The following is a 227,085-nucleotide window of genomic DNA, read 5'->3' on the forward strand; positions in this document are numbered from 1 at the left end:
AGCGCACGGGCAGCGCGATCGCGATCTCGGCCGCGAGCGGCGCGCAGGGTGCCGACCGCTACCTGAACGACGGCGACCGCTGCACCTTCGGCGCGCGCTACGTGACCGTGCGCACGACGCCCGGCCACACGAGCGGCTGCATCAGCCTCGTGCTCGACGACGAATCAATGGCGTTCACCGGCGATTGCCTGCTGATCCGCGGCACGGGCCGCACCGACTTCCAGCAAGGCGACCCGCGCGCGCTGTATCGCGCGGTGCACGGCCGGCTCTTCACGCTGCCGGCCGCGTGTCTGCTGTACCCGGCGCACGACTATCGCGGCCTCACGGTGACGAGCGTCGGCGAGGAGCGGCGTTTCAATCCGCGGCTCGGCGGCGATCTCAGCGAAGACGATTTCGCCGGCTACATGCACAACCTCGGGCTCGCGCACCCGCGCCAGATCGACGTCGCGGTGCCGGCGAACCTGCAATGCGGCGTCGCCGCGAACGCACCCGAAGCGCAGGCGGCGCCCGACTGGGCGCCGCTCGTCTACACGTTCGCCGGCTTCTGGGAAATCGATCCGCAATGGCTCGAGGATCATCTGCAGGCTGTGCAGGTCGTCGACGTGCGCGAACCGGACGAATTCACGGGCCCGCTCGGCCACCTGCCCGGCGCGACGCCGATCCCGCTCGGCGAGCTGGCCGCGCGCGCCGGCGAGATCGCGCGCGACCGGCCGGTCGTGACCGTGTGCCGGGCCGGCGGACGGTCCGCGCAGGCGAACGTGATCCTGCTGAAGGCCGGCTTCGACGCGGTCGCGAATCTCGGCGGCGGGATGCTGCGCTGGCGCGCCGAAGGGCGCGTCGTGATGGACGGCCGGTCGTAGCGGCCGGAGGTTGCGCGACAAAAAAATTCCGGACCGATGTCGAAACGGCCCGGCGCCGTTCGTCGTCAAGGTATCCGTTCATAGGGTGCCGCATGACGCGGCGCCGAAATCCCTGAGAGGTCACGCGATGATGCCGATGCTTTACGCCCATCCTTTTTCGTCCTACTGCCAGAAGGTGCTGACCGCGTTGTACGAGAACGGCACGCCGTTCGAGTATCGCCTGCTCGCGCACGACGATCCGAAGCCGATGCAGGAACTGACCGCGCTGTGGCCGCTGAAGCGCTTTCCGGTGCTCGTCGATGCGGGTCGCACCGTGGTCGAGGCGTCGATCATCATCGAGTATCTCGGCCTGAACCATCCGGGCCCCGTGCGTCTGCTGCCCGAGGATCCGCTTGCGGCGCTCGAGGTGCGGGCGATGGATCGTTTCTTCGACAACTACGTGTCGACGCCGCAGCAAAAGGTCGTGTACAACGCGCTGCGGCGGGAAGACGAGCGCGATCCGCGGGGTGTCGCCGATGCGCGCGCGATGCTCGACACGTCGTATGCGTGGCTGGACAAGAAGATGGCCGATCGCGAATGGGCGGCCGGCGACCGCTTCAGCCTCGCCGATTGCGGCGCGGCGCCGTTCCTGTTCTACGCGGACTGGACCCACCGGATCGATCCGTCGTTTGCGAACGTGATTGCGTATCGCAAGCGTCTGCTGGCGCGGCCGTCGTTCGCGCGCGCGGTCGACGAGGCGCGGCCGTTTCGGTCGTTCTTTCCGCTCGGCGCGCCCGATCGAGACTGACATGCGCGGCCGTCGCGCGGCGTGCCGCCGCCGCGCATGGCCGGCAGCGCGAGCCCGGGCGACGGAAGGACAGTAACGGCAGCATCGCGGCGCCCGCCCGTCACATCGTGTGCGTGGCCGACTGCGCGAGCGTCAGCAGTTCGTCGAACTGCGTGATCAACTCGAAGCACAGCAGGAACGCGAGCGTATAGGCCGGCGCGGGGAAGCGCCGGATCATCTCCAGCACCTGTGGCGCGAAGCGCGACCGGACCGCGTCGCGCGTCAGCAGCCAGGCGATCGCGATGCCGATAGCGGCGCCCGCGATCAGGTCGGTCGGGTAGTGAAAGCCGAGGTACGCGCGCGGCAGGCAAATGAATACGGCCGAATAGAGCAGCGCGAACACGCCGGCGCGGCGCGCGATGATGAAGATGCCGGTCGCGATCGCCATCCACAGCATCGCGTGATCGCTCGGAAACGAACTCCATGCCTGCAACGTCGCCGCGCGCAGCCCAGCCGACGGAAACTGCAGGTGCAGGTCGGGGTTGTAGATCGGCCGCACGCGGAACGGCAGCACCTGCGCGAGCAGCCGGCCGATCGCGAGCGCGACGAGTCCGCTCGCGATCGTCGCGACGACCAGCTCGCGCTGCCGCTCGCGGTTCGGGCCCGGCTGGAACCACAGCCAGCACAGCACGGGAACGAGCACGAAGCCCTTGAACGTGTACAGGCCCGCGATCACGCGGATCGCATGATTCATCAGCGGGCCGAACGTCACGTGGGTGAGGAAGATCTGGATCGTGGTGTCGAAATGGTTCATGTTCTGCGACCCCGACGGATGCGCAGCGCAAGACATGCGGCCGGCAGGATCTGAAAGCGCGCTCGCACCGGAGCGCAACGGGGGGCAAGTATGTCACCCGTTATTTCGAAGAAAATCCGAAAAAATACCGGGAATCCCCTGATAAAACGGGGCTGCGTGGCGGGGCCGGATGGGAGCGCGCCGTACGGCGCGGCAGCGTCGAATCGTCCGACGTTTGCGCGCGCATTTGCACGGCTGCCGGAAAAATATTTGGTTCAACTGGACAATTCGGCGGGCCGTCGCGGACCTTGCGCCGGATGAACGAATGCGGGCTGCCGACCACGCGAATCTGTCGGGCCGCGCAGCGCGATGCATGCGCCGATCGAAAATAAAAGAAAAGGCGGGCAAGCCCTGTGGGCCTGCCCGCGTTGGCTGCGCGACGCCGAGTCAGTTGCGCCAGACCCGCACGGTGAGCGCGGCCAGCGACGTCGCGACGGCCAGCGCGGTTACCGCATTCCAGCCCAGTTGCGCGAGCAACAAACTGCCGATCGCGGCGCCGGCCGCCATCCCGATGAACATGCCGACGAACAGCACCGCGTTGAGGCGGCTGCGCGACGCGGGATCGATTCGATAGACGATTGCCTGATGCGCAATCAGCGTCGCCTGCACGCCGAGATCGAAGCCGATCGTCGCGACTGCGAGCAGCACGAGCTGCGCATGCGGCGACATCAGCGGCGCGGCGGCCATCGATGCGAACGACAGCGTTGCGATGCCGATGCCGATGCGCGTGACGCGCTCGGGGCCGTGACGATCGGCCAGTCGCCCGGCAATGGGCGCGGCCAGCGCGCCGGCGGCACCGGCGAGGCCAAAAGCGCCCGCGGCCGCACTGCCGAGGTGGAACGGCGCGCCGTGCAGCATCACCGCGAGCGTCGACCAGAACGCGCTGAACCCGATGGCCAGCAGCCCCTGCGCAAGCGCGGCGCGACGCAGCTCCGGATGATGGCGCCACAACGCGCCGAGCGACCCGATCAGCGCGCGATACGGCAGGCGCGTGGTCGGCTCGAAGTGCGGCAGCCCGCGCGCGGCCACGACACCGATCGCGGCGACGCTGGCAGCCGCGAGTGCGAACATCACGCGCCAGCCGGCGGTCTCGGCGACGAACCCGGCCACGACGCGCGACAGCAGGATGCCGAGCAGCAGCCCTGTCATCACCGTGCCGACGATGCGGCCGCGATGCGCGTCATGCGCGAGCGTCGCGGCGGCCGGCACGACGTCCTGCGCCATCGTCGCGGCGAGGCCGATCGCGAAGCTCGCCGCGAGCAGCAGCCCGAGCGACGGCGCGACGGCGGCAAGCAGCAGTGCGACGACCAGTGAGGCGGCCTTGGTCGCGATTACGCGGCGCCGGTCGAAGCGGTCGCCGAGCGGCGCGAGCAGCAGGATGCCGAGCGCATAGCCGAGCTGCGTGAGCGTCGGCACGAAGCCGATCGCGCGCGCCGACGCGCCGAGATCGGGCCCGAGCGCGCCGAGCATTGGCTGCGCGTAGTAGAGCGGTGCGACGCCGAGGCCGGCGGCGGCCGCGAGCAGCAGCACGAGCCGGCGATCGGGCGTCGAAGGGGCGGCCGGGCGGGCCGGGGCTTGCGCCACGAGGGGCGCGGCGTCGAGACGGGTCGGGGTGGACATGGCGTGCATCCTTGGTGGGATAACGGGATGGACGCGAGTGTGGCGGCGCGCGGCCGACCACGGTAGTGCCGCCTTGCGCAGATTTGTTATACGCTGCACGAATGACTGAAAAATCTTCCGCTTCTCCCGCTGCTGGCGGGTCTTCGCGCGTTCAGGCAGTGCCGGTGGACGGCGCCGGCTATCGTTTCGAGCTGATGGAAACCTTCGTACGCATAGTCGAGGCCGGTAGCCTGTCGGCTGCCGCCGCGCAACTGCATACGACGCAGCCGACGATCAGCCGGCGGCTGCAGGCGCTCGAACGCTCGCTCGGCATGCGGTTGCTGCAACGGACGACGCACACGATGCGGCTGACCGTCGACGGCGAGCGCTGCTTCAAGCGTGCGAAGGAACTGCTGGCCAACTGGGCGGCGTTCGAGGCCGACCTGCGCGGCGCGCAGGAGGAGCCCGACGGGCTACTGCGCGTCGCGGTGCCGCACGCGTTCGGTCAGGAGCGTTTCGTCGGGCCGCTCGCGCAGTTCCTGCGCGACTATCCGCGCGTGTCGGTCGAATGGCTGCTGCAGGACGAGGTGCGGGATTTCATCGGCAGCGGCATCGATTGCGCGATCCAGGTCGGCGAGCCGACCGATCCGTCCGTGGTCGCGATCCGGTTGACGAAGGTGCCGCGCTTCGTGGTCGCCGCGCCGTCCGTGCTGAACGGCACCGACGTGCCGGCCGACCCCGCCGCGCTGGCCGCGTTGCCGTGGCTTGCACTGCGCACGTATTACCGGACCGAGCTGGCGCTGACGCACGCCGTCACGGGCGAGACGCGACGCATCGCGATCCGTCCGCGCATCACGACCGCGAACCTGTACGCGCTGCGCAGCGCGGCGCTGCTGGGTGTCGGCGCGTGCGTCGGTTCGTCATGGATGCTGGCCGACCACCTTGCGCGCGGCGAGCTCGTGCACCTTGCACCCGAGTGGCAGGCCGCGCCGCTGCCCGTCTACCTGACCTACCCGCATGCGCAGTTCTATCCGTCGCGGCTCGTGCGGTTCGTCGCGATGATGCGCGAGGCCGTGCCGGGGCTTGTCGAAGGGCGCGACGTCTGATGCAGGGCGTCGCTGGACGCCGGCTGGCGCAGCGCGGTCAGCCGCGCCGGATCCCTTCGGGCAGCGCGCTGATGCGGCGCACCTCGGGCGAGTCGAGCCACGCGCGCGACGTGGCGCAGTCGGCGAACATGTCGGTCGCATCCTCGCCCCAGAACAGGTCGCCGTCGAGTTCGAAGGTCGGCACGCCGAATACGCCGTGCGCGATCGCTTGATCCGTGTTCGCGCGCAGCGCGTCCTTCACCGGCTGTGCTTCGACGGCCGTTACGCCTTCCGGAAAACCGACGGCTTCGCACAGGGCGGCGAAGCCTTCCGGCGTCGACACGTCCTGGCCGTCGCGCCAGATATGCCGGAAGATCCGCCGGATCGCGTCGGGCGTACTGCCCATCGCGATCGCGAGGCGCAGCGGCTTGATCGGGTTGAACGGGTGCGCGGGCGGCATCCGGAACGCAATGCCGAGCTTGTCCGCGCGGTATTGCGCGTGACGATAGGTGAAGACGCGTTTCGCCGCGATCTCGGCCGGCGCTTTCTGGCCCCAGTGCGTGAGCAGTGCGCCGAGCACGATCGGCCGCGCGTCGAACGCGGCCGCGGGCGGCAACCGGTCGAACTGTTCCTGCTGCAGGTACGCGAACGGCGAAACGAAATCGAAATACCAGGTGGCGGTGCGCGCGGCGTTCATGGCGGATGCCCCTCATGCATGTCGGGTTGGCGGTTGCGCGCAGGGTGCGCCCACGGGCGGCGCGCGATGCGTGCATCGGCGGCCAGTGTCGCATGCGGCCGCCTTTCGCGCTGCCGCGTCGCCGCTCGTGCGCGGCCGGCTACGACCCGGCGTCGTCCGCTGCCGACGCAAGCCGCTCGAGACTGTCGCGCACGGCGGCCGCGTCGTAGCGGGCGCCCGCGCCGCCGAGTGCAACGGTCGCCTTTTGCGCGAGCGGCAGCAGCATCGCGAGCACCGCTGCCATCGCCGGCGCGGCGGAGAGCCGCGATTTCGGGCCCGACACCGTCAGCGCGCCGACGCATTCGCCGGCCGCGCCGAACACGGGTACGGAGGCCGATGCCGTCTCGGGGTCGCGCTCGCCGTACGACGCGGCCCACATCTGTTCGCGCACGTCGTCCCAGCGTGCGTCCTGCGCGTCGGTGAACGCAAGCAGCACCTTCCCGGACGCGCCCTGGCGAACCGGAAATTCCTCGCCGACGCGAATCGACACGCGCACCGCGCGTGCGGGCTCGACGCGGTAGAGCACCGAGCGCGTGTCGCCCTGGCGCACGTAGAACGACGCCGTTTCCCCGAGTTCGCGGCTCAGCGTCTCGAGCAGCGGCTCGACCACCGGGCCGACCCGGAACGAACGCTGGTACAGCGCGGCGAGCCGCAGCGGCTCGTGTCCGACCGCGTACTGGCCGTCGTCGAGCTTGCGCATGAAGCCGCCATGCTCGAGCGCGGCGAGCAGGCGCAGGATCGTGCTCTTGTACAGCCCGGTGCGGCGCGACAGCTCGGCGAGCGACAGCCGGTCGTCGGTCGGTCCGAATGCACGGAGGATCGCGAACGCGCGATCGAGAACGGCGACGCCGCTGGAGGCTTCGGTCGCCGCATCGGGCCCGTCGTCGGCGTGATCTGCTGGAGTCGTAGGCACTGCCTGCTTCCTTCGAATGATGTGCGGTCGACTATATCGTTCTGTCTGGCAGAACTCAAGTTCCAGAAAATCGCGTTTTCACGGGTATACCCCGCTTACTGCTCGTTCGACGTGCGCCTAAAGTTCTATCAAATAGAACAATGTTCTTTCAGATAGAACGATGAGGTGTCGAATGAGCGTTTCCGAATATCCGAAGGTGCTGGTCAGCGAGGTCGGGCCGCGCGATGGCCTGCAGAGCATCCGGACCGTGATGCCGACGGCCGGCAAGCTGCGCTGGATCACCGCACTGGCCGCGGCCGGCCTGCGCGAGATCGAGGTGGGGTCGTTCGTGCCGGCCAGGCTGTTGCCGCAGATGGCCGATGTATCCGACGTCGTCGCGCACGCGCTGGCGATTCCCGGGCTGCACGTCGCCGCACTGGCGCCGAACCTGCGCGGCGCCGAACACGCGTTCGTGGCGGGCGTGCACAAGCTGACGTTGCCGGTCTCGGTGACGGACGCCCATTCGCTCGCGAACATCCGCAAGACGCCCGCGCAGATGATCGACGAGGTGCGCGCGATCGTCGCGCAGCGCGATGCGCGGTTTCCGTCGATACAGATCGAGGCGGGCGTGTCGGTCGCGTTCGGCTGCACGATCGCGGGCGCCGTCAGCGACGACGAGACGATCGCGATAGCCGTCGCGATGGCCGAGTGCGGTGTCGACGAGATCGGCCTGTCCGATACGAGCGGTTATGCGAACCCGGCACAGGTGCGCCGGCTGTTCGCGCGTCTGCGCAGTGAGGTCGGCGACAAGGCCGGCGGCGCGCATTTCCACAACACGCGCGGGCAGGGGCTCGCGAACGTCGTCGCGGCGCTCGACGCGGGCGTGACGACGATCGACGCGAGCCAGGGCGGCCTCGGCGGGTGTCCGTATGCGCCGGGCGCGACCGGCAACATCGTCACCGAGGATCTCGTGTTCCTGCTCGAATCGATGGGGATCGACACGGGCGTCGACGTCGACGCGCTGCTCGCCGCACGCGCGATCCTGCACGACGCGCTGCCGTCCGAGGCGCTGTATGGCCATGTACCGGACGCCGGGTTGCCGAAGGGCTTTCGTTATGCGGACGGACGCGTTCCGACGGCGCCTCAACCGGAAGGCTGCCTGACGGGAGTCGCGCAATGAACGACCGGTTACCTGCTTCGACGCTGCCGTACGAAGGCGTGCGCGTGATCGAGATGACGCACATGGTGATGGGCCCGACCTGCGGGATGCTGCTCGCGGATCTCGGTGCGGAAGTCATCAAGATCGAGCCGATCGCGGGCGACAGCACGCGTGCGCTGCGCGGTTCCGGCGCGGGCTTCTTCGGGATGTTCAACCGCAACAAGAAGAGCCTCGCGGTCGACGTGAAGGACCCGCGCGGGCTGGAGATCGTGCTGCGGCTCGTCGCGACGGCGGACGTCTTCAGCGAGAACTTCAAGAGCGGCACGATGGACCGGCTCGGCCTCGGTTATCCCGCGCTGCAATCGCTGAATCCGCGCCTCGTGTACGTGTCGCACAAGGGCTTCCTGCCGGGGCCGTACGAGCATCGCACCGCGCTCGACGAAGTCGTGCAGATGATGGGCGGGCTGGCTTACATGACGGGCCCCGAGGGCCGGCCGCTGCGCGCGGGCTCGAGCGTGAACGACATCATGGGCGGCATGTTCGGTGCGATCGGCGCGATGGCCGCGCTCGCGCAGCGCGAGCGCACCGGCCACGGCCAGCAGGTGCAGAGTTCGCTGTTCGAGAACAACGTGTTCCTCGTCGCGCAGCACATGATGCAGTTCGCGGTGACGGGGCAGGCCGCGTCGCCGATGCCGAGCCGGATTTCCGCGTGGGCCGTCTACGACGTGTTCGCCGTGAAGGACGGCGAGCAGATCTTTCTCGCGGTGGTGTCGGACACGCAGTGGGCGCTGTTCTGCGATGCCTTCGGCTTTGCGGCGCTGAAGGACGATCCGCGCCTCGCGACCAACAACCTGCGCGTGCAGGCGAGGGAGTGGCTGCTGCCCGCGTTGCGTTCGCGGCTCGCGCCGCATTCGGCCGCGGAGATCGGCGCGATCTTCGAATCGATCGGCTTGCCCTATGCGCCGATCACGAAGCCGCAGGACCTGTTCGACGATCCGCATCTGCTCGCGACCGGTGGCCTCGAAGCCGTGACGCTGCCGGCCGACGCGAGCAGCGCCGGACGTCCGGTCGACACGCGCACCGCGCTGCTGCCGCTGACGCTCGCGGGCGAGCGCCTGCGGCTGCGCTCGGCGCCGCCCGCGCTCGGCCAGGACACGCGCGCGCTGCTCGGCGAGCTCGGCTACACGCCGGACGAGGCGCGTGCGCTGATCGACGCCGGTGTCGTCGCGGGGCGGCACGGCGCGGACGACGCGGCGCACGGCGACGGGCCGGGTGGCGCGCCGTCGCCGAACGAAGTGGCGAGCGCGTAGCGCGGTCGCGATCCATCGAACGAACAAAGGCGACCGGGGCGCGCACCGCGCGGACACGGATCGCCGTATCCACGGAGACAACCATGACATCCGCTTCCCCGGCGATGGCCGCCGATCGCGAGACCGACTCTTCGATCGAGCAACGGGCCGTGCGCAAGGCCGCGTGGCGCTTCATCCCGCTGCTCGCGCTCGCGTATTTCTTCAACTATCTGGATCGCACGAGCGTCGGGTTCGCGGCCCTCACGATGAACCGCGATCTCGGGCTGACCGCGACGCAGTTCGGCTGGGGTGCGGGGATCATGTTCGCGGGCTACTGCGTGTTCGAGGTGCCGAGCAATCTCGCGCTGTACCGCTTCGGCGCGCGCCGCTGGCTCGCCCGCATCATGATCACGTGGGGGCTGATGGCGGCCGCGACCGCGCTCGCGACCGGGCCGACGAGTTTCTACGCGATCCGGCTGCTGCTCGGCATCGGCGAGGCCGGCTTCTTTCCGGGCGTGATCTTCTTCCTCGCCGTCTGGTTTCCGGCGAGCTACCGCACGCGCGTGCTGGCGTGGTTCACCGTGTCGACGCCGCTGTCGTCGCTGATCGGTGGCCCGCTGTCGACATGGCTGCTGCAGCTCGACGGCGTGCTCGGCCTTGCCGGCTGGAAATGGATGTTCATCGTCGAAGGGCTGCCCGCGTGCGCGCTCGGCTTCTTCGTGCTGAAGCTGTTGTCCGATTCGCCGGCGGATGCTGCCTGGCTGTCGGACGACGAGCGCGCCGCGTTGCGCCGTGCGTTCGAGCGCGAAGGCGCGGCCGCCAGCCGGAAGAAGCGCTTTGGCGTCGCGCTGCGCGACGTGCGCGTGTACCTGCTCGCGCTGATCTCGTTCGGCTTCACGATGGGTTCGTACGGGATCGGCATCTGGCTGCCGCAGATGCTGAAGGCGCACGGCATGACGACGATGCAGACGGGCTGGCTGTCCGCGGTGCCGTACTTCTTCGCGACCGTCGCGCTGCTGTGGTGGGCGAAGCGGGTGGACCGTCGCGGCGGCCCGGTCGCGAACCTCGCCATCGGGCTGTTCATCGGCGCGGTGGCACTCGGCGTGTCGACGCATTTCCTGACGCTCGGGCCGGCGCTCGTCGGCATCACGCTCGCGCTGATCGGCACGATTGCCGGCCGCACGATCTTCTACACGCTGCCGTCGCGCTTCCTGTCCGGCCAGGCCGCGGCCGGCGGGCTGGCGCTGATCAACTCGATCGGTGCGCTCGGCGGCTTCGCGGGCCCCTATCTGGTCGGCTACCTGAAGGACAGCTTCGGCACTTTTACTGCCGGCATGCTGGGCCTGGCGATCGTGCTGGCGATCACGACGCTGCTCACGCTGTCGCTGTATGCGTTCGACCGGAGCGAGTGACATGGACACGACGATTTCGATCAAGCGGCGCCGGCTGCTCGGCGCGGCCGCCGCGTCGCTCGCGCTGCCCGCGTGCGTCGATACGCACGCACCGGCTCACGATGGAGCTTCCCGCATGACCACGCAAGGCAACTATCTCGCGGTCCGCCCCGACTGGCTCGCGTCGGCGCTCGAACCCGCGCTCGAGCCCGACCTGCCGATCGTCGACGCGCATCATCATTTCTATGAGCGGCCGGGCTGGATCTACATGCTCGACGACTATCTGCAGGACGCGCGGTCGGGCCACAACATCCAGGCGTCCGTCTACATGCAGGCGCAGACGCGCTATCGCGATGCCGGCCCGGCCGAACTGAAGCCGGTGGGCGAAACGGCCTATGTCGCCGGCGTGACCGAGCCGCTTCAGCATGGCCATCCGGCCGTCGCGAAAGGCATCGTCGGCCACGCGGACCTGCGCCGCGGCGAACGTGTGCGCGAGGTGCTGGAAGCGCATCTCGAAGCGGGGCGCGGGCGGTTTCGCGGGGTTCGGCACCTGACCACGTGGGACGCCGATCCGACGCTCGCCAATCCGCTGTCGGCGGTGCCGCGCGGGCTGCTGCTCGATCCCGCGTACCGGGCCGGCGTCGCGCAGCTCGCGCCGCTCGGGCTGTCGTATGACGCGTGGCTGTTCTTTCCGCAATTGCCCGAACTGTTCGATCTCGCGAAGGCCAACCCCGATACGCGGATCATCGTCAATCACTGCGGCGGCGTCGTGCGGATCGCGAGCTATGCGGACCGGCGGCCGGAGGTGTTCGAGCGCTGGTCGGCATCGATGCGCGCGCTCGCGCGGCTGCCGAACGTGTATGTGAAGGTCGGCGGGCTCGGGATGCGCATCAACGGCTTCGATTTCGACAAGGGCGCGCGGCCGCCGTCGTCCGTGCAGCTCGCCGACACGTGGAAGCCGTGGATGCTGACCTGCATCGAGGCGTTCGGTGCCGAGCGCTGCATGTTCGAGAGCAATTTCCCGGTCGACAAGGGCTCGTATTCGTATGTGAACGGCTGGAATGCGTTCAAGCGGCTGACCGCGCACGCGAGCCCGGACGAGCGCGACGCGCTGTTCCGGGGCACGGTCACGCGCGCATACCGGCTCGGCTGACGCGTATCGCGACGACAGGCTGGTGCATGCTCACCCGGCTTCCACCAGCGCCGCGAGCTTCGCCAGCGCCATGCGCCAGCCGGTCTCGTTGTCGGCGGCCGGCACGCCGGGCGGCACCCCGTCGTGCACGGCGTCCACGCGCGTGCCGCCGGCTTCGTCGGACAGCGTGATCGTGATCGTCATGGCGCCGCGCAGCATCGGATCGTCGGTCTCGAACACGTCGATCTCGACGATCCGCTCGTCCGGCACGAGCGTGACGAAGCGGCCGTGATAGGTATCGGTGTGCGTGGTGGTCTTGCCGGTGCCGGCTGACGGCACGTCGTAGCTCAGCGACACACGCAGCGCCCCGCCCTCGCGCGCATCGAACGCGTCCACGCGGCACGTCATGCCGTCGGGCACCTTCCATTGCTCGACCGCGTGCGGATCGAGCAGCGCGCGGTAGACGCGCCCGCGCGGGGCGTTCAGGTGCCGGCTGACCCGGGTCGAATGCGTGTGCGTGTGCAACATGTCGCCTCCCGCGGAGCGCGCGCGACGGTGCACGCCGGATGCCGGCGTGTCGTCGCGCTTCCTTCAGGAATCGTAGGCGCGGGCGGGGCGGCACGCAATGGCCGCGCGAGCGCACTCACCCGCGTTCAGCGCAGCGCGGCCGCGAACGCGTCGAGTTGCGTGATGCAGGTGTTCCAGCCCTCGAAGAAGCCGAGCGCTTCGTGGCGCTCGCGCGTCGCGGCATCCGGATGCATCACGCGCGCCTCGTAGCGGCTGCCCGCTTCGTCGTCGGCCATCGTGATGATCGCCGTGAAGCCCATCCACGGCACCTGCGGCCGCCAGCCGCCGGCGAGCATCGACGTGAACGCGATGCGCGACTCCGGCACGATTTCGACGAAGCAGCCGGGATTGTCGCTCGTGCCGCCATCGGGGCCGCGCATGAACGTGTGGAAAGCGCCGCCCGGCCGCAGGTCGAACGCGCGCACCTCGGTGGTCCACGGTTTCGGGCACCACCATTCCTTCAATAGCTCGGGGTCGGTCCAGGCACGCCACAGAGCGTGGCGCGGCGCGCGCAGCGTGCGCGTGATGACGAGATCGTGGGCTTCAGCGGGTTCGACGTGGCTTGCTGACATCTTGGACCTCCTGGTGACGGCGTTCGACGAATTCGACGAGACGATCGGATCGCGCTTCCCACAGCGCGCGCTGCGCGGCGAGCCATTGCTCGGCCTCCGTCAGCCGGCTGCCGACCAGCGCGCAGGTGCGCGAGCGGCCGGTTTTGCGGGTCTGGACGAGGCCGCTGCGCTCGAGTACCGCGACGTGCTTCATGAACGACGGCAGCGCCATGTCGAACGGCGCGGCCAGCGCGGAGACGGTCCGCTCGCCCTGGCCGAGCGCGCTGACGATCGCGCAGCGCGTCGGATCGGCGAGTGCGTGAAAGACGTCGCTGATGCCGGGTTGAAAGTTAGCCATGTGGCTAGGTATAGGCGATGCAGCGGGAATTTTCGTCGCGTACGATGATGGGGCGGCAACACGCGCCGACCGGGCGCCGCGTTGCTGAAAGCCTGCCGCCGTTGCGTGAGCCGCGACGATCGGCCGGTGTTCCTTTTGATCCGGGCGTACGCCGCGCTCACGCGGTGCGGCGCGCCTGACTACCGGAGATGGCATGACCGAACTCGTTACCGTCCGCCGCGTGGGCGCGAGCGATGCGAGAGCCTGCATCGACGCGCTGGCCGATGTGCTGATCGACTGCGTCGAGGGCGGCGCATCCGTCAGTTTCATGTTGCCGATCGAGCGCACGACCGCCGTTGCGTTCTGGACGCGCGTGGCCGAGGGCGTCCAGAACGGCGAGCGCATCCTGCTCGTCGCCGAGGACGCGGCCGGCCGGATCGTCGGCACCGTGCAGGTCGTGACCTCGCAGCCCGAGAACCAGCCGCATCGCGCCGATATCGCGAAGATGCTCGTGTCGCGGCACGCGCGCCGGCAGGGCGTCGCCGCGCAGCTGATGGCGGCGGCCGACGCGGCCGCGCGCGACGCCGGCAAGACCGTGCTCGTGCTCGACACCGTGACGGGCGGCGACGCCGAGCGGCTTTACGAGCGGGCCGGCTGGCAGCGCGTCGGCGTCGTGCCGAACTTTGCGCTGATGCCCGACGGCACGTTCTGCGCGACGACGTTCTTCCACAAGCAGCTCGCGTAGCGGCGGGCGTCATGCATCCCGTCACCCCGGCGCTCCTGTTCCTCACGCTCGCGGCCGGTGTCGTCGCGCTGCTCGCTCCGGCGTTGCTCGCGGCCGCGTGGCGACGCCGCACGCAGGTGCCGTTGCGGGTGTTTTGCTACGGCATGCTGACGTTCTTCGTGTTCCAGCCGGTGTTGCGCCTGTCGTGGCAGGCGCCGCTGTTCCACTGGCTCGGGACCGACCCGCGCTGGCATCTGCCGATGCTCGTGTTCGCGGCGTTGACGGCAGGGCTCTTCGAGGAATGCGGGCGTTGGGTCGCATTCCGGTATCTGCTGCCGAAGCGGCGCGACGCGCAGACGGCCGTGATGCTCGGGCTCGGGCACGGCGGGCTGGAGGCGATGCTGCTCGTCGGCGTCGGGTTTCTCGCGATCGGCACGGGCTACCTGCTCGCGCACGCGGGCGTCGTCGTGCCTGCCGGCGTGCAGTCGTTGATCGGGTCGCAGTTCACGGGCATGACGCTCGCGTCGCCGTTTCTCGCGCTGCTCGAACGCGCGAGCGCGCTGGCCGCGCATGTCGGCTTGTCGCTGATCGTGCTGCAGGCGTTCGTGCGCGGCACGAAGCGCTGGCTCGTGTATGCGATCGCGTTCCATTTCTTGTTCGACCTCGTCGCGGTGCTGCTGTCGCGGTACTGGCATGTCGATACCGTGCTGATCGAGGCGATCCTGTGCGCGTGCAGCGCCGCGCTCCTGTGGTTCGGCATTCGCCGGAGCCGCTGGGGGACGGGTGCCGGCGGCACGCGCCCGGAGCACGCCGCGTGACGCGTGTTGCCAGTTTCAGCCAGGCGCGGCGGAGTTCGGCCGCCGGATGGCCGGCCGTTCTCCCGCGCGCCACCGGTTGGCGAGGCTGACGCCCATGCCGGCCGTGACGATCGCGATGCCGGCGAGCGCCGGCGCTTGCGGCCGTTCGCCGAGCAGCAGCATGGCTTCGAGCGTCGCGAGGAGCGGCATCAGCGCGGCGAAGGTCGCACCGATCGCCGGGCCGAGCGCGACGACGGCCTGGCTGAAGCAGTACAGCGCCAGCACGGACATCAGCACGCCCTGGAAGATTGCCTGCGTGGCGATGGCCGCGACGGGCGCCTGAAGCACGGCGCCGCCGCGCACGGCCAGATAGAGCGGGCAGTAGAGCACCGCGGAGCCGACCGATACGACGGCCGTCGCGTGCAGCGCGCCGGTGGCGGCGCGCTTCGTCGTGACGTTATAGACGGCCCACAGCAGGCCGCCGAGCACGAACAGCGCGAGGGCCGGCAGCCCGATCGCGCCGTGCAGCGCGTCGGACGCGGTCAGCGCGATGCCGGCCAGGATCGTGCCGATGCCGGCGACCTGCGCGGCGGACAGCCGCTCGTGCGCGACCTGCCGGCCGAGGATGGCCGTGAACGCGATCATGCTGCCGGGCGTCAGCGCGAAATAGCCGACCGGCGCGCGGCTCAATGCCGCCGCGACGGTCAGGATGTAGGGCGCGCCCGCGCCGATCACCATCAGCCCGACCGATGCCGGGCGCAGCGTGCCGAGGCCGCGACGCAGCACGACGGGCAGCAACAGCGTGCCCGATACGATGAAGCGAATGAACGCGATGTCGTACGCGTCGAGGGCCGCGTGCGTGACGCCGATGCGCGTGACCACCGGAAAACCGCCCCAGATGAGCGCTGCCAGCAATCCGTAGCCGATGCCCGCGAGCCGTTCGTTCCTGTTCATGACCTTTGTCCTTGCCGTGCGGCCGTTGCGAGCCGATAGGTGGCAAGAATGCGGTGTGCTCAGTCATGCGTCCAATATATTATTCGAGCGCGATTAGGTCGTAAAAAGTCTTTATTGAGGCAGGATGATGAGCCGTGACGGCGAGCGCCGGGACGTCTCCCCGGTCGCGATGCGCGCCGGCAGGCGGCCGGAAAGAAAAGCAGGGTCGGGGAGGTCGCCGGTCCGATATATTCACGCAGGAAGACTCAACGGAACGCCACGGAACCGCCGCCTCGATGAAACGCTCCCACGTCGCTTTCGCCCTCACGGGGCTGCTCGTCGCGCTGCCGATTGCCGCGTATGCGCTCGTCAAGCCGCTGCGTGTCGTCGCGCCCGCACTGATCCCCGGCGTGTCCTGCCCGAGCGCCGACATCTGCACGGACGATGCCGCGAAGCTCGGCGACGCGCAGCAGCTCTATCGCGACGGCTATGCGCGCGCGGCGGCGGCCGTCGGCGCGTTCCGCGACGGGCCGCGCGTCGTGTTCTGCTCGACGCGCGCGTGCGCCGACGCATTCGGCCTCGGCACGCGCGCGGCGCTGACGCTCGGGAATTTCGGCGTGGTCATCGCGCCGCGCGGCTGGCAGACCTACTTTCTCGCGCATGAACTGATCCATCACCGCCAGGCGGAAGTGCTCGGCAACCTGGCCGTCGTGACCAAGCCGCGATGGCTGATCGAAGGGATGGCGTATTCGCTCAGCGAAGATCCGCGCCATCCGCTGACCGAGCCGTTCGAAGCGTGGCGCACGCGCTTTGACACGTGGCATGCGGCGCTGGGCGGGCAGCCGCTGTGGGACGCCGCGCGGGCGGTCGAATAGCACGGCAACGGCGACGCGCCACCGCGCGCACCGTTACGCCGGCGCGACCGGGTCGGCGCGTGCGCCGGTCAGCGTATCCCGCCCCGCGTCGAGGATCTCGTCGGCCAGCGCGGGATCGGTGCCGGCGATCGCGCGCGACAACACCAGCGCGCCGACCATCTGGCTGAAGACCGCGAGCGCATCGCGACGCGTCTGCGCCGCCGTCGTGCCGTCCGTGGCCACCATCCGTTCCAGCCGGTCGAGATACGTGGCGACGCCGTGCGCGTAGCACGCGCGCGCCGCATCGGTCAGTCGCGGCGCGTCGCCCGCGAAGCCGGACAGCGGGCACCCGGCCTCGACGTTGTCGCGATGCGGGACCGACAGATAGGACGCGACCTGCGCGGCGAGACTGCCTGCGTTCGGCGAATCCGCGCGGTCCTGCATCGCTTTTTCCATCACCGCGGCGACCAGCGCGTCTTTCGACTTGAAGTGGTTGTAGAAGCCGCCTTGCGTGAAGCCGGCTTCCTTCATCAGCTCGGTCAACCCCACGGCGTCGACGCCGCGCACGCGGAACAGCCGCTCGGCGGCCGCGACGATCGCGCTCCGGTTCTCGGCAGCCTGCTGTCTTGACACGCCCATCGATCCCTCCCTGATTTTGCAGATCGCGTCGATTGAAAAACACAATGTCGATCACCATTGACATGGCCGAATTGCCCGAACACAATGCACCGCAAAGACAATGGTGATCGACATTGATATCCAGTGTAGCCGACTTGGCGGGCGGTGCGAAGCGACTGCCGGAGCACGGATGGCAGTCGGTCGGCGTCTTTGGCGCCGCGGGGAGGCGGGCAGCGGACGGCTCACCCGGGGCGCGACGGTTCGATACGCCATGCAATGGCAGCCTGTTTTTTCACCGGATTTCACGCGCGCGGCGAGCCGGCGCGCATGCGATTCATCAAGCGAAAGGAAGGATCATGAAGATCGAAGGTGCAGTCGTTTTCGTGACGGGCGCGAACCGCGGGCTCGGGCTCGAGTTCGCGAAGCAGGCGCTTGAACGGGGCGCGCGGAAGGTTTATGCGGCGGCGCGTGACCCGGCCACCGTGACGCTGCCGGGCGTCGTGCCCGTGAAGCTCGACGTGACCGATCCGGCGGCCGTCGCCGCGGCTGCCGACGCGGCGCGCGACGTCACGCTGCTGATCAACAACGCCGGCATTGCGCGGCTCGGCAGCCTGACGGACGACGGTGCGCTCGACGCGTTGCGCGATCACTTCGAAACCAATGTGTTCGGGATGCTGGCGATGTCGCGGGCGTTCGCGGGAACCCTCGCCGGCCATGGCGGCGGCGCGATCCTGAACATCCTGTCCGTCGCGAGCTGGGTGAACCGGCCGATCCTGTCGGGTTACGGCGTGTCGAAATCGGCCGCGTGGGCGCTGACCAACGGCCTGCGCCATTCGCTGCGCGAACAGCACACGCAGGTCGTCGGGCTGCATGCCGGTTTCATCGATACCGATCTGACGCGCGGCCTCGACGTGCCGAAGGCAACGCCGGACGACGTCGTGCGCCAGGCCTACGAAGCGATCGAAGCGGGTGCGGAAGAAGTGTCCACCGACGAGTTCACGCGGCAAGTGAAGGCCACGCTGTCGGCGGGTGTCTATCTGGAAGCGCCGGCGCCGCGCTGACGCCGCCGGGCGGCACGGCCCGCCGCCCGCGTTCGCGCGCGGCGGGTCCGGTCCTCAGGCCATCAGGCCGTCGTGTCGATGATGCCCGGGATCTTCACATCCGGGTTCACGTCCGCGTCGTAGTCGACGCCGGCGATCTCGAAGCCGAACAGCCGCAGGAAGTCGGTCTTGTAGCCGGCGAAGTCGGTCAGTTCGTACAGGTTCTCGTTCGTCACGTGGTCCCACTGCGCGACGACCTTCGCCTGCACCTGCGGATCGAGTTCCTTGTAATCCGCGCGCAGGCGGCCTTCGTCGTCGACGTGCGGCGTCGCGCCGTACAGGCTGTCCTTGAGGAGCCCGTACACCTGCTCGATGCAGCCTTCGTGCGTGCCGGTTTCCTTCATCACCTTGAACAGCAGCGACAGGTACAGCGGCATCATCGGGATCGCCGAGCTGGCCTGCGTGACGACGGCCTTCAGCACCGACACGCGTGCATCGCCGCCGTGCGCGGCCAGCTTGTCGCGGATCGACAGCACCTTCTTGTCGAGATCCTTCTTCGCTTCGCCGATGGAGCCGTTCCAGTAGATGTCGTGCGTGATCTGCTCGCCGAGATACGTGAACGCCGTCGTCTTCGCGCCGTCGGCCAGCACGCCGGCTTCAGCCAGCGCGTCGATCCACATTTGCCAGTCCTCGCCGCCCATCACGGTGACGGTGCCGTCGATCTCTTCCTGCGTCGCCGGTTCGAGCGCGACTTCGCGGATCACTTCCTTGTCGGTGTCGAGGCCGCGGAACGTAACCGCCTTGCCGATCGGCTTGAGCGTCGAGCTGATCGTTTCGCCCGTCTTCGGGTGCGTGCGGCGCGGTGCCGCGAGGCTGTAGACGACGAGATCGACCTTGCCGAGATCCTGCTTGATGGTGTCGATCGTGACCTGCTTGACCTTGTCGGAGAATGCGTCGCCGTTGATGCTGCGCGCATAGAGCCCCTTTTCGGCGGCGAATTTCTCGAACGCGGCGCTGTTGTACCAGCCGGCCGTGCCGGGCTTCGATTCGCTGCCGGCGCGCTCGAAGAACACGCCGAGCGTGTCCGCGCCCGAGCCGAAGGCGGCCGAGATCCGGGCGGCGAGGCCGTAGCCGGTCGACGCGCCGATCACGAGCACCTTTTTCGGGCCGTTGGCGATCGGGCCGTGCGAAGTCACGTAGTCGATCTGTTCCTTGACGTTGGCTTCGCAGCCGACGGGGTGAGTCGTCACGCAGATGAAGCCACGCACGCGCGGTTTGATGATCATGGAGACCCTCTTGTCAGAAAGGCAGAAACAGCCTGAAATCGGAAAATTCCCGCGCATTGTAAAGGAAGCGGCCGATCGCGGGCGGGCACGGCCGGAACGTGCCGGATCGTCCGGTTATTTCTCTCTTGACAGAAATAACTGAAATAACTAAATTTCTGGACATGGAACTCACACCGATTGCCGAACGATTCATTCTCCACTGGGGCGAAATGGGCTCGCGGTGGGGCGTCAACCGAACCGTCTCGCAGATTCACGCGCTGCTCTATCTGGCCGGCCGGCCGATCGCGGCCGACGAGATTGCCGAGACGCTCAACGTCGCGCGCTCCAACGTCAGCACGAGCCTGAAGGAACTGCAGGCGTGGCGGCTCGCGAAAGTCGTGCATGTGCTGGGCGACCGCCGCGACCATTTCGAGACGTCGACCGACATCTGGGAACTGTTCAAGCTGATCGTCGAAGGGCGGCGACAGCGCGAGATCGAGCCGACGCTCACGGTGCTGCGCGATTGCCTGACGAGCCCCGAGATCGCCAACGAGAGCCGCGAGACCGAACAGCGCATCCGCGACACGCTGCAGTTCGTCGAGACGCTCACGACCTGGTCGGACGAGATGCTGCGGCTCAAGCCCGATACGCTGATGAAGGCGCTCGGCATCGGCGCGAAGATCAGCCAGACGGTCAGGCGCAAGTCGTCGAAGTAAGCGGGACAGGGAATGCGGGCAGGCAGCCCGCTTTTTTCGGGGTTGTTATTTCTGTCAGTACAGAAATAACTGTAAAGAGAGGATGAAAATGAACGCAGTCTTGCCGTCGACCGGCCAGGGCGGCCGCACCGGGGAACGCAGCATGACCGTCCTCGTGTGCGGCGCGAACGGCTTCATCGGGCGGGCGGTGTGCACGCAGCTCGAAGCCGGCGGCCATCGCGTGCTGCGCGGCGTGCGTCATGCGGCCGGCCCGCGCGACGTCGCGATCGACTTCGCGAAGGACGTCGATCCCGAATCGTGGCTCGCGCGGCTGGATGGCGTCGACGTGGTGATCAACGCGGTCGGCATCCTCGCCGATCGACACGGCGCGACGCTCGACGCCGTGCATCGCGCCGCGCCGTGCGCGCTCTTCACCGCGTGCTGCCGTGCGCGCGTGCGGCGCGTGATCCAGATTTCGGCACTCGGTGTCGAGCGCGGCGATACGCGCTACTTCGCAAGCAAGTACGCGGCCGATCGTTTCCTGCAGACACTGCCGATCGATTCGAGGATCGTGCGTCCCGCGCTCGTCTACGGCGCGTCCGGCACGTCGGCGCGGTTTTTCCGGATGCTCGCGAGCCTGCCCGTGCATGTCCTGCCGGCGGGCGGCCATCAGCGGTTGCGCCCCGTGCACATCGACGATCTCGCCGAACTCGTCGCGCGGCTCGTCGATTCGCCGGCGGCCGGCAGCCCGGTGATCGACGTGGTCGGCAGCGACGAAGTCGAATACCGCGGGATGCTGGCGCGCTATCGCGCCGCGCTGGGGTTTGCGCCGGCTGCCGGCGTGACGCTGCCGGGCCCGCTGGCCGGCGCGGCGGCGGTGCTGCTCGGCGCGCTGCCGGGCGCGATATTCACGCGCGACACGTGGACGATGCTGCGCGGCGGGAACACCGGCGATCCGGCGGCCGCCACGGCCGTGCTCGGCCGGCCGCCGCGCGGCATCGACGGTTTCATCGGCGCGGACGCCGCCCGGCTGCGCAGCGATGCGCTCGCGATGTGGCGGCGCCCGTTGCTGCTGGGCGCACTCGCGATCGTCTGGATCTGGACGGCCATCGCCAGCGCGTTCATCCATCCGCTGGACGCGAGCCTCGCGCTGCTCGCTCCCGCGTACCTGACGGGGCTGCCTGCGCTGATCGCGCTCTACGCGGCGAGCGCGCTGGACTTCGCGTTCGGCATCGCGACCGTCGTCGCGCCGTCGCGTCGCCTGTGGGTCGCGCAAGCCGCGCTGATCGTCGCGTACTCGGCCGTCATCGCGGTCACGATGCCCGGCCTGCTGGCCGAACCGTTCGGCCCCGTGCTCAAGAACGTGCCGATTCTCGCGATCCTGTTGATCCTGTTTTCAGAAGAAGAACACGCATGAATACCTATCTCGTCATCAAGGCGCTGCATATCCTGTCCTCGGTGCTGCTGGTCGGCACGGGGTTCGGCACCGCGTTCTACCTGTTCTTCGCGAACCGCACGCAGTCGGTGCCCGCGATCGCAGCCGTGTCGCGGCTCGTGGTGCGCGCGGACTGGTGGTTCACGACGCCGGCCGTGATCTTCCAGCCGGCGTCCGGGCTGTGGCTCGCGCACACGGCCGGCTGGCCGTGGCATACGCCGTGGCTCTTCGCATCGATCGTGCTGTATGCGATCGCCGGCGCGTGCTGGCTGCCGGTCGTGTGGCTGCAGATCGAACTCGCCGCGATGGCGAGGCTTGCTCATGCGAACGGCGCCGCCGCGTTGCCGGAGCGGTACTGGCGCTATGCGAAGCGCTGGGAACTGCTCGGTTATCCGGCGTTCTTCGCGATGCTGTCCGTCTACTTCCTGATGGTGCTCAAGCCGATGTAGGGGCCGCGCCCGCCGCGCGGGAGCGGCGGGCGGTACATCCGAAAGCAGTCGACCGATCGATTCATGATGCTTGAGATAAAAAGAAGGAGTGCAAATCATGAACACAAGTGAACTGGTGCTGTACTTCGACGGAAGGTGTCCGTTATGCGTCGCGGAAATGCAGCGTCTCGCGACTTGGAATACGCGACACCAACTGGCGTTCGTCGATATCGCCGAGCCGGGTTTCGATCCCGCCCCGCTGGGGGCCGACCTGCGCGCGCTGAACCGTGAACTGCATGCGCGGCTGCCTGACGGACGCATGCTGACCGGTGTAGACAGCATCTTCGCCGCCTATACGCTGGTCGGGCGCAGCTGGCTCGTGTGGCCGCTGCGCGTGCCGGCCATGCGCGATGCGCTGGCGCCGCTGTATCGATGCGTCGCACGCAACCGGCATGCCGTTTCGCGCTGGCTTGGCTATCACGCCGAAGCGCACTGCGACGGGCAGGCGTGCGGCATCGGCACGGCCGCCGAAAGCACGGCGGCGGATCGCCCCGCGCACGACAACGCGCGTCGCATCGTCGTGAGCTGGATGTACGGCGCGGCGATCGTGCATCTGCTCGTCGGCGTGGCCGTTCCGTGGATCGCCGGCGCGTCGTTCGCCGACGCGTATCACCGCGCGATCGAGCTGCATTTCTGGGCCGGCGCGGCGCCCGAACCGGCGCGCGCCCAGCAGATCTGGTGGATGTCGCTGATCGGCGCGACGGTGCAGTGCGCGTCGGTCTGGATGCTGGCGCTCGTTCATCTCGGCAACCGGCTGCGCACGCGCGAAGTATGGGGATGGCTGCTGGCCGGCCTGTTGATCTGGGCGCCGCAGGACCTGCTGTTTTCATTTCAGGCCCGTGTATGGGGCCACGTGGCGATCGACGCGGCCGCACTTGTCGCGATGGTTCCGCCGCTTGTCTGGCTGTGGAGGAGGGATACCGTATGAACACCTTGCCTGCCTTCAATTGGGCGCTCAACCTGCTGATCGTGCAGGGCGCGATGGGCGCATTCGATACGCTCTATCACCACGAACTCACGCAGGACCTGCCGCACAGTCCGCGCGCGCGGCTCGAACTGGCGATTCATGCGGTGCGTTCCGTGCTTTACGGTCTCGTGTTCGCGTCGATCGCGAACGTCGCCTTTCACGGCGCATGGGTCGCGGCCATCGCGGCGGTGGTCCTCATCGAAGTGGTGCTGACGTTGTGGGATTTCGTCGTCGAGGACCAAAGCCGCAAGCTGCCGGCGACCGAGCGCGTGCTGCACACGCTGCTGGCCGTCAATGGTGGCGCGCTGTTCGGGATGCTCGCGATGCAGTTGGTCGTCTGGGCGCACGAGCCGACCGGGCTGCATGCGATCGACCTCGGCTGGCGCGGCTGGCTGCTCAGCCTGTTTGCCGTCGGCGTAACGGTGTCGGGCCTCCGCGACGGGATGGCCGCCTGCCGTATCGCGCGACGCGTTCCGGCTGCCAATCCGTTCGCGGGGCAGCCGCCCGGCAGCGTGCTCGTCACCGGCGGCACGGGCTTCATCGGCGAAACCCTCGTGAACCAGTTGCTCGATGCGGGACATGCAGTCACGCTGCTGGCGCGCGATCCGCTGCGCGCGGCCTACCAGTTTCACGGCCGCGTGCGCAGCGTGACGTCCGTCGAACAGTTGCAGCCGCACGAGCGCTTCGACACGGTGATCAATCTTGCGGGTGCGCCGGTGCTGGGCGCGCGCTGGAGCAAGCGCCGTCGCGCACTGCTGCTCGCCAGCCGCGTCGGCGTCACGCAGTCGCTGATGCGCTGGGTCGAGACCGCCGACGTCAAGCCGCGCACGTGGATCCAGGCCTCCGCGATCGGCTACTACGGCGTGCGTCCGGCCGACGAACGGCTCGACGAGGGCAGCCGCGCCGGCACCGGCTTCATGTCCGAGCTGTGCCGGCAGTGGGAACGGTCCGCGCAGCCGCTCGAGCGCCATGGGGTGCGCTCGGTGGTGCTGCGGCTGGGCGTCGTGTTCGGCCCCGGCGGCGCATTGCGCCCGATGCTGCTGCCGCATTACTTCGGGATGGGCGGACGATTCGGCGACGGCGCGCAGGTGATGAGCTGGATTCACCGGGACGACGTGCTGCGGATCATCGCGCGCGCGATGTCCAACGCGGGCATGCGCGGCGTGTACAACGCGGTGGCGCCCGGTGCGTTGACCCAGCGCGAGTTCGTGCAGGTCGTGACGAAGGTGCTGCGCCGTCCCGCATGGCTGCACGTGCCGGCCGCGCCGCTGCGCGTCGCGATGGGCGAGATGGCCGAACTGCTGCTGGACGGGCAGCGGGTGATGCCCGCGCGGCTGCATCAGGACGGATTCATGTTCCGGTTCCCGACGGCCGAGCATGCGCTGCGCGACCTGACGCATCGGCCGCATGGCGATTTTGCGCACTCGGCCTGTCGTTTGCCCCGGCGTCGTGTATAAATTCGACGTGAACGCGTCCGGGACGTTTCGTACGCCCCGGGCGCTCCGCATCCGACCTCACAAGGAGACTGCATGCTGCACATCCTCGGCAAGATCCCGTCCATCAACGTCCGCAAGGTGCTGTGGCTGTGCACCGAGCTGAACCTGCCGTTCGAACAGGAAGACTGGGGCGCGGGCTTTCGTACGACCAACGATCCGGCCTATCTCGCGCTGAATCCGAACGCGCTCGTGCCCGTCATCAAGGACGACGATTTCGTGCTCTGGGAATCGAACACGATCATCCGCTACCTCGCGAACCGCTATGGCGACGACGCGCTCTATCCGGCCGAGCCGCGGGCGCGCGCACGGGTCGATCAATGGATCGACTGGCAGGGTGCGGACCTGAACCGTTCGTGGATCGGCGCGTTCCTCGGCCTCGTGCGGAAATCGCCCGATCATCAGGATCCGGCGACGATCGCGCAGTCGATCGCGGGCTGGACGAAGCACATGCGCGTGCTGAATGCGCATCTCGAATCGACCGGTGCGTTCGTGGCCGGCGACAGCTTCACGCTCGCGGATATTCCGATCGGCCTGTCGGTGAACCGCTGGTTCGGCACGCCGTTCGAGCATCCGGATTTCCCGGCGGTGTCGCGCTATATCGAACGCCTTGCGACGCGCGAAGGCTTCAAGACCTACGCGGGCAGCGCGAATCCGTGATGCCACGCAGGTAATGCGCGACGCGGCGCCGCGATGGCTGCCGCCGCGTCGCGGCCGTCACGCGCCGGGCGCCGGCACGGCGTCGAGCACGCGCGCGAGAAACGCCTCGTGATTCCACGCGGATTCCGGCCGCGACAGCCCGAGCCGCACGACCACCAGCTGGCGGCTCGGCACCACGCTGACGAACTGGCCTTCATGGCCGACCGCATGAAACGCGTCGGCCGGCATCGCGGCCGCATGCGGATCGCGATCGTTGAACGGCTCCGGCACCTTGACCCACAGCTGCGCGCCGAATTCCTGGCGCGTCGATAGCGGCGTCGCGCGCGTCAGATAGTGCACCCAGCCTTCCGGCAGCAGCCGCTGCCCGTTCCACACACCATCCTGCAGCAGAAACTGCCCGAAACGCGCCCAGTCGCGCGCGCTTGCGTACATGTACGACGGGCTGACGAGCGTGCCGGACGCGTCGGGCTCGAACACCGCGCTGCGCATGTCGAGCGGCGCGAACAGCGCGCGGCGCGGAAACGCGAGATAGTCGTCCTCGCTGCCGCCCAGCGCTTCGCGCATCACGCGCGCGACGATCGCGCTCGTGCCGCTCGAGTAGTACCACCGCGTGCCGGGTGTCGCGGCGAGCGGCTTCGCCGACGCGAACCGCGCGGTATCGGGTTGCGTGAACAGCATCACGGCGACGTCGGACAGCGGGTCGTCGTAGTCCTCGTTGAATTGCAGGCCGCTCGTCATCCGCAGCAGCTCGTCGAGCGTGATGGCCGCGCGAGGGTCGCCGCTGCCGCGCCATTCCGGCAGCAGCGCCGATGCATCGGGCGACAGCTTGTGCTGCGCGACGAGCGTGCCGACCAGCGCGGCCGTCACGGTCTTCGTCATCGACCAGCCGGGCAGCGGCGTGTCGGCCGTGAAGCCGGGCGCATAGCGTTCGGCGATCACCTGGCCGCGCCATATCACGACGACCGCGCGCGTGCGTCGCGGCCGCGCCGGATCGGGCTCGTCGAACGCGCGGTCGAGCGCGGTCTGCAGCTTGTGCGCGTCGATGCCGGCGGGCGGCACGGCGGGTGCAGGCTGCGCAGGCGGCGGATCGGGGAGCGTCGGCAACGCGGCCGGTAATGTGGCTGGCAACGCGCCGGGCGACGGCCCGAGCGCGAGCGTGCAGCCGAGCCCGGGCCGGAAGTCGGCTTCACGCTCGGCGAAGCCGGCGAAGGTCGCCGTGGCGCGGTGATGGTCGGGATCGAGCGACGGACGCACCAGTTTCAGCAGCGGATGCACGCCGGCCATGATGTCGATGTCGATCACGGAGGTGGCCGGGCGGCCCGATACGAACACGCCCGAACACAGTGCCTTCGCGGCGTAGCCGGTGGCGATCGGCGCGAGCCGCGACAGCATGTAGCCGGCATAGCCGACCGCGGCGAGCAGCACGACGGCCACGCCGCGCAGGATCAACGTCTTGATGGGTGTCGTCATGCGCGAGCGTCCTCGGTTGTCTGCAGGCGGGCCATGAACCGGCAGTGTCGCAGGTTCCGGCGAGCGCTGGCAATCGCGGGTGCATGCGGCGCCGGGTGGTGCCGCTCGGACGGATGGTGCCCGGCATGTGCGAATCGTCCGTGTCGATCGCCATGTTCGAACGGGCCGCAAGCGGCCCGTTCCCGTGGCGCGTCATTGCGCGTTGTTGTCGTTGTCCGGACGCAGTGTCCAGACTGTCGCGGTATTCGTGTTGTCGTCGACGGCCGCGAATTGCGGCTGGCCTTTGCTGCCTCGCCCGAATGCCAGGCCGAAGGCCGACCCCGGCGCGGTATCGACCTGCATCTGCGCGACGAAGCGCCCGTCCACCGTGAATTCGACGATCTCGCTCGGATGCAGCGGGTCGGCGTTGACCGCGTCGCCGTTCGCGGTCACGAGATGGCCGTTCGACGCGAGCGCCAGCGCGAGCGGGCCGTGCAGGTGCTTCGTGTCGAAGTAGATCATCCGTCCGACGCCGCCGTTGCGGTTCGTCGACGCGGCGTTCTGGATCGCGAACACCGCGTTGTCGCCGGTGGAGGCGACATACAGCACGTCGATGTTCGGGTCGTACGCGAGGCCGGTCGGGCCGACGACGAGTGCATTGGGATCGGTCCGATTCACGTAGCCCGACGCGATGATGCGCGAACTCGGCAGCATCGTGACGCCGTTGGTGTCGATCGTCAGGTCGATCCGCGCGACCGTCCCGTTCAGCACGTTCGACACGAACGCAGTTACGCGCGGGCCGCGATCGATCACGGTCATGTCCCACGGCCCGTCGAGCAGCGTGGCGCTGACCAGTTGCGTGACGAGATTGCCTTGCGGACCGATGACGAGCAGCGAGCCCGGCGCGACCACGGTCTTGCCGTCCGGCGCCGGCACGTTGCCGACCAGCACGAAGCCGCTGCGCAGTACCGCGAGCGCGGTCGTCAGGCCGAGATTGTGGCCCTGGAAGAACGTCGCCGGCGTATTGCCGGGCGACAGCTTCACGATCGTCGTGCCGGTGCCTTGCGCGTTCGACGCCGCGTTGAAGTTCGACACGACGACGTCGCCGGGTTTCAGCGTGCTCCAGGACGGCACGCCGGGCGGTACGAACGCGATGCCGTACGGGTTGAGATCGCCGTTGGCGGGCACGGTCGATGCAGTGACCGACGCTGGCGGCAGGATGATGTCGCTGCTGCCGGCCCATGCGAAGGTCGACGACAACGCGGCCAGCCCGGCGCCGCAAAGCGCGCGGCATAGCGTGCGCGCGATCGCGCGGGAAGTGCGTGCGAAGACGGGCGTGGCGGGGGAACGACAGGTGGGGAGAGGGTCCATGGCATGACTCCGGTTGATGAGCGCGAGCAGTCATCCCGGCTGCCGGCCAGCGCAGCCGACGGGTGTCCGGCGCAGGTTCGCGATCGTGTCGCGCGAACCCACGCTCGAAATAAACGGATGGCGACGGCCGCTTATTCCATCCGGTTGCGTCGTCACATGCGTGCCGGCAGCGATGGTTCGTCGCGATGACGACACGGCCCGACAAGTTGAAATGACGGCCGCCGTCGGCCGATAATCGTCCGGCATCGAACGCTCACCCAATCCAACCGTTATCGGAAAACGCCATGTCCTACGACAACAACAACCCGTTCGCGAAAATCCTGCGCGGCGAACTGCCGTGCGTGAAGGTCGCGGAAGACGACGCGACCCTCGCGATCATGGATCTCATGCCGCAGGCCGACGGTCACGTGCTCGTGATCCCGAAGGAGCCGGCCGCGCAGATCTTCGATCTGTCCGGCGACGCGGCCGCGGCCGGCATCCGCATGACGCAGCGCGTCGCGGCGGCCGTGCGTGCGGCGCTCGAGCCGGACGGCCTGTTCATCGGCCAGTTCAACGGCGCGGCGGCCGGCCAGACGGTCCCGCACGTGCACTTCCACGTGATCCCGCGCTGGGAAGGCGCCGAGCTGCGGATGCATGCGCGCGACATCGCCGACGCGGCGACGCTCGAAGCGATCGCGCAGCGCATTCGCGCGCGCTTCGTGTAACGGATCGACGGCACGTGGCACGACGGATGAGAACCGGCTTGCCGCGGCGTCGTCATCGCTTGTTTCGGCGGTCATGCGAGGTAACACGTGTAACCGCCCGCGAAACTCGGCCCGGCAAGCCCGGCGCTAGACTCGGCGCATTGCTACATCGAGCGACAGGAAGGGCGGATCGCCTCTTCGTGCCGGCCATCGCACATCGCGGCGGCACGGTCTTCGCGAGGTGCCATTCGTCTTACGCGCCGGGAATCGAGCCATGTCCAGACTTCTCATCACGCTTGCCCTGATCGGCGGCCTGTCCGGCTGCTACGTCGCGCCGCCGTACGGCTACTACGCACCCGCGCCGGCCTATTACGGCTACGCGCCGGCGTATTACGCGCCGCCCGTCAGCGTCGGGATCGGCGGCAACTTTCGCATCCGCTGATCCTGCACCGGGCGTGACCCGGGCCGCACCGGCCCGGGCCGCCGCCTTGCGCCGGACGAGCCGCGCGGGTTCGCGCGCCGCATGACGACGGCGCGCTGCGCGGCGTGCGCGCGGTTCCTATACTTCACAGGAAAGCGCATCCCGGCGAGGCAGCCATGTCAGTCACCCGCAAGGTCGCAGTCGTGTCGGGCGTATCCACGCTCGTCTATCTCGGGCTCGCCGTGCTCGGCAGCGGCGGGTTCGCCGCGTTCTTCTCGCATCCGCCGCTGACCGTGGTCGTCGTCGCGACGTTCGTGATGGCCGCCGTCGCGATGTTCACCGAAGGCAACCTGAGCGCCGGCGAGCGCGAGAACCGCGACAACCGCTGGGTGCTCACGGCGTTCGCGGTGAGCGGGTTCCTGCTCGCGTACCTGCCCGCGCTGACCGACCGCCTCGGTTTCTGGACCTTCGGCGGCGATGCGGTGCGATGGGTCGGCGTCGTGCTGTACATCGCGGGCGGTGCGTTGCGCATCTGGCCCGTGTTCGTGCTCGGCAAGCGCTTCAGCGGGCTGGTCGCGATCCAGCCGGGCCATACGCTCGTGACCGGCGGCATCTACCGCCGCATCCGCAATCCGAGCTATCTCGGCCTGCTCGTCAATTCGGTCGGCTGGGCGCTGGCGTTCCGCTCCAGTGTCGGTGTGCTGCTGGTCGTGCTGATGATGGTGCCGCTCGTCGCGCGCATCCGTTCCGAAGAGGCGCTGCTGCGTTCCCAATTCGGGGCCGAATACGACGCGTATTGCGCGCGGACCTGGCGGTTGCTGCCTGGCGTGTACTGACCCTCTCAACTCTTCCCGACCGGCGTTTCGGCGCGCGCTCACGGCGCGTGCCCGATGTGTTGCCACGTGTGTCTCAAACGTGCGACGCCACGTGTCGCCGGCCTGCCGTTCCGTACCGCCGGATTCCAGCCAAAGCCAATGCCGGCGCGGGTTTCCGGGAATTCCGGGGCCGCCGTTCGACGTCTGTTATTCGTAAACAACTTGTTACCAGAATGTCCACGGCAACGGTGTGGGACCGGTGCTATTCTTCGCCGCAAGCTCAATGAAATGAATTGGTCCGGGGTTCGGCACAATGCCTGAACCGACGTCGATCGATTCAGATCGTCGTACCGAGCGGACCTTCGATAACCAGATTGCGAACAAGGAAGAATACGGGAATGTGGAAGAAAATCGCCCCCGCTCTCGTCGTCGCCGCGCTGACCGGCGCGACTGCGCTGCCGGCCCTGGCCGGTGACATGAACAATGCACTTGGCGGCGCGCTCGGCGGGGTAGCCGGCGCAGCAGTCGGCGGTGCGCTCGGCGGCAGCACGGGCTCGGTCATCGGCGGCGCCATCGGCGGCGGCGCGGGTGGCGCGGTGACGTCGAATCGTCGCGAGCGCACCGGCGCGATCATCGGCGGCGCACTCGGCGGCGGCGCAGGCACCGCGGCAGGCAACGCGATGGGCGGCCGCACGGGCGGCCTGCTGGGCGCGGCGGTCGGCGGCGGCGCCGGCGCGGCACTCGGCGGCAACATGTCGCGCAGCTCGTACGAGCGCGATCACGGCGGCGGCTACTACCGTCACCGCAACAAGCATCATCACCACCGCGACTGGGACTGATCGCCGCTGGCGCGGCACGGTGCGCGAACAGCGCACCGGCGCGCCGACGGCGTCGGCACCCGACGCGAGATTCGGCCCGGCGGCCTGCCGGGCCGCCATCGCCGGCCAGCCCGGCGACCCTTTCCGGCTTCATCAGCCGCTGCCATGCGCCCGATCGACGGGCCGGCCAATTCCCTCCTCGACTTAATTCCCCGCTTCCCGACTACATCGCCTGTTGCGCCTGAACGCGTCAGCGCTGGATCGGCGAACGTCATAACTCAGATTCTGTTCGACACGTACGCCGGTTACGGCCTGACGATGGTTCGCGGCCATGCGCGCATCGACCGTCTGCAATCCGCGTAACCAGATGTATCGCGAACCGCACGCGCAACCCGTGTTGCCGCGACCGGAAGCGTTGCATCCGGCGTCGGGACGATCGTTCGCGTTGCCACGGCCGTCAGGATTTCCCTGATAGGCAGACCGCCGCGCAACACCGCGTCACCGCGCATCGCGGGTGCCCGCAGGTAGTGGGAAATCGAATGGATATCATCGCAACATTTAATTGGTCGCTGGCGATCGACTTCGCTATCGTCAACGATGCCCGCGTACGGAGTCGAACCGTGCCGTCAGCCGCACACCTCGCCGCCTGTCGCGAGTTCCGCGGCGCGGCCGCCGGACCCACAAGCATGGGCCGCCGCGTCCGATGAACCGGACGGACCCGTCGCGAAGCCTGGCCGACCGACCGAAGGCGCATGCGCTTTCAAGCCACCCCGGCAACGATGTCCCGCCGCCGCATGCGTGCCCCACGCGCCTGCAAGCCGCCCGATGCCGTTTGCGCCAGGGGCCGGACCAACCCATTGCCTGGATGCACTATGTCTAAGACAACGTATTACGCGCCGCATGGCGGCCACCCGCCGCAGACCGATCTGCTGACCGATCGCGCGATGTTCACCGAGGCGTACGCGGTGATCCCGAAGGGGGTGATGCGCGACATCGTCACGAGCTGGCTGCCGTTCTGGACGAACACGCGCCTGTGGGTGATCGCTCGCCCGCTGTCGGGTTTCGCCGAAACCTTCTCGCAGTACATCGTCGAAGTGAACCCGGGCGGCGGCAGCGACAAGCCCGAGCAGGACAAGAACGCCGAAGCCGTGCTGTTCGTCGTCGAAGGCGAAGCCGAGCTGACGCTGCAGGGCAAGAAGCACGTGCTGAAGCCGGGCGGCTACGCCTTCATTCCGCCGGGCGCGGACTGGACGCTGCACAACGTCAGCGATGCCGCGGTGCGTTTCCACTGGGTCCGCAAGCATTACCAGGTCGTCGACGGCATTCCGCTTCCGGAAGCGTTCGTGACCAACGAGCAGGACGTCGAGCCGATCCCGATGCCGGGCACCAACGGCGCGTGGGTGACGACGCGTTTCGTCGACATGAGCGACATGCGCCACGACATGCACGTGAACATCGTGACGTTCGAGCCGGGCGGCGTGATTCCGTTCGCCGAAACGCACGTGATGGAGCATGGCCTGTACGTGCTCGAAGGCAAGGCCGTCTATCGCCTGAACCAGGACTGGGTCGAGGTCGAAGCGGGTGACTTCATGTGGCTGCGCGCGTTCTGCCCGCAGGCATGCTATTCGGGTGGCCCTGGCCGCTTCCGCTACCTGCTGTACAAGGATGTGAACCGTCACATGAACCTGACGCTGAACCCCGCGCGCTAAGCGCCGCGCCAGCAGTCGAGTGCGAAAGCCCGCCGGCGGATGCCGGCGGGCTTTTTTCATCGCGCGCCCGCGGTCCGGACCGACGGGTTATCCCGCCTGCCCGTTGCGCAGCGGCGTGCCGGTCAGGCGCAACTCATGCGCGAGGTCGATCAGCGCACGCAACCGCGCGGGCACGAAGCGATGGCCCGAATAGTAGAGCCGCAGTCCGCCGAACGACGGGCACCACGGCGCGAGCACCGGCACCAGCGCACCGGTTTTCAGTTCTTCCTCGATGAACCACTCCGAGATGAAGCCGATGCCCAGCCCGAACAGGATCGCCTGCTTGATGGCGGCCAGTTCATTGAGCGCGAGCCGCACGGGCAGGTCCATCTGCAGCTTCTGCCCGTTGCGTTCGAGCTCCCAGTGATAGATGCCGCCGTGGGACATGCGCATGCCGATGCTCTGGTGCTTGAGCAGGTCGCGCGGATGACGCGGCGTGCCGTGTCGCTTCAGATACTCGGGCGTCGCCACCACCAGCATGCGGGTATCGCGCGAGAGCGCCACGGCGATCATGTCCTGCGGTACCGATTCGGCCAGACGGATACCGGCGTCGAACCCTTCGGCGACGATGTCGATCAGGCGCGACTCGCTCACGATGTCGATGCGGACATTGGGGTAGCGCTGCGCATACGGATGAAACAGCGGCCCCAGCAACAGGTGCGCGGCACCCTGCGGTGCGTTGATGCGCAGCGTGCCGCTGGGCGTGTCGGGCCCGGTGCCGGCTTCTTCGCCGGCGCTCCTGATCTCGGCCAGCGCGGGCGCGATGCGCTCCACATAGCGCTGGCCCGCATCGGTCAGCGACACGCTCCGCGTCGAGCGATTGAACAGGCGCACCTTCAGGCGCGCTTCCAGTCCGGCCACAGCGCTGCTCACCGCCGTCGTGGACATGCCCAGCTCCAGCGCCGCACCGCGAAAGCTGCTGCGGCGCGCGACGGCCAGGACCACTTCCAGCTCGGTCATTCCGGTGCGGTGCATCGATTGTCCTGATTTTCGGGATGAGTCATCAGCCATAAGACGGCTTATCAGAACAGTAATGTATTCCTAGACTGCCTGTCATGACAGCTTGTCGGACACGCGCACAGGAGTACGCACCATGCAACGCATCGAACACATCTACATCAACGGCGAATTCGTGACGCCGCACGGCAACGAGTGGTTTGATCTGCACGACCCGAGCACCGAGCAGGTCGTCGGCCAGGTCCGCCTCGGCGACGCGCAGGATGCCGAGCGGGCGATCGCCGCGGCCAAGGCCGCGTTCCCCGGCTGGTCGCGCACCACGCGGGAAGAACGCCGCGCCGCGCTCACGCGCATGCTCGACGCCGTCGTCGCGCGGGAAGATGACCTGATGGAGGCGATCGTGACCGAATACGGCGCGCCGCTCGTGCGCGGCCGCTGGATGGCGACCTATCCGGCGGACGCGATCCGGCAGGCCATCGCCGCGCTGGAGTCGTTCGCGTTCGAGGAGCAAGCCGGCTCGGCCCGCGTGATCATGACGCCGGTCGGCGTGGCAGGGCTGATCACGCCGTGGAACAGCGATGCGGGGTTCATCTGCAACAAGCTGGCCACCGCGCTGGCAGCCGGCTGCACCGCGGTCATCAAGCCCAGCGAGATGAGCGCGATGCAGACGCAGATCGTCACCGAAGCGCTGCATGCGGCGGGCTTGCCGAAGGGCGTCTTCAATATCGTCAACGGGCGGGGCGACGTGGTGGGCGATGCGATCTCGCGCAGCCCCGACGTCGCGAAGATTTCCTTCACCGGCTCGTCAGCCGTGGGCCAGCATCTGGTGAGCGCGGGCGCGGCCACGATGAAGCGCGTGACGCTGGAACTCGGCGGCAAGTCGCCCACGGTGGTGCTCGACGACGCGGATTTCGCGAGCATCATGCCGCTCGTGTTGCAGGCGGGATTTATGAATAGCGGCCAGGCGTGCATCGCGGGGACGCGCGTGCTGGTGCCGCGTCACCGGCTCGCGGAATTCGAAGCGGTGATCACGCAGGCGGTGGCGCACGTGCGCTCCGGCGATCCGCGCGATGCCGCTACCGACATCGGGCCGATGGTCAGCGCGAGGCAATGGGAGCGGGTGCAGAACTACATCCGCATCGGGCAGGAAGAGGGCGCGGTGCTGCTGGCGGGCGGTGAAGGGCGGCCGGAAGGTTTACAGGCCGGGTGGTTCGTGAAACCCACGGTGTTTTCCCGGGCGAACAACCGGATGCGGATCGCGCAGGAAGAAATCTTCGGCCCGGTGCTGACCATCATCCCGTACGAAGACGACGCCGATGCGATCGCCATTGCCAACGATACGCGCTACGGCCTAAGTGCGGTGGTGCTGGGCAAGGATGACGCGCGTTGCGAGCGCGTCGCGTTGCAGATCGATTCCGGCCGCGTGCTCATCAATACGCTGGCGCATGAGCCGCTTGCGCCGTTCGGCGGCTTCAAGCATTCGGGGCTGGGGCGGGAAATGGGCCGCTGGGGCATCAGTGCGTACCTGGAACCCAAGACGCTGATCGCGAGCGCAAGCCGGGTTGCCTGAGCACGCGTTTCCATTGGATGCCCCCGCATGCCGTGCGGGGGCATTTGCGCATCTTGAGCCGCTGTACGGTACTGCATCGCCGGTACATAAGTGTTGCCGGTAATCGCGTGCTCGGGGCGGAACGGGCGATGCCGGGCCGCCGACGAACACCGCAGCGCCACACATCTACATGCCGAGTGCGTGCGCGGCGAGTTGCGCGACCTGCAGGCTCGTATCGGGCGGCAGGTCGTCTTCGATCAGCCAGACGGCCGACAGGCCGGCCCACGCGTGGATCCACTGCAGCAGCCGGCGGCGATCGAGTTTCGCCGCGTCGGCCACGCACGTGACGCGTTGCTCGAAGCGCACCGGATCGACCGCGATCTCGTGCGCGGGATTGCAGAACAGGTTGGCGTAGTCGAAGCCGCGTTCTCCGCGCAGGGCTTTCGGATCGATCGCGAGCCAGCCGCGTGCGCCGAAATGAAGCAGGTTGCCGTGATGGATGTCGCCGTGCAGGACGACTTCGTCGACGGGGGGCGCCGACAGCAGCGCGCGGGCCGTTGCGGCCGACCGGCGCAGCACGTCGTTGGTGCCGTCGTGCGCCAGCAGCGTGCCGAACCAGTCGCGCAGCGGCACCACCCCAGGCGGCGCCGGTGCACGATGCGCATGCAGCCGCGCGATGACGTCGCACGCGATGCGCATCGCGTCGTCGTCGCGGCCCGATGCCGAATAGCCGGCGAGCGACGGCGCCGGCCGCGCGCGCTCGAGCAGGACCGCGTCGCCGTCGTGCCGCCACACCTGCGCGGCACCTTGCCCGTTCCACCAGGTCATCAGCGCGTTGCCGCGACGCTCCTCGTCGCACGTGGCGACCTTCAGCATCGCGGATTGTCCGTGCCACACGACGGGCAGCAGGCCGCCGCTCGCGGTCAGGATCGCGTCGCCGTCGGGAACGAGGGCCCACAGGCCGATGTATCGATCGAACATGACGCGATGGTACAGGCGAACCGGATCGCGCGCTGCGCGGTTTGCCCGACGGCGCGTCGCAGGTCCGCAAGTATCACGTGACCGGTCCCACGACCTTTCCTAAATAAAATTTAGCCAGCCAAACTTTGGCTAAAGAATGTTCCGGTTTCGCGTCATCCCTTCGACAATGCGCGCCTTCCGTGACCGGTCGGCGTCAATCGCGCGCCGGCCGTCGCGGCATCGAAGAAGGAGCCCGACATGACAAACCACACCGCATCCCCTCCGCCGCAACCCGCGCCGCCGCGCCGCCGACGCGTGTGGCGCACGCTCGCGGGCGCGCTGCTCGGCCTGACGCTCGCGTGCGCGGGCATCGGCGCATGGACGATCCAGCGCATCTGGGCGCAGCTGCCGTCCGTCGAGCATCTGGCCGTCTATCGTCCGGCGCTGCCGCTACGGATCTTCTCGCGCGATGGCGACCTGCTGGCCGAATACGGCGTCGAGCGGCGCGAGTTCGTGCCGCTCGAACGCATCCCGCCGCTGATGCGGCATGCGCTGCTCGCCGCCGAGGACGCGAAGTTCTACCAGCACGGCGCGGTCGATGTCGGCGGCCTCGCACGCGCGACGTTCGCGAACGTCGTGACGGGGCAACCGGGGCAGGGCGGCAGCACGATCACGATGCAGGTCGCGCGCAACTTCTACCTGACGCGCGACAAGGTGTTGAGCCGCAAGCTCGCCGAGATCCTGATGGCGGCCAAGCTCGAACGCGAATACAGCAAGGACAAGCTGCTTGAGCTGTACATGAACGAGATCTATCTGGGCGAGCGCGCGTACGGTTTCGCGGCGGCCGCGAACGTGTATTTCGGCAAGCCGCTCGACGCGTTGAGCGCGGGCGAGGCGGCCGTGCTCGCGGGGCTGCCGAAGGCGCCGTCCGCGTTCAACCCGGTCGTCAATCCGGCGCGTGCGACCGCGCGGCGCAACTATGTACTCGGGCGGATGCATGCGCTCGGCCAGCTCGACGACGCGACCTACCGCGCGGCCGTCGATGCGCCGATCGCGCTGGCGACCACGCCGCCGCCCGGCATCATCGCCGCGCCGTACGTTGCCGAGCGCGCACGCCGGATGATGGTCGAGCGCTTCCACGATGACGCCTATACGCTCGGCCTCGACGTGACGACGTCGATCTCGATGCGCGACCAGCGCGCGGCCGAAGCCGCGCTCGAGCGCACGCTGAGCCGGCAGCCACGCGCGAAGCGCGATGCGCGCAACGGACTCGAAGGCGCGCTCGTGTCGCTCGACGCGGCGACGGGCGACATGCTCGCGCTCGTCGGCGGCGCGGATTTCAGCCGCAACGTGTTCGACCATGCGCTGCAGGCGTACCGCCAGCCGGGCTCGAGCTTCAAGCCGTTCGTCTATTCGGCGGCGCTGGAGAAGGGCTATTTCCCGGGCGTGCTCGTCGACGATACGCAGCGCACGCTCACGCGTGCGGAAACCGGCGCGCAGCCGTGGCGTCCGCGCAATTTCGGCAACCGCTACGAGGGCTTCATTCCGGTGCGGCGCGGGCTCGTGCGCTCGAAGAACCTGGTCGCGGTCAGCCTGATGCAGGCCACCGACGCACGCTACGTGCAGCAGCACGCGGTGCATTTCGGGTTCGACGCGCAGCGCAATCCGGCGTCGCTGCCGCTCGCACTCGGCGCGGGCGCGGTGACGCCGCTCGAACTCGCAAGCGCCTACAGCGTGTTCGCGAATGGCGGGACGCGGATGGAGCCGCGCCTGATCCTGTCGGTGAAGCAGCGCCACGGCGGCGCGATGTACGAGGCGACGGCACCGGCGGGCGAGCGCGTCGTGTCGGCTCGCAACGCATTCGTGATGGACAGCATGCTGCGCGACGTCGTGCGGGCCGGCACCGCGCGCGGCGCGCTCGCGCTGCGCCGCGACGACGCGGCCGGCAAGACGGGCACATCGAACGGATCGAAGGACGTGTGGTTCGCCGGCTACTCGTCGGGCATCGTCGCGGTCGCGTGGCTCGGTTACGACACGCCGCGCCCGATGGGGCGCGCGACCGGCGCGACGCTGGCGCTGCCGGTGTGGCTCGACTACATGAAGACGGCCGTCGACGGGCGCACGCCGGTCGCTGCGACGCCGCCGCAGGATGTCGCGCTCGTCGACGGTGACTTCGTCTACGCCGAATACACGCGCGGCACGTGCACGTCCGACGTGCCGGCGTACATCCGCAGCCGCTTCGCATGCGGCGGCGCGCAGGCGGTGGATGCGTCGGATTCGCCGGCCGGCGACGGCAAGCCCGACGCGCCGATGCCCGCGGCAGTAGACGCGGCCGAGCGCGAACGCGTGCTCGACCTGTTCCGGACCGACGACTGATACGCGCCATGCATACGCTTTATCTGATTGCGATCGTCGCGGAAGCGATGTCGGGGGCGCTGATGGGCATGCGGCGCGGGATGGACCGCTTCGGGCTCGCGCTCGTCGGCGCGGTGACGGCGCTCGGCGGCGGCACCGTGCGCGACGTGCTGCTCGGCCACTATCCGCTCGGCTGGATCGCGCATCCCGAATACCTGGTGATCACGCTCGTCGCGGCGACCGTCGCATCGTGGGCGGCACGACATGTCGCGCGGATGAAGGCGCTGTTCGTTACCGTCGATGCGATCGGTCTCGCGGCGTTTACGATCATCGGTTGCGACATCGGCGCGTCGACCGGCACGGCGCCGATCATCGTTGTGCTGGCCGGCGCGATCACGGGTGTCTGCGGCGGGATGCTGCGCGACCTGCTGTGCAACGAGATGCCGCTGATCCTGCGCGAGGAACTGTACGCGAGCGTCGCATTCGTCACGGGCGCGCTGTATGTCGGGATGCAGCATCTCGGCATCGATGCGGGCTTCGCGACGGTCGTCGCGCTGGCGGCCGGATTCTCGATGCGGATGCTGGCCGTGCGGCTCCGGTGGAAGATGCGGACCTTCGGCGCGGCGGACGTCGAGCATTGAGCGCGGCCCGCGCGCCGACATTCAGTCCGGCTGCATCACCTGGAAGACATTCCCCTCCGGATCGAGGCCGTCATACATCCGGTACGGGAAACCGTCGTAGCGCTTGAGATCGCGCACGGTCACGCTGTCACCGGCGAGTCGGTCGCGGTGCGCGTCGATCCCGGCGTCGATCCTGAACACGAGCTTCACGGGGCTGGCGTTCGCGTTCGCAGGCGCGGCGGCATGGCGAAACGCCGGGCCGGCCAGATGCAGCGCCAGTTCGACCGCGCCCGCGTCGAGCACGACCCATTCACCGTCGATTTCCTCGATGACGGGGAGGTCGAAATACCGCTGATAGAACGCCTTCAGCAACGCAACGTCGTGGACGTACAGGATGATGCGGGTCATCGGAAGCGGCATGGGGGTCTCCTCGAAGGGAAGTGCGAATGATGCGAAGTGAAGGTCGGGGTGTCGGGCAAGGCCGGACGTCGAGCGACATACCGACCATGCACTACGCGGGCACCATCACCGGTGGCATACCGTCGCCGGTTTCCACCATCTTCACCGCGAAGCCGTAGCACTGCGCAATATGGGCTGGCGTCATCACGTCGCGCGGTGCACCGTGCGCGACGATCGTGCCGTCGGCAAGCATCGCGATGGTATCCGCATGCCGCGCGGCGAGGTTCGGGTCGTGCACGATCGCGAGCACGCCGAGCTGCCATTCGCGTGCGACGGCGCGCACGGTATCGAGCAGGCGGTGCTGATGCGCGAGATCGAGCGCGGCGGTCGGCTCGTCGAGCAGCAGGTAGCGTGGGCCGCCTTCCGTCGCATCGTCGTCCGGCCACAGCTGCGCGAGCACGCGCGCGAACTGCACGCGGGCGAGTTCGCCGCCCGACAAGGTCGTGACATCGCGGCCGACGAGTGCATCGGCGCCGGCACGTTCGAGCGCGTGCCACGCGATGTCGCGATCGCGGTGCGACGTCGCACCGCTGCGCCGCGCATGCGGATAACGGCCGAGCAGCACGATTTCGTCGACGCTGAACGGGAAGGCCGGTTGCGCGGCCTGCGGCAGCACCGCACGCAGGCACGCGAGCCGAGACGCGTCGATGCGCGCGAGCGGTTCGCCGTTCAGCGTGACGTCGCCCGTCACGCGCACGCCGGTCGGCGCGACGCTGCCGGTCAGTTCGCCGGCGAAGGTCTTCAGCAGCGTGCTCTTGCCCGCGCCGTTGCGGCCGAGCAGCGCGGTTACGCGGCCGGGCTCGATCGACAGCGACAGGTCGCGCAGGATGGCGTTGTGTCGGCGGGCGACGTCGAGGTGGTGGGCGGTCAGCATGGTCGTCGTGAGGGCGTGAGGGAGGTTACCCGCCGAGCGCGCCGCGGCTCTTCCACAGCAGCGCGAGAAAGAACGGCGCGCCGAGCAGCGCGGTCAGCACGCCGAGCGGAATTTCGGCGGGCGCGGCGATCGTGCGCGCGGCGAGGTCGGCGGCGAGCGTCAGCAGCGCGCCGAGCAGCGCGGCGCCGGGCAGCACGATCCGCTGGTCGGGGCCGCACGCGAGGCGCACGCAATGCGGCGCGACGAGCCCGATGAAGCCGATGATGCCCGCGCACGACACGAGCGCGCCCACCGCGAGCGCGACCGCGACGAGCACGCGCCGCTTCAGCCGCTGCACGGGTACGCCGAGATGCAGCGCCTCGGTTTCGCCGAGCTGCAGCGCGTTCAGCGCGTCGCGTTCACGTGCGAGCAGCACGCAGCCGATCGCGACGCACGGCGCGACGGCCGCCAGCGCGGACCATTGCGCACCGCCGAGGCTGCCGAGGCTCCAGAAGGTCAGCGAGCGCAACTGCGCGTCGTCGGCGACGAACGTGAACAGCCCGATTGCCGCGCCGACCAGCGCATTGATCGCGATGCCGGCGAGCAGCAGCAGCGGCAGCGCGAGCCGGCCGCGCGACGCGGCAAGCCGGTAGACGAGCGCCGCGACCGTGAGCGCCCCGGCGAAGGCGGCAATGGGCAACGCGGCAGCGCTCACATGTGCGGCAAAGAGCGCGGGACCAAGCACGATCATCGTCGTCGCGCCGAGGGCAGCGCCGCTCGACACGCCGACGAGCCCCGGATCGGCGAGCGGATTGCGGAACAGCGCCTGCATCGCGGCACCGGTGGCGCCGAAGCCGCCGCCGACCAGCAGCGCCAGCGCGACGCGCGGCGCGCGAATCTCGAACAGCACCGCGCGCGCCTGCTGCGCGGCCGCATCGCCGCTCAGTGCGGCCCATGCTTCCGCGAGCGGAATGCGATAGGCGCCGACGCACAGCGCGACGACGGACATCGCGCACACGAGGCACGCGAGTGCGGCCAGCGCGAACGGCGCGAAGCGGCGCGACGTGCCGATGCGCGCGGCGCCGGAACGCGATGCCGGCGACGGCGCGGGGAAAGGCGAAGCATGAGCGGGCATCGGGGCGGTCCGGAATCAGGCGAGCGCATCCGACAGGCGTCGGTGCAGGGTCGTGACGGCGAGCGGCAGGCGCGGGCCGAAGCCGAGCAGGAACAGCGCGTCGAGCGACACGACGCGTTGCGCGCGGCCGGCCGGCGTCGCGCCGAAGCCGGGCGTCGCGAGCAGCGCGGCGCGGCCGCCGACGGCCGCGAGCCCTTCGTCGGAGATCAGCACGACGTCGGGCGCGGCGGCGGCGAGCGCCTCGGTCGTCAGCGGCTTGTAGTGATCGAAACCCTGCATCGCGTTGCGTGCGCCCGCGTAGCGGATCATCGCGTCGGCGGCCGTGCGCTGGCCGGCGACGAGCGCCTGGTTGCCGGTATGGTTCAGCACGAACAGCACGCGCGGCTGCTGCGGGCCGCCGGGTTTGCGCGCGGCGACCGCGTCGCGCGCGGCCTGCCAGTCGCGATCGAAGCGTTGCAGCAGCGTGGCGCCTGCATCGCGCACGTCGAGTGCCTGCGCGACGCCGGTGATCTTCGCGCGCACCGATTCGACGTCGTGGCGTTCGTCGAACGTCGTCACCGTCACGCCGGCACTTTTCACCTGCGCGATCGCTGTGGGCGGGCCGGCTTCCGCCGACGCGAGCACGAGATCGGGCCGCAGCGACAGCAGCCCCTCGGCCGACAGTGCGCGCTGGTAGCCGACCTTCGGCAGGCGTTTCGCGGCGTCGGGGTAGGTGCAGGTCGTGTCGGCGCCGACGAGCCGGTAGCGGGGCGTCTCGGCGCCGCCGAGCGCGAACGCGGTTTCCGCGAGCGCGCCGCCGATCACGACCACGCGCTTCGGGTTGGCCTGCGCGAGCACGCTGCCGGGCAATGCACCCGCGAGCGCGCCGGCCACCGCACCCGCCAGCACCGCACGGCGTCGCGGATCGAACGATCGCGCATTCATCGCGCGTCCCCGCGTGCCGCCGGCGGCAGCGTCGCGACGAGCGCGCGCCAGTCGTCGCGCTCGACCTTGCCGGGCTTGCGCTCGCCGAACAGCAGCGCGACGTGGTCGCCCTGGCGGTCGAACAGTTCGAGCGACGTGACGAGGCCGTCGCTCGTCGGTTTCTTCACGACCCACGCGGCGGCGATCAGGTCCTCGCGCACGTGCAGGTTGAAGCCCGGGTCGAGCACGTTGATCCACGCGCCGACCTCGCGCACGTTCGCGACCGGGCCTGTGTGGATCTGGATCATCCCCGCGTTGCCGACGAACACCATGATCGGCTGGCCGCTCCTGGCGGCCTGTTCGAGCACGTGGCGCAGCGCATGCGCGGTTTCGACCGGATACGCGTATTGCGGATCGGCGAGGCGCAGCGCCTGCATGCGGCTCACGCCGAAACGCTGCGTGATGCCGAAGAACTGGTGCGTGTCGGTCATCGCATTCCACGCGGCGCGGAAGCCGGATACGTCGATCTCGGTATCGGCACGCTCGGGCGTCTTCGGCGCGGCGGGCGCGACATCGAGGCCCGGCTCCTGCGATGGCGCGCGCCAGCGTTCGACGAATGCGTCGTACGCGGCGTGATCGCTGTGCGCGCGCAGGTACACCTTGTGGATCGCATGACCCTGCGCGTCGAAGAACTGCAGGCTTTTCAGCGGGCCGTGCGCGGTCTCGTCGCGCACCGCGAACGCCGACACCCAGTGGCGATAGAAGATGCGCAGGTCGATGTCGCCGAGCGCGAGGCCGACGGGGCCGTCATGGCTCATCTGCGCATATTCGCCGTCCTTCTCGTGGACGGCCGTGTCGTTGCGCGTGAGCGCCATCACGCGGCCGAGGCGCGGCATTTCCTCGAACATCGCCGGAAAGCGCGCGTCGAGCCGCACGACGTGCTCGCCGACGAACGCGGCGAGCGCCTCGCCTTCGCTGACACCTAGCGCCTGCGCAACGTCGCGGTTGCGCAGCTGGCGCTCGGTCTTGAGCTTGATGAACGCGTCGCGCAGCGCGGCGGCCGCGCGGGCCGGCGTGGTCGGTTGACCGGGAAGGGCGGATTGCATCATGTCGGACTCCTTCAAGAAACGGTTGGGGTGGCAGCGCGTGCGGCGCGCATCAGAAATCCACTTTCATGCTGACGGCGACCGTGCGTCCGGACGACGTATACGCATCGAGCACCTGCGAATCGGCCGCGATGCCGCGCACGTCCGACCAGTTCCAGTACTTGCGGTCGAACAGGTTGCGGATGCCGATCGTTGCGCTTACATGTTTGTTGAAGCGGTAGCCGCCGCGCAGGTCGACGACGAACGACGACGGCGGCGCGAAGCACGCCTTGTTTGAACAGTCGGACTTGTCGATGTCCTTGTCGCGTTTCGCGGCCTGGAACAGCAGGTCGGTCTGCACGAACCAGCGCTCGCTTGGCTCGTAGCGCACGCCGAACACGGCCGAGAACGGGTTGACCGTGTTGAGCGGCTGGCTGGCCGCGCCGTTGTTCTGCGTCGAGCCCTTCGTGAACGCCATCGCCGTCTTCAGCGTGATGCCGTTCGGCATCGCCCATTCGGCGCGGCCTTCGAGGCCGTGGATGCGCGCGTCGGCGAAGTTCACGTACTGGAATACGAACGGGTCGGCCGGCCGGCCGCTGCCCGCGATCGTCGTGCGCGAGATGAAGTTGCGGTAGCGGCCCGTGAACGCGGCCGCGCTGTAGCGCACGACGCCATAGCCGGTGCCGGCCTTGCCGCGCAGGCCGGCTTCGAACGTGTCGCTCGTCTCGGGCTTCAGGTTCGGGTTGCCGATCGACGTGTAGCCGTACACCGGGTTCGAGAAGCTGCTGTTCACCTGGTCGGGCGTCGGCGCGCGGAAGCCGTGCGCGTACTGCACGTACGGAATCAGCGCGGGCGTGATCTCGTAGAGCACCGAGACGCGCGGCGACAGTTCGTTCGCGCTCGTCGACACGGCCTTGCCGGTGAACAGCGGATCGTTTTCGGACGGGCTCAGCCGGTACGTGTCGAAGCGCAGGCCCGGCGTGACGAGCAGGCGGCCGTAGCCGATCTGGTCCTGTACGAATGCGCCGAACAGCGTGTAGTCGGTGTCGGGGAACGCCTTGTTCGGGAACGCCTCGCCGACGCCCGGCACCGTGCCGTTGCGCATGTTCGTCACGCGCGACAGGCTGCCGTCGACGCCATACAGCAGCTTGTGTGCGAGCGGGCCGGTCGCGAAGCCGCTTTCGGCGAACGCGGAGCCGCCGAACGTGCGTTCCTTGTACTGGTTGTCGCGCGAGCGCGATTTCAGCGGCGCGCCGCGCGTCTCGAACGCGTACTGGTCCTGCTTCGCGTCCTGGTAGTAGAACTGCACGTGCGCGGTCTGGAACCAGCGGAACGCGTCGTCGCGGAAGTCGTAGTCGACGCTGAAGCGGTTGCGCTCGAGCCGGTCGTTCGTCGTGAGGCCGAGCGTGGTCGGCGGATTGATCGCGGACAGCACGTCGGTGCTCACGCGCCGCTGCACCGTTTCGGCGGTGAACTTGATCGTGTCGCGCGTGGTGGGCGTCAGCACGAGCTTGCCGAGCAGCGATTCCGAATAGACGTCCTGCGGATTCGACGTCGTGCGCAGCGTGCTCGCCGAGTTGTTGCTGCCGCGCGTATCGACCTCGTGGCCGCGCCGGCCGTCGGCGATGATCATCCCCTGCACGCGATCGTTGCCGCCCGCGGCCGACACGGTCGCGCCGATGCTGCGGTCGGCCGAGTCGTAGCTCGGCCGGAACGAGAAGTAGTAGGGCTTGTTGTAGATCGACAGCAGGTCGCGCGGATCCTTCGTGATGAAGTTCACCGCGCCGGTCAGGCCGTCGCTGCCATAGAGCGCGGAGGCAGGCCCGCGCAGGATTTCGATGCGCTTGAGCGTGTCGAGATCGGCGTAGTCGCCGCGGCCCGCTTCGAGCGGGCCGAACGAAAACGCATTCGGCAGGCGGATGCCGTCTTCCATCAGCAGCACGCGATTGCCTTCGAGGCCGCGGATGTTGATGCTCGAATCGCCGTCGCGGCCGCCGCCGAGCGCGGCACTGCCGGGCCGGTACGCGGTGCGGCGCACCGTGACGCCCGGCTCGTAGCGCAGCGCGTCCTTGATGTTGGTGGCCTGCTGCTCCTCGAGATCCTCGTCGGTGATCACCGACACCGAGGCCGCGGTGCGGCTCGCGGCCGTGGCGGTGCGGGTGGCCGTGACGGTGACGGGGTCGAGCAGCGCCGCGTCGCCGCGCGTGGACGCGGCGAGGACGACGGCAGGAGGCGGAGTGGCGCCTTGCGGCGACGAGTCGGCGTGAGCCGGGGCGGCGGACAGGCCGAACGCGCCGAACAGCGCGGCGCAGATCGGCCGCCGCGCCAGCGGATAGCAATGCACAGGTGGTCTCCCATTGACGAAAACAAGCCCGAAGGCTGGCTGGGTGACGCGTTCACCTGGCTGGCCCGCCCGCGCGCGGAATGCGGCGAACGGAGAATTGAAAGGCAACTGATAACTTTACCAGTGTAAATGAGAATTATTATCAATACAAGCGAGGAAAGCGGCCCGTGCGGGTGAGCGCTCACCCGCGCGGCTCGGGTGAGCTGCGCCGGGAAATTCGGGAGAAGCGCGCGGGCTCTAGGCCAGCGCTTCGATGCGGATCAGCAGGTTGCGCGCATGCGCGATGAACGCATCGTGCGTCGCGCGATCGCTGTGACTTTCGAGGCCCGCCTGTTCGGCGAAGGCGATCTGATCGGTGTAGAGGTCGACGAGCGCACGGCGTTCGTCAAGGGGAAGCGCGCGGATCATCGACACGAGCAGCAGTTCCTGCGCGCGAAGCATGCCGGACAGCAATTGAACGTTCATGCCGACCTCCTCGGACGATGCGGCGGCGGGCCGCTCTTTCCATACTAGGCGGTCGGCGTACGCAGTGGAGGCGCGGTGCTTGCGATGAGGCGGCGTAAACGTGGATTCGATGGAGATGCGTCGGTCAGGTGTGGCAGTGGCAGCGCGCCGCGCGCACCCGTACATCGCGAACCGAACCGCAGCGTGCAGCAGGTAACCGGAATCAGCCAGCAGCCGTCGAGGCCCGTGTTTCGCGCACGACCTGCGCGACGCGTTCGACGAACTCGGCATCGACGCTCGACAGTGCTTCGCGCTTGCCGTCGGGCATCTCGACCATCAGCCGATACGTGATGTCCTGCGTGACCCACGAGAGATAACCGACGACGACGAGCATCACGCCGACGACGAGCGCGGCGCTCGATGCGCCGATGCCGCCTGCGACGGCGGTGGCCGCGCCGATCAGCGAGATCAGCGATGGCACGAGGCGGTTCTTCGGAATCTTGACGACGTCGACCTGGCGGATGTCACGCAGTGCGAATACCTGCCCGGCGGCGGACAGGCCGTTGCGCGTGACCATCACGCCGCGTTCGTTGAATGCGTTTTCCATCGTGTGTTGCGTGGACGAAAACGCGCAGCGTAGCAGGTTTCGTTGTTGCGTCAAACGAGACCGACTGCCGCACGATGCGTGCGGGGCGGCCGAAAGGCGGGAAGCGGGGGGAACAACGGGGCGTTCAGAACTGCAGCCGGCCGTCGCCGTAAAGCCGGCCCGGCACGTGCGACGCGACGACCTCGGCGATCTCTTCGTCGGTCGATTCGGCCGGCACGATCTGGCGCCGCGCGGGCGCGTCGAGATGCATCGTCCATTCGACGAGCCGGTACGGGCGGCCCCACGGGCGCTGCATTTCAACCGATACGCGGCAGCTCTGGACCGGCATCGAGTGTTGGCACGTCAGAATCGCGTGCAGATGGCTGAAAACGGTATCTTCGATCATCATGGCCTCCGATCCTGTCTTGTGGGCAATCGATGGCGGCGCCGTCGGCATTTAAAAAAAAAGCCGCCGATGCTCAGGCGGCCAACAGGGGGGGTGAGAGCATCCTCTCAGCCCAGAATTAAGCGAAACTTAAAAGCACATAAAAAAGCGCCCCGCGTGGAGCGGGGCGCTTCTTGCCGTCGTGATCCGCGAGTTAAGCGGATGCTTTAGAACTTGTGACGGATACCGATACGTGCGGCGATCTGGTTCTTCGAACCCGTGCCCGACGTATTGAAGTAGCTCGTGCTCGAGCCGATCTGCGCTTGCACGCCCTTGCCCGATGCTTGCTGGTACACGACCAGGCCGTACACGTCCGTACGCTTGCTGAGTGCGTAGTCGGCGATACCGTTGACCTGGTTCCAGTGCCACGAATTGCCGCTCTGCGTCGCGTTCGTGTACGTGTAGCCGAGGCCACCCGACAGTGCCGGCGTGAAGGCGTACTTGGCGCCTGCTTCATACGCGTTGTAGAACGTGCCGCCCGCGCCCGAAACGGTCGAGAACTGCGTACGCGTCCACAGCAGCCATGCCGTTGCCGGGCCCCACACGTAGCGGCCACCGACGCCGTACGTGCGCAGGTCGCGGACGTTACCCGTGCTGATGTTCGCGATCGTCGTCGAGAATGCCGGCGACGACTGGCTCGGGAAGCGGATGTCCGTGTAAGCAGCGCCGACCGAGATCGGGCCGTTCGCGTAGTTCAGGCCGAAGCTGTATGCGCGCGACGAGCCTGCCGTCGTCGTCGTGCCCGACGTCGTCGCGGCTGCGCCGGCGAAGTCCGTCGAGTTCGAGAAGCCGTACAACGCGCCGAACGTGAAGCCCGAGTAGTTCGCGCTCTGGAACTTCACGGCGTTGTTGATGCGGCTCGACGTGAGCTGGTCGAGGTCGTTCACGTGGTACGCGTAGTTACCCGCGACCGTGTTGCCGCCGGTCGAGTAGTTCGAGCCGAGGATGTCGGTCGAGAACGAGTACTGACGGCCGAACGTGACCGTGCCGTATTGCGACTGGCTCAGGCCGACGTAAGCCTGGCGACCGAAGATCGCGCCGCCCTGGCCGAGCGTGCCGTTGCCGCTGTTGAAGCCGTTTTCGAGCACGAAGATCGCCTTCAGGCCACCGCCGAGGTCTTCGGTGCCGCGCAGGCCCCAACGGCTGCCTTGGGCAACGCCGTCGTCATACTTGAACAGCTTGCCCGTGCCGCCGTTGGCGGTCTTGCTGTGGTTCACGTAGCTGATACCGGCATCGATGACGCCGTACAGCGTCACGCTGCTTTGTGCGTGCGCCGTGCCGGCCGTTGCTGCCAGGACGGCGATGGTCAACAGTTTCTTGTTCAAAGGATTCTCCGAGCGAATAAATGGCGTGTCCAGTTGCGGTTCCGGCGCTCTCATGGGCGCTTTCACGGACCGGCGGCAACTTTATCGGCGGGCCACGTAATGAATATGACAGCGACTGTCATATGAAGAATGTGTGGTGCCGATGCGACACTGAATTCTGCCCGGTTGCATAGTGGGGAGTTATACCGATTTCGGCTGAGATTCGATCCCGATCAGGAATATGCACATGAAATAAGCTTGGTTTGCGCTGTTCGGGCCCCATGCGACGATCCGTGCCTCAACAACGACACGGGACAAGAGGACACCATGCGACGTTCGATCCTGACCGGCCTCGGCGCACTCGCCGCGGCGCTGGCATTCGCGGCGCCCGGCGCGCACGCCGACCCGCAAACGCTGAAGATCGGCACGATGAGCGGCCCCGACGCGCAGATCTGGACCGAAGTGACGAAGGTCGCCGCGCGCGACGGCCTCGCGATCAAGGTCATCGAATTCAACGACTACGTGCAGCCGAACGCGGCGCTCGACTCCGGCGATCTCGACGCGAACGGCTTCCAGCACCAGCCGTTCCTCGACAGCCAGATCAAGCAGCGCGGCTACAAGATCGTCAACGTCGGGCTGACCTACACGGCGCCGATGGGCTTCTATTCGAAGAAGATCAAGTCGCTGAAGGACTTGCCGGTGGGCGCGAAGGTCGGGATCCAGAACGATCCGTCGAACGGCAACCGTGCGCTCCTGCTGCTGCAGAAATACGGCGTGATCAAGCTGAAGCCGGGCGTCGGCACGAACGGCGTGAACGCGACGCCGCTCGACGTTGCCGAGAATCCGAAGAAGATCAAGATCGTCGAACTGGATTCCGCGCAGTTGCCGCGCGCGCTGCCGGATGTCGATGCCGCGTCGATCAACACCGATTACGCGGTGAAGGCGGGGCTCACGCCGGTGAAGGATGCGATCGCGATCGAGGATCTGCGCGGGCCGTATGCGAACCTGATCGCGGTGCGCGCGCAGGACAAGGACAAGCCGTGGGTGAAGAAGCTCGTCGCGGCCTATGAATCGGACGACGTGCGCAAGTTCATCGACCAGAAGTTCGGCGGCGCGATCGTGCCGGCGTTCTGAACGGTCAGGCATCCCGGCCGGCTGGATCGCCGGACATCGACGATCCGGAAAGCAAATCGCCCGCGCAAGCGGGCGATTTCGTTGGTGCGAGCCGTAGCCCGGCGCGCGGGCCGCCCGCTCAGGCCGACAGCAGCGAACCCGTGCGGATCGCGGTCGCGCCGGCAATCCGCGCGACTTCCATGCCGGCCGTCGCGAAGCGCACGATCTGGCGCGCGTACAGCACGCCCGACACGCTGCTCTTCAGCGTGATGACGCGATCGGTCAGCGGATCGACGATGTCGGCCACTTCCTGGCCGGCCTCGATCCACGCGCCGACCGGCGTGCGGAACACGATCACGCCCGACACGGGCGCGACGAGCGGATCGGTGCCCGCGAGCGGCGTGGCCGGATGCGCGAGCGGCGGCAGCGGCGCCGGCGTGCCGTCGACGACACCGCGCTCGGTCAGGTATTCGACGATCGCCTGCGCATCCTTTTCGGCCAGCTCGTACGACACGTCGCGTTCGCTGCGCAGTTCCACCGTGACGGAAATCGCGCCGTTCGGGATCGGGAAGCGGTCGCCGAAACGGTTGCGCAGATCCGACCAGCAGAAGCTGTGGATCTCGTCGAACGGATTGCCGACCGAATTCAGCGCGAGCAGCGACGCCTGCGCGTCGAGATAGCGCGACAGCGGCTCGACGTCCGGCCACAGATCGGGATTGGTGTAGAGGTGCATCACCGCATCGCTGTCGCAATGCAGGTCGAGCACGATATCGGCGTCGAACGACAGCTTCTGCAGCGCGAGGCGTTGGGAATCGAGTTCGGTGCGCGGTGCCTGCTCGTCGAGCGCTTCGCGCATCGCGGCGCGCACGGCAACCAGGTTGCGCTGGGCGTCGCTCGTGAGCCGGCTTTCGACGCGCGGCAGCACGAGCGCCGCGAGATCGTAGAAATTGCGGTTGAAGTTCTGCATCGAGCCGAGGTCGAAGCGGCCGAGGTGATCGCCGAACACGTGCTGCGACAGGCCGATCGGGTTCGGCACGGGCACGATGACGACTTCGCCGCGCAGCTTGCCGGACGTCTCGAGCGCGGCGATCTTGCGGCGCAGCAGCGTGGCGACCAGCATGCCGGGCAGTTCGTCCGCGTGCAGCGACGACTGGATATAGACCTTCTTGCCGCCGCGCGGGCCGTAGTGGAAGCTCGTGATCTGGCGTTCGGTGCCGACGGCGGGGGAAATCAGCGGATGGGTCTGCGTTTGCATGATGAGGGGAGTGCGGCGCAGCCGCGAATGATCCGGTGTGCGTGGAAGATCGATTGTACGTTGCCTGCGTCGCCCCCATCAAACCGGTACCGGAACAATCCATTTTCTTTTGAGAATCATCGAGTTGGCGCGGAAAAAATAACGCTTCCGGCGCCGCTCGCGCAAAAAAAACGGGCTCCTTGTGGAGCCCGTCTGCACGGATGTGACGCGTGCGCTTGCTGGCGGTGTTACTTGCCGTAGACGTCGAAATCGAAGTACTTCTTCGCGATCTTCGCGTACGTGCCGTCCTTGCGCATGCCGGAGATCGCGCCGTCGATCTTCGCCTTCAGGTCGGTGTCTTCCTTGCGCAGGCCAATGCCGGCGCCATTGCCGAGCGTCTTCGGATCGTCGATATCCTTGCCGGCGAAATCGAAGTTCGCGCCGCGCGGCGTCTTCAGGAAGCCGATCTCGGCTTGCACCGCGTCCTGCAGCGCGCCGTCCAGACGGCCCGAGATCAGGTCGGCGTAGACCTGGTCCTGGTTCTGGTAAGGCACGACGTTCACGCCCTTCGATGCCCAGTAGGTCTTCGCGTAGGTTTCCTGGATCGTGCCCTGCTCGACGCCGACCGTCTTGCCCTTCAGCGATTCAGCCGTCGGCAGCAGGCCGGCGCCCTTCTTCGCGACGAGGCGTGTCGGCGTGTTGAACAGCTTCTCGGAGAACGCAATCTGTTCCTGACGCGCCGGCGTCATCGACATCGACGACAGCACGCCGTCGAACTTGCGGGCCTTCAGCGCCGGGATCATCCCGTCGAAGTCGTTTTCGATCCACACGCACTTCGCGTTGATGCGGCGGCAGATTTCGTTGCCGAGGTCGACGTCGAAACCGACCACCTTGCCGTCAGCGCCTTTCGATTCGAAAGGCGGGTAGCTTGCGTCGACGCCGAACCGCACGGTCGTCCAGTCCTTCGCGTACGCGCTGCCGGCCGATACGGCAAGCAGGGCAACGGTCACAGCCGCAAGAATCTTTTTCACTCGGTGACTCCTCGTTTTGTTCGATGGGTGCGCGGTTGTGCCGCGCCGTAAGCCTTCGGTCCGGCGCGGCTTCGCGTCGGACTGTCCGTTTCGCCCACCCGATGCGGGCGCGCGACGTGCGCAAGATTATCAAGACAAAATACCGGCAGGGCGCCTAGGACAAGCCCCGATACCGGGCCCGGCGGCAGCGCGGCGGGGGCGCGACCGTTTCAGACACAGGAACGATTCAACCGAGCGTTTCGTTGACCGCCCGCTGCAGGCACGTGACGAATTGCGAGACGGCGGGCGTGGGCAGCAGGTCGCGCCGCGCGATGATCGACAGGTCGAAGCGCGGCATGCTTTCGTCGAGTTCGGCCGTGCGGATGCCGAGCGGCGCGACCATCGCGGCGAGCGGGCGCGTGAAGCAGCCGATCACGTCCGAGCGCGCGACGAGCCCGAGCGTGACCGCGAACGACATCGGCGATCTCAGCAGGCGCTTCGGCAGCGGCAGGCCGCGTGCTTCGAACATCCCGACCATCACGCTGTGCGGAAACTGTTCGGCGCCGACGGTGACGATCCACTCGGCGTCGAGCAATTCCTCTAATCGGCGTGCGTGCGCGAGCGGATGGCCTTCGCGCATCACGATCGTGAACTCGGTCGACAGCAGCGGCGATTGCGTGAAATCGCGGTCGAGCGCGGGCACGTGGTGCATCGCAGCGATGTCGAGCGTGCCGTTGCGCAGCTGCGCGAGCGCGTCGGGCACCGTCAATTCCACGAGATGCAGGCTCACGTTCGGCATCGACCGGCGGAATGCCGTCACCGCGTGCGGTAGCGCAGTCAGCGCGATCGACGGCATCGTGCCGACCGCGACGCGCCCCGACATCTCGCCTTTCACGTGTTCGACGGCCTCGACCGTGCGACGGATGTCGCCGAGCAACTGCTCGGCGCGCGGCAGCAGCGCATGGCCGCAGGCGGTCAGCTCGACGCCGCGCACGCTGCGCGCGAGCAGCTCCGCGTTGAGCGCCGTTTCGAGTTCGCGGATCGTATGCGTGATCGCGGGCTGCGTGACGCCAAGTTCGCGCGCGGCGGCGCGCAGGCTCTTGTGATGCGCGGCGGACACGAACGCCTGGAGCTGGGCGATGTTCAGGGGGTTGCGGATGCGGGTCATCGATCGGGTCCGGTTGGCGCGACAGTGTGGCGAACGAGGTGGGGCGGCGGCGGTGTTCGGTCGCGATCCCGATGGTTGCATGCACGCGGTGTCGTGTCGTCGGCTCGACACATCGCGTGCCGCTGCGCAGGCGGCGGTGACGTTGCGAACGTCACGCGCCGGCGCGCGCGCGGAACGCGCGACGATACCGCTGCGGCGATGTGCCGACCACGCGCGCGAACCGTTCGCGAAACGCGGTGACCGAACCGAACCCGGCCTCCGTCGCGACATGCTCGATCGACAGCTCCGTGACCTCCAGCAACTGCTGCGCATGCCGGACGCGCGCGGTCTGCAGCCATTGCCGCGGCGACGTGCCCGTCTGCTCCTGGAAGCGCCGCGTCAGCGTGCGCACGCTCGTCGACGCCTTGCGGGCCATCGCGTCGAGCGTGAGCGGCTTGCGCAGGTTCGCCTGCAGCCAGTCCATCAGGTTTTGCAGCCCGTCGGTGGCGGCCGGCCATTCCGGTGCGATGAACTGCGCCTGCCCGCCTTCCCGCACGCGCGGCGCCACCGCGCAGCGTGCGGCGTCGACGGCCACCGCCGCGCCGTAGTCGGCCTGGATCATGTGCAGGCACAGATCGAGGCCGGCCGCCGCGCCGGCCGACGTCAGTATCTGCCCGTTGTCGACGAACAGTACGTTCGGGTCGACCGTCACGCGCGGATAGCGGCGCGCGAGTTCGGCGGCCGCGAGCCAGTGCGTGGTCGCGCGCAGGCCGTCGAGCAGCCCGGCTTCCGCGAGCACGAACGCGCCGCTGCAGATCGACGCGATCCGGCAACCGCGCGCGGCTGCGTCGCGCAGGGCGGCAAGCGCACGGCGTGACGTGGGTGCGAGCGCCACCGACGTGCCGGGGACGACGATCGTATCGGCGTCGGCGAGCGCATCGAGACGAAACGGGGGCCGCAGTTCGAACAGGTCGCCGGCGACGCGCGGCTGCTCGCTGCACACGCGCACGCGGTACGCCTGTTCGACGCCGGGCGCACGCACGCGCGCGAACGTGTCGCACGCAACGCCCAGATCGAACGGGACGACATCGGGCAAAGCGAGCACGGCGACCGTATGCATGGCGTTCGAGGGGTTGGCCAGAATCCGTCTAAAGATGTCATTTTAGCCAATGGCTCGGGCGCGCACCACACGCGACAATCGCCGCAGACCAACCTGGAGGCACGCCGATGAAACAAGACGACCGCAATGCGTTGCGGAACCTGCAATACCTGTCGTTGCTGGAGGCGACCACGCTCGTCGTGCTGGTGTGCGTCGCCGTGCCGCTCAAGCATCTGGCCGGTTATCCGGTCGCGGTATCGATCATGGGCCCGATTCACGGCATCGCGTTCGCGCTGTACGTGTGGGCGGTCGTCGGCACCGCGTCGAGCGGGCTGTGGAGCAGGGGCGAAGTCGCGCGGCTCGTGCTGTCGGCCGTCGTGCCGTTTGCGGGTCTCGCGAGCGTCGGATGGATCGCGCGCAGGCGGCACGCGCGATGATCTACCTGTTGCTCAAGGCCGTGCATGTGATCGCGATCGTCACGTTCGTCGGCGGGCTGCTGATGCTGTCGGTCGGCGTCCGTATCGCCAACCTCGCCGTGCATCGCGCGGTGCGGCGCTGGGATCGCGCGGTGACGGCGCCCGCGCTCGCGCTCGTCTGGATCACGGGCGTGGCGATCGCGATGAACGGGCACTGGTTCGGCGCGGCGTGGCTGTCGGTGAAGCTGGTGGTCGTCGTGGCGCTGTCGGCGCTGCACGGGATCCTGGCCGGCACGCTGCGGCGCATGGAGCGCGACGATCTCGTCGTCGCGCCGGCGTCGTGGCTCGGGCAGGCAGCGGGTGCGGTCGTGGTCGCGATGGGGATCGTCGTCGGGCTGGTCGTGATCAAGCCGTTCTGACGCGTTTCGACTAAGCCAGCGCCATCTCGACCGCGGCCAGCGTGCGTCGCCTGATCCAGCCGCTCCCCAGCCGGATCGCGAGCCAGTACGGCATGAACAGCCAGCGCGTGCGTGCGGTCGGACAGTGGACGAAGGTTTCCGTGCGCAGCACGCGCGCGCCGGATGCGAGCCCGACGACCTCGAACCGGAGCACCAGCTTCGCGTCGCGCGGATCGTCGTGGCGCACGAACGCCGTTGCATCGGCGATCGTGCGCACGTCGGGCGCCGGGCGCCAGAAGCGTCCGACGAGGCCGAGCGACAGTGACGTGTCGTCGCGGTGAAGCAGCGTAAACGTGTCGAAGCCGAAGCGCGCGCGTTCGTTGCGGGCCGGCCCGTCGCGGAGCGTGCCCATGACCGACGCCGGGAATTCGCGCGCCCTCAGCAGCGCGTCGATGACCGGATCGGCGCGCATGTCGAGCGATGCGACGGTGTCGATGATGCGTGCGGGCGGCGCGCCGATCGGCTGCGATTCATGCACCTCGTGGAAGCCGAACGACGGAATGAACGGCGGCTTGCGCGCCGAGGTCCGGGTACTCGATTCGGAGACGATGCCGAGCGGGTTCATGGCGGCTCCTGAAGGCAAAACGCGATCGTAGCACCGGGCACGGATTCGCGTCGCGCCGCTTCCGAGATGTGCGTCGCGCCGCTTTCGCCTCAACAAAAAAAGCCTGGAAACTCGCGTTCCCAGGCTTGGAGACCATCAACGATGATGGTGGAGGAGACGTTGTCGTCCCGATGCGCGCCGCCCTTCTGCAGGCGACGTCGCGCATGACCCGCGGTCAGATTGCCCAGCCGCCGAGATAGAAGGTGACGAGCACGGCCGCGATGAGCACGGTACCGACGTTGAGCTTGCGGAATTCGCCGCTGGCGATGCGGCCGATCACGAGCGTCGAGAAGCCGAGCATGATGCCCGTCACGATGTTCGCGGTCAGCACGATGAACACGGCGCAGACGAGGCCCGACATCGCGTCGACCATGTCGTCCATATGCAGCTTGCTCACGCTGCTGAGCATCAGCAGGCCGACGTACATCAGTGCCGGGGCCGTGGCGTACGACGGCACGAGGCCCGCGAGCGGCGAGAAGAACATCACGACGAGGAACAGCAGGCCGACCACGGCTGCGGCGAGGCCTGTCTTCGCGCCTGCGGCCACGCCGACGCTCGACTCGATGTAGGCCGCCGCCGGCGCGCCGCCGAGGAAACCGGAAAAGATCGAGCTGAGCGAATCGGCGGTCAGCGCGCGGCCGCCGTTGATGATGCGGCCGTTCTCGTCGAGCTGGCCGGCTTGCCCGGCAACCGCGCGGATCGTGCCGGTCGCGTCGAACACGGCGGTCATCACCAGTGCCAGCACGCTCGGCAGCACGGCCATCGACAGCGCACCCTTGATGTCCATCGCGCCGATCAGCGACGCATGGCCCGGTGCGCTCAGCGACGGCAGCGCGAAGATGCCGTGGTACTTCACGGTCGGATCGAACACGAGGCCGAACACCGAGATCGCGATCACGACGAGCAGGATGCCGCCCGGCACGCGACGCTTCTCGAGGCCGAAGATCGCGGCGAGGCCGACGACCGACATGATGACCGGGAACGCGGTGATCTGGCCGAGCGAGACCGGCAGGCCGGCGCCCGGGTTCTTGATCACGAGGCCGACGTCGTTCGACGCGATCAGCAGCAGGAACAGGCCGATGCCGATGCCCGTGCCGTGCGCGACGCCCGCGGGCAGGTTGCGCAGGATCCACGAGCGCACGCCGGTGACCGAGATGCCCGTGAACACGAGGCCCATCAGGAACACGGCGCCGAGCGCGACCGTCGGATGCAGCCCCTTGCCGAGCACGAGGCCGAACGCGGTGAACGCGGTCAGCGAGATCGCGCAGCCGATCGCGATCGGCAGCTTCGCCCACAGGCCCATCAGCAACGAACCGAACGCGGTGGTGAGGCAGACCGCGACGAACACGGCGCTCGTGTCGAAGCCGGCCTTGCCGAACATGCCGGGCACGACGAATACGGAATAGACCATCGCGAGGAAGGTGGTCACGCCCGCAACGATCTCGCGGCGCTGCGTGCTGCCGCGCGACGAAATGCCGAAGTACCGGTCGATGACTCCCTTGGTGCCAAAGTCAGTTTCTTCCGCGCCGACGTCGACCGTCGGCTGCACCGGGGTATCACTCATGAGCTTGCTCCTTTATCAGCATGCTGAAACGGCCCGTAGCGAACCGTCGTCAGGGTGTCTCGAATCTAATTGGGATTGTCGGCAACGTCGTGGGGACGAATGACGCGTGATCCATGTCGGTACGCGCGCATCGAAACGATCGCGAGTGTGTCGCGTCGTACGACGCGTGGTGTGGTCGACCCCGTCACGTGTGCTTTGCCGTAGCGAAGGTTAGGCGAACCGCCCATCACGTCCCATTGGGCGAAAAGCATGCAGCGCATGTCGCAGCGCTTATATCGGCGTGAAACGGGACTCCGTCGCGACGAAACGCGTGTATACGCCTAGTTCGAATCCGTTAAGGCGATTATTCGAATGCGGGATCGGCGGGCAGGGCGGGTGCGGGTGGACCATCAAATATTACGAATTACTTTCGGTGCGACTGTCGAGGCGGGTGGAAACGGCCGTGCATGCGGTGATTCTCCGGTGCGGGCAACCTGCATTCGGACGATCTCGCCGCCGCGCGGGCGCGGTTCTCGTGCCCGCGCCGGCCTCAATTGTGCGCGAGACGCTCGAGATACGCGCAGAACATGTCGGCCATGGCCGTCGAATACGCGTCGATTTCCGCCGGCGTGCGCTCGTGTTCCGAAAACGCCTTGCCGCCGGCGGTAAGCGTGGTGGTGATCAGGTCGCACGCGACTGCGAGCGTTGCGTCGGGCACATCAGGCAGCGCCTCGCGCATGAACGCGCGGAAGATGACGGTGCCCGCCGCCCTTATTTCCTGCGCCTCGGGCGCGTCGCGATAGAGCGGCGCGGCGTCGTCGAGCGCGATGCGCATCCGCGCCTCGTCGCATTCCGAACGGATGAACGCGTGGACGACCGTGCGCAGCCGCTCGGGCGGCGCTTGTCGAGCGTCCTCCAGCATGCCGCGCAGCATCTCGGCCGTCTGCCGCCATTCGTCGTGCTGGAGCCGGAACAGCACGGACGCCTTGTTCGGGAAGTACTGATACAGCGAGCCGACGCTCACGCCGGCCCGCTCGGCGACCCGCGCCATCGTGAAGCGCTGCGCGCCTTCGCTGGCCAAAACCTGAACAGCGGCCTGCAGCACATCCTCGACGAGACGGGTCGAGCGGGCCTGTCGAGGCTGTTTGCGCGTGGCGATCCGGGGGTTTCGGCGGTCGGTCATGAGCGGTCTGCCAATGCGAATAGTAAAACCTGAATAGTTCGTCATATTCTAGTCGGGTGCAACGACGCACTCAACCCGATACCGGAGATACGCATGACTACCCTGACGCTCGACCCGCTGGCTTCGCTGCTGGCGCGCCTGTTCGACGAAGCCGACGCATCGTCGCCCGCGACGAACCCGGACTTTGCCGACCTGTCGCACGACGAGCATGCGCGGCTGATGCGCAGCAAGACCGACTACACCGATTTCTATGCGCGCCTGAAGGACTATCCGCTCGCCGTGTCGCGCGAGACGGGCACGCTGCTGTACATGCTCGCGCGCAGCGGCGGCGCGCGGGCGATCGTCGAATTCGGCACGTCGTTCGGCATTTCGACGTTGCATCTCGCGGCCGCGTTGCGCGACAACGGCGGCGGCCGGGTGGTCACGAGCGAGTTCGAGCCGTCGAAGGTCGTGCGCGCGCGGGCGAACCTGGCCGCGGCCGGGCTCGCCGATCTCGTGGAGATTCGCGAGGGCGATGCGCTGCGCACGCTGGCGGCCGATCTTCCGGAAACGGTCGACCTGCTGTTGCTCGACGGCGCGAAGGCGTTGTACCCGGAGATTCTCGCGCGGGTCGAACCGCGGCTCAGGCCGGGTGCGTTCGTCGTGGCCGACAACGCCGAATACAGCCCCGACTACCTCGCTTACGTGCGCGCGCCGGAAAACGGCTATCTGTCGGTGCCGTTCGGCGGCGACGTCGAGTTGTCGATGCGAGTCGGCTGAGCGCGTTTTGTAGCCGGAACGATGGTGTCGATGATGTCACGCTTCCATCCATTAAAGATAGGAAAACTGAATAAATGGAGGCGGGATGGCAGGCGTCAGGATGGCATGCATTGCTTCGGACGCCGCGCGCGTTACTTCAGGAACACGTAGCGCGCGAAATACGGGAAACGGCCGACCGCATGTTCGGTCGTGCAGGCTGCTGCCGGCGGCGTGCCGCCCGCCGTATCGAGCCGCTGCACGAAGCGCACGCCGGCCAGCGTGCCCGTTGCTGCCGGCGTCGCGGCGAGCAGCAACTGAGGAACGCTGCCCGGACGCGCGCTCGGCGCTTCCGCGAGTTTCTTGCCGGTAATGCGGCTGCCGTCGAGCGCTTCCCACGACGGCCCCGCGCCGTGCCGGACGACGAGCGTGCCGTTGCCGTCGAACAGCATCGCTTCCGGGCGCTGGAATGCCCACGCGAGCCGGTGTTCGGCATCGTATTCGCATGCATAGATCTGCACGCCGGTCGCGGTCGTCGACAGCACCGGCGTTGCAGGCTCGGGCGGCGCGAGATTGCCTGCGTCGTCTGCGTAAGTCGGCGCGGTGAAAGTTGCGAAGGAAAGGCCGGCCGCGAGGGCCAGCAGCATGTCGCGTTTCGGGGAGCGGCTTGGCATGGCGGGGCATCCTTTCAGGTCGGGGGACGGTCGTGCGGCGTCGAACCTGTAAACGCTAGACGCCGATTGCGCAGGCTGCAATTCGGAAATGACAATCGCGGCGATAGTCGCCGCGATTGCGATGGAACCGATGCGCGCGGCCGCTCGTCGCGGCGGTCGCGTGCAAGCGGCTCAGGACACTCAGGCCGCGCCGGCCGGCGTCGGCGCGTGTGCGGCGATCAGGCGCTCGGCCTTCAGCGCGTCCCACAGTTCGGCCGGAATCGGCGCCGCGGCAAGCCGCAGGTTCTCGTCGATGCGATCGGGCCGGCTCGCGCCGGGGATCACTGCCGCGACGGCCGGGTGCGCGAGCGAGAACTGCAGCGCCACCGCGCGCACATCGACACCGAAGCGTTCGCTGATCTGCCGGATGCGTGCGACGCGGTCGAGCATCTCCTGCGTCGCCGGCTGATACTCGAAGTGGGTGCCGCCGGCGAGCACGCCGGAGTTGTACGGACCGCCGACGATGATGCCGAGCCCGCGCGCGACGCTTGCCGGCATCAGCCGTTCGAGCGCGCCCGCATGGTCGAGCAGCGTGTAGCGGCCGGCCAGCAGGAAGCCGTCGGGATCCGAGCGTTCGAGCGCGAGCTCGCACGGCTCGATGCGGTTCACGCCGAGGCCCCAGCCCTTGATGACCTTCTCGTCGCGCAGGCGCGTGAGCGCCTTCGCCGCGCCCGACATCGCGACGTCGAACACGTCGAGCCAGCGTTCGCCGTGGAAGTCGATCGCCGGGTCGTGGATCCACACGGTGTCGAGCCGGTCGGTGCGCAGCCGCTTGAGGCTCGCTTCGATCGAGCGCAGCGTGCCGTCCTCGGTGTAGTCGTAGACGATCTTGTTCGGCAGGCCATGGCGGAACAGGCCGCCCTTTTCGCCGAGATCGCGTTGCGACGCGTCCTCGTGTTCGTCGAGGACGAGCCGGCCGACCTTGGTGCCGAGCGAATAGGCGTCGCGCGGACGGCCGGCGAGTGCTTCGCCGAGGCGCAGCTCGGCGAGGCCGGCGCCGTACAGCGGTGCCGCGTCGAAGTAGCGGATGCCGTTTTCCCAGGCCGCGTCGACGGTGGCCAGTGCTTCTTCGTTCGGGATGTCCCGATACATGTTGCCCAGCGGCGCCGTGCCGAAACCCAGGCGGGAAGGGAGTGTGATTCTCATGTTGGATTCCTGTGGGGCGTTCACGCCGCGGCTTGCGCGAGCGTCGGGTAGTCGGTCAGGCCTGACGCACCGCCGCCGAACAGCGTGTTGCGGTCGTGCGGCGTGAGCGTGGCACCGGTGCGCAGGCGCTCGGGCAGGTCGGGGTTCGCGACGAACGGGCGGCCGAATGCGACGAGGTCGGCCCAGCCGGCGGCGATCGCTTCGCGTGCGCGCTCGGCGGTGTATGCGCCGGCGTAGATCAGCACGCCCGGGTACGCGGCGCGCAGTTGCTGCTTGAATGCGACCGGCATCAGCGGGGCGTCGTCCCAGTCGGCTTCCGCGATGTGCAGGTAGCCGACGCCGAGTTTGCCGAGCAGCGTCGCGGCGGCGAGGTAGGTCGTTTCCGGATCGTCGTCGACGCAGCCGTTCAGCGTGGTCAGCGGCGCGAGGCGGATGCCGACGCGCGACGCGTCGCCGGTGCCTTCGATCAGTGCCTGAGCGACTTCGCGCAGGAAGCGCAGCCGGTTTTCCAGCGAGCCGCCGTACGCGTCGGTGCGCGTGTTCGCGTTCGAGTCGATGAACTGATTCACGAGATAGCCATTCGCGCCGTGCAGCTCGACGCCGTCGAAGCCGGCTTCGATCGCGTTGCGCGCGGCGGCGCGGTACTGATCGACGATCTCGCGGATTTCGTCGATCGTCAGCGCGCGCGGCTCGGACGCCTGCACGAAGCCCGGCGTGCTGCCGTCTTCACCGGCGACGAACACGTTCACGCCCTTCGCCTGGAGCGGCGACGACGACACGGGTTGCCGGCCGCCGAGCAGGCTCGTGTGGCTCAGCCGGCCGACGTGCCACAGCTGCGCGAAGATGCGGCCGTGCGCGGCATGCACGGCGTCGGTCACCTTGCGCCAGCCGGCGACCTGCGACGGCGTGTGAATGCCGGGCGTCCATGCGTAGCCCTTGCCGAGCGGCGCGATATACGTGCCTTCGCTGACGATCAGGCCGGCGCTCGCGCGCTGCGCGTAATACGCGGCCATCAGGTCGTTGGCTTCGTCGCCGGGTTGGGTGGCGCGCGAACGCGTCATCGGCGGCATCACGATGCGGTTGGGCAGCGTCAGTGCGCCGAATCGAAGCGGTTGAAACAGCGGGTCCTGGGTCATGATGTTGTCCTTGTGCGTGCCGCGGCCGGCTGGCCGCGGACGGTTCCAATGTCGAATGGCGGGCGGCGCGCTTAGTCCCACGTCGGCGCGAGGCCGGCCGGGTCGACTTCGCGGCCGTTGCGTTCGAGCGCGGCGATCTGCGCCATGTCTTCGTCGGTCAGGCGCAGCGTCTGCGCGAGCAGGTTGCTCGCGAGGTTCTCGCGCTTCGTCGACGACGGAATCACCGAGTAGCCGAGCCGCAGCGCCCACGCGAGTGCGACCTGCGCGGGCGTCGCGTCATGACGTTGCGCGATCGCGCCGATCACCGGGTCGCCGAGCACCTTGCCGTATGCGAGCGTCATGTACGACGTCACGTGGATGCCTTCGCCGTTCAGGAACTCGACGAGCTTGCGGTTCTGCAGGTACGGGCTCAGTTCGATCTGGTTCGTCGCGATCGCGTCCTTGCCGACAGCCGCGATCGCTTGTTTCGTCAGTTCGATGTTGAAGTTCGAGATGCCGATCCGGCGCGTGAGGCCCTTCGCCTTAGCGTCGGCGAGCGCGGTCATGAACGTGTCGAGCGCGACGCCGTTGTCCGGGGCCGGCCAGTGGATCAGCGTTAGGTCGACATGATCGGTGCGCAGCTTGCGCAGGCTCTCTTCGAGGCTCGGCACGAGCTTGTCCGGTGCGTAGTTGTCGACCCAGATCTTGGTGGTCAGGAACAGGTCGTCGCGGCGCACGCCCGACGCGGCGATCGCTGCGCCGACTTCGGCTTCGTTGCCGTAGATCTGCGCGGTGTCGATCGCGCGGTAGCCGACGTCGAGGCCGTTGCGGACCGAGTCGATGACGACCTGGCCTTGCAGGCGGAAAGTGCCGAGGCCGAATGCGGGAATCTTGTTCATCGTGTGCTCCTGGGAGAAGGGGGGCGGTTGCGGTATGTGAGTCATTCTGGCGCTTCGGACTGATGAGATAAACGCCGTCAGAGGTCAAAAATATTTGATTTGAAATCAAATATAGAGCGTGACGCGGAGCTGCTGCGAGCCGCTGCCGGCCTCATGCCGAGCGTGCTTTCGCGCTTGCGTTCGGATGGAACGCCGGCAGCACGTCCGTTGCGATCTCGGCCATCGTCTCGTCGAGCGGGCGACGGTTGCGGCGGAAATGCAGGCCGATGTGCCGCACGCCCGCGTCGCGCATCGCTGCGAGTTCTTCCGCGAGTGCGACGCGTCCCGCGCGGGCGCCGAAGCGGTGCCGCTGCAACGGCTCGTGCGGGTCTTCCGCGAGATCGAGGTGGATGAAGCTCACGTACGGCTTGTCGCCGGCCACCGCACGCCAGTTCGCGGCGCGCTGCGCGTGGTCGGCCGGCGTGCCCGGATATGCGAGGCAGCCGTCCATGTGTGCGCCGATCCATGCGGGCGTCTGCTGCGCGAGGCCCGCGACGAGCAGCGGCACCGGCGAGCGGGCGGCGGGCAGCACGTCGAGACCGGGCGGCAGGTGAGCGCGCGCGCCGTCGCGCAGCAGCGCGACCTGGTCGCGGAAGTTCGCGCCGCGCGACGCGAAATCGCGGCCGAACAGCGGATATTCGACGGGCCGGTCGCCGCTCGCGACGCCGAGCAGCAGGCGCCCGCCGCTCAGTTCATGGATCGTCGCGGCCGATTTCAGCGTCAGCAGCGGCTCGCGCAGCGGCAGCACGACGGCCGCCGTGCCGAGCAGGATGTCGCGCGTGATGCCGGCGAGGTAACCGAGATACGAGAACGTTTCGTACACCTGCGCGGCGTCGCCGAACGACGGGTCGTACACCGGTACGTCGCGCACCCAGAGTGCGCGGAAACCGAGCGTATCGGCCAGCTGCGCGAGCTCCGCGTGGATTTCCAGGTCGGGCACGCCGGGGCGGCGGCCGTCACGCTGGCGCCTCGCGTCGCCGGCCGGCGACCAGTCGTTGTCGAGCGGCAGTTCGATGCCGACGCTGAAGCCGCCGTCGGCGAGTGTGTCGAGTGAAGTGGGCATGGTCGGGCTCCGTTCAGACCGTGCGCAGGCTGCCTTCGAGCCGGTGAAAATCGAGCGACGACGCGGTGAAGAACGCGCGCGACGTGCCGGCGGCGAAATCGTCGAGGTGCACGACCGTCGCGCGGTCGGCTTCCTGCCACGAGATCACATAGGTCTCGCCGGCGACGTGCTGCCACGTGCACACGACTTCGCCTTTCGCGCCGGCGTACGCGCCTTCGGTGATTTCGTAGCGCATGTGAAGACCATCCTCGTCATACGCGTTGAGCGCGGTGAGGCCGTCGTAACGAACTTCGAAGATCTTGCCCGCGAACGGCGGACGTCGGGTCGATGCGTTCATGCTGGTGAACTCCTGCAAATGGGTAGCGTTCAATGGGCGAGTTCGACGGGTTCGGCCGTGCGTGCCGGCAGCCCGTGATGGCGGTCGAGACGGCCGCTCAGCGCGGTGAGCGCGAACGCGCCGAGCGTGACGACCGCGGCGATCCATGGCGTGTGGCCGAGGCCGGCGTGCGCGACGATCAGGCCGCCGAGCGACGAGCCGCCGGCGACGCCGAGGTTGAACGCGGCGATGTTGAAGCCCGATGCGACGTCGGTGGCGTCCGGCGCGAAGTGGCGTGCCTGCTTGACCACGTACACCTGCAGCCCCGGCACGTTGCCGAACGCGACCGCGCCCCACGCAAGCATCGTCAGGACGGCGAGCCATTTGACGTGGATCGTGAAGGTCAGGGCGAGCAGCACGATCGCGAGCAGCAGGAAGATCCGCTTGAGCGCCTTCACCGGGCCGACCGCGTCCGCGAGCTTGCCGCCCCACACGTTGCCGAACGCGACCGACACGCCATAACCGACGAGCACGAGGCTGACCTGCGACGGCGTGAAGCCGGCGATCCGTTCGAGCAGCGGCGCCATGTACGTGAATGCGATCAGCGAGCCGCCGTAGCCGACGGCCGTCATCGCATACACGAGCAGCAGGCGCGGCTGCGCGAGCACGCGGAGCTGGCGGGCGAGCGGCGCCGGCGGCGTTTGCGGCAGCCCGCGCGGCACGAACACGACCGCGCCAATGAACGCGACGAGGCCGAACAGCGCGACGATCAGGAACGTCGCGCGCCAGCCGAAGTGCTGGCCGATGAAGGTGCCGAGCGGAATGCCGGCGACGAACGCGACGGTCATCCCGCTGAACATCGTCGCGATCGCGCTGGCGGCCTTGTCCTTCGGCACCAGCGTGGTCGCGATGATCGAACCGACGGAGAAGAACACGCCGTGCGCGAGGCCGGTGAGGATGCGCGCGACGACCAGCGATTCGTAGCCGGGCGCCTGCCACGCGACGAGGTTGCCGACGGTGAACAGCGCCATCAGCGCGGCGAGCAGCGTCTTGCGCGGCACGCGGCCGGTGAGCGCGGTGAGGAGCGGCGCGCCGATGGCGACGCTCAGCGCATACAGGCTGACGAGCAGGCCGGCCGACGGCAGGCTGACGCCGAGGTCGGCGCCGATCGTCGGAATCAGCCCGACGATCACGAATTCGGTGGTGCCGATGGCAAAGGCGCTGAGGGTCAGCGCAAGCAGGGCGAGGGGCATGGCGGGATCCAGGTTCCAGTGACGATGGATCGCAGTGTGGCGCCTTTACTTTTGCGGAAAAACTGGTCTATAAACCAAATTGTTTTGATTTCAGATCAACAATGAAAATCACGCTCGACGAACTCCAGGCCTTTGCCGCCGTGGTCGACACCGGCTCGATCACCGCTGCCGCGCAGCAGCTCGACGTCACCGTATCGGCGGCGAGCCGCACGCTCGCGCGGCTCGAGGAGAAGCTGAAGACCACGCTGCTGCGCCGGACCACGCGCCGGCTCGAACTGACCGAGGAAGGGCGCGCGTTCCTGCAGGATGCACGCGCGATCATCGAATCGGTCGAGAACGCGGAGGAGCAGATGCTCGCGCGGCGCGAGATGCCGTCGGGGCGCCTGCGCGTCGACGCCGCGACGCCGTTCATGCTGCACGTGATCGTGCCGCTCGTGCGCGGCTACCGCGAACGCTTCCCGAAAGTCGAGCTGGAGCTGAACAGCAACGAGGGCATCATCGACCTGCTGGAGCGGCGCACCGACGTCGCGATCCGGATCGGCCGGCTGAAGGATTCGACGCTGCACAGCCGGCGCATCGGCAACAGCCGGCTGCGCATCCTCGCGAGCCCCGCGTATGTCGAAGCGCACGGCCTGCCGCGCAAGGTCGAGGATCTCGACAAGCACACGCTGCTCGGCTTCACGCAGCCCGAATCGCTGAACGTGTGGCCGATCCTCGGCACCGACGGCGAGCCGTGCCGCATCGAGCCGGGCATCTGGTCGTCGAGCGGCGAGACGCTGCGGCAGCTCGCGCTGGACGGCGCGGGCATCGTCTGCCTGTCGGATTTCATGACCGCGCAGGATCGCGAAACGGGGCGGCTCGTGCAGGTGCTCGCGCGCCAGACGCTCGACGTCGAGCAGCCGATCCATGCGGTGTACTACCGCAATACCGCGATTTCGTCGCGGATCGCGTCGTTCGTCGACTACATGATCGAGGTGCTGGGCGGCAGCAGCGGCAACGATGCGCCGGCGCGGCGCAAGGCCGCGTGGATGGGGCCGCGGTAGCAGCGGCAGACCTGCGGGGGAAGACGGGGCGGGTGCCGCCCCGGGTGGCCCGATCGGGCCGGCGTGCCGCGCGGCGGCACGCCGTTTTGCTTGCGGTTACGCTTCTTCGGACCAGGACATGCCGTCGCGCGCGAGCAGCGCCGACGAGGCCGCGGGCCCGAACGTGCCGGCCGTGTACAGGCGCGGCCGGTCGCCGAGCTGCTTCCAGCCGTCGAGGATCGGCTCGACCCACGACCACGCGGCTTCGAGCTCGTCGCGGCGCATGAAGTGCGTGAGGCGGCCGCGGATCACGTCGATCAGCAGCCGTTCGTACGCTTCCGCGCGCCGCTCCGGAATCGCCTGCTGCAGGTCGAGGTTCAGGCTCACGGGCACCATGTTCATCCCGCTGCCCGGTTCCTTCGCGAGCATCTGCAGCTGGATCGACTCTTCCGGCTGCAGCTGGATCACGAGGCGGTTGCCGTAATGGCGCGGGCCGGTCGGGATGATCGAGAACGGCATGTCCGCGAACTCGATCACGATTTCCGACTGGCGGCGCTGCAGCCGCTTGCCCGTGCGCAGGAAGAACGGCACGTTCGCCCAGCGCCAGTTGTTGATGTGCGCGCGCAGCGCGACGAAGGTTTCCGCGCGGCTGTCCGCCGGCACGTTGTCTTCCTCGAGATAGCCCTTGACCGGCTGGCCGTCGACCGCGCCGGCCGTGTACTGGCCGCGCACCGTGTCGCGCGCGACGTCCGACAGCGCCATCGGCCGCAACGAGCGCAGCACCTTCAGCTTCTCGTCGCGCACCGCGTCCGGGTCGAGCGACACGGGCGGCTCCATCGCGACGATGCACAACAGCTGCAGCAGGTGGTTCTGCACCATGTCGCGCAGCGCGCCGGTATGGTCGTAGAAGCCCGCGCGGCTGCCGACGCCGACCGTTTCCGCCACCGTGATCTGCACGCTGCGGATGTTCGGCCCCTGCCACAGCGGCCCGAAGATCGGGTTGCCGAAGCGCAGCACCATCAGGTTCTGCACGGTTTCCTTGCCGAGATAGTGGTCGATCCGATAGATCTGCGATTCCTCGAAGTGCTTGCCGACCGCATCGTTGATCGCCTTCGCGGACGCGAGATCGTGGCCCAGCGGCTTTTCGAGGACGACGCGCGAGCGCGCGTCGACGAGGCGCGCGGCCGACAGGTTGTCGCAGATCGTCGTGAACAGCTCCGGCGACGTCGACAGGTAGAACACGCGGATCGCATCGCCGCGCGCCGCTTCGGCGAGCCGCAGGTAGTCGTCCGGCGTGTTCACGTCGATCAGCACGTACTTGAACAGGTCGAGGAAACGGCTCCACGCTTCGGCGTCGAACGCCTTCTCGTCGATGAACGGGCGCGATTGCTCGTCCATGAACTTGCGATAGCCGTCGATGCCCCAGTCGCGGCGGCCGACGGCGATGATGCGCGTCTCGGGCGGAAGGTTGCAGTGCAGGTGCGCCATATACAGCGCGGGCAACAGCTTGCGGGCGGCCAGGTCGCCGCCGCCGCCGAAAATGATCATGTCGACGGGCCGGTCGGCCGCGGTCTGGGTAGGCTGATTCGTCATGGAAGGTTCGCGGTTTGAAACGGTGAACGTGAAACGAACGTCGATGGCATCAGGCGCCGGCTGGCCGGCGCCGGTACGGCAAAACGCTAATAGTGCACGGTTTTGATGGATTGTGTATGCGTACCCCCGATGTGTAACAGGGCTTGCATCGTCCCGGTCGTCTTGATTATGATTGAGCACTCACTCATTAAAGGAATCCAACGTGGCCCGACCGCGCAGTCCGGACAAGCACGAAGCCATCCTCGCCGCCGCCGCCCGTGCGCTCGCCGAGGACGGCGCAACCGCGACGACCGCGCGCATCGCGCGGCTCGCCGGCGTGGCGGAAGGCACGGTGTTCACCTATTTCGAGACCAAGGACGCATTGCTGAACGCGCTGTACGTGAGCCTGAAGGCCGAGATGCGCGACGCGATGATGACCGGGTTTCCGGAAGGCGCACCGGCCGACCAGGCCGTGCGGCATGCGTGGAACGGTTACGTGTCGTGGGGCGTCGAGAATCCGGCCGGGCGGCGTGCGCTGCAGCAGCTCGGCGTGAGCGGGCGTATCGACGACGCGCATCGCGCGGCCGGGGCCGAAGGCTTCGGCACGATCCGCTCGCTGCTGCAGGAGCAGATCGTCGCGTCGCGCGGGTTGACGGCCGACGAAGCGCACGCGTTCTGCGCGGCGCTGTTTACGTCGATCGCGGAAACGGCGATGGAGTCGGTCGCGCGCGATCCGGCACGGGCCGATGCGTACCGGGAAGCCGGGTTTCGCGCGTTGTGGGCCGTGCTGCACGCGGTGTGAGCGGGCGGCGCAGGAGGGCGTGAAGCCCGGATTGCCTGTGTAGCCGAACGATTTTGGCAGAGCGATGCATCGCGCGAATCGCGCACGTATCGTCGTTATTAATGAGTGAGTAATCATTCATTTTTCTTTTCAAGGAGCAGGAAAATGTCGAAAGTCTGGTTGTTAACAGGGGCCGCGCGCGGCCTGGGGCGTGCGATTTCGGAAGCGGTGCTGGCGGCGGGCGACCGGCTGGTGGCCGGTGCGCGCGATACGTCACGGCTTGCCGACCTGGCCGAGCGTTACGGCGACCGGTTGCTGCCGATCGCGCTCGACGTCACCGACGAGGCGGCGGCCGCGCAGGCCGTGGCGGCGGCACGTGAACGGTTCGGCCGCATCGACGTGCTGGTGAACAACGCGGGTTACGGTCATACGGCGCCGTTCGAGCAGATGGGCGCCGATGATTTCCGCGACCAGATCGAAACGAACCTGTTCGGCGTGGTCAACCTGACGCGGGCGGTGCTGCCGTCGATGCGCGCGCAGCGCTCGGGCCACATCTTCCAGGTGTCGTCGGTCGGCGGGCGCACGTCGACGGCCGGCTTGTCCGCGTATCAGGCGGCGAAGTGGGCGGTCGGCGGGTTCAGCGACGTGCTGTCGAAAGAGGTCGCGCCGTTCGGCGTGCGCGTCTGCACGCTCGAACCGGGCGGGATGCGGACCGACTGGGCTGCGCAGGCGAAGCGCGGCATCGACGGCATGCTGCCCGACTATCAGCCGTCGGTCGGGAAGATTCTCGAACTGCTCGGCGCATACGGCGGCCATGAGATCGGCGACCCGGTGCGGATCGCGAAGCTGATCGTCGAGCTGTCGCGTCGCGACGACGTGCCGATGCGCCTGCTGCTCGGCGGCGACGCGCTGTTCGTGTGCGAGCAAGCCGAAACGCAGCGCGCGGAAGAAGCGGCGCGGTGGCGCGATACGACGTTGTCCACGCAGTTTCCGGATGCGAAGCTGCCGGCCGGGCTGGATGCGCTGAAGCGCGTGTAGCGAGCGCGGCCATGCACCGCTCGTGCAGCGGCGCGCGCCGTGCGTAACGGCAACTCCGATGCGAGCAGCCGGACAAGCGGATATCGGCCACCGTGACGGGGCGCGATACACGATCGCTCCCCCGTACTAACCCTGATTAAAAAATCTTATCGCGGTGAAAAATTCCGCATCTTATTGAACGGATATCGGCTCGATATAGTGGCTCGCTTTACCGCACGCTCCCCCGGCGTGCGCAGACAAACAGCTGGAGCCCCTTGATGACCACCGCTACCCGATTCACCGAAATCGAGGATCTGATGCCCGCCGCCGGCGGGCTGCGCGAGATCCGTCACCACATCCACCACCATCCCGAACTTGCGTACGAAGAGCACGACACGGCCGCGCTCGTCGCGGACAAGCTCGAGCAATGGGGCTGGCAGGTGACGCGCGGGGTCGGCAAGACGGGCGTCGTCGGCACGCTGCGCGCGGGCGACGGCCCGCGCAGCATCGGCATTCGCGCCGACATGGATGCGCTGCCGATCGTCGAGGCAACCGGCCTGCCGTATGCGAGCGGCACGCACGGCAAGATGCACGCGTGCGGCCACGACGGCCACACGACGATGCTGCTCGGCGCCGCGCAGCATCTCGCGAAGACACGCAACTTCTCCGGCACCGTGCACCTGTATTTCCAGCCGGCGGAAGAGCACGGCGTCGACAGCGGCGCGAAGAAGATGATCGACGACGGCCTGTTCGAACGCTTCCCGTGCGACGCCGTGTTCGGCATGCACAACCATCCGGGCGCGGCGCCCGGCGTGTTTCTCACGCGGCGCGGCCCGTTCATGTCGGCCGGCGACAAGGCGATCATCACGATCGAGGGCGTCGGCGGGCACGCCGCACGGCCGCACTTGACGGTCGACCCGGTCGTCGTCGCGGCGAGCATCGTGATGGCGCTGCAGACGATCGTCGCGCGCAACGTCGACCCCGCGCAGCCGGCGGTCGTCACGGTGGGCTCGATGCATGCGGGCACCGCGAACAACGTGATTCCGAACGGCGCGCGTCTCGAACTCAGCGTGCGCTCGTTCAGCCCCGACGTGCGCGCGCTGCTCAAGCGCCGGATCGTCGAGCTGGCCGAAACGCAGGCCGCGAGTTATGGCGCGACCGCGAACGTCGAATACATCGAAGGCTACCCGGTCGTCGTCAATACGGATGCCGAAACGGATTTCGCCGCGCAGGTCGCGCGCGAACTGGTGGGCGACGCGCATGTGGTCGAACAGACCGACCTGCTGATGGGCAGTGAGGATTTCGCGTTCATGCTGCAGAAGCGCCCGGGTTCGTTCGTGCGGCTCGGCAACGGCGAAGGCGAGGACGGGTGCATGGTGCACAACCCGAAATACGACTTCAACGACCGCAACCTGCCGATCGGCGCGGCGTTCTGGACGCGTCTCGTGGAGCGATACCTCGGGCAGTGATCGCGCGGCGCGTGGCGCGCGGCCGGCGCTTCCGGCCGCTTTGAGAGGAGAATAAAACGATGCAGAAAGACCATCTCGCGCTGCACCCCGCGTCGACGGGGGCCGCCGGAGCCGGTGCGACCGGCGCACCCGCCGTCACGCGACGCGGCGCGATCGCGGCGGCCGTGATCGGCAACTGGCTGGAGTTCTTCGATTTCACCGTGTACGGCTTCTTCGCGGTGCTGATCGGCAAGCTGTTCTTCCCGTCGAGCGATCCGACCACGTCGCTGCTGCTGTCGGTCGCGACGTTCGCCGCCGGCTTCTTCACGCGGCCGCTCGGCAGCGTCGTGCTCGGCGTCTATGCGGACCGCAAGGGGCGCAAGGCCGCGCTGAACCTGACGATCATGCTGATGGCGCTCGGCACGGGCCTGATCGCGATTGCGCCGACCTATGCGCAGGCCGGCGTGGCCGCCCCCTTGCTCGTCGTGTTCGCGCGGTTGATGCAGGGCTTCTCGCAGGGCGGCGAATTCGGCGCGGCGACGTCGACGCTGCTGGAGCAGGGCGACAAGTCGCGCCGCGCGTTCCGCGCGAGCTGGCAGCTTGCGACGCAGGGCGGCGCCGCGCTGATGGGCTCGGGTTTCGCGGCGCTGCTGTCGAACACGATGACGAAGGATGCGCTCGAAAGCTGGGGCTGGCGGCTGCCGTTCCTGGTCGGCGTGCTGATCGCGCCGGTCGGCATGTATTTGCGCCGCCGGCTCGCGGACGATGCGCCCGGCGACAGCCATCACGGGATCGAGCGCGGCGTGCTGCACGAGCTGTTCTCGAAGCACACGCGCACGGTGCTGCTGCTGATGCTCACGGTGATGGGCGGCACGGTGTCGACCTACATCCTGACCTTCTACATGCCGACCTACGCGATCCACACGCTCGGCCTGCCGATGAAGCTGTCGATGTTCGTCGGTGTCGCGTCGGGCTGCGTGATGCTGGTCACGTGCCCGCTGTTCGGCTGGCTGTCGGACAAGCTCGGCAGCCGGCGCCTGCCGATCTTCGTCGGCCGCGGCGTGCTGGTCGCGCTGCTGTTCCCGGCGTTCTGGCTGATGAACCATCATCCGACGCTGTCGGTGATCCTGCCGCTGACCGCGCTGATGCTGCTGTTCTATTCGCTCGGCTCGGCGTCGGAAATGGCGCTGATGTGCGAATCGCTGCCGCGTCACGTGCGTGCGACGGGCATCTCGATCGCCTATGCGCTCGCGGTGACGATCTTCGGCGGCACCGCGCAGCTCATCGCGACCTGGCTCGTGAAGACGACCGGCAGCAAGCTCGCGCCGGCCGGTTACGTGGCCGCGTGCGTGGTGCTGTCGCTGATTGCCGTTGCGATGCTGCGCGAGACAGCGCGGGAAGCGGCGGACTGACGCGCGGCGTAGCGGGCGGCGGAGGCGGGCGGCAATACGCGCTTACCGCCCGCGCACCATCCTCAGGTACGACGCGAGCATCGTCGCCAGTTCCTGCGCGGCCGGCGTCAGCGGCACGGCCGCGCGCTGCAGCAGGCAGACGTCCTGCGAATCGGCCTGCTCGCGCACGGGCACCTTCGCGAGCACGCCGGCGAACGGCCCGTGCCGCGTGATGGCTTCGGTTTCGAGCGCCAGGCAATCGGTCTGCGTGACGAGCTGCAGCGTCTCGAACATCCCTTCGACGGTTGCGAGGATCCTCGGCGGCGGCTGGCCGTGCGCGTCGAAGTACGCGAGCAGCCGGTTGACGACCGGGTCCGCGCTCAGGTTCGGCGAGCGCGTGGCGACCCATCCGTAGCCGGCCAGTTCCGTGAGCGATTGCGCGTGCATCGCCGGATGGCCGTTGCGGCACACGACCACCGGCGCCGACGCATGCAGCGGCGTGACCGCGAGATCGGTCGTATCGGTCTGCTTCGCGACGAGCGCGATCGCGAAATCGACCGCGCTTTCCCGCAACCAGCCGATCATCATCCGCGACGTGCCGGTGCGCAGGTGCACGTCGACCCTGTCGAAGCGCGCGCGGAACGCGGTCAGCACGGGCGCGAACGCGTCGATCAACGGCTCGGCGACGAGGCCGAGCGTGACGGTGCCTTCGTACGCGCCGCTCAACTGCCGGATTTCCCGCTCGACCTGCTCGCATTCGCCGAGGATCGACCCGGAGCGCGCGAGCAGGCGCTGGCCGACGGCCGTCGGCACGATCCCGCGATTGGTGCGCGTGAACAGCGTCGCGCCGAGCGTCGCCTCGAGGCTTTGCAACTGCTGCGTGACGCCGCTTTGCGCGAGATCGAGCGCGCGCGCCGCGGCGCGCAGGCTGCCGTGCTCGACGACGGCCTGGAAGATGCGAAGCTGGGATAGCGTGAACGCCATGGGCAAGCGCGATGCCGGTGATCGGAAATGGTGATCATGATAAGGCAGCAGGCGATTCCGGCGGCGGCGTTCGCGCACTACGATCGCAGGCAGTCCGGCTCATGCCGCTTGCCCACCGTCCTGCCTTCCGTCGACCATGAAACGCTTCCTCGTCCCGCTCGTTTCCCTGTGCCTTGGCTTGGTGGCCACGTCCGCCAGCGCGCTCGACGCGCACGTCGTGCGCCTCGGTATCGACCCGACCTATCCGCCGATGGACGCGAAAGCACCCGACGGCAGCCTGAAGGGCTTCGACGTCGATCTCGGCAATGAGATCTGCCGCCGCGCGCAGTTGCGCTGCCAGTGGGTCGAACTCGAATTCTCCGGGATGATTCCCGCGCTGCAGGCGCGCAAGATTGACGCGATCCTGTCGTCGATGGCGATCACCGAGAAGCGCGAGAAGCAGATCCTGTTCTCGTCGAAGCTGTTCCGCTTCAAGTCGCGGCTCGTCGCGCGGCCCGAACTCGGGCTCGGCAGCACGACGGCGTCGCTGGCCGGCAAGCGGGTCGGCGTGCAGTCGGGCACGCAGTTCGAATCGTGGGCGCTCGCGCACTGGGCGCCGGCCGGCGTCAGCGTGGTGCCGTACAAGAGCCAGGACGACGTGTTCGCCGATCTCGTCAACGGCCGCCTCGACGCGGCGCTGCTCGGCACGGTGGAAGCCGACTACGGGTTCCTGCGCCAGCCGAGGGGCAAGGGCTTCGCGTTCGTCGGCGCGCCGCTCGACATGGGCGATCGCGGCGTCGGCATTGGCATGCGACAGTCCGATACGGTGCTCAAGGCGTCGATCGACGGCGCGATCGCGTCGATGCTGAAGGACGGCACGTACGACCGGATCGCGAAGCAGTACTTCGATTTCAACCCGTACGGCGACTGAACGCCGTGCAGTTCGATTCACCCGATTTCCCCGCTCTCATCCGTTCGAGACCATCGATGCAGATTCGCACCACGCCGCTCCTGTCGCCGTCGATCGGCACGCAGCGCACGCTGACGAGCTTTCATTTCGGGCCGGCCGCTACTGGCCGCAAGATCTACCTGCAGGCCGCGCTGCACGCGGACGAGACGCCCGCGATGCTCGCGGCGTTCGTGCTGAAGCAGCGTCTCGCGCAGCTCGACGCGGAGGGCCGGCTCGCGGCCGAGATCGTGCTCGTGCCGGTGTCGAACCCGGTCGGCCTCAATCATCATCTGCTCGGGCAATTCATCGGCCGTTTCGACCTGGCGAGCGGCCGCAACTTCAATCGCGGCTTCCTGCCGCTCGCGGAGATCGCCGCGCGAACGCGCGACCGGCTTGGCGATGATGGCGTGCGCAATCGCGCGATCGTGCGCGAATGCGTCGGCGCGGCGCTCGACGACATCGCGCCGCGCACCGAATTCGATGCGTTGCAGCTCGCGCTGCTGAAGCTGTCGCATGACGCCGACGTCGTGATCGACCTGCATTGCTCGCTCGAAGCGGTGATGCATGTGTACACGAGCGACACCGCGTGGCCGGAAGTCGAACCGCTGGCGCGTTATCTCGGCGCGGAGGTGTCGCTGCTCGCCGAGGATTCCGGCGGCCATGCGTTCGACGATGCGCATCACCTGCTGTGGTCGCAATTGCGACAGCATCTGCCGGAAGGCACGCCGATGGCGGCCGGCACCGTCGCCGTGACGGTCGAATGCCGCGGCCAGCGCGACGTGACGTATGAATACGCGGAGCGTGACGCCGCCGCGCTCGTCGATTATCTCGTGTGGTGCGGCGCGGTGCGCGGCGAACGCACGCCGTTGCCGCCACTGGCCGCGCCGGCCACGCCGCTCGCGGGCAGCGAGCAGTTCTATGCGCCGGTGAGCGGGATCCTCGTGCACCGCGCGGCGGTCGGCGCGACGATCCGCGCCGGCGATCCGCTGTTCGATATCGTCGATCCGCTGACGGATGCGATCACGACGATTTCGAGCGCGACCGACGGCGTGTTCTACATGCGCCGCGCGATCCGCTTCGTGACGGCCGGCGCGCCGCTCGGTCGCGTGACGGGCACGGTGCCGGTACGCAAGGGGATGTTGCTCGGGGCTTGACGAGTGGCACGCGCGACGAACCTGACTCGCGCGAAACCGGCGAGAAATTTCGGGTTCCTCAGATAATCACTCGCCGCTCGATGCCGGCCTGCACCGGGTCGGCCGACCTTCCATGGCCAGCGCGGCAAGCGGCATCGTCAGCGGGGAGGGTCACGGCCCGCCGTGATTCCCGGCGGCGCGCTTGCCGACCTTGCCGCGCGCCGTTGTCTTGCCCTTGCGCCCGCCCGCGTTCGAGAACATCTTCATATCCCGAAGGATGCCGCGCAGCAACGTATCGGCTGCCACGCCGAGTGTCCGTCCCGCCTTGACCAGCAGCCGCGCGTTGGCCGCCTCGAGCAATGGATGCGCGACGGGTAGTGCGACGAGTTCGCCGGTCTCCAGTTCCCGATACGCAGCGAAGGCGGCGAGCAGCGTGACGCCGTTGTTGCGCTTGACGAAGTGGCGCAGCACGGCAAGCGAGTTGGTGGTGAGCGTCGGGTGGATCTGGAGGTTCTCCGCGTAGGCGAGCATCTGCACGGCTTGTCCGAGACCGAACGCGGGCGGCATCAGCGCGAGCGGATACTCGGTGAGTTCGCGGACCTCGACCGGTCGGCCCCGCACGGCGAGCGGGTGGCCGGGATGGACGAGCGCCACCACCGGCTGCGGCGAGGTGGCGACGTACTCGATATCCGGATGCGCCGGGGGATTGTAGGCGAGGCCGATATGCGCGCGGCTTTCGGCGACTTCCTGGAGCAGTTTGCTGACCGGAAGGATATCGACGGTGACGTCGAGCTTCGGATAGCGTGCGCAAAAATCGGTGAGCACCTCGTCCATCAGGCAGTCGATATAGCCTTCGCTGGTGGCGATGCGGATCTGGCCGTGTTGCAGCCCGCGCAGTGCCTGCAAGCGGTCTTCGAACAGTTCCTGCTGGGAGCGGCAGCCGCGCCAGTACTCGAGCAGGTGCGCCGCGGCCTCGGTCGGCTGTACGCCGCGAGGCTGGCGCTCGAACAGCGAGGCCCCGATTTCTTCCTCGAGCAACCGGATCTGCCGCGTGATGACGGACGGCGACGTGTTGATGCTGTCGGCCGCGCCGCGGATGGAGCCATGCGTCAGGACTTCGTGGAAATAGCGCAAGCGGCGCTGGTTCAGTTCGCGCATCGTGTCGGTCCGGTTGCCGGTGAAGTGTTGCTTGTTGAGCAACAATAACTCGCTTAGGTTGCTCTTGCGCTGCTTTTTCGTCTCCTCGACGATTCGAACAGATTCGAACATCGATGCGGGATTCGAAGCAATACGCCCTAAAGGAGAGCGCATGTCCGCCATTCCATCCCCTCAAGACCCGGTCGCGATCGACAGCCCGGCCCATCAGGCGCTGTACCGCAAGCTGAACTGGCGCCTGCTGCCGTTCCTGCTGCTCTGCTATACGTTCGCTTATCTCGATCGCGTGAACATCGGGTTCGCCAAGCTCGCCATGCAGAGCGACCTGGGTTTTTCCGATGCGGTGTACGGACTCGGCGCGGGCATCTTCTTTCTCGGCTACGTCCTGTTCGAGATCCCGAGCAACCTTCTGCTGCCGAGGATCGGTGCACGCAAGACCATCAGCCGGATCATGGTGCTATGGGGCCTGACCTCGGCGGGCATGATGTTCGTCCATGACGAGACCACGTTCTACGCGATGCGCTTCCTGCTCGGCGTGTTCGAGGCCGGCTTCGCACCCGGCATGATCTTCTACCTGACCTACTGGTACGGTCAGCGCCGCATGGCCAGTGTGATGGCGGTCGTCATGCTGGCCGGCCCGATCGGCGGCATCTTCGGGTCGCCGCTGTCGGCGTGGCTGATGACCGGGCTGTCCGGCGCCCACGGCCTGGCCGGCTGGCAGTGGATGTTCGTCGTCGAAGGCCTGCCATGCGTGCTGCTCGGCGCGCTCGCACTCAAGGAGCTGTCCGACCGGCCGGCCGACGCGGCATGGCTGACCGACGACGAGAAGCGGATGCTCGCCGCCGACCTGCACACGCCCGGCGCGGGTCATCACTCGTTCGGGCAGGTGGTGCGCGACCTGCGCGTGTACCTGCTGGCGTTTGCGTACTTCACGATCATCTGCGGCATCTACGCGGTGAGTTTCTGGCTGCCGTCGATCCTCAAGGCCGACGGCGTGACCGATACCATGCAGATCGGCCTTTACTCGATGATCCCGTACGTCTGCGCCGCGATCGCGATGGTCGTCATCGGTCGCCGGTCGGACCGCCGCGGCGAGCGCCGTCTTCACAGCGCGGTGCCCGCCCTGATCGGCGCGATTGCGTTGGCTGCGGCGACGGCCGCGAACGGCAACCTCGCCGTCTCGCTGATCAGCATGACGATCGCCACGGCGATGATCTGGACCGCCTACACGGTGTTCTGGGCGATCCCGTCGCAATACCTGAAGGGCAACGCCGCCGCGGGCGGCATCGCCCTGATCAATACGATCGGCCTGATCGGCGGCTTCCTGAGTCCGACCATCATCGGTGCGATCCGCTCGGCGACCGGCAGCATGGCAGCCGGACTGCTGGTCATGGTCGCGCTGCTTGTCGCGGGCGCCGCGGTACTGGTGGCGAACCGGCTTCCCGCGCCCCGCGACGCCTTGGCGACAGCCTGACATCGCGGGCCTTCACGCATCCCGACATCCATCGCGGCGCATCGACCGCTTATTTCCGGAGACACGTTTTTGAACACGCGCATCTTGATCGCCGGCTTTCAGCATGAAACCAATACGTTTGCGCCATCGAAAGCCGCTTACGCCAACTTCGAGCGTGGCGAGGGCTTCCCGGCCATGGTGCGGGGCGATGACGTGCTCGCGCTACGCGACGTCAATATTCCTGCCGGCGGATTCATCGTCGCGGCGGAACGGCGTGGCTGGACCGTTCTGCCGGTCATCTGGGCGGGCGCAAGTCCGTCGGCCCACGTGACCGAGGATGCGTTCGAGCGCATCGCCGGCGAAATCCTCGCGGCGGTTCGCCGGGGCGGGTTCGACGCGGTGTACCTCGACCTGCACGGCGCGATGGTCGCCGAGCATACCGACGACGGCGAAGGCACGTTGCTGGCGCGCGTGCGCGCGGCGGTCGGCCCGGCCGTGCCCGTGGTCGCGTCGCTCGACCTGCATGCCAACGTCACGGAGCGGATGCTGCGCGAGGCCGACGCGCTGGTCGCTTTCCGCACCTATCCGCATGTCGACATGGCCGAGACCGGCGAACGCGCGGCCGTGTTGCTCGAGCGCCTGCTCGACCCGCACGCGGCGGACCGCCGCCCGCTGCATCGCGCCGTGCGCCGGCTGCCGTTCCTGATCCCGATCAATGGCATGTGCACGCTGCTCGAACCCTCGCGCGGCATGTATGCGCAGCTCGCGGCGCGGGAGACCGGGGCCGTGGCCTCGTTGTCGTTCGCGCCCGGTTTTCCGGCGGCCGATTTCCCCGAATGCGGCCCGGTCATCTGGGGCTACGGCGATGACGCCGCGTCGGTCGAGGCAGCGGTGCAGGCGCTCTACGACAAGATGCTGGCGGACGAGGCCGCGTGGCAGGTGCCGTTTCTGTCGCCCGACGACGCCGTGCGCGAGGCCATGCGGCTTTCCGAGGGGGCCGACAAGCCGGTCGTCATCGCCGATACCCAGGACAATCCCGGCGCGGGTGGAGACTCGAACACGACGGGCATGCTGCGGGCGTTGCTGCGCAATGGCGCAAAGGATGCGGCGATCGGCTTGATCTGGGATCCGGCGGCTGCGGCCGCGGCCCATCGCGCCGGCGTCGGCGCGTTCATCGACCTGGCGCTCGGCGGCGTCTCCGGCGTGCCCGGCGACGTGCCGCACCAGGCACGTTTCGAGGTCGTGAAGCTGTCCGACGGCGTATGCCGATATGACGGCCCGATGATGAACGGCATGCTCGCCGATATCGGTCCCGTGGCCTGCCTGCGGATCGATGGCGTGCTGATCGTGGTGAGCAGCGGCAAGGCGCAGATGCTCGACCGCAATCTCTATCGTGTGGGCGGCGTCGAGCCGGAAGCGATGAAAATTCTCGTCAACAAAAGCTCGGTGCACTTTCGCGCCGACTTCCAGGGCATTGCCCACGCGGTGCTGGTCGCCAAGGCGCCCGGCCCGATGACGGCGGATCCCGCCGAGTTGCCCTGGACTCGGCTGGCCCCGGGCATTCGGATGAAGCCGATGGGGAAGGCGTTCCCGGGCAACGGCTGAGGAGCGGCACGCTGCCGTACATCTGTGAGTGGGTGGCTGTCCGGGACAACGTTATCGCTGCGCCGGGCACATCGCGCGGCGCGTCGTTCCACGCCGCGCGGCGTGGGCGCATCCGCTCGCGGAGCGTCGCTCACCCCCGCCGCGCAACCAGCTCCGACACCGTCTGCGCGGCCTGCTGCAGCGGCCCGAGAAACTCCTTCACCATCTGCTTCGCGGTATGCCGCTGCGCGTTGCCGCTGATGTTCATCGCCGCGATGATCTGCCCGCGCCGGTTGCGGATCGGCGCGGAGATCGACATCAGGCCCACTTCGAGTTCCTGGTCGACCACGGCCCAACCCTGCTGGCGCACCTGCGCGATCGTCGCCTTCAGTTCGCCAAGATCGGTGATCGTGCGCGGCGTGTGCGCGCGGATGCTGCTTTGCGCGAGCGTTTCGTCGAGCGCCGCGTCGTCGAGCGCGGACAGCAGTACGCGGCCCATCGACGTACAGTACGCGGGCAGCCGGCTGCCGATCGACAGGTTGATCGTCATGATCTTGTGGGTCGGCACGCGCAGCACGTAGACGATCTCGGTGCGGTCGAGCACGGCGGCCGAGCAGCTTTCGTGGATCTGCGAGGATAGTTGCTCCATCACCGGATCGGCGAGATTCCAGAACGGCATCGACGTCAGATACGCAAAACCGAGCTCGAGGATCTTCGGCGTGAGCCGGAACAGCCGGCCATCGGCCTCGACGTAGCCGAGCGTCTGCAACGTGAGCAGGATCCGGCGCGCGCCCGCGCGCGTGAGCCCGGTGGCCGATGCGACCTCGGTGAGCGTCTGCTCCGGGCGCGCCGCGTCGAAAGCGCGGATCACTGCGAGGCCGCGCGCGAACGACTGCACATAGGAGTCGCCGGGTTTCTGAGTGTCTTCGGTTGTCATGAGCGGTTGGAATGTCGTGCAGCCGAGAAGATAGCGCATGGGGCCTGACACGCCAACCGCATGGCGGACCGGGCGCTTGACAGGTCGTCCCCGCACTCCCTATGATGCGTTGAACGTTCGATACACGATCTTATGTTCGTATATAGAACATTTAAGCGCATCCCGGCGGGTTATGCAAGGGGCGCGCCCCGTTCATTTCCCAGCCTTGCAGGTGGCCGGAGCCAGCGCTGATGCGCCCGCACCGGCCGACCGCGAAGCACGGGACCGGAGCAAGCGCCCAAGCGTCAACTCCGGCCGACTGGAGACACTGATGACCGAAGCTTTTCTGTGTGATGCGATCCGTACGCCGATCGGGCGTTACGGCGGTGCGTTGTCCGGCGTGCGCGCCGACGACCTCGGCGCGGTGCCGCTCAAGGCGCTCGTCGAGCGTAACCGCGACGTCGACTGGACGGCGATCGACGACGTGATCTACGGCTGCGCGAACCAGGCCGGCGAGGACAACCGCAACGTCGCGCGCATGTCGGCGCTGCTTGCGGGCCTGCCGCAGGGCGTGCCGGGTTCGACGATCAACCGGCTGTGCGGCTCCGGGATGGATGCGGTCGGCGTGGCCGCACGCGCGATCAAGTCGGGCGAAGCCGCGCTGATGGTCGCCGGCGGCGTCGAGAGCATGACGCGTGCGCCGTTCGTGATGGGCAAGGCCGCGAGCGCGTTCGCGCGCCAGGCCGACATCTACGACACGACGATCGGCTGGCGTTTCATCAATCCGCTGATGAAGCAGCTGCATGGCGTCGATTCGATGCCGGAGACGGCCGAGAACGTCGCGGTCGACTACAACGTCAGCCGCGCCGACCAGGACCTGTTCGCGCTGCGCAGCCAGCAGAAGGCCGCGCGTGCGCAGCAGGACGGCACGCTCGCCGAGGAAATCGTGTCGGTCACGATTGCCCAGAAGAAGGGCGATCCGGTGATCGTGTCGCGCGACGAACATCCGCGCGAGACGTCGCTCGAAGCGCTCGCGAAGCTGAAGGGCGTCGTGCGCCCGGACGGCTCGGTGACGGCCGGCAACGCGTCGGGCGTCAACGACGGCGCCGCCGCGCTGCTGCTCGCGAACGAGGCAACCGCGAAGCGCTTCGGCCTGACGCCGCGCGCACGCGTGCTGGGTATCGCAACGGCCGGCGTCGCGCCGCGCGTGATGGGTATCGGCCCCGCGCCGGCCACTCAGAAGCTGCTCGCGCGGCTCGGCATGACGATCGACCAGTTCGACGTGATCGAGCTGAACGAAGCGTTCGCGTCGCAGGGTCTTGCGGTGCTGCGCATGCTCGGCGTCGCCGACGACGATCCTCGCGTGAACCCGAATGGCGGCGCGATCGCACTGGGCCATCCGCTCGGCGCATCGGGCGCGCGTCTCGTGACGACCGCGATGTATCAGCTGCGTCGCACGAACGGCCGCTTTGCGCTGTGCACGATGTGCATCGGCGTCGGCCAGGGCATCGCGATCGCGATCGAACGCGTCTGACCCGCGTCACGCGGCGAAGCGGCCGAATCTGCGCCGCTCGCCGTTTTCAGCACGATGCGCGGCACGAGAATCGTCTCGTGCCGCGCATTGTCGTTAACCGGCTTGCGATAGCTGCTTGAGGCGTGCGTCGAGCGCGTCGATCTCGGTGTCCGCGAACACCTCGATGCCGTGCTGGCGCAGCAACGCCGCGGTGACACCGGCGCCCGCATGGCGCCGGTTCGCGAAACTCCCGTCGTAAATGAAGGTGCTGCCACACGACGGACTGCCGTCGGCCAGGATCGCGAAGCGGCAATCGTGCGTGCGCGCGAGTGCCAGCGCGGTGTGCGCGCCGGACACGAACGGCGCCGTCACGTCGGTGCCGTTCACGTCGACGATACGTGCGGCACCCGACAACACCCGCTGCCCCGATTCACCTGCCGCGATTTCGGCGGGCGGGCGCGGCACGCTGAGGCCGCCCGCCAGTTCGGGACAGACGGGCACGAGACGCCCTTCGCGCTGCCACCGTTCGAGCGCCTCGTGCGCGGCGGTTTTCGCCGAGCCGTTGTAACGGACCGGATGACCGATCACGCACATGCTGACGAGGATCTTCGGCGCCGCTTGCGGCTGCGGTTCGTTCTGCAATTTCGCTCTCCGTGGCGGCTGACGGTCGACGGCGGTTGCGGCAAAGCGGGGCATTCGATGCTTCACCCACACGCCGATGCGTCAGGCCGCCGGCCCTTCCAGATGAATGTCTTCCGGCTCGAGCGCGTAAAGCGCCGGGTCGGGCGATGCGCTGACCGTGAAGCCGAGCCGCAGGTAGAAGTCGATCGTGCGCTGCGACGGCGTCGCCGACACGTACAGGCGCGCGGCGCCCATCTCGCGTGCCTGCCCATGGGCCGCGCGATAGAGCTGCTCGCCGAGCCCGCAGCCGCGCCAGTCGCGGCTCACATGCAGGAACTTCAACTGCAGCATGTCGCGTTGCGCGCCGAGCGGCTGGCTGTCGACGATGGCCACCGCGACGAGCCGTGCGCCGTCGAACATGCCGAGGAACCAGCCGCCGCGATCGTGGCAGTCGAGCAGGATCGGCGTGTAGTGATCGGCTTCGCCGTCGGGCCAGCCATCGACGTCGTAGAACTCCGGTACGAGATGCAGCGCACCGTCGCGCAGCACGTACAGGTGCTCGATGATTTCGCGCCGGTCGATGGTCCACACGAGCGGCACGTCGTCGCGTGCGAGCGCGCGTGCGGAAAGCTCATCGCACTCGGCGGCGGTGCGGCGCGTCATGCGGCCTCCCGGTGCGCGGCGATCGCAACCATCAGCGGCAGGCGCGGCATGCCGTCGGGCATCCAGTCGAACACGTCGGCGCGCCCGACACGCGCGGGCAGGCCCGCGAGATTGCCGAGCAGCTCGCGTTCTTCCGGAAACAGCGTCGAGCCGCCATTGCGGAAAAACGCGGCCTGATTGCCTTTATGGCGGTTATGCGCGACCGTCGCCGTATTCCAGGGCAGCCGATTCAGTTCATGCAATGCCTTTTTCATCGAATTCGAATACGGGTTGAATGGAGCAGGATAGACCGAATCGTTTCGTCGCGTGCAACGGCTGCCCGCATTAGTGCGCCGTGCGCGGGGTTGCCATGCAGCGTTTCGTGACATCCGAATAAGCGTGCGCGGTGATTATCGCCGGATTATTTGATCGAAATCATGGCAATAGCCGAATTGAATATTTTATACGCGACAGGGGTAAGGTTTTCGAACGAATTGCCGACAGTAAAGTGGAAGACCGTCGTAAAGCGATCAACCGTTTTTCGGCTACTGAGCGTGATTTCAGCGCGGCGCGGACGACAGATCCGCCTTTCGGAGCCTTGCATGCGCAATAACCAGCCCGTTACCCAACAAGAATTCGATTTTCCCGACGACGTCACGCTGATGTCGACGACCGATGCAGACAGCGTCATCACCTACGCGAACACGACGTTTGCGCAGGTAAGCGGCTTTTCGAACGAGGAACTCGTCGGCCAGCCGCACAACGTGGTGCGCCATCCGGACATGCCGCGCGAGGCGTTTGCCGACATGTGGGCGACGCTCAGGCGCGGCGAACCGTGGACCGCGCTCGTGAAGAACCGCCGCAAGAACGGCGATCACTACTGGGTGCGCGCGAACGCGATACCGGTGATGCGCAACGGCGAGCCGCAGGGCTACATGTCGGTGCGCACCAAGGCGCCGAGCGACGAGTCCGCGGCCGCCGACGCGCTGTATCGCGCGTTTCGCGAAGGCAAGCCGGGCCAGCGCCGGTTCCACAAGGGGCTGGTGATCCGCACGGGGCTGCTGCGCATCGCGTCGCTGTCGCAGACGATGTCGGTGCGTGCGCGCGTGCATTCGGCGCTGTGCGTGCTGGCGCCGGTCATCGTCGGCGCGGGCTGGGCCTGTGGGCTCACCGGTGGCGGGCTCGCGGCGTTCGCCGGCGCGACGGTCGGCGTGGCGGCGGCGGCCGGCCTGTGGCTTGACGCGCAGATCGTGCGTCCGCTGAAGCGGCTGCACGAACAGGCGCTGAACGTCGCGACCGGCGAAAGCCGGCGCGGCGTGCGGATGAACCGCGTCGACGAGATCGGCATGACGCTGCGCACAATCAACCAGCTCGGGCTGATGTTCCGCTGGCTCGTCGACGACGTCAGCGAGCAGGTGCACAACGTGCAGCGCGCGAGCAACGAGATCGCGCAGGGCAACAACGACCTGAGCGCACGCACCGAGCAGGCCGCGTCGAGCGTGCAGGAAACCGCCGCGTCGATGGCCGAGATGACGGCGACCGTCAACAGCAACGCGGAAACCGCGCTGCAGGCGAACCGGCTCGCGGGCTCGGCGAGCGATGCGGCCGGGCGCGGCGGGCAGGTGGTGAGCGAAGTCGTCACGACGATGAGCGACATCACCGCGAGCTCGCGCAAGATCGCGGACATCATCGGCGTGATCGACGGCATCGCGTTCCAGACCAACATCCTCGCGCTGAACGCGGCGGTCGAGGCCGCGCGCGCGGGCGAGCAGGGCCGCGGCTTCGCGGTGGTCGCGGGCGAGGTGCGGGCGCTCGCGCAGCGCAGCGCGAACGCGGCGAAGGAGATCAAGACGCTGATCGGCGCGAGCGTCGACCGGGTCGAGTCGGGTGTGCGGCGGGTGGACGAGGCGGGCCGGACGATGGAGGACATCGTCGCGCAGGTGAAGCGCGTGTCGGACCTGATCGCGGAGATCAGCTCGTCGACGGCCGAGCAGAGCACGGGGGTCGCGCAGGTCGATCAGGCGGTCGTGCACCTGGACAACATCACGCAGCAGAACGCGGCGCTCGTCGAGCAGAGTACGGCGGCGTCGGAGAGCCTGCAACAGCAGGCGACGCGGCTTGTCGATGCGGTGAACGTGTTCCGCTGAGCGCGGGAGAAGAGGTGACGCGGGCGCGGCGGAGAGGGGCGCCGGCCCGCGTCGGACCGCCCGGTTCCGGCCGGGCGGTCAGGGCCTGTCGCGGTCGCGGCAGGCCCTGAACCGTCAGACGGCGAGGCAGAGGTACTTGATCACGACGTAGTCGTCGATGCCGTAGTGCGAGCCTTCGCGGCCGAGGCCCGACTGCTTGACGCCGCCGAACGGCGCGACTTCGTTCGAGATCAGGCCCGTGTTCACGCCGACCATCCCGTATTCGAGCGCTTCGGCGACCTTCCACACGCGGCCGATGTCGCGGCTGAAGAAGTACGCCGCGAGACCGAACTCGGTGTCGTTCGCGAGGCGGATCACCTCGTCGTCGCTGCTGAACTTGAACAGCGGCGCGAGCGGCCCGAACGTCTCTTCCTTCGCGACCTTCATCGCCGGCGTGACGCCCGTCAGCACGGTCGGCTCGAAGAAGCCGTGGCCGAGCGCGTGGCGCTTGCCGCCCGTCACGACGGTCGCACCTTTCGCGAGCGCGTCCTCGATGTGCGCCTCGACCTTCAGCACGGCCGCTTCGTTGATCAGCGGGCCTTGCGTGACGCCCGGCTCCGTGCCGCGACCGACCTTCAACTGGCCGACCGCCGCCGCGAGCTTCTGCGCGAACTGGTCGTACACGGCTTCATGCACGTAGAAGCGGTTCGTGCACACGCACGTCTGGCCGCTGTTGCGATACTTCGACGCGATCGCGCCCTGCACGGCCGCATCGAGATCGGCGTCGTCGAACACGATGAACGGCGCGTTGCCGCCGAGCTCCAGCGACACCTTCTTGACCGTCGCCGCGCATTGCGCCATCAGCAGGCGGCCGATCGGCGTCGAGCCGGTGAACGACAGCTTGCGCACGATCGGGTTCGACGTCAGTTCGCCGCCGATCGCCTTCGGGTCGCCCGTGACGACGCTGAACACGCCGGCCGGCACGCCCGCGCGCTCGGCCAGCACGGCCATCGCGAGCGCGGAGAACGGGGTCGCCTCGGCCGGCTTCACGACGATCGGGCAGCCGGCCGCGAGTGCGGGGCCGACCTTGCGCGTGATCATCGCCGCCGGGAAATTCCACGGCGTGATCGCCGCGCACACGCCGATCGCTTCCTTCGTCACGACGATGCGCTTGTCGCTCGCCGGCGTCGGGATCGTGTCGCCGTACACGCGCTTGCCTTCCTCGGCGAACCACTCGAGGAACGACGCCGCATAGCCGATCTCGCCCTTCGCCTCGGCCAGCGACTTGCCCTGCTCGGTCGTCAGGATCAGCGCGAGGTCGTCGGCGTTTTCCATCATCAGGTCGTGCCACTTGCGCAGGATGACCGCGCGTTCCTTCGCGGTCTTCTTGCGCCACGCCGGCCATGCGGCGTTCGCGGCGTCGATCGCGTGACGTGTCTCGGCCGTGCCCATCGCCGGCACGGTGCCGAGCAGGCCGCCCGTCGCCGGGTTGCGGACCTCGAACGTCTCGCCGTTCGATGCGCCTTGCCATTCGCCGTTGACGTAGGCCTGCTGGCGGAACAGCGACGGATCTTTCAGTGCCAGGGTTTCCTGAACAGTGCTCATTTGCGTAGCCTGCTTTGAAATTGGATGACGAAACGGCCGCCGCCGTCATGACGACGGCGGCGGCGCATTCAGTGGACGGGAACTCAGGCCGGCACGCCGACCGTTTCCTTCAGCACTTCCTCGAGGATCACGAGCGCTTCGTCGAACACGGCCTCGGGAATCGTCAGCGGGAACAGGAAGCGCACGACGTTCGAGTACACGCCGCAGACGAGCAGCAGCAGGCCGCGCTCGAGCGCACGTGCCTGCACGCGCTTCGTGAATTCCGCGTCCGGCTCGCCCGAGCCCGGCTTCAGGAACTCGACCGCGATCATCGCGCCCGGGCCGCGCACGTCGGCGATCTGCGGCACGTCGGCTTGCAGCGCGCTCAGCTTCGCCTTCAGCACGTCGCCGAATTGCGTTGCACGGTCGCACAGCTTCTCTTCGTCGATGATCTCGAGCACCGCGTGCGCCGACGCAACCGCCAGCGGGTTGCCCGCGTACGTGCCGCCGAGGCCGCCGGGTGCTGCCGCGTCCATCACGTCCGCACGGCCGACGACGCCCGACAGCGGCATGCCGCCCGCGAGGCTCTTCGCCATCGTGATCAGGTCGGCCAGCACGTCGTAGTGCTGCATCGCGAACAGCTTGCCGGTACGCGCGAAGCCCGTTTGCACTTCGTCGGCGATCAGCAGGATGCCGTGTTCATTACAGATCTTGCGCAGCGCGCGCACGAATTCGGCCGGCGCCTGGTAGAAACCGCCTTCGCCCTGGACCGGTTCGAAGATGATCGCGGCGACGCGCTTCGGATCGATGTCGGCCTTGAACAGCATCTCGATCGCCTTGATCGAGTCGGCCGTCGTCACGCCGTGCAGCGCATTCGGGTACGGCGCGTGGAACACGTCGCCCGGGAACGGGCCGAAGTTCAGCTTGTACGGGGCGACCTTGCCGGTCAGCGCCATGCCCATCATCGTGCGGCCGTGGAAGCCGCCCGAGAACGCGATGACGCCCGGACGGCCGGTCGAAGCGCGTGCGATCTTGATCGCGTTCTCGACGGCTTCGGCGCCGGTCGTGAAGAACGCGGTCTTTTTCGGGAAATCGCCCGGCGCGCGTGCGTTGATCTTCTCGGCCAGCTCGACGTACGACGCGTACGGGACGATCTGGTACGCGGTGTGCGTGAAGTTGTTCAGCTGATCCGCGATCGCCTTGACGATCTTCGGGTGGCGGTGGCCCGTGTTCAGCACCGCGATGCCGGCGGCGAAATCGATGAAGCGGCGGCCTTCGACATCCCACAGTTCCGCGTTCTCGGCGCGGGCTGCGTAGAAATCGCACATCACACCGACGCCGCGCGGGGTGGCGGCGTTCTTGCGGGCCTGCAGGTCGGCATTCTTCACGGTCATCTCCTTGATGTTCTGTCCGGTGAGTAGGGAATCGGGCGCGTTGGCAGCCCATGGAGGCGACTATAATCACATTTGGCTCTGGCAATCAGAGCCATTTCAATAAATATTCAGGAGCCAATCATGCGCGCGAGCGTGTTGTCGGACTGGCTGGCGCAGCGCCTTGTGCGCGGCGGCGAACAGCCGATCTACCGGCAGCTTCACCGGCTGCTGCAACAGGCGATCCTGTCGCGCGAACTACCGGCCGGCACGCGCGTGCCGTCGTCGCGGCTGCTGGCCGCCGAGCTCGGGATCGCGCGCAATACGGTCACGCAGGTTTACGAACAGCTTGCGCTCGAAGGGTATGTGAACTCGGCCACGGGCCGCGGCACGTTCGTCGCCGACAGCGCGCCGGACGAGATCGTCGGCGCACCGCCCGACGCGGCGGCCGGCCCGGCCGTCGTGACGACGTCCGCGCGGCGGTTGTCCGCGCGCGGCACGCGGCTCGTCGAAGGCGCCGGCGTGTCGAAGCGCCAGGGCGGCGCGTTCATGCCGGGCGTGCCCGATGTGTCGCGATTTCCGGCGCGCGTGTGGACGCGGCTGCACAACAAGTACTGGCGGCGCCTGCGCCCCGACCTGCTGACCTATGCGCCGGGCGGCGGGCTCGCGCTGCTGCGCGAGGCGCTGGCCGATTACCTGCGCACGTCGCGCTCGGTGCGCTGCACGCCCGAGCAGATCGTGATCACGACCGGCATCCACCAGTCGATCGACCTGGCCGTGCGGTTGCTGACCGACCCAGGCGACGCGATCTGGACCGAGGACCCGTGCTACTGGGGCGTGCGCAGCGTGCTGAACGTGTCGGGGCTGACCACGCGGCCGATCCCGGTCGACGAGGAAGGCATCGCGCCGTCGGCCGCCGATCTCGCCGAACCGCCGAAGCTGATGCTCGTCACGCCGTCGCACCAGTATCCGCTCGGGATGGTGATGAGCCTCGCGCGGCGGCGCATGTTGCTCGAATACGCGCGCCAGCACGGCTGCTGGATCATCGAGGACGACTACGACAGCGAATTCCGCTACGGCAGCCGGCCGCTCGCATCGTTGCAGGGGCTCGACACGGCCGGGCAGGTGATCTACGTCGGCAGTTTCGGCAAGACGCTGTTCCCGGGGCTGCGGGTCGGTTACCTGGTCGCGCCGGAACCGCTCGCGGAAAGCTTCGCGACCGCGAGCGCCGAGCTGTATCGCGAAGGGCAGTTGCTGCAACAGGCCGTGCTCGCGGAATTCATCGCGGAAGGGCACTTCGTGTCGCATATCCGCAAGATGCGCACGCTGTACGGGCAGCGCCGCGAGGTGCTGCTCGATGCGGTCGCGCGCCGCTACGGCGAGTCGCTGCAGGCGCTCGGCAGCGACGCGGGGCTGCATCTCGTCACGCAATTGCCGGCCGGCGTCGACGATCGCGCGGTGGCGCAGGCCGCGCTCGAACGCAATATCGTCGTGCGGCCGCTGTCCGGTTATTACGCGGATCGCGAGCGCGCGGCGCCCGGGTTGCTGCTCGGTTATGCGTGCGTGCCGGAGGACGAGATCGCGACGGCGTTCGCGACGCTCGCCGAGGCGATCGACGAGCGGGCGTTCGGCAAGCTGGCCGCCGTCGCGTGACGGCGGCGGGCGCCGGTAACCACCCCGGCGCTCAGTACCCGATCCACACCGCGAACGTCAGCACGACGCACGACAGCGCGAGCAGCGTCAGGAACAGCGGCAGCACGAAGCGGATCCACGCGCCGAAGTCGACGCGCGCGGTCGCAAGATACGCGAGCAGCATCCCGGACGTCGGCGTGACGAGGTTCGTCAGTCCGCCGCCGAGCACGAACGCGAGCACCGACGTCTGGCCGCTCACGCCGGAAAGCTGCGCGATCGGCCCGATGATCGGCATGCTGACCGCGGCCTTGCCCGACACCGACGGGATGAACACGTCGAGCACCATCTGCACGCCCATCAGCCCGTTCGCGACCCACACCGGCGATTGCCCGTCCGCGAGCCGCGTGAAGAAGTGGATCAGCGTGTCGAGCACGAGGCTGTTCTGCAGCAGCAGCTCGACCGATGCGGCGAGCCCCATCAGCAGCGCGGCGAGCATCATGTTCTTCATCCCGTCGACGAACGCATCGGCCGCGCTGCGCGAATCGAGCCGGCCGATCACGGCCGTCGCGATGCTCACGGCTGCGTAGAACGCCGCGAGTTCGACGTTGCCCCATTTCAGTTCGCGCGTGCCGTAGATCAGCATTACGACGGCCGCGGCAAATACGACCAGCGTGGCCTTGTGGCGCAACGACAGCTTCGCGGTTGCGTGCGCGGCGGTGCCCGCCGCGGTTTGCCCCGCCCGGTAGCCGGTGTTGCGCACGTAGCGCAGCAGGTACAGGATGCCGATCGTCAGGAATACGACGAATACGGCCGCGCGCAGCGCGACGCCGCTGAACAGCGGCACGCCGACGAGCGGCTGCGCGACGGCGAGCGCGAGCGGGTTCGTGACCGACGCGATATAGCCGATCTTCGCGGCGATCGCGACGAGTGCGACCGCGAACAGGTCGGATAGCCCGAGGCGCCGCGCGATCACGACGACCATCGGGATGATCACGAGGTATTCGGAGATGAAGCCGAGCAGCGTGCTGCCGAGCCCGATCAGGATCATCAGCATCGGCGTCAGCAGGTACGCGTTGTTGCCGGTGAGCTGCAGCAGCCGGTCGATGCCGGCATCGACGACGCCCGTACGGCGCATCACGCCGAACATCCCGCCGACGAACATCACCATCACGATCAGCGGCGCGTTCTTCAGCAGGCCTTCCGGCACCGCGACGAACGCGGACACGAGGCTCGCCGGCAACGCATGCGCGGACGTGCTGTGGCTGACGGCCGGCGCGACGAGCGTCGCGAGCGCGGTCGTCTTCGGCACCACCTGGTAGGTGCCCGGCACGACGAGCCGGCCGTTGCGCGCGAAGTGGCCGGAGTCGACGATCCACGTGAGCGCGATCGCGGCAGCCAGTACCCACAGCATCATCACGACCGGGTGCAGCATCTTGCCGTGCGGATGCGGCGCGTGGCCGGCGCCCGCCGTTGGATCGTCGGGCGTGAGCGCGGGGGTGTCGGCGCCGTGCGCGCCGGCCGGGTTCGGGGAAGAGGCGGACATCGGATCCTCGTCGAAGAAGGAGCGGGCCGTCAGGCCGGTTGCAGCGCGGCGCGCGCCGGGACGTAGCCGAGTTCGGCGGAAATGGCGTGGCTGCACGCCTGCAGGCGTTCGAGATAGTCGGGAATGTCGGCGTGGCTCACGCGTACCTCGGGGCCCGTCACGCTGACCGACGCGACCGTCGCACCCGTCAGGTCGCGCACCGGCACCGCGATCCCCACCGCGCCGGGTGTCACTTCGCCGCTGCTGACCGCATAGCCCTTGCGCGCGACCGCGTCGAGTTCGCCGGCGAGTTTCGGCTGATCGTCGGCCTGCCCGGTCCTGCGCAGTTGCACGAAATACTCGTCGCGCACCGCATCGGGCGCGAACGCGAGCAGCACCTTGCCCGATGCGCCGAAATTGATCGGCCGGCGGTTGCCGACCGAGCCGACGGTGCGCACCGCATGCGTCGTTTCGCAACGCGCGACGCACACCGATTCGAGCCCTTCGCGCACGCGCAGCACGACGGTTTCGTTGATCGCCTGGTTGAGCGCGAGCATGTGCCGGTGCGCGGCGCGCACCAGCGCGTTCTGCTGCGATGCGGCCACGCCGATCACGAACGCCTGCGGGCCGAGCGCATAGGTGGACGTGCGTGGGTCCTGCACGACGAAGCGGTGCAGTTCGAGCGTGCACAGCATCCGGTAGGTACGCGACTTGTTGATGCCGAGTTGCGACGCGAGCTCGGTCACGCCGAGGTGCGGATGCTCGGCCACATAGGTCAGCAGCTTCAGCGCGCTGTCGACGGCGTCGACGATGTAGGTCGTCATGCGGTATCTCCCGGCGCCGCGACGCGCGCGCGGACGTAATCGGCGAGCGCATCGAGATACGCGTCGACCGAGCGCTTCAGCGCGACGAAGCCCGCGTGTTTCGCGAACGCGGCTTCGTCCATGTAGAGCGCGCGGTTGAATTCGATCTGGATGCTGTGGCGCTGCCGTGCCGGATCGGCGAGCGCGGTCAGCAGGTCGCCGCCCTGGTACGGGTCGTTGATCTGCACGCGGTAGCCGGCGTCGGCGAACCATTGCGCGGTCCACGCGGTGAAGGCCGGGTCGGCGGTCGTACCGCGCCGGTCGCTGACGACGACGTCCGGCCGCAACGCGCCCGCGTCGACGTTCATCGCATTGCCGCGCGACTTCATCGAATGGCAGTCGATGTGCCACAGCGCGCGATGCGCGGCATGCAGCGGCTCGGCGATGCCTGCGAGCGCGCGGCGGTACGGCCGGTAGTACGCATCGATCCGGTGATGCACTTCGGCGAGCGACAGCTTGCGGTCGTACAGCGGCACGCCGGGCAGCGCGTCGCGCCGGATCAGCCCCATCCCGCGCTGCGTGTACGGCTGTGGCGAAAGCGGCTCGGGCCACGGCTCGGCGAGCAGCGTCGCGTCGATATCGGTTTCCGCGCGGTTCGGATCGATGTACGCACGCGGAAACGTCGCGCCGAGCAGCGTGCCGCCGCGCGCGGGGGCGCCGGCCCACAGTTCGTCGATGTACGCATCCCACGTGGTGCGGATCGCGTTGTCGGGCGCGACGGTGGAGAAGTCGCGCGGATACGCGATGCCGCTGTGCGGCGAATCGACGACGATCGGCAGCGCGGGCACCGTCGGCGCTGCGACGAAATACGCGGGCGATTCGCCGTCGGTCGCGTTGTTGCAATTAAACGTCAGCATGGGGATCAGGTTCTTTACCTAGTGTCTCGAAGCGTTTTGCTCGTTCGTTTTAATCATTAAAACAGCGTATCAATATTTCACAACGGCAGAAAATTGCGGTCAAGGGCTTTTTTCGACGCGGGCATTACGCGCCGTGATCGGCTTGTAATGCCCGCCGTTATTGGGTTTGTTTCATTCTTCGAAACGCACTGCGAGCAAGGCCGTTTCGACTCCCTCGAGCGATTTTTGGCATGGCTTGACGCTTCAAATCGCCGAATTCGACAATAAATAAGACGATGTTTTATTCAATAAAACGCGTTGCGGGCGAAATAAATCGCTCCCCATATTCAATCGACAAAAGGGGTCGGAGATGAAGCGGAAAGAGATGGCGGTCGCGCTGGCAGGCGTTGCAATCGCGGCGGGTGCGGCGCACGCGCAGGCGCAGTCGAGTGTGACGCTGTATGGCGTCGTCGATTCGGGGATCACGTACACGAACAACCAGAACGGGCATGCCGCATGGCAGGCGACTGGCGGCAACGAGCAGGGCACGCGCTGGGGGCTGCTCGGCAAGGAAGAACTCGGCGGCGGCACGCGCGCGGTGTTCCGGCTCGAGAACGGCTTCAACATCGAGAGCGGCGCCGCGAGCCAGGGCGGCCGGATCTTCGGGCGCCGCGCGTACGTCGGGCTGGAAAACGACCGCTGGGGCACGCTGACGATGGGCCGCCAGTACAACGCGGCGCAGGAAGTGCTGGAGCCGCTGCAGATCGGCGCGACCACCGCGCTCACGCAGTACGCGCTGCATCCGTTCGACACCGACGACCTGAACAACACGTTCCGCACCAACAACTCGGTGCAATACCAGACGCCCACGTGGTACGGGCTGCGCGCGGTCGGCCTGTACGGTTTCTCGAATTCGACGTCGTTCGCGGAAAACCGTGTGTGGAGCCTCGGCGCGAGCTACGAGAACGGGCCGCTGCAACTCGGCGCGGCGTATGTGCGCGTCGATCATCCGGCACTCGATACCACCGGCGCGGCGGCGTCCGACAACTACTACACGTTCATCAAGGGCGTGACGCACCAGCAGATCTGGGGCGCGGGCGGCGCGTATGCATGGGGCGCCGCGACGTTCGGGCTGCTGTACACCAGCTCGCTGTTCAACCTGCAGACGGGCGGTGCGCTGCGCTTCAACAACTACGAAGGCAGCGTGCGCTACCTGATGACGCCCGCGCTGCAGTTCGCGCTCGGCGAAACCTACACGCAGGTGCTCGCGTCGCAGGGGCCGAAGCCGAGTTCGCACTACCTGCAGACGAGCGTCGGCGCGCAGTATTTCCTGTCGAAGCGCACCGATATCTACGTGAATGCGTTCTACCAGCGCGCGTCGTCGAACACGGTCGCCGCGATCGAAGGGATCTCGAATCCGTCGAGCACGCGTACGCAGATCGTCGCGGTGACGGGCATCCGCCACAAGTTCTGACGCGGCACGCCGCGGGCGCGCGTGCGGCTCACAGCCGGATCAGCGCCGCGCCCGCGACCACCAGCGCGCACGCGGCGAGCCGCTGCGCGCCGGGCCGCTCGCGCATCACGAACCAGCCGATCGCGACCGCGAAGATCGAGCTCGTTTCGCGCAGCGCCGACACGGTCGCGACCGGCAGGTGCCGGTACGCGAGGATCACGATCCCGTATGCGGCGAGCGAGATCGTGCCGGCGATCGCGCCCTGCCGCAGCGCCGTGCGCGAGCCGAGCACCGCGCGCGGGCCGCCGCGCATCGCGCACACAAGCACGAGCTGCGGCACGCTCCACAGCAGGTACACCCACGCGATGTAGCCGAGCGCGCTGCCGGACACGCGCGAGCCGATCCCGTCGCAGATCGAGTACGCGGCGATGAACACGCCCGTGAGCAGCGCATACGGCACGCCTTCCCCCGAGAACCTGAAGCCGCGCCGCAGCGCGAGCGACATGATGCCGAACGACACGAGCGCGATGCCCGCGAACCCGAACGGCGTCGGCTGCTCGTGCAGCATCGCGAACGCGAGCACCGACACGAGCAGCGGCGAGATTCCGCGCGCGATCGGATAGATCTGCCCGAACTCGCCGTTGCGGTAAGCGCGCGCGAGCGTGAAGCAGTACGCGACCTCCAGGGCGGCCGACGCGGCGATGTACGGCCACGCGGCGGGCGCCGGCGCGGGCAGCAGCGCGGCACCGGCGATGCCGAACGCGAGATACGGCAGCGACATCGTGCCGAGCTGGACGAGCCGGTCTTCGCTGACGTGGAGGAACGCATTCCAGATGGCGTGCAGCAGCGCGGAGCACAGCACGAGGCCGATGAACAGGTGATCCATGAACGAAGGTGTAGGCAGGGCGGGAGAGGCAGGCGGCGTCAATTATGTGGGTATCGGGCGCGTTCGCGCGGAATTGTCGATAATGGAACGTTGTTATTCACCGGATGCCGACGATGACCGATGCCACCCAAGCCCAGCCTGCCGTTCCGCGCCTCACGAGCCTGTCGCACGGGGGCGGCTGCGGCTGCAAGATCGCGCCGGGCGTGCTGTCCGAGCTGCTGAAGCGCGCGACGCCGCCCGCGCTGTTCCCTGATCTGCTGGTCGGCACCGAGACGTCCGACGACGCGGCCGTCTACCGGCTCAACGACGAGCAGGCGATCGTCGCGACGACCGACTTCTTCATGCCGATCGTCGACGATCCGTTCGACTTCGGCCGTATCGCGGCGACCAACGCGCTGTCCGACGTCTATGCGATGGGCGGCAAGCCGATCCTCGCGCTCGCGCTGGTCGGCATGCCGATCAACGTGCTGCCGCACGAGACGATCGCGGCCGTGCTGCGCGGCGGCGAAGCGGTGTGCGCGGACGCCGGCATTCCGGTCGCGGGCGGCCATTCGATCGATTCGGTTGAGCCGATCTACGGGCTCGCCGCGATCGGCGTCGTGCATCCGTCGCGCGTGAAGCGCAACGCGGCCGCGCGCGCGGGCGACGTGCTCGTGCTCGGTAAGCCGCTCGGCGTCGGCGTGCTGTCGGCCGCGCTGAAAAAGAGCCAGCTCGACGCCGCGGGTTACGCGCAGATGATCGCGACGACCACCAAGCTGAACCGGCCGGGCACCGCGCTCGCCGCGTTGCCGGGCGTGCACGCGCTGACCGACGTCACGGGCTTCGGGCTGCTCGGCCATACGCTCGAACTGGCGCGCGGCGCGCATCTCACCGCACGCGTGCACTATGCGTCGCTGCCGTGGCTCGCGGGCGTCGAGGCGTTCGTCGCCGACGGCGTGTTCACCGGCGCGTCGGGTCGCAACTGGGCCGCGTACGGCACCGATGTGCGGCTGGCCGACGGGCTGCCGCCTGTCGCGCAGGCGCTGCTGACCGATCCGCAGACGTCGGGCGGCCTGCTGGTCGCGTGTGCGCCGGAAGCGGTCGACGAAGTCCTCGCGTGCTTCCGCGCCGATGGTTTCGACCGCGCGGCCGTGATCGGCGAGATGGTGGACGGGCCCGCGCGCGTGGACGTCGCCTGACGCGGAATTTCCTCACGGGATCAATTTGCGGTCGCTAGAATCGATGCGTTCCCTCGAACGCATCGACGACCGATGAACGACTTCCTGTTCGGGCTGATGATCGCGCTGTCGGTCGGGCCCGTCGCACTGATGATCGCGAACTACGGCATGCGCGCCGGCACCGCCACCGGCGTGCGCGCGGCGGCGGGCGTCGCCGCTGCCGACGGCTGTTATGCGGTCGTCGCGTTCACGATCGGCGCGATGCTCGCGAGCACGCTCGCGTCGCACCTGTCTTTGTTCCGCGTCGTCGGCGCGCTCGTGTTGCTCGCCATGGGCGCACGGATGCTGTGGCAGGCGCTGCGGGATCGGCGCCGCACGCTCGATGGCGATGCGCCGCCGCCGGGCAACCGCCCGTTCACGTCGATGTTCTTTGTCACGCTCGCGAATCCGCTCACCATCCTGCTGTTCTATGGCTACGCGACGGCTGCCGCCGGCGCGCATCGGCACTGGCTGCTGGGCGCCGCGTGCGTGTTTGCCGGCAGCCTCACGGGGCAGCTCGTGTTCGCGTTCGGCGGCAGTGCGATCGGGCGCGTCGTGAAGTCGCCCGGGTGGCTCGCGGCGAGCCATGTGGTCGCCGCGCTGGTCGTGCTCGGTTATGGGGTGGCGGGGCTCGCGCGCGTGTAGTGGATCGGCAGTTGGCCGGTGCGGAAGGGTGTGACGATCGGCGGCCTGTCGGCGGGCATTCGTTTTTGCCAACCGGATAGCATTCCTGATGGTTGTCATGCGGCGCGATGGCGCGATGGCGCGAATCCGCGGCGACTCACCGCGTTACGCAACACGCGCGCCGTCGCACGAAACAACCGCAGCCGTTTCGTAGCCGGGTTCCGCATCGCGCATGCCCGTTCTATACTCCCTCGCGCAGTCTCCGAGAGCCGTTCTCACCCAACATCATCGAAACAAGGAACGCCGATGCTGACTCGCTCCATTCTTTCCGCCGCCGCATTCTCGCTTGCGGCCTGTGCGACCGCGCCGTCGATCGCGCAGGACAACCAGGGCAACAACGCAGGCAACAATGCATTCGCCGAGACCGGTGCACAGGGCCGCCCGGTCAAGGTCATGATCATCACGATGTTCGGTCCGGAGGGCCAGGCCTGGCTCGACCGGCTCGGCCCGTGGCGCGACATCACCGTGCCTGGCCTGTCGCCCGACTATCCGGCCGTTCACTGCAACAAGCAGGACGTGTGCGTCGTGACGACCGGCATGGGCTACGCGAACGCGACCGCGACGATCATGGCGCTCACGTTCTCGCAGCGCTTCGATCTGCGCCGCACGTATTTCCTGGTCTCCGGCATTGCGGGCGTCGACCCCGCGCAAGGCACGGTCGGGTCGGCCGCGTGGTCGAAGTACCTCGTCGATTTCAGTCTGCAGTGGGAACTCGATGCACGCGAGATTCCGGCTGGCTGGAATACGGGCTATCTCGGCATCAACACGAAGAGCCCGAACGACAAGCCGCCGCTCGACTACCGCACCGAAGTGTTCCAGCTGAACCCGCAACTGACCGACGCCGCATACGCGCTGTCGCGCAACGTCGTGCTCGCCGACAGTGCACAGGCGCAGGCCGCGCGCGCGAAGTTCACGTATGCGCCGGCGAACCGGCCGCCGACGGTGATCCAGTGCGACACGTCATCGGGCAACACGTGGTTCTCGGGCACGTTGATCGGCGAGCGCGCGCGCCAGTGGACCAAGATCCTGACGGACGGCAAGGGCACCTACTGCATGACCGCGCAGGAAGACAACGCGACGTATGAAGCGCTCAAGCGCGCGGCGAGCGTGAAGCGGGTCGACCTGTCGCGCGTCGCGGTGCTGCGCACCGGGTCCGATTTCGACCGGCCGTATGCGGGGCAGACGAGCGCCGACAACCTGCTGAACTACGCGGACCAGGGCGGCTTCGCCCCGGCGACCGAAAACCTGTACCGCGCGGGCAATCCGCTCGTGCAGGACATCGTGACGCACTGGGGCGAATGGCGCGACGGCGTGCCGCGCAGGTAATGGCCGGACGGATGACTCAGCCGGCGCTCAATGCGAGTGCGGGGCCGAACGGAACGGCGTCCACACGGGTGTGGTGTCGTCCCAGTGATCGAGCGGCGAAGGAAGTGGGTCGTTCATCATGTGCTCCTGCAACTAACTGACTTAACGAGTCGTCGATGGGTGTGTCGCGACGCCGCGCACGGGCAATCCGCTGCGCGGCGTTGCGCGTTTACCGGCCTCCGCCGGCGAGCTGGTTGCTTTCCTGCATCGGGCGATACGGGCCTTGTGCGAGCTCAAGCCCTTGCGGATACGAGTTGGCCTTGCGCAGGTACGCGAGCGTGCCGTCGCGGCGAGCCTGTTCGACTTCCGCGCTGACCTCGGCGCGGGTGCGCGGGCCGTAGTGCTGCGAGTACCACGACGTGTTGCCGTAGTCGCCGGCATGCGGGGTGCCCGAATCGGCGAAGGCCGGTGCGGATACGGCGAGTGCGAGGGCCAGGGCGGAGAGAAGGTGGCGGCGGTTCATGACGTAACTCCTGTCTGTCGGAGTTGGCGCTTCAGCGCTTTCTCCGGTCCCATTCAGCGGGATCTGTTCGATGCGCAACGAGGTGCGCGACAGGGTTTACTCTAGGTATCTGTTCCGTCGCGATAAATGCGGCAGACGCGAATTGAATTGTCGTGTCAGTGGAACAATCGTCATCCGCATCGCCGGCAGGGTTATGCGGAAAGCGCCGGCAGCCCCGTGGCGCGGGCCTCACGCGGGTGCGACGACCTCGCGTAACGTCACGCAACGGCGCACGCGGGCGATTGCCGCGCTCGGCACAAAGGTTTGCTGCGGATTCGGGAAGGATCGGGTGCGCCGCGCGGGCACGCGGCACGAAGGCGGGACAACGCGCGGGCTGTGCAGCCCGCGCGTGTTGGTTCAGACGATTACGCGACCCACTCGTTGATGACCGGCGTGTCGAGCGCCGGCGCGCGTTCGGCTTCCTCGAACGTGCGCTTGCTGCACGTCGCGTCGAGGCTGCCCTTGCCGCTCAGCAGCGGGCAGCGGTCGAATACTTCGGCGACCCAGTCGACGAACACGCGCACTTTCGGCGACAGATGGCGGCTGTGCGGATACACGACCGAGATCGGCATCGGCAGCGGCTTGACGCCGGGCAGGACTTCCTTGAGCCGGCCTTCGCGCAGGTGCGGCAGCACCATGAAGAGCGGCGGCTGGATCAGCCCGAAGCCTTCGACCCCGCAGGTCACGTACGCATCCGCGTCGTTCACCGACACGATGCTGTCCATCTTCACCTCGATTTCCTTGCCTTCGCTCAGGAAGGTCCAGTCGATCGTGCGGCCGGTGCGGCTCGAGAAATAGTTGACGGCCTTGTGCTGGCTCAGGTCGTCGATTGTCTGCGGCTCGCCGAAGCGCTCGAGGTAGTCGGGCGCGGCGACCGTCACGCCTTCGAACAGGCCGACCCGGCGCGCGACGAGCGACGAGTCCTGCAGCGCGCCGACGCGGATCACACAATCGACGCCTTCCTGCAGCAAGTCGACCGGCCGATCGGACAGGCCGAGCTGCAGGTCGATGTCGGGGTAGCGCGTATGAAATTCGCACAGCGACGGAATCACGAGCAGCCGTCCGATCGAGCCGGGCATGTCGATACGCAACTTTCCGTGCGGCTTTCGGTTGTTGGCCTGGAAGCTCGCTTCGGTTTCCTCGACGTCCGCGAGGATCCGCACGCATCTTTCGTAGTACGCGGCGCCGTCCGGCGTGAGCGACAGCCGGCGCGTGGTCCGGTGCATCAGCCGCACGCCGAGGAATGCTTCGAGATTCTGGATGATCGTCGTGACGGACGCTCGCGGCAAGCTGAGCGTTTCTGCTGCCTTGGTGAAGCTGCTTGTATCGACGACGCGAGTAAACACCTGCATGGCCTGAAGCCGGTCCATCACAACCTCCGCAATCTAATGAGCCTCCGGAACAAAGAGGCTGCGCTACCTCGTGGGTAAACGCAGCCTTGGATTGTTCGGGGGCGTTGAATTGTGTTGCCGGATTATAGGCATTTATCCCAATGTCTGCCGGACCCAGAATTCGTTCCATCTCGAAATGGATGCTGCATCGTCATGGACGCTTCTGAATTCAGCAAATTCCTGAAAGCCGCGTTGCCCGTGCAAGCCATGGCTGGCGCGGCGTTGACCGTGGCCGAAGTGGAAATTCCCGGCTACGCGCAGGACATCGTGCTGCGCCTCTACCGCCGCCCGGACAAGACCGGATTGCCGGTAGTGCTTTACTTCCACGGCGGCGGCTTCGTGCGCGGTTCGCTCGAAGACGCCGATTTCGCCGCGCGCTTTTTAGCAGAACGCTTACCAGCTCTCGTAGTGTCGGTCGACTATTCGCTCGCGCCGGCCTTTCCTTTTCCGGCCGCGCCGGAGGATGCGTATCGCGCCGCCGTATGGGCCGCGACACGCGCCCGCGCGTTCGGCGGCAATCCGAAGAAGATTGGCGTCGCGGGCCACGACGCGGGCGGCCAGCTCGCGAACTGCCTCGCGTTCATCGCACGCGACCGCGGCGAAGTGTCGATCGCCGCGCAGGCGCTGTTCGGGCCGATGCTCGACCCGAGCATGACGCGCATCGGCGACGCCGATCGTCTTGCCTCCGACATCACCGCGCGCGAATGCGCGGCCTGTTATCGCGCGTATCTGCCGCAGGCGGCGCAGCGCATGCACCCGTACGCGGCGCCGCTCGAATCGGTGCGCCTCGCGGGGCTGCCGCCAACGCTGGTCGTCACCGCGCAGAACGACGTATTGCACGTCGAAGCGGAGAAATATGCGGGCTGCCTGATCTCGTCGGGCGTGCTCACACAGGTGATCCGCTACCCCGACATCACGCACGCCGCGCTCGCGACGCACGAAGCCGCCTTCGAGGAAGCCGTGCGCTTCTTCCAGTGCCGCTTCCAGGCGCGCCAGCCGAATCGTTCCGAATAACCAAACCAATCCACGCTTACTGGAGATCCACATGGCCATCCTACGCACCTCCCGCTCCCGAATCGCGACCGCCGCGATCGTGACGCTCGCCGTCGTCGGCCTCGGAACGTTCGGCGCGATGCGCGTGAACGCGAACGCGCCCGAAAAAGCGGCGGCGCCGCTGCCCGAAGTCGACGTCGCGACCATCGTGCCGCAGACCGTGACCGACTGGCAGAGTTATTCGGGCCGCCTCGAAGCGATCGAGAAAGTCGACGTCCGCCCGCAGGTATCGGGCACGATCGTCGCGGTGAATTTCAAGGACGGCGCGCTCGTGAAGAAGGGCGACGTGCTGTTCGTGATCGACCCGCGCCCGTACCAGGCCGAAGTCGACCGCGCGGCTGCGCAGCTCGCGGCTGCGCAGGCACGCAACGGCTACGCGCAGACCGACTGGCAGCGCGCACAGCGACTGATCGGCGACAACGCGATCGCGAAGCGCGATTACGACGAGAAGCAGAACGCGGCCCGCGAGGCGGCGGCGAACGTGAAGGCGGGCGATGCCGCGCTGGAAACGGCGCGCATCAACCTCGGCTATACGCGGATCACCGCGCCGGTGTCGGGCCGCGTGTCGCGCGCGGAGATCACGGTCGGCAACGTCGTGTCGGCCGGCGCGTCGGCCGCGCCGCTGACGACGCTGGTGTCGGTGTCGCCGATCTATGCGTCGTTCGATGCGGACGAGCAGACCTACCTGCAATACATCAATGGCGCGCGTGACGGCCGCAAGGTTCCGGTCGAGCTCGGCCTCGCGAACGAAAGCGGCTACTCGCGCAGCGGCGTGATCGATTCGGTCGACAACCGGCTCGACACGTCGTCCGGCACGATCCGCGTGCGCGCGCGCTTCGACAACGCGGACGGCGCGCTGGTGCCGGGCCTCTACGCCCGTGTGAAGGTGGGCGGCAGCGCGCCGCACCAGGCACTGCTCGTGGACGACGCGGCGATCAACACCGACCAGGACAAGAAGTTCGTGTTCGTCGTCGACCAGCAGGGCCGCGTGTCGTACCGCGAAGTTCAGCAGGGGATGCAGCACGGCAACCGGCGCGTGATCGTGAGCGGGCTTTCCGCCGGCGATCGCGTCGTCGTGAACGGCACGCAGCGCGTGCGCCCCGGCGAACAGGTGAAGCCGCACATGGTCCCGATGACGGGAGGCGATGCGCCGTCCGCGCCGCTGGCGGACAACGCGAAGCCGGCCGCACCGGCGAAGGCGGATTCGTAAGCGGCCCGCCGCTTCGATTCCGCGTTCAACCAGACAGAGCCACACATGAACATTTCAAAATTCTTTATCGACCGGCCGATCTTTGCAGGAGTCCTATCGGTGATCATCCTGCTGGGCGGGGTGATCGCGATGTTCCTGCTGCCGATTTCGGAATATCCGGAAGTCGTGCCGCCGTCCGTGATCGTGAAGGCGCAGTACCCGGGCGCCAACCCGAAAGTGATCGCCGAGACGGTCGCGTCGCCGCTTGAAGAGCAGATCAACGGCGTCGAGGACATGCTCTACATGCAGTCGCAGGCGAACAGCGACGGCAACATGACGATCACCGTCACGTTCAAGCTCGGCACCGATCCGGACAAGGCCACGCAGCTCGTGCAGAACCGCGTGAACCAGGCGCTGCCGCGCTTGCCGGAAGACGTGCAGCGGCTCGGCATCACCACGGTGAAGAGCTCGCCGACGCTGACGATGGTGGTCCACCTGATCTCGCCGGACAACCGGTACGACATGACCTACCTGCGCAACTACGCGCTGATCAACGTGAAGGATCGCCTGTCGCGGATCCAGGGCGTCGGCCAGGTGCAGCTGTGGGGTTCGGGCGACTACGCGATGCGCGTGTGGCTCGATCCGCAGAAGGTCGCGCAGCGCGGGCTGTCGGCCGAGGACGTCGTGCAGGCCATTCGCGAGCAGAACGTGCAGGTCGCGGCCGGCGTGATCGGCGCATCGCCGTCGCTGCCCGGCACGCCGTTGCAGTTGTCGGTGAACGCGCGCGGCCGGTTGCAGACGGAAGACGAGTTCGGCGACATCGTCGTGAAGACGACGCCGGACGGCGGCGTCACGCGCCTGCGCGACATCGCGCGGATCCAGCTCGATGCGTCCGAATACGGGCTGCGCTCGCTGCTCGACAACAAGCCGGCCGTCGCGATGGCGATCAACCAGTCGCCGGGCGCGAACTCGCTGCAGATCTCGGACGAAGTGCGCAAGACGATGGCCGAGCTGAAGCAGGACATGCCGGCGGGCATCGACTACAAGATCGTCTATGACCCGACGCAGTTCGTGCGTTCGTCGATCAAGGCCGTCGTGCACACGCTGCTCGAAGCGATCGCGCTGGTCGTGATCGTCGTGATCGTGTTCCTGCAGACGTGGCGCGCATCGCTGATTCCGCTGATCGCGGTGCCGGTGTCGATCATCGGCACGTTCTCGCTGCTGCTCGCGTTCGGGTATTCGATCAACGCGTTGTCATTGTTCGGGATGGTGCTGGCGATCGGGATCGTGGTCGACGATGCGATCGTCGTCGTCGAGAACGTCGAGCGCAACATCGAAAGCGGGATGAACGCGCGGCAGGCGACCTACAAGGCGATGCAGGAAGTGAGCGGGCCGATCATCGCGATCGCGCTGACGCTCGTCGCCGTGTTCGTGCCGCTCGCGTTCATGTCGGGCCTGACCGGCCAGTTCTACAAGCAGTTCGCGATGACCATCGCGATCTCGACGGTGATCTCGGCGTTCAACTCGCTGACGCTGTCGCCGGCGCTGTCCGCGATCCTGCTGAAGGGGCATGGCGAGAAGGAAGACTGGCTCACGCGCGTGATGAACCGCGTGCTCGGCGGCTTCTTCCGCGGCTTCAACAAGGTGTTCCATCGCGGCGCGGAGAACTACGGCCGCGGCGTGCGCGGCGTGCTGTCGCGCAAGACGGTGATGCTGGGCGTGTACCTCGTGCTGGTCGGCGCGACCGTGCTGGTGTCGAAGGTCGTGCCGGGCGGCTTCGTGCCCGCGCAGGACAAGGAATACCTGATCGCGTTCGCGCAGCTGCCGAACGGCGCGTCGCTCGACCGCACCGAGAAGGTGATCCGCGACATGGGCTCGATTGCGCTGAAGCAGCCGGGCGTCGAGAGCGCGGTCGCGTTCCCGGGGCTGTCGGTGAACGGCTTCACCAACAGCTCGAGCGCGGGCATCGTGTTCGTCACGCTGAAGCCGTTCTCCGAGCGGCACGGCAAGGCGCTGTCGGCTGGCGCGATCGCGGGTGCGCTGAACCAGCAGTACAGCGCGATGAAGGATTCGTTCGTTGCGGTGTTCCCGCCGCCGCCGGTGCTCGGCCTCGGCACGCTCGGCGGGTTCAAGATGCAGATCGAGGATCGCGGCGCGGTCGGTTATGCGCGGCTCGCGGATGCGACCAACGACTTCATCAAGCGCGCGCAGCAGGCGCCGGAACTGGGACCGTTGTTCACGAGCTACCAGATCAACGTGCCGCAGCTCAACGTCGATCTCGATCGCGTGAAGGCGAAGCAGCTCGGTGTGCCGGTGACCGACGTGTTCAACACGATGCAGGTGTATCTCGGCTCGCTGTACGTGAACGACTTCAACCGTTTCGGGCGCGTGTACCAGGTGCGTGTGCAGGCCGATGCACCGTTCCGCCAGCGTGCGGACGACATCCTGCAGCTCAAGACGCGCAACGACAAGGGCGAGATGGTGCCGCTGTCGTCGCTCGTCACGGTGACGCCGACGTTCGGTCCTGAAATGGTCGTGCGCTACAACGGCTACACGGCGGCCGACATCAACGGCGGCCCGGCGCCGGGCTTCTCGTCGGGTCAGGCGCAGGCCGCGATCGAGCGCATCGCGCACGAGACGCTGCCGCGCGGCGTGCGGTTCGAGTGGACCGACCTCACGTACCAGCAGATCCTCGCGGGCAACGCGGCGATCGTCGTGTTCCCGATCAGCGTGCTGCTCGTGTTCCTGGTGCTCGCCGCGTTGTATGAAAGCCTGACGCTGCCGCTCGCGGTGATCCTGATCGTGCCGATGAGCATTCTGTCGGCGTTGACGGGCGTGTGGCTCACGCAGGGCGACAACAACATCTTCACGCAGATCGGCTTGATGGTGCTGGTGGGGCTGTCGGCGAAGAACGCGATCCTGATCGTCGAATTCGCGCGTGAACTGGAGCACGACGGCAGGACGCCGCTCCAGGCCGCGATCGAGGCGAGCCGGATGCGGCTGCGCCCGATCCTGATGACGTCGATCGCATTCATCATGGGTGTCGTGCCGCTCGTCACGTCGACGGGGGCGGGTTCGGAGATGCGCCATGCGATGGGTGTCGCGGTGTTCTTCGGGATGCTCGGCGTGACGCTGTTCGGGCTGATGCTGACGCCGGTGTTCTACGTCGTGCTGCGTACGCTCGCGGGCGGCAAGATCCACGTCGCCGGCAAGGACTCGGCGGGTTATGGCGTGACGCCTCCGGGCGTACCGGCACCCGATGCTTGAGGATAGAAAGATGAACAACATGCACAACTCGAATGGCCTGATGCGCTTCGCGAAGGTGGCGGCCGCGAGCACCCTGCTCGCGACGCTGCTCGCCGCGTGCGCGGTGGGCCCCGACTACAAGCGCCCGGATGCGTCGACGCCCGCCGCGTACAAGGAAGCACCGACCCTCGCGCAGGGCGAACAGGCCGGCACGTGGAAGACGGCCGAGCCGTCGGACGGCGCGCATCGCGGCGAATGGTGGACGGTGTTCGGCGACCCGGTGCTCGATTCGCTCGAGACGCAGGCGCTCGCCGCGAACCAGAACCTGAAGGCCGCGGCCGCGCGGGTCGAGGAAGCGCGCGCGGCGACGCGTTCGGCGCGTTCGCAATGGTTCCCGCAGATCGGTGCCGGTTTCGGGCCGATGCGTGAAGGGCTGTCGTCGGCGTCGCAGTTCCAGCCGCAGGGCACCGGCCCGACCAACGCGACGCTGTGGCGCGCGCAGGGCACGGTGTCCTACGAGGCCGACCTGTTCGGCCGCGTCGGCCGCAACGTCGAGGCGTCGCGTGCCGACCAGGCGCAGAGCGAAGCGCTGTTCCGTTCGGTGCAGCTCGCGCTGCAGGCGGATGTCGCGCAGAACTACTTCGAACTGCGCCAGCTCGACTCGGACCAGGACCTGTACCGCCGCACGGTGGAACTGCGCGATCAGGCGCTCAAGCTCGTGCAGCGCCGCTTCAACGAAGGCGACATCAGCGAGCTCGACGTGTCGCGGGCGAAGAACGAACTGGCCACCGCGCAGGCCGATGCGGTCGGCGTTGCGCGCCGGCGCGCGGCCTCGGAGCATGCGCTTGCGATCCTGCTCGGCAAGGCGCCCGCGGATTTCGCGTTCAAGGAAACGCCGATCGTGCCGGTCGGCGTGAAGATTCCGCCGGGCCTGCCGTCCGCGCTGCTCGAACGCCGTCCGGACGTGTCGGCGGCCGAGCGCGCGATGGCGGCCGCGAACGCGCGGATCGGCCTTGCGAAGTCGGCGTATTTCCCGAAGCTCGATATCACGGGGGCGTTCGGGTATGAAGCGTCGACGCTCGGCAGCCTGTTCATGTGGTCGAGCCGCACGTTCCTGCTCGGGCCGTTCGCCGGCACCGCGCTGACGCTGCCGCTGTTCGACGGCGGGCGCCGTGCGGCCGGCGTGCAGCAGGCGCGCGCGCAGTACGACGAGCAGGTCGCGAACTACCGGCAGCAGGTGCTCGTCGCGTTCCGCGAGGTCGAGGACAATCTCGCCGATCTGCGCCTGCTCGACGATCAGATCCACGCGCAGGATGCGGCCGTCAATGCATCGCGCCGCGCGGCGACGCTGTCGCGCACGCAGTATCAGGAAGGCGAGATCGCGTATCTCGACGTGATCGACAGCGAACGGTCGGTGCTGGTGTCGCAATTGCAGGCGAACCAGCTGACCGGCGCGCAGGCCGTGTCGACCGTCAACCTGATCCGCGCGTTGGGCGGCGGATGGGGTGCGGTGCCGACGGCGGTCGGCGACGCGGCGACCGTCAAGCAGGAAGTCGCCGTGCGTTGACGCACCGGCTCGCGACGGGCCGCCGGAACAGGCGGCGAGTCGAGGAACCCCGATCCGTGACGATGCGGATCGGGGTTTTTTATTGGCCGTCCGTTATGCCGGCTGATCCGGTTTCACGTCCGTGCGTTCCGCGATCACGACCGCATAGCGCTCGACGGCATCGGCAATCCGCTTCGCCAGCACGGGGTCGCGCACCGCGCGGGCGAGCGTGACGCCGCCTGAAAGCAGCGCGAGGAATGCGATCGCGCGGTCGTCGTCGGGCGGGTCGCCCAGGCCGGACGCCACTTCGTCGACGATCTGCCGTAACGCCTGTTCGTACGCGTCGCGCGTGTCGTCGTCGGCGCGCATCACTTCCGGCGACAGGCTCGGCAGCGCGCAGCTCTCGCCGAGTTCGCAGGTGCGCCGCGGCCCGAGGTAGAACGCCGCGAACGGGCGCCGCCAGCGCGCGCCATGCTCGGCCTTGAACGTCGCGACGCCCTGGCGGAGCTGCTCCAGACCGTCGAGGACGACGCTGCGGAACGCTTCGCCCTTCGATTTGAAATGCCCGTAGAACGCGCCATTGGTGACGCCCGCCGCCTTCGTCAACGGACCGATGCCCGAACCGCCATATCCCTCCTGACGGAACAGGCGGCTCGCCGCCTCGAGGATGCGCGCGCGGGTTTCGTGCTTGTGCTCGACGGAATAACGCATGACTGGCTCGCTTCAGAGTGATCGCTCTTTATCTTGCATAGAGAGCGATTAGTGTCTAATGTATAGAGAGTGACTGATATTTATATCACGTCACGATTCCGATGACCTGACCAGGAGGAAGTGCGATGCCGATCACGCTGACAGTATCCGAAGGGGTTTTCACGCCGGACGACGAGGGGCCGGTGTTTGCCGAGCTGACCGATGCGCTGCTGGATGTCGAAGGATTGACCGGGAATGCGTTCCTGGCGCCGAACGTGGTGGGCACGCTCAACGTGCTGCCGCGGCACCGGACCTTCGTGCAGGGACGCGCGGAGCCCGCGGCGTTCGTCGAACTGAAGCTGCCTGCCGTCGCGCTCGCGGCGCCCGACAAGCAGCGGCAATACGTCGAACGGGCGACCGCGATCGTGCTGCGCCGCGCGGGCGGACGGCTGACGCCGGCGCAAGTCTGGGTGAATGTCGTCCATGCCGTCGACGGCGGATGGGGGATTGCCGGACGGCGCTACGACAACGCGTCGCTCGTCGATTCGATCCAGGGCGCGGTGGCGGCACAGTAACTGCAACTAACGGTCTAGCCGTCAGGCGTTGACCGGCGGTGCGGCGGCGTTCGCCGCCGCACCGGCTACCTGCCGTCGCATGCAGTGCGCAGCGCGCGAACCAGTTCGCTCGCCGCCTTGCCGAGCCCCGTATGCTTCGGCCGCCGCAGGTACACGGGCAGCGGTAAGCCGTTGCGGATGTTCTCGAACACGAGCGGCGCGAGTTCGCCGTTGGCCACGTATCCGCCGATCACCGACGCGGGCAGGTTCGCCCAACCGTGACCGGCCTTCACGAGCGCGATCGCGGTCGCCATGTCGGTCACCTTCCACGTGCGGTTGCCGATCAACGGTCGCACGTCGGTCAACGGCCGCTCCGGATCGGCGATCACGATCTGCCGGAAGCCCGACAGCCGTTCGATCGCTTCCGGATGGGCGCCTTCGGCGATCAGCGGATGCGCCGGCGCGGCGACGGCAATGAGCGTCTCGGTCCACAGCGCGTGGATCTGTTCCTGCGGATGCAGGTCGAGCCCGCAGTACGCCACACAGAGATCGACGGCGGCGCGATGCAGCGCGTCGACGATCGCGTCCTGCGGTGCCGTGACGACACTGATCGCGAGCGCCGGATATTTCGCGGCGACCGCCGTCAGCGCGCGGGCGACGGGCGCGCTGTCGATCTCGGCCGCGACGCCGAGCCGCAGCGTGTCCTCGACACCTTCCGACAAGTGCTGCGCGTGTGCGCGCAGCACCTGCAACTGCTCGGCGATCGAGCGCGCATCGGGCAACAGCGCGGCCATCGCGGCAGTCGGCGTCGGTTCCCGTGTGCCGCGGTCGAACAACACGAGATCGAGTTCGGCCTCGAGATTCGCGATTGCCATGCTGACCGCCGACGGCGTGCGGCCGAGCGCGCGCGCGGCCGCCGAAAACGAGCCTTTGTCGATGACGGTGAGCAGAATGTCGATGTGGTCGCTGGTCAGCATGTGCGGCCTCTCCTGTCAGAAAAATTGAAAGGACCTGACTTTTGCGGACGGGGGACCCGCTGATAGTCTCGCCACCTTGTTCGAGAGGAAGGTGGATGGTCATGCAAGGGTGGAAGAGACGCATAGTCTACGTCGTGATGTTCGAGGTGCTCGGCATCCTGGTCGCGTCGTCGGTGCTCGGCATGCTGAGCGGCGCGAGCGCGGCGACGAGCGGCCTGCTCGGCGTGATGATTTCGACGACGGGCGTCACCGTCAATTTTCTGTTCAACCTCGCATTCGAAGCATGGGAGCGGCGGAGCGCGGCGACGACGCGCACCGTCGGGCGTCGTGTGCTGCATGCGATCGGATTCCAGATCGCGCTCGTGACGTTCCTGATTCCGCTGATCGCGTGGTGGCTCGACGTGTCGCTGCTGCAGGCGTTTCTGTACGACGCAGTGCTGATCGTGTTCTTCCCGATCTTCACGTTCGCGTACAACTGGGCGTTCGACAGCGTGTTCGGGTTGCCGGATGCGGTGACGCGCAAGGCGGGGGCAGCGGCTTAACCGGGCGCCCTCGATGCGGACGGGCGCCCGCATCGTGCGGGGAATGAAACGGGGAATATCGGGCGGAACGAACGCCGCCCGGGAAATTACGCGGCGATGAACTCGTGCACGAAGCGGTTGAACACGGCAGGGCTTGCCGCATTCATCCCGTGCGACGCGCCGGCGACGGTCTGCCGTTGCGCATTGCCGATCCACTGCGACAGCGTGTCGACGTTGTTGCGGAACATCTTCGGGCTGCGCTGGCCGTCGATCAGCAGCGTGCGGCACGCGATATCGCCGGCCGTGTGCTGCGAATACGCGGGCAGCGGATCGCGCAGTTGCTTCGGCAGCGTGCTCGCGTTGTCGATCGCCATCGTGCGGAAGCGCGACGTGCTCTTCTTCCATGCGCCGGGCAGGCTCACGGAATCGACGAACATCTCGAGACCGGATTCGACGTCGCCTTGACCGATCAGGTTCACGGCCTTCGTGCGCAGCGCGAGCGCGGCGGCCGGCAGCGCGGCTTCGCGCACGCCCTGCTGTTGCAGCGGGCCGCCCGGATCGGCGAGCGTCAGCGTGTCGACGAGATGCGGATGCTGGCGTGCGACGTTGAATGCCACGCTGCCGCCGCGCGAATGGCCGACCAGATGCACGGGGCCGAGATCGAGCGCGTCGATGAATTCGGCGAGCTCGTCGACGTGGTTCTGCCAACTGAACTCGTCCTGGATGCCCGCTTCGACGGCCGGCCAGTAGTGGCTGAGGCTCGGCGCGATGCAGCGGTAGTGGGCCGACAGCGATGCAAGCTGCGGATCCCAGTAGCGGTAGTCGCACAGTGAACCGTGCGCGAACACCATCGGCGCGCCGCTGCCCCGCTCGACATACGGCAGGCTGATGCCTGACGAAAGCGTCGCAAATTGCAGGTCGGGGTTCGCGAGCACGGACGGCTCGATTCGCATGTTCATGACTGAAAGACTCAAAGGTGCGTCAACTCGACGCAACTATGCATCACGGCGACCTGCAAGGAAAACGCATAATTTTCATCGTGACGATCAATTTTATTGATGGCTCGGCCGCAAAGCCTTGTCGGGCCGTGGTCGTATGTTGGGATTCTTTCAATCGTCTGACGGTCCGAGCCGGGCCGAAGGGGCGTGCGGCGGCCTGCGCGCGTGCGCGATCGCATCGAAAAAAGCGGGGAGGTGCGCACGCCGCGGATGCGGCGCGCGCGTCAGCGCGCCGTCAATGCAGGCGTGGTCTGAAGCTCGACGGGGAGGTCGTTGTCGGCGGCGAACCGCATCGCGAAGTCGAACGCATCGGCGCATACGCTGCGCAGTTCGTCGGACACGATCAGGCATTTGACGCCGCCGTCGACGACGGGCATCGCGAGCCGCGACAGCGCGCACGGATACCCGGGCCGCAGTTCGCCGACGAACAGCGTGATGACGCCCGCGAGGCGCTCGGGCCAGTCGCTGGGGCGGAAGGTTTTCTGCGCGCGTGTGACGCCGCGGATCAGGTGGCCGTCGACACGGCCGTGTTCGGTGACTTCGATGCGATCCATGCTGTTGTGCGTGTCCTCGTTCGCGTCATTCGCCGCCGTCGGCTGCCGCGTCGCCGCGCGCGGGAATCCGCAGGTTGCGCAGCTTGTGATAAAGCGTTTTCTTCGGCATGCCGAGCGCGACGCTCGCCTCCGCGACGTTGCCGTTGTGACGCCGCAGCATGTCCTCGATCAGCATCCGTTCGAAATACGCGAGCTGCTCCGTGAGCGTGCCGCCCGCTGTCGGCGTGCCGCCGGACGACAGCAGGCTGTCGCCGGTCAGCCCGAGCACGAAGCGATCGGCCACGTTCTGCAGCTCACGCACGTTGCCGGGCCATGCATGCGTCATCAGTTCGGACACCTGCGCAGCCGTGACGACCGGCGCCGGCTGCCCGAAGCGCCGCGCGGCCGCGAGCACGAAATGTTCGAACAGCAGCGGCACGTCCTCGCGCCGCTCGCGTAGCGGCGGCAGTTCGATCTGTGCGACGTTGAGGCGATACAGCAGGTCCGCGCGAAAGCGCCCGTCGGCCGCGAGTTCCGCGAGATCGGCCTTCGATGCGGCAACCACGCGGCAGTCGACCGGAATCAGCTCGTTCGCGCCGAGCCGTTCGACCACGCGCTCCTGCAGCACGCGCAGCATCTTGATCTGCAGCTGAATCGGCATCGTCTCGATCTCGTCGAGGAACAGCGTGCCGCCCTGCGCCCATTCGATCTTGCCGATGCGCTTCTTGATCGCGCCGGTGAACGCGCCGGCCTCGTGGCCGAACAGTTCGCTCTCGAAGATCTGCTCGGGCAGGCCGCCGCAGTTCAGCGCGACGAAATGCGCGTCGCGCCGGCCGCCGAAGTCGTGCAGGCTGCGCGCGATCAGCTCCTTGCCGGTGCCCGTCTCGCCGGTGATCAGCACGGACACCGACGTATCGGCGAGGCGCAGGATCTTCTTGCGCACGTCGGCCATCGCGGGCGACTTGCCGAGCACGAATGCCTCGATGCCCTGCCAGTTGTTGAGCGCCGCGCGCAGCCCCTGCACCTCGAGCGTCAGGCGGCGCTTCTCGACCGCGCGTGCGACGCGGCCGGCGATCACGTCCGACGAGAACGGCTTCTCGATGAAGTCGTACGCGCCGACCTGCATCGCGCCGACGGCCGTCGAGATATCCGCGTGGCCGCTGATCAGCACGACCGGGATCTGCGCATCGACGGCCATCACGCGATCGAGCAACTGCAGCCCGTCGATGCCCGGCATCCGCACGTCCGACACGATCACGACCGGCGCGCCGGGCGCGACGTGCGCAAGCGCGTCGGCGGCCGCCGCGAACGCGTCGACCGGGAACCCGGCAAGCGCGACCGCCTGCTCGACGCCGATCCGGACGTTTTCATCGTCCTCGACGACCAGCACCCGAATCTCATCTTCCATGCTCTGTCCTTTGCAGCGTCGCCGCCGCGAATTCGATACTGAACTGCGCGCCGCCTTCGTCGCGGTTCGTCGCGGCGATCTTCGCGCCGAACGCCTCGACGATGCGCGACGTGATCGCGAGGCCGAGCCCCAGGCCCTGGCCGCGCGGCTTGGTCGTGACGAACGGCTCGAACAGGTGCGGCAGCACCTCGGGCGCGATGCCGGCGCCGCTGTCGGCGACCGTGAAGCGCACGCGGCCGGCTTCGTCCGGCCCGGCGGCTTCGATGACGATGCGGCGCACCGGCGCGTCGTGTACCGCGTCGAGCGCGTTGCCGAGCAGGTTCACGATCACCTGCTGTAACTGGCTCGATTCAGCCGATACCGCCGTGCCGGGCGCGATGTTCACGTCGAGCTGCACGCCTTCGTCGCGGATCCGCGCGTCGTAGATGAGCCGAGCATGCGCGACGGCCTCGTTCAGCGACACCGCGACGCGCTCGACGTCGGGCTTGCGCGCGAAGGTCTTCAGCTCGCCGGTGAGCACGGCCATGCTGTCGACCAGCTTGCCGATCCGTTCGAGATTGGCATACGCCGGCGCCGGCTGGCCGCGCTCGAAGAACGTGCGCGCGTTGTCGCACAGCGTGCGGATCGCGACGAGCGGCTGGTTCAGCTCGTGCGTGAGGCCGGCGGCCATCTGCCCGAGCACCGCGAGCTTGCCCGCGTGCACGACTTCCTGCTGCGAATCGCGCAGCCGCTGCTCGGTGCGCTCGCGCTCGACGATCTCGCGCTGCATCTGTTCGTTCGCGGCGGTCAGCGCGGCCGTGCGCTGCGCGACGGTCAGTTCGAGCCGGTCGTTCGCGCGGCGCAGCGCGTCCTGCGCGCGCAGCCGTGCCGCGATCGCCCGGCGCCGCTGGATCGCGTAGCCGGCCAGCAGCGCGGCGATCAGGAACGCGCCGGTGACGAACACGAACGCCGTCTGCTGCTGGCGCCGCGCGCCCGCGATGTCGAGCAGCACCATCAGCGAATCGCCGGCCTGCGGCGCGGGGCGCGACATCACGAGATAGCGGGTGGTGCGGTCGGGGTGCCGCAGGTCGGGGAACGTGCCGAACCAGGCGGCCGCGCTGCGATCGCCGATGCGGCGGTACGGCAGCGCGTCGACGGTGCGGCCCGCGTATTGCCGCGACGCCTGGATGTCGCGCTGCTGCTGCGCGGTGATCGGGCGCAGCGCGGTGAATTTCCATGCGGGTTCGGTCGAGATCACGACCACGCCGTTGCTGTCGACGACCATCGCGGCGACGCCCGGTGCGCGCCAGGCCGATTCGAGCGAATCGACGCTGATCTTGACGGCGGCCACGCCGATCGGCACGCCGTCGTCGCGCACCGCGCTGGCGAAGTAGACGCCCGGCACGCCCGTGTTGGTGCCGATGCCGAAGAAGCGGCCGCTGCCGCGCGCGAGCGCGTCCTTGAAGTACGGCCGGTACGACACGTTGGTGCCGACGAAGCTGAGCGTCTCGTTCCAGTTGCTGGCGGCGATCACCTCGCCCTGCAGGTCGATCACGTCGACGGCGCCGCTGCCCGCGTCGCGGTTCACGGCTTCGAGGTAGGTGTTCACCGTGTGCACGAGCGCGGGCGTGTCGTGCGGCGCGGCCTTCAGCATCGCGCGCACGCCGTCCTGCCGCGCGACCAGGCCGGGCAGGATCTCGAAGCGGCCGAGCTCGCTCTTCAGGCTCGACGCATACAGGTCGAGCCGGTGCGCGCCGGTTTCCTCGAGCGCGTCGATCGCGCGTTCCCACGCGAAATCGACGGCCGCGCCCGCCACGCCGACATACAGCGCGGCGACCGACGCCCAGCCCCACCACGGGATACCCTTGAAGCTCTTCTGCACGTTCGCCCTCATCGAAGCCCGTTATCGGCGTGAACAGGCCCTGGCCGCCCAACCGGCCGCCCAACCGGCCGTCCGGAACCGATCGTCCGGAACGACGCGCGCCGCGCGCCGGCTAGGCCGGCGGCGGCGCGTGCGAAGCAGCCTGCGCGACGATGCGCGCGGCGGCGCATCATCCGAAGTGCGCGACCAGGATCAGCGTCACCGTGACGACGATCGCGCCGCCGATGCGCGTCGCGATCTGCGCGAACGGCATCAGTTGCATCCGGTTCGCGGCGGTCAGGATCGCGACGTCGCCGGTGCCGCCTTGCCCGCTGTGGCAGGCGTTCACGATTGCGGTGTCGATAGGGTACATCTTCATCAGGCGGCCGACCACGAAACCGGTGCCCATCAGCGTCGCGACGGTCGACACGATCGTCACGACGTTGACGATCGTGAAGGCGGCGGTCAGCTTGTCCCACGGCGTCATCGCAACGCCGATCGCGAACAGCAGCGGATACGTGACAGCGGTCGAGAAGAACTTGTAGACGACGAACGCGCCTTCCTGCAGCGGCGGCGACACCGCGCGTGCCAGCTTCACGAGCACAGCGAGGAACAGCATCGCGACCGGCGCGGGCAGGCCGAACAGCTTGAACGCCATCAGGCCGACGAGGTACAGCGTGATCGCCGTGATGCCGGCGCCCGCGATGTGCGTGACGTCGACGTGGCCGCGGATCTCTTCGCTTTCCGGCGTCATGTCGCCCGTTTCGCCGACCTGCAGGCGGCCGTTGCCGGTCAGGTGCGGCAGGCGCTTGCCGAGCATGTCGAGCGCGCCCGACAGGATGATCGCGGTCAGGCTGCCGAGCATCACCGGCGGCAGCACCATCGCGAACATCTCGCCTTGCGGCAGGTGCATCAGTTCCGAATAGCCGATCGACAGCGGAATCGCGCCTTCGCCGACGCCGCCGGCCATGATCGGCACGACGATGTACAGCAGCGTGTGGCGCGCGCCGAGGCCGAGCGCGGTGCCCACCGCCGTGCCGACGATCGCGGCCGCGACCGAACCGACGGCCAGCGGGATGAAGATCTTCAGGAAGCCCTGGATCAGCACGCGACGGTCCATGCTCAGGATGCTGCCGACGATGATCGACGCGATGAACAGGTACAGGAAGTTGGTCGACTTCGTGAATTCGACCGTCAGGTTCAGCACCGGCTTCGGCAGCAGATGGTAGTACGTGAGCGCCGACGGCACGAAGGTCGCGAAGATCGCGGCCGCGCCGATGTTGCGCAACAGCGGCAGACGCTTGCCGAGTTCCGCGCACGTGAAGCCAAAGAACGCGAGCACGGCGATCGCCATCGAGATCTCGCCGGGCACCTTGCCCGTCACCGCGAAACCGACGATCAGCGCGAGCAGGATGAAGTAGACGGGCAGCGGGATGATGCCGATGCGGATTTCCATCAGCTTCCACCAGCCGTCCGGCCAGAAGCGTTCGCGCTTGGCGGGACCGGCTTCGACAATCGGCTCCGGATGGGACGGGGTATGGATAGAGGTCTGCAAGACGTGTCTCCTGATGTTGGAATGCCTGCATTGCTTCGCGGCATTGTGTGCCGTCTATTACGCAACCTCCGTGCCAGCTGTCCGGCTTGCCGTCACGCTTGCAGGTCGTTGATTCACAAGGAGTTTGTTTCGTCTGCTGAAACGAGCGCGCGAACAGCGTTCCGAGATTTCGGAATTCGCCCGATGGCCAGGCCGAGATTTCAGCCTGACGCTCGGCCGGGCGCCCGGCCACGCGCGATCGCGCGCCATATCGCCGCGCGCGATTTTCTTCGCACAATCGCTTCGTAGACCGTCCTCCCGCCGCTCTCTATCATCGACTGATCCTTTTCCGATGCGACGACGACTGTCCGGAGAACGCCCGCGCGTTCGCCGCGGCGTCGCTCATCCGTCGATACCGTCTTTGGACAGGAGAGTGGTTTCCATGCTGCATGCCGTTTTTTCCGCCCGCTTTTCCTCCGGCCGACTGGCGCGGTTTGCCCGGCCGGCCCGCCTGCTGGCGGCCGCGCTGCTCGCGGCGTTGCTTGGCCTCGTGCTGCCGAACGGCGCGCGCGCCGAACCCGCGCCGCTGAAGGTCGGCATCTCGACCAGCCCGCAGATCGACGCGCTGAAGATCGCCGCGAAGGAAGCGAAGGCGCAGGGGCTCGACGTGCGGATCATCGAGTTCACCGACTGGAATACGCCGAACGCGGCGCTCGCGAACAAGGACATCGACGTCAACTACTTCCAGCACATCCCGTTTCTCGAGAACGCGAACAAGCAGGGCGGCTACAACTTCGTGTCGATCGCGCCCGGCACGATCATGAAGATCGGCCTCTACTCGAAGAAGGTGAAACGCTTTGCCGAGCTGAAGGACGGTGCGCGGGTCGCAATCGCGAACGATCCGGTGAACGGCGGGCGCGGGCTGTTGCTGCTGCAGCGCGCGGGCCTGATCACGCTGAAGCCGGGCGCCGACTACCGGGCGACGACCCACGATATCGTCGCGAACCCGAAGCACCTGAAGATCATCCCGCTCGAAGCGTCGCAGCTCGCGCGTTCGCTCGACGACGTCGATCTCGCGCAGGGCTACCCGAGCTTCATCAAGCTCGCCGGCACGACCGACCCGAACAGCGCGCTGCTGTTCGACGGCACCGAGAACAAGAATTTCGCGATCCAGTGGGTCGTGCGGCCGGACAGCTTGAACGATCCGCGCATCCGCAAGTTCATCGCGATCTACCAGCACTCGCCGGCCGTGCGCAAGGCGCTCGACAACGCGTTCGGCTCGCTGTACGCGATCGCGTGGTGACGGAGGCGAACATGGCGAACGGCAACAAGAAGATCCTGCTCAACGCATTCAACATGAACTGCGTCGGGCACATCAATCACGGGCTGTGGACGCATCCGCGCGACCGCTCCGCGCACTACACCGATCTCGACTACTGGGCCGATCTCGCGAAGACGCTCGAACGCGGCAAGTTCGACGGGATCTTTCTCGCGGACATCGTCGGCGTGTACGACGTGTTCGGCGGCGGCCCCGATGCGGCGCTGCGCGAATCGGTGCAGGTGCCCGTCAACGATCCGCTGCTGCTCGTGCCCGCGATGGCGCAGGTCACGAAGCACCTCGGCTTCGGCGTGACCGCGAACCTGACCTACGAGCCGCCTTACCTGTTCGCGCGCCGCATGTCGACGCTCGATCACCTGACGAAGGGGCGCGTGGGCTGGAACATCGTCACCGGTTATCTCGACAGCGCCGCGCGCGGGATGGGCCTCGCGCAGCAGATCGGCCACGACGACCGCTACGAGCGCGCGGACGACTACATGGACGTCGTCTACAAGCTGTGGGAACAGAGCTGGGACGACGATGCGGTGATCCGCGACGCGCAAGCACGCGTGTTCGCGCAGCCGGGCAAGGTGCGCCGCGTGAAGCACGATGGGCCGTTCTATTCCATCGATGCGATCCACCTGAGCGAGCCGTCGCTGCAGCGCACGCCGGTGCTGTACCAGGCCGGTTCGTCCGCGCGCGGCGTCGAGTTCGCGGGCCGTCACGCGGAATGCGTGTTCGTGAACGGGCAGAGCAAGGCCGCCGCGCGCGCGGCGGCGCTCGACATCCGCGCGGCCGCCGCGCGACAGGGCCGCGATCCGGCATCGATCCGGATCTTCGCCGGCGTGAGCGTCGTGACGGCCGAGACCGAGCGGCTCGCGCGCGAGAAATTCGACGAATACCGGCGTTATGCGAGCCCGGAAGCCGGCCTCGCGCATTTCGCGAGCTCGACCGGCATCGACTTCGCGAAGTGCGGCCTCGACGAACCGATCTCGTATGTGAAGACCGATTCGATCCAGTCGGCCGTCGACGCGATTTCGCGCAAGAGCACGACCGGCACGTGGACCGTGCGCCGGATGCTCGAACAGATGTCGCTCGGCGGCCGTTATGCGCCGATCGTCGGCTCGCCGTCGCAGGTCGCGGACGAATTGCAGTCGTGGATCGACGAGACCGGCATCGACGGCTTCAACCTGACGCGCACCGTGATGCCCGAGTCGTTCGAGGATTTCGTCGACTGGGTCGTGCCCGAGTTGCAGAACCGCGGCGTCTACAAGGAAGACTACGATCCCGCACCGACGCTGCGCGAGAAGCTGTTCGGCGCCGGCGCGCACCTGCCGGCGTGGCACACGGGCGCGCGGCACCGGCCGGCCGCCGTATCCGAACCCGCGCATCCCGCGCATGCCTGAACGTGACGGAGCGAAGCGATGACGCAATTGTTCGATACGCTGGGTTTCATCGACGCATCGGCCGCGCGCGCCGGCGCCGCTGCAACGGCGCATGAAGCTGCCGCCGTGCCGGTCGGCGGAGCGGCCGTGTCGCTGGAGCAGGTCGGCAAGGTGTTCGCGACGCCGCGCGGCCACGCCGCCGCGCTGCGCGACGTGACGCTCGACGTGCGGCGCGGCGAGGTATTCGGGATCATCGGCCGCAGCGGAGCCGGGAAGTCGACGCTGCTGCGGCTCGTGAACGGGCTCGAACGGCCGAGCTCGGGCCGCGTGCGCGTGCAGGGCGTCGACGTCGGCGCGCTCGACGAGGATGGGCTCGTTGCGCTGCGGCGCCGCACCGGCATGGTGTTCCAGCATTTCAACCTGCTGTCGGCGAAGACGGTGTTCGAGAACGTCGCGCTGCCGCTGAAGATCGCCGGCGTGCCGAAAGCCGAGCGCGTGCGCAAGGTCGAGGCGCTGCTCGAACTCGTCGGGCTGGCCGCGAAGCGCGACGCGTATCCGGCGAGCCTGTCGGGCGGCCAGAAGCAGCGCGTCGGCATTGCCCGCGCGCTCGTGCACGATCCCGAGGTGCTGCTGTGCGACGAGGCGACGTCGGCGCTCGATCCCGAGACGACGCAGTCGATTCTCGCGCTGCTCGCCGACATCAACCGCCGCCTCGGGCTGACGATCGTGCTGATCACGCACGAGATGGAGGTGATCCGCGCGGTGTGCGACACGGTCGCGGTGATCGAACAGGGCGAAGTCGTCGAAACGGGCCCCGTGTGGCGCGTGTTCGGCGATCCGCGCCACGGCGCGACGCGCGCGCTGCTCAGCACGCTCGTGCACGACCTGCCGGCCGAACTGGCGGCGCGCGTGCAGCCGCTGCCCGAGCAGGCCGCGTTGCCCGACGGCGCGCAGGTCGTGCTCGACGTCCGTTATACGGGCGAGAGCGGTGGCGAGCCGGACGTCGGTGCGCTCGCGGCGGCGCTCGGCGGCTCGGTGCGGTTCCTGCACGGCGGGATCGAGCGCATCCAGGGGCATGCACAAGGGCGGCTCGTGATCGCGGCGTCGCCGCGCGCCGATGAAGCCGGCCAGTCGACGGCACGCGGCGGCCCGGTCGCCGCGCTGCTCGAACGGGCGCGCCGTCACGCGAATCACGCGGAGGTGCTCGGTTATGTTTGAGCTCTGGTGGCCCGAACTGCTCGACGCGATCCGCGACACGCTGTCGATGGTCGCCGCGTCGGCCGTCATCGCGGCGCTGATCGGCATCCCGCTCGCGGTGATCCTCGTGACGACCGCGCCCGGCGGCATCTACGCGCGGCGCGGCGTGAACGCGGTGCTCGGCGCGCTCGTCAACGTGTTCCGCTCGACGCCGTTCATCATCCTGCTCGTCGCGCTGCTGCCGTTCACGCGCGTGCTGATCGGCACGACGATCGGCGTATGGGCGGCCGTCGTGCCGCTGTCGATCGCCGCGATCCCGTTCTTCGCGCGGATCGCCGAAGTGAGCCTGCGCGAAGTCGATCGCGGGCTGATCGAGGCCGCGCTCGCGATGGGCGCGAAGCGCCGCCACATCGTGTGGCACGTGTTGCTGCCGGAGGCGCTGCCCGGCATGCTTGGCGGCTTCACGATCACCGTCGTCGCGCTGATCGGCTCGACCGCGATGGCGGGCGCCGTCGGCGCGGGCGGGCTCGGCGATCTCGCGATCCGCTACGGCTACCAGCGTTTCGACACTACCGTCATGGCGACCGTGATCGTGATCCTGATCGCGCTCGTCTCGGCCGTGCAAATCACGGGCGACCGCCTGGTCCGACATGTGACCCGGCGCACCTGAGCCGTGCCACAAGCACGCGCTCGTTTCATTCATGAACCTGAGAGAACCCTACCCATGACCTTGCCCCTCGGCGCGCCGCGCGAATGGAACGGACAATTCGAGGAAGCGCTGTTTCTCGACGTGGCGCGACGCCATCGTCCCGGTTTCCCCGACAAACTGGCCACGCCGCCGCGCGAGCCGCGCGACGCGGACGAACTGGCCGCCATCGCCGACTACTACACGAAGATGGCGTCGCATGACCTGTTCATCGTGCAGGTCGTCGCGAAGGCGATCGACACGCTGTTCCGCGACGATCCGCATTTCCAGCTGATCCTGTCGCGCCAGCTCGGCGACGACGGCGCGCACGCGGTGATCGGACGAGAGCGCGTGACCGAACTGACCGGGCGCGATCCGCTGCCGGAGGTCGACCGGCTCGTCGCCGCGCACTGGGCGCGCATCGGCGACATCGCGGTGCGCGACGTCGCGGGTTTTCTTGCGTTCGAATGGCATTACGAGCTGCACATCCTCGCGAAGCTGTGGATCCAGCGCAAGACCGGCCGCATCGGCGACGGCGCGATGCGCGAACACGGCGAGAACCGGATCCGGCCGGACGAGGAGTGGCATCGCGTGCAGATCGTCCAGTGGTGGTTCGAGCGGCTCGCGACGCTGCCGGCCGCCGAACGCGATGCGCTGATCGATCGCGTGATCGCGGCCGACGAGGAAACGCAGGCGCGGCTCGACGGTTATCTGCACGACGAGTACGCGCACACCGCGCACGTGTTCGGCGCGGACATCGCCGAATATCGTGCGATCTATGACGACTGGCGGCGCGAGATCCTGTCGCGGCTGACCGGCCGCAAGCTTGGCGCGCTGGTGCCGCTGTCGGGCGAGGCGGTTGTGCGGGAAGCCGCACCGCAGGAAGCCGTCGCATGAACGATCCGCGCGGCCCGGCGACCCTCGCGCCGGATACCGATGTGCCTGCCTTCGACCGCGACGCGCTGGCGCGCGCGATCGATGCGCTGCGGGCGACCGCCGCCGCACGCGACCGCGCGGGCGGTCACGCGGCGCAGGAGAAACAGTGGCTCGCCGATGCAGGCCTGCTGACGCTCGCGGTGCCGCGCGCGTTCGGCGGGCAGGAAGCCGCGTGGCCGGCGATCTACGACGCGATCCGGCAGATCGCGCGTGTCGACAGTGCGCTCGCGCATCTCGTCGGGTTCCAGTGCCTGCAGGTGGTGAGCGTCGACGTGTGGGGCAGCGCCGCGCAGCGCGAACGCTTTCTGCGCGGCACCGTCGAGCAACGCTGGTGGTGGGGCAATGCGGTCAATCCGCTCGACACGCGGCTCGTGGCTGCCGCGACGCCGGATGGCGGCTACCGGCTCGACGGCGTGAAGGGCTTCTGTTCGGGCACGCGCGGCTCGCAGCGGATGACGGTGTCCGCGCACGATCCGGAAACCGGCCGCACCGTGTTCGGCGTGGTGCCGACCGACCGCCAGGGGATCACGGTCAACGACGACTGGGACCCGATCGGCCAGCGCCAGACCGACAGCGGCAGCGTGCGCTTCGACGGCGTGACGCTCGCGCCGGACGAGGTGCTGCACCGTTCCGAGTCGCCGCCGACGCCGCGCGCGACGCTGCGTACGCTCGTGTCGCAGCTCGTGCTGACGAACCTGTTCGTCGGGCTCGCGGAAGGCGCGCTGGCCGACGCGCGGGATTACGTGCTCAAGCATGGCCGCCCGTGGATTCACTCGGACGCCGCGCAGGCGGCCGACGATCCGTACACGCTGCAGCGCTTCGGCGACATGCGCGTGCGGGCCGTTGCCGCGGCGGCGCTGGCCGATCGCGCGGCCGGCGCGTTGCAGCACGCGTGGTTGCGCCGCGATGCGCTGACGGCGGACGAGCGCGCCGAGGCGGCGCTGGCGGTATCGGACGCGAAGATCGTCGCGCAGCGCGCGGCGCTCGACAACGGCGAGGCGCTGTTCGATGCATGCGGCGCACGCGCGACGGCCGCGTCGCTCGGCCTCGACCGCTTCTGGCGGAACGCGCGCACGCATACGCTGCACGATCCGCTCGACTACCGGCTGCGCGACGTGGGCCGGTTCGCGCTGACGGGGGAATTGCCGCAGGCGTCGCTCTATACGTAAGTGAGTGCGCGCTGCGTCACTGATCGCCGGGAGGCTGGCCTTCCGGCGGCATCGCCGTGGGCGCGGGCTGGCCGGCCAGCGGCGAGCTGCCTTCCGTTCCCGCGCGCCGGTACGACACCAGTTCGTTCGTATAGCGCGCGGTCCGCACGCCGTTCGTGTCGTAGTACTCCTCGACCGACTTCACCCAGCGTCCGACCGCCGGCACGTACCAGAACGCCTTGTAGGTCTTGCCGGTCTGTTCCATGGTGCTGTTGTTGTGGCTTTGCATCAGGATCGTCGAACCGTTCAAGTTGCGGGACACGCCGGACGTGATCGACTGCCCCGGCGCGCCCTGTGCCTTCCACGTGCCTTCGGCCTCGATCTTGATCGCATCGAACTTGCCGCCCTGCACCGTGATCGTGTCGGAGCCGACGACCTTGTAGTGCGTGTCGTACGCTTCCGACGCATGCTGCGGATTCGGGTGCGACTCGGTGTAAGCGAGCGCCCAGGTCTTGCCGACCGTCAGCGGAAACGCGAACGGGCGGTTCACCACGGTTTCCGTGCCGTTGACGCTGCGCGCACGGCTCCAGTCCGCATCGACGATCAATTCACGGGGCGCCTGCGTCGCGCCGCTTTGCCGGGTTTCGATGTAGATGTGTCCGGGTGTCGTGCGCTGCACGGAAATCTCGTCGCGCGTCTGGCGCCAGCCGTTCGGGCCGATTTCGACGGTGTTGATGTAGGTCCAGGTATCGCCGGGCTTCAGCGCCGGGGCCGCGATCGATTGGGCGAGCGCGACGCCGGGCAGCGCGACACAGAGTGACAACGCGGCAAGAGTTTTCTTTTTCATGGTGGTTGTGGGTGGCCAACGGTCTCGCCGGCGAGCTTATCAAGCGCACCTTTCAACTGGCATGACATGTGCGGAGCCGTTGCCGCCGCATTCCGCCGAACCGGTGCATGGGTGACGGCGTGAAGCGCTGCCGCACGACCACGCATGCTGGACGCTCAAAATGATATGTTATATCGTTGCGATACAATATATCATCTGATCCTCAACGTCCTCTACCGGAATCGCCCGATGAGCACCGCACTCCATCCGTCCACGCGGCTCCCCGTAACCGTCCTGTCCGGCTTCCTCGGCGCCGGCAAGACGACGCTGCTCAACCACATCCTCAACAATCGCGAGGGCCGGCGCGTCGCGGTCATCGTCAACGACATGTCCGAGGTCAACATCGATGCCGCGCTCGTCCGCGACGGCGGCGCGGGGTTGTCGCGCACCGACGAGAAGCTGGTCGAGATGAGCAACGGCTGCATCTGCTGCACGCTGCGCGAGGATCTGCTGATCGAGGTCGACCGGCTCGCGCGCGAAGGGCGCTTCGACCAGCTCGTGATCGAATCGACCGGCATCTCCGAGCCGCTGCCGGTGGCCGAGACGTTCACGTTCGAAGGCGAGGACGGCCGCAGTCTCGGCGAAGTCGCGCGGCTCGACACGATGGTGACGGTGGTCGACGCGTTCAACTTCCTGCGCGACTACGCGTCGCGCGACAGCCTGCAGTCGCGCGGCGAATCGATGGGCGACGAGGATGCGCGCACGGTCGTCGATCTGCTGATCGACCAGATCGAGTTCTGCGACGTGATCGTGATCAACAAGATCGACCTGATCGACGGTGGCGCGCGCGAGCGGCTGGTCGCGCTGCTGCGCGGGCTGAACCCGCGTGCGCGGATCGAGATCGCCGAATTCGGCAAGGTGCCGCTCGAACGCGTGCTCGACACGGGCTTGTTCGACTTCGACGCGGCCTCGCGTGCGCCGGGCTGGCTGCAGGAGATGCGCGGCACGCACACGCCGGAGACCGACGAATACGGAATCCGCAGCTTCGTCTACCGCGCGCGGCGGCCTTTTCATCCGCGGCGATTCTTCGATCTCGTCGAAAGCGAATGGCCGGGCGTCGTCCGCTCGAAGGGGTTCTTCTGGCTGGCCACCCATCCGACCGTCGCCGGTTCGTGGTCGCAGGCCGGCGCGGTCGCGCGGCACGGGCCGGCCGGACACTGGTGGGCGGCCGTGCCGCCCGAGCGCTGGCCGCAGGACCCGGAAGCCGTCGCGCAGATCCGCGCGCGCTGGGACGAGCACGTCGGCGACGCGCGCCAGGAACTCGTGCTGATCGGCATGGACATGGACGAGGCCGCGCTGCGCGCGCGCTTCGACGCGTGCCTGCTGACCGATACCGAAATGGCCACCGGCCCCGAACACTGGACCACGTGGGACAACCCGTTTCACGACTGGCCCTGACCTGAACGCGCTTCCTGCATCGATCCGGATGGAGAAGGCGCTCCACCGGATCTCGAGCATGAATGCAGCCCTTCCCGATATTTCCCTGACCGATGCCGCACCGGGCCGCCGCCCGCTCGAGTGGGTCGGCATGCAGGGCATCGACCTGCCCGTTGCCGTCGCCGAGCCAGGCTGCCGGCGCGACGTGCATGCGCGCGCCGACGTGCAGGTCGATTTGCCCGCGCCGCATGTGAAGGGCATCCACATGTCGCGGCTGTACGGGCTGCTCGACGCGCTCGGCGACGGCGCGGCGCTGTCGCCGGCCGGTTTGCGGCGCATGCTGCGCGCGATGGTCGACAGCCATCGCGACTGCGCGTCGCGCAGCGCACGGGTGCGGCTGCGTTTCGACCTGCTGGCCCGCCGCGCGGCGCTCGTCACCGACGGGCTGGCCGGCTGGAAGTCCTATCCGGTTCGGGTCGACGCGGTGCTGACCGGCGACGCGTTCGAACTGCGCGCGCAGGTGACGGTCGCTTATTCGTCGACGTGCCCGTGTTCGGCCGCACTGTCGCGGCACTGGGTCGAGCAGGCGTTCCTGGCGGCGTTCGGCGGCGAGGATCGCGTGGCGCCGGCCGCGGTCGCTGCGTGGTTGCAGCGGCATGCGACGGCAGCCACGCCGCACAGCCAGCGCAGCGAAGCGGTCGTGAGCGTGGCGTTGCCCGTCGACGCCGCGACGCTGGGGCTGATCGACCTGATCGATCGCGTCGAGCATGCGCTCGGCACGCCGGTGCAGACGGCCGTCAAGCGCGCGGACGAACAGGCGTTCGCGGTGCTGAACGGCGGGAACCTGATGTTCGTCGAGGATGCCGCGCGCCGTGTCCAGGCCGCGCTGGACGGCCGCCATCCGAACCCGCGCGTCCGCGTGCGCCATCTGGAAAGCCTGCATCCGCACGATGCGGTGGCCTGGGCCGCACCGGTTCGCGAAGGCGTCGACGCATGCTGATCCGCAAGCTGTTCCGCTTCGAGAATGCGCACGTCGTGCGTGGCTGCAGCACGCGGCGCTGCTCGCATTCGATCCACGGCCATTCGTACCGCGTCGAGCTGGTGCTCGAAGCGCATGCGCTGGACCACGGGCAGATGATCTACGACTTCGGGCTGCTCAAGGGCGACGTGCGCGACCTGATCGACGCGTTCGACCATGCGGTGACGCTCTGGTCCGGCGACGATCCGGGGTATCTCGACAGCATGCGCCGCCACTCGGAGCGCTGGGTGCTGCTGCCCGTTTCGCCGAGCGCCGAGCAGTTCTCGCGCGTGTTGTTTCGTCTCGTCGATGCGGTGCTGTCCCGCACGAACATGTCGAACGGCGAGGCCGACGTGCGGTTGCATTCGGTCATCGTGCACGAGACCGAGACCGGCTACGCGCAGTGTTTTCGCGACGATGCATTCAATCCGCGCATGGGCCGCATCGACCTGGATGACATCGTGTTCGCGCCGGCCGTCGCCGCGCAGTGGCGCGATCCGGGCCTATTCGAACGGCTCAAGCGCGCCCCTCTCCTTTCTCAGCAGGAATCCTCATGATCAGAAAGAACCCGCGCGGCGACCTGCCGCAGATTCACCCGAGCGCGTTCGTCGATCCGACCGCCATCCTGTGCGGGCTCGTGATCGTCGAGGAGAACGTGTTCATCGGCCCGTACGCGGTGATCCGCGCCGACGAAACAGACGCGGACGGCCGGATCGCGCCCATCGTGATCGGCGCGCATTCGAACATCCAGGACGGCGTGGTGATTCATTCGAAGTCGGGCGCGAGCGTCACCATCGGCCGGCATACGTCGATCGCGCATCGCGCGATCGTCCACGGGCCGTGCCAGGTCGGCGACGGCGTGTTCGTCGGGTTCAACAGCGTGCTGTTCAACTGCACCATCGACGACGGCTGCGTGGTGCGCTACAACGCGGTCGTCGACGGCTGCCACCTGCCGCCGGGTTTCTACGTGCGCTCGACCGAACGCATCGGGCCGGAAACCGATCTTGCCGCGTTGCCGCAGGTGACGGCCGACGCGAGCGACTTCTCCGAGGACGTCGCGCGCACGAACAACGCGCTGGTGCTGGGTTACAAGCACATCCAGAACGAGTTCTGAGTCATGGGCGAACACATTCGACCTGAACGGAGCGACGGGCCGAAGCGCCGCCACGTCGACCTGCTCGTGCACGGCGGCACGGTGATGACGCCCAACGGCGCCGAGCGGATCGACGTCGCGTGCGCGGATGGCCGCGTCGTCGCGCTGGGCGCGTTGCACGGCACGTGGAGCGCCGACGTGCTGCTCGATGCCGGCGGGCTGCATGTGCTGCCGGGCGTCGTCGACAGTCAGGTGCATTTCCGCGAACCGGGCCTGACGCACAAGGAAACCATCGAGGCCGGTACGCGCGGCGCGGTGCTCGGTGGCGTCACGACGATCTTCGAGATGCCCAATACGCATCCGCTGACGCTGGGCGAGCAGGATCTGCAGGCGAAGCTGGATCTCGCGCGCGGCCGTGCGTGGTGCGATTACGCGTTCTACATCGGCGGCTCGGCCGCGAACGCCGAGCGGTTGCCGGTGCTTGAACGCCTGCCGGGCTGCGCGGGCGTGAAGGTCTTCATGGGCAGTTCGTTCGGCGATCTGCTGGCCGACGACGAAACCGTGTTGCGCCGGATCCTGCGCAACGGGCGGCGGCGCATGGCCGTGCATGCGGAGGACGAGGCGCGGCTGCGCGAACGCAGGGCGCTCGTGGACGCGAGCGGCGACGTGCGCGACCATCCGCACTGGCGCGACGTGCAAAGCGCGTTGGCCGCGACGCGGCGCATCGTCGGGCTGGCCGCCGAGACGGGGCGCCGGCTGCATGTGCTGCATGTGTCCACCGCGGACGAAATGGCATGGCTCGCGCGGCACCGGCGGCGCGTGACGGTCGAGGTCACGCCGCATCACCTGAGCCTGCACGCGCCCGATTGCTACGAGCGGCTCGGCACGTTCGCGCAGATGAACCCGCCGGTGCGCGAGCGGCAGCATCGCGATGCACTGTGGCAGGCCGTCCGCGACGGCGTGGTCGACGTGATCGGCAGCGATCACGCGCCGCATACGCGTGACGAAAAGCGCCGGCCCTATCCACAGTCGCCGAGCGGCATGACCGGCGTGCAGACGCTGCTGCCGCTGATGCTCGATCACGTGCATGCGGGCCGCCTGAGCCTCGAACGGCTGGTCGACCTGACCAGCGCCGGGCCGGCGCGCATCTTCGGCATCGAAGGGAAAGGGCGCATCGCGATCGGCTACGACGCCGACTTCAGCATCGTCGACCTGCACGCGCGGCGGATCATCCGCGACGAATGGATCGCCAGCGTGAGCGGCTGGACACCTTACGACGGCTGCGCGGTCACCGGCTGGCCCGTGCACACGGTCGTGCGCGGGCAGGTCGCCGTGCGCGACGGCGCGTTGAGCGGACAGCCGGCCGGGCAGCCTGTCACGTTTCTGGATGCCTAGATCGGCAGGCGCACCGTCTGCTTGATGCGCTTCAGCGGAATCTCGGTTTCGACGTTGCGTACGCCTTCGATCTGCGTGAGCGTTTCCATCTGGAAGCGCTGATAGTCGTCGAGATCGCGCGCGATGACGCGCAGCAGGTAATCGTAGCTGCCGGCCATCAGGTGGCATTCGAGGACTTCGGGCGCCTGCTCGATTTCGCGCGCGAAGCGCTCGACCGTCTTCTTGTCCTGGCGCTCCAGCGTGACGCGCACGAACGCCGTGAACCTCAGGTCGACGGCGGCGGGGTTCAGCAGCGCGACATACGCGTCGATCACGCCCTGCTCTTCTAGCAGGTGAACGCGGCGCAGGCAGGGCGTGGCCGAGAGCCCGGCCTGTTGCGCGAGTTCGGCGTTCGTCTGGTTCGAATTCTGCTGCAGCGCACGCAGAATGCGCCGGTCGATCGCGTCCAGTTTGGTTGGCATTTTTCACTACCATTGATGCAGATGCTAGAGAATAGCGCCAAATCCGGCGTTTCAAATAGCCAAATACGCATCCAATCTCCACTGCAACGCGCCGATAATCTGACGACCGGCACGGCCTGTGCGACACGCGCGATGCCCGTTCCGGCCATCCCCTTCAGGAGATCTCCGATGCTGCACGTATCCTGGCTGCCGTTCATCGCCACGTCCCTTCTGATCATCGTCACGCCGGGCCAGGACATGGTGCTCGTGATGTCGCGCACGCTGTCCGGTGGCACACGCGCGGGCCTCGTGACCGCGGCGGGCGTCAGCGTCGGGCTGCTCGTGCACACGATGCTCGCGACGCTCGGGCTGGGCGCGCTTCTTCAGGCATCCGAATGGTTGTTCACTGCGTTGAAGGTGGTCGGCGCGCTGTACCTGCTGTATCTCGGCATCACGCTGCTGCGCTCGTCGGGCGAGCTGACGCTCGCGAGCAGCCGCGGCGCGCCGACATCGCGGCTGCGCACGTTCGCGCAAGGCGCGCTGTCCAACATGTCGAATCCGAAGGTCGCGCTGTTCTACCTGGCGTTCCTGCCGCAGTTCGTTCCCGCGGGCGCCGCGCATCCGATGCTGTCGCTGTTCGTGCTGGGTGCGACGTTCGCCGGCCTGACGTTTCTCGTCAAGGGGCCGGTCGCGTTGTTCGCCGGCTTGCTGTCGGCGTCGATCCGCCGCAACCCGCGCATCCTGACGCGCATGCATCGCGTCAGCGGCGTGGTCCTGCTGGGGCTCGGTGTGAAGCTGGCGCTCGAGCGCCGCTGATCGACGTTACCTCGTACGCGTGCCGCCGGCGCGATGGCGCCGACAGCATGCGTTACTGCACCGGCAATGCGTCCGCCAGTGCGCGCATCGCATCGACCGTCTCCGGATTCGCCGGAAAGAATGCCTCGATCGCGAGTTCCGACAGCGTCACGTCGACCGGCGTGCCGAACACTGTCGTCGTGCTGAAGAACGTCAGCTCGCCGGCCGCCGTGCGCAGCCGCAGCGGCACGGCGATATCCGCGAAGTCGGCGCGTGCCGGCGGGTCGTCGGGCTGCCCGGCCGGCGCCGGATACGCGGCCAGTTCGTCGCGCAGCGCATGCAGCGTGCGGTCGCCGCTTGCATCGATCTGCCGCTGCAGCCGATGCAGGATGTGCGCGCGCCATTCATGCCAGTTGATGATTTGCGACGCGAGGCCGTCCGGGTGCAGGCTCAGGCGCAGCACGTTGACGGGCGGCTGCAGCAGCGACGGATTGGCCTGCGCGACCAGCGCGCCGAGCATCCGGTTCGCGGCGAGCAGCGTCCAGTGGCGGTCCACGGCGAGCGCCGGGTAGGGCTCGTGGCCGCGCAGCACGGCTTCGACCGCATGGCGCGCGGCATCCAGTTGCGGATCCGAGAACGGCCGCTCGCGAAACAGCGGCGCGAAGCCAGCCGCGACGAGCAGCGCATTGCGTTCGCGCAGCGGCACGTCGAGACGCTCCGCGAGATGCAGCACCATGTCGCGGCTCGGCTGCGCACGACCCGATTCGACGAAGCTCAGGTGGCGCGCGGACACTTCCGCGTCGAGCGCGAGCGCCATCTGGCTCAGGCGCCGGCGTTGCCGCCACGTGCGCAGCAGCGGGCCGATGCCGGATGCGCGGCTGGCGGACGGGGAGGGCGAATGGAGGGCGGCGGTCGGGTTCATGACCCAGATGATAGGCAATCCCGCGCGCGTTGGGCATTACCTGCGAGGTAAGCATCGCGCCGTTCCCCGGGCGCGTCCCGGCGCTGCGTTACCATAGCCTCCGTGCCAACTGAGAGACGACGCCGGACCCGCGATTGAAAACGCATGGGCCGGTGCCGTGCATATTGACGACAAGGCATTTCAGGGGAATCCAACAATGAAAAAACATGCCGTCCGGCTCGCCTGCGTGGCGATGCTCGCACTCGCCGCGACCAGCGGCCACGCGCAGACCGAAGCTGCGCAGGTGGAAATGAGGGCCGCCGCCGCGGCCGCCAACGGGGCCGTCGTGAACGGCCCGACCGACATCGACGTGAAACACGAAGCCGTGCTGAAGCTGAAGGCCGGCGAGTCGTTCGTGCCGGCCGCCGAAGCCGGTCGTTACCTGCGTTCGATGGGCAACTCGGTCGACGAATCGAAGCTGGTCGGCCTCGTGCTGCCCGACGATCCCGATGCCGACTGGATCTCGGTCGTGTCGTTCGAGCCGAGCGGTTATATCCGCGACGACGACGCGAAGGACTGGAAGCCCGACGAGTTGCTGAAGAACCTGCAGGCCGGCACCGAGGAAGACAACCCGGGGCGCAAGGAGCGCGGCCTGCCCGAAACCGAGGTGGTCGGCTGGGCGAAGGCGCCCGCCTACGACGCGGCCACGCACCGGCTCGTGTGGTCCGCGATCATCCGCGACAAGGGCGCGCCCGCAAACGCCGAGAACGACGGCGTGAACTACCGGACGCTCGTGCTCGGCCGCGACGGCTACCTGTCGCTGACGATGGCGTCGACGCTGGCCGACCTGCCGAAGTACAAGGCGTCGGCCGACGACCTGCTGTCGAACATCAGCTTCAACGACGGCAAGCGCTACGCCGATTTCAACAAGTCGACCGACCACGTCGCCGAGTACGGCCTCGCGGCGCTGATCGTCGGCGTCGGCGCGAAGAAGCTCGGGCTGCTCGCGCTGATCGGCGCATTCGCGGTGAAGTTCTTCAAGATCGGCGCGGTGGCGCTGCTGGCCGGCGGCGCGGCGCTGAAGCGCTTCTTCGGGCGCAAGCCGAAGGCGGCCGCGGTGCCGGTCGTCGCCGACGCATCCGACGTCACTGGCACGGAGCGCAAGGAATGACGAAGCTGTTGCTGCTGATCTTCGGCGGCCTCAAGCTCGGCAAGGTGCTCGTGTCGGCGGGCACCATGCTGGCGTCGATCGCGGTCTACGCGCTGTTCTACGGCTGGCGGTTCGCGGCCGGTTTCGTCGCGCTGCTGCTGGTGCACGAAGCCGGCCACTACCTGGCCGCGCAGCGGCGCGGGCTCGACGTCGGGCTGCCGACGTTCATCCCGTTCGTCGGCGCGTGGATCCAGCTGAAGGAGATGCCGCACGACGCGGAAACCGAGGCGTATGTCGGGCTCGCCGGCCCGTTCGTCGGCACGCTCGGCGCGCTGGCCTGCTACGCGGCCGCGCGCCACTACGACAGCAACCTGTTGCTCGCGCTGTCGTACACGGGTTTCTTCCTGAACTTGTTCAATATGATTCCGCTGTCGCCGTTCGACGGCGGGCGGATCACCGCGGTGCTGTCGCCGCGCATCTGGTTCGCGGGCGTGCCCGTGCTGATCGCGCTGTTCGTGTATCGCCCGAGCCCGCTGCTGATCGTGATGGCGATCCTCGCGCTGCCGCAGTTGAAGCGCGCGTGGCGCTACGATCCCGACGCGCCGGAGAACCGCGTGTACTACGCGACGTCGATCGAAACGAAGACGACCTATGCACTTTGCTACGTCGGCCTGCTCGCGTTCCTCGCGCTGATGACGTCCGGCGTGCACGACATGCTGCGCGTCGCGCATTCCTCGATCTGATGCAAGAACGGCGGCCGCTGTTACGCGGCCGCCGTCGTATTCCTGCCTGTTTCGCCGACGCTCAGGCGTCGCGATGTCGCAGCTCGACGCGCTTGATGTCCTTCACGATCACGAGATAGCTGAACACGGTGACGAGCGCGTTCAGCCCGACGAACACCAGCGCGCCGTTGAACGAGCCGCTCGCGCCGACGAGGTAGCCGATCGCGATCGGTGCGACGATGCCGGCCGTGTTGCCGAACATGTTGAACAGGCTGCCCGACAGGCCGATCGCTTCTTTCGGCGCGGTGTCCGCGACCACGGCCCAGCCGAGCGACCCGATCCCCTTGCCGAAGAACGACACGGCCATCAGCACGATCACGAGCGCTTCGCTGTCGACGTAATTGCAGCCGATGATGACCATCGACAGCGCCATCCCGCCGACGATCGGAATCTTGCGCGCGAGCGTCAGCGACACGCCGCGGCGGATTAACCCGTCCGACAGCATCCCGCCGAGCACGCCGCCGAGGAACCCGCAGATCGCGGGCAGCGACGTCATGAAGCCGGCCTTCAGCAACGACATCCCGCGCGCCTGTACGAGATAGATCGGGAACCACGTGAGGAAGAAGTACGTGAGCACGTTCACGCAGTACTGGCCGAGGTACACGCCGATCAGCATCCGGTTCGACAGCAGCTGGCGCACGTAGTACCAGCCGGCGACCCGGCTGCTTTCGGACGCTGCGCCCGCACCGCGTGCACCGGCCGGCCTGGCCGTCGAACGCACGAGGCCGCCGCCTTGCTCGATATGGTCGAGTTCCGCACGGTTCACGGCCGGATGGTCGGCCGGATCCTTCATCACGCGCAGCCACAGGAACGCGAGCGCGATGCCCGCGAGACCGAGCCACAGGTACACCTGGTGCCAGCCGTACGCATGCGTGAGCCATGCCATCAGCGGCGAGAACACCACGGCCGCGAAATACTGCGCGGCGTTGAAGATCGCCGACGCGGTGCCGCGCTCGGCGGTCGGGAACCAGCTCGCGACGACTTTCGCATTGGCCGGGAACGCGGGTGCCTCGGCGATGCCGACCGCGAAGCGCATCGCGAACAGCGCGGCGACCGCGAACGCGGCGCTGCCGCCGAGGCCGATCGTGCTCTGCATCAACGTGAACGCCGACCACAGGAAGATGCTCGCCGCATACACGCGCCGCGCGCCGAAGCGGTCGAGCAGCCAGCCGCTCGGCAGTTGCGCGAGCACATACGCCCAGCTGAACGCCGAGAAGATGTAGCCCATCGTCACCGGATCGATGCCGAACGCCTTGCGGATCGGCGTGCCGGTGATCGACAGCGTCGCGCGGTCCGCATAGTTCAGCGTCGTGACGACGAACAGCATCGCCAGGATCCAGTAGCGCACGGCGGTCCGGCGCGCGGTGCGCGCGAGATCGATCGGAAGATCGCGAGGGGTGGTCTGATTAGGCACTTTAATGTACGTCGTCGTATGACATGGGCCGAAGTTTATGGGCAATGCCCGGATGCAGAAACCTCGGGTTTTCCCTTTGAATGGTGACAGGAAGCGGTCTCAATTCCGTGATAAGGTCCGGTAAACAAGGATGTCCGGCACGTGGCCGGAGGTCCGGCAGGTAGTACGACTAGTGAAATGATGTCGGCAGACATCGTATCTGTTGGGCTACAATGAACAACCCATTCCCGAATCACGGAGCACACCCCATGCAACTGACAGGAGAGATGCTGATCGGCGCCGACGCGGTGGCCGGCTCGGCCGGATCCTTGCGCGCGTTCGACCCGACGAAGGGCGCACCGATCGATGCGCCGGCGTTCGGCGTCGCGACGCAGGCCGACGTCGAACGCGCGTGCGAACTCGCACGCGACGCGTTCGATGCGTACCGCGCGCAGCCGCTTGCGGCTCGCGCGGCGTTTCTCGACGCGATCGCGGACGAGATCGTCGCGCTCGGCGACGCGCTGATCGAGCGTGCGCACGCCGAAACGGGCCTGCCCGTCGCGCGGCTGCAGGGCGAGCGTGGCCGTACCGTCGGCCAGCTCCGGCTGTTTGCGCGCGTCGTGCGTGACGGGCGCTTCCTCGCCGCGTCGATTGACCCCGCGCAGCCTGCACGCACACCGCTGCCGCGTGCGGACCTGCGGTTGCAGAAGGTCGGGCTCGGGCCCGTCGTCGTGTTCGGCGCAAGCAATTTCCCGCTCGCGTTCTCGGTGGCCGGCGGCGATACCGCGTCGGCACTTGCGGCCGGCTGCCCGGTGATCGTGAAGGCGCACGAGGCGCACCTCGGCACGTCCGAGCTGGTCGGCCGCGCGATCCGCGCCGCCGCGGCGAAATGCGGGATGCCGGCCGGCGTGTTCTCGCTGCTGGTCGGCCCCGGCCGCGTGATCGGCGCGGCGCTGGTCAGCCATCCGGCGGTCCAGGCCGTCGGCTTCACGGGTTCGCGGCAGGGCGGCATGGCGCTCGTGCAGCTTGCGAACGCGCGCCCGCAGCCGATTCCCGTCTACGCGGAAATGAGCAGCATCAACCCGGTCGTGCTGTTCCCGGCCGCACTCGCCGCGCGCGGCGACGCGATCGCGACGGGCTTCGTCGATTCGCTGACGCTCGGCGTCGGCCAGTTCTGTACGAACCCCGGCCTCGTGCTCGCGATCGACGGCCCGGATCTCGACCGCTTCGAAACCGTCGCCGCACAGGCGCTCGCGAAGAAGCCGGCCGGCGTGATGCTCACGCGCGGTATCGCCGATGCGTACCGCAACGGCCGCGGCAAGCTGGCCGAGCTGCCGGGCGTGCGCGAAATCGGCGCGGGCGAGGCCGCGCAAACCGAATGCCAGGCGGGCGGTGCGCTGTACGAAGTCGGCGCGCAGGCGTTCCTGGCCGAGCCGGCGTTCAGCCACGAGGTGTTCGGGCCGGCGTCGCTGATCGTGCGCTGCCGCGATCTCGACGAAGTCGCGCGCGTGCTCGATGCGCTCGAAGGCCAGCTGACGGCTACGCTGCAGATGGATGCCGACGACAAGCCGCTCGCGCGCCGGCTGCTGCCGATCCTCGAACGCAAGGCCGGGCGCCTGCTCGTCAACGGTTACCCGACCGGCGTCGAGGTCTGCGATGCGATGGTGCACGGCGGCCCGTTCCCGGCGACGTCGAACCCGGCCGTCACGTCAGTCGGCGCGACGGCGATCGACCGTTTCCTGCGGCCCGTGTGCTACCAGGACTTCCCGGACGACCTGCTGCCCGAAGGGCTGCAGGAAAGCAATCCGCTCGCGATTCCGAGGCTGCGCGACGGGAAGGGCGAGTAACGGGCAACGGCCCGGCGGCGAACGCCGGGCCGCTTGTCGAATATGCGAAAGCGGAGACGGCCGGCTGGCCGCCTCCGCTTTTTTCATGGTGCCTTCCACGTCCCCCGAATTTCTCCTACAGTAGCGAAGCCCCGGACCGCGCGGTCCGCGGGCGAACCTGAGAGACCGACAAAAGACAACGAGGGAACCCTCCAATGAACATCAACAAGCGTGGCGATCACCTGTTCGCGGCCGGATTGTGGAAAGCGATCGGCGACGTCGCGAAATCCGTCCGCACCCAGATCGGCGAATACAGCGAAGGGCGCGTGCTCGCGAATGCATTGCTCGAGTTTCAGCACGACCTGGGCGGCAGCGAATTCGACGTGACGATCAACCAGGGGCGGCTCGTCACGGGCGCCGATGCGCATTCGCTCATGTTCGGGCAAGCCGTCCGACGCTTCCGGCAGGACATGGAGGCGCTGGTATTCGCGCTCCAGTACCGGCGCAGCATCGACGAACGCGACCCGAGCCTGCGCACCGAAGCGCTGATGCAGGCGAACAGCCAGCTCGCGACCGCGAAGCAGTCGGCGACGATCACGGTCGGCCGGTTCTTCGATGCGGTCGTCGACCGCGACGTGCTCGGGCAGATCCTCGACGGCGAATCGAATACGCGTGTCCGTACGGGTGCGCAGGGCCAGATCGAGGCGACGCGGGTCAAGCTGGGGAACGTGCGCTACCGGATCGTCGGGATCATCGCGCAGATGTGACGGCGACGGCATGCCTCGCGGCGGATGCGTGCGTCGGGGCGGAAAGGAAAGGAAACATACGGTCGCGGCAGGCGGGAGCCGGCCGCAACGCAACACTGTGGGCCACGGCGCCGATGCAGGCGCCGAGCCGGCCGCGCCTGCTTACTGCGGGCCCATCTTCTTGATCAGCACGTCGAGCTCGGCCGCTTCGGCTTCGGTGAGGTCGACGAGCGGCGCGCGCACCGGGCCCGCGTCATGGCCGACAAGCTTCGCGCCGGCCTTCACGATGCTGACCGCATAACCCGCGCGGCGATTGCGGATCTTCAAGTACGGCAGGAAGAAATCGTCGATCAGGCGGCCGACCGTCGCGTGGTCGTCCTTCGCGATCGCTTCGTAGAAATCCATCGCCGTCTTCGGGATGAAGTTGAACACGGCCGACGAGTACACCGGCACGCCGAGCGCCTTGTACGCGGCGGCATAGACTTCGGCCGTCGGCAGGCCGCCGAGGTACGCGAACCGGTCGCCGAGGCGGCGGCGGATCGTGACCATGCTCTCGATTTCGCCGACGCCGTCCTTGAAGCCGATCAGGTTCGGGCAACGGTCGGCGAGGCGCTCGAGCATGTCGGCGTTCAGCTTCGAATTCGCGCGGTTGTACACCACGACGCCGATCTTCAGCGCGCGGCACACCTGCTCGACGTGATCGGCGATCCCTTCCTGGCTCGCTTCGGTCAGGTAGTGCGGCATCAGCAGCACGCCGCTCGCGCCGAGGCGTTCGGCTTCCTGCGCATATTCGATCGCGACGCGCGTCGCGCCGCCGGCGCCGGCCAGGATCGGCACCTTGCCCTTGCAGGTTTCCGTCGCGACGCGGATCACGTCCGAATACTCGCGCTGCGTGAGCGAGAAGAATTCACCGGTGCCGCCGGCCGCGAACAGCGCGCTCGCGCCATACGGCGCCAGCCATTCCAGGCGCTCGGCATAGGTGGTCGGGCGGAAGCTGCCGTCGACGTCGAAATCCGTCAGCGGAAACGACAGCAGGCCGTGGGAGATGATCTGTTTGAGTTCTTGCGGTGAAGTCATGGTTGGGGTCGTCCGTCTAGCGCGAGTGCTGGGTTCGTCGGGAACGGCATACGTGCCACATTGGCGATGTCGTTGTATGTCATCGTACAACGAGGGGAAAGGTGACGCAAGCGGTTTGCTGGCCGTTCGATAGTAGGGTCTTTCCGGATAAGGGTTTACGCAGCATCGCCGGCTAACGTTGAATGTCGTATGATGACTAACGATATGGACGATAGCTTCCAGGAATTGTGATGACTGCTTCCCCTCTCTACATCCGCGTGCACCCGGACGACAACGTCGCGATCGTCGTCAACGACGGCGGCCTGCCCGAGGGCGCGACGTTCGCCGACGGGCTGACGCTGTGCGAAGGCGTGCCGCAGGGGCACAAGGTCGCGCTTGCCGACCTCGCGGCCGGCGACCCGATCGTCCGCTACAACGTGGTGATCGGCTATGCGCTGACCGACCTGCGGCGCGGCAGCTGGGTCAACGAACGCACGATGCGCATGCCCGAACCGCCGGGGCTCGACGACCTGCCGCTCGCGACGCGTGCCGCGCCGCCGCTGCCGCCGCTCGAAGGTTATACGTTCGAGGGCTTCCGCAATGCCGACGGCTCGGTCGGCACGCGCAACATCCTCGCGATCACGACGACCGTGCAGTGCGTGTCGGGCGTCGTCGAGCATGCCGTGAAGCGGATCAAGGCCGAGCTGCTGCCGCGCTACCCGAACGTCGACGACGTGGTCGGGCTCGAGCACACGTACGGCTGCGGCGTCGCGATCGATGCGCCCGACGCCGACATCCCGATCCGCACGCTGCGCAACATCAGCCTGAATCCGAACTTCGGCGGCGAGGTGATGACCGTGAGTCTCGGCTGCGAGAAGCTGCAGCCCGAGCGCCTGCTGCCGCCCGGCTCGATTCCGGTCGCCGCCGACGGCGCGACCGACAACGGTGGCGTCGTGTGCCTGCAGGACGCCGCGCACGTCGGCTTCAACTCGATGATCGACTCGATCATGACGATGGCCGAAGCGCATCTCGAGCGGCTGAACCGCCGCCGCCGCGAAACGTGCCCCGCGTCGGATCTCGTCGTCGGCGTGCAGTGCGGCGGCAGCGACGCGTTCTCGGGGCTCACCGCGAACCCGGCCGTCGGCTTCGCGGCCGACCTGCTCGTGCGTGCGGGCGCAACGATCATGTTCTCCGAGGTGACCGAAGTGCGCGACGGCGTCGCGCAGCTCACGTCGCGCGCGGCGAACGAGGAGGTTGCACGCGAGATCATTCGCGAGATGGACTGGTACGACCGCTACCTGCAGCGCGGCCGCGTCGACCGCAGCGCGAACACGACACCCGGCAACAAGAAGGGCGGCCTGTCGAACATCGTCGAGAAGGCGATGGGTTCGATCGTGAAGTCGGGCAGCGCGCCAATCGCTGGCGTCGTGCGTCCCGGCGATCGCGCGCGGCAGAAGGGGCTGCTGTACGCGGCGACGCCCGCGAGCGACTTCATCTGCGGCACGCTGCAGCTCGCGGCGGGGATGAACCTGCACGTGTTCACGACCGGCCGCGGTACGCCGTACGGCCTCGCGCAGGTGCCGGTGATCAAGGTCGCGACGCGCAGCGATCTCGCGCGCCGCTGGCACGACCTGATGGATCTCGACGCCGGGCAGATCGCGACCGGCGCGGCCACGATCGAGGACACGGGCTGGGAACTGTTCCGGCTGATGCTCGACGTCGCGAGCGGCAAGCGCCGCACGTGGGCCGAGCAATGGAAGCTCGCGAATGCGCTGACGTTGTTCAATCCGGCGCCGGTGACCTGACGCGTGCGGTCGCGACGGCATGCGATGCGGGCGCCCGAGGGCGCCCGTTTTCTTTGCGGCTGCGGAAGGTGGCATCGGCGCAGTTGCGCGTCGTCCGGCAGATCGAACGGCTGGCGTGCGTACTCGACGCGGCCGGCGCGATTTCCTTACCTCGTACGTAATCGACCGCCCACCCGAGGCCGGCGACGATAGCGGCACGCGGACCCGAAACATCCGCGACATCGTCCCCTCATCGATACAAGGAGCCTCGCATGAACACCGCCCAATCCGTCCCGTCCGTTCACACCGACCTGATCGACCGCTACTTCGACGCATGGAACGAACCCGACGTCGCACGCCGCCGCGCGCTGATCGATGCGACCTACGCGAGCGACGCGGCCTATCGCGATCCGCTGATGGCCGGCGACGGCCATGCGGGCATCGACACGATGATCGCGGCCGTGCAGGAGCGATTCCCGGCATTCCGCTTCCGCCGCACGACCGACGTCGATGCGTTCGGCCAGCACCTGCGGTTCTCGTGGGCACTCGTGTCCCCCGACGGCGCGGCGATCGTGAAGGGCTCGGACTTCGGCACCGTCGACGCGTCGGGCCGCCTGAAGTCGGTCACGGGTTTCATCGACGAGATGCCGGCCGCGGCGTCGTGACCCGAGCGAAGGATGCACAACGGCCACCGGGATCAGGTAACGTTACGCGGTTTGTTCCTGATCCCGGAGACCACCCGACATGCTGAAAAATCTCGACCCGCTGCTGCACGCCGACATCCTGCACACGCTGCGCGCGATGGGCCACGGTGACGAAATCGCGATCTGCGACGCGAATTTCCCGGCGGAATCCGTCGCGGAGCACACGGTGGTCGGCCGCGCGCTGCGGATCGACGGCGCCGATTCGGCGCGCGTCGCGCGTGCGGTGCTGTCGGTGCTGCCGCTCGATACGTTCGTCGACACGCCTGCCTGGCGGATGGAAGTCGTCGGCGATGCGGCCGCGGTGCCGCCCGTGCAGCGCGAGGTGCAGGCCGAGATCGACCGCGCGGAAGGGCGTGCGGTGCCGCTCACCGGCATCGAGCGTTTCGCGTTCTATGAGCGCGCGCAGCAGGCGTACGCGGTGATCGTCACCGGCGAGCTGCGCGGCTACGGCTGTTTCATCTTCAAGAAGGGCGTGCTGTTGAGCGACGCGGGCTAAGCGTATTTTCCGTGCCGCCGCCCGCGGGCTGCGTGGTCGCCGCCGTGTAAAGATTTGCTACAACCTTTTTCTTGGGCACGGCCGAAAGACCCTCTATGCTGACCGATTTGCCGCGGGCCCCGCAGAGCCGTGCGGCCCCGAGCCGCCCGGGCGCGCCCCGTGCGGCCGGCTGAATTGCATACGAGGAGAGAGGCATGACGCGTTCCGTCGATTCCGGCGTCATTTTTTTCGCACGCCTGGCGCTGGCGGCGTTGTTCTTGTGGGGCGGCGTGATGAAGCTGCTCGGCTACAGCGATTTCGTCGGTTACCTGCACGGGCTGAACGTGCCGTATCCGCAGGTCATCGGGCCGATCGTCGTCGCGATCGAAGGGCTCGGCGGCCTGCTGCTGATCGTCGGCTACAAGGTGAAGCCGCTCGCGCTGCTGATGGCGTTCTATACGGTCGCGACCGCGATGGTCGGGCACAATTTCTGGGACGCAACCGACGCCGCGGTCCAGCACGACATGGTGATCCACTTCTGGAAGAACATCGCGATCGCCGGCGGTTTCCTGCTGCTGTTCGTCACCGGCGCCGGCGGCGCGAGCATCGACGGCCTGCGCCGGCCGAGTTCGTCATACGGCGGCCTGCGCTGATCGCACGCACGCCGTTGCGCTGAAGCAAAAAGAAAGGGCCGAATCCCGCGGGATTCGGCCCTTTGTTCATGGAACGGGCGCGGCGCGCGCCGGCGTTCAGTGCGTGCCCTTCACGTCCTTCGCATCCTTCGCGAACTGCACGGCGATCGCGCCGAGCACGCAGATTACCGCGACGTACACGACCGGTGCGAGCGGATTCGATTTCATCATCAGCGACACGATCACCGGCGTGAGGCCGCCGAAGATCGCATACGCGACGTTGTACGAGAACGAGATGCCCGAGAAGCGCACGACGGCCGGGAAGCTCTTGACCATCACGAACGGCACCGCGCCGATCGTGCCGACCATGAAGCCTGCGATCCCGTAGTAGAGCGGCAGCGTCGACGCGTCGGCCGCGACCTGCACGAACAGCAGGTAGTAGCACGCGGCCAGCCCGATGCCGCCGATGCCGAGCACGCGCTTCGCGCCGATCCAGCCCGCGAGCGAACCGGCGGTGATGCAGCCGGCCGTCAGGCACAGCGTCGCGACGCTGTTCGCGAACAGCGTGGTCGCGGGCGTCAGGTGGAACTGCTTCTGCAGCAGCGCGGGCGTCATCAGGATCACGACGACGATCGCGGCCGACAGCATCCACGTGAGCAGCATCGACACGATCACCGCGCGGCCGTGGTCGCGCAGCACGGCCTTCAGCGGAATCTCGGCCGCGAGCGCCTTCTTCGCCTTCATCTCGGCGAACACCGGCGTTTCATGCAGCCAGCGGCGCAGGTACACCGAAAACAGCCCGAACAGGCCGCCGAGCAGGAACGGGATGCGCCATGCGAACGCACCGACTTCGGCGGCCGAGTAGCGGCTGTTGATGCCCGCTGCGACGAGCGAGCCGAGCAGGATGCCGGCCGTGAGGCCCGCGGTCAGCGTGCCGCACGCATAACCGATGTGGCGCGACGGCACATGCTCGGACACGAACACCCACGCGCCCGGCACTTCGCCGCCGACCGCCGCGCCCTGCAGCACGCGGAACAGCAGCAGCAACACCGGCGCGAGGATGCCGATCGAGTCGTAGGTCGGCAGCAGGCCCATCAACAGCGTCGGCACGGACATCATCAGCACGCTCAGCGTGAACATCCGCTTGCGACCGAACAGGTCGCCGAAGTGCGCCATGATCACGCCGCCGAGCGGGCGCGCGAGATAGCCGGCCGCGAAGATGCCGAACGTCTGCAACTGGCGCAGCCAGTCGGGAATGTCGTGCGGGAAGAACAGCTGTCCTATCGCCGGCGCGAAGAACACGAAGATGATGAAGTCGTAGAACTCGAGGGCGCCGCCGAGTGCGGCAAGGCCAAGGGTTTTATAGTCGCCGCGCGTGAGCGCGCGTTCGGCGGCGCGAGGCACGCCGCTCAATTCGGAAGCTTGCATGGTCAGGACGATCGGTTTTCGAATGTTGTTGTCGGTGCTGCGTCTCCAGGGCCCGCTATCGGCATGGACTGACAAGGCGCGGCTTGCATCGTCGAAGCGTGTCGGGTGCCGGATGGAGCACGAAACACGCACCGCCGCACCGGGATGGGGCGCGGCGGAGACGAAGCGTCAAAGCGGGTGGGAGGATTCTACAGGAGCGCGAAATGCGCGAGCGCGGGTGCGCGCCGAGAAACGCTTCGGACCATGAAGCTGAAGCGCGCGCGGCGCGGGCGGCCGGTAAGCCGCTTGCGCGCCGCGCGGAGCAGGGTCTCGTGTACGAGTCGGATCAGTTGCCGGCGATCGTATCGACCGGCTTGAACGCGCCGTGCTCGACCTTGTAGATCGTCACCGGTGCATCCTTCAGGTCGCCCTTCGTGTCGTATGCGATGCTGGGGGCCGACACGCCCTTGATCGACACCTTGCCGAGATACGGCGTATAGACCTTCGGGTCGGTCGAGTTCGCGTCCTTCATCGCGGTGAGCAGCGCGATCGTGCCGTCATACGAGTACGGCGAGTACGTGATCACGTCTTCGTTGAAGCGCGCCTTGTAGCGTGCCGCGTAGCCGGCGAAGCCCGGCATCTTTTCCTTCGGCAGCCCGCCCATGTAGACGATCGCGCCTTCGGCCGCTTCGCCGCCGACCTTCAGGAACGTCGGCGAGCGCGACATCTCGCCCGTCACGAATGCCGACTTCATCCCGAGCTGGCGCATCTTGCGGATCATCGGCGACGATTGCGCGTCGCCGCCGCCGTAGAAGATCGCGTCCGGATTGACGCCCTTCAGGTTGGTCAGGATCGCGGAGAAGTCGAGCGCCTTGTCGTTCGTGAAGTCGCGCTTGACGATCGTGCCGCCCGCTGCCTCGACAGCCTTCGCGAATTCATCGGCGATGCCCTGGCCGTAGGCCGTGCGGTCGTCGATGATCGCGATGCGCTTGAAGCGCAGCGTCTTCACCGCGTACGTGCCGACGATGCGGCCCGCTTGCGCGTCGCTCGTCAGGAGCCGGTAAGTCGTCTTGTAGCCGCGCGCCGTGTATTGCGGCGACGTCGCCATCGAGATCTGCGGCAGCCCCGCGCGATCGTACAGGTCGGACGCCGGAATGCTGGTGCCCGAGTTGAAGTGGCCGATGACCCCGCGGACGTTGTCGTCGATCAGTCGCTGCGCGACGGTCGTGCCCGTGCGCGGGTCGGCCTGGTCGTCCTGCGAGTCGAGCTGGAACGTGACGGGCTTGCCGCCGATCGTCGGACGCGTCGCGTTGAAGTCGGCGATCGCGAGTTGCACGCCCTTCTGCATGTCCGTGCCGTAGTTCGATTGCGGGCCGGTCAGCGGTGCGGCGAAACCGATCTTGACGACGTCGGCGGCGATGGCGTGCGCGCCCGACAGTGCGCAGGCAGCGGCCAGCGCGACGTGCGATACCTTCAGCTTCACTTTCACTTCCCCTTGATGGCGTGGTTGGGCCGCCGCCGGCTTGCGGGCCGGCGCCGGTAAACCGGGCGAGACGGTTCGGTCGGCAGGCCGATGCGAAGGCCGTGCGTGCTCGCCGCGTGCAGCCCGGGCTGTGCCGGAATCGGCGTGCGCGCTGGCTGGTGCGGCGGGCCGTGCGCGCCGATTGCGGCAGCGGCGTGATGTCGTCTCGTCACCGTGAAGCGAAGTCTAGATAGCGAAAATGCGCGCGTCTTGCGCGTTCGGTGCGCGGCCGGCGACGATATCGGCATATCGTCGATAACCCTGATATATGCCGAAATCGTCACGCCGAATGCGCAAACGCGCCAAGACGCGGTACGTCGGCATTTTTAGGATGACGGATTCGGGTGCGCGTTGCCGGCGCGTCGGCGCGGTACGCCGGCAGCGGCGGAAGCGGAATCACTGCCGGCCGCGCACGCGCATCGAAGTGGTTGCGCACACAACGTATTTCACCGGCCGATGCCGGCCGATCGGCAAACGCGATGCGGCCGGCCACCGCACGCTTGCCTGCCCCGCGATCGGCGCGACGCGTTTGACGGGGCGCTCCTATAATCGACGCCATCTGCCACTCGCTACGCGGTTGCCGGGATGACGACCTTGCTTGCCGTACCGCCCATGAGCCTGTCCGACACGTTGCGCTACCAGCCCGACAACGCCGATCTCGGCGCGATGCTCGCGCACTTCCGCCTGCTCGAACCGGTGTTCGATGCGCTGCCCGACGTCGCGTTCTTCGTGAAGGATGCGAACGGCCGCTACGCGCTCGTCAATCGCACGCTGGCGATGCGTTGCGGCTACAAGGACAAGCGCGACCTGCTCGGCAAGACGACCGACGAAGTGTTTCCGCGCCGTTTCGGCCGCAGCTATTTCGAGCAGGACATGGCGACGATCAATGCCGGCCAGCAGCTGATGGACCAGCTCGAGCTGCACCTGTATCCGGGTCGCCTGCCGGGCTGGTGCCTGACCTGCAAGGAGCCGCTGCGCGACGCCGCGGGCAAGGTGGTCGGCCTCGCGGGCATCTCGCGCGACCTGAAGGCGCACGAGGGATCGCACCCGGCGTACAGCAGGCTCGCCGACGTGGTCCAGCACATCCAGGATCACTACGTGCAGCCGCTGAACCTGAAGCAGCTCGCGCAGATGGCCGGGATGTCGGTCGCGCAGCTCGAACGCTACTTCCACAAGGTGTTTCACCTGACGCCGCGCCAGGTGCTGCTGAAGACGCGGCTCGATGCGGCCACCGCGTTGCTGATCACGCACGACAAGGTGACCGACGTCGCGGCGCTATGCGGTTATACGGATCACAGCGCGTTCACGCGCCAGTTCAAGGCGACGGTCGGCGTGACGCCGACGGAATACCGGTTGATGCTGCAGGAGCGGGCGGGGTGAGATGCCGGCCGGCGAAGCCGACGCGGCGCATGAACGGGGTGGGGCTTAAAACGGCGGGAAAGTGGTGGAACAGCTGGGAACAGCGGCGGCTCAGCGGTAGCCGAGCCCTTTCAGGACGGCCGTGCCGTTTTCGGTCAAGCGGAAGCTCGGTGCCGTATCGGGGTCGAGCTTGACCATCTCGATGAGGCCGGCTTCCTGCAGCGCAGGCAGTTCGGGTTTGGCGTTCGCGCCGATCGGTGCATGCAGCAGCACCAGCAGTGTCGCGATTTCATGATGACTGAGCAGGCGGCGCAGCATCGTCTTCTTTACAGGGGGCGCGGCCTGGCGGCCCGCGGGTGCTTCTACGGCGCTCATCGCTTTCCTCCTTTTCGAGATAACCATCGGGTACTGGTTGCGGATGGTGCCCACGAAGACTTAAGCGATTCTTAAAACCGTAGCCGGCGACGGGATGCTGCGCTGCGGTACGGGTTACCGTATGTAACGTCATACGGAGCGCGGCTCCCGGCCCGATCGCGGGCAGCCGCGCGGGCTGGTTCGCAGCCGCTCGATTCACCACGATGGTGCGCGTCTGGTGTGGCCCTTTGAGCCGGCCGCGAGCGTCGAACTTCGGGCCGCCATGTGATCCCGCCCCCAACCTCCCGCTTCGCGTCCTTCCCTTATTTCCTGCGCTGCGCCTGCGCGGCCAGCCGCACGGCCGCGTTCGTCGCGCCGTAGCCGTCGTATCCACCGCGCCGCTCGACGATCTCGAGCGAGAAGCGGTTGTCGACCAGTTCCGTATACGCGTGCAGGAATTCGCCGCCGTGCTCGTCGCGGTCATAAAGCAGGTGATGCGCGCTCAGCGTGTCGATCAGTTCGTCCGACAGCGCGTAGCGCGCGGCGAGATCGTCGTAGTAGTTGGCCGGAATGCGCAGGAACGGCACGCCGTCGGCCGCGAACGCGGCGATCGTCTTCACGATGTCGTCGGTGCGGAACGCGACGTGGTTCAGCCCCGTGCCGTGGTAACGGTCGAGCGATTCGGCGACGGCCGTGTGACGGTCGACCGACGCGTTCAGCGCGATCCGCACCGAACCGTCGGCGCTGCGCACCGCGCGGCTGCGCATCAGCCCGTACGGGTCGGGCACGAGCCAGCTGCGCTCGGCCTCGAAGCCGAATGCCGTCTTGAAGAACAGGATCCACGTGTCGAGCGCGTCGGCCGGCAGCGCGAGGCACACGTGGTCGATGCCCGTCAGCGGGCCGACTTCGCTCGGGCCGTCGATGTCGGTCAGCACGAAATCCGATTCATACAGCGTCGGCGCGTTCGGCGTTTCGTCGACGAAATACTCGAGGCTGCCGTCCGGCGCCTGCACGCCCGGCAGCACGCGCTCGTTCGGCCCGACACGCCCGGAGAACGGCACGTAGCCGAAGCCGGCCGCGCGTTCGAACGCCACTTTCGCATCGTCGACGCGGAACGCCGACGCACACAGCGACAGCCCGTGCTGCTGGAAGAACGCGTCGGCGAACGAGTCGCGCTCCGCGTTCAGCACGATCGACGCCGCGCCGTGCTGGAACAGCGTCACGTCTTTCGAGCGATGCCGGCCGGCGAGCCGGAAGCGCATCCTGCCGAGCCATTCGCCGACGGTCGCCGCCGCGTGGGCGTCGACCGCGAATTCGATGAACTGGAACCCGACGTGTGCGGGCGGCGCCGGCGGCGCGAAAAGCGGCTGGCCGGCGGCCGGCGCACGGCCCTCCTGCGCGAGCCGCTCGCGCGTCAGGTCTTCCAGGTAGAGCAGCGAGCGATGACCGTCGGCGGCCGTGATCGCGGTCGGCGCCGCGCGGAAACCGTCGTTGAAGATCTCGAGCGACAGCGGCCCCGTGTAACCCGACTCGATCACGCGCGCGGTGAAGCGCGCGAGGTCGAAGTCGCCCTGGCCCGGGAACGAGCGGTAGTGGCGGCTCCATTCCAGCACGTCCATCGCGAGCTTCGGCGCGTCGGCGATCTGCACGAACGCGATCCGGTCGCCGGGAATGTCGGCGATCGCGTCCGGCGAATCGTCGAGCGACAGCGTGTGGAAGCTGTCGAGCGCAAGGCCGAGATGCGGGCTGTTCACGGCATTCACGAGCTTCCACGCATGGCCGTACCGGTTCACGACGCGGCCCCACGCGAGCGCTTCGTACGCGGCGACCACGCCGGCCTGCCGCGCGGCTTCCGCGAGCGCGCCGAGCTGGTCGACCAGCAGCCCGTCGTCCGCGATCGTGTCGGCCGACACGTTGCTGCAGACGAGGATGCGGTCGGTGCCGAGCGCGTGCATCACGTCGAACTTGCGCTTGATGCGATCGAGGTTGCGTGCGAGCTGGGCCGCGCTCACGCCCTCGAAGTCGCGAAACGGCTGGAACAGCACGATGTCGAGACCGAGATCGGCGGCCATGCGCCGGACGTCGGCCGGGGATCCGTCGAAGTAGACGAGGTCGTTTTCGAAGATTTCGACGCCGTCGAAACCCGCGGCCTGGATGGCGGCGAGTTTCTCGGCGAGCGTGCCGGACAGTGACACGGTGGCGATCGAGCGCTTCATGGGGCGAATCCTGCGGATGAGCGGGGCATGGCGTCGGTCGAACCGGCCCTGAATGAACCAGTCGTTGAATTCCGGGCGCGCGCCATATCCCGAATTTACTGGGTGAGTGAGACGGATTATACAAACTAACTAGGTGGTACAAATTAGCGAAAACCCGAAAAGACATTGCGCTTGCGCAAGCGCACACTAGCGCCAAATCTTGACGTCAGGGGGCGAAATCGACTAGCGATTCGCCCCCGTTTTAGGAGCAGAAACACCATGAGCAAGCACAAGGTGCTGGTGCTGAACGGCCCGAACCTCAATCTGCTGGGCACGCGCGAGCCGCATATCTATGGCGCGGAAACGCTCGCCGACGTCGAGCAGCGCTGCCGCACGGCCGCCGAAGGGCTTGGGCTGGAGATCGATTTCCGCCAGTCGAACGCCGAGCACCAGTTGATCGACTGGCTGCATGCCGCGCGTCACGACACGCACGGCATCGTGATCAACCCGGCCGCCTATACGCATACGTCGGTGGCGCTGGCCGATGCGCTGTCCGCGATCGCGAAGCCGGTGATCGAAGTGCATATCTCGAACGTGCATCGCCGCGAGGCGTTTCGCCACCATTCCTATGTGTCGGCGGTCGCCGAAGCCGTGATCTGCGGCTGCGGCACCGAAGGCTACGTGTTCGCGCTGCAGCGTCTGTCGACCCTGTTTGCGCAGGGAGCCGCGCGATGAGCCGCCCGTCGTTTCTGATCGGCCTGATCGGCCAGGGCATCGGCGGTTCGCTGTCGCCCGCGATGCACGAGGAAGAAGGATTTCGCCAGGGCTTCGGCTATGTCTATCGGCGCCTCGATCTCGACGCGCTCGGCGTGACCGTCGATGCGCTGCCGCAGTTGCTCGATGCCGCGCAGCGGATGGGCTACTCCGGGCTCAACATCACGCACCCGTGCAAGCAGCGCGTGATCGAACACCTCGACGAACTGTCGGACGATGCCCGCGCGCTCGGTGCGGTGAACACCGTGCTGTTCAAGGACGGCAAGCGGATTGGCCACAACACCGACTGGTCGGGCTTCGCGAAATCGTTCCGTCGCGGGTTGCCCGGCGCGTCGCTCGAGCATGTCGTCCAGCTCGGCGCGGGCGGCGCGGGCGCGGCCGTTGCCCATGCGGCGCTGCAGATGGGCGCGGCCGAACTGACGATTTTCGATGTCGACGGCACGCGTGCCACCGCGCTCGCGGCCGAACTCCAGCAGCGTTTCCCCGCGGCACGGGTCGTGCAGGGCGGCGATCTCGCGGCCGCGATGCAGGCCGCGACGGGCCTGATCCACGCGACGCCGACCGGCATGGTCAAGCACCCGGGCCTGCCGCTGCCGGCCGAACTGCTCCACGCGGGCATGTGGGTGGCCGACATCGTGTATTTCCCGCTCGAAACCGAACTGATCCATGCCGCGCGCGCGGCCGGCTGCGCCACGTTGCCGGGCGGCGGGATGGCGGTGTACCAGGCCGTCGACGCGTTCGAGATCTTCACCGGACGCACGCCCGACGCCGAGCGGATGTTCGATCACTTTCAGTCGCTCGTCGCGCGCTGATCCCATTCCATAAAGAGAGACCAGGAGACGACCATGCAGCACACCACCCACACGAGCGCCGCGTCGGCGCCCGCCGCCGGCACGGTCCGGCGCACTTCGGCGCGCTACAAGATTCTCGCGCTGCTCGCGATCGGCACGATGATCAACTATCTCGACCGCACCGTGCTGGGAGTGGCTGCGCCGCAGCTCACCAAGGAGCTCGGCATCAACGCGGCCGTGATGGGCATCATGTTCTCCGCGTTCTCGTGGACGTACGTCGCGATGCAGGTGCCCGGCGGCCTGTTCCTCGACCGCTTCGGCAGCAAGGTCACCTATTACTGGTCGATGACGCTGTGGTCGCTGTGCACGTTCCTGCAGGGCTTCGTGCCGGGCATCGCGACGCTGTTCGCATGCCGGCTCGGCCTTGGCGTGACGGAGGCGCCGTGCTTCCCGACCAACAGCCGCGTCGTCGCGACCTGGTTCCCGCAGAACGAGCGCGCGATGGCGACCGGCACCTATACCGTCGGCGAGTACATCGGCCTTGCGTTCTTCAGCCCCGTGCTGTTCGCGCTGATGGGCGCGTTCGGCTGGCGCTCGCTGTTCTGGGTCGTCGGCACGATCGGTATCGCGTTCGGCCTGGTCTGGTGGAAGTTCTATCACGAGCCGCGCAACCATCCGGGCGCCAACTCGGAAGAGCTGGCGTATATCGAGGCGGGCGGCGGTCTCGTGCACGGTGCGCGCAAGGACGGCGACAAAGGCGGCAAGGGCGAGCAGAAGAAATTCAGCTGGGCGATGGCCGGCCAGTTGCTGAAGAAGCGCCAGCTCGCGGGCATCTGCCTCGGCCAGTTCGCCGGCAACTCGACGCTCGTGTTCTTCCTGACCTGGTTCCCGACCTACCTCGCGACCGAGCGCCACATGGGCTGGCTGAAGATCGGCTTCTTCGCGGTGATGCCGTTCATCGCCGCGTCGGTCGGCGTGATGTTCGGTGGGATCTTCTCCGACTGGCTGCTGCGTCGCGGCAAATCCGCGAACCTCGCGCGCAAGCTGCCGATCATCGCGGGCCTGCTGCTCGCATCGACGATCATTCTCGCGAACTACGTGAAGAGCAACGAGGCCGTGATCGCAATCATGTCGGTCGCATTCTTCGCGCAGGGGATGGCCGCGCTCGGCTGGACGCTCGTGTCGGACATCGCGCCGGACGGCCTGCTCGGCGTGACCGGCGGCATCTTCAACTTCGCGGCGAACCTCGCGGGGATCGTCACGCCGCTCGTCGTCGGCTTCATCGTCGCGTCGACCGGGTCGTTCGTCGGCGCGCTCGTGTTCATCGGCGTGATCGCGCTGGTCGGTGCGCTGTCGTACATCTTCGTCGTCGGCGACATCAAGCGGATCGAGCTGTAAGCACCGGCTCCACGCACATTTCGTGCGTTCGCCCGGCGGCCGGTTGGCCGCCGGGCTTTTTTGTTGGTGCACCGGCCGGAGTGCCGGTTTGCGTGCGCGTTACGCGCGCTGCACGGCGATGCCGAGCGATTCGACCGCCTGCGCGATCGCCGCCACCGCGCGCCGGATATCGTCGGCATCGATCGCGCCGATGCAGCCGACGCGGAACGTCTCGAGCTGCGTGAGCTTGCCCGGATACAGGATGAAACCCGCGTCGCGCACCGCGTCGTAGAAGCGGCGGAAATCGTAGGCCGGATGATCGGGCGCGTGGAACGTGACGATCACCGGCGCCTGCACGCTCGCGTCGAGGAACGGCGCGAAGCCGAGCGCGCGCATCGATTCGACCAGCGTCCGGCAGTTGTCCAGATAGCGCGCGCCGCGCGCGGGCTGGCCGCCTTCGGCGAGATACTGGTCGAGCGCGGCGCGCAGCGCGGCGATCACGTGCGTCGGCGGTGTGAAGCGCCATTGGCCCGTCTTGCGCAGGTACGCGTACTGATCGTAGAGATCGAGCGCGAGTGACCGCGAGTTGCCCTCGCTTGCGTCGAGCGCGTCGCGCCGTACGATCGTGAACCCCATCCCCGGCACACCTTCGAGGCATTTGCCGCTCGCCGAGATCAGCGCAGCGATGCCGGTGCCGGCCAGCGCGATCGGCAGCGCGCCGAACGAACTCATCGCGTCGACGATCAGCCGCTTGCCGTGGCGCCGGCACGCGGCCGCGATCGCATCCAGCGGGTTCAGGATCCCGGCGCTTGTTTCCAGGTGCACGAGTGCGACGTGCGTGATGCGCGGCTCGCGGGCGAACGCGGCTTCGACCGCTGCCGCGTCGACGGCCGTGTCCTCGCCGAACGGCAACGCGATCGCGTCGATGCCGAGTCGGCCGAGGATCTTCAGGATGCGCGCGCAATACGCGCCGTTGTCGGGCACGAGCACGACGCCGTCGCGCGGCACCAGCGTGCCGAGCGCGGCCTCGACCGAGAACGTGCCGCTGCCCTGCATCGGTACGCACACGTACTCGTCGCCGCCGTGCGCGATGGCGACGAGGTCCGCGCAGACGCTGGCCGTCAAGTGGTTGAAAGCGGCGTCCCACGACCCCCAGTCATGTTGCATTGCGAGGCGGGTTGTGGCGGACGTGGTGAGCGGGCCGGGCGTAAGCAGGATCGGGTCGGACATGGTTTTTCTCCAGCGGAAGTCGAACAAAACACCGGGCGGCATTTCTGAATGACTTGCATGATAGTGGCAAAATGTGTCATTTTTTGGAAATTGTGGTATTCGTCACGGCTTTGTCATCGAACGCTGTGATCCTTCGGTTGCCGCGCGAAACCACGCTCAGCGCGGCAGCGAGGCGGGCCGTTGATCGGCCTGCCCGGAGATAAAAGGACCGGGATCGTGCCCCCGGCCATTTGGTGTTCCGCCTACGGAGAAGTGAGATGACACTGCAGAATTCCTCGCGCGCCGCTGCCGGCGCGTTCCGCAAGCTCGCGCTGGCCGCCTGCGCCGCCGGTCTGCTGCAAGGTGCCGCGATGCCGGCGCATGCGGCAAACGCGGTCGTGCTGTATACGGCGGACGGTCTCGAGAACCTGTACCGCGATGTGCTGCCGGCCTTCGAGAAGAAGGAAGGCGTCAAGGTCAACATCGTGACGGCAGGCAGCGGCGAGGTCGTCAACCGCGCGAACATCGAGAAGAATTCCCCGAAGGCCGACGTGATCGTCACGCTGCCGCCGTTCATTCAGCAAGCCGGCCAGATGGGTCTGCTGCAGCCGTACCAGAGCGTGAACTACAAGAACGTGCCGGCCATCGCGAAGGCCGAGGACGGCACGTGGGCGACGTTCGTGAACAACTACTTCTCGTTCGCGATCAACCCGGACGTCGTGAAGAACCAGCCGAAGACGTTCGGCGACCTGCTGTCGCCGGCCTACGCCGGCAAGGTCGCGTACTCGAACCCGGCGACCGCCGGCGACGGGATGGCCGTGCTGATCCTGACGACGTCGCTGATGGGCGAGGACAAGGCGTTCGACTACCTCGCGAAGCTGTCGCAGAGCGTGAAGTTCCATACGAAGGGCACGGGTTACCTGAACGTGCTGCTGTCGCGTAACGAGATCAGCGTCGCGAACGGCGACCTGCAGATGGACCTCGACGACGCCGAACACGGCGCGCTGTCCGTCAAGCCGATCTTCCTGTCCGCGAAGGACGGCGACCAGCCGACCACGTTCCAGCTCCCGTACGGCATCGGCCTGATCAAGAGCGGCCCGAACCAGGACGTCGGCAAGAAGCTGATCGACTACCTGATGTCGACGGACGTGCAGTCGAAGGTGCCGGACATGTTCGGCATCCCGGGCCGCACCGACGTGCCGCTGACGGGCAAGAACGGCGAGGCGGTCAAGAAGGCGATCGCGGGCGTGAAGCTGATCCCGGTCGACTGGACCCAAGTCATGGCGAAGAAGCCGGTGTGGATCGAGCGCTGGAAGAAGGACGTGATCGGCAGCTCGGGCAAGCAGCTCGACGTCGTCAAGCCGAAGTGATCGGCGCACGCCGCCTGTATTAGTGAGCAAGAGGATGAACCCGGTGGAAACCACCCTGACCCATCCCGGCGCATTCGGCGCCGCCGAACCGCACGCGACGCTGCGGTCCGGCGCGCCGGGCGGCGTGCAGATCGAACACCTGAGCGTGCGCTACGGCGCACGCACGGTGCTGGAAGATCTGTCGCTGTCGATCGGCGCCGGCGAATTTCTGACCGTGCTCGGCAAGAGCGGCTGCGGCAAGACCACGCTGCTGCGCTTCATCGCCGGGTTCGTGAAGGCCGACGGCCTGACCGGCACGCTGACCGTTGCCGGGCGTGACCTGACCTATGCGCCGCCGCACAAGCGCAATCTCGGTCTACTGTTCCAGAATTACGCGCTGTTCCCGCACCTGTCGGTGTTCGAGAACGTCGCATTCGGGCTGCGCGCGCGCGGCATGGCGTCGTCGGAAGTGACGCGCCGCGTCGCCGACGCGCTGAAGCTCGTGCAGCTCGGCGATGCGGGCCATCACCTGCCCGCGCAACTGTCGGGCGGGATGCAGCAGCGCGTGGCGCTGGCCCGCGCGCTCGTGATCGAGCCGGACGTGCTGCTGCTCGACGAGCCGCTGTCGGCGCTCGACGCCAACCTGCGCGCGTCGGTGCGCAGCGAACTGAAGGCACTGCACGAGCGCCTGCCGAACCTGACCGTCGTCTGCGTGACGCACGACCGCGACGACGCGCTCGTGCTGTCCGACCGTGCGCTGCTGATGCGCGACGGCCACATCGCGCAGCTCGGCACGCCGCAGCAGTTGTACGACGCGCCGCAGGACGGCTACGTCGCACGCTATCTCGGCCCGGCGAACCTGCTGCCGCCGCATGTGATCTTCCCGCTCGGCGATCCGCGTCACGAAGTGCGTGGCAAGGTCGCATGCGTGCGCCCCGAGCGCCTGACCGTGATGCCGCCCGCGGCGGGCGGCCTGCACGGCACCGTGTCGTCCGTCGAATGGCAGGGCGCGGACCTGTCGATTGCAGTCGTGATCGACGCGGCGCCCGACGAACCCGTGCGCGTCACGATGCAACGCGGCCGCGGCGCGGCCCCCGAGCGCGGTGCGCGTGTTTCCCTGCATTACGAGGCAGACGATGTCGTCCTTATCGAGCCCTGAAGCCGGCCTGCCGCCGCACGTGCTCGCGTCGGCCGCCGCGCACGCGGCCGTCGCGCGGCGCCGCAAGCGCATGGGCGACCTGCACCTGGTCGCGCTCGCGATCGTCGTGCTGGGCCCGCTCGTCGTCTATCCGCTGGTGCGGCTCGTGCTGCTGAGCGTGTCGGGCGATCACGGGCTGAGTTTTGACGCGTACCGGACCTTCTTCGGCAACCCCGACACGCGCAACGTGCTGCTGACGACGCTCGGCGTGCTGTTCGCGAGCGCCGGCACCGCATCGGTGCTGGGCGTGCTGCTGGCCGCGCTGCTGTTCTTCAGGCCGTTTCCGGGCGCGTCGCTCGTCACGCGCTTCCTGGAACTGTACGTCGCGTTTCCGTCGTTCCTCGTCGCGTTCACGCTGATCTTCCTGTACGGCTCGCAAGGGTCGATCAGCATCGCGCTGCAGCACCTGTTCCATCTCGAGAATCCGCCGCTCGATTTCCTGTTCGGGATCGGCGGCGTGATTCTCGCGCAGACGGTGTTCTATACGCCGTTCGTCGTGCGGCCGACGCTCGCGTCGTTCGCGACGCTCGACCTGCGCCTGATCGAAGCCGCGCGCAGTCTCGGCGCGCCCGGCTGGATGCTCGCGCGCCGCGTCGTGCTGCCGATCGCGTGGCCGGGCATCGCTGCCGGCACCGTGCTGTGTTTCCTGCTGACGCTGAACGAGTTCGGGATTCTGCTCGTGCTCGGCAGCGCGCGGCTCGTGACGCTGCCGGTCGCGATCTACAGCAGCGCGACCGTCGATCTCGATCTGCCGACCGCATCGGCCGGCGCGGTCGTGATGCTGGCACTGTCGCTGGCGCTCTATACGGTTTATCGCCGGGTGAACCGGCGTGCGACGGGAGGGAACGATGTCCGCTGAATTCCGTATCGGGCCGGCCGTGCCGCGCCACCAGATCGGCTGGAGCGACACGCTGCTCAAGCATGCGTCGCGCATCGCGCTCGCGCTGGCCGCGTTCGCGTGTTTCTGGCTGTTCGTGCTGCCCGTCGTCGTCGTCGCGCTGTCGAGCGTGTCGACGCAATGGTCGGGCACGATCTTGCCGGCCGGCTACAGCCTGCGCTGGTTCGAGCGGCTCGGGTCGCCGGAATACGACGCGCTGCTGACGAGCCTCGAAATCGGCTTCGGCGTGTCGGCGGTCGGCACGATCCTCGGGCTGTGGCTCGCGCTCGCGCTCGAAGGGCGCGACCGGCGCGGCCTCGGCGCGGTCGTCGATGCGCTCGTGATGGTGCCGAACGGCGTGCCGAGTGTCGTGCTCGGGCTCGCGGTGCTGATCGCGTATCACCAGAAGCCGATCGACCTGTCGAGCTCCGCGGCGATCGTCGTGTTCGTGCAGCTCGCGCTGATTCTGCCGTTCTGCTATCGCTGCGCGGCCGCCGCGCTGCGTCCGGAACTGACCGTGCTGCGCGAAGCCGCGGCCAGCCTCGGTGCGCCGCCCGCGATGGTGCTGCGCCGCGTGCTGCTGCCGCAGCTCGTGCCGGCGCTGCGTGCGAGCCTCGCGCTCGGTTTCGCGCTGTCGCTCGGCGAGCTCGGCGCGACGCTGACGGTTTATCCGCCCGGCTTCGCGACCGTGCCGATCGTCGTGATCGGCCAGGTGGAGCGCGGTTATTACCTGCCGGCGTCGGCGCTGTCGCTGCTGATGCTCGGCGCGTCGCTCGCCGCGCTGCTGCTGATCGCCGCGCGTGTGCCGCGCGGCAAGCGGGTGGCATCATGAACGCCGCGTTCGCCATGCGGCTGCCCGGCGAGCACCCCGCACCGGGCAAGGTCTCGACGGATCTCGCGGGACGCTCGGTCGACGTCAACGGCCGGCGCTACCGGCTGCCGGTCGAGCCGACCGTCGTCGTCTGCGTCGACGGCTGCGAGTACGCGTATCTCGAACGTGCGGTGGAAGCGGGCGTCGCGCCGTTCATCGGCCGGATGATCGCGGAAGGCACGGCGTGGCGCGCCGATTGCGTCGTGCCGACCTTCACCAACCCGAACAACCTGTCGATCGTCTGCGGCGTGCCGCCGTCGGTCCACGGGATCTGCGGCAACTACTTCTGGGACGCGGCCGCCGACGGCGGGCGCGGCGCCGAAGTCATGATGAACGACCCGGCCTATCTGCGGGCCGGCACGCTGCTCGCGGCGGCGTCCGACGCCGGCGCGAAGGTGGCCGTCGTGACGGCGAAGGACAAGCTGCGCCGGCTGCTCGGCTGGCAACTGAACGGCGTCTGCTTTTCCGCCGAGAAGGCCGCGCAGGCGAATCTCGCGGAAAACGGCATCGTCGACGTGCTCGACTGGGTCGGCCTGCCGTCGCCGGACGTCTATAGCGCGGCGTTGTCCGAATTCGTGTTCGCGGCCGGCGTGCGGCTCGCGCAGACACGTCAGGTCGACCTGATGTACCTGTCGACCACCGACTACGTGCAGCACAAGTGCGAGCCCGGCAGTGCCGGCGCGAACGCGTTCTACGCGATGATGGACGGCTACCTCGCGCAGCTCGACGCGCTCGGCTGGGCGATCGGGCTCACGGCCGATCACGGGATGAACGCGAAGCACGACCCCGCGACGGGCCGGCCGAACGTGATCTATCTGCAGGATGCGTTCGACGGCTGGTACGGCGCGCAGTCTGCACGCGTGATCCTGCCGATCACCGATCCGTACGTCGTGCACCACGGCGCGCTCGGCTCGTTTGCAACCCTCTACCTGGCGCCGGGCGTCGACCGGGCCGAGGCGATGTGGCGCGTCGGCGGCCTCGACGGCGTCGAACTCGTGCTCGACAACGCGGAAGCCGCCGCACGCTTCGAATTGCCGGCCGACCGGATTGGCGACCTCGTCGTGATCGGCCGTCGCGACATGACGCTCGGCACGCGCGAGCGGGAACACGATCTGTCGGGGCTCACGGTGCCGCTGCGTTCGCATGGCGGCGTGTCGGAGCAGGAAGTGCCGCTGCTGTTCAATCGCCGTATCGAGCAGGACGATCCCGCGCGTCGCCCGCGTAACTTCGACGTGTTCGATTTCGTGCTGAACCGGATCGCGACATGATGGCTCATCCCCGGCAAGACCACCCCGAGTTTCGTGCCGAGGCGTTGCGCTGGTGCGGCACGCGCGCGACGCGCGAGCGCACCTTCGACATCGACGATCCTTATACGGGCACGCGGGTCGGCACCGCGCCGCTCGCGAGCGTCGACGACGTACGCGCCGCGTTCGATTACGCGATGGCCTACCGGCCGACGCTCACGCGCTACGAGCGTTCGCAGATCCTCGAGCGCGCGGCCGCGCTGCTGCGCGAGCGCACCGAGGAAGCGTCCGACCTGATCACGCTCGAATCGGGGCTGTCGAAGCAGGATTCCCGCTACGAGATCGGTCGCGTGGCGGATGTATTGAAGTTCGCGGCGATCGAGGCGTTGCGCGACGATGCGCAGAGTTTCTCGTGCGACCTGACGCCCCACGGCAAGGCGCGGCGCGTGTTCTCGCAGCGTCAGCCGCTCGACGGCGTGATCGTTGCGATTACGCCGTTCAATCATCCGATGAACCAGGTGGCGCACAAGATCGCGCCGGCGATCGCGACCAACAACCGCGTGATCGTGAAGCCGTCCGAGAAGGTGCCGCTGTCGGCGTTCTATCTGGCCGACCTGCTTTACGAGGCCGGGCTGCCGGAGCCGATGCTGCAGGTACTGACCGGCGATCCGGGCGAGATCGCGGACGAACTCGTCACGCATCCGCATGCGTCGCTGATTACATTTACCGGTGGCGTGGCGATCGGCAAAGCGATTGCCGCGCGGGCCGGCTACCGGCGCATCGTGCTGGAACTGGGCGGCAACGATCCGCTGATCGTGCTCGAAGATGCCGACCTCGATCGCGCGACGTCGCTGGCGGTGCTGGGCTCGTACCGGAATTCGGGCCAGCGCTGCACGGCCGTCAAGCGGATGCTGGTGCAGCGCTCGATCGCGCCCGCATTCACCGAGTTGCTCGTCGAGAAGACCCGCGCGTGGAAGTACGGCGATCCGTTCGATCCCGCGAACGAAATGGGCACAGTGATCGACGAGGCGGCGGCGCGGCTGTTCGAGGCGCGGGTCGGAGAAGCGGTCGCGCAGGGCGCACGCCTGCTGACCGGCAATGTGCGGCGTGGCGCGCTGTATGCGCCTACCGTGCTCGACAACGTCGACCCGTCGATGACGATCGTGCGCGAGGAGACCTTCGGCCCCGTGTCGCCCGTGATGACGTTCGACACGATCGACGACGCGATCCGGATCAGCAACGGGACGGCGTTCGGGTTGTCGTCGGGTGTCTGTACTGACAGCACGGCGGCGGTCGTGCGGTTCGTGAACGAGCTGAACGTCGGCACCGTGAATGTGTGGGAGGTGCCCGGATACCGGATCGAATTGTCGCCGTTCGGCGGGATCAAGGATTCGGGCCTCGGTTACAAGGAAGGCGTTCAGGAGGCGATGAAGAGCTTCACGAACCTGAAGACGTTTTCGCTGCCTTGGGAGTAAACGGATGGCATTGACGGTGGAAGAGATCCACGGGCTGTATCGCGAGCATGGCCATGTGGCCTACAGCGGGGAGCCGGTGACCCAGCTCGAGCATGCGCTGCAGAGCGGATTGCTGGCGGAAGAGGCGGGGGCCGGCGAAGCGCTGGTCGCGGCGGCGTTCCTGCACGACCTCGGGCACCTGCTGAATCGCCAGGGCGACACGCCGAGCGCGCGCGGGATCGACGACCTGCATCAGTATTACGTGCTGCCGTTCCTGCGGCCGCTGTTTTTCGACGCGGTGCTGGAACCGATCCGGCTGCACGTCGACGCGAAGCGCTGCCTTTGCCGCACGGACGCCGGCTACTTCGAGAGCCTGTCGCCGGACTCGGTGCGCAGCCTCGCGCTGCAGGGCGGTATCTTCAGCGAAGAGGAAACGGCGGCGTTCCTGCAGCGCCCGTTTGCGGAGGACGCGCTGCGTCTGCGCCGCTGGGACGATACGGCGAAGGAAGAAGGCAAGGCGACGCCGGATCTCGATCACTATATGGAGATCGTCGCGCGCCAGGTGCGCGCGGCCTGACGGTTCGGCCGCTTCTATATAAGGCCCCGCACGCGGCAGCGTGCGGGGCCTTATATTTTTTGCGAAACCCCTTGCGCGAACGACGTGGGGTGCATAGAATCACGCCTCTTTCGCGCTAACGGAAACGCAGCGCGGGAGAGGGAAGCGGTGCGGTTGGGGTGCGGTGGTAACGGGCCCTGGCAGCACTCGAAGTTGAACCCCGCAGTCGCAACGAAGCAGTTAAAAAGTTGTTGACGAACTGCGAAACACGGTTCATAATCTCGCTTCTCTGCTGCTGAAAACGCAGCGCTGCTGAGAAACACGAAGTTTCTCGCAGATTGCTCTTTAAAAATTAACAGCCGATAAGTGTGGGCGCTTGATGGAAGCGAGCTGATTCTCGGATCAGATAGCAAAAGTATCAAGAGTCTCACACTAAAGTAAGTCAGGTTTATGAAGCAATTCATATTCCTGTCAGCTTTGAGTGAGCGACCGGTTCTTAACCGAACCGAAAACAGTAACAGGTTTAAACTGAAGAGTTTGATCCTGGCTCAGATTGAACGCTGGCGGCATGCCTTACACATGCAAGTCGAACGGCAGCACGGGTGCTTGCACCTGGTGGCGAGTGGCGAACGGGTGAGTAATACATCGGAACATGTCCTGTAGTGGGGGATAGCCCGGCGAAAGCCGGATTAATACCGCATACGATCTACGGATGAAAGCGGGGGACCTTCGGGCCTCGCGCTATAGGGTTGGCCGATGGCTGATTAGCTAGTTGGTGGGGTAAAGGCCTACCAAGGCGACGATCAGTAGCTGGTCTGAGAGGACGACCAGCCACACTGGGACTGAGACACGGCCCAGACTCCTACGGGAGGCAGCAGTGGGGAATTTTGGACAATGGGCGAAAGCCTGATCCAGCAATGCCGCGTGTGTGAAGAAGGCCTTCGGGTTGTAAAGCACTTTTGTCCGGAAAGAAATCCTTGGCTCTAATACAGTCGGGGGATGACGGTACCGGAAGAATAAGCACCGGCTAACTACGTGCCAGCAGCCGCGGTAATACGTAGGGTGCGAGCGTTAATCGGAATTACTGGGCGTAAAGCGTGCGCAGGCGGTTTGCTAAGACCGATGTGAAATCCCCGGGCTCAACCTGGGAACTGCATTGGTGACTGGCAGGCTAGAGTATGGCAGAGGGGGGTAGAATTCCACGTGTAGCAGTGAAATGCGTAGAGATGTGGAGGAATACCGATGGCGAAGGCAGCCCCCTGGGCCAATACTGACGCTCATGCACGAAAGCGTGGGGAGCAAACAGGATTAGATACCCTGGTAGTCCACGCCCTAAACGATGTCAACTAGTTGTTGGGGATTCATTTCCTTAGTAACGTAGCTAACGCGTGAAGTTGACCGCCTGGGGAGTACGGTCGCAAGATTAAAACTCAAAGGAATTGACGGGGACCCGCACAAGCGGTGGATGATGTGGATTAATTCGATGCAACGCGAAAAACCTTACCTACCCTTGACATGGTCGGAATCCCGCTGAGAGGTGGGAGTGCTCGAAAGAGAACCGATACACAGGTGCTGCATGGCTGTCGTCAGCTCGTGTCGTGAGATGTTGGGTTAAGTCCCGCAACGAGCGCAACCCTTGTCCTTAGTTGCTACGCAAGAGCACTCTAAGGAGACTGCCGGTGACAAACCGGAGGAAGGTGGGGATGACGTCAAGTCCTCATGGCCCTTATGGGTAGGGCTTCACACGTCATACAATGGTCGGAACAGAGGGTTGCCAACCCGCGAGGGGGAGCTAATCCCAGAAAACCGATCGTAGTCCGGATTGCACTCTGCAACTCGAGTGCATGAAGCTGGAATCGCTAGTAATCGCGGATCAGCATGCCGCGGTGAATACGTTCCCGGGTCTTGTACACACCGCCCGTCACACCATGGGAGTGGGTTTTACCAGAAGTGGCTAGTCTAACCGCAAGGAGGACGGTCACCACGGTAGGATTCATGACTGGGGTGAAGTCGTAACAAGGTAGCCGTATCGGAAGGTGCGGCTGGATCACCTCCTTTCTAGAGCTATCTCGCAAAGTTGAGCGCTCACGCTTATCGGCTGTAAATTAAAGACAGACTCAGGGGTCTGTAGCTCAGTCGGTTAGAGCACCGTCTTGATAAGGCGGGGGTCGTTGGTTCGAATCCAACCAGACCCACCAATGTCTTGTCTGGCGGTAGTACCTGAGGAATCTGTACTCATGGGGGCATAGCTCAGCTGGGAGAGCACCTGCTTTGCAAGCAGGGGGTCGTCGGTTCGATCCCGTCTGCCTCCACCAATCTTCAACGGGAAGCGTTTGGATCACACGTAAGTGACGTGTGAGACGAGCATTTGCCATTGGCGATTGAGCCAGTCAGAGTGATACGTAGTACGTATCGGCTGTCGTTCTTTAACAATCTGGAAGAAGTAAGTAATTTGGATAGCGGAAGCGTCTTGAGATGGACGTGAAAACTATCCGGGTTGTGATTGTATCGATGTATCTCAAGATGATTCGAACTCTATGTTTGACTCAATTGGAATACGGCACAACGCGAAAACTCAACCTGTAACGACTGTCGGAGAGACAGACTCGTTATAGGGTCAAGCGAACAAGTGCATGTGGTGGATGCCTTGGCGATCACAGGCGATGAAGGACGCGGTAGCCTGCGAAAAGCTACGGGGAGCTGGCAAACAAGCTTTGATCCGTAGATGTCCGAATGGGGAAACCCACTCCTTTTGGAGTATCCATGGCTGAATACATAGGCCATGCGAAGCGAACGCGGTGAACTGAAACATCTAAGTAACCGCAGGAAAAGAAATCAACCGAGATTCCCAAAGTAGTGGCGAGCGAAATGGGATGAGCCTTGTACTCTTTATTTGTATTGTTAGCCGAACGCTCTGGAAAGTGCGGCCATAGCAGGTGATAGCCCTGTAGGCGAAAACAGTATGAAAGAACTAGGTGTACGACAAGTAGGGCGGGACACGTGAAATCCTGTCTGAAGATGGGGGGACCATCCTCCAAGGCTAAATACTCGTGATCGACCGATAGTGAACCAGTACCGTGAGGGAAAGGCGAAAAGAACCCCGGGAGGGGAGTGAAATAGATCCTGAAACCGCATGCATACAAACAGTCGGAGCCTCGTAAGGGGTGACGGCGTACCTTTTGTATAATGGGTCAGCGACTTACGTTCAGTAGCAAGCTTAACCGTATAGGGCAGGCGTAGCGAAAGCGAGTCCGAATAGGGCGTTCAGTTGCTGGGCGTAGACCCGAAACCAAGTGATCTATCCATGGCCAGGATGAAGGTGCGGTAACACGTACTGGAGGTCCGAACCCACTAACGTTGAAAAGTTAGGGGATGAGCTGTGGATAGGGGTGAAAGGCTAAACAAACTTGGAAATAGCTGGTTCTCTCCGAAAACTATTTAGGTAGTGCCTCGTGTCTCACCTTCGGGGGTAGAGCACTGTCATGGTTGGGGGGTCTATTGCAGATTACCCCGCCATAGCAAACTCCGAATACCGAAGAGTGCAATCACGGGAGACAGACATCGGGTGCTAACGTCCGGTGTCAAGAGGGAAACAACCCAGACCGCCAGCTAAGGTCCCCAAATATAGCTAAGTGGGAAACGAAGTGGGAAGGCTAAAACAGTCAGGAGGTTGGCTTAGAAGCAGCCACCCTTTAAAGAAAGCGTAATAGCTCACTGATCGAGTCGTCCTGCGCGGAAGATGTAACGGGGCTAAGCTATATACCGAAGCTGCGGATGCGTGCTTTGCACGCATGGTAGGAGAGCGTTCTGTAAGCCTGCGAAGGTGTCTCGGAAGGGATGCTGGAGGTATCAGAAGTGCGAATGCTGACATGAGTAGCGATAAAGGGGGTGAAAGGCCCCCTCGCCGTAAGCCCAAGGTTTCCTACGCAACGTTCATCGGCGTAGGGTGAGTCGGCCCCTAAGGCGAGGCAGAAATGCGTAGCTGATGGGAAGCAGGTCAATATTCCTGCACCATTGTTAGATGCGATGGGGGGACGGATCGCGGAAGGTTGTCCGGGTGTTGGAAGTCCCGGTCGCTGCATTGGAGAAGGCGCTTAGGCAAATCCGGGCGCGGAATTCAAGGGTGTGGCGCGAGCTCCTTAGGGAGCGAAGCAATTGGAAGTGGTTCCAAGAAAAGCCTCTAAGCTTCAGTCTAACGATGACCGTACCGCAAACCGACACAGGTGGGCGAGATGAGTATTCTAAGGCGCTTGAGAGAACTCGGGAGAAGGAACTCGGCAAATTGGTACCGTAACTTCGGGATAAGGTACGCCCTTGTAGCTTGATGCCCCTGCGGGCAAAGGGTGAAGGGGTTGCAATAAACTGGTGGCTGCGACTGTTTAATAAAAACACAGCACTCTGCAAACACGAAAGTGGACGTATAGGGTGTGACGCCTGCCCGGTGCCGGAAGATTAAATGATGGGGTGCAAGCTCTTGATTGAAGTCCCGGTAAACGGCGGCCGTAACTATAACGGTCCTAAGGTAGCGAAATTCCTTGTCGGGTAAGTTCCGACCTGCACGAATGGCGTAACGATGGCCACACTGTCTCCTCCCGAGACTCAGCGAAGTTGAAGTGTTTGTGATGATGCAATCTACCCGCGGCTAGACGGAAAGACCCCATGAACCTTTACTGTAGCTTTGCATTGGACTTTGAACCGATCTGTGTAGGATAGGTGGGAGGCTATGAAACCGGAACGCTAGTTTCGGTGGAGCCGTCCTTGAAATACCACCCTGGTTTGTTTGAGGTTCTAACCTTGGCCCGTGATCCGGGTCGGGGACAGTGCATGGTAGGCAGTTTGACTGGGGCGGTCTCCTCCCAAAGCGTAACGGAGGAGTACGAAGGTACGCTAGGTACGGTCGGAAATCGTGCTGATAGTGCAATGGCATAAGCGTGCTTAACTGCGAGACCGACAAGTCGAGCAGGTGCGAAAGCAGGTCATAGTGATCCGGTGGTTCTGTATGGAAGGGCCATCGCTCAACGGATAAAAGGTACTCTGGGGATAACAGGCTGATACCGCCCAAGAGTTCATATCGACGGCGGTGTTTGGCACCTCGATGTCGGCTCATCTCATCCTGGGGCTGTAGCCGGTCCCAAGGGTATGGCTGTTCGCCATTTAAAGAGGTACGTGAGCTGGGTTTAAAACGTCGTGAGACAGTTTGGTCCCTATCTGCCGTGGGCGTTGGATATTTGAAGGGGGCTGCTCCTAGTACGAGAGGACCGGAGTGGACGAACCTCTGGTGTACCGGTTGTCACGCCAGTGGCATCGCCGGGTAGCTATGTTCGGAAGAGATAACCGCTGAAAGCATCTAAGCGGGAAACTCGCCTTAAGATGAGATATCCCTGGGGACTAGATCCCCTTGAAGGGTCGTTCGAGACCAGGACGTTGATAGGTCAGGTGTGTAAGCGCAGTAATGCGTTCAGCTAACTGATACTAATTGCCCGTAAGGCTTGATCCTATAACAAGTCTGTCTCGATGCCCGTTAGCGCTTTAGCGCTTACGGACATCGAGCGTCGAGTGCAGCGCACTCGACGTACAGCGGTTGAGTAACCGCGTACGTGTGAGATACAACCTCACAACCCAAAATTACTGCTTCTTCCAAGATTGGTCGCGCTGCGAAGCAGCGCGACAACCCTCTTTGCCTGATGACCATAGCGAGTCGGTCCCACCCCTTCCCATCCCGAACAGGACCGTGAAACGACTCTACGCCGATGATAGTGCGGATTCCCGTGTGAAAGTAGGTAATCGTCAGGCTCCCTAAGCCAGAAACCCCCGCCCGAAAGGCGGGGGTTTTTGCATTTCGGCGACGGAAATGCACGCGCGACGGCAAAGCGGCAACGTAGCCGAACTGGCACCGATGATGTCGACTCAGGCCCGCGCCGTTCTCGAGCGAGCCGCAGTTCTGCCCGCTGAAATCCCAAGGTGCTTCCCTCTGGCGCTACATCAATGCGATTCCAGTCAGCATCGAGCTGACGTCGGTGCATCCAACGACGATGTAGCGATGACCGGTGATGAGCGACGTTCGTCGGTAATAGCCGATAAATGCCGCGTTCTCGCGGAAGACCTCCTGCTTCATTTACCCATCCATCGACACCTCGCGCCGACCCGATCGTGGGTGCCACTGGGCGAACGCAGCGCGAATTCGTCACAGAAATCTATGCGCATAAAGTGCATTCGCACGACATGCCCGGCAGAGCGGACAGCAAGCCCTTCGAGGTAATATCGCCATTCGTCCCGATCCCCGCGCTTTTCTGCATGCGCTGGCGGTCGGTGTCTTCAGCATTCCGTCTCCTGCACCGTTCATGACTGACAGCCCTGCCCAAGGTGGTCGGACGACCGACTTCTTGCCGTATCTCGTCGCCGCAACGTTCTTCATGGAGTACCTCGACACGACCGTGATCGCGACCGCGCTGCCGCAAATGGCGCGCTCGTTCGGCGTCGGACCGAATGCGCTGAGTCTCGGGATGACGGCCTACATGCTTGCGCTCGCCGTGTTCATCCCGATCAGCGGCTGGATCGCGGACCGCTATGGATCGCGCACGGTGTTCGCCAGTGCGATCGTCGTCTTTACCGGAGCGTCGGTGCTGTGCGGGCTGTCCGACGGCGTTGTGACGTTCACGGCTGCGCGGCTGCTGCAGGGTATCGGCGGGGCGATGATGGTGCCGGTCGGACGGATGATCGTCGTGCGCAGCACCGAGAAGGCGAAGCTGATGCGCGCGATCGCGACGATCACGTGGCCGGGCATCGTCGCGCCGGTCGTTGGGCCGCCGATCGGCGGCTTCATCACGACTTATGCGTCATGGCGCTGGATCTTCCTGTTGAACGTCCCGTTCGGCATTGCAGCGCTGGCGTGTACCTGGCTGATCGTCCGGAACACGCGGGCCGACGAACAAAGGCCGCTCGACTGGGTCGGCTTCGTGCTGGCCGGTGGAGCGCTGACCTGCCTGTTGATCGGAACCGAGGCGGCCGGCCAGCAGGACGTGCACTTCACGCGCGCGGCGGTCCTGGTGGGGGCGAGCGTGCTGTTCGGTGTTGCCGCGTGGTTGCATGCGCGACGTTGCGCGCATCCGCTGCTCGATTTCACGACGCTGAAGGTGCCGACGTTCTCGGTGACGGTGATCACCGGCTCGATCACGCGGATGGCGATCAACGCCGTGCCGTACCTGCTGCCGCTGCTGTTCCAGATCGGTTTCGGGATGTCGCCGTTCCAGTCCGGCCTGCTGCTGCTCGCGAGCGCGCTCGGCAATCTCGGCATGAAGGCGGGAACGTCGTGGATCCTCGATCGCTTCGGGTTCCGGCGCGTCGCGCTCGTCGACGTGACGATCGTCGGCATCTTCACGATCGCGTGCGGCTGGCTGACTGCATCGACGCCGCTGGCGATCACGCTGTTCGTCGTATTCGTCTACGGGCTGACGCGGTCGATGCAGTTCACGACGCTCGCGACGCTGGCCTATGCCGATATCCCGGCTCACCAGACGAGCGCGGCCAGCACGTTGTGGAGCGCCGCGCAGCAGATGACGATCGGGATGGGGATCGCGTTTGGCGCGCTGTCGCTGCGGCTCGCGGCGTTGGTGCGTGGCGATGCGGCCGGCATGCACTACGTGCTCGACGATTTCCGCTGGGCGTTCGTCGCCGCGGGTGTGCTCGCACTGCTGACGTTGCCGGGCTACGCGCGGCTGGCCCTCGATGCGGGCGACCGGCTGCGGGCGAATGTGGCGCGAGGATAGGCCGGGCTGCCAATCGCCATTGTGTCGTGACAGGTGAGCGCTTTTGTTTCCTGGCATTCACCTGAAACGTTGGACCGTCATGGCCACGCTGGGCTGACGGGCAGCGAAATCCGTCATCGGCCACTGCGAACGAGTGAGCAGATCGTGTGATGATGCCCGGTCGCAACGCCCCCCGAACGATAACGCGCGGTCGGTAGGGCAGACGCGCGGTGTTTCCAGTGTGAATTCATCCGCGAGACGAATGGCGCGATAGCGTTGCGTTTGTTCCGGTTGCCGTCACTGTGCGTCGTGGAAGATGATGCCGACCGTGTGACGGTGGCCGCTGCGGATCCGGCTTACGCCGTGGCGCAGGTTGACGCGGTAGAAGCCGCGTGTTCCCTGCACGGGCCGGCCGTGCACGGCGAAGATCACCGCGTCGCCTTGCGTCAGCGGCACCACTTCCGCACGCGACTGCATGCGTGGCCGCTGTTCCGTCAACACGAACTCTCCCCCGGTGAAATCGCGGCCCGGCGCCGACAGCAGGATCGCGACCTGGAGCGGAAAGACGTGCTCGCCATACAGGTCCTGATGGAGGCAGTTGTAGTCGTCGGGACCGTATTGAAGGATCAGCGGCGTCGGCCGTGTTTGTCCCGCTGCGTGGCAGCGATCGAGGAATGTCGCCTGGTCGTTCGGATAACGGACGTCGATCCCGAGTGCCTTGTTCCAGCGATTCGCGATAGGCACGAGATGCGGGTAGATCGTCGTGCGCAACTCGGCGACCACCGCGGGCAGCGGGTATGCGAAATACTTGTATTCACCGCGCCCGAATCCGTGCCGCGCCATCACGACGCGCGAACGATAGAGCGCATCCCGCGGATAGAGCGATGCGAGCGCGTCGCACTCGCTCGCCGAGATCAGGCCTGGCACACGCGCGCATCCATGGCGATCGAGTTCGGCGTCGACGGTCGTCCAGTCGATTGCGTCGACACGTTGCGCGATGTCCAGCGATTCGACGGCAGGTTGCAGATCGGCAATGTTCACGGGCTACCTCGGTTCGTCAGCAACGTGGTGCCGTGCGGTCGCGTGGAATGCTTCGGAAGCGTTCCGCGCACGGTTGAATCCACGATGGAAGTTGATGAACCCAGTCTACCGACGTCCGTGAGACGGCGCGCTCCAGATCTTGCGTTTCAATTCGGAAAAGGAAGGGGACGAGGCGTGCGATGCGGCACGGACACGCCGCATGCGGCGACGTGTCGGAGCGGAGAAGCGAGAGTCGAACCTTCCACTACAGGCGGCCGGCGCTCACCGGCCACCCACCGCGTCCCCGATCAGACCACCGACCGGAACAGCCAGTAGAGCCCGCCCGCGAGCGCGATCGACGCCGGCAGCGTCAGCACCCATGCGAGCACGAGGCTGCGCACCGTGCTCCATTGCAACCCGGACCCGTTCGCCGCCATCGTGCCCGCGACGCCCGACGACAGCACGTGTGTCGTCGACACCGGCAGCCCGTACATGTCGGCGGCGCCGATCGTCAGCATCGCGACGACTTCGGCCGATGCGCCCTGTCCGTACGTCAGATGCTGCTTGCCGATTTTCTCGCCGACGGTCACGACGATCCGCTTCCAGCCGACCATCGTGCCGAGACCTAGCGCGATCGCGACGGCGACCTTCACCCAGGTCGGGATGAACTTGGTCGCATGGTCGAGCTGCTTGCGATAGTTGTCGATCGCGAGCTTGTCGTCGGCGGCGAACGCGGGTTGCCCCGATTTCTCGATCAGGCGAATTGCTTCGGACACCAGATACATCGTGTTTCGCACGTTGTCGACGTCGCGTTGCGGCACGGCTGCCATCGAGCCCGACGCGCCGACCGCGGTCGCGAGCGACGTGGACAACTGCTGCACGGCCGGCAGCACGGCCGGCGTTAGTTCACGGCGCTGCACGTAGTGTTCGACGTCGGCGCGCGGGTTCGCGGACGGCGCGACGCCGTTCGTGTATTTCCCGAACGTCGCGGCTGCCTGGTTCGCGACCGCAACGAAGGTCTGCGATTCGGCCGGCGTAACGGCCTTGTTCAGCGCATACGCGGTCGGCACCGTGCCGATCAGGATCAGCATGATGAGGCCCATCCCTTTCTGCCCGTCGTTCGAACCGTGTGCGAACGACACGCCCGTGCAGGTCAGGATCAGCAGGCAGCGAATCCAGAACGGCGGCGGCTGATCCTTCGGCGGCTCCTTGTACAGCTCCGGAATCCGCACGACGGCCTTCAGCACGAGCAGCAGCAGCGACGCGCACAGGAAGCCGACGATCGGCGAGAACAGCAGCGACTTGCCGACGCCGAGCGCCTGGCCCCAGTCGACGCCGCTCGTGCCGGACGGCCCGTGCATCAGCTGGTTCATCAGCCCGACGCCGATGATCGACCCGATCAGCGTATGCGAGCTCGACGACGGCAATCCGAAATACCAGGTCGCGAGGTTCCAGACGATTGCGGCGATCAGCAGCGCGAACACCATCGCGAAGCCCGAGCCGCTGCCGACCTGCAGGATCAGCTCGACCGGCAGCAACTGCAGGATGCCGAACGCGACGGCGCCGCTCGAGACCATCACGCCGAGGAAGTTCCACAGGCCGGACCAGATCACCGCGACGTTCGGCGTCAGCGAGTGCGTGTAGATCACGGTGGCGACCGCGTTCGCGGTGTCGTGGAAACCGTTGACGAATTCGAAGCCGAGCGCGATCAGCAGCGCGGCGCCGAGCATCAGGTACGGAAACAGCGATGCTTCGCGGACCGACGACAGATCGTCGATCAGGTGCATGGCGATATAGACGGCGCCGATCGCGAGCACGAGCAGGAAGACGGCATAACCGACTTGCCGGGTGCGTTCGACGGAGCCCGGATTGTTCGAGGCGGACGAAGCAGGTTGATTCATGACGGCATCTCGTAGGGGAATCGCGTCTGATCCTAGCTTCGGCCGGCAGTCAGTTTGATGACAGTCGGGATGACGAACTGTGTGTCTTACGGCGATGTAAGAAAAACGAAGGCAGACGATTGCGATGGGCAACATCGGCTCGCATCGCCGTCCACATAGTGAACGCAACAGCGCTTATGGATTCATCGTCCAGCCGTCCGGCGATGCGACCAACATCGTGCACGACAGCGGTGCGACGTCGATGCGAGTGGCGGCCTTGAGATCCATCTGCCGCACGTGCGCGACGGCCGCGCGAATGATTGCCGCATGCGTGATCGCGACGATGTCGTGACCGGGCGGCAACGCATTCAACCATGCGCCGACGCGCTGCGTGGCTGCGTCGAACGATTCGCCGCCGTGCGGCGATGCGGACGGATCGCCGATCCATGCACCCAATTCGTCAGGACAGTCGCGGCCGAGATCGTGCAGCCGCTGGCCGCGCCAGTTGCCGTAGTCGATGTCGCGCAGCGCGTGGTCGATGTCGGCACGTAGCCCGAGCGCATCGGCAGTCTGTCGCGCGCAGCGGGCGGGGCTGCACAGCACGATCGCGCCGGCGAGGCCCGCCCACCGGTCGCGCAATGCGGCGGCGTCGGCGAGCCCGCGCGCGTCGAGCGGATCGTCGTCGGGAAACGTGCCGGTGCGCATCGCACGGGTCGATGCGTGTGCGATCAGGCGCAGCGAGGCATGCAGGGTCATGTCGGTTGTCGGAGGGGCCGGGCGGAACGTGCGGTCGCTCGCACGCCGTTACTTCAACACGCGGACTTTCGCGCGTACAATCCGCCCGATACGAAACGCGGAAGCCGGTGCAATTCCGGCGCGGTCGCGCCACTGTAACCGGGGAATCTCGATCCCGGAAGCCAGACCTGCCTTCGTACCCATCCAACATTTGTCGGGGCGCGATTCCCCTGAGGTGCATCCATGAGCGAAGCAGTGCTGAAGCCGGTCGTCGTGCCGGCACCCATCCCCGTCCGTGAACTGTTGCCGTGGGCCGTGTTCGTCGGCCTGATCCTGCTGCTCGCCCTGTATTTCGTCGGCGCGGAACAAGGCGCGACGTCGCTCGTGCCGGGCATGTATGTGCACGAATTCGTCCACGACGGCCGCCATCTGCTCGGCTTTCCCTGCCACTGACGCGGAGAACACGATGGTCGGAAAGCTGCTCATGCGCGGGATGCTCGCAGGCATCGCCGCGGGCCTCATCACGTTCGGTTTCGCGAAAATCGTCGGCGAACCGCAAGTCGATCAGGCGATTTCCTTTGAAGAAAAGCTCGACGCCGCCAAAGGCGACGCGCCGGAGCCCGAGCTGGTCAGCCGGCACACGCAGGCCGGCCTTGGCCTGCTGACCGGTGTCGTGACCTACGGTGCGGCATTCGGCGGGCTGTTCTCGCTGGTCTTTGCATACGCCTACGGGCGCGGCGGTCGCCTCCCGGCACGGCCGCTGGCCGCGTGGCTCGCACTGGCGGCGTTCATCGCGCTCGTGATCGTGCCGAACCTCAAGTACCCGGCCAATCCGCCGTCGGTCGGCGATCCCGACACGATCGGCTATCGCACGGGCCTGTTCTTCCTGATGATCGCGATCTCGATCGCGACGATGGTGTTCTCGGTCAGCGTGCGCCGCCATCTGCTGGCGAAGCTCGGCCAATGGAACGCGTCGATCGTCGCCGGGCTCGTGTTCGTCGCGATCATCGCGGCGGTGCAGTTCGGGCTGCCGTCGATCAACGAGGTGCCGGCCGCTTTCCCGGCCGCCGTGCTGTGGAAGTTCCGCGTCGCGGCGATCGGCATGCAGGTGATCATGTGGACGACGATCGGCCTGCTATTCGGCGCGTGGGTCGAGCGCGGCGAACGCATCGGCATGCGCGCCGCCTGACGCGTCCTGCAACCGGGCGCGCCTAGCGCAGCATGCGCGGCGCGCTCCACGTCGATTCGCGCGCGAGCGCGACGAACGCGGCCAGATAGTCGATCGCCGCGTCCGCCTCGCGGATGCCGAGAAAGATCTGCTTCGCGATGCCCTTCTTGCCGAGCTTGACCGGCACGACCGGCATCCGGTCCGCGTATTCGTCCGCGAGCCATCTCGGCAGCGCGGCCACGCCGCGCCCGCTCGCCACCATCTGCAGCATGATGTCGGTCGTTTCGATCGACTTGTGCCGCCTCGGCACGATGCCGGCCGGCGTCAGGAACTGGTTGTAGATGTCGAGCCGGTCGGTTTCGACCGGGTAGGTGATCAGGATCTCGTCCGTCAATTGCGCGGGCGTCACGTAGTCGGCGTTCGCGAACCGGTGTGAGTCAGCGACCACCAGCACCTGCTCGTAATCGAATACGGGAACGAAGTGCAGACCCGGCTTGTTCAGCGGATCGGGCGTCACGAGCACGTCGATGTCGTAACCGAACAGCGCGCCGATGCCGCCGAACTGGAAGCGCTGCTTCACGTCCACGTCGACGTCGGGCCAGCGCGACAGATACGGCGACACGACCTTCAGCAGCCACTGGTAACACGGGTGGCATTCCATCCCGATGCGCAGCGTGCCGCGCTCGCCCTTCGCGTACTGCTTCATCCGCTCCTCGGCGAGCTCGAACTGCGGCAGCAGCCGGTTCGCCAGCTTCAGCAGATATTGCCCGCCCTGCGTGAGCCGCAGGCCGCGACCTTCCCGATCCCAGATTGGCGTGCCGAGCTGCTGCTCGATTTTCCGGACGGTATGGCTGAGCGCCGACTGCGTGAGGTGCAGCGCGTTGGCGGCCGCGGTCAGCGAGCCCTGGCGCTCGACTTCACGAATGACGACGAGATGGAATCGTTCCAGCATGGTTATCGCTCACCCAACAGATGCATGAGTAATTTTAATGGATTAATGAAATAATGCCATTTTATTTCATGTATTGAAATCCCTATCATGGCTGCCGGACATTCACTACATCTGGACGGCAGCGTCATGGTCACCACACACAACCTCGGTTTTCCGCGCATCGGCGCGAAGCGCGAACTCAAGTTCGGTCTCGAACGCTACTGGAAAGGCGAATCGTCGCGCGACGAGCTGAAGGCGCTCGGCGCGCAGCTGCGCCAGCGGCACTGGAACGACCAGCGCGATCTGGATCTGGCGCCGCTCGGCGACTTCGCGTTCTACGATCAGGTGCTCGACATGAGCTTCACGCTCGGCAACCTGCCGAAGCGCGTGCAGGGCTTCCACGGCGACGTGCTCGACAACTATTTCCGCGTCGCGCGCGGCCGGTCGGCGCAGTCGGCGGAAGAGCATGCCGCGTGCTGCGGCGGCGTCTCGGCCGGTGAAATGACGAAGTGGTTCGACACGAACTATCACTACATCGTGCCGGAATTCCATGCGGACACGAACTTCTCGCTCGACCCGTCGCGCCTGCTCTTGCAACTGGCGGAAGCGCAGGCGCAGGGCGTGGCCGTGAAGCCGGTGATCCTCGGTCCCGTCACGTACCTGTGGCTCGGCAAGGCGAAGGACGATTCCGATTGCCTCGCGCTGCTGCCGAAGCTGCTGCCCGTGTACGGCGCGCTGCTCGACACGCTGACCGCGCAGGGCGTCGAATGGGTGCAGATCGACGAACCGATTCTCGTCACCGAGCTCGACGCCGAATGGCGGCACGCATTCCGCACCGCCTATGCGACGCTGGAAACGCGCCGCATCAAGCTGCTGCTCGCCACCTACTTCGGCCAGCTTCAGGACAACCTGACGCTCGCGGCCTCGCTGCCGGTCGACGGCCTGCATATCGACGCGATCAATGCACGCGACGAAGTCGACGCGCTGGTGCGCGAACTGCCGGCCGGGCGCGTGTTGTCGGTGGGCGCGATCAACGGCCGCAACATCTGGAAGACGGACCTGAACGCGACGCTCGACTGGCTCGAACCGCTCGCGAAGCAGCTCGGCGATCGCCTGTGGCTCGCGCCGTCGTGCTCGCTGCTGCACGTGCCGGTCGATCTCGCGAGCGAGGAGAAGCTCGACGCGGAGATCCGTTCGTGGCTCGCTTTTGCGCTGCAGAAGCTCGACGAACTGAAGGTGCTCGCCACCGCGCTGAACGAAGGCCGCGACCAGGTGGCCGATGCGCTTGCCGCGAATGCCGCCGCGATCGACTCGCGCCGCCGCTCGCCGCGCGTGAACAACCCGGTGGTGAAGGCCGCGATCGCGCGTATCGACGCGCAGCTCGGCAACCGCGTGAGCCCCTATGCGCAGCGCGCGCCGAAGCAGTCGGCCCGACTGAGCCTGCCGGCTTTCCCGACGACGACGATCGGCTCGTTCCCGCAGACCGTCGAAATCCGCCAGGCGCGCAGCCAGTTCAAGGCCGGCGCGCTGGACGAAGCGGGTTACCGCGCGGCGATGCGCGCGGAGATCGAACGCAGCGTGCGCGAGCAGGAATCGCTCGAACTCGACGTGCTCGTGCACGGCGAAGCCGAGCGTAACGACATGGTCGAATACTTCGGCGAGCAGCTCGACGGCTACGCATTCAGCCAGTTCGGCTGGGTGCAGTCGTATGGTTCGCGCTGCGTGAAGCCGCCGATCCTGTTCGGCGACATCAGCCGCCCGAAGGCGATGACGGTCGAATGGATCACGTATGCGCAATCGCTGACGAACAAGCCGATGAAGGGCATGCTGACCGGCCCCGTGACGATCCTGAACTGGTCGTTCGTGCGCGACGACCAGCCGCGTTCGGTGTCGTGCTACCAGCTCGCACTCGCGATCCGCGACGAAGTGCTCGATCTCGAGAAGGCCGGCGTGCGCGTGATCCAGATCGACGAGGCGGCACTGCGCGAAGGGCTGCCGCTGCGCCGCGCGCAATGGAGCGAGTACCTGAAGTGGGCGGTCGAATCGTTCCGCATCACCGCGAACGGCGTGCAGGACGACACGCAGATTCACACGCACATGTGCTATTCGGAGTTCAACGACATCATCGCGTCGATCGCCGACATGGATGCGGACGTGATCACGATCGAGACGTCGCGCTCGGACATGGAGCTGCTCGACGCGTTCGACACCTTCAAGTATCCGAACGAAATCGGACCGGGCGTGTACGACATCCACTCGCCGAACATCCCGACGCAGGATCACATCGTCGGCCTGATGCGGAAGGCGGCCGAACGGATTCCGGCGGAGCGTCTGTGGGTGAACCCGGACTGCGGCCTGAAGACGCGCCAGTGGGCGGAAGTGATTCCGGCGCTGACGAACATGGTCGCCGCCGCGAAGACGCTGCGCAACCAGGCACACTGACGCGCGGCTGGTCGCGCTGCGACGACTGAAGTACCGGCCCGCCATGACGGGCCGTTTTCCGTTATGCGCGTTCGCGAATACCCGTGCTGGCGGGAGCGTCGGGCGCAGGCGTCTTCGCGATCACGCGCCGTTCGTGTTCGAGGTCGAGCGAGCGCGACAGGAGTGCATACACGGCGCCCGCGACGATCAGCCCGACGAGCCACGCGATGTCGACGCCGCCGAGCATCCGTGCGAACGGACCGACGAATACCTCGCGGTTCGCTTCGGCATCGAAGATGTAGAAGAACGGCACCATCGCCGCGAAGCCGGCCAGGTACGCAACGATGCCGCGCGGTTGCCATGCGCCGTAGAGCCCGTTCGGCGTGAAGAAATGCGCGATCGCATAGTGGCCGCGCCGCACGAAGAAATAGTCGACGAGATTCACCGCGGTCCACGGCACCAGGAAGTAGAGCATCAGCGTCAGGAACGTCTGCAGCAGCGCGATGCCGTTGCCGCGGATCGCGAACACGCAGGCGAGCACGAAGGCGCTGATCGCGACGATCGACGCGACACGCGCGCGACGGGTCGGCCGGATCGGCACGATCGAATCGGCGGCGGTCAGGACGGTCAGCATCGCGCTGTACGCGTTGAGCGCGATGATCGGCAGGAAGCCGACCAGCGACACGATCGCGATCAGCTTGCCGAGGCCCGGCACGAGCGACGTGCCGACATCGTTCATCGCGACCAGCGCATCGGCTGCGTGCAGCTTCTGCGCGAGCCACGCGCCGAGGCCGATCATCCAGGTGCCCGACAGCGACGCGCCGGCGAAGATCACCGCGATCAGCTTTGCGCGGCTCGTATTTTTCGGCAGATAGCGCGAATAGTCGGATACATACGGCGCATACGAGATGTTGTAGCTCGCGGCGATCGCGAACTGCGTCGCGAACGCGATCCAGTTGAAGCCCGGCGCGGCGGCCGGCGCAACGGCGGCGTGCGCAGGCGCCGCATGACCGAACGCGAGCGCGAGCGTGACGAGCGCGTAGAGCGGCAGCGTTGCGATCAGCGCCCACGTGAAAGTCCGGTGCATCAGGTCGTGACCGTAGATGGCAAGCAACGCGCCGATTGCCACGGCCGCGACGGCGACGAAGCCGCCGTCGATCCCGAATACGTTGTGCACGCCGTCGACCATCAGCGACACGTTGACGACATTGAAGCCGACGAAGACGAACAGCGTCGCGAGCAGCGCGACGATCACGCCGCGATAGCCGAATTGCGCGCGCGACTGGATCATCTGCGGCAGGCCCATCTCCGGCCCCTGCGAGCCGTGAAACGCCATGAAGATCGTGCCGAACATGATCCCGAGCGCGCCCGCGAGCGTCGTCCAGCCGGCGGACAGGCCCATGCCGGGCCCGACGAAGCCGATCGAGATCGTGAAGAAATGGAAGTTGCCGAGGAACCAGAACGGCCCCTGGCTCGCCAGTTTTGCGTGGCGTTCGTGTTCGGGGATGTAGTCGATCGAGTGGTGCTCGATCGCGAGGCCGGCCGATTCGGCGCGGCCAAGGTCGAGGGTGTCGGGGCGGTTCATGACGGCTTGTCTCCAGGGTCGCGCGCGGTTCGTCGATGCGACCGCGTGCGCCTGCCTGCCGCGACGTCGTCGTGGCAAGCAATCAATATCGGGGGATGCGCGGGCGGTGTGGTACACCGCCGGACAACGCAAAAGAACGGGCAGGCGAATCGCCTGCCCGTTGCGGGACGTTACGCGGTGCGCACGCCGCGCGGCAGCGATTCGCGCGTCTTGCCGGGCGCGCCTGCATCGTCGATGCTGACGCGGCGCGAGATCAGCCACACGCACAGCGACGAGAGGATTGCGGCACTCGTGTACTGGATCGCGAGCGGCCACCATTGCGGCGCGGTGTTCTGCGCGATGATGGTCGCGACGAGCGGCGTGAGGCCGCCGGCGAGCGCGCCGCACACCTGGTACGCGATCGAGATCGCCGTATAACGGATCCGCGCGACGAAGATGCCGCTGACGAAACCCGCGACCACCGAGTAGTAGCCCGATTCCGCGAGCGTCGCGAGGCCGACGCCGACCGTGATCGACAGCGGCGTGCCCATGTGCACGAGCGGCAGCATCGCGAACGGGACGATCGCGGCCCATACGCCGGTGATCAGCAGCACGCGCGTGGTGCCGAAGCGCTGCGCGAGGAACGCTGCGGCGAGTTGCACGACGAACTGCAGCACCGCGACGATCGTCATGCAATGCAGCACCATCGACCGGTCGAGCGACAGGAACTGCGTCGCATAGCTGATCATGAAGATGTTGCTGAAATACACGCCGGCGATGCCGTACACGTTCGCGCCGATCGCGAGCAGCAGCAGCGGCCAGTATTTGAGCGCTTCGCGCACCGGGTTCTGCGCGGTGTTGCCGCTCTTCCGGACTTCCTCGAACTCGGGCGACTCGGACACGCTCGCGCGGATCACGAAACCGACCACCAGCAGCACGGAACTCGCGAGGAACGGCACGCGCCAGCCCCAGCTCATCATGTCGTCCTTCGACAGCGTGCTGATCGCGCCGAACGCGAGCATCGACAGGATCAGGCCGCTTGCGCTGCCGAGCTGCGCGAACGACGCGAAGAACGTGCGCTTGCCTTCGGGCGCATGCTCGCCGGCGAGCAGCACCGCGCCGCCCCATTCGCCGCCGACCGCGATGCCTTGCAGCACGCGCATCAGCACGAGCAGGATCGGTGCGATCACACCGGCTTGCGCGTGGGTCGGCAGCAGGCCGATCGCGACCGTCGACACGGCCATCAGCATCAGCGTCGCGAGCAGCGAACGCTTGCGGCCGAAGCGGTCGCCGAGATAACCAAACATCACGCCGCCGAGCGGCCGCGCGAAGAAGCCGACCGCGAACGAGCCGAACGACGCGAGCAGGCTGACGAAGCGGTTTTCGCCGGGAAAGAACAGCGGTCCGAACACGATGGCGGCGGCGGTCGCGTAGCTATAGAAGTCGTACCACTCGATCGTGGTGCCGACGAACGACGCGAGCGCCGCCCGCTTCGGTTGCTTGACGGAAGTCCCCATCTTTATGCGTGCTCCTCTGGAATCCTCTGATTTGGAATAGGTCGTGTGTGGCGGGGATCAGTCGCGGTAGGCGACACCCGGCAGCACGCACAACAGCTCGTACGCGAGGTTCGCGCCGAGCAGCGCCGTGGTGCCGAACGGGTCGTAAGGCGGCGCGACTTCGACGAGATCGCAGCCGACGATGTTCAGCCCCTTCGCGCTGCGGATGATCTCGAGCGCCTGCGGCACCGTGAGACCCGCGATTTCCGGCGTGCCGGTGCCCGGCGCATAGGCCGGATCGATGCCGTCGATGTCGAAGCTGATGTAGACAGGCGTATCGCCGACGCGTGCGCGCACTTCTTCCATCAGCGGCGCGAGCGACTTGTTCCAGCATTCCTCGGCCTGGACCACGCGGAAGCCCTGATCGCGGCACCAGTCGAAATCCTCGGCGGCGTAACCGGTGCCGCGCAGGCCGATCTGCGTGACCTTGTCGCCGTGCAGCAGGCCTTCCTCGACCGCGCGGCGGAACGGCGTGCCGTGCGCGATCTTTTCGCCCATCATCGTGTCGTTCACGTCGGCGTGTGCATCGACGTGGATCAATGCAACCTTGCCGTGCTTGCGGTGGATCGCGCGCAGGATCGGCAGCGCGATCGTATGGTCGCCGCCGAGCGTGATCGGCTTGCAGTCGTGCTCGAGGATCGCGTCGTAGGCGGCTTCGATGCGCGCGATGGAATCGTGCAGGTTGTAGGGATTGATCGCGACGTCGCCGATGTCGGCGATCTGCAGCGAATCGAACGGCGCGGCGCGCGTGGCCATGTTGTACGGGCGCAGCAGCACGGATTCGGTGCGGATCTGGCGCGGGCCGAAGCGTGCGCCGGTGCGGTTGGACGTGCCGAGATCGAACGGCACGCCGACGAAACACGCGTCGAGGCCTTCGGCGCTCGCCACGTGCGGCAGGCGCATCATCGTCGCGATGCCGCCGCAGCGCGGCATTTCATTGCCGCCGAGCGGCTGGAAATGGGTGTGGTCGTTCATGGGGTGTCTCTTCCGATGTGGGGTTGCCGTATCATTCGACGCGGCTTGGCGCACAGTTTTACGCGCTCCGCCGGGAAAGAAGAATGCGAAGATATCGACGTAAACATCGATTTTCATCGATGTATGGAAGGGGATGAGCGTGCTGGGGAATCTGTCGACCCTCGATCTGCGGTTGATCCGCGTGTTTCTCGCGGTCACGGACGCGGGCGGCGTGTCGGCCGCGCAGGCGGTGCTGAACGTCGGGCAGTCGACGATCAGCGCGCAATTGTCGTCACTCGAGACGCGGCTCGGCTACCGGCTCTGCGAGCGCGGCCGCAGCGGCTTCCGGCTCACGCCGAAGGGCGAACGGTTCCATGCGATGAGCCGCAAGCTGCTCGCGGCGCTCGACGAGTTCGGGATGGCCGCGCGGCACATGGACCGCCAGCTGGTCGGCACGCTGAACATCGGCCTGATCGGCCATACGCCGGTGAGCCAGAACGCGCGGATCGCCGAGGCGATCGCCGCGTTCCGCACGCGCGACGAGGCCGTGCGCTTCTCGATCTCGGTGCGCGCGCCGGGCGATCTGGAGGAGAAGCTGCTGAGCGACGAGATCCAGATCGCGGTGGGCTACTTCTGGCATCGCGTGCCGTCGCTGCACTACACGCCGCTGTTCATCGAGCGCCAGGTCGCGTACTGCGGCCGCGGCCATCCGCTGTTCGACGGCGCCGGCACGCTGACGCCGGCCGACGTCGCGGGCTTCGAATGGGCGTGGCGCTCGTATCCGCTGCCGGAGGCGCAGCTGTCGACGACACCCGACCGCGTGACCGCGACCGCCGACAACATGGAGGCCGTCGCGCTGCTGATCCTGTCCGGTCATCACCTCGGCTACCTGCCGCAGCACTTCGCGGCGCCGTACGTCGCGCAGGGGCTGCTCGCGCCGCTCAATCCGGAGCAGCTGCGCTACGACGTCACGTTCCACATGGTCGTCGCGCGCAACGGGCGCGGTAACCCGCTCGTGGAAGCGTTTCTCGAGGATCTCGAACGCGCGCACCAGCCGCCGGACGTCGCGTGACGCCGGCGCTGCCGACAATGTGAACAAGCGTTGCGCCGGCGTGCCCCGGCGCGCGCATCACGGCACCGGCAAGCCCGCGTCGTGTTTCACTTCGCGCAACGACAGCGCCGATTCGATCGACGTCACGCCCGGCAGCATCCGCAGCGATTCGCGCAGGAACGTGCCGTAGTCGTCGAGGTCGCGCGCGACCACCTGCAGCAGGTAGTCGGCCGTGCCCGCGACGTTGTGGCACGCCAGGATCCGCTCGATGCCGAGCACTTCCCGTTCGAACCGGTCGGCGACCTTGCGGTCGTGCGTCGCGAAGCGCACGAGCACGAATGCGACGACGCCGAAGCCGAGCGCCTGGCGCGACAACTGCGCGCGGTAGCGCTCGATGTAGCCGTCGCTTTCGAGCCGTTTCAGGCGCCGCGCGCACGGCGTCTCGGACAGGCCGACGGATTCGGCGAGACGCGCGATCGGCAGGCGGCCGTCGCGCTGCACCGCAGCGAGAATCGCGCGATCGGTTTTGTCGAGTTCGATCATATTGGCGGAATCCTTGTTCTGGTTTCATGATTGTGGCGGATTCCCCTATGGATCGCCAATCCTGAGCCAAAGATGGCCAATAATCCCTCCTCCTTCAGCGGCAACATATCGTCATTGGAGGACGGGGGCAGACCATGATTTCCACGCATTTGCTGTTGATTTATCTCGCCGCGCTGGCGGCCATTTATGCGGTGCCGGGGCCCGACATGGCGCTCGTGCTGCAGACCAGCATCGGCCGTGGCGTGCGGCCGGGATTGGCGGCGGCGGGCGGCCTGTCGCTCGCGCGCACCGCGCACGTGACGCTGTCCGCATGCGGCGTCGCGGCACTGATCCGCAGCGCGCCGTGGCTGTACGAGGTGATTCGCTACGGCGGCGCGCTCTATCTCGCGTATGTCGCGATCCAGGTATTCCGCTCGCCCGTGTTCGCGCTCGGCGAAGGCGACACGGCGACGTCGGCGGGCGAACTGCGGCAGTCGTTCGTGAAGGGGCTGCTGACGAACCTGCTGAACCCGAAGGCGCTGCTGTTCTGCTCGGTGCTGCTGCCGCAGTTCGTGCGGCCCGAGGCCGGGCCCGTCGTGTTGCAGATGTTCGAGCTCGGCGCGCTGCTGGTCGCGGCCGGCGTGTGTTTCGACCTCGCTTGCGTGTTCGGTGCGTCGCGCATCGCGGCGTGGATGCGCGCGCATCCGCTGGCGCAGACCGTGCAGCGCTGGACGTTTTCCGCGGCGCTGATCGGTTTCGCGCTGCGTCTGTCGATGGATTGAGCTTTGCCGCCGCAGCGGTGTCGCGCCGGTCGACAGGCCGCGCGGTGCCGATGCACCCGATCGACACAGGCCGCGTGCAATGCCGGCCTTCGCGCGCATGCCCCGGTGCAGAAGGGCGTGCGCGCAAATCGTCTGACTGATTTAAAATTCCTCTCACTTCGCGCTATCGCGAACCGACTGACCGAACGGAACCGACTTCCGCCGGCCATGTCCGATTTCCTGGTTGTTCCGTGCAACGCGGTACCAAGGAGGGTCAGAACATGGCAAGGCATCTTCACGCCGACCGTGAACCCCGAATCGTCGCCGAGTCCAAGTGCCTCGGCCCGTGCGATCCGGCAGAACGCATCCACGTCACGATCATGTTGCGGCGGCAGGAAGAAGGGCAACTCGATACGTTGGTCCACCAGCTCGCCACCGGCGACGCACAGGCGAAACCGCTGTCGCGCGCCGCATTCGCGCAGCGTTTCTCCGCCCATCCCGACGACATTCGCAAGGCCGAGGACTTCGCGCGTCGTCATCAACTGACGGTCGATCGCGTCGATCCGGTCGAAAGTGTCGTTGTGCTGTCCGGCACGATCCAGCAGTTCGAAGCCGCGTTCGGCGTGAAGCTCGAGCGTTTCGAGCATCGTTCGATCGGCCAGTATCGCGGCCGCTCGGGCCCGATCGCGCTGCCCGACGATCTCGGCGATGCCGTCACGGCCGTGCTCGGCCTCGACAGCCGCCCCCAGGCGCGGCCGCACTTCCGGCTGCGTCCGCCGTTCAGGCCCGCACGCGGCGGCGCGGCGGGCGTCACGTTCACGCCGGTCCAGCTCGCGTCGCTATACGGCTTTCCGGCCGGCGATGGCGCCGGGCAATGCATCGCGATCGTCGAACTGGGCGGCGGTTATCGCGCGGCCGACATCCAGCAGTATTTCCGCGGGCTCGGGATCACGACGCCGCCGACGCTCGTCGACGTGAACGTCGGCACCGGACGCAATGCGCCGAGCGGTGACCCGAACGGCCCGGACGGCGAAGTCGCGCTCGACATCGAGATCGCCGGTGCGATCGCGCCGGCCGCGAAGATCGCGGTCTACTTCGCGTCGAACAGCGATGCGGGTTTCATCCAGGCCGTCAACGCGGCCGTCAGCGACACGACCAACAAGCCGTCGGTGATCTCGATCAGTTGGGGCGGCCCGGAAGCGGTCTGGCAGACGCAGTCGGCGCAGGCGTTCAACCGCGTGCTGCAGGCGGCCGCCGCGCAGGGCATCACCGTGTGCGCGGCGTCGGGTGATAGCGGCTCGGGCGACGGGTTGCAGGACGGTGCCGATCATGTTGACTTCCCCGCATCGAGCCCGTACGTGCTCGGCTGCGGCGGCACGCAACTCGATGCACTGCCCGGGCAGGGCATTCGCAGCGAAGTGACGTGGAACGACGAGGCGTCGGGCGGCGGCGCGGGTGGTGGCGGCGTCAGCACACTGTTCGACCTGCCGACGTGGCAGCAGGGGCTCGCCGTCACGCGCGCCGACGGCAGCAGCACGCCGCTCGCGAAGCGCGGCGTGCCGGACGTGGCCGGCGATGCATCGCCGCAGACGGGTTACGAGGTGTCGGTTGCCGGCACGCCGACGGTGATGGGCGGCACGAGCGCGGTCGCCCCGCTGTGGGCCGCACTGATCGCGCGGATCAATGCGGCGGCCGGCGCATCGGCCGGCTGGGTCAATCCGGTGCTGTACAAGAATCCGGGCGCGCTGCGCGACATCACCCAGGGATCGAACGGCACGTATGCGGCCGCGTCGGGCTGGGACGCATGCACGGGCCTCGGCAGCCCGAACGGCGCACAACTCGCCGCGATTCTCGCGCGCAAGCCGTCGAGCTGACGCGTCGCTTCTTATCTTTCCGTTCGACGCGGGTTTCCTGCCCGCGTCTTTTTTCACCTCCAGGAGCAGCACGATGGGCATCGATACCGCATCTTCCGGCGGCGTTTATCCGCTGCATCACGGCGACCACAATTCGCATAGCGTGCCGCCGACCGTCAATCCCGTGGCGCTGAGTCATGGCCGCGATCAGCCGTTCTTCGATCCGGTCGCGTACGGCAACGGCCCCGACGACTCGGTGACCGACACGACCGAAGCGGCCGCGATCACGCATCACACGATCCTGATCGACGGGAAGCGCATCGCGTACACGGCGACGGCCGGCCATCTCGTGACGGTCGACCCGAGCAGTTCGCAGCCAGCCGCGAAGATCTTCTACGTCGCATTCACCGCCGATGGCGCGAAGGAAGAAACGCGTCCCGTGACGTTCTTCTATAACGGCGGGCCCGGTTCGTCGTCGGTGTTCGTGCTGCTCGGCTCGTTTGCACCGAAGCGCATCAAGACATCGATGCCGGGTTTCACGCCGCCCGCGCCGTACCAGATGGAAGACAACCCGGACAGCATGATCGACCACAGCGATCTGGTGTTCATCAACCCGGTCGGCACCGGTTATTCGGCGGCGGTCGCGCCGAACAAGAACCGCAACTTCTGGGGTGTCGACCAGGATGCGGATTCGCTGAAGCAGTTCATCAAGCGCTACCTGACGAAGAACAACCGCTGGAATTCGCCGAAATACCTGTTCGGCGAATCGTATGGCACCGCGCGCAGCTGCGTGCTCGCGTACAAGCTGCACGAGGATGGTGTCGACCTGAACGGCGTCACGCTGCAATCGTCGATCCTCGACTACCGGCAGGCCGGCAACCCGGTCGGCGCGTTGCCGACCGCGGCGGCCGACGCGTGGTATCACAAGAAACTCGGCGTCACGCCGGCGCCGACCGATCTCGGCGCGTTCGTCGAGGAAGTCGCGCAGTTCTCGCGCACCGACTACCTGAGCGCGTTGCGCGCGGTTCCGCATGCGGACCCGGCCGCCGTGCAGAAACTGTCGCAATACACGGGCATCGATACGGCGACGCTGCAGTCGTGGAGCCTCAACATCGCCGGTTACGACGCGCGCGGCAATTCGCTGTTCCTGACGACGCTGCTGCAGGCGCAGGGGCTCGCGCTCGGCTCGTACGACGGCCGCGTGACCGGGATCTCGTCGGGCATCGCCGGCAAGATCGACCCGAACTCGGGCGGCAACGATCCGACGATGACGGCCGTGACGGGTGTGTATACGGCGATGTGGAACAGCTACCTGAACGAGCAGTTGAAGTTCACGTCGAATTCCGCGTTCACGGACCTGAACGACCAGGCGTTCCAGAACTGGGATTTCAGCCACATCGACCCGACCGGCGCGCAGCAGGGCATCGATGCGCAGGGGAACGTGATCCTCTACACGGCCGGCGATCTCGCCGCGGTGATGGCGCTGAACGTCGACCTGAAGGTGCTGTCGGCGAACGGCTTCTACGATTTCGTCACGCCGTTCTACCAGACCGTGATCGACCTGCAGCAGATGCCGCTCGAGGATCAGAAGGTGCGGCAGAACCTGTCCGCGCGTTTTTATCCGTCCGGGCACATGGTGTATCTCGACGGCGGCTCGCGCACCGCGCTCAAGCGCGATCTCGCGGCGATGTACGACACGACGGTCAGCGATACGGGCGCGCGGATGCGGATTCGTGCGCTGCAGGCGACGAAGACGGGCGGGCACGCGTAGCGTTGCCCGTCGCCGGGTTGCCGCGCGTCGCCGTCACGGCCGCGCGCGGCGATTGGGCTCCGATGCTGCAGGCCGGTCGCCGGGCGGCAGCATCGGATGATTGTGACGCGCCGGTCGCTCAGCCGCAGTCGCGGCTTACGCGGTCGGCCAGTCGAACAGCGTGTACGGCAGCGCGCGCTTGTGCCGCGAACCTGCGTGGAAGCGCAGCACGGTCTCGTACACATGGTCGCTGACCGGCTTGCCTTCGAGGAAATCGTCGATCTCGTCGTAGCTGACGCCGTACGCGTGCTCGTCGGGGCGCAGCGGGCGCAGTTCCTCGAGGTCGGCCGTCGGCACTTTCATCACGATCGATTCCTCGCCGCCGAGCGCGCGTGCGACCGCACGCACGCGACGCTTGTTCAGGCCCGCGAGCGGCAGCAAGTCCGCGCCGCCGTCGCCGAACTTCGTGAAGAAACCCATCAGCGATTCGGCCGCGTGATCGGTGCCGATCACGATGCCGCGCCGCGCGCCGGCCACCGCGTACTGCGCGATCATGCGCTCGCGCGCCTTGATGTTGCCGTGCACGAAATCCTGTTGCGCCGGCGTTTCGAACGCATGGCCGGACGCGACCAGCGACGCGAGCATTGCATCGGCGGCCGGTTTCACGTCGACCGTCAGCGTCTCGTCCGCGCGCACGAACGCGAGTGCGCGCTGCGCGTCGGCTTCGTCGTTCTGCACGCCGTTCGGCAAGCGCATCGCGATGAAGCGCGCATCGTAGCCGTCGGCGCGCAGGCGTTCGACCGACAGTTGCGCGAGCCGCCCGGCCGTCGACGAATCGACGCCACCGCTGATGCCGAGCACGTAGGTCCGCAGGCCGGTTGAACGAAGGTATTGCGCGAGGAATTCGACGCGGCGGGCGATCTCGGCCTCGGCGTCGAATTGCGGGGCGACGTTCAGTTCGGCAATGATCGCGCGTTGGCGGCTGGCGTAATCGGCGGATGTCATGAAGGGAGTTCCGGAACGAAATGCAAGGCGCCCATCATAAGCGCAATCGTGGCGGGGCGCCGCGCCGGGCGTGCGATCCGGCGGCCTTGCGTTGCTTCGGCGAGACGCGCTGCATCGCCGTGGTGCACGGTGCGCCGGGCGGGTGCAGGATGCCGCGCGAAGGGCCTCCGAGCGTGCGGCCTCGATGACGGCTCCGGCCGATCGGTGGCTGGCGTCAGCGCCGCGCGAGCACGACACCCACCAGCGCGAGCGCGAAGCCGGCGAGCTGGATCGCCGCGAGCGTTTCGCCGAACAGCAGGTAGCCCTGCAGCGCGGCGAGCGGCGGCGCGAGGAACAGCAGCGACGTCGCGCGCGCGGCGTTGCCGCGCCGCAGCATCCACATCAGCATCGTGACCGCGCCGCCGGACAGGAACACGACGCCCCACACGAGCGACACCCACAGCGCCGGCGCGCCGATCCAGCGCGTCTCGTGCAGCAGCATGACGAAGATCGCCGCGACAATCGCCGCGCCGAAGTTCTGCACGGCGACTGCGGTGCGCAGGTCGCTCTGCGCGAGCTTGCCCTTCTGGTACAGCGAGCCGGCGGTGATCGACCCGACCGCCAGCACGGACACGGCGACCACGAGCCACGCGGGCGCCGCGCCCGGCGGCGATGCAACGCCGCCCGCGACCTTCGGCGCCAGCACGAGCGCGACGCCGGCCAGCCCGAGCGCCATCCCGAGCCAGCCGCGCGCGGGCAGGCGCTCGTTGAACAGCGGCACGGCGAGCACGGCGGTGGCAAGCGGCTGCAGCGCGCCGAGCAGCGCCATGACGCCCGCGTTCAGCCCCTGCGCGACGGCCCAGTAGCTCGCGCCGAGATAGACGCCCTGCAGCAGCGCGCCCGCGATCAGGTGGCGCGGCCATTCGCGGCGGGCCGGCCACGGCGCGCGTGCGACGAGCGCCACCATGCCGAACAGCGCGGCCGTGCCCGCGAAACGCGCGAGCAGGAACAGGTTGGGATCGGCGTAGGGCTTGATTGCCCGCGCAACGATGAAGCCGGTGGACCAGAGCGCGACGAAAGCGGCGGCGACGAGCGAGGTAAGCATGCGAGGCGGGCCGCGAGGCGGCCGGACAGAACCGTGAAGTCGGCCAGTATCGGGGCAAGCGCCGCCGGCGTCTTGTCGAATCCTGCACTCATCTCATGCCGCATATCGCGAGGACGCGGCGGCGTGCGTTGCGCTGCGAACGGGCGAGCGTGATGAAGCGGAGATCAGTCGAATCAGTCGATCGAGAACGTATCGAGCGGCTGGTTGGCGCGCGCGTCGGTCGCGAAGCGCGCGGCGAGTTGCTCGTACAGCCGGCGGGCCTCGTCGAGCGTCAGGTCGATCCAGTATGGATCGCCGGCCGCGTCGTTGAGCCGTTCGGGCGGAAACTGGATTTCGATCACACTGCCTTTGCGATACATTGCGCGAGCCCCTTGGCTTGGTCTGTCGTTCGGCGAAGCTCGAAGTGTAGCAACCGGCGCCGCGCCGATTCGCGCGCGTCAGGCAATTCAGAATTTCGCTTTCGGGGAACGCGGCCGGCCCCGTTTCGCACCACCGTCAAATGTCGGTCAAACGTCCGTAATACAATGGCCGGCTTACCCATTACCAGTCGCCTCGGGCGCACACGCGATGCTGGCGGAACAACGTCATCAATTCATCCTGTCGGAGCTCGGACGATCGGGCGCGCTGTCGGTCGCGGAACTCGTGCGTTCGCTCGACGTGTCGCGCGAAACGGTGCGGCGCGATTTGAATGCGCTTGCCGCGCGCGGCCTGCTCGTGATGACGCACGGCGGCGCGCTGGCCGCGGATCGCCGCGAGCCGAGCCTGTCCGAGCGCGAAGCCGCGAACGCCGAAGCGAAGCGCACGATCGGGCGGCGCGCGGCCGAATTCGTGCCCGACGACGCATCGGTGCTGATCGATTCGGGCAGCACGCCGCATGCGGTCGCGCTTGCGCTCGCCGACCGGCACCGGCTGTCGATCTATACGAACGACTGGCGCACCGCGTTCGTGCTCGCGCGGCGCAACGGCAACCGCGTGACGCTGCTCGGCGGCGAGCTGTCGGACGACGAGGACGCAACCTTCGGGCTCGACACGATCCATCAGCTTGCGCAATACCACGTCGATTTCGCGTTCGTCGGCGCCGGCGGCATCACGCCCGACGGCGAATGCACCGATTACTCGCGGCTCGCGGCCGAGGTGCGCAGCCGGATGATCGCGGCGGCCGGCACGGCGATCATCGTCGCCGACCATTCGAAATTCGGCCGCGTGACGCCGGTGCGGATCAACGGCACGGCCGCCGCGCGTTATCTCGTGACCGAACGCGCGCCCGACAAGGCGCTGCGCCGCGCGTTGACCGCGCGCGGGATCGAGCTGCTCGTGTGCGACTGACGCGCGTCCGACATACAAGGTTCATCGAACCGTCATCCCGCGGGAAGAACCGCCGTCAACACTGACCCATTCATCTCGACCGGCCGCGAGGCCAGGGAGCAACGAATGTCCGTCAGCGTGCGCAGCTATCTTTCCCCCACTCTCGTCCTGCTGGCCTTCGACTGGCCCGATGCGGCGTCGCGGTCCGATTTCCTCGGTTTCGCGATCCGGCGCACGCCGGGATTCTGGTCGGCCGACGGCAAGACGCGTGCACCGAACAGCTGGCTGCCGAACCGCCTGACGTTCGACGGCCCGGCCGCCGACACGCAGGGCGATGCGCCGACCGACCAGGCGCCGATCCAGAAATTCATGTGGTGGGACGCGCGCATCGATCCTCAGGACCGCGATGCATCGTTCCGCTACGACGTGTATCCGGTCGTCGGCACGCCGGCGGACCTGCAGGTACTCGACGCGCAAGCCGGCGTATGCGATGTCGTGCTGCCCGCGCACATCGAGGACGGCATCGGCACGTGGTTCAACCGCGCGGTGGTCAGCTCGCAGGCGTTCGCGAAGCAGGTCGCGGCGCTGGGCCTCGCGCCGAATGCGGCGCCGAGCGACGCGCAGGCGCTGAAGTTGCGCACCTGGCTCGCGAACGACATGGAGCAGGTGTTCGCGGAGATGCTCGACCCCGCGTCGCGCGCGGCGTCGGCCGTTTATCACCTGACGGACACGCTGTGGGCGCTGCCCGCGTTCGAGGCGTTCGGGCGCAAGCACGGCGACGCGTCGCTTGCGATCGTCTACGACGCGCACACGACGGCGCGCAAGGGCAAGCCGCCGCTCCCGTCGCCGAACCAGCCGGCCGTCGACGCGCTGCAGGGTCTCGCGACGCTCGCGCCGCGCGACAAGACGCACATCATGCACGACAAGTTCATCGTGACCGATGCGTCGGCAAGCGCGACGCCCACGCGTGTGCTGACGGGGTCCGCGAACTTCACGACCGAAGGGCTCACCGAACAGGCGAACGTGCTGCACGCATTCGACTCGCCGGCGCTCGCCGCGCTGTACAACGATCGCGCGCATGCGCTGGCCGCGAATCCGCCGATCGCGGAGACGGCGCGGCTGTCGCCGGGCTGGTCCGCGCCGATGACGATCGGCAGCGCGCAAGTGCGGCTGGCGTTCTCGCCCGAACCGGCGGGGCAGCGCACCGAGATCGACACGATCGTCGCCGCGATCGCGGCCGCGAAGCATTCGGTGTCGTTCTGCCTGTTCATGCCGACCGACGCGGCGCTGCGCGACGCGTGCTTCGCGGCCGGCGACCGCGGGCTGATGATGTTCGGGCTGGTGAACAAGATCAACGTCGGCAGCGCGACGAAGGCCGACGCCGAGCAGCAGGCCGGCCAGACGCTCGATGCGGCGACGCTCGCGAACCTCGAGCTGTATCACCGCAGCCGCGACAACCACGACGTGATCGACGCCGAGTACTTCTCGGCGGCGACGGTGCCGCAGGGCTTCGAGCCGGAATTGCGGCAGTTTCCGGGCGAACCGGCGCCGGCCTATCCGCCCGTCGTGATCCATCACAAGTTCATCGTTATCGACGCGGAAGGCGCGAATCCGGTCGTCTATACGGGCTCGGCGAACATGAGCCGCAATTCCGAGCAGTTCAACGACGAGAACCTGCTCGAGATTCGCGACCAGCGGATCGCTGGAATCTATCTCGCGGAATTCCTGCGGCTCTACGAGCACTACCGCGCACGGGCGCTGGCGATCGATGCGAAGCAGCACGGCACGGGTACGGGCACAGGCACGGACGCGCATGCGCGGCTCGCGCTTGCGCCCGATTCGAGCTGGGCGAAGAAGTATTTCGTGGCGGGAAGCCCGGAAGAGAAGGCGCGGATCGCGCTGGCGTCGACCGCGCCGAAGGATTGAAGCGCTGATGCGTGACGGGCGCGGATGTTTCGTGCCCGGTGGGCGCTGCCCGGGAGCGCGGGCAGCTGTCGCTTACGCGGCGACGTAGCGCAGCACGGCGTCGGCGATCGTGTCGCGATGCCGCGCGCGCAGGCGCGGCGCCGACGGGTCGCGGCCGAACGCGGCGCCGAACGTGTAGCGGTTCGACACGCGGTGGAAGCAGAACGAGCTGATCAGCAGGTGCAGGTCGAACGCGTCGATGTCCTTGCGGAACGCGCCGCTTGCCGCGCCGCGCTCGACCAGCTCCTCGAGCGTCTTGATGATGCTGACGTTGCGGTTCTTGAACGACTTGAGCTGTTCGAGATACTTCGCGCCGTGGATGTTCTCGATCGACACGAGGCGGACGAAGTCGCGATGCTTGTCGTGATAGTCGAACGTGAATTCGACGAGGCGGCGCATGCCTTCGCGCGGCTCCATGTCGCCGACGTGCAGTTCCTGCTCGAGCGCGCGGATGTCGCCATACACCTTCTCCAGCACGGCCTCGTACAGGCCTTCCTTGCTTTCGAAGTAGTAATAGAGCATCCGCTTCGTCGTGTTCGTGCGCTCGGCGATTGCGTCGACGCGCGCACCGGCGAGGCCCATCGCGGAAAATTCCTGCGTGGCGACATCGAGGATGTTGCGCTTGGTTTGCTCGGGATCGTATTTGCGGCGCGCTTCGGACGCAAGCGCGCGGCTTTCGGACGTGGCGGCCTTGCTTCCTGCTTTCATGTGATCTTGTTCTGGCTTCGCGGCAGCTTGGACCAGCCATTCTAGCATGTGGGAAATCCGCGTCCGGCCGACCTTCCGTTCTAATCGGCAGGGCCGTTTCGGCCGCCGCGGCGGCTCAGCGGCGGCAGGACGCGAGCGCGTCGCGGGCCTGGTAAGCCGTGTACGTGAGCTGCGCGGCGGCGAGGCCCGCCAGCCCGAACGTGCGCGTGAGCCCGAACGCGGCGAAGCCGTCCGGCACCGGCCGGCCTTCGGCCAGTGCGGCCGCGAGCGCTTCGCCGGCGACCGCGGTCGGCGCCATCCCGTGGCCGCCGAACGCGATCGCGTGCCACACGCCGTCCGCGTCGCGGCCGATCTGCGGCATCTTGTGCCGCGCGTAGCTCATCAGCCCGCCCCACGCGTAGTCGACCTTCACGCCTTCGAGTTGCGGATACACGCGCAGCAGGTCACGCCGCAGCAGGCGCGCGATCGCGTCGGGGCCGCGGTCGAGCACGGAGATCCGGCCGCCCCACAGGATGCGCGTGTCCTTCAGCGGGCGGTAGTAGTCGAACGCGAAACGCGTGTCGTAGATCGCGTACGGCGCGTCGATCGCGTCGGGCAGGCGCGTGCCGAGCGGTTCGGTCGCGATCACGTAGGTCGCGATCGGCAGCACCGCGCGCTCGATGCGCGGCGACACGCCGCGTGCGTAACCGCCGCCGGCGAACACGACGTCCTTCGCGCGCACCGTGCCCTGCGCCGTGCGCACGACGTAGCCGGCGCCTTCGCGCGCGATGCCGAGCGCGGCCGAGCGTTCGTACACGCGCGCACCGCCGCGCGATGCGGCCGCCGCGACGCCGAGCACGTACTTGAGCGGATGGAAGTGGAAGGCATTCGGCTCGAACAGGCCGCCGTAATAGCGCTGCGTCTTCAGCCGTTGGCGCAGCGCGTCCGTCGACACGGGTTCCCAGTCGACGTCGAGTTCGTTTTTCATCAGCGTGCGCACGCTGTCGAGCCGCGATGGATCGTCGAACCAGTTCGCGAGCATCACGCCCTGGTCGACGAGGTCGCAGTCGATTCCGTAGCGCGCGATCCGTGCGCGGATCAGCTCGACCGCATCGACGGTGAGCCGGTACAGGCGGCGCCCCTCGTCGCGGCCGAGCGTGCGCAGCAGGTCGGCGTTGTCGAGGCTGTAGCCGCCGAACACGAAACCGCCGTTGCGGCCCGATGCACCGAAGCCGACCCGTTCGCTGTCGAGCACGACGACGTCGTGCACGCCGCGCTCGACGAGGCCGAGCGCGGTGCACAGGCCGGCGAGGCCGCCGCCGACGATGCAGACCTGCGTATCGATCGTGCCGGTCAGTTGCGGGTAGGGCTGGCGGGTAACGGTGGCTTCGTAGAAGTTCTGCATGCGATTCGAGGATTCGTAACGGCGTAAAAACGGACGGCGCGCGTCGATCTTGCCTGAACGCGCGCGCCGCGTCGAATGGGGGTTGTCAGGGCGCCGGCTGCCGTATTCGGGCGGCGGCCGGCGCGGTGCGTGCCGTCAGATGCCCGGCGTCGGGTTGGCCGGGCTGGCGACGTAGCCCGCGTAGCCGGTTTCGGCCTGCGGTGCTGCTTCGGGTGTCGCGTTGCGTTCGATCCACGGCGCGATCTCCATGTCCTCGTAGCGCACGAGGCGGCATTTGCGCACGATCGCGTAGCCGAGCCAGATCGCGAGGAAGAACGGCAGGCCGATGTAGGTTGCGGCAACGCCGACCCAGTCGATCTTGTCGGTGAGGAACGCCTGGTAGTCCTGGCCGAGCGCGACGATCGCACACAGCGCGAAGGCGAACAGCGGGCCGAACGGGAACCACTTCGACCGGTACGGCAACTGGTCGAGCCGGTAACCCTGCTTGAGGAAACCCTTGCGGAACCGGTAGTGGCTGACCGCGATGCCGAGCCACGTGATGAAGCCCGCCATGCCCGACGTGTTCAGCAGCCACAGGTAGACCGTCTTGTCGCCGTACAGCGACGTGAGGAAACACAGCGCGCCGACGGCGGTCGTCGCATACAGTGCATTGCGCGGCACGCCGCCCGGCGACAGCTTCGCGAACACCTTCGGCGCACGGCCTTCGACCGCGAGGTTGAAGAGCATCCGCGTCGACGCGTACATGCCCGAGTTGCCGGCCGACAGCACGGCGGTCAGGATCACCGCGTTCATCACGCCGGCCGCGAACGCGAGGCCCGCGTGGCGGAACACGAGCGTGAACGGGCTCACGCCGATGTCGGTCACGTCGCTCTTCAGCAGGCTCGGGTCGGTGTAGGGAATCAGCACGCCGATCACGAAGATCGCGAACACGTAGAACAGCAGGATGCGCCAGAAGATCTGGCTCACCGCGCGCGGGATCGTCGTGCGCGGGTTTTCCGACTCGCCGGCCGCGACGCCGATCATCTCGGTGCCCTGGAACGAGAAGCCCGCGATCATCGCGACGCCGAGCATCGTCGCCCAGCCGCCGACGAACGGCGCGTCGCCAAGCGTGAAGTTGCCCCAGCCCGCGCTCGGGCCGCCCTGCATGATCCCGAAGATCATCAGCAGGCCGACGCCGACGAACGCGAGCACCGTCAGCACCTTGATCAGCGCGAACCAGTATTCGGCTTCGCCGAAGCCGCGCACCGACAGTGCGTTGAGCGCGAAGATCAGTGTGAGGAACAGCGCGCTCCACCAGACGCCCGGCACATGCGGGAACCAGTAGTTCATCACGAGCTGCCCGGCGACCAGTTCCACCGCCAGCGTCACGGCCCAGCTGTACCAGTAGTTCCAGCCGAGCGCGAAGCCGAAGCCTTCGTCGACGAACTTCGCGCCGTAGGTCGCGAACGAGCCCGACACGGGCATGAACGCGGCCATTTCGCCGAGGCTCGTCATCAGGAAATAGACCATCAGGCCGATCACCATGTACGCGAGCATCGCGCCGCCGGGGCCGGCCTGCGAGATCGACGCGCCGGACGCGACGAACAGGCCCGTGCCGATCGAGCCGCCTATCGCGATCATCCGCAGATGGCGGGCCTGCAGGCTGCGGTGGAGGGATGGCTTCGCGGGCGGCGAGCCGGACGGACGGGACGAATCGGGGCGGGCATCTGAATGCATGGCGGGCGCTGGGCGCTGTCTCCGGGATTGTTTTTCGGCGACGAAGCGCGACGCGGTGCCTGCTGCCGGCCGGGGCAGCGGTGGTGCTTCGCGGGAACGGTCCGGATGAACCGGGCCGCGACGCGTGTCGCCTTCGTCTGTCGTCCGGCTGCCTGATGGCGGCCGTCGGCGCGCCGGGTGTGTTGCACCTCGACGTCGCACCGATTGTGTGTGCCCGATGCACGGGCCGCAAACGATATTTCCGAACAGGGTGATGCAACTTTGTCATCAACTTGCGTCGCGACGCAGCGCCCCGGGCGGCCCGGCTGCCGGCTTTGGACGCGTCCTGAATCAGCGCAGGAACGGATGGATTTGTCCTGCCGAGGTGTTGCGTTTTGGGAATGAAGTCGTGAGTTAATATCAATAGCGGCCTGACTTGTGGCCATCGACAATGTGTTTCATGGATCGTGCCTTGCGAGGCGGGGGCGCGCCGTCCGGCCGGGCTTCCGGCGGCGGCGCAGCGCGATGCGCCGTGCGGCGCACCGGGCCTGCCGAGCTGCGCATCCGCTTGCACAGGGCGCGCGAACGCGCTCCAATCGAATCACGCGGGCGGCGCTGCCGCCGCACCGATCAATCTGTCCCTGAAGAGGAAGTGATGCAATTCAACGACATTCTTGCCGCGCTCGATATCGATCTCGCCCAGTGGAAAGGCAATGCGCTGACCGCGCGTTCGCCGCTCGACGGCGCGACGCTCGCGACGCTGGCCGTCGACACGCCCGCCGACGCCGAGCGCAAGATCGACGCCGCGCACGACGCATTCCTCAAGTGGCGCACGGTGCCGGCGCCGGTGCGCGGCGAACTCGTGCGTGTGTTCGGCAACGTGCTGCGCGAGCACAAGGCCGCGCTCGGCCACCTCGTCACGCTCGAGGCCGGCAAGATCACGTCCGAAGGCCTCGGCGAAGTGCAGGAAATGATCGACATCTGCGATTTCGCGGTCGGTCTGTCGCGCCAGCTTTACGGCCTCACGATCGCGTCCGAGCGCCCGGGCCACCGGATGATGGAAACCTGGCACCCGATCGGCGTGTGCGGCGTGATTTCGGCGTTCAACTTCCCGGTCGCGGTGTGGGCATGGAATGCGGCGCTCGCGTTCGTGTGCGGCGATCCGGTCGTGTGGAAGCCGTCGGAAAAGACGCCGCTCACCGCGATTGCATGCCACGTGCTGCTCGGCAAGGCGCTGCGCGAGTTCGACAAGACGCATCCGGGCGTTGCACCGGAAGGGCTGAGCCAACTGGTGCTCGGCATGCGCGATGTCGGCGAGGTGCTGACGTCGTCGAAGAAGGTGCCGGTCATCAGCGCGACGGGTAGCGTACGGATGGGTACGGAAGTCGCGAAGGTGCTGAGCCAGCGTCTCGCGCGCGGCATCCTCGAACTCGGCGGCAACAACGGGATGATCGTCGCGCCGAGCGCGGATCTCGACCTCGTCGTGCGCGCCGTAACGTTCGCGGCGGTCGGCACGGCCGGCCAGCGCTGCACGACGCTGCGCCGCCTGATCGTCCATCGCAGCATCGTCGATCAGCTTCTGCCGCGCATCGAGAAGGCCTATACGTCGGTGAAGGTCGGCAGCCCGCTTGAGGAAGGCACGCTCGTCGGCCCGCTGGTCGATCGCGCGTCGTTCGACGCGATGCAGAAGGCGCTGGCCGATGCGCGCGAGCAGGGCGGCGAAGTGAAGGGCGGCGAGCGCGTCGACGTCGGTGGTCACGCGGATGCGTACTACGTGCGTCCGGCGATCGTGCGGATGCCGAAGCAATCGGCGGTGGTCGAGCGCGAAACGTTCGCGCCGATCCTGTACGTGATGGTCTACGACAACTTCGAAGACGCGATCGACGTGCACAACGCGGTGCCGCAAGGCTTGTCGTCGGCGATCTTCACGAACGACATGCGTGAGGCCGAGCAATTCATGTCGGCAGCGGGCAGCGACTGCGGGATCGTCAACGTGAACATCGGCACGAGCGGTGCGGAGATCGGCGGCGCGTTCGGCGGCGAGAAGGAAACGGGCGGCGGCCGCGAGTCGGGTTCGGATGCGTGGAAGGCTTATATGCGTCGCGCGACGAATACGATCAACTACAGCCGGCAGTTGCCGCTGGCGCAGGGGGTGAAGTTCGACTTCTGATGCGAGGCGCCTGATCCAGGCGCCACGTGAGAGCGAGAAGGGCCGGTTACCGCGTCGCGGCAACCGGCCCTTCGTTTGTATACGCGGCTGTGATCGGGCGCAGCGTTACGCGTCTCCCACCGCCGGCATATTCTGCACCACCAGCATCTGCGGGCTCGACAGCGTGATTTTCGCCGCGCGCAGCTGCTTCAGAATCTCGAACAGCAGGTCGCTCTTCGTCGAACTCGCAATCCGCGGGCTCGCCACGTAACCCGTCACGCTCAGCGTGATCCCGTCCGGCGTGAGCTGGCTGAACGTCACCGACGGCGCCGGTTTCTCGAGAATCGCCTGATGCGCGCGATACGCGTCGAGCAGCAGGTCGCGCACCTGCTCGGGATCGGTGTTCAGCGGGAACGTCAGCACCAGCGTTGCGACGCCCTGCGTGCTGTTGCCCATCGTCACGTTGCGCAGGTTCTGCGAGATCAGTTGCGAATTCGGCACGATCACGGTCGAGCGGTCGCTGAGCTGGATCTCGGTCGCACGCACGTTGATGCGGCGGATGTCGCCTTCGACACCCGCGATGCTGATCATGTCGCCCACCTTCACCGGACGCTCGGTCAGCAGGATCAGCCCCGACACGAAATTCTTCACGATCTCCTGCAGGCCGAAGCCGATACCCACCGACAACGCACTGACGATCCACGCGAGGTTGTTCCACCTGACGCCGAGCAGCCCGAGCGTCATCAGCACGAGCAGCACGTAGCCGACGTTGGTGAACAGCGTGATCAGCGACACGCGCATCCCCGTATCCATGCCGAGCGCGGGCATGAACTCGCCGTCGAGCCAGCGGCGCAGCGAGCGCAGCAGGTAGAAGCCGATCGCGAACCCGATCACGGCGTTCAGGATCCGGTCCGGCATGATGTTCAGGCTCTGCAGCCGCTGGCTGCCGATCATCGCGACCGCGCTGTCGAGCAGGTCGCCCGGCGTCGTGCCGAAGCCACCCGTCAGCAGCGCGATGGCCGCGATCAGCATCAGCAGGCTCGTGCCGAATCCGGACAGGACCGTGCGCGCCTGGTCGAGGTGCCGGTCTTCGAGCGCGAACAGGTGCTTGATCTGCTGGCCCGTCGACAGGGTCGCGGAGAACAGGCTTTCGCTCGCGTCGCGCGTCAACTGGATCAGGATGTAGGTCGCGCACAGCACGATCTCGAACCACACGAGCTCGTAGGTGATGAAGCGCGCGACCGTGATGTAGCCGATCAGGAGTGCGATCAGCGACACGACGATCGCCAGCGTGACGCCGGCATGGATCAGCCCGGCAAGCGTCGAACGCTCCTCGGGTGCCTCGCCGGCCGCCGCGAGCAGGCTGCGCGCGCGGTTCGAGCGCAGCAGCGACGCGCCGACCGTCAGCGCGACGACGAGCGAGACGATGCCGCGGCCGAACAGCGTGACCGACAGGCTGGTGTCGACGATCCGGTTGATCGATTCGAGCGTGCCGGACATCAGCAGCAGCGCGGCCAGGATGCTGGGAAACGGCTTCATCGCGAGTGCGACGGGATCGGCGAGCGCCGGCAGGCGCCACGACGGATGCTTCGTGCAGAGCAGCGCGCGGCCGAGCCCGGCGATCAGTGCGCAGGTCGCGGCAAGCTTCGCGAACTGGTCCCACAGATCGGTCAGCGGCGGCGTGAGCTCGTAGTGGCGCGCGACGGCGAGGTAGAGGATCTGAACCGCAAAGGCGGTTGCCAGGAATGTCGACAGCGCGGTCGACAGCGCCAGCGCGCTGCGGCGCAAGCGGGTGGGCGGCAGGCGGTTCAGGCAGATCCACGCGAGCCCGCGCTCGATGAGCCGGCGGCCGCCGAGCCACATCGCGAACGCGGCGATCAGCAGCAGCGTGGTGATCGCCCGTTGTCCGGGCACCCACGACGAGCGCAGCATGTCGCGCAGTTCGTCGTTGAAATCCTCGAGCCGCTGGATGTCGTCCGGCGAACGCTGGAACAGCGGCAGCCAGAACTGCGCGCTGAAGATGCCGCCCGAACGGAACGCGAGCTGGTTCTTCAGCAGGCCGCGATGCAGCTTCGCGAACTGTTCGTTCAGGTTCGCGAGGTTGGTCTTCTGGTCGGCGGCCTGCTTCAGTGCCGCATCGATCTGCGTCTTGCGCGCGTTCAGCGTCGCCCGCTGTTTCGCGACGGCCGGCGTTTCCGGCGCGGCGCCCTCGGCAGGCGCCGGGCCGAGCACGTCGAGTTGCGCCTGGATCTGCGCGCGCTGCGGAGCGAGATCGCTCTGCAGCTTCGCGACATCGGTGCTCAGCTCCTGTGTCGCATCGCCGAGCGCATCCAGCTCCTTGCTGTTGGACGCGGTCGAGGTCTGCTGCTTGATGCGGTCCTGTTCGGCCTGCATCTGCTTGAGCTGCGCGACGGCGTCGTTCAGCGAGATGGCCGGCACGGACGCGTCGGTGCCGCTCGCGCCCGGGGCGGAAGCGGCCGCCGGAAACGCCGACGCGGTCGCGATCGCCGCGAACTGCAGCAGCGCGATCATCACGATCCGGCGGGCGTACGTGGATAGTCGTTGTATGGACATGGAATTATTACGATTTGCCGACAGTGCCGGTTGCCGAAAGGCGCCCGGAAGCCGGTAGTTGGCCCGGTAGCATGTTACCGGGGTGTGGCGCGAACGATTTCCGAATATGCATCTCGGGCGGTTCGGAATCAGGCACCTGTGGCGGACTGCGGGAAATCCTTGTTCGCCCCGTTTTACCGGGGGCGTGTCGACCGAGTCGCGTCGGAAGGGGCGCGTTTTTTGCAGTCTGCGGCGGCTGGCAGCGGGACAGATGGTTACGGGAGTTACATAAAGTCGGCGCGAGGGCGAGCCATTTTGAAATGGGGTCCGAGCCCTTGATGCATGCGCGGGCGGATGGGGACCTTTCATTTTCCCGTCGTCTAATCATCGGTACAATGCCGCGAGTCGCTGGCCGGCCGTCCGAGACACGAGAAGAGGGGAACGGCCGCCGCGCGCCGAAAAACGTATAACGAGAAGAATCCTGAGAGCATGGCTGATCAAAAACTTCCTCCTGGCGCGGAGCACGAACAGGCCACCCCGTGGCTGACCGATGTTCATCCGGACGACGTCGTCGCGTCCGGCGAAGGCTTCAACGCGTGGCTTATCAGCGTGACGAATGGCTACGTGAACGTCGATCGGCTGGCGACGGTGGCCAGCATGATTCCGATCCTCAACAACCTCATGGCGCTGGCCGATGCCCTCACCGACATCGTCTCGATCATCCGCAAGCGCGGCGGCGAACTGCTCGACTATCTCGGACTGGCGATCAACCTGATCGGCGTGATTCCGTTTCCGCCCGTCCTGGCGCCAATGCGCCTCACGGCACGGCCGCTGCTGGCGCTGATTCGCAACGAACTCCTGATTCACAAGCGCGACATCGGCGCCGCGATCGTGTCGATCGTCGTCACGCACATACAGGCTTCGTGCTCGACCGAGATCGAGGATTTCCTGACGAAGCTGCAGGGCGTGGTCAACGAACTGATCGACAACTGTGCGGCGAAGGCGCGGGAGATCTTCACGGGTCTGGCCGACGGTATCGATGCAGTGGTGGCCGGCAAGCTGTTCGATCCGGCAGAGAACAAACGGAAGGCTGCCGAATACCGGCAGCAGATGAAGAAAAGCGGATGGTTCAGCGCGGATCTGGTGACGGGGGCCTGGGGATATCTGTCCGAGTCCGGCGTGGCGCTCGGCAAGAGCAATGTCAACTCCGCGGGCAGCACGATGGCGGGGCTCGTCCCCGAGCAGTACGTCGCACCGATTCGCCAGTTGGCCGCGTCGTTGCGCACGCTGGCTCCGGTGGTGGTCGGCAAGATCAACGAACTGAAGGGCAGCGACGAAGGCAAGCTGATGTGGCTGCTGCTGAAGCTGATCAATGCGCTGCGGCACAAGCGCGAAGCGATGCGGGCCGGATCGGTCAAATCACAGGGCACGACGGAAGTCGAGGCCCGGCGGCAGCAGGTACCGCTCGCAGCGACGAAGAAAGAGGCGAAAGCGAAGGGCGCCGGTGTCGATCATTGCGACGAGTGCGGACTTGGGGCATCGGGTGGGTCGATCAGCTATTCGTTCGGTGACGAGACGTTTTCCCATACCGATTTTGAATTGCCGGGTGCCATGCCCGTCGTGTGGATGCGGGTCTACCGGTCCCGGCTGGCCGGATTCGACGCCGGCGAACTGGGCGCGCGCTGGCTGTCGCCGTACATGACGCGTATCGACGTTCGGGGCGGCCAGTGGATCTTCAGCGATGCCACCGGCCGCAATATCGACTATCCGGCGCTCGCGGCAGGTGCTGTTCACGACGACCGCGTGGAAGGCCTGACGCTGAGCCGGCTCGACGACACGTGGGTGACTGTCGCGTATGGGCATGATCTGCTTCACATCTACGAGAAGCATGGCGAATCGTTCCGGCTTGCGCTGCAGAAGGACCGCGCGGGGAACACGATCGCGCTCGATTACGATGACGCGAATCGCCTGACCCGACTGGTCAGCTCGGCCGGCCATACGCTGGCGTTTCGCCACGATGCCCGTGGACGTATCGCGATGATCGAGCAGATCATCGACGCGAACACGCGCGCTACACTCGCTCAATACCAATACGACGAAAACGGTGATCTCGTTCGGGCAACCGATCGCTACGGTAATGCGCGCCAGTATGCGTATCAGCGCCATCTGATTACCCGCTACACGGATCGCACCGGCCGCGGCATGAACCTCGAGTGGGAAGGGGCGGAGCGCGACGACAACACCAATGCGCGGTGCGTGCGCGAATATGCCGATGACGGCAGTCATGACATTCGCCTGATGTGGCATCCGAATATCCGGTTGACCTATGTGACGGATGCGCTCGGTAACGTTACGCGCTACTACTACAACATCCGCGGCTACATGTACCGGGTTGCATATCCGGATGGAACCGAGGAGTGGATGCGGCGCGACCAGGACAACAACCTGGTGATGCATGTTCATCAAGACGGCGGCATCGAGGAGATGGAGTACGACGCGCGCGGGAACATGACGAAGCATTTTCGCGTCGGTGGGGCGGTTGCCGAGATGGGCTACGACGAGCGCGATCAACTCGTTCGGCTCAAGGATCCCGAGGGGTACGTCTGGGAGCGTTCGTACGACGACGCAGGTAATCTGGTGGTGCAGAAGGACCCGCTCGGGCATGAGACGAAGTACGCATACAACGCCAGCGGCATGCCGATCAAGATGGTCGACGCCAAGGGCGGCACGAAGTCGCTCGTCTACGACGAAGCCGGGCAATTGCTTCAGTACACCGACTGTTCGGGCAAGGCGACGAAGTGGCGCTATGACGGCGACGGGAGACTCGTGCAGTCTGTCGATGCTGCGGGTAATTCCACGGTTTACCAGTACGGCAGGAATGGGGAGTTGAGCGAGACCTCGTCTGCAGCGGGCATCATTCGATTCACGCACGATGCGGAAGGGCGTCTGCTATCCCATACCGATCCGCTGGAACGCGTTACGCGCTATTCATACGACGTGGCCGGGCGTGTCGCAAGCCGGGCCGATGCTCTCGGATACACGCTCGCATATCGCTACGACCGCCTCGGTCGCCTGACTGCATTGACCGACGCGAACCGGGCGACCTATCAGTTTCACTACGATCCAGCGGGACGGTTGCTGGAAGAGATCGGTTTCGACGGTAAGCGAACGACATACGGATATGCCGAAGGTTCGCTGCAGCCCGTGACGATCGACGAGGCCGGGCAGGTCACCGAACTCGAATTCGATCAGGCGGGCCGGATCGCGCGTCGGAAATCGGGTGTCAGCGAGGAGCGATTTGCATACGATGCGAGCGGCCGGCTCATTGAAGCCCGGAACAATCACAGCCGGATGCAGACGTTCTTCGATCCGGTTGGAAACCTGGTTCGCGAACATCATGCGTATCGATTGTTCGGCGAGTCGCGCAGCTACCTTTGGCATCACGAGTACGATGAAATCGGCACGCGGATCAAGACCGTTCGACCCGATGGTCATGTGCTGGACTGGTTGACCTACGGTTCCGGTCACGTGCACGGGCTTGTGCTCGATGGCGAGGAGCGCATTCAGTTCGAACGCGACGATCTGCACCGTGAAACGGGGCGGATGCTGTCGAGCAAGGTGGCGCAGCAGACGCAATATGATTCGGCCGGCCGAGTCACCCGGCAGGCCGTTCGGCGATCGAACGCGCCGGCCGCGTTGGCCGAGCGTCGGTATCGGTACGATGCCGTGGGGCAACTCGAGCATATCGAAGACAGCCGCAAGGGGCTGGTCAACTATCGTTATGACCCTGTGGGTCGCCTCATCGCGGCGATCGGGCCGCTTGGTACAGAGACTTTCGCCTTTGACCCGGCAAGCAACATCATTGATCACGGCAGTCCCCGGCACGCACGTACTTCGGGACCGGTTAAAGCAAGCCCGGTGGTGCCGGACAGCGTGGACAGCACGCTGCCGCGGGAAGTACCGCGAGTGCTCGGGAATCTGTTGAAGGAATATGCGGGCACCCACTTCGAATACGACGCGCGCGGGAATCTGATTGGGAAACGTTCACCGTCAGGTCGGCAGGAATACGAGTGGGACGGATTCAACCGGTTGAGAGTGGCGCGTGTCGAGGAGACTGCGCGGCAGCATGAGGCCCGGTATTTTTACGATCCGTTCGGACGCCGGATCGGCAAGGACGTCGACGGCGTGCGGACGGTGTTTGGCTGGGATGGCGATCGACTTGCCTATGAAAGCACCGAAAGTGGTACGACGCAGTACGTGTACGAGCCGGAGTCCTTCGTTCCGCTAGCCCAATATGTGACAGCTCAGCCGGTTGCGGGCGTTCAGACGCCAGTGTGGCGGGAAGGCGAACCGTACATACCCGAGAAGGATCCGCTTCAGCGCGTGCCGGAAAAGCAGTCGGACGCGCATTTGTTCTACTACCACTGTGACCAGATCGGTACACCGTTGCTGATGACGGACGAGGTCGGGGAGGTGGTATGGGAGGCGTCGTATCGAGCCTGGGGCGAAGCGCGGGAGGTGATTGCGCGGGTGTCGAAGTCGGCGGGAATCGCACCCAGAAATCCGATCCGGTTTCAGGGGCAGCAGGAGGATTTCGAGACGGGGCTGAGGTATAACCGGTATAGGTACTACGATCCTGGTGTCGGGAGATTTGTTTCGAAGGATCCGATTGGACTCGACGGCGGCATCAATGTTTATCAATACGCGTCAAACCCCGTCGAGTGGATCGATCCGTTGGGGCTTGCAAGGGTTGGACAACTCGGCACCTACGGAGATCTTAATGGTGGGGACAATATTGGTGACGGTCTACAAGCTCACGAACTTTTGCGCCACGAATATCTAGTTAAAAAAGGACTGGCTAGCAAAAATTGCAGAGATGCCGACAATCCTTCCATTGCACTTGATCTTGATAGGCATACTCGGGGTCCTACTACAGATACTCGTAAAATAGGTGGTGCGCACTATCATGAAGCAAAAATAAGACAGACATACGGGCTTGGTAGGAATGAGTTTCATGATGACATTAAGAGGGAGCTGGATATTACTCAAGGTGGTTTGAGAAAGGCGGGGATTTCGGCAAGTCAGGCGAGACGGCTTCGAAAGCGGGCGAAAGCATTCTTGGCCAAAAAGTGTCCATGCATATGTGGGGATTGATATGAAGAGGCTGCTAATTGGTACAGAGTGCCATAACGCGTTTGAACCAAGAATTGGAGGTGGAGCGCTTATTGGGGGGCTCGTAACATGGCCGACAACATCATCGGGAGAGTCGCTTCAATTAGTGGCCTCTATGCCAGCCAATTTTCTTGGGATTGAGGGCGGGCCAGAATATGTTTCGGTATTTTCATTTTATTCGAAGGATGATTATTTCTTGGATCGCATAACGTATCATGGTGATCCTGGGGAAATGGCGGTTATTAAGGGCGATAAGACGACCCAAGTTTTATTCCATGAGCAAGGGGCGGAAGTTTTTGGGGCGGAAGCTATGCCGGCGAGGAAGCTAATTGTCGGAGACGATGTGGCGCAGCCATATCAAGGTAGCGGAATAGGTATGCCCCCCGGGTTTCTTCAAAACGAAAACTTGATGCTTGATCAGGGGCTTGAGTTTTATTTTCAATTGTACTCGGGTGATTTCCCCGAGGGCTGGACGGATATATTTGGGCTTAGCGATGCGGTTGCCTATTTGTTTGTCGACAAGAATAAATGCGAAGGGTTGTTTTTCGTTCAAGCTACGTGATACCTATTGCGACAAAAGTGATGGGCTAAACTGACATTGGTTTGAGTGGTGCCGCAGCAATGATGAATCGCATGGGGCGTCCTTGCTCATGCGGTGCCGGCCGGCGCCGCCGCCCCTTTTGGGGCGCATCTGGCGAGTAATAAAAATATCGATGCTATTTGATGCGTTGAGTTGATCTATTGATCTGTTGGACTCATGTAAAACTAAGTCATCCCGGATGTTGGTATTGGGTGGTGGTTTTATGTTGTAGCTGCCCGACCTAAATTATTGCAACTGAAAAATCATGGTCAAGTGTCTTCGATAACACACGGTGAAATATGGAACCAAGATTTCGCCGCAATGATGGGTTTGAGTTTGACACTGGCGGAACGCCGACCATGCGACAAACAGACGTGCGGAAAGAGGAGCTTAGAAGGACTGGAGTGAGCGTTGTTCGAACGAGGTAATTGCACAGGCAGTCCAACAGCTTTCTTAAGGGTGTGCGTTATTGCGGTTAAATTAAGAGGCGGCCCCGTGATTAAGAAATTGCCTTTCTCTGACGATTCTGCAGGCCTCGATCGGGTACATGTCAGTGGTGGACATCTATTGGCAAGCAACTACCCGTAACCGAAGGATGTTGTCCGCCAGTAAAATTAAATCTTTCTGATATTGGTGTCAAATAATGGATTGTCATTGCATGCGGCATCAGTTTCGTTTGCGGTCGCTATTGGGGTGATGATGCTAAGTAAAGAGTTGCTTGGTGCATATTTCTCTCTGAACCCACCCGCAACGAACAAGCGGATTGAGTTGGCTCAGTCGGCCTCTGGTTTGACTTTTCCTAAGGGTTATGTGGATTTTCTTTTAATTTGCAATGGTTTGAGTTCGCCTGGTTGTCTCGCTTTGCATGAAATAGAGATTTTGCCGGCAAGAAATGGCGAATACGAAGTGCAAAAATATCTGCCGGGCTATTTTATGATCGGCGATGATGGCGGTGGTCAGGCGATTTTGATAAGCGCTAGCGGTGAAATATTTGAAGTTGGAATGGGTGTCATGAGCGCAAATTATTTGGAAAGTTCAGCGATATCAATTGAGGATTTGTTGGTGGGTAAGCTCGGCCTTACGTTGGGAGAGCGCCGAGCAAATGAATAGAAGGCCGATGGCTTCGTGTCGTTCGCGTGCACGGATCGAATACTTGTGCGAGTTGACAAGCAAGAATGCCGGGCGGGTCGAGCGACGCCAAAGGGTTGAGAGCGCTATCACTGAGGTCGAAAATCAGCAATAGCCAGGTGCGCCAAGCGAGGAGCGGTCTGCCGTGAAGTATTACGTTCTGTCTCAAAGTTCGGCCTCAGGATGCCCGATCGGTATGCTCAATGGTGCGCTGTATGACAAGTACTATCAGGACCCCAAGAGTGTAGGTGTCGGATACTTCCCGTGGTACTCCAACCCGTCGCGCGGGAGGGCACATGAAAAATTTCCTGATAGGGTCGTTTTCATCACCGAAGATGATCGGTACGATTTTGACGTACGCGATGTGCGGGATGAGATTAAGGGCGGGGCGCGATGAAGACGTGGCAACAGATTTTAACTGAAGCAGATGTTTTTGTTCGGTTTCTTGAGAGAGGCTCATTCTACGATGGGCCTTACAAAGGCGATCTGCCTCGAAAATTTGTAACTACAGATGTTGTCGCTGCACGTCACTTTGCTACTGACGACTCACTCGATGAGTTCGATGAGTGGGAAACTGTTTCCGATTCTTCTAATGTGTTCCCGAATGACTTCGAGTGGAGTCGCTTGATCAAGGTCCAGCTAGGGAAAAATGGATATTGGGGCATTGAGTCGAAAAATTTTAATGGTGCTGTAGAAAAATGGTCGGATTCGACATCGTGCCGGATGCTTGAGTTGATGTGCCGAGATACTGAAATAATACTTCAGTGCTATGCAAATGAATACTTTCCAAGTATTTGGGAGGATATTCTGAACGTATATTTGAATGATGGTTTTCCATGTGGATGGAAGGGGCGGTACCCCGATGGGGAGTTGGTTGTATTTTCCAATTTTATTTGATTTTGAGTTGAAAGGACGATGGTAATGGACTTTGTAAGTAAATCGATGCTCCGGCAGGAATTCGTAATTTAATTCAACGTGTCCCGGAAAGACAGTCCGACGCGCATTTGTTCTACTACCACTGTGACCAGATCGGTACGCCATTGCTGATGACGAACGAGGTGGGAGCGGTGGTATGGGAGGCGTCGTATCGAGCCTGGGGCGAAGCGCGGGAGGTGATTGCGCGGTTGTTGCAGGCAGCGGGGCCAGCCGTAGCGGAGCTAACTCGATCGCAGCCGCTGCTGCACATTCAGCGCATCAACCGACTGATGTGCTCAGGCCCACGCCTCGCTAAAATGCGCGAAGCCGCTCGCCAACGCCCCGCTGGTAGCGCCAAGACAATCAAGAATCCGGAGACTCGCCGCCATGGCATCCACCCAGCCCGACCCGCTCGCCGCAGCGGGCGCCTCCCGCCCTGCGGCGATCGATCCCGGCTCCATCTCGGCCCGCCTCGACCGTCTGCCACCCACCCGCACCGTCTGGAAGCTCGTCATCTTGCTGAGCCTCGGCTTCTTCTTCGAACTCTACGATCTGCTCTACAGCGGCTACGTCGCGCCCGGCCTCGTGAAAAGCGGCATCCTGTCGGCGACGACGCACGGCCTGTTCGGCACCACGGGCGTCGCAAGCTTCATCGCCGCGCTGTTCTCCGGGCTGTTCATCGGCACGATTGCATGCGGCTTCCTCGCCGACCGCTTCGGCCGCCGCGCGATCTTCACGTGGTCGCTGCTGTGGTACACGGCCGCCAACGTCGTGATGGCGTTCCAGGACACCGCGGCCGGGCTGAACTTCTGGCGCTTCGTCGTCGGGCTCGGCCTCGGCGTCGAGATGGTGACGATCGGCACGTACATCTCCGAACTCGTGCCGAAGCAGATCCGCGGCCGCGCATTCGCATGCGAGCAGGCGGTCGGATTCGTCGCGGTGCCGGTGGTCGCGTTCCTGGCTTACCTGCTCGTGCCGCATGCGCCGTTCGGTCTCGACGGCTGGCGTTGGGTCGTGCTGATCGGCGCGCACGGCGCGCTCTTCGTCTGGTGGATTCGCCGCGAACTGCCGGAAAGCCCGCGCTGGCTCGCGCAGCAGGGTCGGGTCGACGAAGCCGACCGCATCATGCGCGCGCTCGAGGCGAAGGTCGAAGCCGAATACGGGCGGCCGCTGCCGCCGCCCGCACCTGCCGAGCCCGTGCCGCCGCGCGGCAGCTTCCGCGACATGTGGGTGCCGCCGTATCGCAGTCGCACGATCATGATGACGATCTTCAACGTGTTCCAGACGGTCGGCTTCTACGGCTTCGCGAACTGGGTGCCGACGCTGCTGATCAAGCAAGGCATCACGATCACGTCGAGCCTGATGTATTCGAGCGTGATCGCGCTCGCGGCGCCGATCGGCCCGCTGATCGGCCTCTTGATCGCCGACCGCTTCGAGCGCAAGTCGGTGATCGTCGCGATGGCGGCGGCGATCGTCGTCTGCGGGCTGCTGTTCAGCCAGACGACGGTGGGCGCATTCCTGATCGTGCTCGGCATCGGCCTCACGCTCGCGAGCAACATCATGTCGTACAGCTTCCACGCGTATCAGGCCGAGTTGTTCCCGACGTCGATCCGCGCACGGGCCGTCGGTTTCGTCTATTCGTGGAGCCGCTTCTCGGCGATCTTCTCGTCGTTCGCGATCGCGGCCGTGTTGAAGGGCTTCGGCACCTTCGGCGTGTTCGCTTTCATCGCGGGCGCGATGGCGATCGTGATGGCCGCGATCGGGCTCATGGGGCCGCGCACGAAGGGCATCGCGCTCGAAACCATCTCCAGGTAGTCGATGGCTGTACACGCGTGTCGTAGGGTTCGTGCGGCACGCGTGCGATGCGATTGCACGGAGCAAGAGCTGCATAGAAAATGATTTGGGATGCGAATCGATTCGATGAGAACATCGCTTCGTCATGAACCATACAAGTCCACGGCTCGCATCCCGTCACACGCCAGAAGCGCCCAACAAACAAGGTTGCCACGCAACGACAAAGCGAGCGGCAACGAGTTGAAACAAAGCGTGACGAAGCGCAAATCCACCGGAAAGCCGCGGCTTTCACCGCTGCAGATTATTGCCCGGACGCGTAAAATGAAGGGCCTGACGACTCATTAACCGCCATTGGACCGCACGCGTTGCATCAGCGAACGGCTCCACCGCGAAGAGGCGTCGGCGCCGGGCGCACGCGATGCGCCGGACGTGTCGATGGCTCGCGAGGAAGATGCGCCGTTCGCAACAGCAACATGCGACGGCCGGATCGGCCGATGGCTTCGAACGTATGATGCTTTCCAATCTGACGCGGCAATTTGCGAAGCCGCGTTGCCTGACCCGCGCAGTCGCCATGTATGTTTGGCTCGCTGTCGCGCTGCCAATCTCCGTTCTTGCCGGGCGGCCTGCCCTTGCCGCGTCCGACGTACCGTCGTCCGCTGCTACGTCATCCTCAGCAGTCGCGCCGTCCGCGCATGCAGCTTCCCGTGTGCATCCGGCGTCGCCAGCGCATGCATCGTCGGCCGCATCGGCCGCGCAGCCCGCGCCCGCGGCATCGCATGCGCATCATGCGGGGCCTGCCAGCGCGGCATCGGGCGCGTCGGTGGCTTCTGCCGCGTCCACCGCAGCGCCTGAGTCGGCGGCTTCTGCCGCATCCGCCGCAGAGCCTGCGTCGGCCGCGTCCGCCGTACCGGCCAGCGAGGCCGAGGCACCCGTGCCAACTCCGCCACGCCGGCATCCGCCGCTGTCGGCTGAAGAAGCGAAAAACGCGACGGCACGCGCGATCGACATGCGCAAGCGGTTCACGCAGGAAGTCCCGCGGCGCCTGAACGTGCCCATGAGCGAGCAGCGCGCGTACGGCGCACGGCTCCAGAAGGCGCTCGCCGACGCGGACCTCGGCGACCTGGCCGGCGAATACGTCGCGATGGTCGACCGCTCGCCGAACGTGCAGGCGCTTTTCATCTACTTCCGCGCGACGCCGGCCAATGCGTGGCTGATGATTGGCGCGTCGCCGGTCGGCACCGGGCTGCCGGGCAAGTACGACCATTTCCTGACGCCGCTCGGGGTGTTCCATCACTCGCCCGACAACATGGATTTCCGCGCGGAAGGCACGACGAACGAGAACGGCATTCGCGGCTACGGCCGCCGCGACATGCGCATCTACGACTTCGGCTGGGAGGACGGCGAACGCGGCTGGGGCAAGGGCGGCGTGTCGCCGATGCGCTTCCAGATGCATGCGACCGACCCCGATCGCCTCGAATCGCTGCTCGGTATCCGGCACTCGAAGGGATGCGTGCGGATTCCCGCGTCGCTGAACATGTTCTTCGACCGGCACGGGCTGCTCGACGACGACTACCAGGCGCGCGTCGAAGCCGGCAAGTCGCTGTGGGTGCTGCGTCGCGATCGCGACATCACGCCGATCGCGGGTCGCTACCTGGTCGTGATCGACAGCGCTCGCAAGTCCCGCCCGGCCTGGTCGCCGATGCCGGGACGCAAGGCGTGGTCGAAGCTGCCGAAGGGCGGCGATACGGCGGACTGACGGCCGGTCCGCCGGGGGCGGCAGGCGCAAGAATGAGAATAAATCCGTTTTATTGATACATAAGAAAAGCAAACTTTTATTATCCGATCCGGGTTCGTATAGTCGAGTCCAGTTTCGCGGAACCCTGCCGCGCCTGGACCACCACCGATCACACGACCCGCATGAAAACTCTCTACAAGCTCGCCCCGCTCGCGATGCTCGGCGCTTTCGCGACCCATGCCTGTGCGCAAAGCAGCATCACGCTGTACGGGCTCATCTCGGCCGGCGTCGGGTTCGCGACCAACCAGGGCGGCAAGAATGCCTGGCAGGCACTGTCCGGCACGAACCAGAACCCGCGCTGGGGGCTGAAGGGCAAGGAGGATCTCGGGCAGGGGCTGTCCGCGATCTTCCAGCTCGAGAACGGCTTCAACGTGATGACGGGCACGGCCGCGCAGAACGGCCGCGAATTCGGGCGCATGGCCTACGTCGGCCTGGCCGACCGCACCTATGGCTCGCTGACGTTCGGCCGCCAGTACGACGCGATTCACGACTACATCGGGCCCGTGATCATCGCGAGCAACGGCGTGAACATCGGCGACAACGACAACGGCTACAACGACATCCGCGTGCAGAACTCGGTGAAGTACGTGAGCCCCGTGTACTACGGCCTGAAGTTCACCGCGCTGTACGGCTTCAGCAACGCGACGGGCTTCGCGAACAACAGCGCATACAGCTTCGGGCTCGGCTACGAGCAGGGCCCGCTGCGCTGGAGCGCGGTCTATGCGCAGTACAACCATCCGTACAGCGGCACGAACCAGGACGGCGCGATCGCGAACGACTATGCGTCGCCGTTGCTGATCTTCAGCAAGAGCGCGATGTCGCCGGCGGCGTACGCGAGCCGGCAGCGGATCGCGGGCACCGGCGGCTTCTACACGATCGGCCGCGCGCAGTTCGCGGCGATGTTTACCGACGTACGCTACGATTACCTCGACAATTCGCATCTGCACCTGCAGAACCTCGGCGTGAACGTCGTCTACACGATGACGCCGCAGCTCTTTCTCGGCGCCGCGTATGCGTTCACGAACGGCAAGTACGACGTGATCGACAAGCGTCCGAAATGGCACCAGGTGAACCTGCAGGCCGATTACTTCCTGTCGAAACGCACCGACGTCGCGCTGACGGTGATCGCGCAGCAGGCGGCCGGCGACGCGGACCATGCGCAGATCTTCGCGTACGCGCGCTCGACCAGCACGCGCCAGATGATGGCGACGCTCGGCGTCCGGCACGTATTTTGAGTTCGACCATGACCCACCCGATCGCATCCCGCCGCACCTTCCTGAAACTGTCCGCCGCGCTGGCCGGCACTGCGCTAATGCCCGAAACGGGCGCGTTCGCGGCCGGCGGGGACGCCGCGCGCCGCACGGTGATCATCGATACCGACCCGGGGCAGGACGACGCCATCGCGATCCTGTTCGCGCTCGGCGCGCAGGACCGGCTCGACGTTCGCGCGCTGACCGCCGTCGCGGGCAACGTGCCGCTCGACCTGACCGAACGCAATGCACGGATCATCCGCGACTGGGCCGGCCGCACGAAAACGCTGCCCGTTTATGCAGGCTGCCCGCGCCCGCTCGCGCGCGAACTCGTGACGGCGGCGAACGTGCACGGCAAGACCGGGCTCGAAGGCGTCGAACTGCACGAGCCGCGCGCGCCGCTCGCGACCGGTCACGCGGTGTCGTACCTCGTCGATACGCTGAGCCGTGCCGCGCCGAACAGCGTGACGCTGTGCGCGCTCGGCCCGTTGACGAACATCGCGACCGCGCTGATCGAAGCGCCGCAGATTCGCGGCGCGCTGCGCGAGATCGTGCTGATGGGTGGCGCATTCTTCGAGCGCGGCAACATCACGCCGGCCGCCGAGTTCAACATCTACGTCGATCCGCAGGCGGCCGACGTGGTGTTCGGCAGCGGCGTGCCGATCGTCGTGCTGCCGCGCGACGTCGCGGTGAAGGCGCCGATCACGCCCGCGCGCGTCGCGCCGTTCCGTGCGCTCGGCAACCGGTGCGGCGCGATCGTCGCGGACATCATGACGGCCGAGCTGGCGTACAACAAGAAGCGGCGCGGCGTCGACGACGGGCCGATGTACGACCCGACCGCGGTCGGTTATCTCGTCGATCCGACGATGTTCGGCGGACGCAAGGTGAACGTGGTGGTCGAGACGAGCGGGCAGTGGACGCTCGGCGAGACGATCGTCGACTGGAACGGCCGCAGCGGCCGCGCGGCGAATGCGACGTGGATCAACGAGGTCGACGCGGACCGCTTCTACGCGACGCTCGTCGAGCGCGTCGCGAAGCTGCCCTGAGCGCGACGTCGCGCGGCGAACGGAATCAGATGTGCTTCGCGATCCACTCGCGGCACGCGCGCACGTGCGGTCCGCGATCGTCGCCGGCGAGGGAAATCAGCGAGATCGCGCGCGTGACGCGCGGTTTGTCGACGCGCAGCGCGACGAGTTCGGGATCGTGCAGATGCATCGTATAGAGGCTCGGCAACACGGCGGTCGCGAGGCCGTTGCGTGCGAGCGCGTAGAGCGGCTCGGTGTATTCCATCCGGTACGTGACGTTCAGGCGCAGCTTCTCGGCGCCACCGGTGCGATGCAGAGATTCGCTGACGCTGCCGCGCACGAACACGGCCAGTTCGCGATCGACGAGCTTCGCCCACGTGACGCTCTTCGCGCGGGCGAGCGGATCGTCGTGCCGCACGACGATCACGATCTCGTCCTCGAAGAGCTGCCGGTAGCGCAGCGTGCCGTCGTCGCTGTCCGGTTCGCGCACGCCGATGCCGAGATCCGCGACGCTGTCGCGCACGGCTTCGACGAGCGCGCTGTTCGGCAGGTCGGTAAGCGTGAAGCGCAGTGTCGGGTGTGCGCCGCGCAGCGCGTTGAGCGCGGGCAAGAGGCGGCCCGCGACCGACGGGATGAACGCGATCCGCACGGTCTGGATGCGTTCGCCGATCAGCCGCGTCATGTCGTCGAAGGTGCCGCGCGCCTGGTTGAGCAGCCGTTCGGCGAGCGGCAGCACGGCTTCGCCGGCGGTCGTCAGCGTGAGCCGGTGCGCGGAACGCGCGAACAGGCGCCCGCCGAGCAGGAATTCGATCTGGCGGATCGACGCGGTGAGCGCGGGCTGCGTGAGCGACAGCGCCTGCGCGGCCTGCGTGAAGCTGCGTGCATGCGCGAGCACGACGAAGTGCTGGACCTGCCGCAGCGTGAGCGCGGGCAGCAGCGACGAGCGGTCTGACGACATCGGGCAATAACGGTCGGGAAGCGGTACGCGGCAGTATAAGACCGCGCTGCGCGAACCGACACAGGACAATATTCGGAATCACAGGAGAACCACCATGTCAGCGACTGACACGATGCCGGCGCGAGCGCCGGCCAACTGGCTCGAACGCCGCTTCGCGCTCGCCGCGCGCGGCACGAGCGTGCGCACCGAGACGATCGCGGGCGTCACGTCGTTTCTCGCGGCCGCGTACCTGCTCGTCGTGATCCCGTCGCTGCTCGCGACGGGCGGCATGGAGCGCGGCGCGGCGACGACGGCGACGATCATCGTGTTCGTGCTGTTCACGACGCTGATGGGGCTCTATGCGAACCTGCCGTTCCTCGTCGGCCCCGGCATCGGCGGTTCGGTGATCATCGGCGTGACGCTCGCGACGACGGAACACGTCGGCTGGCAGACGGGCCTCGGCATCGCGTGCGTGTCGGGCGTGCTGTTCTTCCTGCTGACGATTCTCGGTGCGCGCGGCGTCGTGGTGCGGCTGATTCCGGTGCAGATCAAGCTCGGGCTCGGTGCGTCGATCGGGCTGTTCGTGACGATGCTCGGGCTGCGCAACGCGGGGATGGTCGTCGCGAACGCGAAGACCAACGCGTTCGCGCTCGGCGACTTCTCACGGCCGGGCGCGCTCGTCGCGCTGATCGGCCTGGCAGTCGCGATCGTGCTGCAGGCTCGCAAGGTGCCCGGCGCGATCCTGATCGCGATTCTCGTCGCGGCCGCGGCCGGCGTGCCGCTCGGCGTCACGCACCTGCCCGCGTCGTTCGTGTCGCTGCCGCACAGCATCGCGCCGATCGCGTTCAAGCTCGACCTGCGCAGCGCGTTGAGCCTGGCGGCCGCGCCGTACCTGTTCGCATTCTTCGCGGCGGAATTCTTCTCGACGCTCGGCACCGCGCTCGCGGTCGGCGCGAAGGCGAACCTGCTCGACGAGCAGGGGAACCTGCCGAACATCAACCGGCCGTTTCTCGTCGATTCGCTGGCCGCGACGCTCGGGCCCGTGCTCGGCATTCCCGCGCTGACCGCGCTGATCGAATCGGCGGCGGGCGTCGAGGCCGGCGGCCGCAGCGGGCTGTCGTCGCTGGCGGCGGCCGTGCTGTTCGCCGCGATGCTGCTGTTCGTGCCGGTCGCGCTCGCGATCCCGAAGGAGGCCACCGCGCCGGCACTGATCTTGATCGGGCTGTCGATGTTCGCGACGATCCGCCATACGCATTTCGACGACTTCACCGATGCGCTTCCCGTGATGTCGATGGTGCTGCTCACGCTGATGTCGAACAGCTTCGGCACCGGCATTGCCGGCGGGCTGCTGTGCTACGTGCTCGTCAAGCTGCTGGCCGGCCGCTGGCGCGACGTGTCGTGGGGGCTCGTCGTGCTCGCGATTCCGCTCGGCTATTACTTCTGGACCGTCGTGAAGCCGCATTGAGAGACGGCTTTCGCGACGCAACTGCACTACCCAAAGAGACAGACATGAAGGGAACACCAGGCAACGTCCCGGCCGCGCGCACGGGCATCGACATCACGCCGGCCCATCGGGCCTTCTTCCACGCGCTGCCGAAGGTCGAGCTGCATTGCCACCTGCTCGGCGCGGTGCGGCACGACACGTTCGTCGCGCTCGCGGAACGCAGCGGCGCGCCGATCGAGCGCGCGGAGATCGATGCGTTTTATGCGCGCGGCGAGAAGCCGGTCGGCGTGCTGCACGTGCTGCGCGCGCTCGACAAGTATCTGCTCACGCAGCCCGACGACCTGCGGCGGATCGCATACGAGTATCTGGAGGACGCGGCCGCGCACAACGTCCGGCATGCGGAGTTCTTCTGGAATCCGACCGGCACGGTGCACGTATCGGGCATCGCGTATGCGGACGCGCAGGCCGCGATCGTGACGGCAATCCGCGACGCCGCGCGCGACTTCGGGATCGGCGCGCGCCTGATCCCGAGCATCGACCGCGAGCAGGATCCCGACGAGGCGGTCGCGATCGTCGAATGGATGAAGGCGAATCGCGCGGACGAAGTGGCGGGGCTCGGAATCGACTATCGCGAGAACGACCGGCCGCCGGAACTGTTCTGGAAGGCTTACCGCAATGCGCGCGCGGCCGGCTTCCGCACGACCGCGCATGCGGGCGAGTTCGGGATGCCGTGGCGCAACGTCGAGACGGCCGTCGACCTGCTGCAGGTCGATCGCGTCGATCACGGTTATACGATCGTCGACAACCCCGAGCTGTGCGCGCGTTATGCGGAACGCGGGATCGTCTTCACCGTCGTGCCGACGAATTCGTACTATCTGCGCACGCTGCCGCCGGAGCAATGGGCGGAGCTGCATCCGATGCGCAAGATGCCGGGCCTCGGACTGAAGATTCATCCGAACACCGACGATCCGACGCTGCACAAGGTCAATCCGAGCGAGGCGTGGGAGTTGATGTTCAGCCATTTCGGCTTCACGATCGCCGAGCTGAAGCAGTTCATGCTGAACGGGATCGACGGCGCGTGGGTGGACGACGCGACGAAGGCCGCGTGGCGCGCCGTGTGGGCGCCGGAGTTCGATGTGCTGGCCGGCACGCTCGCCGCCGGCTGAACGCGGTTTCGTCGTCAGTCGGGCGCCGGAACGTTCAAGTGATGGCGCAGGTCGCCCGCGAAATCGAACAGCGTGTAGTCGCGGAACGCAAAGCGCCACACGCCGTCGACGCGTTCGAACGCGTCGTGATAGCGGCCCGCGGCGATCGGCTGCAGCGCGAGCCCGTCGACGGCTTGCAGCACCGTGTAGTACGAACGTGCCGTCGCGCGATGCGCGGCTTCATCGATCTCGATGATCGGATTGGTGACGACATGCTTCGTGCGCGGCGTGCCGCATGGGTAGCGCGTCACGCTCGCGTCGAACAGCGCGAGCAGTTCATCCGCGCCGATCGTCGGCGCGCCTTCCTGCGTCTTGATGCGCGCGTGCCGGAACAGCTCGGCGACGCCCGGCAGGTCGCCGGCGTCGAGCCGCTCCGCGTAGCGGTACAGCAGGTTCGCGATGTCGACTGCGCTGTGGGTCATGCGGGCTCCCTCGTCAACGAACGATGCCGGTGATGGTGCGCGGCGCGTGGCGGGCCGGCTTCGTCCGGGTGGACTAGTTCGGCACGCCGCGATTTCACTATCTTTCCGTTTCCCTGCACGTCGCATACGCCCGTGCCCGCTGGCACGCGCTGCCCACGTTCGCTATATTGGCGTCCGGTGGCGACCGGTCGTGTCGCTGCCCGCCGTGCGCTATCGCGCCGGACATCCAGAAAACAATTCGAATCGAGAGGCTCAGCCGTGCGTACACCTTTGTTCTGTCTGCTGTTGTTCGCGTCGTTGTCCGCGCGGGCCGGCACTGCTTGCGATGCACTGCTTGGCGATTACGCGCCGGCGGCCGGCAAGCCCGCGACGCTGCGGGTCGAGAAGGTGGGCGGCGAGACCGTGCTGCGGGTGCGCGAGGCCGGCCAGTGGAGCGTCGAAACGGAACCGACGCGCGAGGCCGAACTCGATACCGACGGCCCGGACAAGCCGCCGGCGGGCGCTTGCGTGCTCGAGGTGCCGGGCGGCGAACTGATCAAGCTGCCGATCGGCGCACCGTATCAGGTCACGTCGATCACGGGCAGCAACTTCGCGACGAAGCATTCGACGACCGGTGTCGTGATGCTGGCGATGCAAGGCTTCCAGGTCGACGGCGTCGAACTGTATCCGGTCGCGCGCAGCGGCGATTCGCCGCCCGCGCCCGTGAAGGCGGTGCCCGGCCGGGAGATAACCGACGCCGGCCCGTGCCCCGGCCACCTTCCGCCCGACATGAGCCAGTCCGACTTCGACGCGTTGCCGGAACCCGTGCACAAGTACTTCGCCGATCTCGATCCGCTGCGACAGCGCGCGTTCGTGTGCGGCCAGGCGCTCGACGAGATCGTGAGCGACGGCCTGACGTCGAACGACGACAAGGAAGTCGATGGGATGTGGCGCTGGCTTGCCGTGTTGCTGCGCGCGCACCAGGTGCCGCGCGACGCGCACGGTGGCGACGATCGCTGGCGCGTGGCCGGCCAGTTGCTGCGGCAAAACCGGCCGGACGCGGGCAAGGAGGCATCGCCCGATCGTGCACGCCGGCAGGCGCTCGTGCTGGACGCGCTGGTGCCGAACCTGCCGCCACCCGACACGCTGCGCGATGGCCGTGAAGAGCAGGCGAGCGACCTCGTGGCCGAAGTCGTGAAACTGCCGGAACCGGATGCGCTCGCGGTGCTCGGCAAGCTGCAGGCGCGTGGGGTGCTGCGCTGGCAAATCAATGACAACAACCCGTACCGGGTTGCCGACGTCGCGATGCGAGACGCGTTGAATCCGCCCGTGTCGGCATCGGTATTCACGCTGCTCGCGCAGGACGCGAACCCGGATGTGCTGCATGACGACGCGCTGCTCGACGTCGAAGTGACCGAACATCATGTCGAGGGCGTGCGACGTCTGCTCAGCGCCGGCGTGAAGCCGTCCGCGAAGGTGCTGGCGAATGCCGGCGGCGATCCGGAGATCCTGCGGCTGCTGCAGGCGTCAGCCGCGCGCTGACGGCGATCGAATCGACGCGATACCGCACGACACGGCACGACAACGACAAGGGCGATCCTTCCGATGGGCAATCGAGCATGGCTCTATCTCCAGGCCGGCGACGGAGACGACGCGCGGACGTTCGAGTTCGCGGAGACCAAGAATCACTTCCCGCTCTTGTGGCGCGTGCTGCTCGCCGACGGCGGCGCGGGCGACGCGATTGCCGATCAGCGTGTGTTCGGCGATGCGGGCACGCCGAATCTTGCCAGCGACGCACGCGCGGCGCAGGCGCGCATCGGCCGGCTCGCGTCGTTCGTCGTCGCGCATCCGCTGCCCGATGACGATCCGGCGCTCGCGCGCCAGTTCGATGCGCTCGTGCGCCATCTCGGCGAGTCGATCGACGCGCTCGGCGATGCGCATGGCGCGCCGCGGTTTTCCGCGAATCTCGACGAGCTGTCGTGGCTCGACGACGGCGATCCGGACGCCTACATCGACCAGGAGCGCGAGACCTGCACGCGCCTGTGGTGGCGTGTCGCGAACTGCATGGACTTCCGCGACGTGCGCGGCGTGCGGGATGCGCTCGAAATCGACACGCCGGCCGACTGGCGCGACTGGGCGTGGGGTTTCGGTTTCGGCTGCATGTCGCATCACTACTTCGCGCGCCAGGACCCGCCGCGCGGCGTGACGTTCGCCGCGATGTTCGACGCCGGCGAGCGGCACGGCAACTGGCTCGGCTTCGACACGTTCAGCTTTCGCGGGCGCAACGGCCTGTGGGGCGTTCGGCGCGAAAACAACGACGCGTGGGAGGTGATCGTGCCGCCCGAATGGACGAGCCTGTGGGCCAGCGGCGCGCGCGATGACCGGTTGTTCTGGGTTGCGCGCGACGGGCGGGTCGGCGTGCTGCTCGCCGACGATGCCGGCGCGCGGATCGTGCGCGAACCGGCGTTCGACGCGGTGTGGGATTTCACGGACGACATCGCATGCGTGCGCGTCGGCGAGCGCTTCGGGCTCGTGCGCGCGGACGGCGCGTGGGTGCTCGAACCGTCGCTCGACGATTTCGGCGAATTCGTCGACGGGCTGGCGTCCGCGAGCGTGGGCGGCCGCTGGGGCTTCGTCGACACGAACGGCGCGTGGATCATCGCGCCGCGCTTCGACGACGCACAGGAGTTCGTGCGGGGCGAAGCCGTGGCCGTATGCGAGGGCGAGCACTGGGGCCTGCTCGGCCGCGACGGGCAGTGGCGCGCGCGGCCCGAATGGACGTCGCTCGACTGGTCGCCCGAGCGCGACGCGTTTCTCGCGCAACGCGACGGCAAGGTTGGTCTCGTCGATGTGACGGGGCGGGTCGTCGTCGCGCCGCGTTGAGCGGTGGCGACGACACTTCGGTAACGCACGCAGCCGCCGCGCGCGCCGGCATCACGCTTAGCGGAAGAACCTCAACCAGTCGAACAGGCCGGGATGCGGGCGCCGCCTCGGCGTTGGCGCCGGCGCGCTGCGCGGCCGGAAGTCGGGCGAGAACTGCGCATGCGGATCGATCACGCGCGAACGCAGCGCCGCGTCGTAGAAACCACCGACGATCGGCAGCGCACTGTGCGCGCCCGCACCCCAGTAGTCGCTGCGCAGCGTCACGCTGCCGTCGTCGAAGCCGACCCATGCGCCGGCTACCAGTTGCGGATGCATCAGGATGAACCAGCCGTCCGCGTTGTCCTGCGTTGTGCCCGTCTTGCCGGCGACGTCGACGCGGATTCCGTAGCGCGAGCGGATGTCGGCGCCGGTGCCGTAATCGACGACATCGCGCATCACGTCGACGAGCGTCTGCGCGGCAGGCGCCGGTAGCGCGCGTTCGGGCGGCGCGCTGGCGAAGGCGGCGAGCACCTTGCCGTCGCGATCCTCGATGCGCGTGATCATCTGCGGCGCGACGTACACGCCGCGGTTCGCGATCGTGCCGTACGCGGACACCATCTCCTTCAGCGTGACGGGGCTCGTGCCGAGCGCGAGCGACGGCACAGCGTCGAGCGGGCTGTCGCGTACGCCCATCGCGCGCGCGAGCTGCACGACCTTCGCGGCGCCTTCGTGCTGCATCACCTGCGCGGTGATGCGGTTGCGCGACAGCGCGAGCGCGTCGCGCAGCGTCATCGGTTCGCCCGTCGGTGGCTCCGCGTCGGTCGGGCGCCAGACCGCGCGGCCGTCGATGGGAATCGCGACGGGGCGGTCGATGAACGTATCGGCGGGCCGCATGCCGTCAGCGAACGCGGCGCCATAGACGAACGGCTTGAACGTCGAGCCCGGCTGGCGCCGCGCCTGCGCGACGTGATCGAACGGCTCGCTGCCGAAATCGGGACTGCCGACCCACGCCCTGATCGCGCCGTTGCGCGGATCGATCGCGACGAAGCCGGCCTGCACCTGCGTCTTGCGCTCACACAGCGCGCGCACGAACGCGCGGTTCGCGCCGAGCTGCTTCAGCGCCGCCACATCGGCGAGCCCGGCGTCGCGGGCCTGGCGATAGTCGGGCGTCTGGCGGATGAAGCCGCGGAACAGGTCGTTGCGCAGCCCGCAGCCGGACGGGCCGCGCCACGCGCTGTCGGCGATCGCCTGCAGCCGGTCGGTCTGCTGCGTGAGCGCCTGCGTGGCCATGTCCTGCAGCCGCGCGTCGAGCGTCGTGCGCACGACGAGGCCGTCCGAGTAAAGATCGTAGTTGTTGCGGTCGGCCCACGCGATCAGCCACTTGCGCAGCTGCACCGCGAAGTGCGGGGCAAGGCCGGGCTGCGCCGTCTGCGGTTCGAAGTCGACGCGCAGCGGCCGGCGCTGCAATTGCGCGAGCTGCTGCGGCGACAGCATGCCCATCTGCGCCATCCGGCCGAGCACGATGTTGCGCCGCTGTACCGCGCGTTCCGGATTCAGCACCGGGTTGTAGTAGCTGTTGCCCTTCAGCATCCCGACGAGCGTCGCGCTTTCGACGGTGTCGAGCTGGTCGGCCGATTTGCCGAAATAGGTGCGCGCGGCCATTTCGACGCCGTACGCGTTGTACAGGAACGGCACGGTATTCAGGTAGGTCTCGAGGATCTCGTCCTTGCTGTACACCGATTCGATCTTGAACGCGGTGATCAGCTCCTTCACCTTGCGCGTGAGCGTCAGCGAACGACCGACTTCGTCCGGGTACAGGTTGCGCGCGAGCTGCTGCGTGATCGTCGAGCCGCCCTGACGGTCGCCCGAGAACGTATGCAGCCCGGCCGCGATCGTGCGGCGCCAGTCGATGCCGTGGTGTGCGTAGAAGCGGTGGTCCTCGGTCGCGATCAGCGCGTCGACCATGTGCGGCGAGATCTGCTTGAGCGGCACCCATTCGCGGTTGACCGGCCGGAACTCGGCGATCAGCTGGCCGTCGGCCGACAGCACGCGTGCGGGGCGGTCGATGCGCGCCTTGCGGATGTCGCCGATGCTCGGCGTGAACGGCACGAACGCGAGCAGGACCAGCAGGCCCAGTACGGGAATCGCGGCGAGCGTCAGCGCCACGCCGCGCCGCGTCGGATGACGCAGGCGCTGCAGCGCGCCGGCACACAGTGCGCGGGCGCGCGTGCGGCAGGCGGCGGCGAGCGGCGCGACGCGGGCGCGGCAGCGGGCCCACGCGTCTCGAAGATACGGCACGAAGCGATTCACGGCGGCAGGAGCGTGGACGGAAGAGGCGCGATCCTAGCAAACGGCGCACGTGTGCCGGTGGCCGAAACGGCCGTTTGCTTGCAGGATTTACAGACGATTACGTTTGTTGCCCGCGGACAACCTTTTACCGCGTATGCGGCCGCGATTCTTCCGACGAAACCACGTCCGCGAGCCGCTGCGCGGCCGCCTCCATCTGCGCGCGCCCGAACCCGCCGAAGCCGAGCACGAGCCCCGGGCGCGCCGTGCCCGGCGCGAACATCGGCGACACCGCGCGCACCGCGACGCCGGCCTGCACCGCGCGCGCGACCACGTCGAGATCGTCGATCCCTTCGGCGAGCCACAGCACGACGTGCATGCCCTGGTCGCCCGGCTGCACCCACGCGCGTTCGCGCGGCAGCCGCGCGCCGAGCGTGTCGATCAGCAATGCGCGCTGCTCTGCATACACGCCGCGCACGCGGCGAATGTGGCGGTCGAGATGCCCTTCCGCGATGAACGCGGCCAGCACGTGCTGGTCGGCGGTCGGCGCATGGCGATCCATCAGCACGCGGGCGCCGCAGAACGCGGGTACGAGATCGTCGGGCACGATCACGTAGCCGAGCCGCAGCGACGGAAACAGGATCTTGCTGAAGGTGCCGAGATAGATCACGCGGTCGGGGTCGAGACCCTGCAGCGACGGGAACGGATAGCCCTCGTAGCGCAGCTCGCTGTCGTAGTCGTCCTCGACCACCCACGCGCGATGCGTGCGCGCCCACGCGAGCAGCGCGTTGCGCCGCGCCATGCTGAGCGGCATGCCGAGCGGGTACTGGTGCGACGGCGTGACGAACGCGGCACGCGCATGCGGCGCGAGGCGGATGCCTGCGTCGACGTCGATGCCGTCGGCATCGACCGGCACGCGCACCATCGCGTCGCGCCGCCCGGTGCTTTCGAGCAGCGCGGTGATGCCGCGATAGGCCGGATTCTCGACCCACGCCTGATCGTTCGCGCCGAGCAGCACCTGGCTCGCGAGATGCAGCCCCTGCTGCGTGCCGCTCGTGATCACGACCTGGCCGGCATGGCAGCGCACCGAGCGCGACCGGCGCACGTAGTCGGCGATCGCCTCGCGCAGCGGCAGCGCGCCTTGCGGATCGGCATAGCCGGACGGCGCGCCGGCGCCGCGCGCGCGCAGGCGGTTGCCGAGCCGGCGCCAGATGTCGTCGGGTGCGGTGAGGCCGACCGGCACCGAGATCGCGAACGGCATGGCCGGCAGCGGAAGGAATTCGCGGGCGATCCGCGCGAAGGTGGCGGCCGGTTCGGGCAGCCCGGCGGGCACCGGGCGGCCGCGCTGGGCAGGCGTTTCAGGGTCGTTGACGGGCGGCGGTTCGGCGAGCGCGTTCGCGATCCGCGTGCCCGCGCCGCCGCGCGATTCGAGAAAGCCTTCGGCGATGAGCTGCGCATACGCGTCGACGACGGTGCCGCGCGCGACCTGCAGCGCCGCCGCCAGCCGCCGCGTGGACGGCAGCGTGTCGCCCGGACGGACGTCGCCGCGGCGCACGGCTTCGCGCAGCGCCTGCGCGAGCTGGCGGCTCAGGTCGCCAGCCGCACGATCGAGCGCGCCGAGCGACGGGATTTCGACGATCCGGGCCGTTCTTGCCATGATTCTGGTCTGCTGAAATTGTTCCAAACCGGCTCTACAGAATAAACCAGTTTGGGATCACAATCGGCGGATGACGGGCCCGCGCCTGTTCCATTTCCAACCCCGCACGACCGTGGAGCCGACATGTACGTCCCCGCCGATTTCAACGAGCCCAACCCCGACGCGCTGCGCGAGCTGATCGTGCAGCACCCGTTCGGCAGCCTGATCACGCACGGGAAGAACGGGCTCGACGCGAACCACATTCCGTTCGAGCTGCTGCCCGACGTTGACGGCGGCGGGCTCGGCGAGCTGCACGCGCACGTCGCGCGCGCGAATCCGGTCTGGCAGGACGTCGCGAACGGCGACGAGGTGCTCGTGATCTTCCGCGCCGGCGACGCGTACATCTCGCCGAACTGGTATCCGAGCAAGCACGTGGCGCACCGGCAGGTGCCGACCTGGAACTACGTGGTCGTGCATGCGCACGGCCGCATCACGGTGCGCGACGACGAGAAGTTCGTGCGCGGCGTGGTCGCCCGGCTGACGCGCACGCACGAGGCGTCGCAGCCGGTGCCGTGGAAGATGGGCGACGCGCCGCAGGACTATCTGGACACGATGCTGCAGGCGATCGTCGGGCTGCAGATCGAGATCACGCGGTTCGTCGGCAAGCGCAAGCTCGGGCAGAACAAGGCCGAGGCCGATATCCGCGGCGCCGGCGACGCGCTGGTCGCGGACGGCAACCTCGCGATCGGGGAAGCGATGCTGGCGGCGGCCGACGCAAAGCGCGGCTGAGCAGACGAGACGCGCGCGGGCGAGGGCCCGCGCTCCCGGGAGGCTACTGCGTGCGCGTCGTGCCCTTCATCCCTTCTCCGGCCTGCGCGAGCGCCCCGCGAATCGCCGCCTCCGTCTTGTCGTATTCGCCTTCGCCATAACGCGTATAGACGACCTTGCCGTTCGCATCGATCAGGTACAGCGCGGGCCAGTACTGGTTGCCGTACGCGCGCCACGTGTCGTAGCGGTTGTCCTGCGCGACCGGATACTGGATGCCGAAGCGCTTGATCGCATCGGCGACGTTGCCCGCGTCGCGCTCGAACGGATATTCGGGCGTATGCACGCCGACCACGACGAGCCCCTGGTCGCGATACTTGCGGTACCAGTCTTTCACGTACGGAATCGTATGAATGCAGTTGATGCACGAGTACGTCCAGAAATCGACGAGCACGACCTTGCCGTGCAACTGGCCGAGCGTCAGCGGCGCGCTGTTGTGCCAGCGGTCGATGCCCGTGAAGTCGGGCGCCGACGTGCCGGGCATCGACGCCTGCGTGCTCGCGTCGTCGCGGGTGCCCGCGAAGGCGGCGAGCCCGGCCGTGGCGGCGAGGGCGATGACGAGGGCGGCGGTCTTGAGTCGGGTCAGCATGGCGTTCTCCTGATCGGGAGGCCGCCGCTCGGGCGCGGCGGCCGGACGGGTTTCGTTCGACAGGCCCCATTAAGCTGCGCCGACGTATCTGCGATGTGTCCGGCAAACCACGCGTGTGCAATGTTGTGTGTCGTCACGGCGGCGCGATACATTGGGATACAAACGCGTGCCCGCCGTGCGGTATAAAAGCGGACATCGCCAGCCCGAACACCACGACACCGATACCCGATACCGACTCATGGACAAGATCGACCACGTGCTGATCGTCGACGACGATCGCGCGATCCGCGAACTGATCGCGGACTACCTGGAGAAGAACGGCATGCGCGTGTCGCTGGCCGCGAACGGCCGCGAGATGCGCAACGTGCTGGACGACGGCGCGCCCGACCTGATCGTGCTCGACCTGATGCTGCCGGGCGAGGACGGCCTCACGCTGTGCCGCGACCTGCGCGCGGGCAAGTTCCGCACGGTGCCGGTGCTGATGCTGACCGCGCGCGGCGAGGAAACCGACCGCATCATCGGCCTCGAGATGGGCGCCGACGACTACCTCGCCAAGCCGTTCGCGGTGCGCGAGCTGCTCGCGCGGAT

The 227,085-nt window shown here is 66.9% G+C and carries 197 protein-coding genes, 2 tRNA genes, 3 rRNA genes, 3 pseudogenes and 1 riboswitch (2 of these 206 only partly in view); of the genes and pseudogenes, 114 read left to right on the forward strand and 91 right to left on the reverse strand.

From position 1 onward, the window contains the following. On the forward strand, positions 1-860 hold the 3' portion of the coding sequence (locus H3H55_RS18135) for a rhodanese-like domain-containing protein (RefSeq protein WP_193099642.1). 211 nt of this gene lie to the left of the window's left edge; 860 of the gene's 1,071 nt are visible here — the last part of the coding sequence; its start codon lies beyond the left edge, outside the window; the stop codon is at positions 858-860. A gap of 127 nt (positions 861-987) precedes the next feature. Further along, a complete protein-coding gene (locus tag H3H55_RS18140) occupies positions 988-1,647 on the forward strand; it encodes a glutathione S-transferase family protein (RefSeq protein ID WP_193099643.1) in 660 nt (219 codons plus the stop codon). Between the two features lie 100 nt (positions 1,648-1,747). On the opposite strand, the gene H3H55_RS18145 is transcribed toward H3H55_RS18140, so the two are convergent. Further along, on the reverse strand, positions 1,748-2,440 hold the full coding sequence (locus H3H55_RS18145; protein WP_193099644.1) for a phosphatase PAP2 family protein: 693 nt from the start codon (positions 2,438-2,440) through the stop codon (positions 1,748-1,750). A gap of 426 nt (positions 2,441-2,866) precedes the next feature. Then, positions 2,867-4,099 carry an MFS transporter gene (locus tag H3H55_RS18150; protein WP_193099645.1) on the reverse strand — a complete coding sequence of 411 codons (1,233 nt, stop codon included), beginning with the start codon at positions 4,097-4,099 and terminating at the stop codon, positions 2,867-2,869. A 101-nt stretch (positions 4,100-4,200) separates the two neighbouring features. Between H3H55_RS18150 and H3H55_RS18155 the strand changes: the two genes are divergently transcribed. Then, positions 4,201-5,184, forward strand: coding sequence for a LysR family transcriptional regulator (locus H3H55_RS18155; protein WP_193099646.1), 984 nt, complete (start codon positions 4,201-4,203; stop codon positions 5,182-5,184). A 37-nt stretch (positions 5,185-5,221) separates the two neighbouring features. On the opposite strand, the pseudogene H3H55_RS18160 reads toward H3H55_RS18155, so the two are convergent. Continuing rightward, positions 5,222-5,880 (reverse strand): annotated as a pseudogene (locus H3H55_RS18160) (2-hydroxychromene-2-carboxylate isomerase). Positions 5,881-5,999: 119 nt separating this feature from the next. After that, the gene (locus tag H3H55_RS18165; protein WP_193099648.1) at positions 6,000-6,812 is read right to left on the reverse strand and encodes an IclR family transcriptional regulator; all 813 of its coding nucleotides are present in this window, start codon (positions 6,810-6,812) and stop codon (positions 6,000-6,002) included. Between the two features lie 172 nt (positions 6,813-6,984). Between H3H55_RS18165 and H3H55_RS18170 the strand changes: the two genes are divergently transcribed. The 4 genes from H3H55_RS18170 to H3H55_RS18185 all read left to right on the forward strand — a co-directional run bounded on the left by H3H55_RS18170 (position 6,985) and on the right by H3H55_RS18185 (position 11,783). Continuing rightward, a complete protein-coding gene (locus tag H3H55_RS18170) occupies positions 6,985-7,971 on the forward strand; it encodes a hydroxymethylglutaryl-CoA lyase (RefSeq protein ID WP_193099649.1) in 987 nt (328 codons plus the stop codon). Continuing rightward, positions 7,968-9,260 carry a CaiB/BaiF CoA transferase family protein gene (locus tag H3H55_RS18175; RefSeq protein WP_193099650.1) on the forward strand — a complete coding sequence of 431 codons (1,293 nt, stop codon included), beginning with the start codon at positions 7,968-7,970 and terminating at the stop codon, positions 9,258-9,260. The genes H3H55_RS18170 and H3H55_RS18175 overlap by 4 nt, the downstream gene beginning before the upstream one ends. Positions 9,261-9,343: 83 nt before the next feature. Beyond that, a complete protein-coding gene (locus H3H55_RS18180; protein WP_193099651.1) occupies positions 9,344-10,651 on the forward strand; it encodes an MFS transporter in 1,308 nt (435 codons plus the stop codon). A 1-nt stretch (position 10,652) separates the two neighbouring features. Next, positions 10,653-11,783 (forward strand): amidohydrolase family protein, encoded by a 1,131-nt coding sequence (locus H3H55_RS18185; RefSeq protein WP_193099652.1) that lies wholly within the window; start codon positions 10,653-10,655, stop codon positions 11,781-11,783. Between the two features lie 30 nt (positions 11,784-11,813). Here H3H55_RS18185 and H3H55_RS18190 read toward each other — a convergent pair whose 3' ends face one another. The 3 genes from H3H55_RS18190 to H3H55_RS18200 form a co-directional block, all read right to left on the reverse strand. Then, positions 11,814-12,290, reverse strand: coding sequence for an SRPBCC family protein (locus H3H55_RS18190; RefSeq protein ID WP_047902268.1), 477 nt, complete (start codon positions 12,288-12,290; stop codon positions 11,814-11,816). A gap of 125 nt (positions 12,291-12,415) precedes the next feature. Beyond that, on the reverse strand, positions 12,416-12,901 hold the full coding sequence (locus H3H55_RS18195) for an SRPBCC family protein (RefSeq protein WP_129515942.1): 486 nt from the start codon (positions 12,899-12,901) through the stop codon (positions 12,416-12,418). Beyond that, complete coding sequence (locus tag H3H55_RS18200; RefSeq protein ID WP_129515941.1) at positions 12,873-13,238, reverse strand: ArsR/SmtB family transcription factor; 366 nt, start codon at positions 13,236-13,238, stop codon at positions 12,873-12,875. Before H3H55_RS18200 ends, H3H55_RS18195 begins: the two co-directional genes overlap by 29 nt. A 193-nt stretch (positions 13,239-13,431) precedes the next feature. Between H3H55_RS18200 and H3H55_RS18205 the strand changes: the two genes are divergently transcribed. Together H3H55_RS18205 and H3H55_RS18210 are read left to right on the forward strand one after the other, a co-directional pair. After that, entirely contained in the window at positions 13,432-13,962 is a 531-nt protein-coding gene (locus H3H55_RS18205; protein ID WP_193099653.1) for a GNAT family N-acetyltransferase, read from the forward strand. A gap of 11 nt (positions 13,963-13,973) precedes the next feature. Next, the gene (locus H3H55_RS18210) at positions 13,974-14,759 is read left to right on the forward strand and encodes a YhfC family intramembrane metalloprotease (protein WP_193099654.1); all 786 of its coding nucleotides are present in this window, start codon (positions 13,974-13,976) and stop codon (positions 14,757-14,759) included. 15 nt (positions 14,760-14,774) lie between these two features. Here the strand turns inward: H3H55_RS18210 and H3H55_RS18215 are convergent, their stop codons facing one another. Continuing rightward, positions 14,775-15,692: a DMT family transporter gene (locus H3H55_RS18215; protein ID WP_193099655.1), complete on the reverse strand. Its 918-nt coding sequence runs from the start codon at positions 15,690-15,692 to the stop codon at positions 14,775-14,777. Positions 15,693-15,967: 275 nt separating this feature from the next. On the opposite strand from H3H55_RS18215, the gene H3H55_RS18220 reads away from it, so the two are divergent. Then, a complete protein-coding gene (locus H3H55_RS18220) occupies positions 15,968-16,546 on the forward strand; it encodes a hypothetical protein (protein WP_193099656.1) in 579 nt (192 codons plus the stop codon). A gap of 33 nt (positions 16,547-16,579) precedes the next feature. Here H3H55_RS18220 and H3H55_RS18225 read toward each other — a convergent pair whose 3' ends face one another. Then, the gene (locus H3H55_RS18225) at positions 16,580-17,164 is read right to left on the reverse strand and encodes a TetR/AcrR family transcriptional regulator (RefSeq protein ID WP_193099657.1); all 585 of its coding nucleotides are present in this window, start codon (positions 17,162-17,164) and stop codon (positions 16,580-16,582) included. Between the two features lie 335 nt (positions 17,165-17,499). Between H3H55_RS18225 and H3H55_RS18230 the strand changes: the two genes are divergently transcribed. Further along, positions 17,500-18,204, forward strand: coding sequence for an SDR family oxidoreductase (locus H3H55_RS18230; protein WP_193099658.1), 705 nt, complete (start codon positions 17,500-17,502; stop codon positions 18,202-18,204). 62 nt (positions 18,205-18,266) lie between these two features. Here H3H55_RS18230 and fabV read toward each other — a convergent pair whose 3' ends face one another. Continuing rightward, complete coding sequence (gene fabV / locus H3H55_RS18235; protein ID WP_193099659.1) at positions 18,267-19,469, reverse strand: enoyl-ACP reductase FabV; 1,203 nt, start codon at positions 19,467-19,469, stop codon at positions 18,267-18,269. Positions 19,470-19,630: 161 nt separating this feature from the next. Between fabV and H3H55_RS18240 the strand changes: the two genes are divergently transcribed. From H3H55_RS18240 to H3H55_RS18265, 6 genes are all read left to right on the forward strand, one after another. Next, positions 19,631-20,164 carry a GbsR/MarR family transcriptional regulator gene (locus H3H55_RS18240; protein WP_048245976.1) on the forward strand — a complete coding sequence of 178 codons (534 nt, stop codon included), beginning with the start codon at positions 19,631-19,633 and terminating at the stop codon, positions 20,162-20,164. 88 nt (positions 20,165-20,252) lie between these two features. Beyond that, entirely contained in the window at positions 20,253-21,560 is a 1,308-nt protein-coding gene (locus H3H55_RS18245) for an SDR family oxidoreductase (protein ID WP_193099660.1), read from the forward strand. Further along, complete coding sequence (locus H3H55_RS18250; protein ID WP_193099661.1) at positions 21,557-22,027, forward strand: DUF2269 family protein; 471 nt, start codon at positions 21,557-21,559, stop codon at positions 22,025-22,027. The genes H3H55_RS18245 and H3H55_RS18250 overlap by 4 nt, the downstream gene beginning before the upstream one ends. 97 nt (positions 22,028-22,124) lie before the next feature. Next, positions 22,125-22,994: a thiol-disulfide oxidoreductase DCC family protein gene (locus H3H55_RS18255; RefSeq protein ID WP_193099662.1), complete on the forward strand. Its 870-nt coding sequence runs from the start codon at positions 22,125-22,127 to the stop codon at positions 22,992-22,994. After that, positions 22,991-24,490: a TIGR01777 family oxidoreductase gene (locus H3H55_RS18260; RefSeq protein ID WP_193099663.1), complete on the forward strand. Its 1,500-nt coding sequence runs from the start codon at positions 22,991-22,993 to the stop codon at positions 24,488-24,490. The genes H3H55_RS18255 and H3H55_RS18260 overlap by 4 nt, the downstream gene beginning before the upstream one ends. 72 nt (positions 24,491-24,562) lie before the next feature. Then, positions 24,563-25,186, forward strand: coding sequence for a glutathione S-transferase family protein (locus tag H3H55_RS18265; protein ID WP_048245968.1), 624 nt, complete (start codon positions 24,563-24,565; stop codon positions 25,184-25,186). A 57-nt stretch (positions 25,187-25,243) separates the two neighbouring features. Here H3H55_RS18265 and H3H55_RS18270 read toward each other — a convergent pair whose 3' ends face one another. Together H3H55_RS18270 and H3H55_RS18275 are read right to left on the reverse strand one after the other, a co-directional pair. Beyond that, positions 25,244-26,656, reverse strand: a complete 1,413-nt coding sequence (locus H3H55_RS18270; protein WP_193099664.1) for a serine hydrolase domain-containing protein — start codon at positions 26,654-26,656, stop codon at positions 25,244-25,246. 192 nt (positions 26,657-26,848) lie between these two features. Continuing rightward, entirely contained in the window at positions 26,849-28,006 is a 1,158-nt protein-coding gene (locus H3H55_RS18275) for a hypothetical protein (RefSeq protein ID WP_193099665.1), read from the reverse strand. Positions 28,007-28,290: 284 nt separating this feature from the next. Here H3H55_RS18275 and H3H55_RS18280 point away from each other — a divergent pair, with 284 nt between their 5' ends. From H3H55_RS18280 to H3H55_RS18300, 5 genes are all read left to right on the forward strand, one after another. Then, positions 28,291-28,710 carry an HIT family protein gene (locus tag H3H55_RS18280; protein ID WP_129515927.1) on the forward strand — a complete coding sequence of 140 codons (420 nt, stop codon included), beginning with the start codon at positions 28,291-28,293 and terminating at the stop codon, positions 28,708-28,710. 253 nt (positions 28,711-28,963) lie between these two features. Beyond that, a complete protein-coding gene (locus H3H55_RS18285; RefSeq protein ID WP_193099666.1) occupies positions 28,964-29,131 on the forward strand; it encodes a hypothetical protein in 168 nt (55 codons plus the stop codon). 155 nt (positions 29,132-29,286) lie between these two features. Further along, on the forward strand, positions 29,287-29,946 hold the full coding sequence (locus H3H55_RS18290; RefSeq protein WP_193099667.1) for a methyltransferase family protein: 660 nt from the start codon (positions 29,287-29,289) through the stop codon (positions 29,944-29,946). Between the two features lie 377 nt (positions 29,947-30,323). Continuing rightward, complete coding sequence (locus H3H55_RS18295) at positions 30,324-30,764, forward strand: hypothetical protein (protein WP_129515925.1); 441 nt, start codon at positions 30,324-30,326, stop codon at positions 30,762-30,764. A gap of 851 nt (positions 30,765-31,615) precedes the next feature. Then, positions 31,616-32,452, forward strand: a complete 837-nt coding sequence (locus H3H55_RS18300) for a bifunctional allantoicase/(S)-ureidoglycine aminohydrolase (RefSeq protein WP_048245961.1) — start codon at positions 31,616-31,618, stop codon at positions 32,450-32,452. Between the two features lie 87 nt (positions 32,453-32,539). On the opposite strand, the gene H3H55_RS18305 is transcribed toward H3H55_RS18300, so the two are convergent. Next, the gene (locus tag H3H55_RS18305) at positions 32,540-33,466 is read right to left on the reverse strand and encodes a LysR family transcriptional regulator (RefSeq protein ID WP_193099668.1); all 927 of its coding nucleotides are present in this window, start codon (positions 33,464-33,466) and stop codon (positions 32,540-32,542) included. Between the two features lie 118 nt (positions 33,467-33,584). On the opposite strand from H3H55_RS18305, the gene H3H55_RS18310 reads away from it, so the two are divergent. Next, entirely contained in the window at positions 33,585-35,018 is a 1,434-nt protein-coding gene (locus H3H55_RS18310; protein WP_193099669.1) for an aldehyde dehydrogenase family protein, read from the forward strand. A 165-nt stretch (positions 35,019-35,183) separates the two neighbouring features. Here H3H55_RS18310 and H3H55_RS18315 read toward each other — a convergent pair whose 3' ends face one another. Next, positions 35,184-35,978 carry an aminoglycoside phosphotransferase family protein gene (locus H3H55_RS18315; protein ID WP_193099670.1) on the reverse strand — a complete coding sequence of 265 codons (795 nt, stop codon included), beginning with the start codon at positions 35,976-35,978 and terminating at the stop codon, positions 35,184-35,186. A 237-nt stretch (positions 35,979-36,215) separates the two neighbouring features. Between H3H55_RS18315 and H3H55_RS18320 the strand changes: the two genes are divergently transcribed. After that, positions 36,216-38,333: a penicillin-binding protein 1A gene (locus H3H55_RS18320; RefSeq protein WP_193099671.1), complete on the forward strand. Its 2,118-nt coding sequence runs from the start codon at positions 36,216-36,218 to the stop codon at positions 38,331-38,333. A gap of 8 nt (positions 38,334-38,341) precedes the next feature. Next, positions 38,342-38,953, forward strand: a complete 612-nt coding sequence (locus H3H55_RS18325; protein ID WP_193099672.1) for a trimeric intracellular cation channel family protein — start codon at positions 38,342-38,344, stop codon at positions 38,951-38,953. A 21-nt stretch (positions 38,954-38,974) separates the two neighbouring features. Here H3H55_RS18325 and H3H55_RS18330 read toward each other — a convergent pair whose 3' ends face one another. From H3H55_RS18330 to H3H55_RS18375, 10 genes are all read right to left on the reverse strand, one after another. Next, positions 38,975-39,352: a VOC family protein gene (locus tag H3H55_RS18330; protein ID WP_193099673.1), complete on the reverse strand. Its 378-nt coding sequence runs from the start codon at positions 39,350-39,352 to the stop codon at positions 38,975-38,977. A gap of 91 nt (positions 39,353-39,443) precedes the next feature. Beyond that, positions 39,444-40,265, reverse strand: coding sequence for a heme ABC transporter ATP-binding protein (locus tag H3H55_RS18335; RefSeq protein ID WP_193099674.1), 822 nt, complete (start codon positions 40,263-40,265; stop codon positions 39,444-39,446). A gap of 25 nt (positions 40,266-40,290) precedes the next feature. Beyond that, positions 40,291-41,379 (reverse strand): FecCD family ABC transporter permease, encoded by a 1,089-nt coding sequence (locus H3H55_RS18340; protein ID WP_193099675.1) that lies wholly within the window; start codon positions 41,377-41,379, stop codon positions 40,291-40,293. Between the two features lie 15 nt (positions 41,380-41,394). After that, complete coding sequence (locus H3H55_RS18345; protein WP_129515917.1) at positions 41,395-42,303, reverse strand: heme/hemin ABC transporter substrate-binding protein; 909 nt, start codon at positions 42,301-42,303, stop codon at positions 41,395-41,397. Further along, positions 42,300-43,391 carry a hemin-degrading factor gene (locus H3H55_RS18350; RefSeq protein WP_193099676.1) on the reverse strand — a complete coding sequence of 364 codons (1,092 nt, stop codon included), beginning with the start codon at positions 43,389-43,391 and terminating at the stop codon, positions 42,300-42,302. The genes H3H55_RS18345 and H3H55_RS18350 overlap by 4 nt, the downstream gene beginning before the upstream one ends. A gap of 49 nt (positions 43,392-43,440) precedes the next feature. Next, complete coding sequence (locus tag H3H55_RS18355; RefSeq protein ID WP_193099677.1) at positions 43,441-45,711, reverse strand: TonB-dependent hemoglobin/transferrin/lactoferrin family receptor; 2,271 nt, start codon at positions 45,709-45,711, stop codon at positions 43,441-43,443. Between the two features lie 237 nt (positions 45,712-45,948). Further along, positions 45,949-46,176 (reverse strand): hypothetical protein, encoded by a 228-nt coding sequence (locus tag H3H55_RS18360; RefSeq protein WP_193099678.1) that lies wholly within the window; start codon positions 46,174-46,176, stop codon positions 45,949-45,951. A gap of 202 nt (positions 46,177-46,378) precedes the next feature. Next, positions 46,379-46,762, reverse strand: coding sequence for a DUF6232 family protein (locus H3H55_RS18365; protein ID WP_193099679.1), 384 nt, complete (start codon positions 46,760-46,762; stop codon positions 46,379-46,381). 124 nt (positions 46,763-46,886) lie between these two features. Beyond that, positions 46,887-47,147 (reverse strand): DUF2866 domain-containing protein, encoded by a 261-nt coding sequence (locus H3H55_RS18370; RefSeq protein WP_011353838.1) that lies wholly within the window; start codon positions 47,145-47,147, stop codon positions 46,887-46,889. Between the two features lie 206 nt (positions 47,148-47,353). After that, positions 47,354-48,511 (reverse strand): porin, encoded by a 1,158-nt coding sequence (locus H3H55_RS18375; protein WP_193099680.1) that lies wholly within the window; start codon positions 48,509-48,511, stop codon positions 47,354-47,356. Positions 48,512-48,817: 306 nt separating this feature from the next. Between H3H55_RS18375 and H3H55_RS18380 the strand changes: the two genes are divergently transcribed. Further along, positions 48,818-49,624: a MetQ/NlpA family ABC transporter substrate-binding protein gene (locus H3H55_RS18380; protein ID WP_129515912.1), complete on the forward strand. Its 807-nt coding sequence runs from the start codon at positions 48,818-48,820 to the stop codon at positions 49,622-49,624. A 118-nt stretch (positions 49,625-49,742) separates the two neighbouring features. Here H3H55_RS18380 and H3H55_RS18385 read toward each other — a convergent pair whose 3' ends face one another. From H3H55_RS18385 to H3H55_RS18400, 4 genes are all read right to left on the reverse strand, one after another. Then, on the reverse strand, positions 49,743-50,858 hold the full coding sequence (locus H3H55_RS18385) for a succinylglutamate desuccinylase/aspartoacylase family protein (RefSeq protein ID WP_129515911.1): 1,116 nt from the start codon (positions 50,856-50,858) through the stop codon (positions 49,743-49,745). A gap of 227 nt (positions 50,859-51,085) precedes the next feature. Beyond that, on the reverse strand, positions 51,086-51,868 hold the full coding sequence (locus H3H55_RS18390) for an ABC transporter substrate-binding protein (protein WP_193099681.1): 783 nt from the start codon (positions 51,866-51,868) through the stop codon (positions 51,086-51,088). Between the two features lie 226 nt (positions 51,869-52,094). Continuing rightward, positions 52,095-53,015, reverse strand: a complete 921-nt coding sequence (locus tag H3H55_RS18395; RefSeq protein ID WP_164992060.1) for a LysR substrate-binding domain-containing protein — start codon at positions 53,013-53,015, stop codon at positions 52,095-52,097. 151 nt (positions 53,016-53,166) lie between these two features. Next, the gene (locus H3H55_RS18400) at positions 53,167-54,114 is read right to left on the reverse strand and encodes a GlxA family transcriptional regulator (protein ID WP_193099682.1); all 948 of its coding nucleotides are present in this window, start codon (positions 54,112-54,114) and stop codon (positions 53,167-53,169) included. A gap of 107 nt (positions 54,115-54,221) precedes the next feature. On the opposite strand from H3H55_RS18400, the gene H3H55_RS18405 reads away from it, so the two are divergent. Together H3H55_RS18405 and H3H55_RS18410 are read left to right on the forward strand one after the other, a co-directional pair. Then, positions 54,222-54,530, forward strand: a complete 309-nt coding sequence (locus H3H55_RS18405) for a DUF3817 domain-containing protein (RefSeq protein ID WP_193099683.1) — start codon at positions 54,222-54,224, stop codon at positions 54,528-54,530. Next, the gene (locus H3H55_RS18410) at positions 54,527-54,928 is read left to right on the forward strand and encodes a CopD family protein (RefSeq protein WP_193102052.1); all 402 of its coding nucleotides are present in this window, start codon (positions 54,527-54,529) and stop codon (positions 54,926-54,928) included. The genes H3H55_RS18405 and H3H55_RS18410 overlap by 4 nt, the downstream gene beginning before the upstream one ends. 10 nt (positions 54,929-54,938) lie before the next feature. On the opposite strand, the gene H3H55_RS18415 is transcribed toward H3H55_RS18410, so the two are convergent. The 3 genes from H3H55_RS18415 to H3H55_RS18425 all read right to left on the reverse strand — a co-directional run bounded on the left by H3H55_RS18415 (position 54,939) and on the right by H3H55_RS18425 (position 58,342). Further along, positions 54,939-55,532 (reverse strand): hypothetical protein, encoded by a 594-nt coding sequence (locus H3H55_RS18415; protein WP_193099684.1) that lies wholly within the window; start codon positions 55,530-55,532, stop codon positions 54,939-54,941. Between the two features lie 214 nt (positions 55,533-55,746). Then, positions 55,747-57,135: an NCS2 family permease gene (locus tag H3H55_RS18420; protein WP_193099685.1), complete on the reverse strand. Its 1,389-nt coding sequence runs from the start codon at positions 57,133-57,135 to the stop codon at positions 55,747-55,749. Positions 57,136-57,664: 529 nt separating this feature from the next. Beyond that, positions 57,665-58,342, reverse strand: a complete 678-nt coding sequence (locus H3H55_RS18425) for a TetR family transcriptional regulator (protein WP_129515905.1) — start codon at positions 58,340-58,342, stop codon at positions 57,665-57,667. Positions 58,343-58,390: 48 nt separating this feature from the next. Between H3H55_RS18425 and H3H55_RS18430 the strand changes: the two genes are divergently transcribed. Next, complete coding sequence (locus H3H55_RS18430) at positions 58,391-59,056, forward strand: O-methyltransferase (protein ID WP_193099686.1); 666 nt, start codon at positions 58,391-58,393, stop codon at positions 59,054-59,056. A gap of 131 nt (positions 59,057-59,187) precedes the next feature. On the opposite strand, the gene H3H55_RS18435 is transcribed toward H3H55_RS18430, so the two are convergent. The 7 genes from H3H55_RS18435 to H3H55_RS18465 form a co-directional block, all read right to left on the reverse strand. Continuing rightward, a complete protein-coding gene (locus H3H55_RS18435; protein ID WP_193099687.1) occupies positions 59,188-59,706 on the reverse strand; it encodes a DUF3455 domain-containing protein in 519 nt (172 codons plus the stop codon). 180 nt (positions 59,707-59,886) lie between these two features. After that, positions 59,887-60,891 (reverse strand): aldo/keto reductase, encoded by a 1,005-nt coding sequence (locus H3H55_RS18440; protein ID WP_193099688.1) that lies wholly within the window; start codon positions 60,889-60,891, stop codon positions 59,887-59,889. Between the two features lie 20 nt (positions 60,892-60,911). Further along, positions 60,912-62,027: an alkene reductase gene (locus tag H3H55_RS18445; protein WP_193099689.1), complete on the reverse strand. Its 1,116-nt coding sequence runs from the start codon at positions 62,025-62,027 to the stop codon at positions 60,912-60,914. A 71-nt stretch (positions 62,028-62,098) separates the two neighbouring features. After that, positions 62,099-62,905, reverse strand: a complete 807-nt coding sequence (dkgB, locus tag H3H55_RS18450) for a 2,5-didehydrogluconate reductase DkgB (RefSeq protein ID WP_193099690.1) — start codon at positions 62,903-62,905, stop codon at positions 62,099-62,101. A gap of 151 nt (positions 62,906-63,056) precedes the next feature. Further along, positions 63,057-64,007, reverse strand: a complete 951-nt coding sequence (locus H3H55_RS18455; RefSeq protein ID WP_193099691.1) for a TIGR03571 family LLM class oxidoreductase — start codon at positions 64,005-64,007, stop codon at positions 63,057-63,059. 13 nt (positions 64,008-64,020) lie between these two features. Further along, on the reverse strand, positions 64,021-64,344 hold the full coding sequence (locus tag H3H55_RS18460) for a MoaF-related domain-containing protein (RefSeq protein ID WP_193099692.1): 324 nt from the start codon (positions 64,342-64,344) through the stop codon (positions 64,021-64,023). Positions 64,345-64,373: 29 nt separating this feature from the next. Then, entirely contained in the window at positions 64,374-65,576 is a 1,203-nt protein-coding gene (locus tag H3H55_RS18465; RefSeq protein ID WP_193099693.1) for an MFS transporter, read from the reverse strand. Between the two features lie 101 nt (positions 65,577-65,677). Here H3H55_RS18465 and H3H55_RS18470 point away from each other — a divergent pair, with 101 nt between their 5' ends. Further along, a complete protein-coding gene (locus H3H55_RS18470; protein ID WP_048245930.1) occupies positions 65,678-66,619 on the forward strand; it encodes a LysR family transcriptional regulator in 942 nt (313 codons plus the stop codon). 96 nt (positions 66,620-66,715) lie between these two features. On the opposite strand, the gene zwf is transcribed toward H3H55_RS18470, so the two are convergent. Further along, on the reverse strand, positions 66,716-68,191 hold the full coding sequence (gene zwf / locus H3H55_RS18475) for a glucose-6-phosphate dehydrogenase (protein WP_193099694.1): 1,476 nt from the start codon (positions 68,189-68,191) through the stop codon (positions 66,716-66,718). A gap of 202 nt (positions 68,192-68,393) precedes the next feature. Here zwf and H3H55_RS18480 point away from each other — a divergent pair, with 202 nt between their 5' ends. From H3H55_RS18480 to H3H55_RS18495, 4 genes are all read left to right on the forward strand, one after another. Next, entirely contained in the window at positions 68,394-68,972 is a 579-nt protein-coding gene (locus tag H3H55_RS18480; RefSeq protein ID WP_193099695.1) for a TetR/AcrR family transcriptional regulator, read from the forward strand. A gap of 144 nt (positions 68,973-69,116) precedes the next feature. Then, entirely contained in the window at positions 69,117-69,989 is an 873-nt protein-coding gene (locus H3H55_RS18485; protein ID WP_048245927.1) for an SDR family NAD(P)-dependent oxidoreductase, read from the forward strand. A 257-nt stretch (positions 69,990-70,246) separates the two neighbouring features. Then, positions 70,247-71,437, forward strand: coding sequence for a M20 aminoacylase family protein (locus H3H55_RS18490; protein WP_193099696.1), 1,191 nt, complete (start codon positions 70,247-70,249; stop codon positions 71,435-71,437). A 59-nt stretch (positions 71,438-71,496) separates the two neighbouring features. Then, positions 71,497-72,828 (forward strand): MFS transporter, encoded by a 1,332-nt coding sequence (locus H3H55_RS18495; RefSeq protein ID WP_193099697.1) that lies wholly within the window; start codon positions 71,497-71,499, stop codon positions 72,826-72,828. Positions 72,829-72,870: 42 nt separating this feature from the next. On the opposite strand, the gene H3H55_RS18500 is transcribed toward H3H55_RS18495, so the two are convergent. Further along, positions 72,871-73,791 (reverse strand): LysR family transcriptional regulator, encoded by a 921-nt coding sequence (locus H3H55_RS18500; protein WP_193099698.1) that lies wholly within the window; start codon positions 73,789-73,791, stop codon positions 72,871-72,873. A gap of 136 nt (positions 73,792-73,927) precedes the next feature. Between H3H55_RS18500 and H3H55_RS18505 the strand changes: the two genes are divergently transcribed. Further along, positions 73,928-74,701, forward strand: coding sequence for a transporter substrate-binding domain-containing protein (locus H3H55_RS18505; protein ID WP_193099699.1), 774 nt, complete (start codon positions 73,928-73,930; stop codon positions 74,699-74,701). 56 nt (positions 74,702-74,757) lie between these two features. Then, a complete protein-coding gene (locus H3H55_RS18510; RefSeq protein WP_193099700.1) occupies positions 74,758-75,873 on the forward strand; it encodes a succinylglutamate desuccinylase/aspartoacylase family protein in 1,116 nt (371 codons plus the stop codon). 150 nt (positions 75,874-76,023) lie between these two features. Here the strand turns inward: H3H55_RS18510 and H3H55_RS18515 are convergent, their stop codons facing one another. After that, positions 76,024-77,010, reverse strand: coding sequence for a LysR family transcriptional regulator (locus tag H3H55_RS18515; protein WP_193102054.1), 987 nt, complete (start codon positions 77,008-77,010; stop codon positions 76,024-76,026). 151 nt (positions 77,011-77,161) lie between these two features. Here H3H55_RS18515 and H3H55_RS18520 point away from each other — a divergent pair, with 151 nt between their 5' ends. After that, on the forward strand, positions 77,162-78,481 hold the full coding sequence (locus tag H3H55_RS18520; protein WP_193102055.1) for an MFS transporter: 1,320 nt from the start codon (positions 77,162-77,164) through the stop codon (positions 78,479-78,481). A gap of 69 nt (positions 78,482-78,550) precedes the next feature. After that, entirely contained in the window at positions 78,551-80,065 is a 1,515-nt protein-coding gene (locus H3H55_RS18525; RefSeq protein ID WP_193099701.1) for a M81 family metallopeptidase, read from the forward strand. A 130-nt stretch (positions 80,066-80,195) separates the two neighbouring features. On the opposite strand, the gene H3H55_RS18530 is transcribed toward H3H55_RS18525, so the two are convergent. After that, on the reverse strand, positions 80,196-80,981 hold the full coding sequence (locus tag H3H55_RS18530) for an IclR family transcriptional regulator (RefSeq protein ID WP_048246213.1): 786 nt from the start codon (positions 80,979-80,981) through the stop codon (positions 80,196-80,198). Positions 80,982-81,291: 310 nt separating this feature from the next. On the opposite strand from H3H55_RS18530, the gene pcaF reads away from it, so the two are divergent. Beyond that, complete coding sequence (pcaF, locus tag H3H55_RS18535) at positions 81,292-82,494, forward strand: 3-oxoadipyl-CoA thiolase (RefSeq protein ID WP_193099702.1); 1,203 nt, start codon at positions 81,292-81,294, stop codon at positions 82,492-82,494. A 93-nt stretch (positions 82,495-82,587) separates the two neighbouring features. Here the strand turns inward: pcaF and H3H55_RS18540 are convergent, their stop codons facing one another. The 3 genes and pseudogenes from H3H55_RS18540 to H3H55_RS18550 form a co-directional block, all read right to left on the reverse strand. Then, positions 82,588-83,115: a DUF523 domain-containing protein gene (locus tag H3H55_RS18540; RefSeq protein ID WP_193099703.1), complete on the reverse strand. Its 528-nt coding sequence runs from the start codon at positions 83,113-83,115 to the stop codon at positions 82,588-82,590. Between the two features lie 81 nt (positions 83,116-83,196). Beyond that, on the reverse strand, positions 83,197-83,757 hold the full coding sequence (locus H3H55_RS18545; RefSeq protein WP_193099704.1) for a GNAT family N-acetyltransferase: 561 nt from the start codon (positions 83,755-83,757) through the stop codon (positions 83,197-83,199). Positions 83,758-83,798: 41 nt separating this feature from the next. Then, positions 83,799-84,011 (reverse strand): annotated as a pseudogene (locus tag H3H55_RS18550) (SAM-dependent methyltransferase); the annotation flags it as partial. Between the two features lie 327 nt (positions 84,012-84,338). Here H3H55_RS18550 and H3H55_RS18555 point away from each other — a divergent pair. Beyond that, complete coding sequence (locus tag H3H55_RS18555; protein WP_048245902.1) at positions 84,339-85,883, forward strand: PAS domain-containing methyl-accepting chemotaxis protein; 1,545 nt, start codon at positions 84,339-84,341, stop codon at positions 85,881-85,883. A 114-nt stretch (positions 85,884-85,997) separates the two neighbouring features. Here H3H55_RS18555 and gabD read toward each other — a convergent pair whose 3' ends face one another. Both gabD and H3H55_RS18565 read right to left on the reverse strand, forming a co-directional pair. Next, positions 85,998-87,467 carry an NADP-dependent succinate-semialdehyde dehydrogenase gene (gene gabD, locus H3H55_RS18560; protein WP_048245901.1) on the reverse strand — a complete coding sequence of 490 codons (1,470 nt, stop codon included), beginning with the start codon at positions 87,465-87,467 and terminating at the stop codon, positions 85,998-86,000. A gap of 83 nt (positions 87,468-87,550) precedes the next feature. Continuing rightward, on the reverse strand, positions 87,551-88,840 hold the full coding sequence (locus tag H3H55_RS18565) for a 4-aminobutyrate--2-oxoglutarate transaminase (protein ID WP_193099705.1): 1,290 nt from the start codon (positions 88,838-88,840) through the stop codon (positions 87,551-87,553). 120 nt (positions 88,841-88,960) lie between these two features. On the opposite strand from H3H55_RS18565, the gene H3H55_RS18570 reads away from it, so the two are divergent. Beyond that, complete coding sequence (locus tag H3H55_RS18570) at positions 88,961-90,469, forward strand: PLP-dependent aminotransferase family protein (RefSeq protein WP_193099706.1); 1,509 nt, start codon at positions 88,961-88,963, stop codon at positions 90,467-90,469. Between the two features lie 31 nt (positions 90,470-90,500). Here the strand turns inward: H3H55_RS18570 and H3H55_RS18575 are convergent, their stop codons facing one another. The 3 genes from H3H55_RS18575 to H3H55_RS18585 are packed head-to-tail and all read right to left on the reverse strand — an operon-like array spanning position 90,501 to position 93,690. Beyond that, positions 90,501-91,991, reverse strand: coding sequence for a YfcC family protein (locus H3H55_RS18575; RefSeq protein ID WP_193099707.1), 1,491 nt, complete (start codon positions 91,989-91,991; stop codon positions 90,501-90,503). A gap of 29 nt (positions 91,992-92,020) precedes the next feature. Continuing rightward, complete coding sequence (locus H3H55_RS18580) at positions 92,021-92,794, reverse strand: IclR family transcriptional regulator (protein WP_129515867.1); 774 nt, start codon at positions 92,792-92,794, stop codon at positions 92,021-92,023. After that, positions 92,791-93,690 carry an N-formylglutamate amidohydrolase gene (locus H3H55_RS18585; RefSeq protein WP_193099708.1) on the reverse strand — a complete coding sequence of 300 codons (900 nt, stop codon included), beginning with the start codon at positions 93,688-93,690 and terminating at the stop codon, positions 92,791-92,793. The genes H3H55_RS18580 and H3H55_RS18585 overlap by 4 nt, the downstream gene beginning before the upstream one ends. 349 nt (positions 93,691-94,039) lie before the next feature. Between H3H55_RS18585 and H3H55_RS18590 the strand changes: the two genes are divergently transcribed. Then, a complete protein-coding gene (locus H3H55_RS18590) occupies positions 94,040-95,143 on the forward strand; it encodes a porin (protein ID WP_193099709.1) in 1,104 nt (367 codons plus the stop codon). 28 nt (positions 95,144-95,171) lie between these two features. On the opposite strand, the gene H3H55_RS18595 is transcribed toward H3H55_RS18590, so the two are convergent. Next, positions 95,172-96,008, reverse strand: coding sequence for a DMT family transporter (locus H3H55_RS18595; RefSeq protein ID WP_193099710.1), 837 nt, complete (start codon positions 96,006-96,008; stop codon positions 95,172-95,174). 113 nt (positions 96,009-96,121) lie between these two features. On the opposite strand from H3H55_RS18595, the gene selD reads away from it, so the two are divergent. From selD to H3H55_RS18610, 3 genes are all read left to right on the forward strand, one after another. Next, positions 96,122-97,186: a selenide, water dikinase SelD gene (gene selD / locus H3H55_RS18600; protein ID WP_129515863.1), complete on the forward strand. Its 1,065-nt coding sequence runs from the start codon at positions 96,122-96,124 to the stop codon at positions 97,184-97,186. Between the two features lie 72 nt (positions 97,187-97,258). Next, entirely contained in the window at positions 97,259-97,849 is a 591-nt protein-coding gene (locus H3H55_RS18605) for a LysE family translocator (protein WP_193099711.1), read from the forward strand. 285 nt (positions 97,850-98,134) lie between these two features. Then, a complete protein-coding gene (locus H3H55_RS18610; protein WP_048245889.1) occupies positions 98,135-99,214 on the forward strand; it encodes a purine-nucleoside phosphorylase in 1,080 nt (359 codons plus the stop codon). A gap of 208 nt (positions 99,215-99,422) precedes the next feature. Here H3H55_RS18610 and H3H55_RS18615 read toward each other — a convergent pair whose 3' ends face one another. Continuing rightward, on the reverse strand, positions 99,423-99,716 hold the full coding sequence (locus tag H3H55_RS18615; protein WP_193099712.1) for a DUF4148 domain-containing protein: 294 nt from the start codon (positions 99,714-99,716) through the stop codon (positions 99,423-99,425). A 404-nt stretch (positions 99,717-100,120) separates the two neighbouring features. Beyond that, a complete protein-coding gene (gene ceoR / locus H3H55_RS18620; protein WP_048245886.1) occupies positions 100,121-101,125 on the reverse strand; it encodes a putative multidrug efflux transcriptional regulator CeoR in 1,005 nt (334 codons plus the stop codon). Between the two features lie 174 nt (positions 101,126-101,299). On the opposite strand from ceoR, the gene H3H55_RS18625 reads away from it, so the two are divergent. From H3H55_RS18625 to opcM, 4 genes are read left to right on the forward strand one after another with little or no spacing between them, the layout of a single operon-like run. Then, entirely contained in the window at positions 101,300-102,160 is an 861-nt protein-coding gene (locus tag H3H55_RS18625) for an alpha/beta hydrolase (RefSeq protein WP_048245885.1), read from the forward strand. Between the two features lie 31 nt (positions 102,161-102,191). Then, positions 102,192-103,409, forward strand: coding sequence for a multidrug efflux RND transporter periplasmic adaptor subunit CeoA (gene ceoA, locus H3H55_RS18630; RefSeq protein WP_193099713.1), 1,218 nt, complete (start codon positions 102,192-102,194; stop codon positions 103,407-103,409). Positions 103,410-103,454: 45 nt separating this feature from the next. Next, complete coding sequence (ceoB, locus tag H3H55_RS18635; protein ID WP_129515857.1) at positions 103,455-106,655, forward strand: multidrug efflux RND transporter permease subunit CeoB; 3,201 nt, start codon at positions 103,455-103,457, stop codon at positions 106,653-106,655. Positions 106,656-106,665: 10 nt separating this feature from the next. Then, the gene (opcM, locus tag H3H55_RS18640; RefSeq protein ID WP_193099714.1) at positions 106,666-108,201 is read left to right on the forward strand and encodes a multidrug efflux transporter outer membrane subunit OpcM; all 1,536 of its coding nucleotides are present in this window, start codon (positions 106,666-106,668) and stop codon (positions 108,199-108,201) included. 93 nt (positions 108,202-108,294) lie between these two features. Here opcM and H3H55_RS18645 read toward each other — a convergent pair whose 3' ends face one another. After that, the gene (locus H3H55_RS18645) at positions 108,295-108,891 is read right to left on the reverse strand and encodes a TetR/AcrR family transcriptional regulator (protein ID WP_193099715.1); all 597 of its coding nucleotides are present in this window, start codon (positions 108,889-108,891) and stop codon (positions 108,295-108,297) included. A 125-nt stretch (positions 108,892-109,016) separates the two neighbouring features. Here H3H55_RS18645 and H3H55_RS18650 point away from each other — a divergent pair, with 125 nt between their 5' ends. Further along, positions 109,017-109,445, forward strand: a complete 429-nt coding sequence (locus H3H55_RS18650; RefSeq protein ID WP_193099716.1) for a Tautomerase enzyme — start codon at positions 109,017-109,019, stop codon at positions 109,443-109,445. A gap of 65 nt (positions 109,446-109,510) precedes the next feature. Here the strand turns inward: H3H55_RS18650 and H3H55_RS18655 are convergent, their stop codons facing one another. After that, on the reverse strand, positions 109,511-110,401 hold the full coding sequence (locus H3H55_RS18655) for a LysR family transcriptional regulator (protein ID WP_193099717.1): 891 nt from the start codon (positions 110,399-110,401) through the stop codon (positions 109,511-109,513). A gap of 101 nt (positions 110,402-110,502) precedes the next feature. On the opposite strand from H3H55_RS18655, the gene H3H55_RS18660 reads away from it, so the two are divergent. Further along, positions 110,503-110,943, forward strand: coding sequence for a PACE efflux transporter (locus H3H55_RS18660; protein ID WP_193099718.1), 441 nt, complete (start codon positions 110,503-110,505; stop codon positions 110,941-110,943). A gap of 86 nt (positions 110,944-111,029) precedes the next feature. On the opposite strand, the gene H3H55_RS18665 is transcribed toward H3H55_RS18660, so the two are convergent. From H3H55_RS18665 to H3H55_RS18685, 5 genes are all read right to left on the reverse strand, one after another. Next, entirely contained in the window at positions 111,030-111,881 is an 852-nt protein-coding gene (locus tag H3H55_RS18665) for an alpha/beta fold hydrolase (protein ID WP_193099719.1), read from the reverse strand. A gap of 263 nt (positions 111,882-112,144) precedes the next feature. Then, entirely contained in the window at positions 112,145-112,474 is a 330-nt protein-coding gene (locus H3H55_RS18670; protein WP_048245871.1) for a DUF3579 domain-containing protein, read from the reverse strand. Positions 112,475-112,499: 25 nt separating this feature from the next. Next, the gene (locus tag H3H55_RS18675; protein ID WP_193099720.1) at positions 112,500-113,861 is read right to left on the reverse strand and encodes a sigma-54-dependent transcriptional regulator; all 1,362 of its coding nucleotides are present in this window, start codon (positions 113,859-113,861) and stop codon (positions 112,500-112,502) included. Then, positions 113,851-115,734 carry a sensor histidine kinase gene (locus H3H55_RS18680; protein WP_193099721.1) on the reverse strand — a complete coding sequence of 628 codons (1,884 nt, stop codon included), beginning with the start codon at positions 115,732-115,734 and terminating at the stop codon, positions 113,851-113,853. Before H3H55_RS18680 ends, H3H55_RS18675 begins: the two co-directional genes overlap by 11 nt. 157 nt (positions 115,735-115,891) lie before the next feature. Beyond that, complete coding sequence (locus H3H55_RS18685; RefSeq protein WP_048245865.1) at positions 115,892-117,256, reverse strand: 2-hydroxycarboxylate transporter family protein; 1,365 nt, start codon at positions 117,254-117,256, stop codon at positions 115,892-115,894. A 421-nt stretch (positions 117,257-117,677) separates the two neighbouring features. Here H3H55_RS18685 and H3H55_RS18690 point away from each other — a divergent pair, with 421 nt between their 5' ends. From H3H55_RS18690 to H3H55_RS18715, 6 genes are read left to right on the forward strand one after another with little or no spacing between them, the layout of a single operon-like run. Further along, the gene (locus H3H55_RS18690; RefSeq protein ID WP_193099722.1) at positions 117,678-118,538 is read left to right on the forward strand and encodes a MetQ/NlpA family ABC transporter substrate-binding protein; all 861 of its coding nucleotides are present in this window, start codon (positions 117,678-117,680) and stop codon (positions 118,536-118,538) included. 11 nt (positions 118,539-118,549) lie between these two features. Next, the gene (locus H3H55_RS18695; protein ID WP_193099723.1) at positions 118,550-119,959 is read left to right on the forward strand and encodes an LLM class flavin-dependent oxidoreductase; all 1,410 of its coding nucleotides are present in this window, start codon (positions 118,550-118,552) and stop codon (positions 119,957-119,959) included. 18 nt (positions 119,960-119,977) lie between these two features. Next, complete coding sequence (locus H3H55_RS18700; RefSeq protein WP_193099724.1) at positions 119,978-121,156, forward strand: methionine ABC transporter ATP-binding protein; 1,179 nt, start codon at positions 119,978-119,980, stop codon at positions 121,154-121,156. Further along, complete coding sequence (locus H3H55_RS18705) at positions 121,149-121,805, forward strand: methionine ABC transporter permease (RefSeq protein ID WP_048023409.1); 657 nt, start codon at positions 121,149-121,151, stop codon at positions 121,803-121,805. The genes H3H55_RS18700 and H3H55_RS18705 overlap by 8 nt, the downstream gene beginning before the upstream one ends. 54 nt (positions 121,806-121,859) lie before the next feature. Then, a complete protein-coding gene (locus tag H3H55_RS18710) occupies positions 121,860-122,717 on the forward strand; it encodes a hypothetical protein (protein WP_193099725.1) in 858 nt (285 codons plus the stop codon). Further along, positions 122,714-123,925: an acyl-CoA dehydrogenase family protein gene (locus H3H55_RS18715; RefSeq protein WP_193099726.1), complete on the forward strand. Its 1,212-nt coding sequence runs from the start codon at positions 122,714-122,716 to the stop codon at positions 123,923-123,925. The genes H3H55_RS18710 and H3H55_RS18715 overlap by 4 nt, the downstream gene beginning before the upstream one ends. Positions 123,926-123,941: 16 nt before the next feature. Here H3H55_RS18715 and H3H55_RS18720 read toward each other — a convergent pair whose 3' ends face one another. Then, the gene (locus H3H55_RS18720; protein WP_193099727.1) at positions 123,942-124,751 is read right to left on the reverse strand and encodes a hypothetical protein; all 810 of its coding nucleotides are present in this window, start codon (positions 124,749-124,751) and stop codon (positions 123,942-123,944) included. A 228-nt stretch (positions 124,752-124,979) separates the two neighbouring features. Between H3H55_RS18720 and zigA the strand changes: the two genes are divergently transcribed. Genes zigA through H3H55_RS18745 form a run of 5 tightly spaced genes read left to right on the forward strand, consistent with a single transcriptional unit; the run spans position 124,980 to position 129,673 of the window. Continuing rightward, complete coding sequence (gene zigA, locus H3H55_RS18725; protein ID WP_193099728.1) at positions 124,980-126,188, forward strand: zinc metallochaperone GTPase ZigA; 1,209 nt, start codon at positions 124,980-124,982, stop codon at positions 126,186-126,188. A gap of 58 nt (positions 126,189-126,246) precedes the next feature. Beyond that, positions 126,247-127,167 carry a GTP cyclohydrolase FolE2 gene (gene folE2, locus H3H55_RS18730; RefSeq protein ID WP_193099729.1) on the forward strand — a complete coding sequence of 307 codons (921 nt, stop codon included), beginning with the start codon at positions 126,247-126,249 and terminating at the stop codon, positions 127,165-127,167. Next, the gene (locus tag H3H55_RS18735; protein WP_193099730.1) at positions 127,161-127,742 is read left to right on the forward strand and encodes a 6-pyruvoyl trahydropterin synthase family protein; all 582 of its coding nucleotides are present in this window, start codon (positions 127,161-127,163) and stop codon (positions 127,740-127,742) included. Before folE2 ends, H3H55_RS18735 begins: the two co-directional genes overlap by 7 nt. After that, positions 127,739-128,299, forward strand: coding sequence for a carbonate dehydratase (locus tag H3H55_RS18740; RefSeq protein WP_048245843.1), 561 nt, complete (start codon positions 127,739-127,741; stop codon positions 128,297-128,299). The genes H3H55_RS18735 and H3H55_RS18740 overlap by 4 nt, the downstream gene beginning before the upstream one ends. A gap of 3 nt (positions 128,300-128,302) precedes the next feature. Further along, positions 128,303-129,673, forward strand: coding sequence for a dihydroorotase (locus H3H55_RS18745; RefSeq protein WP_193099731.1), 1,371 nt, complete (start codon positions 128,303-128,305; stop codon positions 129,671-129,673). On the opposite strand, the gene H3H55_RS18750 is transcribed toward H3H55_RS18745, so the two are convergent. After that, complete coding sequence (locus tag H3H55_RS18750; RefSeq protein WP_129515837.1) at positions 129,670-130,134, reverse strand: Lrp/AsnC family transcriptional regulator; 465 nt, start codon at positions 130,132-130,134, stop codon at positions 129,670-129,672. The two genes, H3H55_RS18745 and H3H55_RS18750, sit on opposite strands and share 4 nt — an antisense overlap. A 168-nt stretch (positions 130,135-130,302) precedes the next feature. Between H3H55_RS18750 and H3H55_RS18755 the strand changes: the two genes are divergently transcribed. Then, positions 130,303-130,929 (forward strand): LysE family translocator, encoded by a 627-nt coding sequence (locus H3H55_RS18755; RefSeq protein ID WP_193099732.1) that lies wholly within the window; start codon positions 130,303-130,305, stop codon positions 130,927-130,929. Positions 130,930-130,981: 52 nt separating this feature from the next. On the opposite strand, the gene H3H55_RS18760 is transcribed toward H3H55_RS18755, so the two are convergent. Next, entirely contained in the window at positions 130,982-131,830 is an 849-nt protein-coding gene (locus tag H3H55_RS18760) for a helix-turn-helix domain-containing protein (protein WP_193099733.1), read from the reverse strand. 196 nt (positions 131,831-132,026) lie between these two features. Between H3H55_RS18760 and H3H55_RS18765 the strand changes: the two genes are divergently transcribed. Both H3H55_RS18765 and H3H55_RS18770 read left to right on the forward strand, forming a co-directional pair. Next, positions 132,027-132,980: a DUF2167 domain-containing protein gene (locus H3H55_RS18765; protein WP_193099734.1), complete on the forward strand. Its 954-nt coding sequence runs from the start codon at positions 132,027-132,029 to the stop codon at positions 132,978-132,980. Beyond that, complete coding sequence (locus tag H3H55_RS18770; protein ID WP_193099735.1) at positions 132,977-133,702, forward strand: site-2 protease family protein; 726 nt, start codon at positions 132,977-132,979, stop codon at positions 133,700-133,702. Before H3H55_RS18765 ends, H3H55_RS18770 begins: the two co-directional genes overlap by 4 nt. A gap of 61 nt (positions 133,703-133,763) precedes the next feature. On the opposite strand, the gene H3H55_RS18775 is transcribed toward H3H55_RS18770, so the two are convergent. Beyond that, positions 133,764-135,155 carry an MFS transporter gene (locus tag H3H55_RS18775; RefSeq protein ID WP_319022298.1) on the reverse strand — a complete coding sequence of 464 codons (1,392 nt, stop codon included), beginning with the start codon at positions 135,153-135,155 and terminating at the stop codon, positions 133,764-133,766. A gap of 248 nt (positions 135,156-135,403) precedes the next feature. On the opposite strand from H3H55_RS18775, the gene H3H55_RS18780 reads away from it, so the two are divergent. After that, complete coding sequence (locus H3H55_RS18780; protein ID WP_193099736.1) at positions 135,404-136,981, forward strand: aldehyde dehydrogenase (NADP(+)); 1,578 nt, start codon at positions 135,404-135,406, stop codon at positions 136,979-136,981. Between the two features lie 194 nt (positions 136,982-137,175). Beyond that, positions 137,176-137,727 carry a hypothetical protein gene (locus tag H3H55_RS18785; RefSeq protein WP_048245834.1) on the forward strand — a complete coding sequence of 184 codons (552 nt, stop codon included), beginning with the start codon at positions 137,176-137,178 and terminating at the stop codon, positions 137,725-137,727. A gap of 141 nt (positions 137,728-137,868) precedes the next feature. Here the strand turns inward: H3H55_RS18785 and kdgD are convergent, their stop codons facing one another. Then, complete coding sequence (gene kdgD / locus H3H55_RS18790) at positions 137,869-138,783, reverse strand: 5-dehydro-4-deoxyglucarate dehydratase (RefSeq protein WP_193099737.1); 915 nt, start codon at positions 138,781-138,783, stop codon at positions 137,869-137,871. A gap of 230 nt (positions 138,784-139,013) precedes the next feature. Between kdgD and garD the strand changes: the two genes are divergently transcribed. From garD to H3H55_RS18810, 4 genes are all read left to right on the forward strand, one after another. Further along, positions 139,014-140,567: a galactarate dehydratase gene (gene garD, locus H3H55_RS18795; RefSeq protein WP_193099738.1), complete on the forward strand. Its 1,554-nt coding sequence runs from the start codon at positions 139,014-139,016 to the stop codon at positions 140,565-140,567. A gap of 251 nt (positions 140,568-140,818) precedes the next feature. After that, on the forward strand, positions 140,819-141,211 hold the full coding sequence (locus H3H55_RS18800) for a nuclear transport factor 2 family protein (protein WP_048245830.1): 393 nt from the start codon (positions 140,819-140,821) through the stop codon (positions 141,209-141,211). A gap of 79 nt (positions 141,212-141,290) precedes the next feature. After that, the gene (locus tag H3H55_RS18805; protein WP_193099739.1) at positions 141,291-141,746 is read left to right on the forward strand and encodes an RbsD/FucU family protein; all 456 of its coding nucleotides are present in this window, start codon (positions 141,291-141,293) and stop codon (positions 141,744-141,746) included. A 194-nt stretch (positions 141,747-141,940) separates the two neighbouring features. Continuing rightward, a complete protein-coding gene (locus H3H55_RS18810) occupies positions 141,941-142,378 on the forward strand; it encodes a DoxX family protein (protein WP_048245828.1) in 438 nt (145 codons plus the stop codon). 96 nt (positions 142,379-142,474) lie between these two features. Here H3H55_RS18810 and H3H55_RS18815 read toward each other — a convergent pair whose 3' ends face one another. Beyond that, positions 142,475-143,785: an MFS transporter gene (locus H3H55_RS18815; RefSeq protein WP_193099740.1), complete on the reverse strand. Its 1,311-nt coding sequence runs from the start codon at positions 143,783-143,785 to the stop codon at positions 142,475-142,477. A gap of 325 nt (positions 143,786-144,110) precedes the next feature. Then, entirely contained in the window at positions 144,111-145,247 is a 1,137-nt protein-coding gene (locus tag H3H55_RS18820; protein ID WP_129515826.1) for a branched-chain amino acid ABC transporter substrate-binding protein, read from the reverse strand. A gap of 624 nt (positions 145,248-145,871) precedes the next feature. On the opposite strand from H3H55_RS18820, the gene H3H55_RS18825 reads away from it, so the two are divergent. Then, the gene (locus tag H3H55_RS18825; RefSeq protein WP_129515824.1) at positions 145,872-146,666 is read left to right on the forward strand and encodes an AraC family transcriptional regulator; all 795 of its coding nucleotides are present in this window, start codon (positions 145,872-145,874) and stop codon (positions 146,664-146,666) included. A 90-nt stretch (positions 146,667-146,756) separates the two neighbouring features. Here H3H55_RS18825 and H3H55_RS18830 read toward each other — a convergent pair whose 3' ends face one another. Together H3H55_RS18830 and H3H55_RS18835 are read right to left on the reverse strand one after the other, a co-directional pair. Beyond that, positions 146,757-147,020 (reverse strand): hypothetical protein, encoded by a 264-nt coding sequence (locus tag H3H55_RS18830; protein ID WP_193099741.1) that lies wholly within the window; start codon positions 147,018-147,020, stop codon positions 146,757-146,759. A gap of 302 nt (positions 147,021-147,322) precedes the next feature. After that, positions 147,323-149,215, reverse strand: coding sequence for a bifunctional sugar phosphate isomerase/epimerase/4-hydroxyphenylpyruvate dioxygenase family protein (locus H3H55_RS18835; protein ID WP_193099742.1), 1,893 nt, complete (start codon positions 149,213-149,215; stop codon positions 147,323-147,325). A gap of 258 nt (positions 149,216-149,473) precedes the next feature. Here H3H55_RS18835 and aroQ point away from each other — a divergent pair, with 258 nt between their 5' ends. From aroQ to H3H55_RS18850, 3 genes are read left to right on the forward strand one after another with little or no spacing between them, the layout of a single operon-like run. Next, positions 149,474-149,929, forward strand: a complete 456-nt coding sequence (gene aroQ / locus H3H55_RS18840) for a type II 3-dehydroquinate dehydratase (RefSeq protein ID WP_059528374.1) — start codon at positions 149,474-149,476, stop codon at positions 149,927-149,929. Further along, the gene (locus H3H55_RS18845; RefSeq protein ID WP_193099743.1) at positions 149,926-150,780 is read left to right on the forward strand and encodes a shikimate dehydrogenase; all 855 of its coding nucleotides are present in this window, start codon (positions 149,926-149,928) and stop codon (positions 150,778-150,780) included. The genes aroQ and H3H55_RS18845 overlap by 4 nt, the downstream gene beginning before the upstream one ends. A gap of 33 nt (positions 150,781-150,813) precedes the next feature. Beyond that, a complete protein-coding gene (locus H3H55_RS18850) occupies positions 150,814-152,157 on the forward strand; it encodes an MFS transporter (protein ID WP_193099744.1) in 1,344 nt (447 codons plus the stop codon). Between the two features lie 99 nt (positions 152,158-152,256). Here the strand turns inward: H3H55_RS18850 and H3H55_RS18855 are convergent, their stop codons facing one another. Further along, positions 152,257-153,366 carry a 2-aminoethylphosphonate--pyruvate transaminase gene (locus H3H55_RS18855; RefSeq protein WP_193099745.1) on the reverse strand — a complete coding sequence of 370 codons (1,110 nt, stop codon included), beginning with the start codon at positions 153,364-153,366 and terminating at the stop codon, positions 152,257-152,259. Positions 153,367-153,623: 257 nt separating this feature from the next. On the opposite strand from H3H55_RS18855, the gene phnS reads away from it, so the two are divergent. From phnS to rrf, 12 genes are all read left to right on the forward strand, one after another. Beyond that, entirely contained in the window at positions 153,624-154,715 is a 1,092-nt protein-coding gene (gene phnS, locus H3H55_RS18860; RefSeq protein ID WP_193099746.1) for a 2-aminoethylphosphonate ABC transporter substrate-binding protein, read from the forward strand. A 34-nt stretch (positions 154,716-154,749) separates the two neighbouring features. Continuing rightward, positions 154,750-155,853, forward strand: coding sequence for a 2-aminoethylphosphonate ABC transport system ATP-binding subunit PhnT (phnT, locus tag H3H55_RS18865; RefSeq protein WP_129515817.1), 1,104 nt, complete (start codon positions 154,750-154,752; stop codon positions 155,851-155,853). After that, positions 155,831-156,751 (forward strand): 2-aminoethylphosphonate ABC transporter permease subunit, encoded by a 921-nt coding sequence (gene phnU, locus H3H55_RS18870; protein ID WP_129515816.1) that lies wholly within the window; start codon positions 155,831-155,833, stop codon positions 156,749-156,751. Before phnT ends, phnU begins: the two co-directional genes overlap by 23 nt. Continuing rightward, positions 156,741-157,601: a 2-aminoethylphosphonate ABC transport system, membrane component PhnV gene (phnV, locus tag H3H55_RS18875; RefSeq protein ID WP_193099747.1), complete on the forward strand. Its 861-nt coding sequence runs from the start codon at positions 156,741-156,743 to the stop codon at positions 157,599-157,601. The genes phnU and phnV overlap by 11 nt, the downstream gene beginning before the upstream one ends. Further along, entirely contained in the window at positions 157,598-158,908 is a 1,311-nt protein-coding gene (gene phnA, locus H3H55_RS18880) for a phosphonoacetate hydrolase (protein WP_193099748.1), read from the forward strand. Before phnV ends, phnA begins: the two co-directional genes overlap by 4 nt. Continuing rightward, positions 158,905-160,359, forward strand: coding sequence for a phosphonoacetaldehyde dehydrogenase (phnY, locus tag H3H55_RS18885; protein WP_193099749.1), 1,455 nt, complete (start codon positions 158,905-158,907; stop codon positions 160,357-160,359). Before phnA ends, phnY begins: the two co-directional genes overlap by 4 nt. A gap of 4 nt (positions 160,360-160,363) precedes the next feature. Next, positions 160,364-160,915 (forward strand): phosphonate degradation HD-domain oxygenase, encoded by a 552-nt coding sequence (locus H3H55_RS18890; RefSeq protein ID WP_193099750.1) that lies wholly within the window; start codon positions 160,364-160,366, stop codon positions 160,913-160,915. Positions 160,916-161,419: 504 nt separating this feature from the next. Next, positions 161,420-162,952: ribosomal RNA gene (locus tag H3H55_RS18895) — 16S ribosomal RNA — on the forward strand. A gap of 63 nt (positions 162,953-163,015) precedes the next feature. Then, positions 163,016-163,092 (forward strand) — tRNA-Ile (locus tag H3H55_RS18900). A gap of 41 nt (positions 163,093-163,133) precedes the next feature. Next, positions 163,134-163,209, forward strand: a tRNA-Ala gene (locus H3H55_RS18905). Positions 163,210-163,509: 300 nt separating this feature from the next. Then, positions 163,510-166,391 (forward strand): 23S ribosomal RNA (locus H3H55_RS18910). 183 nt (positions 166,392-166,574) lie between these two features. Further along, positions 166,575-166,687, forward strand: a 5S ribosomal RNA gene (gene rrf, locus H3H55_RS18915). The 16S, 23S and 5S rRNA genes sit together here with 2 tRNA genes alongside, the layout of an rRNA operon. A gap of 184 nt (positions 166,688-166,871) precedes the next feature. Here the strand turns inward: rrf and H3H55_RS18920 are convergent. Next, a complete protein-coding gene (locus H3H55_RS18920) occupies positions 166,872-167,009 on the reverse strand; it encodes a hypothetical protein (protein WP_193099751.1) in 138 nt (45 codons plus the stop codon). Between the two features lie 226 nt (positions 167,010-167,235). On the opposite strand from H3H55_RS18920, the gene H3H55_RS18925 reads away from it, so the two are divergent. Further along, positions 167,236-168,660 carry a DHA2 family efflux MFS transporter permease subunit gene (locus tag H3H55_RS18925; RefSeq protein WP_193099752.1) on the forward strand — a complete coding sequence of 475 codons (1,425 nt, stop codon included), beginning with the start codon at positions 167,236-167,238 and terminating at the stop codon, positions 168,658-168,660. Positions 168,661-168,936: 276 nt separating this feature from the next. Here H3H55_RS18925 and H3H55_RS18930 read toward each other — a convergent pair whose 3' ends face one another. The 3 genes from H3H55_RS18930 to H3H55_RS18940 all read right to left on the reverse strand — a co-directional run bounded on the left by H3H55_RS18930 (position 168,937) and on the right by H3H55_RS18940 (position 172,295). Next, positions 168,937-169,680, reverse strand: a complete 744-nt coding sequence (locus H3H55_RS18930) for a 2OG-Fe(II) oxygenase (protein WP_193099753.1) — start codon at positions 169,678-169,680, stop codon at positions 168,937-168,939. A gap of 287 nt (positions 169,681-169,967) precedes the next feature. Next, on the reverse strand, positions 169,968-171,560 hold the full coding sequence (locus tag H3H55_RS18935; protein WP_193099754.1) for an inorganic phosphate transporter: 1,593 nt from the start codon (positions 171,558-171,560) through the stop codon (positions 169,968-169,970). Between the two features lie 174 nt (positions 171,561-171,734). Beyond that, positions 171,735-172,295 carry a histidine phosphatase family protein gene (locus H3H55_RS18940; RefSeq protein WP_193099755.1) on the reverse strand — a complete coding sequence of 187 codons (561 nt, stop codon included), beginning with the start codon at positions 172,293-172,295 and terminating at the stop codon, positions 171,735-171,737. A gap of 53 nt (positions 172,296-172,348) precedes the next feature. Continuing rightward, positions 172,349-172,485: riboswitch (cobalamin riboswitch) on the forward strand. Positions 172,486-172,517: 32 nt separating this feature from the next. Here H3H55_RS18940 and H3H55_RS18945 point away from each other — a divergent pair. Further along, positions 172,518-172,727, forward strand: coding sequence for a CbtB domain-containing protein (locus H3H55_RS18945; RefSeq protein ID WP_047902386.1), 210 nt, complete (start codon positions 172,518-172,520; stop codon positions 172,725-172,727). A 13-nt stretch (positions 172,728-172,740) separates the two neighbouring features. Further along, positions 172,741-173,463 (forward strand): CbtA family protein, encoded by a 723-nt coding sequence (locus tag H3H55_RS18950; RefSeq protein WP_193099756.1) that lies wholly within the window; start codon positions 172,741-172,743, stop codon positions 173,461-173,463. Positions 173,464-173,485: 22 nt separating this feature from the next. Here H3H55_RS18950 and H3H55_RS18955 read toward each other — a convergent pair whose 3' ends face one another. Continuing rightward, positions 173,486-174,394: a LysR family transcriptional regulator gene (locus H3H55_RS18955; RefSeq protein ID WP_129515807.1), complete on the reverse strand. Its 909-nt coding sequence runs from the start codon at positions 174,392-174,394 to the stop codon at positions 173,486-173,488. A 126-nt stretch (positions 174,395-174,520) separates the two neighbouring features. Here H3H55_RS18955 and metE point away from each other — a divergent pair, with 126 nt between their 5' ends. After that, entirely contained in the window at positions 174,521-176,815 is a 2,295-nt protein-coding gene (metE, locus tag H3H55_RS18960) for a 5-methyltetrahydropteroyltriglutamate--homocysteine S-methyltransferase (RefSeq protein WP_193099757.1), read from the forward strand. A gap of 61 nt (positions 176,816-176,876) precedes the next feature. On the opposite strand, the gene H3H55_RS18965 is transcribed toward metE, so the two are convergent. From H3H55_RS18965 to speB, 3 genes are all read right to left on the reverse strand, one after another. After that, on the reverse strand, positions 176,877-178,379 hold the full coding sequence (locus H3H55_RS18965; RefSeq protein WP_193099758.1) for a purine-cytosine permease family protein: 1,503 nt from the start codon (positions 178,377-178,379) through the stop codon (positions 176,877-176,879). Between the two features lie 170 nt (positions 178,380-178,549). Then, positions 178,550-179,875 (reverse strand): MFS transporter, encoded by a 1,326-nt coding sequence (locus tag H3H55_RS18970; RefSeq protein ID WP_193099759.1) that lies wholly within the window; start codon positions 179,873-179,875, stop codon positions 178,550-178,552. 57 nt (positions 179,876-179,932) lie between these two features. Next, positions 179,933-180,889, reverse strand: a complete 957-nt coding sequence (gene speB / locus H3H55_RS18975; protein WP_193099760.1) for an agmatinase — start codon at positions 180,887-180,889, stop codon at positions 179,933-179,935. A gap of 139 nt (positions 180,890-181,028) precedes the next feature. Between speB and H3H55_RS18980 the strand changes: the two genes are divergently transcribed. Continuing rightward, a complete protein-coding gene (locus tag H3H55_RS18980) occupies positions 181,029-181,940 on the forward strand; it encodes a LysR family transcriptional regulator (RefSeq protein WP_193099761.1) in 912 nt (303 codons plus the stop codon). Positions 181,941-181,997: 57 nt separating this feature from the next. Here H3H55_RS18980 and H3H55_RS18985 read toward each other — a convergent pair whose 3' ends face one another. After that, complete coding sequence (locus H3H55_RS18985) at positions 181,998-182,462, reverse strand: Lrp/AsnC family transcriptional regulator (RefSeq protein ID WP_129515801.1); 465 nt, start codon at positions 182,460-182,462, stop codon at positions 181,998-182,000. A 134-nt stretch (positions 182,463-182,596) separates the two neighbouring features. Here H3H55_RS18985 and H3H55_RS18990 point away from each other — a divergent pair, with 134 nt between their 5' ends. The 3 genes from H3H55_RS18990 to H3H55_RS19000 all read left to right on the forward strand — a co-directional run bounded on the left by H3H55_RS18990 (position 182,597) and on the right by H3H55_RS19000 (position 186,826). Next, the gene (locus H3H55_RS18990) at positions 182,597-183,223 is read left to right on the forward strand and encodes a LysE family translocator (RefSeq protein WP_193099762.1); all 627 of its coding nucleotides are present in this window, start codon (positions 182,597-182,599) and stop codon (positions 183,221-183,223) included. A 260-nt stretch (positions 183,224-183,483) separates the two neighbouring features. Beyond that, entirely contained in the window at positions 183,484-185,076 is a 1,593-nt protein-coding gene (locus H3H55_RS18995) for a protease pro-enzyme activation domain-containing protein (protein WP_193099763.1), read from the forward strand. Positions 185,077-185,149: 73 nt separating this feature from the next. After that, positions 185,150-186,826: a S10 family peptidase gene (locus H3H55_RS19000; protein ID WP_193099764.1), complete on the forward strand. Its 1,677-nt coding sequence runs from the start codon at positions 185,150-185,152 to the stop codon at positions 186,824-186,826. A 135-nt stretch (positions 186,827-186,961) separates the two neighbouring features. Here the strand turns inward: H3H55_RS19000 and nadE are convergent, their stop codons facing one another. The 3 genes from nadE to H3H55_RS19015 all read right to left on the reverse strand — a co-directional run bounded on the left by nadE (position 186,962) and on the right by H3H55_RS19015 (position 189,253). Next, positions 186,962-187,810 (reverse strand): ammonia-dependent NAD(+) synthetase, encoded by an 849-nt coding sequence (gene nadE / locus H3H55_RS19005; protein ID WP_193099765.1) that lies wholly within the window; start codon positions 187,808-187,810, stop codon positions 186,962-186,964. Positions 187,811-188,024: 214 nt separating this feature from the next. After that, positions 188,025-188,894 carry a DMT family transporter gene (locus tag H3H55_RS19010; RefSeq protein WP_193099766.1) on the reverse strand — a complete coding sequence of 290 codons (870 nt, stop codon included), beginning with the start codon at positions 188,892-188,894 and terminating at the stop codon, positions 188,025-188,027. Between the two features lie 173 nt (positions 188,895-189,067). Continuing rightward, complete coding sequence (locus H3H55_RS19015) at positions 189,068-189,253, reverse strand: hypothetical protein (RefSeq protein WP_006480515.1); 186 nt, start codon at positions 189,251-189,253, stop codon at positions 189,068-189,070. A gap of 208 nt (positions 189,254-189,461) precedes the next feature. Between H3H55_RS19015 and H3H55_RS19020 the strand changes: the two genes are divergently transcribed. Further along, on the forward strand, positions 189,462-190,220 hold the full coding sequence (locus H3H55_RS19020) for a DeoR/GlpR family DNA-binding transcription regulator (protein WP_048246692.1): 759 nt from the start codon (positions 189,462-189,464) through the stop codon (positions 190,218-190,220). A 105-nt stretch (positions 190,221-190,325) separates the two neighbouring features. Beyond that, positions 190,326-192,125 carry a phospholipase D-like domain-containing protein gene (locus tag H3H55_RS19025; RefSeq protein ID WP_193099767.1) on the forward strand — a complete coding sequence of 600 codons (1,800 nt, stop codon included), beginning with the start codon at positions 190,326-190,328 and terminating at the stop codon, positions 192,123-192,125. Between the two features lie 72 nt (positions 192,126-192,197). Here H3H55_RS19025 and H3H55_RS19030 read toward each other — a convergent pair whose 3' ends face one another. The 3 genes from H3H55_RS19030 to H3H55_RS19040 form a co-directional block, all read right to left on the reverse strand. Beyond that, entirely contained in the window at positions 192,198-192,872 is a 675-nt protein-coding gene (locus H3H55_RS19030) for a TetR family transcriptional regulator (protein ID WP_129515795.1), read from the reverse strand. A gap of 115 nt (positions 192,873-192,987) precedes the next feature. After that, positions 192,988-194,256: an NAD(P)/FAD-dependent oxidoreductase gene (locus H3H55_RS19035; RefSeq protein ID WP_193099768.1), complete on the reverse strand. Its 1,269-nt coding sequence runs from the start codon at positions 194,254-194,256 to the stop codon at positions 192,988-192,990. Positions 194,257-194,391: 135 nt separating this feature from the next. Then, positions 194,392-195,972, reverse strand: coding sequence for an amino acid permease (locus tag H3H55_RS19040; protein ID WP_193099769.1), 1,581 nt, complete (start codon positions 195,970-195,972; stop codon positions 194,392-194,394). 634 nt (positions 195,973-196,606) lie between these two features. On the opposite strand from H3H55_RS19040, the gene H3H55_RS19045 reads away from it, so the two are divergent. Further along, positions 196,607-198,121, forward strand: coding sequence for an aldehyde dehydrogenase family protein (locus H3H55_RS19045; protein WP_048246683.1), 1,515 nt, complete (start codon positions 196,607-196,609; stop codon positions 198,119-198,121). A gap of 105 nt (positions 198,122-198,226) precedes the next feature. Here the strand turns inward: H3H55_RS19045 and H3H55_RS19050 are convergent, their stop codons facing one another. Continuing rightward, on the reverse strand, positions 198,227-200,674 hold the full coding sequence (locus tag H3H55_RS19050) for a DUF3772 domain-containing protein (RefSeq protein ID WP_193099770.1): 2,448 nt from the start codon (positions 200,672-200,674) through the stop codon (positions 198,227-198,229). Between the two features lie 468 nt (positions 200,675-201,142). On the opposite strand from H3H55_RS19050, the gene H3H55_RS19055 reads away from it, so the two are divergent. The 10 genes and pseudogenes from H3H55_RS19055 (at position 201,143) to H3H55_RS19100 (ending at position 214,333) form a co-directional block, all read left to right on the forward strand. Beyond that, positions 201,143-205,807 carry an RHS repeat-associated core domain-containing protein gene (locus H3H55_RS19055; RefSeq protein ID WP_193099771.1) on the forward strand — a complete coding sequence of 1,555 codons (4,665 nt, stop codon included), beginning with the start codon at positions 201,143-201,145 and terminating at the stop codon, positions 205,805-205,807. Position 205,808: 1 nt separating this feature from the next. Further along, positions 205,809-206,387 (forward strand): hypothetical protein, encoded by a 579-nt coding sequence (locus tag H3H55_RS19060; RefSeq protein ID WP_193099772.1) that lies wholly within the window; start codon positions 205,809-205,811, stop codon positions 206,385-206,387. A 651-nt stretch (positions 206,388-207,038) separates the two neighbouring features. After that, the gene (locus tag H3H55_RS19065) at positions 207,039-207,515 is read left to right on the forward strand and encodes an SMI1/KNR4 family protein (protein ID WP_193099773.1); all 477 of its coding nucleotides are present in this window, start codon (positions 207,039-207,041) and stop codon (positions 207,513-207,515) included. A gap of 163 nt (positions 207,516-207,678) precedes the next feature. Continuing rightward, on the forward strand, positions 207,679-207,930 hold the full coding sequence (locus H3H55_RS19070) for a hypothetical protein (RefSeq protein ID WP_193099774.1): 252 nt from the start codon (positions 207,679-207,681) through the stop codon (positions 207,928-207,930). Beyond that, on the forward strand, positions 207,927-208,430 hold the full coding sequence (locus H3H55_RS19075) for a hypothetical protein (RefSeq protein ID WP_193102279.1): 504 nt from the start codon (positions 207,927-207,929) through the stop codon (positions 208,428-208,430). The genes H3H55_RS19070 and H3H55_RS19075 overlap by 4 nt, the downstream gene beginning before the upstream one ends. A 71-nt stretch (positions 208,431-208,501) precedes the next feature. After that, positions 208,502-208,705, forward strand: a pseudogene (locus H3H55_RS37750) (RHS domain-containing protein); the annotation flags it as partial. Positions 208,706-208,835: 130 nt separating this feature from the next. Then, positions 208,836-210,263 (forward strand): MFS transporter, encoded by a 1,428-nt coding sequence (locus H3H55_RS19085; RefSeq protein ID WP_129515787.1) that lies wholly within the window; start codon positions 208,836-208,838, stop codon positions 210,261-210,263. Between the two features lie 397 nt (positions 210,264-210,660). After that, positions 210,661-211,998, forward strand: a complete 1,338-nt coding sequence (locus tag H3H55_RS19090; RefSeq protein ID WP_193099775.1) for a hypothetical protein — start codon at positions 210,661-210,663, stop codon at positions 211,996-211,998. Positions 211,999-212,159: 161 nt separating this feature from the next. Next, positions 212,160-213,272, forward strand: a complete 1,113-nt coding sequence (locus tag H3H55_RS19095; RefSeq protein WP_129515785.1) for a porin — start codon at positions 212,160-212,162, stop codon at positions 213,270-213,272. 8 nt (positions 213,273-213,280) lie between these two features. Further along, positions 213,281-214,333 carry a nucleoside hydrolase gene (locus tag H3H55_RS19100; protein ID WP_193099776.1) on the forward strand — a complete coding sequence of 351 codons (1,053 nt, stop codon included), beginning with the start codon at positions 213,281-213,283 and terminating at the stop codon, positions 214,331-214,333. Between the two features lie 25 nt (positions 214,334-214,358). On the opposite strand, the gene H3H55_RS19105 is transcribed toward H3H55_RS19100, so the two are convergent. Beyond that, on the reverse strand, positions 214,359-215,270 hold the full coding sequence (locus H3H55_RS19105) for a LysR family transcriptional regulator (RefSeq protein ID WP_193099777.1): 912 nt from the start codon (positions 215,268-215,270) through the stop codon (positions 214,359-214,361). A 94-nt stretch (positions 215,271-215,364) separates the two neighbouring features. Here H3H55_RS19105 and H3H55_RS19110 point away from each other — a divergent pair, with 94 nt between their 5' ends. Both H3H55_RS19110 and add read left to right on the forward strand, forming a co-directional pair. Further along, entirely contained in the window at positions 215,365-216,714 is a 1,350-nt protein-coding gene (locus tag H3H55_RS19110; RefSeq protein ID WP_129515782.1) for an NCS2 family permease, read from the forward strand. A 44-nt stretch (positions 216,715-216,758) separates the two neighbouring features. Continuing rightward, positions 216,759-217,859, forward strand: coding sequence for an adenosine deaminase (gene add, locus H3H55_RS19115; protein ID WP_193099778.1), 1,101 nt, complete (start codon positions 216,759-216,761; stop codon positions 217,857-217,859). Positions 217,860-217,873: 14 nt separating this feature from the next. Here the strand turns inward: add and H3H55_RS19120 are convergent, their stop codons facing one another. After that, a complete protein-coding gene (locus tag H3H55_RS19120; RefSeq protein ID WP_193099779.1) occupies positions 217,874-218,320 on the reverse strand; it encodes a nuclear transport factor 2 family protein in 447 nt (148 codons plus the stop codon). Positions 218,321-218,578: 258 nt separating this feature from the next. On the opposite strand from H3H55_RS19120, the gene H3H55_RS37335 reads away from it, so the two are divergent. Continuing rightward, the gene (locus H3H55_RS37335; protein ID WP_226800300.1) at positions 218,579-219,841 is read left to right on the forward strand and encodes a hypothetical protein; all 1,263 of its coding nucleotides are present in this window, start codon (positions 218,579-218,581) and stop codon (positions 219,839-219,841) included. Between the two features lie 63 nt (positions 219,842-219,904). After that, complete coding sequence (locus H3H55_RS19130) at positions 219,905-221,182, forward strand: WG repeat-containing protein (RefSeq protein WP_226800302.1); 1,278 nt, start codon at positions 219,905-219,907, stop codon at positions 221,180-221,182. Positions 221,183-221,239: 57 nt separating this feature from the next. Here H3H55_RS19130 and H3H55_RS19135 read toward each other — a convergent pair whose 3' ends face one another. Both H3H55_RS19135 and H3H55_RS19140 read right to left on the reverse strand, forming a co-directional pair. Continuing rightward, positions 221,240-223,471 (reverse strand): penicillin-binding protein 1A, encoded by a 2,232-nt coding sequence (locus H3H55_RS19135; RefSeq protein ID WP_193099780.1) that lies wholly within the window; start codon positions 223,469-223,471, stop codon positions 221,240-221,242. Between the two features lie 124 nt (positions 223,472-223,595). After that, positions 223,596-225,104, reverse strand: coding sequence for a PLP-dependent aminotransferase family protein (locus H3H55_RS19140; protein ID WP_193099781.1), 1,509 nt, complete (start codon positions 225,102-225,104; stop codon positions 223,596-223,598). A 123-nt stretch (positions 225,105-225,227) separates the two neighbouring features. On the opposite strand from H3H55_RS19140, the gene H3H55_RS19145 reads away from it, so the two are divergent. Then, positions 225,228-225,872, forward strand: a complete 645-nt coding sequence (locus H3H55_RS19145; RefSeq protein WP_193099782.1) for an FMN-binding negative transcriptional regulator — start codon at positions 225,228-225,230, stop codon at positions 225,870-225,872. Positions 225,873-225,915: 43 nt separating this feature from the next. On the opposite strand, the gene H3H55_RS19150 is transcribed toward H3H55_RS19145, so the two are convergent. Further along, entirely contained in the window at positions 225,916-226,497 is a 582-nt protein-coding gene (locus H3H55_RS19150) for a thioredoxin family protein (protein WP_193099783.1), read from the reverse strand. 238 nt (positions 226,498-226,735) lie between these two features. On the opposite strand from H3H55_RS19150, the gene H3H55_RS19155 reads away from it, so the two are divergent. Continuing rightward, a protein-coding gene (locus tag H3H55_RS19155) for a response regulator (protein WP_048246656.1) crosses the window boundary here: on the forward strand, positions 226,736-227,085 show its 5' portion. Its footprint extends 391 nt past the window's final position; the window shows 350 of its 741 coding nt (coding positions 1-350); the start codon lies at positions 226,736-226,738; the stop codon falls past the right edge of the window.

Source organism: Burkholderia sp. Z1, assembly GCF_014893795.1.
Taxonomy (GTDB): Bacteria; Pseudomonadota; Gammaproteobacteria; order Burkholderiales; family Burkholderiaceae; genus Burkholderia; species Burkholderia theae.

Excerpts from the sequence above, each read along its gene's own strand:
- H3H55_RS19095 (WP_129515785.1), top strand. The coding sequence starts at position 212,160 with ATGAAAACTCTCTACAAGCTCGCCCCGCTCGCGATGCTCGGCGCTTTC.
- H3H55_RS19030 (WP_129515795.1), bottom strand. The coding sequence starts at position 192,872 with ATGAAAGCAGGAAGCAAGGCCGCCACGTCCGAAAGCCGCGCGCTTGCG.
- H3H55_RS18445 (WP_193099689.1), bottom strand. The coding sequence starts at position 62,027 with ATGACCCAGGACCCGCTGTTTCAACCGCTTCGATTCGGCGCACTGACG.
- H3H55_RS18590 (WP_193099709.1), top strand. The coding sequence starts at position 94,040 with ATGAAGCGGAAAGAGATGGCGGTCGCGCTGGCAGGCGTTGCAATCGCG.
- H3H55_RS18290 (WP_193099667.1), top strand. The coding sequence starts at position 29,287 with ATGTCAGTCACCCGCAAGGTCGCAGTCGTGTCGGGCGTATCCACGCTC.
- H3H55_RS18695 (WP_193099723.1), top strand. The coding sequence starts at position 118,550 with ATGGCGAACGGCAACAAGAAGATCCTGCTCAACGCATTCAACATGAAC.
- H3H55_RS18435 (WP_193099687.1), bottom strand. The coding sequence starts at position 59,706 with ATGCCAAGCCGCTCCCCGAAACGCGACATGCTGCTGGCCCTCGCGGCC.
- H3H55_RS18765 (WP_193099734.1), top strand. The coding sequence starts at position 132,027 with ATGAAAAAACATGCCGTCCGGCTCGCCTGCGTGGCGATGCTCGCACTC.
- ceoR (WP_048245886.1), bottom strand. The coding sequence starts at position 101,125 with ATGGACCGGCTTCAGGCCATGCAGGTGTTTACTCGCGTCGTCGATACA.
- H3H55_RS18510 (WP_193099700.1), top strand. The coding sequence starts at position 74,758 with ATGCAGATTCGCACCACGCCGCTCCTGTCGCCGTCGATCGGCACGCAG.
- H3H55_RS19020 (WP_048246692.1), top strand. The coding sequence starts at position 189,462 with ATGCTGGCGGAACAACGTCATCAATTCATCCTGTCGGAGCTCGGACGA.
- H3H55_RS18145 (WP_193099644.1), bottom strand. The coding sequence starts at position 2,440 with ATGAACCATTTCGACACCACGATCCAGATCTTCCTCACCCACGTGACG.
- H3H55_RS18180 (WP_193099651.1), top strand. The coding sequence starts at position 9,344 with ATGACATCCGCTTCCCCGGCGATGGCCGCCGATCGCGAGACCGACTCT.
- H3H55_RS18410 (WP_193102052.1), top strand. The coding sequence starts at position 54,527 with ATGATCTACCTGTTGCTCAAGGCCGTGCATGTGATCGCGATCGTCACG.
- H3H55_RS18710 (WP_193099725.1), top strand. The coding sequence starts at position 121,860 with ATGACCTTGCCCCTCGGCGCGCCGCGCGAATGGAACGGACAATTCGAG.
- H3H55_RS18965 (WP_193099758.1), bottom strand. The coding sequence starts at position 178,379 with ATGAACCGCCCCGACACCCTCGACCTTGGCCGCGCCGAATCGGCCGGC.
- H3H55_RS18970 (WP_193099759.1), bottom strand. The coding sequence starts at position 179,875 with ATGGGGACTTCCGTCAAGCAACCGAAGCGGGCGGCGCTCGCGTCGTTC.
- H3H55_RS19105 (WP_193099777.1), bottom strand. The coding sequence starts at position 215,270 with ATGTCGTCAGACCGCTCGTCGCTGCTGCCCGCGCTCACGCTGCGGCAG.
- H3H55_RS18175 (WP_193099650.1), top strand. The coding sequence starts at position 7,968 with ATGAACGACCGGTTACCTGCTTCGACGCTGCCGTACGAAGGCGTGCGC.
- H3H55_RS18680 (WP_193099721.1), bottom strand. The coding sequence starts at position 115,734 with ATGAGGGCGAACGTGCAGAAGAGCTTCAAGGGTATCCCGTGGTGGGGC.
- H3H55_RS18505 (WP_193099699.1), top strand. The coding sequence starts at position 73,928 with ATGAAACGCTTCCTCGTCCCGCTCGTTTCCCTGTGCCTTGGCTTGGTG.
- H3H55_RS19040 (WP_193099769.1), bottom strand. The coding sequence starts at position 195,972 with ATGCATTCAGATGCCCGCCCCGATTCGTCCCGTCCGTCCGGCTCGCCG.
- H3H55_RS18425 (WP_129515905.1), bottom strand. The coding sequence starts at position 58,342 with ATGACGAACTATTCAGGTTTTACTATTCGCATTGGCAGACCGCTCATG.
- H3H55_RS18580 (WP_129515867.1), bottom strand. The coding sequence starts at position 92,794 with ATGACGACCTACATCGTCGACGCCGTCGACAGCGCGCTGAAGCTGCTG.
- H3H55_RS18245 (WP_193099660.1), top strand. The coding sequence starts at position 20,253 with ATGAACGCAGTCTTGCCGTCGACCGGCCAGGGCGGCCGCACCGGGGAA.
- H3H55_RS18850 (WP_193099744.1), top strand. The coding sequence starts at position 150,814 with ATGCAGCACACCACCCACACGAGCGCCGCGTCGGCGCCCGCCGCCGGC.
- H3H55_RS19150 (WP_193099783.1), bottom strand. The coding sequence starts at position 226,497 with ATGCTGACCCGACTCAAGACCGCCGCCCTCGTCATCGCCCTCGCCGCC.
- H3H55_RS18990 (WP_193099762.1), top strand. The coding sequence starts at position 182,597 with ATGATTTCCACGCATTTGCTGTTGATTTATCTCGCCGCGCTGGCGGCC.
- H3H55_RS19060 (WP_193099772.1), top strand. The coding sequence starts at position 205,809 with ATGAAGAGGCTGCTAATTGGTACAGAGTGCCATAACGCGTTTGAACCA.
- H3H55_RS19050 (WP_193099770.1), bottom strand. The coding sequence starts at position 200,674 with ATGTCCATACAACGACTATCCACGTACGCCCGCCGGATCGTGATGATC.
- gabD (WP_048245901.1), bottom strand. The coding sequence starts at position 87,467 with ATGAGCACTGTTCAGGAAACCCTGGCACTGAAAGATCCGTCGCTGTTC.
- H3H55_RS18370 (WP_011353838.1), bottom strand. The coding sequence starts at position 47,147 with ATGATCGAAGATACCGTTTTCAGCCATCTGCACGCGATTCTGACGTGC.
- speB (WP_193099760.1), bottom strand. The coding sequence starts at position 180,889 with ATGAACGACCACACCCATTTCCAGCCGCTCGGCGGCAATGAAATGCCG.
- H3H55_RS19145 (WP_193099782.1), top strand. The coding sequence starts at position 225,228 with ATGTACGTCCCCGCCGATTTCAACGAGCCCAACCCCGACGCGCTGCGC.
- H3H55_RS18800 (WP_048245830.1), top strand. The coding sequence starts at position 140,819 with ATGAACACCGCCCAATCCGTCCCGTCCGTTCACACCGACCTGATCGAC.
- selD (WP_129515863.1), top strand. The coding sequence starts at position 96,122 with ATGACCGATGCCACCCAAGCCCAGCCTGCCGTTCCGCGCCTCACGAGC.
- H3H55_RS18260 (WP_193099663.1), top strand. The coding sequence starts at position 22,991 with ATGAACACCTTGCCTGCCTTCAATTGGGCGCTCAACCTGCTGATCGTG.
- H3H55_RS18255 (WP_193099662.1), top strand. The coding sequence starts at position 22,125 with ATGAACACAAGTGAACTGGTGCTGTACTTCGACGGAAGGTGTCCGTTA.
- H3H55_RS19055 (WP_193099771.1), top strand. The coding sequence starts at position 201,143 with ATGGCTGATCAAAAACTTCCTCCTGGCGCGGAGCACGAACAGGCCACC.
- H3H55_RS18300 (WP_048245961.1), top strand. The coding sequence starts at position 31,616 with ATGTCTAAGACAACGTATTACGCGCCGCATGGCGGCCACCCGCCGCAG.
- H3H55_RS18555 (WP_048245902.1), top strand. The coding sequence starts at position 84,339 with ATGCGCAATAACCAGCCCGTTACCCAACAAGAATTCGATTTTCCCGAC.
- H3H55_RS18325 (WP_193099672.1), top strand. The coding sequence starts at position 38,342 with ATGCATACGCTTTATCTGATTGCGATCGTCGCGGAAGCGATGTCGGGG.
- H3H55_RS18690 (WP_193099722.1), top strand. The coding sequence starts at position 117,678 with ATGCTGCATGCCGTTTTTTCCGCCCGCTTTTCCTCCGGCCGACTGGCG.
- H3H55_RS18330 (WP_193099673.1), bottom strand. The coding sequence starts at position 39,352 with ATGCCGCTTCCGATGACCCGCATCATCCTGTACGTCCACGACGTTGCG.
- kdgD (WP_193099737.1), bottom strand. The coding sequence starts at position 138,783 with ATGACTTCACCGCAAGAACTCAAACAGATCATCTCCCACGGCCTGCTG.
- phnV (WP_193099747.1), top strand. The coding sequence starts at position 156,741 with ATGTCCGCTGAATTCCGTATCGGGCCGGCCGTGCCGCGCCACCAGATC.
- H3H55_RS18940 (WP_193099755.1), bottom strand. The coding sequence starts at position 172,295 with ATGACCCTGCATGCCTCGCTGCGCCTGATCGCACACGCATCGACCCGT.
- H3H55_RS18210 (WP_193099654.1), top strand. The coding sequence starts at position 13,974 with ATGCATCCCGTCACCCCGGCGCTCCTGTTCCTCACGCTCGCGGCCGGT.
- H3H55_RS18285 (WP_193099666.1), top strand. The coding sequence starts at position 28,964 with ATGTCCAGACTTCTCATCACGCTTGCCCTGATCGGCGGCCTGTCCGGC.
- H3H55_RS18735 (WP_193099730.1), top strand. The coding sequence starts at position 127,161 with ATGCTGATCCGCAAGCTGTTCCGCTTCGAGAATGCGCACGTCGTGCGT.
- H3H55_RS18545 (WP_193099704.1), bottom strand. The coding sequence starts at position 83,757 with ATGACGCGCCGCACCGCCGCCGAGTGCGATGAGCTTTCCGCACGCGCG.
- H3H55_RS18760 (WP_193099733.1), bottom strand. The coding sequence starts at position 131,830 with ATGAACCCGACCGCCGCCCTCCATTCGCCCTCCCCGTCCGCCAGCCGC.
- H3H55_RS18340 (WP_193099675.1), bottom strand. The coding sequence starts at position 41,379 with ATGCCCGCTCATGCTTCGCCTTTCCCCGCGCCGTCGCCGGCATCGCGT.
- H3H55_RS18950 (WP_193099756.1), top strand. The coding sequence starts at position 172,741 with ATGGTCGGAAAGCTGCTCATGCGCGGGATGCTCGCAGGCATCGCCGCG.
- phnS (WP_193099746.1), top strand. The coding sequence starts at position 153,624 with ATGACACTGCAGAATTCCTCGCGCGCCGCTGCCGGCGCGTTCCGCAAG.
- H3H55_RS18440 (WP_193099688.1), bottom strand. The coding sequence starts at position 60,891 with ATGAGAATCACACTCCCTTCCCGCCTGGGTTTCGGCACGGCGCCGCTG.
- H3H55_RS18655 (WP_193099717.1), bottom strand. The coding sequence starts at position 110,401 with ATGCTGACCAGCGACCACATCGACATTCTGCTCACCGTCATCGACAAA.
- H3H55_RS19085 (WP_129515787.1), top strand. The coding sequence starts at position 208,836 with ATGGCATCCACCCAGCCCGACCCGCTCGCCGCAGCGGGCGCCTCCCGC.
- garD (WP_193099738.1), top strand. The coding sequence starts at position 139,014 with ATGACTGCTTCCCCTCTCTACATCCGCGTGCACCCGGACGACAACGTC.
- H3H55_RS18240 (WP_048245976.1), top strand. The coding sequence starts at position 19,631 with ATGGAACTCACACCGATTGCCGAACGATTCATTCTCCACTGGGGCGAA.
- phnY (WP_193099749.1), top strand. The coding sequence starts at position 158,905 with ATGATGGCTCATCCCCGGCAAGACCACCCCGAGTTTCGTGCCGAGGCG.
- H3H55_RS18855 (WP_193099745.1), bottom strand. The coding sequence starts at position 153,366 with ATGTCCGACCCGATCCTGCTTACGCCCGGCCCGCTCACCACGTCCGCC.
- H3H55_RS18265 (WP_048245968.1), top strand. The coding sequence starts at position 24,563 with ATGCTGCACATCCTCGGCAAGATCCCGTCCATCAACGTCCGCAAGGTG.
- H3H55_RS19100 (WP_193099776.1), top strand. The coding sequence starts at position 213,281 with ATGACCCACCCGATCGCATCCCGCCGCACCTTCCTGAAACTGTCCGCC.
- H3H55_RS18185 (WP_193099652.1), top strand. The coding sequence starts at position 10,653 with ATGGACACGACGATTTCGATCAAGCGGCGCCGGCTGCTCGGCGCGGCC.
- H3H55_RS18200 (WP_129515941.1), bottom strand. The coding sequence starts at position 13,238 with ATGGCTAACTTTCAACCCGGCATCAGCGACGTCTTTCACGCACTCGCC.
- H3H55_RS18720 (WP_193099727.1), bottom strand. The coding sequence starts at position 124,751 with ATGAAAAAGAAAACTCTTGCCGCGTTGTCACTCTGTGTCGCGCTGCCC.
- H3H55_RS18575 (WP_193099707.1), bottom strand. The coding sequence starts at position 91,991 with ATGTCCGCCTCTTCCCCGAACCCGGCCGGCGCGCACGGCGCCGACACC.
- H3H55_RS18530 (WP_048246213.1), bottom strand. The coding sequence starts at position 80,981 with ATGACAACCGAAGACACTCAGAAACCCGGCGACTCCTATGTGCAGTCG.
- H3H55_RS18585 (WP_193099708.1), bottom strand. The coding sequence starts at position 93,690 with ATGCTGACGTTTAATTGCAACAACGCGACCGACGGCGAATCGCCCGCG.
- H3H55_RS19010 (WP_193099766.1), bottom strand. The coding sequence starts at position 188,894 with ATGCTTACCTCGCTCGTCGCCGCCGCTTTCGTCGCGCTCTGGTCCACC.
- H3H55_RS18305 (WP_193099668.1), bottom strand. The coding sequence starts at position 33,466 with ATGCACCGCACCGGAATGACCGAGCTGGAAGTGGTCCTGGCCGTCGCG.
- H3H55_RS18705 (WP_048023409.1), top strand. The coding sequence starts at position 121,149 with ATGTTTGAGCTCTGGTGGCCCGAACTGCTCGACGCGATCCGCGACACG.
- H3H55_RS18955 (WP_129515807.1), bottom strand. The coding sequence starts at position 174,394 with ATGCTGGAACGATTCCATCTCGTCGTCATTCGTGAAGTCGAGCGCCAG.
- H3H55_RS18430 (WP_193099686.1), top strand. The coding sequence starts at position 58,391 with ATGACTACCCTGACGCTCGACCCGCTGGCTTCGCTGCTGGCGCGCCTG.
- H3H55_RS18455 (WP_193099691.1), bottom strand. The coding sequence starts at position 64,007 with ATGCCCACTTCACTCGACACACTCGCCGACGGCGGCTTCAGCGTCGGC.
- H3H55_RS18295 (WP_129515925.1), top strand. The coding sequence starts at position 30,324 with ATGTGGAAGAAAATCGCCCCCGCTCTCGTCGTCGCCGCGCTGACCGGC.
- H3H55_RS18830 (WP_193099741.1), bottom strand. The coding sequence starts at position 147,020 with ATGAGCGCCGTAGAAGCACCCGCGGGCCGCCAGGCCGCGCCCCCTGTA.
- H3H55_RS18605 (WP_193099711.1), top strand. The coding sequence starts at position 97,259 with ATGAACGACTTCCTGTTCGGGCTGATGATCGCGCTGTCGGTCGGGCCC.
- H3H55_RS18810 (WP_048245828.1), top strand. The coding sequence starts at position 141,941 with ATGACGCGTTCCGTCGATTCCGGCGTCATTTTTTTCGCACGCCTGGCG.
- H3H55_RS19075 (WP_193102279.1), top strand. The coding sequence starts at position 207,927 with ATGAAGACGTGGCAACAGATTTTAACTGAAGCAGATGTTTTTGTTCGG.
- H3H55_RS18520 (WP_193102055.1), top strand. The coding sequence starts at position 77,162 with ATGTCCGCCATTCCATCCCCTCAAGACCCGGTCGCGATCGACAGCCCG.
- H3H55_RS18380 (WP_129515912.1), top strand. The coding sequence starts at position 48,818 with ATGCGACGTTCGATCCTGACCGGCCTCGGCGCACTCGCCGCGGCGCTG.
- zwf (WP_193099694.1), bottom strand. The coding sequence starts at position 68,191 with ATGACGAATCAGCCTACCCAGACCGCGGCCGACCGGCCCGTCGACATG.
- H3H55_RS19035 (WP_193099768.1), bottom strand. The coding sequence starts at position 194,256 with ATGCAGAACTTCTACGAAGCCACCGTTACCCGCCAGCCCTACCCGCAA.
- H3H55_RS18215 (WP_193099655.1), bottom strand. The coding sequence starts at position 15,692 with ATGAACAGGAACGAACGGCTCGCGGGCATCGGCTACGGATTGCTGGCA.
- H3H55_RS19110 (WP_129515782.1), top strand. The coding sequence starts at position 215,365 with ATGTCAGCGACTGACACGATGCCGGCGCGAGCGCCGGCCAACTGGCTC.
- H3H55_RS19015 (WP_006480515.1), bottom strand. The coding sequence starts at position 189,253 with ATGTATCGCAAAGGCAGTGTGATCGAAATCCAGTTTCCGCCCGAACGG.
- H3H55_RS18220 (WP_193099656.1), top strand. The coding sequence starts at position 15,968 with ATGAAACGCTCCCACGTCGCTTTCGCCCTCACGGGGCTGCTCGTCGCG.
- dkgB (WP_193099690.1), bottom strand. The coding sequence starts at position 62,905 with ATGAACAAGATTCCCGCATTCGGCCTCGGCACTTTCCGCCTGCAAGGC.
- H3H55_RS18985 (WP_129515801.1), bottom strand. The coding sequence starts at position 182,462 with ATGATCGAACTCGACAAAACCGATCGCGCGATTCTCGCTGCGGTGCAG.
- H3H55_RS18225 (WP_193099657.1), bottom strand. The coding sequence starts at position 17,164 with ATGGGCGTGTCAAGACAGCAGGCTGCCGAGAACCGGAGCGCGATCGTC.
- H3H55_RS18230 (WP_193099658.1), top strand. The coding sequence starts at position 17,500 with ATGAAGATCGAAGGTGCAGTCGTTTTCGTGACGGGCGCGAACCGCGGG.
- H3H55_RS18250 (WP_193099661.1), top strand. The coding sequence starts at position 21,557 with ATGAATACCTATCTCGTCATCAAGGCGCTGCATATCCTGTCCTCGGTG.
- H3H55_RS18490 (WP_193099696.1), top strand. The coding sequence starts at position 70,247 with ATGACCACCGCTACCCGATTCACCGAAATCGAGGATCTGATGCCCGCC.
- H3H55_RS18515 (WP_193102054.1), bottom strand. The coding sequence starts at position 77,010 with ATGCGCGAACTGAACCAGCGCCGCTTGCGCTATTTCCACGAAGTCCTG.
- H3H55_RS18825 (WP_129515824.1), top strand. The coding sequence starts at position 145,872 with ATGACGACCTTGCTTGCCGTACCGCCCATGAGCCTGTCCGACACGTTG.
- H3H55_RS18650 (WP_193099716.1), top strand. The coding sequence starts at position 109,017 with ATGCCGATCACGCTGACAGTATCCGAAGGGGTTTTCACGCCGGACGAC.
- H3H55_RS19000 (WP_193099764.1), top strand. The coding sequence starts at position 185,150 with ATGGGCATCGATACCGCATCTTCCGGCGGCGTTTATCCGCTGCATCAC.
- H3H55_RS18270 (WP_193099664.1), bottom strand. The coding sequence starts at position 26,656 with ATGACGACACCCATCAAGACGTTGATCCTGCGCGGCGTGGCCGTCGTG.
- H3H55_RS18745 (WP_193099731.1), top strand. The coding sequence starts at position 128,303 with ATGGGCGAACACATTCGACCTGAACGGAGCGACGGGCCGAAGCGCCGC.
- ceoA (WP_193099713.1), top strand. The coding sequence starts at position 102,192 with ATGGCCATCCTACGCACCTCCCGCTCCCGAATCGCGACCGCCGCGATC.
- H3H55_RS18925 (WP_193099752.1), top strand. The coding sequence starts at position 167,236 with ATGACTGACAGCCCTGCCCAAGGTGGTCGGACGACCGACTTCTTGCCG.
- H3H55_RS18465 (WP_193099693.1), bottom strand. The coding sequence starts at position 65,576 with ATGCCCCTCGCCCTGCTTGCGCTGACCCTCAGCGCCTTTGCCATCGGC.
- H3H55_RS18750 (WP_129515837.1), bottom strand. The coding sequence starts at position 130,134 with ATGCCAACCAAACTGGACGCGATCGACCGGCGCATTCTGCGTGCGCTG.
- folE2 (WP_193099729.1), top strand. The coding sequence starts at position 126,247 with ATGAATGCAGCCCTTCCCGATATTTCCCTGACCGATGCCGCACCGGGC.
- H3H55_RS19140 (WP_193099781.1), bottom strand. The coding sequence starts at position 225,104 with ATGGCAAGAACGGCCCGGATCGTCGAAATCCCGTCGCTCGGCGCGCTC.
- H3H55_RS18610 (WP_048245889.1), top strand. The coding sequence starts at position 98,135 with ATGCTGACTCGCTCCATTCTTTCCGCCGCCGCATTCTCGCTTGCGGCC.
- fabV (WP_193099659.1), bottom strand. The coding sequence starts at position 19,469 with ATGATCATCAAACCGCGCGTGCGTGGCTTCATCTGCGTGACGACTCAC.
- H3H55_RS18500 (WP_193099698.1), bottom strand. The coding sequence starts at position 73,791 with ATGGCGTTCACGCTATCCCAGCTTCGCATCTTCCAGGCCGTCGTCGAG.
- pcaF (WP_193099702.1), top strand. The coding sequence starts at position 81,292 with ATGACCGAAGCTTTTCTGTGTGATGCGATCCGTACGCCGATCGGGCGT.
- metE (WP_193099757.1), top strand. The coding sequence starts at position 174,521 with ATGGTCACCACACACAACCTCGGTTTTCCGCGCATCGGCGCGAAGCGC.
- H3H55_RS18945 (WP_047902386.1), top strand. The coding sequence starts at position 172,518 with ATGAGCGAAGCAGTGCTGAAGCCGGTCGTCGTGCCGGCACCCATCCCC.
- H3H55_RS18275 (WP_193099665.1), bottom strand. The coding sequence starts at position 28,006 with ATGGACCCTCTCCCCACCTGTCGTTCCCCCGCCACGCCCGTCTTCGCA.
- H3H55_RS19130 (WP_226800302.1), top strand. The coding sequence starts at position 219,905 with ATGGGCAATCGAGCATGGCTCTATCTCCAGGCCGGCGACGGAGACGAC.
- H3H55_RS18195 (WP_129515942.1), bottom strand. The coding sequence starts at position 12,901 with ATGTCAGCAAGCCACGTCGAACCCGCTGAAGCCCACGATCTCGTCATC.
- H3H55_RS18170 (WP_193099649.1), top strand. The coding sequence starts at position 6,985 with ATGAGCGTTTCCGAATATCCGAAGGTGCTGGTCAGCGAGGTCGGGCCG.
- H3H55_RS18320 (WP_193099671.1), top strand. The coding sequence starts at position 36,216 with ATGACAAACCACACCGCATCCCCTCCGCCGCAACCCGCGCCGCCGCGC.
- H3H55_RS18740 (WP_048245843.1), top strand. The coding sequence starts at position 127,739 with ATGATCAGAAAGAACCCGCGCGGCGACCTGCCGCAGATTCACCCGAGC.
- H3H55_RS18780 (WP_193099736.1), top strand. The coding sequence starts at position 135,404 with ATGCAACTGACAGGAGAGATGCTGATCGGCGCCGACGCGGTGGCCGGC.
- phnA (WP_193099748.1), top strand. The coding sequence starts at position 157,598 with ATGAACGCCGCGTTCGCCATGCGGCTGCCCGGCGAGCACCCCGCACCG.
- H3H55_RS18835 (WP_193099742.1), bottom strand. The coding sequence starts at position 149,215 with ATGAAGCGCTCGATCGCCACCGTGTCACTGTCCGGCACGCTCGCCGAG.
- H3H55_RS18805 (WP_193099739.1), top strand. The coding sequence starts at position 141,291 with ATGCTGAAAAATCTCGACCCGCTGCTGCACGCCGACATCCTGCACACG.
- H3H55_RS19025 (WP_193099767.1), top strand. The coding sequence starts at position 190,326 with ATGTCCGTCAGCGTGCGCAGCTATCTTTCCCCCACTCTCGTCCTGCTG.
- H3H55_RS18890 (WP_193099750.1), top strand. The coding sequence starts at position 160,364 with ATGGCATTGACGGTGGAAGAGATCCACGGGCTGTATCGCGAGCATGGC.
- H3H55_RS18935 (WP_193099754.1), bottom strand. The coding sequence starts at position 171,560 with ATGAATCAACCTGCTTCGTCCGCCTCGAACAATCCGGGCTCCGTCGAA.
- ceoB (WP_129515857.1), top strand. The coding sequence starts at position 103,455 with ATGAACATTTCAAAATTCTTTATCGACCGGCCGATCTTTGCAGGAGTC.
- phnU (WP_129515816.1), top strand. The coding sequence starts at position 155,831 with ATGTCGTCCTTATCGAGCCCTGAAGCCGGCCTGCCGCCGCACGTGCTC.
- nadE (WP_193099765.1), bottom strand. The coding sequence starts at position 187,810 with ATGACATCCGCCGATTACGCCAGCCGCCAACGCGCGATCATTGCCGAA.
- H3H55_RS18315 (WP_193099670.1), bottom strand. The coding sequence starts at position 35,978 with ATGTTCGATCGATACATCGGCCTGTGGGCCCTCGTTCCCGACGGCGAC.
- H3H55_RS18400 (WP_193099682.1), bottom strand. The coding sequence starts at position 54,114 with ATGCATACGGTCGCCGTGCTCGCTTTGCCCGATGTCGTCCCGTTCGAT.
- H3H55_RS18660 (WP_193099718.1), top strand. The coding sequence starts at position 110,503 with ATGCAAGGGTGGAAGAGACGCATAGTCTACGTCGTGATGTTCGAGGTG.
- H3H55_RS19090 (WP_193099775.1), top strand. The coding sequence starts at position 210,661 with ATGCGCCGGACGTGTCGATGGCTCGCGAGGAAGATGCGCCGTTCGCAA.
- H3H55_RS18570 (WP_193099706.1), top strand. The coding sequence starts at position 88,961 with ATGCGCGCGAGCGTGTTGTCGGACTGGCTGGCGCAGCGCCTTGTGCGC.
- H3H55_RS19120 (WP_193099779.1), bottom strand. The coding sequence starts at position 218,320 with ATGACCCACAGCGCAGTCGACATCGCGAACCTGCTGTACCGCTACGCG.
- H3H55_RS18365 (WP_193099679.1), bottom strand. The coding sequence starts at position 46,762 with ATGGAAAACGCATTCAACGAACGCGGCGTGATGGTCACGCGCAACGGC.
- H3H55_RS18420 (WP_193099685.1), bottom strand. The coding sequence starts at position 57,135 with ATGAGTGATACCCCGGTGCAGCCGACGGTCGACGTCGGCGCGGAAGAA.
- H3H55_RS18385 (WP_129515911.1), bottom strand. The coding sequence starts at position 50,858 with ATGCAAACGCAGACCCATCCGCTGATTTCCCCCGCCGTCGGCACCGAA.
- H3H55_RS18675 (WP_193099720.1), bottom strand. The coding sequence starts at position 113,861 with ATGGAAGATGAGATTCGGGTGCTGGTCGTCGAGGACGATGAAAACGTC.
- H3H55_RS18395 (WP_164992060.1), bottom strand. The coding sequence starts at position 53,015 with ATGACCCGCATCCGCAACCCCCTGAACATCGCCCAGCTCCAGGCGTTC.
- zigA (WP_193099728.1), top strand. The coding sequence starts at position 124,980 with ATGAGCACCGCACTCCATCCGTCCACGCGGCTCCCCGTAACCGTCCTG.
- H3H55_RS18405 (WP_193099683.1), top strand. The coding sequence starts at position 54,222 with ATGAAACAAGACGACCGCAATGCGTTGCGGAACCTGCAATACCTGTCG.
- H3H55_RS18495 (WP_193099697.1), top strand. The coding sequence starts at position 71,497 with ATGCAGAAAGACCATCTCGCGCTGCACCCCGCGTCGACGGGGGCCGCC.
- H3H55_RS18360 (WP_193099678.1), bottom strand. The coding sequence starts at position 46,176 with ATGAACGTTCAATTGCTGTCCGGCATGCTTCGCGCGCAGGAACTGCTG.
- H3H55_RS18150 (WP_193099645.1), bottom strand. The coding sequence starts at position 4,099 with ATGTCCACCCCGACCCGTCTCGACGCCGCGCCCCTCGTGGCGCAAGCC.
- H3H55_RS18140 (WP_193099643.1), top strand. The coding sequence starts at position 988 with ATGATGCCGATGCTTTACGCCCATCCTTTTTCGTCCTACTGCCAGAAG.
- H3H55_RS18615 (WP_193099712.1), bottom strand. The coding sequence starts at position 99,716 with ATGAACCGCCGCCACCTTCTCTCCGCCCTGGCCCTCGCACTCGCCGTA.
- H3H55_RS18335 (WP_193099674.1), bottom strand. The coding sequence starts at position 40,265 with ATGCTGACCGCCCACCACCTCGACGTCGCCCGCCGACACAACGCCATC.
- H3H55_RS18755 (WP_193099732.1), top strand. The coding sequence starts at position 130,303 with ATGCTGCACGTATCCTGGCTGCCGTTCATCGCCACGTCCCTTCTGATC.
- H3H55_RS18670 (WP_048245871.1), bottom strand. The coding sequence starts at position 112,474 with ATGGATCGCATCGAAGTCACCGAACACGGCCGTGTCGACGGCCACCTG.
- H3H55_RS18350 (WP_193099676.1), bottom strand. The coding sequence starts at position 43,391 with ATGATGCAATCCGCCCTTCCCGGTCAACCGACCACGCCGGCCCGCGCG.
- H3H55_RS18205 (WP_193099653.1), top strand. The coding sequence starts at position 13,432 with ATGACCGAACTCGTTACCGTCCGCCGCGTGGGCGCGAGCGATGCGAGA.
- H3H55_RS18190 (WP_047902268.1), bottom strand. The coding sequence starts at position 12,290 with ATGTTGCACACGCACACGCATTCGACCCGGGTCAGCCGGCACCTGAAC.
- H3H55_RS18345 (WP_129515917.1), bottom strand. The coding sequence starts at position 42,303 with ATGAATGCGCGATCGTTCGATCCGCGACGCCGTGCGGTGCTGGCGGGT.
- H3H55_RS18845 (WP_193099743.1), top strand. The coding sequence starts at position 149,926 with ATGAGCCGCCCGTCGTTTCTGATCGGCCTGATCGGCCAGGGCATCGGC.
- H3H55_RS18770 (WP_193099735.1), top strand. The coding sequence starts at position 132,977 with ATGACGAAGCTGTTGCTGCTGATCTTCGGCGGCCTCAAGCTCGGCAAG.
- H3H55_RS18815 (WP_193099740.1), bottom strand. The coding sequence starts at position 143,785 with ATGCAAGCTTCCGAATTGAGCGGCGTGCCTCGCGCCGCCGAACGCGCG.
- H3H55_RS18625 (WP_048245885.1), top strand. The coding sequence starts at position 101,300 with ATGGACGCTTCTGAATTCAGCAAATTCCTGAAAGCCGCGTTGCCCGTG.
- H3H55_RS18995 (WP_193099763.1), top strand. The coding sequence starts at position 183,484 with ATGGCAAGGCATCTTCACGCCGACCGTGAACCCCGAATCGTCGCCGAG.
- phnT (WP_129515817.1), top strand. The coding sequence starts at position 154,750 with ATGAACCCGGTGGAAACCACCCTGACCCATCCCGGCGCATTCGGCGCC.
- H3H55_RS18415 (WP_193099684.1), bottom strand. The coding sequence starts at position 55,532 with ATGAACCCGCTCGGCATCGTCTCCGAATCGAGTACCCGGACCTCGGCG.
- H3H55_RS18470 (WP_048245930.1), top strand. The coding sequence starts at position 65,678 with ATGAAAATCACGCTCGACGAACTCCAGGCCTTTGCCGCCGTGGTCGAC.
- H3H55_RS18665 (WP_193099719.1), bottom strand. The coding sequence starts at position 111,881 with ATGAACATGCGAATCGAGCCGTCCGTGCTCGCGAACCCCGACCTGCAA.
- H3H55_RS18715 (WP_193099726.1), top strand. The coding sequence starts at position 122,714 with ATGAACGATCCGCGCGGCCCGGCGACCCTCGCGCCGGATACCGATGTG.
- H3H55_RS18700 (WP_193099724.1), top strand. The coding sequence starts at position 119,978 with ATGACGCAATTGTTCGATACGCTGGGTTTCATCGACGCATCGGCCGCG.
- H3H55_RS19045 (WP_048246683.1), top strand. The coding sequence starts at position 196,607 with ATGCAATTCAACGACATTCTTGCCGCGCTCGATATCGATCTCGCCCAG.
- H3H55_RS18310 (WP_193099669.1), top strand. The coding sequence starts at position 33,585 with ATGCAACGCATCGAACACATCTACATCAACGGCGAATTCGTGACGCCG.
- H3H55_RS18485 (WP_048245927.1), top strand. The coding sequence starts at position 69,117 with ATGTCGAAAGTCTGGTTGTTAACAGGGGCCGCGCGCGGCCTGGGGCGT.
- add (WP_193099778.1), top strand. The coding sequence starts at position 216,759 with ATGAAGGGAACACCAGGCAACGTCCCGGCCGCGCGCACGGGCATCGAC.
- H3H55_RS18595 (WP_193099710.1), bottom strand. The coding sequence starts at position 96,008 with ATGGATCACCTGTTCATCGGCCTCGTGCTGTGCTCCGCGCTGCTGCAC.
- H3H55_RS18155 (WP_193099646.1), top strand. The coding sequence starts at position 4,201 with ATGACTGAAAAATCTTCCGCTTCTCCCGCTGCTGGCGGGTCTTCGCGC.
- H3H55_RS18920 (WP_193099751.1), bottom strand. The coding sequence starts at position 167,009 with ATGAAGCAGGAGGTCTTCCGCGAGAACGCGGCATTTATCGGCTATTAC.
- H3H55_RS18280 (WP_129515927.1), top strand. The coding sequence starts at position 28,291 with ATGTCCTACGACAACAACAACCCGTTCGCGAAAATCCTGCGCGGCGAA.
- H3H55_RS18785 (WP_048245834.1), top strand. The coding sequence starts at position 137,176 with ATGAACATCAACAAGCGTGGCGATCACCTGTTCGCGGCCGGATTGTGG.
- H3H55_RS18565 (WP_193099705.1), bottom strand. The coding sequence starts at position 88,840 with ATGACCGTGAAGAATGCCGACCTGCAGGCCCGCAAGAACGCCGCCACC.
- opcM (WP_193099714.1), top strand. The coding sequence starts at position 106,666 with ATGAACAACATGCACAACTCGAATGGCCTGATGCGCTTCGCGAAGGTG.
- aroQ (WP_059528374.1), top strand. The coding sequence starts at position 149,474 with ATGAGCAAGCACAAGGTGCTGGTGCTGAACGGCCCGAACCTCAATCTG.
- H3H55_RS18645 (WP_193099715.1), bottom strand. The coding sequence starts at position 108,891 with ATGCGTTATTCCGTCGAGCACAAGCACGAAACCCGCGCGCGCATCCTC.
- H3H55_RS18460 (WP_193099692.1), bottom strand. The coding sequence starts at position 64,344 with ATGAACGCATCGACCCGACGTCCGCCGTTCGCGGGCAAGATCTTCGAA.